Origin of the sequence: Chitinimonas viridis, from assembly GCF_030409555.1 — a bacterium.
GTDB classification, from domain to species: Bacteria; Pseudomonadota; Gammaproteobacteria; order Burkholderiales; family Chitinimonadaceae; genus Chitinimonas; species Chitinimonas viridis.
Genome location: NZ_JAUFPU010000018.1, coordinates 197,937 through 376,293, shown reverse-complemented (window position 1 = coordinate 376,293; position 178,357 = coordinate 197,937). Strand labels below are relative to the sequence as shown.

Sequence of the window (178,357 nt, the reverse complement as noted above, 5' to 3'; positions counted from 1 at the left end):
GGGGGGGGGGGCTGCTTTCTCGAGGGTGAGGGGGAAAAGCCGCTTAGGAATGTGGCTTGGTGGCAGATGGGCTTATAGGAGCGCGCTTTTTAGTGTCGCTACTTTCGCCATGAAAATCCGCAAGTTGGTTTATGGCGATGCCTTGAATGTCGCTGGCCATTGCGCGCCGAGAGCCCTTTGCTGACGAGGCATTAGTGCGTTATTGGCCCCGGGATCCCAGCTATAGCATTGACCGGAGTGGGTTTCAGAAGGTCTGTACCAGTTTGTATTGGCCGCGGTTGACGACGTCTTCTAGAGAGGTGCCGTAGCCGATGTAGAGTGTGGTGCCGGCTGGGAGCCAGCGGATGTCCATGGCGGTGAGGGCGCTGAAGGTGATGGCGGCGGGGGCGGTGAGGGTGCTGAGTTCGGCGGGGATGTCGCTCCAGCCTTGGCGGGTGCGGTAGTACCACTTTGTTCCTACCAGTGCGGCCTGGTAGATTTTCATGGGGCCGGTTTGGGCGATCTGGATGTGGGCGGTGCCGAAATAGCTGAATTGGCTGCCGGTATGGTCATAATTGATGAGGTCGCGGTCTATGCGGCCTTGGGCGTTGGTGGTGAAGTTCAGGCGGCGTATATTATTTGCACTATCGCTATCGTTTCCGCCATAGTATTTATTTGGGTCATAGGGGTAGCGTGGCTGGTCGGATTGCAGCCAGAGTTCGACCTGATTATTGCTGCCTGCCAGCGGGACAAAGGGGGCGCCTGTGACCAGGGGGCCGGTGCTGCCGTTGGGGTAGAACTCGATGCGCTTGGCGCCGATGCTGGAGTAGTTGTCCAGTCTTGGGGTGATATTGCCGTTGCTGGCCTGTTCGGCGATTAGGGCGTATTCGATCCGGTTGAGTGGCGCGAGGCTGCCGCCCTGGACGGTGAATTCCTGTTTGGCGGCGACTTTGCCTTTTACTACGGCTTGTATCTGCCATTTTCCGTTAAAAGGGAAGTTCTTGCGCGGTAGTGCCGTGCCGCCTGCGCTGTTGCGGGCTGTGGTGTCGTAGGTTTCCCAGGTGGTGCCGGCGGGTGTGATGAAGCGCCAGGCGATGGCGTCGCCGATGGTGAGGCTGTTCCAGGCCAGGTTAAAGTAGAAGTAGGCGTTGCTGGAAACATCCAGCGTCTGTAGTGCGGGAGGCGGGGTGCCGCCGTTGTCGAAGCGGTCTGCGATCAGTATGCGCATGCCGCTGCTGCCGGGTTCCAGCGGGGCGTTGCTGTGGTCGGGCAGGGTGATCATGCCGCGTCCGCCGTAGAGTTCGGCGCAGATGGCGATGTCGTCGCCGGTCAGATCTTCTATCTCACTGAGATAGGGGGCGGCGTAGAGTATGGAGTAGGGGTCGTCGCTGTGGTGGAAGTTCAGCAGGTGGCCCAGCTCGTGCCGGGCGGCGCGGATGCCGCCGTTGTCCAGGCGGCTGCGCAGTGAGGACTGGGTGCTGTTGATATTGATGCGTATGGCGCCGCCGGAAAAATAGGGGTAAGGCATGCTGCTGCCAAAACGGGGGCCGGCGTCCATGAAGGCAAATTCGCCTATGTCCTTGTAGCCGACCACCACGATTTCGTTGGCATTGTTGACATCTACCGAGGTGACGCCGCCATAGGTGCCGGTGACCTGGCAGACGTTCTCCCAGTCAGCAAACGCATTCTTGAAGAAGTTGATGATCTCGCTATCGCTGACATCGCTGGGGCGGCCGCTGGGGTTGTAATACCAGGTGACCTGACCATTGGCCCAGCGGGCGGGCATGTCATAGAGCAGTACGCCCTTGGGGGTGACGGTGCTTGCTGCAGCGTGCAGCCTGGTAGCCTTGGGTGGGTGAACCATTCGTGCCGGGTCGAGGATGGGCGCGGGCGGTTCAGCGGCCCAGCAGGCGTTGACGAGGCTGATGGCTACCAGTGAGAGGCGGCTGCAGGCGTGAAACATGATGGTCTCCATGCAACGGATGCGACGAGGCTATGTTGGCAGTATACGAGCTTGGCCGGCGCTGTGTACCTATCGCCGTGGCGAACTGGGGGCCGTGTGTGGCCTCGCATGGCGGCTTGAACCGGACCCGGTGCTGCCATGGCTTGTGGCCCTTGCTATCGCGCGCCCGAACGGACTGGGCGGTGGCTATCTGGCGCCGCCAAGAAAACACTTCTGGTCGAGTGGTGTGAGCTTGCCCTACCCACGACGCCTGCTGCCTAGCCTGGTCAGAACCGTTGCGCCCGGGGGGCGTGAGCGGCGCTCAGGTGGGCGGGTTGGCGGGGGGCGGTGCTGTGCCGCTGGCGGCGGCAGGGCGGAGGGGGAGTCGGTGGTAGTTGAGCAACTGGTAGTGCTGCGGGCGCGCTTCGCTGCCCCAATATACGTCTACTTGTATGACTTCCAGCCGGGGGGCGTCGGGTAGGCGCTGGTAAAGGCCTTCGTCCAGCAGGGGATAGGGGGTGCTGGTGATACGGTAGGTGTAGCGGGTGCCGTTGTAGATCTCTTCTGCTTCATCGCCCTTGATGTCGGCGTTCTTGCTGGCCAGGGTTTCGTCCAGCTTGCTGCGGGCCAGTGTGGCGGCAACGGTCTGGTCCTGCGCGCGCTGTGTGAGGCGCAGCGAGCCGCTGTAGGCGATCAGCAGGCTGGCCAGCCCCAGGCCCAGTATGGTCAGGGCCACCAGGACTTCCAGCAGGGTGAAGCCGCGCTGTCGCTTGCTCTGTCTAGACATCGGGCGTCTCGCTGGCGAGAGGCTGGATGCTCAGGCGGCCGGTGTGGGGGGAGATATGGAACTGCCAGCCGGGGTGGGATGGGCCTTGCAGGGCAAAGCGCATGCTGCTGGCGCTGCCATCGGCGAGGAATTCCAGGCTCAGTATTGCGGGGGGGGCTGCCGGGGCTGTCGCGGGATCGGCGGTTGTCGCCACATCTGGCAGTGCGACAAACAGCCAGCCTTCGGGCGGGCGCCAGTCGCCGCGCGGGGTGTGCAGGACGTTGGCTTCGATATCGATTTCGGCAGCCTGGGTCTTGCGGCGGAAAACGGCATCGCTGCGTAGGCGGTCTATCTGTTCCACCAGCTGTCGGGGTAGATCCCGTTCCGGCGAGGGCTGCAGCATGGCCCACAGGCGGGGGCCGGTGAGGCTGGCGGCGATGGCCAGCAAGGCCATCACCACCATCAGCTCCAGCAGGGTAAAGCCGTGCCGCTGGGCTTGGCTACTGGGCCTTGTCCGTGTCACTGCCGGCTTCCCAATTCGTCAGGTCGGCGTCGTTGCCCTCGCCACCTTCCTTGTTGTCGGCACCGTTGGACCATAGATCGAAATCGCCGTGTTCACCGGGGGCGCGGTACTGGAACACATTGCCCCAGGCATCCCTGGGCGTTTTCTTGAGATAGGGGCCGCGCCAGCGATTGGCGCCGGGGGTGTCTTCTGCCGGGGCGGTCTGCAGCAGCAGCAGGCCTTCCTCGGTGGTGGGATAGCGGCCGATATCGAGGCGGAAGGCGTCCAGCGCTGTCTCCACTGCAGTGAGCTGGGTGCGGGTGGCGTCGAGCTTGGCGCCGTCCACCTTGCCGAACAGCTTGGGCACCACGATGGCGGCCAGCAGGCCCAGTATGACCATCACGATCAGGAGTTCGATCAGGGTAAAGCCGAGTGCGCGGCGGGCGTGTGGTTTGTGCATAGATTTCCTGGTATTGCGCGGATGGCGAGCTGGATGCCTGGATGGTAGCGGGTTTGTTGTGGACAAGCGGGTGACTGCCTTACAAGCCCATGTCGTTGATGGAAAAGATGGCCGATAGCATGGACAAAACAATGGCGCCGATCAAGCCACCCATGATAATGATCATGGTGGGCTCGAACAGTGCGATCAGGCGCTTGGCGGCCTTGCGCACATCGGCGTCGTATTGCTCGGCAACCTTGATCAGCATGGCGCCGACATCGCCGGTCTCCTCCCCCACGCTGACCAGATTGGACAGCAGGGGCGGGAAGAACGGGTCGTTGCGCATCGGTGCCGCCAGCCCCTCGCCGTCGCGTATGCCGCGTTCCAGCCGGCCGAGCGCCTGGTTGACGTGGATATTCTCGGATAGCCGCGAGACGATGTGCAAGGACTTGAGTATGGGTACGCCGGCCTGCAAAAGGGTTCCCATGGTCCGACAGGCGCGACTGAGGTTGGCCTTGAGCAGCAGCGAGCCCAGCAAGGGCAGGCGCAGTACCAGGCCGTGCCACCACAGCTGGCCAGGGCGGGTGCGGCCATAGGCCCAGGCGGTGATGCCAAGTATCAGTCCGGCCGCCAGCAGTTCCAGGCCATGCTGGCTCAGCAGGCTGGAGACACCGATGAGAAAGGCGGCGCTGCCGGGCAGCTCCTGCCCCATGCTGTCGAAGACATCGGCAAACTTGGGGATGACGGCCAGCGTCAGTACAGCGATGGCGGAGATGCCGAACAGCAGCAGGGTGATGGGGTAGATGGAGGAGGAGATGAGGAAGTTGCGGAACTCGATGCTGCGTTCGTAGAACTCGATCAGGCGTCGCAAGGTCAGCGGCAGGATGCCGCCCTCTTCACCCGCCCGTACCATATTGACGTACAGCCCGGGAAAGGTTGCGCCATGGCGCTCAAAGGCAGCGGCCAAGGTGCTGCCGCGTTCGATGTCGAGCAGCAGCTCGCCCACGATATGGCGTGCAGACTCGCCGGGCAGGGTGCCGCGTAGCAACTTGAGCGCCCTGTCTATGGGCAGGCCGGCATCCAGCAGGCTGCCCAGCTGTTCGGTCAGCTCCAGTACCTGGCTGCGGCTGAGGCGCGCCGCTGGCCGCTGGGTCAGCAATTGACCTAGGCTGACACGGGGCTTGATCGAGAGTATGTGGAAGCCATCTGCCCGCAAGGCGGCTTCGGCCTGGGCCAGGTCGCTGGCTTCGAGGCGGCCGCTGACCTCGCGGTCGGTGTCGGCCAGGCGGATGCGGTAGTTGAACTGCACTAACCGTCCTCCCGCGTGACGCGGCCCAGTTCTTCCAGGGTGGTCTCGCCTGCCAGGGCCTTGAGTATGCCGGCCTGGCGCATGGTGCGTACCCCTTCCGACAGGGCGATGCTGCGTAGCTCGGTGCTGGGCGCCTTGCGCAGGATGGCGGACTTGATGGCCTCGGTGACCGGCATGATCTCGTAGATGCTCTGCCTGCCGCTGTAGCCGGTATGGCTGCAGTGGCCGCAACCGCGACCATGCCATAGCGTGGTGGCCGCGTCGGCCTGGTAGCCTTCCTGCGCCAGGAACAGGCGGTCGGCTGCGTCGGCGGGGCGGGGCTCGCGGCAGTGCGGACAGATCAGCCTGACCAGCCGTTGGGCCAGCACCATGATGAGGCTGCTGGCGATCAGATAGCTTTCTGCGCCCATGTCCTGCAGCCGGTGGGGGGCGCTGAAGCTGTCATTGGTATGCAGGGTGGACAGTACCAGGTGGCCGGTCAGGGCGGATTGGATGGCGATGTCCACGGTCTCGGGGTCGCGGATTTCGCCGATCATGATGATGTCGGGGTCTTGCCGCACGATGGCGCGCAAGGCACGGGCAAAGGTCAGGTCTATCTGCGGCTTGACCTGGACCTGGTTGATGCCGTGTATCTGGTACTCCACCGGGTCTTCCACCGTGATGACCTTGACGTCGGGGCGGTTGATCTCGGACAGGGCGGCGTAGAGCGAGGTGGTCTTGCCCGAGCCGGTGGGGCCGGTCACCAGAATCATGCCGTGGGGTTGGGCTATAGCATGGCGGAACGCCGCCAGGGTGTCGGCTTCGAAGCCCAGCCGTGCCAGCGACAGGCTGGCATCACGCTGGTCCAGCAGGCGGATGGCCATGCTCTCGCCGTAGACCGTGGGCAGGGTGGAGACGCGCATGTCGATCTCGCGCTCGCCCAGGGCCATCTTGATGCGTCCGTCCTGCGGCAGGCGCCGTTCGGCGATGTTCATCCTTGCCCTGAGCTTGAGGTGCGAGATGGTAGGCAGGAACATGCGCCGGGGCGGCGATTCCACATCGTGCAGCACGCCATCGAGCCGGTAGCGGACCTTGAAGACGTCCTGGTAGATCTCCAGGTGGATATCGGAGGCGCCGCGTTCGGCTGCTGTCTGTATCAGGTATTGGGCCAGCCGGACCACCGGTGCGTCTTCGGCCTGGCTGCGCAGGCTTTCCAGGTCGTCTTCATCGCCAGCCTGAGCGTCTTCGGGGGTGTTGGCCATGCTGCGGCCGTCGTGCTGGCCGGCCAGGAGGGCGAGACCCTGAGCAATCAGCTCGGGGGGGGCCAGGGCCAGGTGCAGTTCGCGCTGGCCGGCAAACTGCCTGAGCGCCTCCAGTGCCGCCCAGTTGAGGGGGTAGCTGCAGGCGACCTTCAGGGTTTCACCATCGAAACCCAGCGGCAGCAGGCTGTTGGCTGCCAGGAAGGCGCTGGGCACGCCCTGCATTGGCAGCGGCGGTGGGTCCAGTGCGTCGGCGCCCAGCAGGGGCAGCCCCAGTTGCCGGGCTGCCGCTGCCAGATCCAGCGGTGGGAGCGAAGGAGTGGCGATCATCTATTTGGGCGGGTTGTTCTGCTGGTTTTGCTGATTCTGCTGATTGCGCCTGGCCAGCTGGATGGCTTCCAGCAGGGTCATGCCGGTGGGGGCGGGCGTGGCAGGCTGGTTGGTCTCGGGCTGCTGGCCCGGTTGCGGCGCTGCCGGGTTGCTGGCAGGGGGTTCCTGCACCGGCGGGGCGGCGATGACGGGGGCGGGCAGCGCCTGGACTTCGGCCGCGACGGCCGGGCTGGCCTCGCCATTGTCGTTGACGATGGTGGGTACGGGTGCGGCCAGCACGATGGCGACTTGATCGGGCGGTGGCAGGGCGGTGCCGACGGCGGGTCGGCCCTTGACGATCTGGTAGGGCAGGGTAGTGGTGCCGCTGTCGGCATCCAGTACCACCTCGCTGGCATTGATCTGGCTGATGCGGTATTCACCCAGGTTGTCGCCCACGCCGACCAGCCGCAAGGGCCGGGCGGGCTTGCCGGCCTGCGGCGGTGCCTGCAGCTTGGGTGACAGCACCTCCAGCAGGGCCTTGCGGGTGCTGCCTGCCAGGATGATGCCCCGCACCCGGACTTCGGACTCGGTCAGTGCCGGTGGGGGTGGGGGCGGTGGAACCGGCGCCTGCCAGCTTTGCCGCTTGGGGTCGAAGGGATTGCTGGTGACGATGCGTTCCAGGCTGGGCTTGGCTGGCTTGGCCTGGGCGGGCGGGGCCGGGGGGGTGGCCTGGGCCAGCGAGCCGGCAAACAGTAGGGCGATCATCATGGCATCTTGCTCCCTGCGGGCGATGCTGCTTTGAGTGGCTTGCCGGGGCGATTATCCGCCTTGGGCGGAAAATAAAGTGCGGCCAGCTCCAGCTGCACCCGGAACTGCTGGCGCGCCACACCGTCGGCGGCATTGATGTCGATACGTGTCATGCGCTGCAGGCGACCGCTGCTGTTGACCAGCTGGTGTATGGCCAGCAACTGCTGCGGTATGGCCGAGAAAGTGAGGGTGAGGCCTAGCTGGCTGGGCTGGCCGCGGCTGATGCTGCCTGGCTGGGCGGTGGCATCGTTGATGCCCTGGCTGCTCAGTTGGCTCAACCATTCTTGCTGCCAGGCGGCCTGGGCGGCTTCGGCGGTGGCGCCCTGCAGGGCGTTCTGCAGCATGGCGGCATGTTCGGGCTGGCTATCGCGCAGGCCTTGTTCTATGCGTTTTTTCTGCTCGGCCAGGGTTTTGATCTCGGCCAGGTCTGCGGCGGCGCGGCCATGCAGCTTGCGCTGGCCGGCCAGCTCGGCCAGCGTGCTGTCCAGCCACAGCAGGCAGCCCAGCAGCACGATGGCCAGCACGCCCAGCACCTTGAAACCCAGCAGCCGGTACAGCCGCTCAAGGTTGCGGCGCCAGCGGGGCCAGGGTGATAGCCGGGGTAGCCGCATGGGCTCAGGAGGCTTGGGCAGGCTTGCGGGCATGGAATTCCAGACTGAACTGTTTGGGTGGGTCTATGGTGGGGGCTGGTTTGCCAGTATCTAGCGGCGCCAGGCCCAGCTGCTTCAGCCGTTTCTGCATGTCGGCCTGGCTGGCGCCTTCGCCGGCGATCAGCACCTGCTTGCCATCATGCCGATAGCGGGTGAGCCAGCTGCCATCGGGCAGCAGGGGGGTGGACAGGGCCAGCGCATCGAGCAGGGCAGGGCCACGGGCAAAGCTCTCGGCGGCCAGCAGTTGCTCGCGCAGCGTCAAGAGTTCGCGGCGCTTGGCCTGCAGGCGCTTGTGGGCCGGCTGCAGCTTGTCGGCGGTTTCGTTGAGCTTGTCGGTGTCGGCCCGGAGTTTCTGCTGCTGCCAATGCAGGCCGCCCATGCCGGCAACCAGCAGCAGGCCGACCGCTGCGGCCCAGGGGGTAAAGCGCGAGACCAGCCAATCGCGCGAGGGCGGCTGCCACCAGCCCCTGGCACCGGCCAGCCAATGGCTGAATACCTGTTGGGACAGATCGGGCGGGGTCTGCGGGCTGAGCACATGGCGGCTGCCCAGGGTGGCTTCCAGCTGGGCCTGCTGCTCGGCAGGGAAGCCGGAATGCAGCACGGGCGCGCCTTCGCCGTGCCCCAGGCTGGCCAGCAGCAGTGACAGCCGTTGCGGCCAGCCGGTCTGGGCGGTGCTGAGAGAGGCGACGGTGATGGGGATGCCGGCGCCATCGCAACGCCAGACGATCAGCTGACTGGCCTGGCACCAGAGCCAGTAGGCATTGCGGCTGGCTGGGCTGGCCTGGGCCAGCAGTTGCGCTGCCGGGTAGCATTCCTGCAGGCGCATGCCCAGCTTGTCGAGCGTGGTGCGCAGGTTCTGCAGCTCGCTGGCGGCGATCCAGCACAGCCTGAGCTGGTCGGCCGGGCCGGCCTGGCTGCAAATGGCCAGCGAGGCGGCTGGGTAGGGCAGCTGACTGGCCAGCAGTTCGGCCTCCTGCTCCGGCGGTGCCAGGGTTTTGCTGCGGGGGGCCTGCAGCAGTCCGCCACTGGCGGCGTCGGGCACGGCCAGTACCCGGCAGCCTGGGGGGACGCCCCAGGCCAGCAGGCAGGGACGCAGGGTGCCGGGCAGTTGTTCCAGCAAGGGGGCTTCGCCGCTGTCCAGCCGCCAGGGCAGGGTGGCGTGCTCGGCACGATACCAGCCGCGCCAGTCACGGCGGAAGAGACTGACCTCGAGATGAGCGGCATTCAGGACTATGACCAGTTTCACGGCGGGCTCGTTGTATCGCTACGGCTATCTTCGGTTTCGGTGAGCAGTATCAGAGGTTGGCTGTGCCAGCCGCTGTCGCGCCTGAGCAACTGCACTTCGGCGTACAGTGGGCTGCCATCCAGCTTGAGACGTGCCAGCAAGGCCGTGCCAGGTGAGAGGAAGCGGCCGCTATCGCTGCCGAAAGTGTCCAGCCATAGCTTTCTATCGACCTTGCCGTCAGAGCGCAAGCGTTTGAGCGTTGCCAGTTGTTCCGCAGTGTAGCCTGTCAGGGCGGCGACCACAGGCAGGGGTGTGGTTTCGGGGTCTACCCATTTGCCGCCGCTGCCCAGGGTGATGAGGTCGTAGAAGCCGGGGCTGTCGCTGCCTGCTTCGCTGGTTTGCAGCAAGGCGGGGGGAAGGCCGGCGATGTCACGGAAGCTGCTGCGATCGGTAAAGCCGGTATCGGGCCGGGCTGCAACGATGAGGCTGGCGTACTGTGCGGCGGCTTCGGGCGCTATACCCAGTTCCTGCAGTAGCCGGGTGTATTCCTTTTCATCGAGCAGGTTGAAGTCGGGCTGGGCGGCGCGGTCTTCCAGGGTGATGCGGACCTGCTGCTCGCCTATGGCGACTTCCTGCTCGTCGCCGGCACCCCAGCGCGGCAGCTTGCCCAGTACCGGGTCGCCAGCATGTGCGGGCGCTGCCAGTTGCTGGGCCAGATCGAGCTGCGCCAGCAGCAGGGTATGGGCAGCCTGCAGGGTGTGCTCGTCCTGGGTGCCGCTGACCTGGTTGATCACCAGCTGCATGCCCAGCCGTTCGCGGTAAGCCACGGTCAGGGCCAGGCTGGCCAGGGCGATCAGCACGGCCATGACGTACAGCAGGACATAGCCTGACTGGCCGGCAGCAGGCCGGGCATGGGCGGGATGGCCGGGTGTGCGCAAGGGGCTAGCCACGGCTGAAGACCAGTGGCGGCAACTCGAAATAGCTGCCGCCAAGGTGGAGTCGGAAGGCGACCGGCGGGGTGGCTGCGCTGCTGTCAAGCCAGCGGTAGGCGGTAGGCTGGCGCTCGCTACCCTCCTGGGCGGCCGTGGGCTTGGGGCTGTCTGGATCGGCCTGCAGGTATTCGAAGCGACATTGCGTCAGCTGGTCCAGCAGGGTCTCGGCCTGGATGACCGGTTCTTCGTCGCTGGCCGTGGCGGCCTTGTCAGTCTTGAGGCGCTCGGTGCTGATCAGCTCCAGCCGCCAGGTTTGCTCACCGTCCTGCTGGCAGCGCAGGCCTTGTTCTGCGGTGTTTTTCCGGCCTACCCATAGTTCGGTATCGCTACCCTTGGTGATGGCTAGCCCAGGGGCAAAGCGCAGGCGCAGATAGCTGGCCACTGCCTGCATCTCTTGTAGTTCGCTGTAGAAGGCACGGGTGCGTTGGGTGTGCTGCAGGCCCAGGCGGAAGGCGCTGGACAGGGCGATGCCTATGGTGGCCGCCAGCAGCATGGCGATCAGTAGCTCGATCAGCGTGAAACCCTGTTGGCGTCGGCGGGGTTGGGGCATGGTGCGATCACAGCACGTCGGCAAAGCCCTTGCGCAGCAAGCGGAATGCCGACAAGCCCAGCAGGGCGACCAGGCCGGCCACCAGCCAGTAGGCCAGCAGCAGCTCGCCTGCAGGTTGTGCGGCGCCCAGCAGCCAGCTGCGGGAGAACTCGATGGGCAGGGTCAGCGGGTTGATGATCAACAGCCCGGCTATCCAGTCGGGGAGGATCTCGACCGGATAGAAAATCGGGCTGAGGAAGGACAGCAGGGTCAGGATAAAGGCGACCACCGGGGCCAGATCGCGCAGATAGACGCCGAAGGCCGAGACCAGCCAGCACAGGCCCAGGGTCATCAGGGCCAGCGGCAGCATGACCAGCGGCAGCCACAGCAGGCCCAGCGGCAGGCTGTGATGGACCATGGTATAGAGCACTGACCACACCAGTACGCCGATCAGCCAGTTGAAGCCGGCGGTGGCGATGGTAACCAGCGGTAGGGCCGGCAGGGGAAAGATGACTTTCTTGACGTAGTTGGCGTTGGCCTGCAACAGGCCGGGCGCCCGCCCCAGGCTTTCGGCGAAGAACTGCAGGAACAGCATGCCGGCAAAGACATTGAGGGCAAAGGCGGTTTTATCGTTGGCGGCATCGCCTACCCAGCGTGCCTTGAATACCTCGCTGAACACCCAGGTGTAGACCGCCAGGGTGAGCAGCGGTGTCAGCACGGTCCAGAACCACCCCAGAGTGGTGCCCCGGTAGCGGGCGGCGATCTCGCGCCGCGACAACTGGCCAACCAGATACAGCAGTGAACGCAGCTTTCTCATGGTTTGGCCGCGTCTATGGCCAGAGTGGGCGGCAGGCCGGCTTTCTGGCGCCTGGCGGTGTTCAGCAGTTCGCGGACTTCCTCCATGGCGTCGTCCAGCTGGCGGTTCAGCCGGTCGGCGTCGCTCTGGTTGTTGATGACGTAGGGGGTCAGGGTCAGCAGCAATTCGGTCCGTTCTGTCTTCTTGGTCTGTGCCCGGAACAGATTGCCCAGGACGGGGATGTCCTTCAGATAGGGCACGCCTGTTTCGTTGACGCTGCCGTTGTCCTGGATCAGCCCGCCTATGACCAGGGTCTTGCCTTCCTGCAGGCTGACCTCGGTCTGTACGCTGCGCTTGGTGAAGCGGGGCAGGGTGGTGGCGCCATTGGTATCGTTGGCCACGGTACTGACTTCCTGGTTGATTTCCAGGTTGACCAGGCCCGATTCGTTGATGCTGGGCTTGACCTGCAGGATGATGCCGACGGTGCGGTAGGTGAAGCTTTCGGCGATGGTGGAGCCAGTGGTGCCGGTGTTGGCGTTGCTGATCTGCTGGGTCCGTACCGGGACTTCCTGGCCGATTTCTATCTTGGCTTCCTTGCCATCGCTGGCGACGATGCGGGGCGAGGCGAGGATGGTGATGTCGTCGTCGTTGGCCACGGCCTGGATGGCGCCCATGGCGGTGCCCACGCTGTCGGTGACGCTATAGAGCAGGCCGCCGGCTTTAGCGTCTATGGTGCCGCCCAGCTTGGCGGCTGCCTTGTAGATCTGGCCGTCTATGCTCAGCTTCTCGTGCAGCAGGGTCCACTCTATGCCCAGGCGGTTCTGCTTGCTCAGGCCGACCTCGATCACATTGGCCTGTATCAGCACCTGGCGGGAGACGGTGTCGAGCTGCTCCAGCAATTGCAGTATCTGCAGATAGTCTTGCCGGCTGGCCTTGATGATCAGCGAGTTGGATTTCTCGTTGGGGATGATCTGTACCTCGCCCGACAGGCCGGTGCCCGAGGCGCTGGTGGTGGGTACGTTGCCTTTTTGCACCACCTTGGTGGCCCCGGTGCTGGTGGCCGGTGCGGCGCCACCGTAGATCTGGCTGATCAGGCCGGCCAGGTAGGCGGCCGTGCTGTTCTTGACGGTGTAGATGTTGATGCGGGAGTTGAGGCCTTCCTTGGGGGCGATATCGACTTCGCGTATCTGCTTGCGGGCGGCTTCCAGCACGTCGCGGTTGGAGGCGGCCACCAGGATGGCATTCATGCGCTTGATTGGCATGAAGAACACCTTGTTGGCTTCTGTGCCCCGCCAGTTGTACATCTGCGAGGTCTTGAACAGGGTTTCCATCTCGCGGGCTACTTCGGTGGCATCGCCGTTTTCTATCTGCACCATCTCGGTCTGGACCTTGGCCAGATAGTCGATATCCAGCGACTGCACCAGTTCCTGCAGTTTTTTGACGTTGCGGGCGCGGTCGACCACGATCAGGTAGTGATCGGTGGGGTCGTTGACCAGGGTGGCCTGCGGACCGATGAAGTTGCGCAGGGTGGCGATCAGGGCAGAGGGCTGCACATGGCGGGGCGCGAAGATCTGCACCACGCTGCCGTTGTCGCCAACGGCGGTGCTGGAGACGGTATCGCGGGCGGCCAGGTTGTCGCGCACCACCTTGTACAGATTGCCGTCGCGGATGATGGAGATGTTGTTGAGCGCCAGCACGCTCTGCAGTACGCCCAGCAGGTCTTCTGAGCTGACCGGGCTGAGGCCGTTGATGTTGACCTTGCCTGTGATGCCCGGATCGACGATGTAGTTGAGCTGCAGGATGTCGCCCATGATGGTCTGCACCACCTCGTAGACATCGGCATTGTCGAACCGCAGGGTGACGCCACCCGCGCCGACCAGTTGCGGCTGCTGTGTCAGTACCCTATCGCGCGGGGCGATGGGCTCGATGGCGGCGACCGTCTGCGTGGTGGGGGCGGTAGCGGTGGTTGCCGGGGTGGCGGCTGCCGGCGTGGCCGCCGCGGGCTTGGCTGCCGTGGTGCTGGCGGGTTTGACCCGTGTCTCGGTGGGCAAGGGCTTGGCTACGGGCAGCGCGGCCGGCGGCGTGGCCGGGGCGGGCGTGACGGCCGGCGGCGTGGCCGGGGCGGGCGTGACGGCCGTGGGTGTGGCAGGCTGGGCCGGCGGTGGCGGCACGCCGGGCGGCAGGTTGCGCTGCATCTGCCGTATGGCATCCAGCAGCGTGGGTGCGGCGGCGGGGGCAGGCGGCGGCGGGGTTTCTTCGGCCAGGGCTGTGGTCAGTGCCAGTGTCAGAACGATGTTCCGGGTGCAGTCCGGAAGGCGGGGCGTGGGCTTGCTGATTTTGCTTGGCATCGTTTGAGTGTCGTCTCTGGAGGGGGCTGGCCAATCTATGTATAGGGAGGAAGCGGTTCCGAGAACCTGGAATGATCCGTCAGCCTGAGAAAATCTTATCATACTGGCCGAACAGCATAGGCTGCGCAGCGCGATTGCCTGCTGCAGCACATGCCTGGCGCAGGGCAGCCACCCTGCCATGCCGCCGCACCCTGCGGCAGATGCAGGGGTAAAATGCGGCCGACGCGCTACAGACATTGGATAACCATGCCGGACACCCACACCCTAAGCGAAGAGAACCTGGTTCCTTTTACGGCTGAACCCGTGACCGCGGGCCGCCTGCTGGTCTTTGCGCCGCACCCTGATGACGAGGTGTTCGGCTGTGGCGGCACCCTGGCCCTGCATGCCGCCACGGGGGCGGCAATCCAGGTGGTGGTATTGACCAGTGGAGAGCATGGAGAGTTCGGCAAGGACCCGGCGGCCAGGCGAAACGAAAGCGCCCAAGCAGCCAGCCTGCTCGGTTATGCCACGCCGGTGTTCTGGGGCTTGCCGGACCGGGGGGTGGTGTGCGACGAGGCCCTGGTGGGCCGCATGCTGGCCCTGATGAGCGAGTTTGCACCTGAGCTGGTGTTTGCCCCCTCGGTGTGGGAGGTCCACCCTGACCATGTAAATACTGCCCTGGCGGCCCTGGAGGCTTTTCGCCGCTGGGCGGCACCGACGGCCCGCCTGCTGGGATACGAGGTGGGATCGGCGCTGCAGCCGAACGCCCTGTTTGACATCACCACCACGTTTGCGGCCAAGGAAGCCGCCATGGCGGTGTTTGCCAGCCAGTTGGGCGTGCAGCGCTACGACAGGCAGATCAGCGGGTTGAACCGGTTTCGCAGCTATACGCTGGCTGCGGCCGAGGCGGTGGAGGCTTTCCATGTGACGGAGGCGGAGGATTGCCGCCATGGCCTGCCGGACAGCCTGCAGGGGATTGCCGGCTACCGCCGCGTTATCCAGCACAAGCTGGCTACCAGCCGGCCTGCGACGGTGAGTGTGTGCCTGCCCGAGGTAACACCGGCCCTGCTGCCCTCGCTGCTGGCCGACCTGGCACACCAGACCCATGCTGCGGTAGAGGTGCTGGTGGACCGCGAGGTATTGGCGGCGGCAGTGCTGCCGGCAGGCTTGAGCGAGGCGCTGGCGATTGTGGGCGTGGCAGAGGCGCATCCCGGTGGCCTGTGGGGGGCTGCCAGCGGCCACTTTGGCATGGTGCTACGGGGTGGCGTAAGGCTGCTGCCTGACCATCTGGCCAAGCTGCTGGCCAGCCTGCAGGACGATGATGGCGCCGTGCTGGCCGTGGCGGCCTGTGCTGCCGATGCCCACCTGGCGCATGCGCAGGAGGGCTTGCTGCCGCCTGCAGGCAGCGCTGCGGCCTGGTGGCCCCTGGCGCCCTTGTTGCCTGCGGCGGCCTATTTGTTCAGGCTGGATGGGGTGGTCTGCCCTGATGCGGGCGCTGTGCAATCGGACTGGGTGCATGCGCTGGCCACGGCCAAGTATGGGCGCGTGCTGTGCCTGCCACAGCCCACCGTACACCTGCTTGAGCGCCTGCCGGTGCCGGATTACCAGGGGGTGGCCGCTATCCTGGCGCGGTTTGGGCGTAACGTGGGTGCGGAGACGATACGCGAGTTGCTGGGGGTAGTGAGCCAGATCGGGGCGGTGCAACTGGCCCGCGAGACGGCATTGCTGACTTCGCTGGAGCAATATGCGCCTGCCGTAGTCGGCTTGCGGCGTAGCCTGGCCGAGCGGGATACCACCCTGGCCCAGCGGGAGGCGACACTGGCTGCACGGGATGCGGAGCTGGCGCACCTGTTGGGGGATATGGCGAGCCTGCGGGCGACGATTGCGGCGGAGCGGCATGAGCTGGCCGCACAACTGGCGGCCAATGGCCAGTTGCTGGCGCAGCAGGTGGCGTTGGAGCGGGACTTGGGGGCTGAGCGGCTGGCTGTGGCGCAGGCACGCGAGGCTAGCGCGCAGCTGCAGCAGCAACTGCAGCAGGCGCAGGTACAGGCCGAGCAACAGCGCCTGGAAATGGCACAAAGGCAGGCCGAGCAGCAGGCGCAGGCACAGCTTGCGCAGGCTGACGCGTTGCGGTGGCAGGCCCAGCAGTATGAGGCCAGCCGATCGTGGCGCTGGACCCGGCCCTTGCGCTGGCTGACAAGTTTTCTGGCTCGTTGAGCCGCATGCCTTTATCATCAGCGCCCGCCGCAACGTATTGAAGTGTTTGGAAGCCATGTCGGATTTGGTCAAAGAAATGGATGTGCTGGTTGTCTGTTACCAGCCAGCACGGGAAGGCCTGGATGAGCTGTTGCAGAGCCTGGACAGGGAAAGGCTGCGCAGCGGGGTGTCGTTGCGGCTGCTGGTGTGGGACAACTCGATCAGCGAGGACGCGCGCGAGCGGGTGAACCAGTGGGTGGCTGCGGCGCCAGCTGCGTTTGCGGCACAGGTATGGCGTGATGGCGGCAACCTGGGTTTTGGCGGTGGCCATAATGCCTTGCTGGCCCATGCCAAGGCCGATTGGCTGTTGTTGCTGAACCAGGACCTGACGCTGGAGCCCGATGCACTGGGCCAGTTGCAGCAACGCGCCAGCAGTGCCGCCGATGTGGCGGTATGGGAGATGCGCCAGCTGCCCTATGAGCATCCCAAGGTATATGACCCCAGCAGCCTGGATACGCCCTGGTTCAGCGGTGCGGCCTTCCTGATACGGCGTACGGCCATGCTGCAGGTGGGGGGATTTGAGCCGCGCATCTTCATGTATGGTGAAGATGTAGACCTGGCCTGGCGGCTACAGGCCAAGGGCTGGCGTACCTGCTACCTGCCGCAGGCGGCGGTGGTGCACCATACCTATCGCTATGCCCATGAGGTCAAGCCTTTGCAGGCGCTGGAGGGCACGCTGACCAATCTGTGCCTGCGGGCCCGCTTTGGCAATTGGAGCAATGTGGCACGGGGCCTAGCCATGCTGGGCACCGAGATCATGATGCCGTCCAGTTTCCCTGGCCGGCGCTGGGGACTGATCAAGCTGTTCTTCCGCTTCTGGCTGCGTTTCCCGTATTTCTGGCGCAGTGGCCGGGAGTGGCGCGGCAAGGGGCAGTCGCAGTTCCTGTTCTGGAACTATGCCATGCACCGCGATGGCGCCTTCGAGGTGTTCAAGTCGCGCGTGGGTGTGGAGGTGGCCGAGCTGCCGCTGGTATCGGTGATCGTGCGTACGCACGCCCGCCCGGACGTGCTGCGCGAGGCGCTGCAATCGCTGGCGAACCAGACCTACCCACGGCTGGAAGTGATGGTGGTGGAGGATGGCGCACCCACGGCCCAGGCCATGGTGGAGGCTGAGTTTGCCGGGCGCATGAATGTGCGTTACTTCGCCACCGGGGAGAAGGTGGGGCGCTCGGAGGCCGGTAACCGCGCCATGGCTGCGGCCCAGGGCGAGTGGATGAATTTTCTGGACGACGACGACCAGCTGTTTGCCGACCATGTGGAAGTGCTGCTGGAAACGGCCCTGAGCCAGGGCAAGCGCGGCGCCTATGGCCTGGCCTGGGAGGTGGCGACCGAGATCGACTCCTACAGTCCTTTCCGCTACCGCGAGCTGAACCATGCGACGGTGCACAGGCAGCCGTTTTCGCGCCTGACCATGTGGCACCACAATTACCTGCCCATCCAGGCGGTGCTGTTCCACCGCAGCCTGTTTGAGCGGCATGGCGGCTTTGCCACCGAGATGGACCAGCTGGAAGACTGGAACCTGTGGACCCGCTATACCCTGCATGATGACTTTGTGATGGTGGAAAAGACCACCTCCAAGTACCGGGTGCCGGCCAATGCCGAGGTGCAACAGGCACGGCAGGGCAAGCTGGACGAGGCTTACCAGTATGCGCTGGCCAAGCAGGCCGAGATGAAGCTGACCATGACGCCGCAGGAGATATTGGCGCTGGTGGGGGATTTCAACCGCAGCCAGACGGTGGTCTATATCACCAAGTCGTCGCTACGCCATATGTTCCAGACCTGGCCGGGCCTGCGCTGGCTGTATGCCCGGCGGCAGGTGGTGCGGCTGGGGTTGCGGCGCATGCGGGCTTGGTTGCCGGGGCGGGCGTGATGGGGAACCTAGACCAGGGTGATGCCATGCAGCGGGTTGCTGTCTGAACGCAAGATGGTTTATCGCCTGCGAACCGCAGGAGTCAAGACATGCAGAGCTGGGAGCCAATCTGTCGGAGGGCAACTGCCATGTCTTGGTGCCGCCTTGCTCCGGTCATCAGCACGGCCAGCGGTACCCTTTGGCGATTCTTGCCTGCAAACCATGGCGGTGCTGGAAGGCAGGCTGCGCGAGCTCCTGCCAACCATGGGTTGCGATGCTGTGGGTTAATAGGTGGCTAAATTCCAATGTTCTCGGTAATAGCGGTTGGCATTGCGCTGATCCAAGGCGTCGGCGATGGCCAGGCCGGCTGTCGTTGTTTGCTGTAGCAACCATTCCAGCCTGGCTTTGTCGTCGTCCTGGCCTGCGCCTGCACCGTAGATTTCCTCCAGCGCAGCGAATAGTTGTTGCCGCCATTGGGCGGCCCGGATGGGTTTTGCCCAAATCGCTAGCAAGAGACGGTGCAGGGCGTGGGTATAGTGCAGCCGCTCTGTGTCCAAGGTTGTGGCTTGCAGCCATGGCAGGTGGCGTGTGACCAGTTGTGCGGCCCGTATCAACTCGTCATCCAAGACAAGCAGCTCGATCAAAGTGGCAACGCATCCAATGAATTTCGCGTTCGATTGGATCAAGCGGTAGCCTTTGTTGCTGAGAGGGCGCGTGTCTTCCTGTTGCTCAAGCCCATGCATGGCTTGCAGCACGGACGGATAGGCGAAATGGGGTACCTCGGCACAACGTAGCTGCCCGGCCAGAATGGGTTTGGCGGTTGATAGCAGCTCTTCATAACGATGTTCTGAAGCGAGCAAACTGAGCGAATTGGAAACTTCGCAGGCACGGCAGTCTGCATAGTTATCTCTCGGCAGTTTCATGGCCTTGTCCCAGAATACCCGTGCTTCAGGCACTCTGCCTTGAGACAAGGCAGCTTGCATCAATGAGGTGTACACACCTCGCAAGCTTGCACCGTGGGCCTCGTAGCGTCGGACCATGTCATGTTGGATGCTATCGATCTGCTGCTGTGTAATGCGGGCATATTTCGGTAGCTTTATCAACACAAACTTGGCAGACCAGAGCAATTCTGATGGGTTGATGATGTCTGGGCGTTTGTCGGCCGTGCTCTGGCACCAGGCGAATAGTGCCAACATCAACTGGGGTTCGCCGCCGAACGTGGCACAGAAGAGCCGCGCCATCCGTGCATCGAATTGTGTGCGTACTGATCCGGATTTATCCGCCAGTACGACCGCTCGATCAAGCAAGTCGGCCTTCTGGGCAGACCCATAGGGCAGCAGATTGGACTCTTCTATGAGTTGGTAAGGATTTGAATCAATCTCTAGTGCCATGTTGCCGTACCCTTTGTTCCCATTACGCTCCATTCGAGCAGCCCGGACAAGCCGTCGCTCATCATAGCCAATTCGCTGCGGCCTAGCGGATAGTGCCCCATAAGCAAGGATTGCACATACAGCACCTGGATGACCCGCTCGACCAGCGCAAGATCGGGGTGCTGTGCCAAGCGACGTATCAGGGTATGGCCGAAATTGAAGCAAAGTTCACTTTTGGCTTCTGACTGCAATTGAACCAAGACGCCTTGCCACAGATCATCGGCTACCTCGGTGCAGTGATCGACTTGTCTGTTTATCGTGGCTTCTCGGTTGGATATGAATAGTGTGGGTAGATCTGCGGGCTCGAAAATCTTCAGTTTGGGGCGGCAGTCGAAGGGCTCGAGTACGGTTGCTGCTACTTTCAGGAAGGGCTGATAACGTGCTTCCTGGTCTGGACTCAAACCTTGCAGTTCATGGCTGATATCCGATGGCTGGACGCTGCGGACAGGCACCAGCGGAAACAATTCGCCATGGCGGGCCAACAACTCGGCATCATAGATGTAGCCGCCGTTGATCACGTCGATATGTTGCGCCGCCGCGATTTGGGCGATCTGGCGGAACTCATCCACTTTTTGTGTGTAGAGGATTTGCTGATTGCGTTTGAGATATTCCTGCAAGGTGGTGTTGCCGTAATTGGTTTCCAGGGGGAACCATTGTGCGAACAATTTGAAGAATTCGTCGTCCTCCAGGGCAAGCGCCTTCAGGGCGACATGGTGGTAGGACAGTAGTTGTTGCAGGCGCTGTGGCTCTTGCTCGGCCAGGTTGATCAAGTAGCGGCGCAGGCAATGGCCTAACTCTGCTTGGGTAAGGCGCAGTTTGTCGTCCTCACTGAAGGCGTTTCGGGCTGCAGTGGGATGCAGATCGGTGCAGTTGACTATGCACCGTACAAAGAAGGCCCAGGACGGCAACAGGTTGTCGACACTATCGGACAGCAGCATGCGCTTAAGGTAGACATGATGGCGGTTTCTACCGGATTGCAGAGAGGCTCGTGCCAGTACAAAGGCGATGCCATCCACGCCACCGACGGTTGATTCCAGGGGGATGGCGTCGAATATCTCGGCACCCAGCATGCGTTCCCCAAGCTCAATCCAGTATTGTCGTTGCTGTGTGTGCGGCAGATGCGATGCATCCCACGGGAAGGCGTCGATTCTTTCGCTGGTGTTGACCCGGTTATTTTGGCCGAGATGTACCAGATCTATCGGCCAGGGCAGTATGCCCCCGTAGTGTTGGGCAGACTCCCGCAGCGTATCGAGGCTGAACAGGTGCTGGAATGCCGGTTTGCATACCAAGCGAACAGAGGTGCCTGGTTCAGTGCGTGGCGGGGCTTCGCCGATGTCGTAGGTACCATCAGGACGCCCACTCCAGCGCAGGGTGGGTGCATCAGCGTCGGCAGCGGAGCGGCTTACCAGCTCGATCTGATCGGCGACGATAAAGCATGCCAGTAGTCCGATACCAAACTGGCCGATGTAATCCTGCGTCTGGCCGACCCACTCTCCTCGCTTGGAGGACTCGCCAATGACGGCGAGGAAGCGATGCATTTCTGCTTCGGTCAGCCCTATGCCATTGTCGACAAACGTCACGGCCTGGGCATCATCGTCGAGGTGGATGTGAATACTGCCCTGGTGCTGGGGGGCTAATTGGCAGCGGGCATGAATCGCATCTGTGGCATTTTGCATCAGTTCACGTACGAATACGTCGGGCCGTGTGTATAGGTGGTTGGAGAGCAGGTCAATCAGGCCTGTCAGATTGATTTGAAACCTATGATCCATTTACATGTACTTTCATTTTTTGCTTACTAACGACCAAGAGCGGTAAACATCCAACCAGCGTGGCGGTTCTGGCGAGGTGTGTGCAACAGGCTGTACGTGGGTACAGCACGCTTGAGCAGCAAAGCCGGGAGGATTTTTAGCGGCGCTTATTGCACCAGGATAATGGGTTGCGCTAACTCACTTAAGGGACTCGCGCCGCGTGGGCGCCGTCGGCAAGTTCCATTTCCTGTTCACGTGCCTGAAGCGCGGCCTGTTGGGAGTGGCCAGAAACTTCACGCGTTGTTGCGATGGCTACGCTGTTTGCTTAATCATATCAGATGCATGCGATGTCAAGATTATACGGCCGTGCTGTGTCTTGCTTGGCACGGGCGGTTTCCGGATATCCTCATTTAGCGGTGCGTGCGCCACAATCCGGTGACTTCGTCGATCTCGTCAGTGCTGCCGCGTGTGCCTGGCTCGTCCCCTTCTGCCTGGTTTCGTGATGTTGTCGCTGGGACGTCATGCACAACAGCCCAGCCGAAAGCTGGGTAGAGCGCCAGGGTTTCTGGTTGTTGGGCAACGCCGAATGGCCCAGCCACTACCCTTAGGGCGTGTTCTTCACCGGTACGCTGGTCCTTGAGGCGTACTGGTGCGCTGACCAAGGCCTGGGGTATGCGGGAGATGCATGGGCCCTGGATGTCTTGGTGATCTATGAATGGGCTGCTGCGTTGATTGGCGATGTCGAAGCGCTGGTGCCAGTTTGCGAGGTAGGGGTTGGGTTCCAGCGCCTCGGTGCAATCATCCCCAATCAAGTAGGGGAACAGCGTCAGCAGCCAGCCTGTCAGCTCGGCAGGGCCAGACCCGCTCTGATAGCGGAAGAACGACAGCCAGAAGTCCTTGTCCACCTGGCCGGAGGCGGTAGCGGCAATCTGTTGCAACACCGGCTCCAGTGCTTTGACCCATTGTTCAAGGCCGTATTCGGCCATCGCTCTGAGGCGTGGGATCATCGAGAGCCAATCGTCTGATGTACCGTGTACGGTGATCTCTGGAATGCCGCAGCCTATCAACAGTTCGTATTCGAAATAGGCTTGAAATCCGTCCATCAGGCAGATGTCGAATGCTGCTACCTCTAGCTGCGTGCTGGTGCTGAAGTGTGCCGCCAGCAGGTCTGCTGGCTTGCCGACCTCGGTGCGGATCTGCTGGGAGAATGCGTCGAATACTTCTGGCCACGGGTTGTCCTGGCCCAGTCGGAAATCAGGTCGGGCGACGCTTAGTTTCTTTTGGCCCTCGTGCTGTACCAGGCGGCCTCTCAGTGCCTGGGCGTTCAGCTTCAGATGCGTGGCGAAGCCCTGCGCAATGCAGAACCAGATATCGTCAGGCCGGATAATCAGAGGGTAGTGATAATAGAAGGCATCGTGTGCGGCGCTGGCCAGTGGATGACGGGTGTCGCAATGAACCAGCCACGCGCTGGCGCAGCCTGTTGCTTCTACCGGCCTCGCCATCAGGTTTCTGATGCTGGTGTCTGCCAGTTGTAACTCGAGAGCCGGGCCACGCTCGACGGGGGAGAGGGAGAAGGTGGTCACGCGGGTTTACCTGGTTGATTTGCGCATTGAGGGGACCATGCTTGGGGCGCCCTGCGAGCAAGTCTGGTGTGTTTTCCCATAGCGCGCTTGAAGGGCCTGATGGCCATCTTTGCTTGGCGTATCTGTTGCATGCATGGGGATGGCGGCTGGCGGGATTTTGCCGAACGGTAGAATACGGCGCAATGCGCTTTGCTTATTGCGCCCTACGCATGGCGTTTTCTGGGGGCCTACTTCCCTGGTGATGGCTATCTTCTCGGTTCATACCGCATCGCTACCGCGCCCGAGCCGAAATCCAGCCGGCTGACGAACTGCAGATCGAGCGGTTTTGACAAGCCCGCGAACAAGGTTGGGCCATGGCCTACCAGCCTGGGATGTATCACAAACTCGTACTCATCTATCAGGCCCAGCTCAGCCAAGGCTTGGGGGAGCTGCACGCCGCCGACGAACAGCCCTTTGCCGGGTTGCTGCTTGAGTTGCTGCACCGCGCTGCCCAGGTTGCCGCGTAAGCGTTCTGCGTTCCAATCGACCTGCTCCAGGGTGCTGGACACCACGTACTTTCTTGCGGCGTCTATAGTCCGGGCGAAGGGTTCCATCCAGGGCGCCATCCAGTCGGGTCTTGTTCCTGTTTGCGCTGGTGACCGAAACGCGGCCTCCATCATTTGGTAAGTCACCCTGCCGAAGAGTAGGGCATCGGCCTGCTTGAGGTTTTCGATGGCGTGACGATGCAGCGCTTCGTCTGAGGGCATCATGGTGTGATCGTAGCAGCCATCCAGTGTGATATTGATGGAGTAGCGAAGCGGGCGCATGGTGTGCTCCTGACGTGGCCGGACGTTGTAGTTTAGTGGCACCTGCGCGCGTGGGAGGCATGATCCGGTTATAAGCGGGTGCGGCCTTGGTGTGTCGACACACATCAAGGTGGGCAATGCCGTGCGAGGAGATGCGGCGCAATGCGCTGCGCTTATTGCGCCCTACGGTGGTGGTGGCATGCCCTGCATTGGGGTGTTTGCTGGGTAAGGGGGCATTGTGTGGGCAAGCCATCGTGCCTTTGGGTGGCGTTGGCTCGACTGCGTCTGGGGGGCGCTTTGCGTAGTTTTTCCTGTGGATGTTGAGATTGCGACCGTAGTTGAATCTGCCAAGCGTGCCATGCGGCGCAATGCGCTTCGCTTATTGCGCCCTACGGGGTGGTGGCAGCACGGCGTGGGATCAGGTGAGTGGTTGCAGCACCATGCTGGACTTGTTTTCCTGTCGTTCGCCGGCGCCGGATGAGCGGTTTTTTTCTTCCTTGCGGATCAGGACCAGGCGGTCGCCGACTACGCTGTAGCTGCGGTCTTCGTCGCTTTGCTGTTCGAAGCTGACGACGATGAAGGCGCGGCCGGAGAGGTTGAGGCGCATGGTGCTGGCGAGTGGTGTGCCGTCTGTGGCGATCCAGATGGTCAGGCGTCCTTCGAAGTCCTTGACGTATTTCCGGTCGCGCTCGGCCAGCTTATCTATGGTTTTCTCGAAGGTCAGCTTGCGGGCGGGTTTGCCGTTGTAGGTGTCGGCGGTTTCGCCCTTGTAGGTGCTGTCTTCGATCTCGCGCGCCAGCGCGGTGGCGGCTGAGGTCATGCTGCGCAGTTCGGTGAAATCCAGCGCGCGCAGGGCGTACAGGGTGGGGGTCTTGCTGTTTTTGTCCTTGCTGTTAGCGCGTTGTTCGTTCTCGGCCCGCGTCAGAATGTCCTTGCCGTACAGCAGTTGCAGGCCGCGGCTGCTGTCTTCCAGGGTGAGGCTGGCTTGGCCCTGGCGGTCTTCTGCTTCTTTGCCGTCGCCCTGACGGCTGCTGGTCTTGATCTCCAAGGCGGCTTTCAGTGGCATTTGCCCCTGCAGGCGGGACAGGGCGGCCTTGAGGTCGGCCAGGCCATCGGCATGGGCCTGTAGGCTACCGAGCAGCAGGCAGGCCAGCAGGGCGGGGATGGGGTGGATACCGGGCAGGTGCATGGGCGGCTTCCTGTTGGGAGGGAGTGCTGGGACAGGGGGCTGCCGGGGGGAGTTCGCGGGCGGCTGAAATTCGTTTCGCCTGCGGCTTTGTGGGCCGGTTCAGGCTGCGCTGCCGCTTAGCGCCAGGGTTGCCCTGGCGCTTGCACAGTACCTCATCGCTGTCATCACCTACCAATGACCTGCATCCATAACAGGCGCTGAAGCTCATTCAATATGATGACGAGCGTCAGCGAGGTTCCCCGCCGGCGGGCGGGGGTAGGGGCGGGGCTGGATCAGGGTAGAGCCTGTTGGTTCAGGCTGCGCTGCCGCTTAGCGCCAGGGTTGCCCTGGCGCTTGCACAGCACTCATCACTTACCAATGCCTGCATCCATAGCAGGCTCTCACCGGAAGTCGGTATCGCCGGCGGTGAGCAGCCAGCGGTTGGCAACGGCATCGGGGCTGGGACCGGGGGACCAGGCGTTGCAGGGGATGAGGACGTCGATGTCGATCTGCTTGGGGCGGCTGTGGAAGTGGCGGGCATGTGCCTGGCTGAGCCACATGGTGAGCAGGGGGGTGTCCTGCTGGCGGGCGATCTGGGCGGCGGCTTGGGCACAGGCGTCCCAGTCCTGGGGGGCGGCGACCAGGTCGAGCAGTTCCATGCTGCTGGCGTGGCGCCGTAGTACGACCAGGCCGATGGGCTGGCGGCTGAGGCGATGGCGCAGCAGCCAGAGTTGGTAGTCCACTGTGGGGTGGTTGAGATAGCGCTGCTGCAGGCGGGCGGCGTCGCGCAGGCCCAGGATGTCGTGTGGCAGGGCGGTGTGCATGGCCTGCCAGAGTTGGGCCAGCTCGCGGCTGTGCGCTTGCAGCTGTTGCAGGCGCTCGGCTTGCTGCGACCAGGGGAGGGGGGCGACCTGGGCGGTGAGCCAGTGCAGTTCGATGACTTCGCCGGTGGGCTGGTACAGGCCCAGCCGTTGGGCGACCTGCATGGCGCGGCGGTTGGGGAAGCCGAAGCCGTGCAGATAGGGGCGGCCGTGGCCGATGTAGCGGTCGAGGAAGGTGGAGGCGACTTCGAAGAAGGGGCCTTTGCGGCTGAGCGAGCTGCGATCCTGCTGTCTGACCATGACGTCGCCTATCTGTACGGCCAGGCAGGGTTTGCCGGCGTCTAGCACGGGGCGCGGCATGGCGCCGTAGTGGGCGGTCAGGTGGCCGTCGGCCTGCCATAGGCCCATGGCTAGGCCACGTCCTTCGCCATACTTCCAGTGCCAGAGGTCGGGGGGCATGGCGCTGCCGAAGGCGACGCTGAACAGGTCGTTCATGGCGCTTGCGTCGGCTTCGGTGAGGAGGCGCAGGGTGGCGGCGTCGGTCATGGCGGGGTCAGGCGGCTTGGGCCGGGCTGGGGCGGATGAATTCCAGGTAGCGGTACTGGTATTCGCCCTGGGCGTAGTGGCGCTGGTAGCGCTGGTTGGCGGTCTGCAGGTGATCGAGCATGGCGTCGTCGATGGGCAGGGTGGCCAGGAGCTGAGGGCGCAGCTGGGCGACGGTGCGTTGCAGGTAGCTGACGGTGTGGGCGGCGGCGGTGGAGTGATCGTGGTTCTTGATTAGGCTGTAGCCGTGCGCTGCTGCGGTGTCGAGGAAGGTGGTGAGGGCGTGCAGGCCGGCGATGTGGGTATCGCGGGCGAACTCATCGAGCACCAGGACCCGGCCCTGGGGGGCGAGCAGGCGGTCTATCTGTTGCCAGAGCTCGGCGGTGGGGATGTATTGGCTGGATTCCTGGAACAGGATGAGGTCGTACTGTTCGTCGGTCTGGTATTGCTCGAAGGTGGAGTGCACGACCTGGGTGCCGGGGCAGCGCTCGGCTGCGATGCGTACCTGGGCGGGATCGGGCGTGAGGCCGGTGACCTGGTAGCCGGCGTGGACCAGCTTGCCCAGGGTGGTGCTGAGGCCGATGCCGACTTCGAGCAGCCTGAGGGGGGCGGGGGGGAGTTGCTGGAACAGCCAGGCGGTGGAGCGTGCCTGGGCGGCGGTGACGGGTTCGTCGGCGGTTTCGAACAGGCCGTAGTGCAGTGAGTCGATATGGCCGGTCTGCAGTTGCAGGAGTTCGGCATAGACATTGAGCGGGAACGGGAACTGGCGGGCTTCGAGGGTCAGTGGGGTGAGGGTTTGCATGGTGGGATGGCGGCGTCTGGGCCGGTTCAGTGTAGGGGATGCGGACAGGCCCTGGCGGGTGTCCCGGTGGGCGTGGCGGCGGCAATATAGGGGCGGTTCATCGGGTGTTTTCGCCAACCTGCCAGCTGTGGGGCAGGCTGACGACGCCGATTTCCAGGCCTTTTTGATAAACCCGGAGGCTGACGGCGGCTTCTACCGTATCGTAGGGTTGGATGGCGTTCTCATCAAGCAGCCAGACATCGACCAGGTAGTGGCCCTTGAGCAGGGGCAGGGTGGGGTAGGTGAGTTGTACTTCGCCCTGGCCTTGGGGGTTGAGCCTGAGGTTGATGTTGTCGTTGTGGGTGCCGCTGGAGCAGACGATGCGGCGGTCTTCGGTAAGTATGCCGATGGCGACGGAGGGGGTGGGTAGGCCGGGGGCGCATTCGAAGCGGATGCGCAGGGTGAGGTCGGTGACGCCGGTGGTGGCTTCGATCTCGGATACGGCTTCGCCGTCGTGGGCGATGGCTTTGACGTCGAGGATGCGGCAGGGGGTGTCGGTGTTGTCGCGGACGGAGGCGGTGGGTTCGGTGGCCTGGGTGGGTTGGAACGGGGTGTCGTTCTGTTCGGCGGCCTCCTGGCTGCGCAGGAAGCCGGTATAGGCGGTGACGACGCTGGCGGGGTCGCCAGCGGCCATGACCTTGCCTTTCTCCAGCCAGACGACCTTGTTGCAGAGGGCTTCGACCTGGTACATGGAGTGGGAGCAGAACAGGATGGTGGTACCGGCGGCCTTGAGCTGCATGATGCGCTCGAAGGACTTGCGGGCGAACATGCCGTCGCCGACCGACAGGGCTTCGTCGATGATCAGTATCTGGGGGTCGACGTGGATGGCGACAGAGAAGGCGAGCCGGACGTACATGCCGCTGGAGTAGGTCTTGACCGGGCGGTCGATGAAGTCGCCTATGCCGGAGAAGGCGACGATCTCGTCGAAGCGGGCCAGGGTTTCTTCTTGCGACAGGCCGAGGATGGCGGCGTTGAGCAGGACGTTTTCGCGGCCGCTGAAGTCGGGGTTGAAGCCGGCACCCAGCTCCAGCAGGGCGGCGACGCGGCCACGCACCACGCAGCTGCCGGTGGAGGGGGTGACGGTGCCGGACACCAGTTGCAGCAGGGTGGATTTGCCGGCGCCATTGCGTCCGACCAGGCCGATGACGTCGCCTTGGGCGATGTCGAGGTTGATGTTGTCGAGCGCGACAAAGGGTGGGGCGCTGCGGTAGAAGCGACCCAGCAGCAGTTTGCGCAGGCGGTCTGCGGGGTTGGCGTGGAGGTCGTAGTGCTTGCTGACCTGGCTGAGTGTGATGGCGGGGGCTTGCATGGGGTGGGCCATGTCAGCGCCTCATCCAGCCGGTGATGGACCAGCGCGGTTGTTGTGCGGGCAGGACTTCGTGCCAGTAGCGCTCAGACAGGAACAGGACCAGTCGGCCTGCCTGGGGGGCGATGTCGATGTAGTGGTCGGCCTGGTCGGGGTCGTGCCATAGCCTGAGCTGGCCGCCGTCGTGGGTCTGCCAGTCGCTGTTGAGGTAGCAGACCACCGATACCACGCGGGCATCGTTGTCGCGGAAGCGGTCGAGGTGGCGCTTGTAGAAGCTGCCTACGGGGTAGTGGGCGTAGTGGAATTCACCTTCGCGTATGCCCAGGAACAGTTCACGGTTGAGGCCGCCTTGCAGGGCGTTGATGCGCTGCCAGTAAGCGTGTTCGGGGTCGGAGGGCTGCTGGGGGTCCAGCCAGCGGACGTCGTCGCCACGGATTTCGTCGCGCTGGGAGCGGGCATCGGCGCGGCCTACGGCGGCGCGGTGGAATTCGCCCTGCTGTTGGCGGCGTTGGCCTTCGACCCGCAAGGCGGTGGCTTGATCCTGGCTGAGGAAGTCGTCGTAGACCACCCAGCCGGTATGGGCCAGCGCGTCGATCAGCGCGGGCAGTTGTGCTTCAAAATCATTCATGCGGTGAAATTGCGTATCCAGATGGGGGCGAGCGCGGTGTGGCTGAGAGTGCTTTGCAGCGCTGCCGTGAGTTTGGGGCATTCCTGCTGGAACCAGTCGCGACCGGGGCGCCAGTGGCTCATGGTGGCGGCCAGGAGATCGAGGACGGTGAGCTGCTGGGTGAACAGGAAGGGGGTGTCGCCCAGTTGGCGTTCTAGCGTGCGCCAGTAGTCTTCCAGGCGGGCGCGGGCGAAGGCTTTAAGGGAGCCTTGTTCGGCTTCGCCGGCAATCCAGCGTTCGGGGAAGTCGCCGATGCCGATGGCGGCGTAGGCGTTGGCGGTGAGGTAGACCAGCCAGCGCAGTACAGTGGCCCTGGCGGTGGCATCGGTGGGCAGCAGGTGGCTGGCGGGATATTGCTCTGACAGCCAGATCAGGATGGCGACGCTCTCGGTGAGGACGGTGCCATCCGGGGTGAGCAGGGTGGGCACCTGGGCCAGCGGGTTGAGCCGGCGCAGCTCGTCGACGGCGGGGCCGCCGCTCCATGGTTCGGCCTCGATGTACTGGTAGGGGGCGCCGACCAGGGTGAGGGCGGCTTCAATGGCGGCGGAGCCGCAGCCTTTGCAACCATAGAGGGTGTACATGCTCAATCCTTTTCGAAGCGGACCAGGGCGAGGCTGCCCAGCAGGTTGGGCAGGAAGGTGATGCGGCGGCCTTGGTGCATGACGATCTGGCTGGTGATGCGGGCGCCATGCGAGACCAGCAGGGCGTCGAAGTCATTCAGCGTGCAAAGGTGGATGTTGGGGGTGTTGTACCACTGGTAGGGTATGGTCTCGGACACGGGCATACGGCCCAGGGCCAGTTGCCAGCGGTTTTCCCAGTAGCCGAAGTTGGGGAAGGTGACGATGCCGGTGCGGCCTACCCGCAGCATTTCGTCGATGATGGCTTCGACATGGCGCATGGACTGGATGGTCAGCGATAGCACGACGTAGTCGAAGCTGCTGGCTTCGAAGCCGGCGAGGCCGGATTCGAGGTCGCGCTGGATGACGTTGACACCTCGGCCGACGGCGCCGATGACGCTGTCCATGTCGATTTCTATGCCGTAGCCGCTGACCTGCTTGTGGTCGCGCAGGTGGGCCAGCAGTTCGCCATCGCCGCAACCGAGGTCGAGTACGCGGCTTTCGGGGGCGATCCAGCCGGCGATGCGGGCCAGGTCGGGACGTAGTTCGCTCATGCGCCCACCTCTTCGGCGACGCGTTTGAGGTAGGCATCCATCAGGCGCATATAGGGTTCATCTGTCATCAGGAAGGCGTCGTGGCCGTGGACCGATTCGATTTCGGCGTAGACCACGGGTTTCTTGGCGTCGAGCAGGGCTTTGACCGTCTCCTTGGAGCGTTCGGGCGAGAAGCGCCAGTCGGTGGTGAAGGCGACGATCAGGTATTTGGCGGGTGAGGCGGCCAGGGCGGCGGGCAGGCTGCCGCCGTAGTGGCGGGCCGGGTCGAAGTAGTCGAGCGCCTTGGTCATCAGCAGGTAGGAGTTGGCGTCGAATACGTCGGCAAAGCGGTCGCCCTGGTAGCGCAGGTAGCTTTCGATCTCGAATTCGGTGCCGTAGCCGAACTGGTAGCCTTCGGCCAGCAGTTGGCGGCCGAATTTTCCGCCCAGGCCTTCGTCGGACAGATAGGTGATGTGCCCCAGCATGCGGGCGAGCTTGAGGCCGCGCTTGGGCCAGACGCCATGCTGGTAGTAGTCGCCGCCGTGGAATTCGGGATCGGTGAGGATGGCGTTGCGGGCGACGTCGTTGAAGGCGATGTTCTGGGCGGTGAGCTTGGGGGCGGAGGCGATGCTGAGGCAGTGCCTTACCCGGTGTGGGAAGGTGACGGTCCAGCGCAGTGCCTGCATGCCGCCCAGGCTGCCGCCGATGACGGCGGCCCAGCGTTCGATGCCGAGGCGGTCGGCCAGGCGGGCCTGGGCATGTACCCAGTCGTTGACCACCACTACCGGGAAGGCGGAGCCCCAGGGCTGGCCGGTGGCGGGGTTGATGCTGCTGGGGCCGGTGGAGCCGTGGCAGCCGCCCAGGTTGTTGACTCCCACCACGAAGAAGCGGTTGGTATCGATGGGTTTGCCGGGGCCTATCATGGTGTCCCACCAGCCGGGGTATTTGTCGTCGGGCTGGTAGCGGCCGGCTACGTGATGGCTGCCGGACAGCGCGTGGCAGATCAGGATGGCGTTGGAGCGCTCGGCGTTCAGCGTGCCATAGGTTTCGTACATCAGCTGATAGCGAGGAATGACGGCGCCGCCCTGGAGTACGAGCGGTTCATCGAATTCGGCGCATTGTGCGCTGACGATGCCTACGGAGTGGGGGTCTGGGGTCATTGCCGGAGCGGGGCTGGAATGGATGGGAGAGTGTAATGGATGCGGCAGGTGTGGCCTAGGGTGTGTGCGCTGGGTGCCGATGCCCGGCTGGGTGTGGATCAGGGGGCATCGCTGCGCTGTTGCCGGTACAGGTTGGCATAGACGCCGTTTTGCTGCAGCAGTTCATCGTGGCTGCCGACTTCGGCGATGCGTCCGCCCTGCATGGCGACGATGCGGTCGGCTTTTTCTATGGTGCTGAGGCGGTGGGCGATGACCAGGGTGGTGCGGCCCTGCATGAGGACGTCGAGGGCGGCCTGTACCTGGCGTTCGGATTCGGTATCGAGTGCGCTGGTGGCTTCGTCCAGTATCAGGATGGGGGCGTTCTTGTAGAGGGCGCGGGCGATGGCGAGACGCTGGCGCTGACCGCCGGAAAGGCGGGTGCCGTTCTCGCCTATCTGGGTTTCGTAGCCCTTGGGCATGGCGCTGATGAAGTCGTGGGCGTAGGCGGCGCGGGCGGCGGCTTCGATGCGGGGCTGGTCTAGCTGTTCTGCGCCATAGGCGATGTTGGCGGCGATGCTGTCGTTGAACAGGATGACATCCTGGCTGACCAGGGCGATCTGTCGGCGCAGGCTGGCCAGTGTGTAGTCGCGCAGGTCGTGTCCGTCCAGCAGGACGGCGCCTTCGATGGGGTCGTAGAAGCGGGGTAGCAGGGTGGCGATGGTGGTCTTGCCGCCGCCGGAGCCGCCGACCAGGGCGATCACTTCGCCGGGGGCGATGTCGAGGTCGACGCCGTTGAGTGCCCAGGCGGCTTCGTCGCTGTAGCGGAAGCGTACCTGCTGGAAGCGGATGGCGCCTTGGGTGTGGGTCAGCTCCTGCTTGCCGTTATCGGGCTCGATGGGCTGGTCTATCAGGCCGAACGCGGTCTGGGCGGCGGCGAGGCCGCGCTGCAGCTGTTCGTTCATCTTGGTGAGGTTCTTGATAGGTTGCTGCAGTTGCAGCATCCACACCATGAAGGCGATGAAGTCGCCGGCGCTGAGAACATGGGCCTGGCTGCGCAGGCTGGCGAAATAGATGATGGTGGCCAGCACGATGGCGACGATGAGCATCACCACGCCGGAGTTGAGCGCTGAGCTGCTGTCCAGCTTGACCATGGCTTGGCGCACCTGCTTGGCGGCGTCGTCGAACCGGGCTTCTTCGTAGCGCTGGCCACCGAAGACCTTGACGATGCGCTGGCCGCCCAGGGCTTCGTCGAGGATGCGGGTCAGCTCGCCCATGGTGCTTTGGTTGAGCAGGCTGAGACGACGGAGGCGGCGTCCCATGACGGTGACGCAGATGGCGATGGCGGGGATGACGGCAAAGCAGAACAGGGTGAGCTGCCAGTCTATCAGCAGTAGCGAGCCCAGCAGGAAGACCACGGTGAGGCTGTCCTTGAACAGGACGGTGAGTACTTGGGTATTGGCCTGGGTGATGATGCTGACGTCGTAGGTGACGCGTGACAGCAGCACGCCGGCGGATTCGCGGTCGAAGGCGGCGACGGGCAGCCGCATCAGCCGGTTGAACATGAGTTTGCGTACATCGTGCTGCACCCGCGAGGCCAGCCAGGAGGCGGCGTAGGCGTTGACGTAGGTGGCGATGAAGCGGATGAGGCCGACGATGACCAGGGCGACCGGCACGCCCCACAGCGGCCAGGCGGCGGTGAGGTTGTCGGGCAGCAGCTTGCCCAGGGCGGGCATGGCGCCGCCCTGCTGGCCGAAGTTGTGGTCGATCAGCGGCTGCATCAGCCAGCCGAAGCTGGCTTCGGTGGCGGCGACCAGGGCGAGCGATACCATGGAGGCGAGCAGGGGCCATTTATAGGCCAGGGTATGGCGCAGTATGCGTAGGTAGAGTTGGCGGCTGCTGGGCGGCACGGGGAGATCGCTGAAGGGGGGAAGGCGGCATTGTAACGCAGGGGGCGGTGCCGCCGGCCATGCGGGTGGGGTCAGAACATGCCGCGGCGGTAGCCTGACAGGATGCGTTGCCAGAATTGGGCTCGGCGCTCCGGGTCTTCGACCGGCTGCAGCCAGACCAGTTTGTCTTCTTCGGTGCTGTCGGTGGAGGGCTCGATGGTATTGGAGAGGCCGTGGCGCAGGGTGAGCTGGCGGCTGACATCGCGGTTGAGGGTGTAGTTGATCCAGGCGCTGGCCAGCGGGTTGTCGCGGCCGCCCATCATTACAGCCCAGCAGTCCAGCCAGGCCAGTGCGCCTTCGCTGGGGATGATGTAGCCGACGTCCTGGCCGCTGGCGCGCAGGGCCTTGATCTGCTGGCCGCCGTAGTTGCCGAAGGCCAGGGCGACGGGCTTGGTGCGGAACAGTTTCACTACGTCTTCGGGTGAGCTGTATAGCAGCGGGCGGTTTGCGCGCAGGGCGATCAGTTGCTTGACGGTTTTGTTGAAGTTGGCGTCGGACAGCTGGAAGGGATTGCTGATGCCGGCCAACAGGGCGGCCATGCTGAAGTTGTGGCTGCTGCCTTCGTAGAGCAGGATGCGGCCGCGATAGCGGGGCTCCCAGAGCGCTGCCATGGAGGTGGGGGTGGTCTTGACCAGCTTGCGGTTGTAGATCAGGCCCATTTCGGCGTAGGTGTAGGGCACGGCATAGAGCTTGCCGTCGCGCTGCAGGGCGGGCAGGGTGGCGGGATCGCGGAAACGCTTGAGCTGGTGGCGGGTGTTGGGGATGCCGTCGGGCTTGATGGGCACGACCAGGCCGCGATTGACCAGGCGCTGCAGTTCGGCGAGGTTGACGGCCAGTACGTCGAAGGATTCACCGCCTTGGGCGCTGGCGCGTTCCCAGAGGTCGTCGTCGGTGGTGACGAAGGTGACTTCGACCCGGGCATCGTGTTGCCGTTCGAAGGCTTGCACCAGATCGGGATCGGCGTAGCCGGGCCAGGCCAGGACACGCAGGGTGCCCCCGGCCTGGGCGGTAAGGCTGGCCAGAAGGAGACACAGGCAGAGGCGTAGTGCGTTAGGGCGCATGGCTCGTTGAGGGCAGAGGTGTTCTAGCAGCTTGGCAACTGCAAGCCCGCTTGTCCAGTAAGCTGCTTCGGATTGTTGTTGGCGGGGCTGGGACACTACACAAAGCGTGCTGGGGGACTATAGTGGGAGTAGCCCGGTTGAGGGCGTGATGCTGGGGCGGGATGTGATCAATTACCCAGCAATATACTGAAAAATTGCTTAAAATTATTACCTTGCTGGATATTCTGGGAGCAGGAGCCATGCAACTTTCATTGGTTGACGCCGTACTTTCCAATCGCCTGAGCCAAGCGGGTTTGCAGGCTTTGCCAACGGCTGGTGCTGGCGGCACGGCCAGTTCGGGCGATGTCTATGCGCCGGACCCCAGCAAGCTGGTGGAGTTGTCGGGCTATGGCCAGTTGCTGTCGGCCGCCTCCCGCTTCAACGATACCCTGGCGGCCGGTGCAGGTAGCTTCAGCGGTACCCGCGATGCCAACAGCACCAGCAGCAGTGTGGCTACGGCCAGCTATGATGCGTCTGCCGCCGCTGCAGCGTATAGCCTGAACGTGACTGAGCTGGCCAAGGGCCGTAGCGTGGCGAGCGCTTACTTCGCGTCATCGTCTGAGGGCGTGGTCAGCGTGGGCAGCTTTACCATTCAGACCGGCACGGTGGATGGGGTGGGGGCGTTTACGGCGGATAGCAGCGAGGCCAAGACGGTGACGGTGACCGATGGTTCGCTGGCCGGCCTGGCGACGGCCATCAATCAGAGCGGTGCGGGGGTGACTGCTGCGGTCGAGAATGATGCCTATGGCTACCGCCTGAAGATTACCGGGAACCAGATTGGCGCGGGTAACAGCTTTCAGCTGCAGACCAATACCTCGGACCCTTTCGTCAACTACACCGCCAATTTCAACATACTGAATTTTGCCCAGACCCAGGCGGCGACCAATGCCAGCTATACGGTCAACGGCGGTAGCGTGCAGACCAGCACGACCAATAATGTGCCGGTGGGTACCGGGATCAATGCCACCTTGAAGGCGGTGGGAACGACTACCCTGGCCACCGTGGATGCCACGACCCTGGCGCAGAATCTGACCAGTGCCTACAACGCCCTGCAAGGCAGCATCAAGCAGGCTACCGGTACGGGTGGGGCTGTGAATACCAATGCCGGTACGGCCAACCAGTTGGCGACCGATTTGCGCAGCCAGGCCACGGCTACCTATGTCAATGCGCCGTCCAGCCTGACCAGCCTGAGCCAGTTGGGGTTCAGCCTGAGCAATGGCGATGCCACCAGCCCCCTGGCGCTGAATACCACGACGCTGCAGGCGGCGCTCAATAGCGATACCAGCGGGACGCTGTCCTTGCTGGCGCAGGCGGTTTCGGCCCTGAAGGGGACCAGCGCGGGTTATACCGATGCGGCCAATACCAATCCGGCCAATGGTTTGCTGGCGCAGCAGCTGAGCCTGCTGGATAGCATCAAGACGGGTATTACCACGGCGAATCCTGGCTTGAGCGGCTTGTCATCCAATGTGGTGGATAACCTGGTGCGGCGCGAGATAGGTGCGGGCGCCGCTGCGCTGGGGCTCTCGGGTATCTCGATCTATGCGTGATTGGCGCCAACCCATACAGCCCGGCATGTTTGTGCCGGGCTTTTTTGTGCGCGTCGTGGCCAGTATGGCGCTGGCGGCGCTGGCGTTGGCCGCCAAGGCGGAAGAGCCAACGACCTTACGGGTGGCGGGGGCGGTTTGGTGCCCCTACAACTGCATGATCGACAACAACCCCGAGCGGCGCGGTTTTATGTTCGACATGTTGTATGCCATCGCTGCCAAGCAGGGTTTTGCGGTGGAGTATGTGGAACAACCCTGGCGTCGGGCCATCATCACTACCCGCGCTGGCCAGCAGGCCGCGCTGGCGGGGACGCTGAAGACGGATACGCCGGATTTTGTTTTTGGCAAGCAGGCGTTTGGCCATAGCCGTAGCTGCTTTGTAACGCGCAGCGTGTCGAACTGGCAGTATCGGGGTGAACGCAGCCTCAAACGCTTGCGGCTGGCGGTGAACAAGGACCAGACCTTTGGCGACCCGGTGGACAAGGCGGTCAACGACCCGCTGAACCGGCTGTATATCTTTTTTGGTACCGGCAGCGATTACTTTCCGCGCCAGATGGAGGCCGTGGCCCGTGGTCAGGTGGAGGCCACGCTGGAGGATGAGTATGTGATCCGGGACTGGCTCAAGCAGTCGGCCCGGCAGTCGGAGTTTCGGCTGGCTGGCTGCCTTGATAGTGGTGAGGTGTATATCTCGGTGCCGCCAGGCAACCCCCAGGCCAAGCAGTGGGTCGCCATGTTCGACAGTGGGGTGCAGGCCCTGCGGCAATCGGGTGAGCTGGCGCGCATATTGGCCAAGTATGGTTTGGAGGATTGGCGGCGTTGAGCGCCTGTGCTGAGTTCAGACGGTTGGTTGTAGAAGACGGACTGAGCGGACGCCTGGGTAATCTTGGTGCGGGTAGTCAGCGCAGCCTGAGCCCGTAGACTCGCTCTTGATTGGTTCTACCCCAAGCCTGGCCTTGCTGGCGATCGTCGTTGTTTTAAATAGCCGTCTTTTCTTGGAGCCTGTTCACAAATTTCTCACCCAGCGTTCCGGGCAGTGCCGGATGGCGGCCAAGCCTGGGCCAGCAGGGCGGGGAGCCAGGTGCCGGATGGACCTAGCAGGGTGTGTTGGGCCAGATCCTGATGGGCGGTGGCCTCGGTATTGATGAGGGCGATGGTTGCACCCTTGCGCTGTGCCAGTTGGGGCAGGCTGGCGGCGGGCATGACCAGGCCCGAGGTGCCGATGATCAGGAACAGGTCGCAATCTGCTGCGGCTTGCTCGGCAGCGCGGTAGATGGCCGTAGGCAGCTGCTCGCCAAACCAGACGACGTTGGGGCGCAGGCTGCCGCCGCAGAGCAGGCAGCGTGGTGGGGTGTCGTCGTCAGGGCCGGCGTGGCCCGGTCTGCGGCAGGCAAAGCAGATGTTCTCGCGCAGATTGCCGTGCAGGGCCAGTACGCAGGTGCTGCCGGACTGTTGGTGCAGATCATCGACGTTCTGGGTAATCACCGTCACCTGTGGGACATATTGCTCCAGTGCGGCGATGGCGTGGTGGCCGGCATTGGGTTGGGCCTGGGCCAATAGTTGCCGACGCCATTGGTACCAGCGCCAGACCAGCAGCTTGTCTTGCCGGTAGGCTTCGGCGGTGGCTAGGTCCTCGGCACGGAACTGGCTCCAGAGCCCGGTCTGGGCGTCGCGGAATGTGGGTACGCCGCTTTCTGCCGATATGCCGGCGCCGCTGAATACCACCACATGCCGGGCCTGGCGCAAGGCTTGCAGCAAGATCTCGGGGATGGTGTGGGCGGCGCTGGTCATGGCGCTTAGTTGAACTGGCTGAGGCGATTGCCGTGGGGGCTGCGTTGCACTTGGTAAATGTCGCCAAAGGCGGTTTCGGCGATGACCACAGGCTGGGTGATGCCTGCCAGCTTGATCAGCTCGGGCACTGTGTTGCTATGGCCGACGATGACGACATGCTTGCCGCAGTAGTCCTGCGCCAGTCGCTGTAATAGCTGGGCCGGTTGATCGGGGTTGTAGAGGATGACATCCAGCTGCCTGGCCTTGGCCAAGGGCGTGGCGGTGGCGCGGGTGCGCTGATAATCGGTGCTGAATACGGCGGCGATGGACTGCTGGCTGAATTTATCTACCAGGGCCTGGGCTCGTGCCTCGCCCTGGGCCGACAGGGCAGGATCGCTGCCGCCCTGGGCAGATTTTTCGGCGTGGCGCATCAGGTAGAGCGTGCCGCTATCGCATGCCTGGGCGGTTAGCGAGAGACTGCACAGCAGGGCGAGGGCGTAGAGCCAGATTGAACGCATGACGGAGCCGGTACGGGAAATGGGAAAGCGCGATGGTGCTGTGGAAGGGGCAGGCTTGACCAGTGTGTTGCAGCAGCATGATGGGGCATCGCTCTTGGGCTGCACCGCAAAGCCGGGTTAGCGGCTGGCGCAGGGGCGCGCGGGCTTGGACGCTGCATAGGCCGCCGCAGCCAGGACAGCGCCCGGCCGGAATAGCGGCCGGGACGGGTGAGTGGTCGCTACCAGAGTTCCTTGGCCACGCTGGCCTTGTCGCGCAGGTCTTCTATCTTCCTGCGGACATCGCGCCGGCGCACCATTTCCTTGAGGTAGCCCTCGGCGCTGACCAGGGGTAGCGTCATCATGGCGGCGAGGGAGTCGTTGGCTGGAGCCTTGGGACTGGCGGGTTTTTTCGGCATGGTGTTGTGCATCCATTCGATAAGGTGGCGCGCTGTCACCGCACTGCTTTTCTAACACGTTCTGCAGGGGGCTACCAGCCTGCCAGGCTGGCAATATGGGCAATCGGGCCGGCGTGGGCGAGGAGCGGGCTGGTGTTGTGGATGGACGGCGTGCTGGCTGGCTGGCGGCATGGAGGGTGACTGCCTTGCCTGGCATGGCCTCTGGCGTTTTATGCGGGGGCAAGGGCGGGGTTTGGATACCTGGGCGGCGCGGCGCCGGGCAGGTGCCGGCTGTTGCTGGGATTGCCCTAAAGATGCGGCTGGCTAGCCACAGTGGCGCGTGCGGCTGAAATGACCGATTGTCGGAAACTATGCCGTTGTCACTTCCGTTATCCCTCAAATGGGGGATAATGAAGCCTTCCTCCTCCTCTGGCCGCCGATGTTTGGCGGCCGTTTTTTTTTGCCTTGCGGGGGAGTGGGCTAAGGGATGCTACGGTAGCTGCCGTCGCTGAGGCATTTTGCGCCAGGGCTGCCGCAAATGGCAGCCGCGCGGCTTGGCAGTATTCCCCTTTTTGTTCAGGACCTATTCCACCTAGGTAGGTGCGAAGGGGCTGGTTGCCTTGTATGCCCAGCATGCCTCCCCTGATTGAAGCCACCCCCACACATCCCTCGTCGCCGCGCCGGAAGTCTACGCTGCACGATACGGGGCTGGGGCAGACTGATGGCTGCCATCATCTGTATGGGCAGCAATACACTACGATTCAATGGCATAGCGGACTATTGGAAGGCCGGCGGTCTGTTGCCATGGTCGCCATCGCGTTCGTTGATCTGATGCTTGCAGTGCTTTCTGATCTGGGCGGCGACTGATGGATTTCTGCCTATAGTGGCATATGGAGCAGCGTCGATTGTTGGAGGGGCGAGAAGCCTTCATGCCTCATGAGCAGGCGTTGCTCGACAAATTTCGTCTTGAGGGCAGGGTAAACCGCAGCATACATGCCAAGCGGATAATGGCATGCTAATGGGATAAGCGGCTTGCGCGGACATCGTCTTGCGGCCGTTTTTTTATTTGGATTGTTAGACGGAATAGCCATGATGACTCGAAGCCTTATCTCTTATCTTGTAATTGCGGCCCTGTCGCTGACGGCCCAGGCCGACCTGGTGGATGACATCCGCGCCCGTGGCCAGTTGGTAGTGGGTACCAATGCCGATGCACCGCCGTTCGGTTTTCATAACCGCGACAAGACCATCTCTGGCTACGACGTGGATATGGCTGCGCTGGTCGCCAAGAAGCTGGGGGTGAAGTTTGTGGTGCAGAACCTGGACCCGGCACAGCGGATAGAGCTGCTGCGCGGCAAGAAGGTGGACCTGATTGCCGCCATGTTGACCAAGACGGTGGAGCGGGAGCGGCAGGTGGATTTCTCTTATGGCTATTTTGTGACCGGCCAGAAGGTGTTGGCGCGCAAGGGCCGTTTTGCCGACCTGAAAGCGCTGGAGACGGGCAGCATAGGCGTGGCGCGGGGGACGACCTCGGAAGCGCAGTTCAAGCAGCTGTTCCCCAAGGCTACCTTGGTCTCCATGGATGACACCAATGCCGCTGTGGGTTTTTTGCAGGGCGGCAAGATTGATGGCGTAACCGCCGACGAGCCGGCCCTGGCGGGCTTGCAGGCCAAGCTGCCGAATCGCCAGCAGTACGAGATATCGGTGTTCTCGCTCTCCACCGAGGCTTATGGCATGGCGGTGCGCAAGGGCGAGCCGCGCATGCTCAAGCTGGTGAACGAGGCCCTGATCGAGGCCGAGCAAAGCGGCGAGGCCGCCCGTATCTTCCAGCGCTGGTTCGGGCCGGAGACTTCGGTGCCGCTGGCGCGCTTCTTCAAGATAGGCGGCGCCTGACAGGGCGTTGGCCAGATGTGTAGAGCCCGGCGTAGTTGTGCCGGGCTTTTTGTTTTGGTGCAGCTGAGCAAGCTCTTTTGGCGTGGATGTGCGAGCGTGCCTTTGACCATTGCCGCTGTGCGCTGGCCGAGTCATTGTATGCTGTACTTGGCCAATATCGTCTGCCACGCTGGGTCAGCCTTGCTTGCCAGCAAGACTTCATCAAGCGCAGCGACCATTTTGTCTTCGTGCCTGGCGGCCAGGATATGGCGGCTGAAGCTGATGTGGGGGCGAGCGGAAACATATAAGCGGTTCTGCAGCCCGTGCTGGTTGACCAGGTAGCGGTAGATGGTCTGAGGGGTGATGGTGACATCGCAGCGTCTCGCTGCCACTTTGTGCAGGTTGGCTAGCTCCGAGGCGACATCTTCCCTTTGTATGTCCTTGCCAAACCGGTCATCCAGATCCACATATCGATGGCCCAAAACCCCGGCGAACAGTTTTCCCTTCAATGAATCCGGGCCTGTGTATTCGACCTTTCGTGCGGGGTGGGACAGTACGGCGTTCGCATCTTCCATCAGGGGGATGGACCATCTATAGCGGGTCTTGTTGATATCGCCAACAAAGCGCGGACTCATGAATAGTACGATGCCTTTGAAGTCTGGCTGATGGATGACCGTGGTGTTCAGCCTTTCGCGCGGCATGGTCTGGAGCGCAAACTGGTAGCGGCCTTTGAGCTTGCTATTCAGATAGGTGACAACATCGGCGGCTAAACCACCTTTGTCCAGCACAAACGGTTGCGATAAGTAGGTGTTGTAGGCATTCAGTACTTCTTCTGCCATGGCAGGTGCGGCCAGTATCAGCAACAGGCAATGACGGAACGTAACCATGCTGCCTCCTCGTGACCTCGGGATTTGCGGCCATGTCGTTGACGGCCGCTTGCGTATGGGTGAGGCACTTACGCATGAAGTATAGTTAGCGGGCGGCAGAGTGGCATTACTGTGTGGTGGCGGCGCGTGTTCGAGGCGCTGTCTCGGTGGTGGTGCGGTATCTGGCGTGGCTGGTTAGCGCGGTGGTGGGGCGCCCTACACGCTGAAGCTTAGGCTGGGGCAAAGCAGTTGCGAATAACTAGTTCCTGATGACGGGAAATGTCGTCGCAAGACGTTGCGCATACTTGCAAGTCTCTCGTTTGCTCACTATTTGTAAGTGTCCCGTGCTGGAAGACTTCGCCGTTTACTATCCCTGCAGTGACTTTGCGGACCTCTAGTTCATAAAGCTCCTGCAAGCAGACCCACGTGTCTTTGGGTAAGCAACAACTGCCTCGGGGCAAAAAATACGCGGGGAACCGGTTTGCTGATTGGCACCCCGCATCATTTCTATACCAGTGCCCTTGCGATGTGGTTTTGGCGGCAATTAGAGTGCTCTCCGTTGATCCTAGTACGATGAGGTACTTGCCCTTGGAGCTGCCGTCGGCGAATAGAAAGTTCCTATGGAATAGGATGTGTCCAGCTTGCATGAGCTAAGTTGGTTTGAAAGTTTCAATGAATTCATTGCGCTCGCTGATAGTCGAGCTCATTGCGTCGACTTCTTGGCCTCGAATCGCATACTGGTAAGGGATTTCCTTCTGTTTGCGATTTTCCGTTACGTAAACTTTATGCCAAGGCTGATTCTCTAGATGCGTTTCCTCTACCATGGCCTCTGCTAGGGAATCACGAAACTCAGTGGCTAGCTTTTCCAAGAGTCGCAGCTCTCGCTTGGTGAAGTGTGAGGCATCGAAAGTAGCAAGGGGCTCCACGGCCAGCATTGACCCTGCACGGGTTTGCCGTTCTTGAAATGCGACTTTGCCCTGCCAGTCGGCTTCGGGGGCGCTGAGCTCATCAAATAGTGATTTGGGAACAGGCCCTTTGGGCCAAGCAAAATAATGAAGCCCGGTTACGGAGCGCCCGGTATCCCTGAAATGCTCAAAATCCAGGAAATAGAGGAGCTTAAAGAGCTTCGTTTTCCCTAGATTGCGCGTGTTGCTGGCGAAGTATAGTACCGCCTGTACTAGCTTCTCGCGGTGGTGATTGATTAGCATAGCCACTCCATCCTGCTGTGATGATAGCAGTCTCAGATGCTTGAGTCAGTCTTGGATGTCCGACGACTCATCTTAAGGCGTGGGCTCTCGTTCGTTGGTACCTGTCTGTGAGTGCTGCTGCCTGGAGTACGACTGAGCGATGTAGATGCGACAAAGCCCGGTACTTGCGTACCGGGCTTTGTGTTTACTGCTGGTGCCCATGGGCAGATTCGAACTGCCGACCTCTCCCTTACCAAGGGAGTGCTCTACCCCTGAGCTACATGGGCTTCCAATCTGGATGTGATGGGCACCGGGCGGTGCGTATCAAGCCTTGGAGGACAAACGGCCTTCAGTGTTGAAGGCCGTCTGGGGTGTTTGGTGGCCAGTCGCGGAATCGAACCACGGACACGCGGATTTTCAATCCGCTGCTCTACCAACTGAGCTAACTGGCCTGCGTTGAGAGGCCGCATTAAACAGGAAAGCCGGCAGGGCGTCAAGCGTCTGCGTGCAAAGTTTTTATGGGGCGACACTCAGGGCAGCTTGGGTTGGCCGGGTTTGGCGGGCTTTTTGTCTTTTGCTTCAGCGGCTTGTGGTTGAGCTGTGCCGCTGCGGCGGGACAGCAGCTGCAGCAGTTGATTGAGCTCTTGTGGGGGGCGTTGGTAGACCTCGCGCAGGTTGCCGCCGGCGGGGTCCAGCGTCTGGCCTACCTTCAAGACCATATCGCGGGCCTGGGGCGGGGGCATGCTGACCACCAGGGTGCTGGCGCTGAGGTTGTGGTTGGCGATGCTGGCACCGGCGATGTCGCGGCCCTGGTAGCGAGTGCCGTTGATCCAGAGGACGGGGGGCTGGTTGTTCTGCTGGACGATGCCGTCCAGCCTGACGGTGCGGGAGGCGTCGGCGCTGTCCTGTATGCCGACCCGGATGCGGTCTAGCTCCATGCGCTCGGCGGGGCTGAAGAACAGGCGGCCCAGGCCGTCACCGGGCTGGGCAGCATGGGCGGGCGGCAGGCAGGTGCAGAGGGCGAGGAGGGTGGCGGGCAGTTTCATTGCGGGATGGCCTCTGCAGGGGGCGTGTCCAGGGTGATGATGTCGCCCTCGCAGGTCATGAGCAGCAGGAAGGGGCGGGCGGAGCCGGTGCCGTCGCTGCGCTTGAGCGCGCATTGGCGGACGATGGCGGCGCCTTGCACGGTGCGCAGCCTGTCCAGCATGCGCAGGGCATCGACCTCGTGCAGCAGCTTGGTATCGAGGGTGAGCTTGCTGGCGTAGAACTGCAGGTTTTCCAGCATAGCGGTGTCGGGTGGATCTTCCAGCGGGCGCCGTGGTTCGATTTGCAGGCTCAGGTCGGCGGGGTTGCCGGCACGGCTCAGGGCGGTGTAGTACTCGACCCAGGGCAGGCGCTGCTCCGGGCTGATGACGGCGCGTTGCTGCAGGCTGGTGTAGGCGGCCCGGTAGGTGGCAATGTCCTGGCTGTCTGCCACAGCGGCAGCGGCGCGGGTTTCGGCTTCGACGGCAACGGCTTCGCTTTGCATCTGCTGTTGCTGGGCGGCCTGCCGCAGCAACCAGGCGCCGCCCACCACCAGGCCACAGAAGGCCAGTGACAGGCCGGTGTAGATCAGCGGCAGGCGGATGCGGCGCAGGTCTCGGGTCTGCCAGCTCATGATGTAGCCTCGGCAGGCGTGGGCGGGGTAAGCGGGATGACAAACTTGAGGCTGAAGGGGGCACCCAGCGTTTGCTCGGCGCTGTCACCACCCAGCTTGATACTGGCTTCGGGGCGGATATCGATAGGCAGGGTGATTTTTTCGACGACTACGTCGGGGCGCAGGACGAAGGCGGACGCGATCTGGTCTACCAGGGCCAGGGCCTCGCGGTAGCGGTCTTCGTAGCCCAGCAGCCTGGCTTTGATGGCGACGATGACATAGCGCTTGCCGGGTGGTGGGGCGAGAGGCATGCCGTTGGCGTCGACAGCGTTGGGGTCGGCGGCTTGCACGGCGGCGGGTGTCTGGCCGGGTGTGGCAAAGCCCAGGGGTAGTTCAGCCGGGTTGCTGCCGACCAGCCAGCCCATTTCGTCCAGCTCGGCCATGGGGAAGCGGGCCATGACGGTGGCGACGTCGCGCATGGCGCCTTCCAGGGCGGGCCATTGCTCTACCAGCGTGCGATAGGCGTTGACGGCGTTTTTCATGCCGCTGGGGGTGAGCTCGCCTGGCTTGAGGTTGGGCACATTGGCGGCGAACAGGCGTTCGGCTGCCTGCCGCCGCTGTTCGTTGACCTGGCTTTGCTGCTCCAGCGCGCTGGTCTGGCGGGTGAGCACGGCGCCGGCTGCCAGCGTGCCCAGCAGGATGGCGACGGACAGGTAGCGCAGGGCGCGGCCTATCTGCCAGGCGGTATGGGGTTTGCGCTGATCTGCCGTGGCGTACTGGTTGCCGGGGTGTTTGCTGGCGACGAAGCGTAGCCAGAAGGGTTCGGCCGTGGCCTGCTCGGGCGCGACGGTGATGCCCAGGGCATGGGCGACCTGGTGGACCGGCATGAAGTGATAGTGCAGCAGTTCGGTATCGGGGCAGGCGGCGCGCAGGGCGCCTTGCTCGGTGGTGCTGCACAGCATGACCACCTGCAGGGCTTCGGTACGGTCTACGGCCCGCAGGCTGGCCAGGAACTGGCGGGCGCGGGCGGCTTCGGCGGCCAGCTGGTTGGCGAGGGCTTCGTGGTCGTCGCCTTCCAGCACGGTGAGGCGGGAGAAACGCAGCCCGCCCTCAGCCAGGTAGCTTTGGCGCAGGCCGCTACCTGCCTGGCGGCTGACCACCAGGGCGCGCGGGGGGATGTGCGTTACCTTGCGCAGGTGGCGGGCGGTAAGGAGGGCGATGGAGTAGACGCCGACCAGCTGGGCGTCGCGCTTGACCAGGGGCTGCAGCCACATGTCCAGCGGCAGCCGGTTGGTCAGGGCGGCGAACAGCACTCTGTCGTCGCGCCGGCCGTCTGGCTCGCGGCCTTGCAGAGTGGCGCTGCGGTAGTGTGATTCCCGGTAGAGCTGGTCCAGCCGGCGGCGCATGACCATGGCGCGGTCCCGCGCGTTGACGTGGGGTACGGTCTCGATCCGGTAGTCTTCTTCCTGCAGGTCGAGCACCACATGCCACTGCGCCTTGGGCTGGCTGGCGACCAGCAACTCGAACTCGGCTACGCCGCCGGGGTGGGCTTCGAAACGGACGGCTTCGGCCAGGTGGGCGGCATCGCCTTGCCACAGCGTGAGGCCGGTGTCGGTGACGAACAGGTAATAGCGCGTAATGGCCATCAGGTTTTGATCTTGGTCAGCAGGTCGTAAATGGGGCCGAGTACGGACAGCATGACCGAGCCCAGGATAAAGCCCAGCAGCACGGTCATGGCGGGTTCGATCAGGGCTTGCACCTTCTCTATCGATTCCTTGACGTCGCGGTTGTAGAAGTAGCTGACGTTCTGCAGCGATTTATCCAGCGCGCCCGTGCTTTCGCCCACCCGCAGCATGCGTATGACCAGCGGCGGGAAGAGCCTTACCCGCTCGAAGCTGGCGGCCACGCCCTGGCCTTCGCCTATCTGGGCGCGCACATCCTTGAGGCCTTGTTCGACGACCTTGTTGCCAACGACGCCCTCCAGGATCTTGAGGCTGTCGAGGATGGCGATGCCGGCGTCGTACATCAGGGCGAAGTAGTTGGCAAAGCGGGCCAGCATGATTTTCTCCAGCACGGCGCCGATAAAGGGCAGCTTGAGCTTGAGCTTGTCGACCTTGAACTGGTAGCGCGGGTCGCTGACCTTCCACAGGGCCCAGGCGGCTACCGTGCCCACTACGGCCAGCACGATCACCCACCACTGGTGCACCATGAAGTCGGAGATGGCGATCAGCAGCCGGGTGTTCCAGGGCAGTTCCTGCTGCATGCTCTGGATGAACTTGACCAACTGCGGCACCAGCCAGGTCATCAGGAAGATCACCACGCCACCGACCACGCTGCCGACAAACAGGGGGTACATCAGCAGTTTCTTGGTCTGGGCGGCCAGTTCGTCCTGCCACTTGATGGTGTCCACCAGGTTTTTCAGTACGTCGGGCAGCCTGCCGGTGGCTTCGCCGGCCTGTATCAGGTTGACGAAGACGGGGGCGAAGACGGCCGGGTGGTTGGCCATGGCCTGCGACATCTGCAGGCCGCCCTCGATGTCTTCGATGATGTTGGCGATCACGTCGCGAAAACGCGGATGCTCCAGGGTGTCGCGCAGGTCGGTCAGGCCTTCCAGCAGGGGCACGCCGGCGCGTGTCATCTGCTCCATATGGAAGCAGAAGGTGATCAGCTCCTTGCGCCCGACCTTTTTGCTGGTGAACAGGCTGGGTCGGTCGGACAGTGCCTGCTCCTGGATGAGGAACAGGCCCAGCTTGACCAGCCGGGCCTCGAGGTCGACCACATTGCTGGCCTCCAGCTTGCCGCGGACGGTGAGTCCTTCCTGGTCGATGGCGCGGTACTTGAAGAGCACGGCGGGCCTCTCAGATGCGATCGGTGAGGTCGACCACGCGGGAGATCTCGTCCAGCGAGGTCACCCCCTCGGCCACCCGCCGGATGGCGTCATCTGCCAGCGGCCGGAATCCCTTGGCCAGTGCGGCCAGGCGCAGTTCGCGGGCGGTGGCGCGACGGGCGATCATCTCGTCCAGCTCGGCATCGAGCTTGAGGATTTCCAGCACCGAGATGCGGCCTTTGTAGCCCTGGTTGTTGCAATGCTCGCAGCCCTCGGCGCGGTACAGGGTGAGCGGGGCGCTGCTGTCCAGCCCCAGTATCATCCGCTCGAAGGCATCGGGCTCGTAGGGGCTGCGGCAGCGCAGGCAGAGCTTGCGTACCAGCCGCTGGGCCACGATGCCGATGATGTTGCCGGCCATGATGTCGGGCTGTACGCCAATATCCAGCAGCCGGGGAATGGCGCCGATGGCGGAGTTGCTGTGCAGGGTGGAATACACCTGGTGGCCGGTCATGGCGGCGCGCAGACCCATCTCGGCGGTGTCCCGGTCGCGGATTTCGCCGACCAGGATGATGTCCGGATCCTGCCGCATCATGGAGCGGATGCCGGAGGCGAAGTCTATCTTGTCGGTGACGCTGGTCTGCCGGATCATGGGCAGCGGGTATTCCACCGGGTCTTCCAGGGTCATGATGTTGACCCCTTCCTCGTTGATATGGCTGAGGATGGAGTACAGCGTGGTGGTCTTGCCGGAGCCGGTGGGGCCGGTGACCAAGATGATGCCCTCGGGCCGGGCGATCATCAGCTTGAGCAGGTTGAGGTTGTCCTCGGGCAGGCCCAGCTGATCCAGCGGTACCAGGCCTTTCTGTTTGTCCAGTATGCGCAGCACCACGTTTTCGCCATAGACGGTGGGCTGGGCGGCGACCCGGAAATCCAACTGGCGGCCTGAGATGGTCAGCGAGATGCGGCCGTCCTGCGGTGCGCGGGTCTCGGCGATGTTCATATGGCTCATGACCTTGAGCCGGACCACCATGGCAGGCCAGTAGGTCTTGTGCAGCGAGCGTATCTGCCGCAGCACGCCGTCGATGCGGTAGCGGATGCGGACGAATTGCGGCTCGGGCTCGAAGTGGACATCGGAGGCGCCCTGGTGGACGGCGTCGGCCAGCAGGGCGTCGATCAGCCGCACTACTGGCTGGCTGTATTCGGCATCGGCGTTGGACAGGCTGGCGTAGTCGATCTGGCCGGTTTCGATTTCGTGCAGGATGCCGTCTATGGACAGCTCGAAGCCGTAGTACTGATCGATGGCACGGATGATGTCGGCTTCCGCCGCCAGCATGGCTTCGATCTCGTAGGCATTGCGCAGCAGTGCCCGCACCTGATCCTGTGCCACCAGGTTGTTGGGGTTGGCCATGGCCACGGTCAGCTTGCGCGTCTCGGGGTCCAGCGACATGGGCAGCATCAGGTTGCGCTTGGCCACGTCCTTGGGTATCAGGCTGATGGCACTGGCTGTCGGGATGATGGTGGCGAGGTCGACTGAGTCCTGGCCCAGGTTCTCGGACAGGGCTTCGCGCAGGGTGGCGTCGGAGACGAAACCCAGCCTGACCAGTTCCTTGCCCAGTGGGGTGCCGGTCTTTTTCTGTTCGGTGAGGGCGATGCGCAGCTGGTCGGGGCTGATCACACCCTTGTGAACCAGCAGCTCTCCCAGCGGCAGTTTCTTGCGCATCTCGGCCACTAGTTCGCCCCCAGCGTCTGCAGGCGTTGCTGCACCACATCCGGGTTGAAGCTGCCTGGCTTGCTGCCGCGCAGCTTGAGGGCGGTGCCGTAGTACTGGCTGGCCAGCCTGGCCTCGCCCAGTGCATCCAGGGCGACAGCCAGGTTGTAGGCGTAGTCGGGCTCGGCCGGGGCGGCGGCATGGGCCTTGAAGTAATACTCCTGTGCCTCGCGCCAGCGGCCCTGCCGGGCCAGCAGGCCTGCCAGGGCGGTGGCGGTTTCGGGGCCGGGCTGGCTGGCTTCGGCGGCCTTGAGCCGGCCCTCGTTGCCATCGGCGTCAGCATCGGTGCTGAGGCTCAGCAGGGCGGTGGCGGCCAGGGCGTCCTTGGGGTCGTTGGCCAGCAGTCGGCGATACAGATTGCGTGCCTCATCGAGCTGGTTGCGTTTGACGGCCACGGCGGCGAGGCCCAGCAGGGCATCGCGGTTGCGGCTGTCCTGCTGCAACTGGGCGCGGTACAGCTCGGCGGCGCGGCCGTAATCGCCTTGCTGAAAGGCCTCGAAGCCCTGCGCCACGTTGCGGGCGATACTGGGGGGCGGGTTGTCGCGGACAAAGCGGACATCGGGTGCGGCGAGGCCGGCGGGCAGCTCGACCACCTGGGCACGGTCGCCAGGCTTGGGGCTGACTGGCAAGCTGGTCTGGGCTGCGACCTGGGCTGGTGTGGCTTGGCCGATGCTTGCTGATGCGACGGGCAGTGGCTGCAGCGGGCTTGGGGGCAGCACCGACTGAGGGCCGCTGCTGGGCGCGGCGGGTGCCGGTATCTGGGTGGTTGCACCGGCCTCGGCTTCCGCAGCATCGGTGCCGGGAGGGGGGCTCGGCTCGCCTGCAGCCGGTGTGGCGGCGGGGTCTGTCAGTTCTGCCGGTGCGGGCTGGACGGCCGCGCCGGGGTTGAAACTGCCGACCTCGCGGGTTTGCCACCATAGCCAGCCACCTGCTGCCAGCAGGCCGAGTACACCCACGCCGGCAATCAGGGCCAGCCGCTGGCCTGGTGAAGGGCCGCTGCGCTGGGTTTTCTGCTTGCTGTCGAATAACTGCCGTGCGGCTTCGGGCGAGAGCTGGGCGGGCGGGGCCTCGCTGCGCGCAGTGGGGGGCATCAGCGGTGCGGGGGCTGCCAGCACGGGTTCGCTTGGTCTGGCGGGTTCGGTGGGCGGCGGGCTTGCCGGTATGGCTGCGGGGGCGGCGGCAGGCTCTGCCTTGGGCTGCGCGACAGAGGCAGCTTCCACGGCTGTCGGCTTGTCCGGCGTTACATCGTGGTTGCCTGCGTGCTCGGGATCCAGTGCCAGCAAATGGCTGGCAGGGTGAGCGGCTGGTGGGACGTCGACCGGCTCGGCGGGCGGCTGTGGCAGGAGTTCGAAGCGAAGTTCGGGTAGGTCGGGCTTGGCCGGGGTGGCGATGGGTACCGGTTCCGGTACCGGCTCCAGTACTGGTTCCGGGTTGGCCGGTGCCTCGGGCGAGGCCGTGGCGGTTTCCTCGACGACATCCTCCAGGCTGAGGCTGGGGTAGTCGGGTGTGACGGCCTCTACCGGCGCGGGCAGATCCGGCGCCGGGGCGGCCCTGGTCTCGGCCCCGCTCTCGGTGCTGGCCGGCAGGGGGCTTGCGGTGGCCCCCTCTTGCTTACGGCGCTTGGCCGCCTCTGCTTTCTTCAGCGCGTCGAGCAATAAACTCATGCGGCCCCCTCAGTGCGCCGTCAGGCCACTGTTGAAGACGGACATCTCGTCCTTGGCGTTCTGGAAGAACTTGTCATCCGGCAGGTACTGGCGATAGGCCGACAGGTCGCCGTTGAGGCTGGGGTCGCGTACCACGATGGGGCGCATGAAGATGACCAGCTCACTTTTGCCGGCGATGTCGTCACGCGAGCTGAACAGGTCGCCCACGCCCCAGGGCAGGCGCGACAGGCCGGGCAGGCCGTTGCGGCTGGTCTGGACATTGTCCTGGATCAGGCCACCCAGCACGGCGACCTGGCCATCGGCCAGGGTCAGGGTGGATTCCAGCTCCCTGACCTGTATCTCGGGGATCATGCTGTCTATGGGTGAGCCCAGTATGCGCACGGCTGGGTCGGGCTTGTAGCCGGTGATGCGGGAGATGGTGGGTCGGACATTGAGCGAGACCATGTCCTGCGCCGATATCTGCGGTGTGACGCTCATGACCATGCCTACCGGTACGGTCTTGATATCGCTGGTGTAGGTGGCGGCTGTGGTGGTGCCGTTCTCATTGGTCTGCGGTGGGGTGTAGGTCAGCTGGAAGTAGACTTTTTCGTCCACTACCTTGAGCACGGCGGTCTGGTTGTTCAGCGCCATGATCTTGGGGCTGGACAGCACCTTGGTCTTGCCGAACTGTTCCAGTGCCTTGATGGTGACGTTGAAGTCCGCGCCCTTGAACAGGCTGCTGGCGGTATTGGTGTAGGACAGGATGGACAGCGGGCCGGTGATGGACTTGACCTTGTCGTAGGCCGAGGTCAGTGGGTTGGAACCGGTCAGGTTCTGGTTGAAATTGAGCCGGTTCTCCTGGTTCTTCAGCACGCTCCAGTCTATGCCGGCCTGGTATTGGTCACCCAGGGTCACCTCGACGATGGTGGCTTCGATCAGCACCTGCCGGCGGGCGCCAGCGGTGACACGGTCCAGGTATTCCTGCACCTTGGCGTGTTCGCGGCTGCTGGCATTGATGGTAATGACGCCGGTTTCGGGGTGGACGAAGACGTCGTCGGCGCTATCGCCGCTGCCACCTGTCGAGGGCGTGGCGGGGGGGGCAGTCAGCTTTTCCAGCACATCGCCGGCACCGGGGCCGGCCTGCACGGCGATCTTGGCGGCCTCGAGCTTCTCGTTCCGCTCGGTGGTCTTGCGCTGCTGGCTAAGCTCACTTTGGCGCAGCGACTCGTCCTTGCTGGCCAGGGCTTCGCGTTCGACCTTTTCGCCTTCAGTGACACGCCGGGTGGAGGTCAGCAGGCTGCGGATATTGGCTTCCAGCCGTTCCCAGAACTTGTTCTCGGAGAGGTTGGTGATTTCGGTGTTGGAGCTGTTGCTGCCGCCTCCCCCGGATGCACCGCCGGTTGAGGCTACCGAGGTGGCGATGACGACCTTGCCGGTGGCTGTGCGGGCGGTGTTGACGTAGTCCACCGTGTAAGTCTTGACGTAGGGACGGTCGGGCACCACGGACAGCACACCGTTTTCCATGGTGTAGCGCATGTCTATCTGGCGCGAGATGCGATCCAGTATCTGCGGCAGGGTCTGGTTCAGCGCATTGACGGTGACGGTGCCGGTGATCAGCGGGTGCACGTCCACATTGAGCTTGGCGTCGCGGGCCAGGGCGAACATCAGGTCGCGTACCGGGACGTTGTTCACCACCACGCTGTAGGTGTCGCTGCGGTTCTGGGCGCTGGGCTTGGGCAGGAAGGCCGGGCGCTCCACCAGCTGCGGCAGGCCGGCGGGTGTGGCGGCTGGTGCGTTGACGTGGCGACCCTGTTCCACCTGCATGGGTTGGGTGGCGCAGCCGACGGCAAGCAGCGGGGCGAGTAGGAGTAGGCGGTGGCGGCTCATGGCGTGGTAGGGCATTTGCTCTGATTCTATACCTGTACTTTAGCTTTAGCTTGGAAACGGCTGATTTATAAGATTTATTGCTGTTTCCACATTTCTTCGCGTATGCCGCCCACGGTGCGCAGTATGGGTTGGTTGCGCTGCAGGTTGGGCGGTAGCTGCGCCAGTGCCTGGGCGGCTGCGCGCTGGTCGGTAAACAGGCCGTAGGCCAGGCCGTAGTGCGGCGTGCCTTCGCGGGTGGTGGTGGGGTAGAGATACAGGCTGTCTGCCGGCAGCTTGCGTGCGGCCTGCCCCAGGAAATCGGCCAGCTCGGCCCGGCGCTGCCTGGGGGTGACCGACAGCAGGATGGTGTAGGTGCCTGCAGCTTGCTGGTTCAGTGCGCTGCGGCTTTGTGCCAGCCGGGTGTCGAACAGCGCATCGGCCGTGGCGGGCTGGCTGGCCGGCAGCGGGGCTGGTGCGGCGGCGGGTGGCGTGATAGCTGGCGCGGGGCTGGCCTGGGCTGCCGGCTGGGTGGTGTGGGCGGGAGGCGCTACCTGGGGGGTGAGCCAATGGCCGCCGGTGGCGCCGGCGATCAGGCCTAGGCTAACCAGGCCAGTGCTGGCCAGGGGCCAGCCCAAGCGCTGGGGGCGGCGGTGGCGAAAGCCGCTGTCCTTGATGGCGGCGCGGGCTTCGGCCTGGTCCACCTGGTGGCGGCCGGCGGCAAACGAGGCGATCAGGGATTTGTCTGCCAGGATGTTGATGCGGCGGGTCAGGCCTTCGGATTCGGCCGAGATCAGTTGCACTGCCTTGGCGGTGAAGATGTCCGGGCCCTTGTAGCCGGCGGCGCGCAGCCGGAACATGAGGTAGTCGCCGACATCGGTCTGGCGCAGGGGTGCCAGCTCGAAGCCATGGGTGATGCGCTCACGCAACTGGCGCATATGCTGGGCGGCCAGCTTGTCGTTCAGCTCGGGCTGGCCAAACAGGACGATCTGCATCAGCTTGTGGTGGCCATGCTCCAGGTTGGACAGCAGCCTGACTTCTTCCAGGCTTTCCTCGGGCATGGCATGGGCCTCGTCTATCAGCACCACCACCTGGCGGCCTTCGGCATAGCGGGCGATCAGGGCTTCCTGCAGGGCGCGTATCAATACCTTGGCGCGGGCGGTGCCCAGGTCCAGGTGCAGGTCGTCGGCGATAGCCAGCAGGATTTCGTCCTTGCTCAGGCTGGGGTTGGCCAGGTAGACGGTGTCGATATTGGCCGGCAGCCGTTCCATCAGTACCCGGCACAGCATGGTCTTGCCGGCACCGACCTCGCCGGTGACCTTGACCAGGCCTTCGCCGTGCAGGATGGCGTATTGCAGGGCTTCCAGCGTGGCGCCGCGGTTGGCGCCCTGGTAGAAGAACTCGGTGTGAGGGGTGATGCGGAATGGCGGCTCGGTCAGGCCGTAGTGCTCCAGGTACATGGCTAGCTTACCTTCCGCTGGCTATCGAGCCGGCTGTACAGGGTGGTTCGGTTGACGCCCAGCAGGCGGGCAGCCTGGCTCATATTGCCGTCTGCCAGTTGAAGGGCGGCGGCGATGCAGCTTTGCTCCCAAGCGGCCAGCCAGTCATCCAGGTTGAAATCGGGCTGGCTGCGTAGCAACTGGATGGCGGCGGCCAGATCGGGTTGGGTGGTCGCAGCCTCGGCGTCCATCTGCTCGCTGTCGAACTCGTCTGCCAGTGTGGCCTTGTCTATCTGCTCGCCAGGGTGCTTGGCCAGCAGCCGGATGGTGATGTTGCGCAGTTCCCTTACATTGCCGGGAAAGCGGTAACGCTGCCAGGCCTGCCTGGCCTCGGGGTCGAGCTGGAAGGGGGTGACTGCCAGTTGCTGGGCGTAGAGGCGCAGAAAGTGTTCCAGCAGCAGGCTGCGGTCGTCGCCTAGTTCCCGCAGGGGTGGGGTGTCGATGGCTAGCACAGACAGCCGGTGATAGAGGTCGGCGCGGAAGTCGCCGCTGCGCGACTGCTTGCGCAGATCGCGATTGGTGGCGGCCACCACCCTGGCCTGGCTGACACGGGTCTGGGTTTCGCCCAGTCGCTGGAACTCGCCGTTCTCCAGTACGCGCAGCAGCTTGGCCTGCAGGCCCAGGGGCAGCTCGCCTATCTCGTCGAGGAACAGGGTGCCTTCGCCGACCTCCTCGAAATAGCCTGCACGGGCCGTGGTGGCGCCGGTGTAGGCGCCCTTAGCGTGGCCGAACAGGGTGGCTTCGATCAGGTTTTCGGCCAGGGCGGCGCAGTTGAGGGCCAGGTAGGGTTGCTCGCTGCGGCGGGAGGCGGCATGCAGGGCCCGCGCCACGCCTTCCTTGCCGGAGCCGGACTCGCCGGTGACCAGTACCGGGAAGGGGGAGTTGGCAAACTGGTGTATCTGCCGCTTGAGCCGTTCCATCGAGGGGCTCTGGCCTATCAGGCCGGCGACCTGCAGTTGTGGCGCCAACGTGACTTCGGCGGCACGCCAGTTCAGCGCGCGGGTGAGGGCGGCCAGGATATGGTCCGGGCTGGCGGGCTTGGCGATGAAGTCGATGGCGCCCAGGGTGCGGGCATGGCGGGCGTTGTGTTCGCTGGTCTGGCCGCTGAGTGCCAGTATCTTGATGGCGGGCACCAGGGCAGCCAACTCGACGATCAGGCGGAAGCCTTCGTCGGGCTGGTGTGGGGAGGGGGGCAAGCCCAGATCGACCAGGGCGATGGCGGGGCGGAACTCGACCGAGCTGGCGAGTGCGACGGCTTCTGGCCGGCTGGCGGCGCTGCGGACCTCGAAGGCTTCGCCGAGCACAAAGCCCAAGGTGTCGCGTATCAGCGGGTCGTCGTCCACCAGCAGGAGGCCGGGCTTGGCAATATCCATTCAGCGTTCCCAATGCGCGCAGGGGCGTCGAAGTTTCGACAATCCTAGCACCCGGTTACGAGGCTGTTGAAGTAATTTCATGGCGTCATGGGTGCACCTGTTTGGTGCTTGCCACGAAAGGCCGTGTTGTTGCATTGCAACATGAACCCGGCATGAAAATTGTTGTCGGAGGCTGGCTTACTTTAGAATTACGAATCCCCCAATGCCCTTGAGCTCCCCCGACGTGCCCGCCGACTCGCTTGTCGACATCGACAACGTAACATTTTCCTACGACCGCCGTACCATACTTAAAGGTATCAGCCTCAAGATACCCAAGGGGAAGGTGGTTGCCATCATGGGTGGCTCCGGCTGCGGTAAGACCACCCTGCTGCGCCTTATCGGCGGCCAGATCAAGCCTTCCAAGGGCGAGGTCCGTGTCGCTGGTCGCGTGGTCCATGAGCTAGACAGCGATGGGCTGTACCACTTGCGCCGCAAGATGGGCATGCTGTTCCAGTTCGGCGCCCTGTTCACCGATATGTCGGTGTTCGACAACGTGGCTTTTCAGATGCGTGAGCATACCGAGCTGCCCGAGTCGATGATACGGGACCTGGTGCTGATGAAGCTCAATGCGGTGGGCCTGCGTGGCGCTGCCAAGCTGATGCCGTCGGAGCTGTCTGGCGGCATGGCCCGCCGGGTGGCGCTGGCCCGCGCCATTGCGCTGGACCCGGTGCTGATGCTGTATGACGAGCCGTTCGCCGGCCTCGACCCCATTTCGCTGGGGGTGATAGGCAAGCTGATACGCGACCTGAATGATGCCCTGGGTGCTACCTCCATCATGGTGACGCATTCGGTGCAGGAGTCGCTGCGCATAGTCGACTATGTCTATTTTGTGTCCGAAGGCAAGATCGTGGCTGAAGGTACGCCGGCCGAGATCACGGCTTCGGCTGAGCCCTATGTGCATCAGTTCGTCGATGGCCTGCCTGATGGCCCCGTGCCTTTCCAATACCCGGCCAAGCCGTATACCGATGAACTGATGGGAGTGCGCCGTGCTTGATTGGCTGGAAAAGCGGGTGCGCCGTCTGGGCGAGCCTGTCGTCAACACGATGGAGAAGCTGGGTTTCGGTTTCCGTTTCCTGATGGCGGTGTTGTGGCATTCCGGCACTTCCTTCCGCCGGCCGGGGCTGGTGATACGCGAAGTGTTTTTTACCGGCGTGCTGTCGCTGGTCATCATTCTGGTATCGGGCCTGTTTGTGGGCATGGTGCTGGGCTTGCAGGGCTACGACACCCTGGTGCGCTTTGGTGCGTCGGAGGCGCTGGGTGTGCTGGTGTCCCTGAGCCTGTTGCGTGAACTTGGGCCGGTGGTGGCGGGTCTGTTGTTTGCCAGCCGGGCAGGTTCTGCCATTACGGCCGAAATTGGCATGATGAAGGCGACCGAGCAGCTGGCCGCCATGGAGATGATGGCCGTGAACCCGGTGGCCCGGGTGGTGGCGCCGCGGTTCTGGGCGGGCGTGCTGTCCATGCCTATCCTGGCTGCGTTGTTCTCGGCCATGGGCATCCTGGGTGGTTACGTGGTCGGCGTGGTGCTGATCGGTGTCGATGCCGGTACGTTCTGGTCGCAGATGCAGGCCCAGGTCGATCTGTTCAACGATGTGGGCAATGGCCTCGTCAAGAGCGTGGTGTTCGGCGTGGCTGTTTCGATCATTGCGGTGTTTGAGGGCTTTGATGCCCCGCCCACTGCGGAAGGGGTATCCGGTGCGACCACTCGCACGGTGGTGACTTCTTCGCTGGTTATTCTGGGTCTGGATTTCATCCTGACCGCATTCATGTTTAGGGGTATTTGATGAATCGCCGCGTTTATGATTTCTGGGTCGGCCTGTTTGTAATACTGGGCGTGGCCGCGCTGGCCTTCCTGGCGTTGCGTGTCAGCAACGTTTCCAATGGGGGCACCAAGCCTACCTATCGGGTGACGGCTGCCTTCGACAATATCGGTGGCCTGAAGGCCCGCGCGCCCATCAAGAGCGCGGGTGTGCTGGTGGGCCGGGTGGCCGGCATCCATCTGGATTCCACTACCTACCGTGCCGTGGTGGACCTCGATATCGAGCAGGGCTATCAGTTCAGCCGCGATACTTCGGCTGAAATCCTGACCTCGGGCATACTGGGCGATCAGTACATAGGGCTTGAAGCTGGCGGAGATGAAACCATGTTGAAGTCTGGCGATCGAATCACCCTGACTTCGTCTGCTGTCGTGCTGGAGAAACTGATCAGTCAGTTCATGTTCAGCAAGGCTGCGGAGAATCCCTCTCAGGCACAACCCGCCCCATAACAGGACACGACGACTATGCGTAAATTTTTTGCTTTCATGATGCTGGTGGCCGGCCTGACCGCTACCGCCGATGTACCCGCGCCCGAGCAACTGGTGCGCACCACCAGCAAGGATGTGCTGGAGGTGATCAAGAAGGAAAACCTGACTCCGGCCGACAAGCGCTTCCGCGAGCTGGTGGAGGCTAAGGTGCTGCCCAGCTTCGACTTCAACCGGCTGACCTCGCTGGCCGTGGGCAAGTACTGGAAACAGGCTACCCCCGAGCAGCAGGCCGCCCTGTCGCGCGAGTTCCGTACCCTGCTGGTGCGTACCTACTCCACCGCCATCGGTGTGAACAAGCTGCAAGGTATTGAAGTGAAGCCGGTCAAGATGGCCGATACCGACACCGATGTGATCGTGCGTACCGAAGTGTCGGCCGCCAGCGGCCAGCCTTTCCCCATCGATTACCGTCTGGGCAAGACCGGCAGCGACTGGAAGGTCTATGACGTGACCGTTGAAGGTGTGAGCCTGGTGACCAACTACCGCACCAGCTTCACCCAGACCATCCAGAAGGATGGCATCGACGGCCTGGTAAAAGCGCTGGCTGACCGCAATGCGGCCCAGTCGGCCAAGGCGCCGGCCAAGTAATCATGGCTGAGACCGTCAAGCTCAGCGGTGCGCTGACGCTGGATTCGATCTGCCGGGTACAGGCCGAGGTGGCCGGCAGGTTGTCGGCGCCGGACTTGCTGATTGATCTGTCCGAGGTCAGCGAGATTGATTCCACCGCTATCAGCCTGCTGCTGCACTGGCAGCGTGATGCGCTGGCGCAGGGCCGGCGGATTGCCTTGTCGCAGCCGCCTGCCAACCTCACCAGCCTTGCCGCCTTGTATGGTGTTGAGGCGTTCCTGCCCAGCGTGCAGGGATGATGTCCTAGTGTCTACCCAACAGCATCGGCGCCTACGGGCGCCGTTGCTGCTTGCCTGGAGCCTGTCCGTGAACCGTTTCGTCCGCGAAATTGTTCGGGACAGGCTCTATGCTTCAGTCTAAACGGCTACGGAGTTTTTATGCGCCACCCCTACACCTTGCTGCTCAGCCCGCTGCTGCTGGTGGCCTGTGCTACGCCCGCCAATCATTACGACCCGCTGGAGCCGGTGAACCGTAAGGTCTATGCCTTCAACAGTGCCTTGGACAAGGCGGTGCTCAAGCCGGTGGCGCAGGGTTATGTGGCGATCACGCCCAAGCCGGTGCGGGCGGGGGTGAGTAATTTCTTCGGCAATCTGGAAGACATCTATATCGGTGCGTCCAACCTGCTGCAGGGCAAATGGCGTGAGGCGGTCAGCGACGGTGGCCGGGTGGTGTTCAACTCCACTCTGGGCCTGTTTGGCCTGATTGATATCGCCACGCCGGCTGGCCTGCCCAAGCATGATGAAGACTTTGGCCAGGTGCTGGGTGCCTGGGGTGTGCCGTCCGGCCCTTATATCGTGATGCCGTTCCTGGGCCCCAAGACCTTGCGGGACAGCGGCGACTGGGTGGGCAGCTATGCCCTCAACCCCATGCGTGCCCTGCATGATGACGACACCAGCCTGGGGCTGAACCTGCTCAAGCTGGTGGATACCCGCGCCACGCTGTTGCCGGCTGATGCGCTGATCGAATCGGCCTCGTTTGGCGACGAGTACGGTTTTGTGCGCGACAGCTATCTGCAGCGCCGCTACAACCTGGTCTGGGATGGCGCACCGGCCCAGCCCTTGCCACTGGGTGAGGTTGAGGCGGAAGAGACTGAACCGGCACCGGCCAATCCCGCTGCACCTGCAGCGCCACAGCAACAGCCGGCTGAGAACGTGTCGGAGCCTGTGCCGGCGCCCGTGCCGCAGCCGGCGGCCATGGCAGAACCGCTGGCGGCCGAGCCTGCCGCTGCCGAACCTGAGGCAGCCCCCCTGCTGCCTGCCCCCTGAGTGCGACTGTCGCAGGCGGTCTGGGGCCGTCCTGCGTAATGTTGGTTTGCTCCTCGCCCGGCTCGGGTAGAATTCACGTTTTCCGCCTTTTATCGCCATGTCCGTAGCTATCCGCTTTTCCGCCGTCAAGAAGCGCTTTGGGGAGCTTGAAGCCCTCAAGGGGATAGACCTTGAGGTGCGCGAGGGCGAGTTCTTTGCCCTGCTGGGCCCCAATGGCGCTGGCAAGACCACCCTGATCTCGGTGCTGGGCGGCCTGACCCAGGCCGACAGTGGCAAGGCCGAGGTGCTGGGCAGCGATGTGCAGCGCGACTACCGGGCGGCCCGCCGCAAGGTCGGCATCGTGCCGCAGGAACTGACCTTCGACCCTTTCTTTACCGTGCGCGAGACCTTGCAGTTCCAGTCCGGCTATTTTGGCCTGCGCCGCAACCATGCCTGGATAGATGAGCTGCTGGAGCAGCTAGGCCTGGCCAGTAAGGCGGACGCCAATATGCGATCTCTCTCTGGCGGCATGAAGCGGCGGGTGATGGTGGCTCAGGCGCTGGTGCACAAGCCGCCGGTCATTGTGCTGGACGAGCCTACGGCCGGCGTGGATGTCGCCTTGCGCCAGACCCTGTGGGCGTTTATCCAGCGACTCAATGGCGAAGGCCATACTATTGTGCTGACCACCCATTATCTGGAGGAGGCCGAGACGTTGTGCAACCGGATTGCCATGCTCAAGCAGGGTGAACTGGTGGCGCTGGACGACAAGGCGGCCTTGATGGCCTCTCATTCGGCGCGGGTGCTGTCGCTGCGCTTGTTCCCCGATGTGCTGCCAGCGGCGCTGCAGCCTTTGCTGGTCAGCCAGGAGGGTGGGGCCTATCAGCTCAAGCTCGATGACTGCGGTACGCTGGAGGCTATGTTGGCCACCCTGCGTGAAGCAGGTGTGGCGGTGCAGGACATGGAAATACTCAAGCCCGATCTGGAATCGGTATTCCTCGACGTGATGGGAAGGAAACGCGGGTAGGCCGGTGCGCGCACAGCGCCCTGGTTCTGCTCCATACGCCATGCAAGGCTTCAGTACCCTGTTCTACAAGGAAATCCTGCGTTTCTGGAAGGTCAGCTTCCAGACCGTGGCTGCGCCCGTCCTGACGGCGGTGCTGTATCTGCTGATCTTCTCGCATGTGCTGGAGTCGCATGTGGAGGCCTATCCGGGGGTGCGCTATACCGCCTTCCTGATACCGGGCCTGGCCATGATGTCCATGCTGCAGAATGCGTTCGCCAATACCTCCAGCAGCCTGATCCAGTCCAAAATCACTGGCAATATCGTGTATATCCTGCTGCCGCCGCTGTCGCACCTGGAGTTCTTCCTGGCCTATGTGCTGGCTGCGGTGGTCCGTGGCCTGGTGGTGGGGTCGGGGGTGCTGGCGGTGACCATGTGGCTGGCCTGGCCGGAGTTCAAGTATCCCCTGTGGATACTGGCCTTTGCCTTGCTGGGTTCGTCGGTGATGGCCATCCTGGGCCTGATTGCCGGTATCTGGGCGGAGAAGTTCGACCAGCTGGCCGCTTTTCAGAATTTCATCATTGTGCCGCTGACCTTTCTCAGCGGTGTGTTCTATTCCATCCACTCGCTGCCGGCCTTCTGGCTGGGCGTATCGCACCTCAACCCGGTGTTCTACATGATCGATGGCTTCCGCTATGGTTTCTTCGGGGCATCTGATGTATCGCCCTGGCTGAGCCTGGCCGTGGTCTCGGGCACGGTGGTGGTGCTGGCTGCATTTACCTTGCAACTCCTGCGTACGGGCTACAAGCTCAAACACTGACAAGCTGGCGGCTGCCGTCCGCCGGGACTCCAGAAAACAGAAACGTCATGGTTACTCCTGAACAAGTCAAACAATACATCGCCGCCGGCCTGGCCTGCGAAGTGCTCGAGGTCAGCGGTGATGGCCATCACTTCGAGGCCGTCATTGTGGCGCGCGCCTTCGATGGCCTGCCGCGGGTGCGCCAGCATCAGCTGGTCTACCAGGCGTTGGGTGAGCGCATGCGTGAAGAGATACACGCGCTGTCGATGAAGACCTATAGTCCGCACGAATGGAAAAACCAGCCCTGAAGCAGCCTGAGCCCAAGCGTCGGCCCTTAAGCGACCGGCTGGGACTGGTGTTGATCAATCTGCCGTGGTTGCTGTTGCTGCTGATCTGGTGGCTGGCAGTCTGACCCGGTTGCGAACCTTAGCTGGCGGCCTGTTGCCGCCTTGAGAGCAAGACATGGACAAACTGAGTATTACCGGCGGCAACCCCCTCAGCGGCGAGATCACCATCTCGGGCGCCAAGAACGCGGCCTTGCCCATACTGTGCGCCTCGCTGCTGACGGCCGATACGCTGCGGCTGACCAATGTGCCGCAACTGCGTGACGTGATGACCACCCAGAAGCTGCTGCAGGGCATGGGCATGCGGGTGATGACTGACAATGTGCACGAGTTCGAACTGACCGGTGCCAGCGTGGACAAGCTGGAGGCGCCGTATGAGCTGGTGAAGACCATGCGGGCTTCCATCCTGGTGCTGGGCCCTACGCTGGCGCGCTTCGGCGAGGCCCGAGTGTCGCTGCCCGGTGGCTGCGCCATAGGCAGCCGGCCAGTGGGTGAGCACATCAAGGGCCTGCAGGCCATGGGGGCGGAGATCAATATCGAGCATGGTTATATCCATGCCCGCGCCAAGCGGCTCAAGGGCGCCCGTATCATCACCGACATGGTGACGGTGACCGGTACCGAGAACCTGCTGATGGCTGCTGTGCTGGCCGATGGCGTGAGTACCATAGAGAACGCCGCGCGGGAACCCGAGGTGGTCGACCTGGCTGAGTGCCTGATCAAGATGGGTGCCAGGATTACCGGTCACGGCACCGATACCATACGCATCGAAGGGGTGGAGCGGCTGCACGGCGCCGAGCATGCCGTGATGCCGGACCGGATCGAGACCGGCACTTTCCTCTGTGCCGTGATGATGGCCCGTGGCCGGGTGGTGCTGCGCAATACCCGTGCCGATATTCTGGATTCGGTATTGGACAAGCTGCGCGAAGCCGGTGCTTATATCGAGGCTGGCGACGGCTGGATTGCCATCGAAATGCGGGAGCGGGCCAAGGCCGTCAGCATCCGCACCCTGCCGTATCCTGCCTTCCCCACCGATATGCAGGCCCAGTTCATGGCCATGAATACCCTGGCTACCGGTACCAGTGTCATTACCGAAACCATCTTCGAGAACCGCTTCATGCACGTCTCCGAGCTGGCGCGGATGGGGGCCGATATCCATATCGATGGTCATACCGCCGTGGTGAAGGGCGTGGATAAGCTGTCGGGCGCCACCGTGATGGCGACCGATCTGCGCGCTTCGGCCTCGCTGGTGATTGCGGGGTTGGCGGCTGAGGGCGAAACCATCGTGGATCGCATCTACCATCTGGACCGTGGTTACGAGCATATCGAGGCCAAGCTCGGTGGCGTGGGCGCCGATATCAAGCGGGTAGGTACGGCAGCCCATTGAGGCTGGCCTGACTGCGTGAGAGAACCCCGCTGTGAGCGGGGTTTTTTATGGGCGCTGGCAGGCGGTGCGGGAGGTGGGTTTTAGGTAAATTCATCTAGACAAGTTGTCTGATTGCTTGTCTAAGCGACTGAGGTGTAAATAACATTTCATTATGATGATGGTAGACAACTATTGCTCGCCAGCCTTGCCGCACACCGGCATAATCCGCCTTCTGTCGTTTTCTGCCTTGCCATGATCACCATCGCCCTGTCCAAAGGACGCATCTTCGAAGAAACCGTACCGCTGCTGGCCGCCGCGGGCATCGTGCCGAGCGAGGACCCGGAATCGTCGCGCAAGCTGATACTGGGTACCAACCGCGCTGATGTGCGGCTGGTGATCGTACGGGCTACCGATGTACCCACCTATGTGCAATATGGCGCTGCCGACCTGGGCATCGCCGGATATGACGTGCTGCTGGAGCATGGCGGTGCGGGACTGTATCAGCCGCTGGATCTGGAGATAGCCCAGTGCAAGCTGATGGTGGCCGTGCGCGAGGGCTTTGATTACTTCGGGGCGGTCAAGCAGGGTGCCCGCCTGCGGGTGGCGACCAAGTATGTCGAGTCGGCCCGCGAGCACTTTGCCCGCAAGGGTGTGCACGTTGACCTGATCAAGCTGTATGGCTCGATGGAGCTGGCGCCCCTGGTGGGGCTGGCGGATGCCATCGTCGATCTGGTCAGCACCGGTGGCACCTTGCGCGCCAACCAGCTGGTGGCGGTGGAGCACGTGCAGGATGTCAGTTCCCGCCTGGTGGTGAACCAGGCTTCGCTCAAGCTCAAGCGCCTGGGCGTACAGCCCATCATCGACGCATTCGCCCAGGCGAATGTGCATCATCACGCCTGAAGCGGATCGCTGTTGCATCCGCCCGCTACGTCTATAACAACGTCGGGCGCGGCCCGAACAGTGAAGCAGAGCCTCTCCATGATGAAACGCCTCAGCACCACCCAGATTGATTTCCAGCCCCAGTTGGCTGATTTGCTGGCCTTCGAGACGGCCCAGAATCCGCAGGTGGACGCTGATGTCGCGGCCATACTGCAGGCGGTCCGGCAGCGTGGCGATGCCGCCCTGCTGGAGTACACCCGTCGCTTTGATGGCCTGGAGGCCGCGGATATGGCTGCGTTGACGCTGCAGCCGGCCGAGTTGTTGGCCGCCTACCAGCGTCTGGCACCCGTCCAGCGAGAGGCGCTGGAGGCGGCTGCCGACAGGGTGCGGCGCTATCACCAGCGGCAGCTACAGGCCAGCTGGCAGTACACCGAGGAGGACGGTACCGTGCTGGGCCAGGCGGTGACCCCGCTGGACCGGGTTGGCCTCTATGTGCCCGGCGGCAAGGCCAGCTATCCCTCGTCGGTGCTGATGAATGCCATTCCCGCCAAGGTGGCCGGGGTGGCCGAAATCATCATGGTGGTGCCCACCCCCAGGGGCGAGCGTAACGACCTGGTGCTGGCCGCGGCGCATATTGCCGGGGTGGACCGGGTATACACCCTGGGCGGTGCCCAGGCGGTGGCAGCATTGGCCTATGGTACGGCGACCATACCGCAGGTCGACAAGATCACCGGGCCGGGCAACCAGTATGTGGCTGCCGCCAAGCGGGCGGTGTTCGGTGTGGTGGGCATCGATATGGTGGCCGGGCCGTCCGAGATACTGGTGATCTGCGACGGCCAGACCGACCCTGACTGGGTGGCCATGGATCTGTTCAGCCAGGCCGAGCATGACGAAATAGCCCAGAGCATCCTGCTGTGCCCTGACGCGGCCTACCTGACGCAGGTGGCCGAGAGCATGGCGCGCCTGCTGCCGGGCATGCCGAGGCAGGACATCATCCGCGCCAGCCTGGCCAACCGGGGGGCCTTGATACAGGTGCGCGACCTGGCCGAGGCGGCCGAGATTGCCAATCAGATTGCGCCTGAGCACCTGGAATTGTCGGTGGCCGACCCCTGGGCGCTGCAGGCGCAGATACGCCATGCCGGGGCCATCTTTCTGGGCCGCTATGCGTCGGAAGCGCTGGGCGACTACTGCGCCGGCCCCAACCATGTGCTGCCGACCTCGCGCACGGCGCGGTTTGCCAGCCCCCTGGGCGTTTACGATTTCCAGAAGCGCAGCAGCCTGATCTATGTGTCGGCAGCCGGGGCGCAGACGCTGGGGCGGATTGCCAGTACCCTGGCCCATGGCGAGGGGCTGCAGGCGCACGCCCTGTCGGCGGAATACCGCTTGCAGGAGGGCTGCTGATGACTTCGGCCCTGGATTATGTCCGCCCCGAGATTGCGGCGCTGTCGGCCTACCATGTGGCCGATGCCACTGGCTTGATCAAGCTCGATGCCATGGAGAATCCCTTTGGCCTGCCGCCCGATCTGCAGGCCGAGCTCGGCCGGCGCCTGGCCGTGGCGGCGCTCAACCGCTATCCCGATCCGCATGGTGGTGGGTTGAAGGCGCGCCTGCGCGAGGCGTTTGCCATTCCGGCAACGGCTGGTGTGCTGCTGGGCAATGGCTCGGACGAAATCATTACCTTGATCTGCCAGGCGCTGGCCCGGCCAGGCGCCAAGCTGTTGGCGGCCGAGCCGTCCTTTGTGATGTATCGCATGAACGCGGTATTCAGCCGGTTGGATTATGTGGGCGTACCCCTGCGGCCGGATTTTGCGCTGGATCTGCCCGCCATGCTGGCCGCCATGGCCCTGCATCAGCCTGCCGTGGTGTTCCTGTCCTACCCCAACAACCCGACCGGGCCGCGCTATGCCCGCGCCGAGGTGGAGGCGATCCTGGCGCAGGCGCCAGGGCTGGTGGTGGTGGATGAGGCCTATACTGCCTTTGCCGATGACAGCCTGATGGCCCTGGCCGGTGAGCATCCGCGCCTGTTGGTGATGCGTACGCTGTCCAAGCTGGGCTTGGCCGGTATACGGCTGGGCTATGCGGCGGCCCAGCCACAGTGGATAGACCAACTGGACAAGGTGAGGCCACCGTATAACGTGAATGTGCTGACCCAGGTGGCGGCCATGTTTGCCCTGGAGCACAAGGCGGTGTTCGATCAGCAGGCGCTGTTGCTGCGGCAGGAGCGGGCCAGGCTGGCCGAGGGGCTGGCTGGCATGGCCGGGGTGACGGTGTTTCCCTCCGAAGCCAACTTCGTGCTGGCGCGGGTGCCTGATGCGCCGCGTTGCTTTGCGGCGCTCAAGGCGGCCGGCATACTGATCAAGAACCTGCATGGCGCCCATCCGCTGCTGCAGCACTGCCTGCGTTTTACCGTGGGTACCCCGGACGAGAACAGCCGGGTATTGTCCAGCCTGCCGGCGTGCCTGTAGCGCGTGCCAGCTATCTGCGCGGGCAAGCTTGCCACTTTTCCTCCTGCCTGGAACCCTTCAGAGCCTTAGTCATGAGAACAGCTACCGTCAGCCGCAACACCCTGGAAACCCAGATTACCGTGACCCTGAACCTTGATGGCACGGGCCAGAGCCGTTTTGATACCGGCGTGCCGTTTCTTGAGCACATGCTGGACCAGGTGGCACGCCATGGTCTGGTGGATCTCGATATCGTGGCGCGGGGTGACCTGCATATCGATGCCCACCATACGGTCGAGGATATCGGCATTACCGTGGGCCAGGCCCTGGCCAAGGCCCTGGGTGACAAGAAGGGCATACGCCGCTACGGCCATGCCTATGTGCCGCTGGACGAGGCCTTGAGCAGGGTGGTGATAGACCTGTCGGGCAGGCCGGGGTTGGACTATGGGGTGGAGTACACGCGCGCCAGCATAGGCCAGTTCGATGTGGACCTGTTCAGCGAGTTCTTCCATGGCTTCGTCAACCACGGCATGGTGACCCTGCATATCGACAACCTGAAGGGCAAGAACGCCCATCACCAGGCCGAGACCATCTTCAAGGCCTTTGGCCGTGCCTTGCGCATGGCGGTAGAGGTGGATGAGCGGGCGGCGGGCAGTATGCCCTCGACCAAGGGAACGCTGACCGCCTGAGGCGGTTGGCATTGCGTGAGAGCATGTCGATGAAGATAGCCGTGATTGATTACGGTATGGGTAATCTGCGCTCGGTGACCCATGCGCTGGAGCATGTGGCACCGGAGGCGACAATACAGCTGAGCAGTGATCCGGCGGTGATTGCCGCAGCCGACAAGATTGTGTTTCCCGGCCAGGGGGCCATGCGCGACTGCATGCGTGAGCTGCTGGCCCGCGATCTGCGCCCGACTGTGTTGGCGGCCGCAGCCAGCAAGCCTTTTCTGGGGATATGCGTGGGGGCGCAACTGTTGTTCGAGTTGAGCGAGGAGGGCGGCAACACGCCGGCGCTGGGCTTGTTCCCCGGGCAGGTCAGGCGTTTTGAGGCCGAGCGCATGGTGGCCGCCGACGGCAGCAGGCTGAAGGTGCCGCACATGGGCTGGAACGAGGTATGGCAAACCCGGCCGCATCCCTTGTGGGAGGGTATTGCAGACGGGTCGCGCTTCTATTTTGTCCACAGCTACTATATGGATACGCCTGATGCGGCGCTGCCAGTGGGGCGTAGCGACTATCCGTTTCCCTTCACCGTTGCCGTGGCCCGCGCTAATATCTTTGCCACCCAGTTCCACCCCGAGAAAAGCCATGCTGCCGGCCTGCAATTGCTGAAGAATTTCGTAGCCTGGGACGGCACGGTTCAACCTGCTCAATAAGCTGAAGAACATCATGCTCATCATTCCCGCAATCGACCTGAAAGACGGTCAGTGCGTGCGCCTGAAACAAGGCGAAATGGACTCCGCCGACGTCTTTGGCGACCCGGCCGAAATGGCGCAGCGCTGGCTGGATGCGGGTGCCCGCCGCCTGCATCTGGTGGACCTCAACGGGGCCTTTGCCGGCAAACCCAAGAACCTGGAGGCTGTGCGCGCCATCCTGGAGGTGGTGGGTAGCGAGATACCGGTACAGCTGGGTGGGGGCATACGCGACCTGGAGACCATAGAGAAGTATCTGGAGGCCGGTCTGCGCTACGTCATCATTGGTACGGCGGCCGTCAAGACGCCGGGCTTTCTGCATGAGGCTTGCGATGCGTTTCCCGGCTCGGTGATCGTGGGCCTGGATGCCAAGGACGGCAAGGTGGCCATTGATGGCTGGAGCAAGATCACCGGCCATGATGTGGTCGATCTGGCCAAGCGTTTCGAGGATTACGGCGTGGAATCGGTGATCTACACCGACATAGGCCGCGATGGCATGCTCAGTGGCGTGAATATCGAGGCGACGGTCAAGCTGGCTCAGAGCCTGACCATACCGGTCATTGCCTCGGGCGGGCTGACCAATCTGGATGATGTGCAAAAGCTCTGCGCTGTTGAAGGCGAGGGCGTCAGCGGGGTGATTGCCGGCCGCTCCATCTACCAGGGAACGCTGGACTTTGCCGCTGCCCAGCAACTGGCTGACGAGCTGGGTGGCTGAACTGCTTGTCGGGGCGGGGCGGCAGTGCTGGACCTGAGCCGGCTGCCTTGTTCCTTCTCATTCTCTTTTTCGATTTCGCTGCACAGGCCCGCCATGCTCGCCAAACGCATCATTCCCTGTCTGGACGTTACCGATGGCCGCGTGGTCAAGGGCGTGAATTTTGTTGGCCTGCGCGATGCCGGCGACCCGGTGGAGATTGCCCGCCGTTACGACCAGCAGGGCGCCGATGAGCTGACTTTCCTGGATATCACGGCCAGCTCCGATAACCGCGACCTGATACTGCACATCATCGAGGCTGTGGCCGAGCAGGTGTTTATCCCGCTGACGGTCGGTGGCGGTGTGCGCAAGGTCGAGGATGTGCGGCGCCTGCTCAATGCCGGTGCCGACAAAGTGGGTATCAACACCACGGCGGTGACCCGGCCGGAGGTGGTGGAGGAGGCGGCCGGCTATTTTGGCTCGCAAGCCATTGTGGTGGCCATCGACGCCAAGCGGGTCAGCGCACCCGATGCCGCGCCTTGCTGGGAGGTCTATACCCACGGCGGACGCAATGCCACCGGGCTGGATGCGGTGGCGTGGGCGCTGGAGATGCAGCGCCGGGGGGCTGGCGAGATACTGCTGACCAGCATGGATCGCGATGGCACGCGTTCGGGTTTTGACCTGGCGCTGACCCGTGCAGTCAGCGATGCGCTGACCATACCGGTGATAGCCTCCGGTGGTGTGGGCAAGCTGCAGGACCTGGCCGACGGTATCAAGCTGGGCCGTGCCGATGCGGTGCTGGCAGCCAGCATCTTCCATTTTGGCGACCATACCGTGGGAGAAGCTAAGCAGCTGATGCGCCAGCAGGGTATAGAGGTAAGGCTATGAGCAGTTGGCTGGATGAGGTGCGCTGGGATGCCCAGGGCCTGGTGACGGCGATTGCGCAGGATGCGCACAGCCAGCGGATACTGATGGTGGCCTATATGAACCGGGAGTCGCTGCAGCTGACGGCGCAGACCGGTATCGCCCATTATTTTTCCCGCTCGCGCCAGCGGCTGTGGAAAAAAGGCGAGGCATCCGGGCATCTGCAAACCGTCAGCGAGTTACGGCTGGACTGCGATGGCGATGTGATTGTGATGCAGATTGCCCAGGCCGGTGGCATTGCCTGCCATACCGGCCGCGAGAGCTGCTTGTACCGCAAGCTGGTGGATGAGCAGTGGGTGGTGACGGATGCGGTACTGAAAGACCCTGATGCCATCTATGGTGGCCACACCGGCCATTAGCCGGCAGCGTAGCCTGCTCCCAAGAAAGAGCCGGGCTTGCGCTGGATAGGCGCATTTGCAACGACCCGCTGGCGGCTGCGGCTTTTTTTACCGCGCCAGTGTTGCGCGCCATGCGCATACGCGCAGACTTGTCACCCAACTGTCTTTTTCCCCGCCTATAATCGCCCGTCTTGTTGAGCCGCCCATATGATCAACCCCGACATACTCTATCGCATCGCCCAGACCCTGGAAGACCGCAAAGGGACTGACCCGGCGTCTTCCTATACCGCCAAGCTGATGGACAAGGGCCTGGATGCCATCCTGAAGAAGGTGGGCGAGGAGGCGGTGGAGACCGTGATGGCGGCCAAGGATGGCGACCGCCTGCATCTGGTGTACGAGGTGGCCGACCTGTGGTTTCACACCCTGGTGCTGTTGTCGCACCAGGGCCTGGGCCCGAATGATGTGCTGGCTGAATTGGCCCGGCGCGAGGGGATTTCGGGCATAGATGAAAAAAATGCGCGCACGGCGGGCAAGGAGTAGGCAATGAGTGATAACTGCATTTTCTGCAAGATAGCGCAGGGGCAGATACCGTCGAACAAGGTGTACGAGGATGACGATGTGATCGCCTTCCACGATATACACCCTATTGCGAACGTTCACTTCCTGATTGTGCCTAAGCGCCATATCGAATCGCTGTTGACCCTGGTGCCGGATGACCAGGCCTTGCTGGGCAAGGTGCTGGCGCTGGCGCCGCAGCTGGCGCGTGAGCAGGGTCTGGGTGAGGGCTTCCGCACCATGATCAATACGGGCGCCAAGGGCGGTCAATCGGTTTTCCACTTGCATCTGCATGTGTTCGGCGGCGGTGGCAAGGCCGAAACCATGATGGCGCAGCTGGTACAGTAAACAACGCCGTGCTTGAGCACGGCGGCAACGTTGGGAGAGGTAGCAAAATGGGTTCCTTCAGTATATGGCATTGGCTGCTCGTGCTGGTTATCGTGGTGCTGGTATTCGGCACCAAGAAGCTGGGCGGCGTGGGCAAGGATCTGGGTTCGGCCATCAAGGGCTTCAAGGAAGGCATGAAGTCGGATGAGGACAAGCCCAAGATCGCCGAGAAACCTGTGGAAGGCGCCCGGGTGTTCGAGAACGAAGCCAGCAAGGACAAGCGCTAAGCCGTGTTTGATATCAGTTTTGGCGAGCTCTTGGTGGTGGGGGTGGTGGCCCTGGTGGTCATCGGCCCGGAGCGCTTGCCCAAGGTCGCCCGCACGCTGGGCAGCATGGTGGGGCGTTTGCAACGCTATGTGGCCGGCGTGAAGGCCGATATCCAGCGTGAGATAGACCTCGATAGCCTGCGCCAGATCGAAGCCGAGATGAATGAGGCTGGGCGCACGATGCACCAGCAGCTGAATGGCGAGCTGAAAGAGGTGAACCAGGATCTGCAGGGGGTGCTGGGCGAGGCGCGCGATGCTGCGGCGGATCCCCTCGGGCATTCTGCGGCGGATCAGGCTGCGTTGGCGGCCGGCACGCCCGAGGCGCCGCAGTTCGACCTGTTTGCCCCGCCTACCACCACCACGCCGCCGCTTGAGATAGCGCCTATCAGCCCCCTGCCCGAGCCTGCCGCACAGTCCAGCGCTGTGCGTGACCGTCGCTGAGCGACAGGATAGTCATGCAACAAGACCTGCAACCCCTGATCGAGCACCTGATCGAGCTTCGCAGCCGGCTGGTGCGCGCCGTACTGCTGATGGTGGTGGCATTTTGCCTGCTGTTCAATTGGGCTGGCGATCTCTATCACCTGCTCGCCATGCCCATGCTCAAGGCCATGAAGGTGGGCAGCCAGATGATAGCCACCGATGTGACCTCCAGTTTCTTTGTGCCCATGAAGGTGGCGGGCATGGTGGCTTTTCTGCTGACCTTGCCGCATACCCTGTACCAGGCCTGGGCCTTTGTGGCGCCGGGCCTGTACCAGCATGAGAAGCGCTTGATACTGCCCTTGATCGTCTCCAGCCTGGTGCTGTTCCTAGTCGGCATGGCCTTTGCCTATTTCCTGGTGTTCCCCGTGGTGTTCGGTTTTATGACCGGTGTCACACCCGAGGGGGTGGCCATGATGACGGATATCGATAAATACCTGAGCTTTGTGCTGGGTATGTTCCTGGCCTTTGGCGCTACCTTTGAGACACCGGTAATCGTGATGGTGCTGGTGCGCATGGGCATCGTGACCGTGGCCAAGCTGCGCGAGGCCCGGCCCTATGTGATCGTGGGTGCTTTTGTGATTGCGGCCGTGGTGACCCCGCCTGATGTGTTGTCCCAGGTCATGCTGGCGGTGCCGCTGTGGCTGTTGTTCGAGCTGGGTGTGGTGCTGGCCGCCTGGCTGATGGTGCCCAAGCAGGCGGAGAATACCGAGGCTTCGGGCTAGGCTGGCGGGCGAGGCACGGCCGATTTTCCGCGCTGGATTCGCCATGTAAAACACCCCAAGGCCTGGATCTGTGTCCAGGCCTTAGGGTGTTTTGCATCAGGCGGGGGGTCGGCGTCGCTAGCAAAACCCGGCGTAGCGGTTCGGGCTAGGTGCGCGCTGGCGGCGCTTATTCTTCGCCTGGGTCGCTGGCCAGTGGTGGGCGCTTGCCTATCTTGACCTTGTATTCCTGCGGCTTGCCGCCGCGCAGTACCTTGATGCTGGCCTCCTGGCCGGGCTTCTGGTTGGCCACCAGGTTCAGCATGCCGTTGAAGTCATGGATGGCTTCACCGTTGACGGCAATCAGCACATCGCCAGGCTTGACGCCGCCACGGTCGGCCGGGCCGCCTCTTACCACGCCATTGATCAGTACGCCTTCGGTGCCCTCGGCCAGGTTGAAGCTGGCCGCCAGCTCGGGCGTCAGATCCTGGGTGTCCACCCCTATCCAGCCACGGGTGACGGCGCCGTCCTTGATGATCTGTTCCATCACGCTCTTTACCGTGCTGGCGGGAATGGCGAAGCCTATGCCCACGGCGCTGCCGGTTTGCGAATAGATGGCGCTGTTGATGCCCACCAGGTTGCCGGCGTTATCGACCAGCGCGCCGCCAGAGTTGCCGGGATTGATGGCGGCATCGGTCTGGATGAAGTTCTCGAAGGGATTGATGCCCAGATTGGTGCGCCCCAAGGCCGAGACGATGCCCATGGTGACGGTCTGGCCCACGCCAAAGGGGTTGCCTATGGCCAGGACCACGTCGCCGACATTGAGCTTTTCGACCTGGCCGAAGGTGATGGCAGGCAGGTTGGGCAGATCGATCTTGATCACGGCCAGATCGGTTTCAGGGTCGGCGCCCACTACGATGGCGGTGGTGGTGCGGCCGTCCGACAGGGCCACCTGGATTTCGTCGGCCGAGGCCACCACATGGTTGTTGGTGATGATATAGCCCTGTGCCGACACGATGACCCCCGAGCCCAGGCTGGAGGTGCGCTGGCTCTCGCTATTCTCAAAGCGGTCGCCGAAGAAGCGGCGGAACAGCGGGTCGTCCAGCAGCGGGTGGCGCCGTTTCTTGATTTCCTTGCTGGTATAGATGTTTACCACGCTGGGCATGGCATGGCGTACCGCTTCGCGGTAGCTGATATTGCCAGGCAGGTGCACGGGGGCTTCCACCGCGGGTGCTTCGCGCAGCGTGACCACATCGGCCATCTGCTTGGGTATCCAGCCCGGCTTGAGTAGGGTGAGCAAAAACCAGACCGCCAGACCCACGGTGGTGGTTTGTGCGAAAATCAGCCAGAGTTTTTTCATGTGATTTGCGAACGGCGGCCGCTATGTTATTGCGTGAGTTGGAAAATTATACCGGACAACTGCTCCAGCAAGACCGTTACAAAGACTATGCCCCCAATGGCGTGCAAGTCGAGGGGCGTGCCCAAGTGCAGCGCCTGCTGTGTGGCGTGACGGCCAGCGAAGCTTTGATCGATGCTGCCATCGCCTGGGAGGCAGATGCCATCCTGGTGCATCACGGCTATTTCTGGAAAGGCGAGGATGCCCGGGTGGTGGGCAGCAAGCGTCGCCGCCTGGGCAAGCTGCTGCAGCATGATATCAGCCTGCTGGCCTACCATCTGCCGCTGGATGCGCATCCGGAGCTGGGCAACAACGCCAGCCTGGGGGCGTTGCTGGGCCTGGTGGCGGAGGGGCGCTTTGGTGAGCAGGAGCTGGGCTGGCTGGGTGTGCCGCAGCAGGCGTGCAGCCTGGCGGGGTTTGCCCAGCGGGTCGAGGCCAGCCTGGGGAGGCGGCCCCTGGTGATTGGTGAGGGCGACCGGCCGGTGCGGCGGGTGGGGTGGTGTACGGGCGGGGCGCAGGGTTATTTTGCCGGGGCGATTGCGGCGGGTTGCGATGTCTTTCTGACCGGCGAGGCGTCCGAGCATAACTACCATGCTGCGCTGGAGCATGGTGTGGCCTTTGTCGCGGCAGGCCACCATGCCACCGAACGCTACGGCGTGCAGGCGCTGGCGGCCCATCTGGCCGGCCAGTTTGGGCTGGATACCCACTATGTGGAATTGGCCAACCCGATCTGATGCCGCCTAGCCGTGGCGGGCTGTTGCAGGTAGTTGTTTGGGTGTTGCTGTGGCGCCGAAAGCACAGTGCCAGGGGGGCTTTCAATAACCCCATTGCGGCAAAGGCTTATCCAAGCTGGGGGAATCGGTTAAAATCACCTAGTTTAGGTTCTGTTGTGATGTGCTTCTGCCTGAGGCAGATGACAACAGAGCCTAAGAGCCGCTGACAAAACCCTCCCGGTGTTGTGGCGCAAGCTTGCCGTACCCCAGGTACAGCCGACGCTTGCGCGCATGGCCGGTGTTGCTGTGCTGGGTCTTGTCGGTTGCTCTCAGTGCCGTCGGTCTCGGTAAGCAGACCTGCTGCCGGCATCCTGGGTTTACACATTTCAAAAAAGTCAGAAAGTCAGGGACTGGGTATGACGAATCAAGTGGACAACAGCAAGCGGCGCTTCCTGACGCTCGCGACCGGCGCCGTGGGTGGCGTCGCCGTGGTCGGGGTCGCCACGCCCTTTATTGCCAGCTTCTTCCCGTCTGAGCGTGCCAAGGCTGCCGGTGCGCCGGTAGAGGTGGACATCAGCAAGCTCGAGCCAGGCCAGAAGATAGACGTCGAGTGGCGCGGCAAGCCGGTGTGGGTCGTGAACCGCACCAAGGAAATGGTGGATAGCCTTGCCAAGATCGAAAGCAAGCTGACCGACCCCGACTCGAACGGCAGCGATCAGCCGGAGTACGCCAAGAACAAGACGCGTGCCCGTGCCGACAAGGCCAATATACTGGTGGCCCTGGGGGTGTGTACCCACCTCGGCTGCTCGCCGACTTTCCGTCCCGATCTGGCCCCGGCTGATCTCGGTGCGGACTGGATGGGTGGTTTCTACTGCCCTTGCCACGGCTCCAAGTTCGACCTGGCAGGCCGCGTTTATTCCGGCGTGCCCGCTCCCAAGAACCTCGACATACCGCCCTACAAGTACCTGAATGATGCGGTGTTGCTGGTCGGCGAAGACAAATAAGAGGGAAGGCCTGAAATGAGCAAGCTGCAAGCCCTGACGAATACCGTGGTGAACTGGGTGGATGACCGGTTCCCGGTGACGGCATCATGGAAAGCGCATATGTCCGAGTACTATGCGCCCAAGAACTTCAACTTCTGGTACTACTTCGGTTCGCTGGCCCTGTTGGTGCTGGTGATACAGATCGTCACCGGTATCTTCCTGACGATGAACTACAAGCCGGATGGGTCGCTGATTCCCGGCACCAATGTGTCGGTCGCCTTCAATTCGGTCGAATACATCATGCGTGACGTGGCGGGTGGCTGGATCATCCGCTACATGCACTCCACCGGCGCCTCCATGTTCTTCGTGGTGGTGTATCTGCACATGTTCCGCGGTCTGGTCTATGGCTCCTACAAGCAGCCACGCGAACTGATCTGGATCTTCGGCATGCTGATCTTCCTGTGCCTGATGGCCGAAGCCTTCCTGGGCTATCTGCTGCCATGGGGCCAGATGTCGTTCTGGGGTGCGCAGGTGATCGTCAACCTGTTTGCTTCCATCCCGGTGATCGGGCCTGACCTGTCGGTGTGGATACGGGGTGACTTCGTGGTGTCCGATGCGACCCTGAACCGCTTCTTTGCCCTGCACGTGATTGCCGTGCCGCTGGTCCTGCTGGGCTTGGTGGTGGCTCACCTGGTAGCGCTGCACGAAGTGGGTTCGAACAACCCCGATGGCGTCGAAATCAAGAAGAACAAGGATCCCAAGACCGGCATTCCGCTGGATGGCATCCCCATGCACCCCTACTACACCATCAAGGATATCTTTGGTGTGGCGGTGTTCCTGGTGATCTTCAGCTATGTGGTGTTCTTTGCGCCGGAGATGGGCGGCTTCTTCCTGGAGCACCCGAACTTCGATCCGGCTGACCCGCTGAAGACCCCGCCGCATATTGCACCGGTCTGGTACTTCACGCCTTACTACGCCATCCTGCGCGCCATTCCGTCCTTCCTGGGTACCCAGGTATGGGGTGTGATAGGCATGGGTGCGGCTGTGGTGATCATTGCCTTCTTGCCCTGGCTGGATCGCAGCCCGGTCAAGTCCATCCGCTATCGTGGCAAGAAGTTCAAGACGGCCCTGGTGCTGTTCCTGATCTCCTTTATCGGCCTGGGTATCCTGGGTGCCAAGGCACCGACTGAGCTGCGCACCATCCTGTCGCAGATCTTCAGTGTCATCTACTTCGGCTTCTTCCTGGCCATGCCGTTCTATACCAAGAACGACCCAGGCACCGAGCCGGTGCCGGCACGCGTTACCGAAACCAATACCTCGCGCCAGCTGGCATTCCTGATGTACGTGGGTATCGCCATCCTTGGTTCGTTTGTGTTCGCCAAGCTGGTTTGATCGAGGGAGACGAATAAGATGAAAAACAAGATTGCCCGGATTATCGCCGCCTGTGCCTTGCTGGCCCCGCTGACCGCCCTGGCGGCCTCTGGCGGTGTCGCGCTGGACAAGGTTGAGCTGCGTGTCGCCAATGCCGAATCGGTTCAGCGCGGCGCCAAGGTGTTCGTGAACTACTGCTTGTCGTGCCATGGCGCCAGCTCCATGCGCTACAACCGCCTGACCGACCTGGGGTTGAGCGAGCAGCAGATCAAGGACAACCTGATGTTCGCCACCGACAAGGTGGGCGACCCGATGCGCGTGGCCATGCAGGCCAAGGACGGCAAGGCCTGGTTTGGCGCCACCCCGCCCGACCTGACCCTGATTGCCCGCTCGCGTGGTGCCGATTGGCTCTACACCTATCTGCGCAGCTTCTACCGCGACAGCAGCCGTCCCACTGGCTGGAACAACGCGGTGTTCGACAAGGTTGGCATGCCGCATGTGCTGTGGCAGCTGCAGGGCGACCTGGAACTGCGTACCGTCGAGGGCAAGGCCGAGGCCAAGGGCCCGGTGGCCCGCTCCTGGGAGACGGTGGAGCATGTGAACGGCAAGGATAAGATCACCACCCACCAGCTGGTGCTGACCAAAGCGGGCGAACTGACCCGCCTGGAAGACGGCAAGGCCAATATGCTCGACTTTGACGAGCGTATGACCGACCTGACCAACTACATGGTGTGGATGAGCGAACCGGCCCAGGTGAAGCGCGAGAGCATAGGCTACAGCGTGCTGCTGTTCCTGATCTTCCTGTTGGTGCCCATGACCTATATCCTGAAGCGCGAGTACTGGAGCGACCTGCACTAAGCCTGCCCCGCAGCTGTGTGGTCCTGCAGTCGGAAACGGGAGGTGATTCCTCCCGTTTTCTTTTTTGAATCAGTTGCTTATGTTGCTTTTCTGGCTATTTGCCTAGGCAAAATGCTAAACTCGATCGTTTACGACTATTGCCGTTGATGGAGATCCCCCGCTTATGATGACCCTGTACTCCGGCACTTCCTGCCCTTTCAGCCACCGCTGCCGTATTGTCCTGTTCGAAAAGGGCATGGACTTCCAGATCGTTGACGTGGACATACACAACAAGCCGGAAGACCTGGCCGTGATGAACCCGTACAACGAAGTGCCTGTGCTGGTCGAGCGCGACCTGTGCCTGTACGAATCCAACATCATCAACGAATACATTGATGAGCGCTTCCCGCATCCGCAGCTGATGCCGGCCGACCCCATCATGCGCGGCCGTGCCCGCCTGATGCTGTTCAACTTCGAGCGCGAACTGTTCGTGCATGTGCGCACCCTGGAGAACAGCGCGTCCAGCAAGAAGGACCTGGAGAAGGCCCGCACCACCATCCGTGACAACCTGGGCCAGATCGCGCCGCTGTTTGCCAAGCAGAAGTTCATGCTGGGCGAAGAGTTCTCCATGCTGGACGTGGCGATTGCGCCCCTGCTGTGGCGTCTGGAGCACTACGGCGTGGAAGTGTCCAAGCCGATGGCACCCATCCTCAAGTACGCCGAGCGTCTGTTCGGCCGTCAGGCGTTTATCGATTCGATGACGCCTAACGAAAAAGCCATGCGCAAATGATGTAAGGCGTGATGGGCCCGACCGGCCATGCCGTGTCGGGCCTGTTGCCTTGTACCGACTCCTTCCTTCTCCTACGCGAAGCGCATGAAACCAGTTCCGATCAAGCCTTACCTGATGCGCGCCATCCACGAATGGTGCTCCGACCATGGCTACACGCCTTATCTGGTGGTCGCCGTACGCGGCAAGATGCAGGTGCCCATGGAGTTCGTGAAGAATGGTGAGATCACCCTCAATGTGAGCTATAACGCCACCCGCAATATGCAGCTGGGTGACGATTATGTGCACTTCTCGGCACGCTTCAATGGCGTGTCCCGCGACATCGCCGTGCCCATAGGCGCCGTGGTATCCCTGTTTGCCCGCGAGACGGGCGAGGGCATGGCCTGGGAGCCGGAGTTCGCCGAAGCAGGTGAGGAGGAGCACGGCGAGGAACGCGTCAGCGCCTTGCGGCCGGTGTCGCCCAGCGTGCCGGAAGCCGTGGTGCTGAAGGAGGATGCCAAGGAGGCACCGCCGGCCGATGATGAAGAACCGCCACCCGCTGCGCCGCCTGCAGGGCGTGGGCATCTGCGCGTGGTGAAGTAGGCCTTTGAACAGGCTTTTACTGCTGCGCATCCAAAAAAACACGCCGATGGCGTGTTTTTTTGCTTTATCGGTCTGACAATCTGGGCTGCGAGCACCACAGCAAGGCCGTTGGGATGTCGCTGGTAGTACTACGCCAGCCCATCCGGCGGCAACCGGAAGCGGTGCGCTATTTCCTGCAATTGCTGGGACTGTTCATTCAGGCGCTCAGACGTGGCGGACAGCTCTTCGGAGGAGGCGGCATTGGTCTGAGTGGTGGCAGACAGGCGACTGGCGGACAGGGCTATCTGTTCCAGGCCATTGCGTTGTTCGCGGCTAGCGGCGGCGATCTGTTGTACCAGTTCGGCGGTTCGCCGTATGGATGGCTCGACCTGGTCAAGCAGGTGGCCGGCCTGTTCGGCCTGGTCCACGCTGTTCAGGGATAGCCGGCCTATCTCCTCGGCGGCAGTACGGCTACGCTCGGCCAGTTTGCGTACCTCGGTGGCGACTACGCCAAAGCCCTTGCCGCTTTGCCCGGCGCGGGCAGCCTCTATGGCGGCATTCAGGGCCAGCATATTGGTCTGGAAGGCGATATCGTCTATCAAGGCTACTTTGCGGGCAATTTCACGCATGGCCTGTACGGTCTGCTGCGCCGATATCCTGGCCTGACTGGCGGCGTCTGCCGCCTGCCAGGCAATGGCATCGGTGGTCTGGGCATGGCTGGCGTTGAGGCTGACGCTGGCGCTTATCTGGGTCAGTGCGGCGCTGGCTTCTTCCACATTGGCGGCTTGCTCCGAGGTAGTGGCGCTGAGCGCCTGCGAAGCGGCGGCCACGTGGCCGGAAGCCGAAACGGTGACGGCCGCAGAAGCATGCAGCTCGGTCACGACCTGGCGCAGGCTGTCGACCATATGCTGCATGGCATGCAACTGGCTGTCTCTGTCGTTGCGGTGCGTTTGCACGGCAACCGACAGATCGCCCTCTGCTACCCGCCTGGCGATATCGGCCGCGTATTCAGGCTCGCCACCTACCTGCCTGAGTACCTGGCGAGTCAGCCACAGTGCTACGCCGGTGATCAGGCAGAAGCCGGCCAGCACCAGCAGGCCCAGGCTGGCCATGCCATGGCTGACCTGGGCGGCAACGTCCTCCACTGGCACTGTCACTGAAACTACACCACGTACATCGCCCACCTTCCAGTCGCGCTTGGGGGAATCGGGGTGGCTGTTATGGCAGCTGACGCAGGCCTGCTGCATGCGGTCGGCAACGGCATAGCGAGCGTAGAGCCGCTCGCCCACACGCTGCAGGGTTTGCTGGGGGATGTCGGGATTGCGTTCCAGCGCGGTGATGCTGGCCAGCTCGAAGGCATCGTAGCTTTCGGTGGCCACCCGGTTGGGGAAGGGGTGGCGGCTATAGAGGCGGATAGCCGTGCCGGGGTACTCCTTGCTGATGGCGGTGCCCAGGGCTTTGACCAGGGTGGCGGGCAAGGGCAGGGTATTGGGCTGCTCGCGGAAGTTGGCACCGAAATGCATGCCTGCGGCACCCGCCCGGGTGGTGATCTCGCTGGTATAGAAGGCGCGCAGCACGGTGGTCTGCTGGGCCAGGGTCTGGGCGGCCTTGATGCCGGCGGTGCGCACCATCTGTTCACGCAATTGCATGGTAAGGGCAACGCAGGCCAGCGCCACGGCAGCGCCCACCAGCAGTATGGGCAGCAGCAGGCGCTGGGTCAGGCTGCTTCTGGGCAGTAGGCGCATGGGCCTCCGGGCGCACAAGAATATATTGGCTATATGAGCAGCATAGCCAACATTTCCTGCCACCTCGGCGTGATTTATGAACTTCAGTCACTGAGCGCTGCAGCGGATTCAAACCACGTCGATCGCCGCGCGGGGGCGCCCGTACCCGTCCTATACCTACGCCAGCCTTGGATGAGCGCTCAGCGCTGGGCCGGTGATCAGGGCCGCCCGCACCTGCCGGGCTGGCGGCCCATCATCGCGAGATCAGGCCTTGCGTGTCATCACGGCAGCGAAGAAGCCGTCGCAGCCGTGTATCTGCGGGTGCAGCTGCAGGTAGTTGCCTGTGTCGAGGTCTACCCGCTGTTCCTTCAAGACCTGGTTGGCGGGGACCAGCTCGAAGCCGGGGTGGGCGGCCAGGAAGGCTTCGACTATGCCTTGGTTTTCGCGCGGCAGTATGCTGCAGGTGGCGTAGACCAGCCGGCCACCGACCTTTACCAGGCGGGCGGCCGAGGCCAGGATGGCGGTCTGCTTCTGGTTCAGCTCGTCCACGCTGGTGGCGCTCTGGCGGAACTTGAGGTCGGGATTGCGGCGCAGGGTGCCCATGCCGGAGCAGGGGGCGTCGACCAGCACGCGGTCCAGCTTGCCGGCCAGGCGCTTGATGCGGCTGTCGTTTTCGCTCTCTATGCGTTGCGGCTGGACATTGGACAGGCCGGAACGTGCCAGGCGGGGCTTGAGGTTGGCCAGCCGCTTCTCGGAAACATCAAACGCATACAGGCGGCCGCTGGAGGCCATCAGCATGCCTAGCAGCAGCGTCTTGCCGCCAGCACCGGCACAGAAGTCGGCCACCATCTCGCCGCGCTTGGGGCCGACCAGCAGGCCCAGCAGCTGGCTGCCTTCGTCCTGCACTTCGATGGCGCCTTCGGTGAACAGGGTGTGGCGGTTGATGGCGGGCTTGCCTGCCAGCCGCAGGCCGAAAGGCGAGTAGGGCGTGGGGCTGTGTTCGTAGCCCAGGGCTTCCAGCTCGGCCTGGACGGCCTCGCGCTTCATCTTGAGGGTGTTGACGCGCAGGTCCAGCGGGGCGGGCTGGGACAGGGCCCGGCCCAGGCTGAGGATGTCGTCGTCGCTCATGCCACTGGCCTGCAGCTCGCTACCTACCCACTCGGGCAGCTCGGCCCGTTCGGCCAGGGTCAGAGTCTCAAGCTTGAAGGCTTTGACGCCGGCCAGGAAGGCGCGCTCGTCTTCGCGCGAGACGATGGGCTCGAATTCGCGCAGGTTGCGGCCACCACGTATCAGCCAGGCGAGCAGCAACCGGCGGGGGCTGTTGTCTTCGCCGCAGATGCGGTCCAGTGCGAACTTCTGCCGCATGACGCCAAACACCGCTTCGGCGATGAAGTGCCGGTTCTGGCTGCCCAGCTTGGGGTTCTCGCGGAAGTAGCGCGACAGTACGGCATCGGCCGGTGCGGCGAAGGACAGGGCGTTGCGCAAGGCATCCAGGGCGGCGTGGAATTGTTCTTGATTCAGTGGGGGCATGGTTATTCCAGTTGGTATTCGATGTGTTTGGCGATCAGCTGCAGCTCGCCCTTGTCGTCGTGGCGGACGATCTTGACGGGCAGGTTGGCGTAATCGGTGGCGAGCCAGAATTCGGTGCGCTTGTCACCGTCCGGGGCGCGCCAGATACGGGTGGCCGTTTGCTTGCCCATGAGGGCGAACGGGCTGCCGGTGCTGGCGGTAAAGGCGTCATCACGCAGCTTGCGGCCGGTGATGATCTGCAGATTGGCGGTGGTCTTGGTGCCCAGCCAGGCGAGCTGGAAGGGCAGGGTGTTGAGATCCTGCGCGCCGCTGTCTAGCGGGGCGCTTTGCAAGGCGTCGGCCGGGCCATAGCTGACTTGCCGGGTGCGCCAGTCAAACTGGGCCTGCTGGCGCGGGGTGCTGCTGCTGCCACGGAACTCGCCGTAGCTGCTGGGGCGCAAGCCGGCGGGCGTCAGCTCGCCTTCGCTGTGATAGCGGATGCGGGAACCCAGTATGGGGGTGATCTCGGTATCCAGCGTGTACTTGCTGCCTTCGCGCTGCCAGCGTTGTACGGCCTCGCCCACCGGCAGGCCGCTCAGCCTTGCTTCGTAGGTGATGCGGGCCTGGCGTGGCAGGTCGGCGGCCTGGGGCGCGGTGGCGGCCAGGAGGCTGAGGGTCAGTAGCAGGGAACGTGCAATCATGATGCGTGCCTTGAGCGTTGGGGATGGCGACCAGCTTAGTGGCTGGCGGCTGACCTCCTGCTGAATCAACGGTCTCTCTCGCGGGGTGCGGCGCGTGCTAGCACGGTATTGCCGTCAAAAGCGACCTCGACGGCGATCATGTCCTGCACGGCTTCGCCATCATCGCTGCGTATGCGCACGGGCAGATTGTGCCAGTCGGGCGCCAGGTAGAACTCGAAGCGGCGCTTCTCATGGCTGCCGGACAGGACCAGGGTGGGCACCTTGATGCCGGACAGGGTCAGCGTCGTTTCGCCTATCAGCTTGAATGGCACAGTATAGGTCTTGCGGCCGCTGACCACCTGCATGGTGAAGTCGGGCAGCCTGCTGCCCTGCAGGGCGAACTGGTAGGGTGCGGAGAACAGGTCCTGGGCGCCTTCCTGCAGCGGCGCAGTCTGGCGCTTGGCGGGCTCGCCAAAGCTGACCTGCTGTGCGGGCCAGTCGAACTCCACCAGGTAGCGGGGGGCGGGCTTGCGGTTGCGCCACTCGGTAAAGCGCTTGGGCCGTAGGCCATGGGGGCCGACCTCGCCCTCGCTTTTCCATTCGTAGGTCTGGCCCAGGAAGCTACCCAGCAGGTCGATCTCATATTCATCACCATCCTGGCGCCATTTGAGCTTGGCCAGTGCCACCCCTTTGATCAGGTAGCTGACGTCGATCTGGCGGGGGAAGGGGCCATCCAGCACCGGGCGCGCGGCGGCGGCGGCGGCAGGTACGACGGTGACGGTGGACTCGGGTGGCGTCGCTACCGTAGCGGTGGCGGCGGCGGGTGGGCTGGGTTCGGCGGTTGCGGCCACCTGGGGGGGTGATACCGGCACTTGGGGCGCTGGTGTGCTGGGCTTGGGTGGGGGGGCGGCCGGCTTGGGAGGCGGCGCGGAGGGTTGGGGTGGTGCCACGGGCGCAGCCGGGGTTTTGGCCTCAGCCAGGGGCGTGGGTGGGCTGGCCGGCTCGGCCGGCAGGCCTAGCTGCACCTGCAGGGCATCGAGCGGCTGGATGCCTGCCAGCAGCCGACGGCTGGCATGGTCTGTCAGCTGCCTGCCCTGGAGCTTGCGCTGCGAGGGCTGGATCAGCGGGATGTCGGTCAGTGGGTCGTGCTGCCACCACAGCCACAGGGTATCGCCCAGGCTGGCAGTGAGGTGCAGCAGCAGGGAGGCGAGTAGGGCGATGAGGAAGAGCGGCGACAGCCTGGCTCGCATAGACCTATCCGAGGTGACGGACACGCAGTCCGTCCACTTCCAGCCGACCTTCGACAAACGCCTGCACGGCGGCGGGGTAGAGCCGGTGTTCCTCTGCCAGCACCCGCTGGGCCAGACTGGTCTCGGTGTCGTCGTCCAGCACCGGCACAGCAGCCTGGAACACGATGGGGCCATGATCGAGCTCGGCCGTGACGAAGTGGACGGTACAGCCGGCCAGCTTGCAGCCGGCATCGATGGCACGCTGGTGGGTATGCAGGCCGGGGAAGGCGGGTAGCAAGGAGGGGTGGATATTGAACATCCGGCCTGCGTAATGCTGGGTGAAGGCTGGCGTCAGTATGCGCATGAAGCCGGCCAGCACCACCAGATCGGGCTGGAAGCTGTCTATGCGGGCGGCCAGTTCGGTATCGAAGGCTTCACGGCTGGCGTATTGCTTGTGATCGAGCGCGACGGTGGCAATACCGCGTTCAGCCGCCCAGGCCAGGCCGGCCGCATCGGGCCGGTTGGCAATGACGGCGGCGATGTGCGCGCCGGGGATGGCGGCTTCGACGATGGCCTGCATATTGGAGCCACGGCCGGAGATCAGGATGACGATGTTTTTCATAGGTGCAGCGGCTATCCTGCGGGCCTGGCTGCTTGGCCAGGCGCCGCGATGGCGTATCGAACGGGCGGATCAGCCCCGGGCCGGTGCCGGCAGTGCCGGCCTGGCCCGGAAGGACCGATGGGACTCAGGCAACCTGGGTCTGGTGCTCGTCACCGTTGCGGGCACGGATGGTGCCCAGGCGGTAGACGGTCTCGCCTTCGGCGGCCAGCAGCTTGCTGGCGGCTTCGGCATCTGCCGCCGAAACGATCACCACCATGCCGATGCCGCAGTTGAAGGTACGGTACATTTCCTGCGTTTCGACATTGCCCTGGGCTTGCAGCCATTGGAACAGCTTGGGCAACTGCCAGGACTTGGCGTCGATCTGGGCCACGGTGTGGTCGGGCAGCACGCGCGGCACGTTCTCGGTGATGCCGCCGCCGGTGATATGGGCCATGCCCTTCACGGTGAGGCTTTCCATCAGCTTGAGGATGGGTTTCACATAGAGACGGGTGGGGGCCATCACCACATCGGCCAGCGAGCGTCCGCCGTCGAAGGAGGCGTTGTAGTCGGCTTCTGTCAGATGCAGGATCTTGCGGATCAGCGAATAGCCATTGGAGTGGGCGCCATTGGAGGCCAGGCCCAGCACCACATCACCGGGGGCGATGTGCTCGCCGGTGATGATCTTGCTCTTTTCCACCACGCCGACGGCAAAGCCGGCCAGATCGTACTCGCCCAGGGGGTACATGCCTGGCATTTCGGCAGTTTCGCCGCCGATCAGGGCGCAGCCCGATTGCTCGCAGCCGCTGGCTATGCCCTTGATGACTTCGGTGGCGCTGGTGACATCCAGCTTGCCGCAGGCGAAGTAATCGAGGAAGAACAGGGGTTCGGCGCCTTGCACCAGGATGTCGTTGACGCTCATGGCCACCAGGTCTATGCCTACGGTGTCGTGGCGGTTCAGTTCGAATGCCAGCTTGAGCTTGGTGCCCACGCCATCGGTGCCCGATACCAGCACCGGTTCCTTGAACTTCTTGCTGATCTCGACCAGGCCGCCGAAGCCACCGATGCCGGACAGGACTTCCGGCCGCATGGTGCGCTTGGCGAAGGGCTTGATGTTCTCGACCAGCTGGTCACCCGCATCGATATCGACGCCGGCATCGCGATAGGAAAGGCTTTGTGGGGCTTGGCTCATGGTAGGCTCGGTGAACGTTGGAATCTGGGCCGCCCCTGCCATTCGCGCCCTGGCCCTCCATCGGGTTGGAGGCGGGCTGCGCACGCTGGCGGGGTTGCGGGTCTGTGTTGCGGCCATCAGGCCGCGAAAACCGGCGCGTTGGCGACGGCGGTGCGGTTACAATGCAGCACTGGCGGCAACAAGCCATGCCAGATTTATAGGCCTTATCACTGTAAGCACCGGAATTCGCGCGCATTTTACCCGAAATGAAACGTCGCCGCCCGCTCAAACCTACCTGGACCCGCTACTGGCCGCTTGGCCTGGGGCTGGCCATACTGATCGTCCTCTACCTGCTGGCACCGGTACTGGCACCCTTTGTCACGGCTGCCGTGCTGGCGTATATCCTGGAACCCCTGGTGGGCAGGCTGGCAGCGCGGGGCTGGGACCGCAGCGTGGCGGTGGGTGTGGTGCTGGCGGGCCTTCTGCTGATGCTGGTGGCGCTGGTGTTGATCGTGGTGCCGCTGTTTGTGCAGCAACTGAGTGCGCTATATGGCTATGTGCCGGAGCTGCTGGCCTGGCTGCGTGACCGGGTGGCGCCCTTGCTGTCGCAGCGGCTGGGTCTGGAGCTGTCGCTGGATACCGAATCCATCAAGACCTGGCTGACTGCCCATGGGGCCGAGGCTGGGCAGGCCTTCAAGGCGGTGCTGCCCTCGCTGACATCGGGTGGTTTGGCTGTGGTGGGGCTGCTGGCCAATCTGGTGCTGCTGCCGGTGGTGCTGTTCTATTTCATGCGCGACTGGCATGTGCTGATAGGCCATGTCAGGGCCTTGATACCGGTACGCCTGCAGGCGACCGTCACCGGCCTGGTGGCGGAGGTGGACGATGTGCTGGGGGAATTCCTGCGTGGCCAGATCTCGGTCATGCTGCTGATGGCGGTGTTCTACAGCCTGGGCCTGTGGCTCTGCGGCGTGAAGTCGGCCCTGCCCATCGGCATCATCGCCGGCATCCTGGTGTTCATCCCCTACCTGGGGGTGATAGTCGGCGTGCTGCTGGCTACCTTGGCTGCGGGCCTGCAGTTCCAGTCGCTGGGCGGCTTGCTGCCGGTGTGGGGGGTGTTCCTGATGGGCCAGTTGCTGGAAGGCTTTGTGATTACCCCCAAGCTGGTGGGCGAGCGTATCGGCCTGCATCCTGTGGCCGTGATCTTTGCCTTGATGGCCTTTGGTCAGCTGTTCGGCTTTGTCGGCGTGTTGCTGGCGCTGCCGCTGGCGGCGGCCCTGCTGGTGGGTCTGCGCCATGTTCGGCAGCAATATCTGGATAGCCCCCTGTACCTGCGATGAAGCAGCTGCCGCTGGATCTACAGCTACCTGAGCCCTTTGGCTTCGATGATTTCCTCATCGGCCCCAATATGGAGGCCTTTATGGCCTTGCAGAGCCTGGCTGATGGCCAGGGGGGGGAGGGGTGCGTGTATCTGTGGGGTGCTCACGGCACCGGCAAGAGTCATCTGCTGCGTGCTACCGTCCAGCGGGCCATGGCCCAGGGCCTGTTTGCCTATTACTGGGACGCTGCCCGGCAGCCGCTGGCCGAGGCGGCCCATGGCTACGAATTGCTGGCGGTGGACCATGTGGATGGCCTGGGCGAGGAGGAACAGATCGTGCTGTTTGGTCTGATCAATGCCCAGCGCGAAGCGGGACGGGTGATACTGACAGCCGGCCTGCAGCCGCCGGCCCGCCAGCTGCTGCGCGAGGACCTGACGACCCGCCTGGGCTGGGGCCTGGTGTTCGAGATAGGCGAGCCTGACGATGAGGACAAGGCCGCGCTGCTGCGCCATCGGGCGCGTGCCCGTGGTTGCGAGGTCGATGAGGCGGTTTGCCGCTGGTTGTTGCTGCATCGCAGCCGCGACCTGGGCGAGCTGACCCGCCTGCTCGATAGCCTGGACCGGGCGGCCTTGGCACGTGGCCGCCCTTTGACCTTGCCCCTGGTGCGAGAGGTGCTGCGCGATGCCGACGAGGCGCCGCAGGCCCAGGGGTCTTGGAATGGCACCCTGCCCTGGTAGCGGCGCCGGCTTGGTGGCGGGTGTGGGCTAGCCTATCTCGCCCTGGAAGGCGACACGCTCGAAATCCTGACCACGCTCTATCAACTGGTCCAGCCTGACCTTCTTGATCTGACCTTCGATATGTACTTCGATGATGCGGCCTGCCTTGAACCAGGTGGGCGGCAGCAACAGGCTGGGCAGTGCCTGCAGGGTGGGCATGCCCGGTAGCAGCAGGGCCTGGGTGAAGCGATTGGAGAAGGTATTGAGGCCGGTGGCGCGTACGGCCACGGCTTGCGGCATGCCGGGCAGGGCGCGCACGCCCATGGCGATCTCGCCGTTGCTGCCTTCCAGCAGCCAGCGCACGGTGCCGACCATGTATCCCTGGCCTGGGCGGGGGCGCACGGCAACCAGTTGGCCATGCATCAGGCGGCCACCGGGCTCGTTGCGCTCCAGCTTGAAGCCCAGCGCGCTCTCATTGTGTACCCGCCAGGCCTCCATCTCGGGTTCCGGCTCGGCATCGCGATTGACCTTGGCAGCGCTCAGGTGATGGGCCTGGCCGCCGAACAGCTGGAAGTCGGCGATGGCGCGGCCACGGACTTCCATGGGTTCGGCCGGCTGGCCAAAGCGCTCGCCGCCGACGGCAAAGTGGGTGGCCACCAGTCCCAGGCCTACCTGGGCCTCGGGCGCATCATCCCTGGCAGGGCGACGGGGCATGCCGCGTTCTATCGGCAGGTCACACCATTCCTGGTAGAGCCCGATCAGGTGGTTTTCTACCGTGGTGGCGGCGTATTCTTCGCCCAGGCCCAACTGGGCGGGCGATTCGCCGGCACGCAGGTACTTGATGCGCTTCTTGATGCTCTTGCCTATGGGGTCAATATCGAGGAAACGCCAGCCTTCGCCGCTGGGCGGCGGGTCGTGCCGCTTGAGTTCTCCCGGTGCCGCCAGATTGAAGGCCAATACCCCTTTGTCCTGGTCTGCGGGGGAGACGGTGGCCATGGCGGCCTGATTGGACCAGCGATCCAGCAAGCGATCTGTCCAGATGATCTGCCGCACCGGCATGGAGCTGGGATTGGCGGCCGCCAGCAGCAGGGCCTGCAGGAAGGCCGCATGGCAGGACGAAAGCTCGGTCTGCTTGTTGAGGCTGTCCTTGACGATCTTGGTGGCGACATCGGCATCGGTTGCGATCTGGTAGAGCGCGTACAGATCATCCCAACGGGCTTGCGGCACGACCCGGTAGGCCAAGTGGTGCTCGCGTATGGCCAGGGCGGCATAGCGCAGGGCACGTTGGCCAGCCAGGGCCTTGTGATCGGCCACCATCACGTCGCCCTTGATGGCTGCTTGCCAGCAATGCCGGTAGCCTGTGCTCATGGCCAGCCAGAGCTGGTTGTTGGCCAGCCAGATGCCGTCTTCGGTCAGGGCCAGGGGGAAGGGCTTGCCGAAGTAGCGCTTGGCGTTTTCCTCCTGCAGCATGGCGACCGGCTCGCGCAGCATCTCCAGCATTTTCAGCCGCTCTATCGGCAGCACCGGGCTGACGTTGAGGCGGGCCAGTGTGTCCAGCACCTCGCCGTGGGCCTGCCGCACATTGATCATGGGCACCAGTTTTAGCCAGTCCCGGAAGCCGCGCGCGTCGGCAAACTCCATGGGCAGGGAGGCATCGAAGGGCGGTAGATCGAGTGCGTGCATGTTTATTCCTTGAACGACTCTAGCATCAGCAGCCTGGACGCCAGCGCGGCCTTGAGGCGGGTGGTATCGATGGCCTTGTCATGGCCCTCGCGCATGGGCTGCGCCCAGATGGGGGCCGGGAAGTGCCTGTCATCCAGCCAGCGGGGGATGACATGCCAATGCACATGGGGCACGACATTGCCCAGGCTGGCCAAGTTGATTTTGTCCGGCGACAGTTCGCTGCGCAGGACTTCTTCAACGGCCCAGACGGCATTCATGATTGCGACCCGGTCTTCGCTGGCAAGTTCGGTCATCTCGGCCAGGTGCTGGTTGAGTATGACACGGCAAAAACCAGGGTAGCCGGGTTCGTCCACCAGTACCACGCGATACAGGGCTGATTGCCAGAGCAATTCGCCGCCGGGGGTGGCGCACAGCGGGCAGGGGGATGCGGTCATGATGGCTGCCTAATATCAAAAAATGCCAATTCTATTACGTTGGCATTGTGCGGCCGTAAGCCAACGAACTCAAGTGTGCTGGCTACCGTTTGGCTGTTCTGGTAATACGGCCAGCGGCTTGTGCTGCTGACGGATATGACGTAGGTCGGTGGCAGGTATGCAGGCCCTGATGGTGCCGGGGCCTGCGCGGCAGCTGCGGTGGCAGGTTCTGGGCGGCGTGCGGCCAGGCCCAATTCAGCAGTCATCAGCATAGCCGGCGTTGGACTGAATGCAATGCGATGAGGGCCGCATGGGCGGCCCTCATACAGCTCACCATCCCGCTGCTTACAGCAATACCCGCTCGATACCGCCGTTGCGGGCGGTTTCCACATAGGTCGGCATCCAGTTCTCGCCCAGCACGTGCTTGGCCATCTCCACCACGATGTAGTCCGCCTCGGTGCCCGCGTCGTCGTTGTAGCGGGACAGGCCTTGCAGGCAGCTGGGGCAGGAGGTCAGTATCTTGACCTTGTCCTCGCTACCAGCCCGCGCCTTGTCGGCGCCCTTGCGCATTTCTTCTTCCTTGCGGAAGCGCACCTGGGTGGCGATATGCGGGGTGGAGGCGCCAAAGGTGCCCGACTCGCCGCAGCAGCGCTCGTTCAATGTCACGTCGGTGCCCATCAGTTCATTGGCCAGCTTGATCGGGCTCATGGTCTTGATGGGGGTGTGGCAGGGGTCGTGGTACATGTAGCGGGTACCAGTCAGGCCGCTCAGCTTGATGCCCTTCTCCAGCAGGTACTCGTGGATATCCAGCAGGCGGCAGCCGGGGAATATCTGCTCGAACTGGTATTTCTGCAGCTGGTCCATGCAGGTGCCGCAGCTGACGATCACGGTCTTGATGTCGAGATAGTTGAGGGTATTGGCCAGGCGGTGGAACAGCACCCGGTTCTCGGTGGTGATCTGCTCACCCTTGTCGGCAAAGCCTGATGAGGTCTGTGGATAGCCGCAGCACAGGTAGCCGGGCGGCAGCACCGTGGTGGTGCCCACATGCCAGAGCATGGCCTGAGTGGCGAGGCCGACCTGGGAAAACAGCCGCTCCGAGCCGCAGCCGGGGAAGTAGAACACCGCTTCGCTGTCTTCGGCGGCCAGCTTGGGGTTGCGTATCACTGGCACGATATCGCTGTCTTCCACATCCAGCAGGGCGCGGGCGGTTTTCTTGGGCAGGTTGCCCGGCATCTTCTTGTTGATGAAGTGGATGATCTGGGTCTTGACCGAAGGCTTGCCTACGCTGGCTGGTGGCGCCGCCGTCTGTGCCTTGGCGGCCACCTTGAGCACATCGTGGCCCAGGCGCTGCAGCTTGAAACCCATGCCCATCATGCCGGTGCGCAGGGTCTTGATGGTGGTTGGGTCCTTGGCCGTGAGGAAGGCCATGGCTGCTGCCGTGCCGGGGTTGAACTTGCGGTTGCCGGTCTTGCGCAGGAAGTTGCGCATGGCGATGGTGACATCGCCGAAGTCGATCTTGACCGGGCAGGGGTTGACGCATTTGTGGCAGACCGTGCAATGGTCGGCCACGTCGCCCAGTTCCTCGAAGTGCTTGAAGCTGACGCCACGGCGGGTCTGTTCTTCGTACAGGAAGGCTTCGGTCAGCAGGCCTACGCCCAGTATCTTGTTACGGGGCGAATACAGCAGGTTGGCGCGCGGCACATGGGTGGCGCACACCGGCTTGCATTTGCCGCAGCGCAGGCAGTCCTTGACCATGTCGGAGATATGGCCGAGGTCGGATTGCTCCAGTATCAACGACTCTGCGCCCAGCAGGCCGAACGAGGGCGTGTAGGCGTTGCGCAGGTCGGCGCCGGCCAGCAGCTTGCCCTTGTTGAAGCGACCGTGCGGGTCTATCCGCTGCTTGTAGGCGCGGAAGGGGCCGATCTCCTCTTCGGTCAGGAACTCCAGCTTGGTGATGCCTATGCCGTGTTCGCCCGAGATCACGCCGTTGAGCTGACGGGCCAGCACCATGATGCGGGCTACGGCCTTGTGGGCGGTCTGCAGCATGTCGTAGTCGTCGGAGTTCACCGGCAGGTTGGTGTGCACATTGCCGTCGCCGGCGTGCATGTGCAGGGCCACGAAGACGCGGCCGTGCAGGGTCTTCTTGTGGATGGCGCGGATGGCTTCGCGGATGGGCGCGTCGGCTTCGCCCGAGAATAGGGCATCGAGGTCGGCCAGCAGTTCGCGCTTCCAGGAGATGCGCAAGGCAAAGTCGCGCAGGGCGTGGAACACCGACTGCGGCGGCTCGATATCGCTGGCCGGCTCCAGCGGGGCGTCGGGATAGTTGCTGGTGTATTGCTCGTAGGCGTCGTCCAGGTGTTGCAGCAGCCAATTCCAGCGGCCATGGACGGCCCGTATCAGGTTCAGTGCCGCTTCGCGCCGGTCGGCTATCAGCTCCTCATGGCTGACGGCCGTGTCGCCGGCATCCACGATGAGCTTGCCATGGCTGAAGAAATCATCGAGCCGTGACAACAGCTGCAGCTTGTTCTGGGTGCTGAGCTCGATATTGATGCGCTCGATGCCGTCTGAGTAGTCGCCCAGGCGCGGCAGCGGGATGACCACGTCTTCATTGATCTTGAAGGCGTTGGTATGGCGGGCGATGGCGGCCGTGCGGCTGCGATCCAGCCAGAACTTCTTGCGCGCTTCGGCGGTGACTGCCACAAACCCTTCGCCGTGGCGGGCATTGGCCAGCCTTACGACATGGCTGGAGGCTTCGCCTACGGCGTTTTCGTCGTCCGAGACGATGTCGGCCAGCAGCACCATCTTGGGCCGGCCTCGGCTCTTGGCCTTGGTGGCGTAGCCCACGGCGCGTACGTAGCGCCAGTCCAGATGCTCCAGGCCGGCCAGGATGGCCTTGGGATGGGCGTCCAGGTAGTCCTTGATCTCGACAATGGCCGGCGTGGCCTGCGCCACGGTACCGAAGAACTCCAGGCAGACGGTGCGGCTGTGCGCGGGCATCTTGTGCAGGATGAAGCGGGCCGAGGTGATGATGCCGTCGGTGCCTTCCTTCTGCACGCCGGGCAGGCCGGCCAGGAATTTGTCGGTGACGTCCTTGCCCAGGCCCACCTTGCGGAACTGCGGGCCGGGCACGTCGAGCAGGGTCTCGCTGATCAGGGTCTTGCCATCGGGCTGCAGCCGGCGCACCTTGAAGCGGACCATCTCGGCGTCATGGATCTTGCCGCGGTTATGGTTGATGCGCTCCACCAGCAGCCAGTTGCCGTCGGGGTCCACCATTTTCCAGGAGGCCAGGTTGTCGAGCGCCGTGCCCCATAGCACGGCCTTCTTGCCGCCGGCATTCATGGCCACGTTGCCACCTATGCAGCTGGCTTCGGCCGAGGTGGGATCGACGGCAAACACCAGGCCCTCGGCTTCGGCGGCTTCCATCACCCGCTTGGTGACGACGCCGGCGCCGCAGTTGATGGTGGCGACCTTGCCTTCGACGCCGGGCAGGTCGAGGTATTCCACGCCGTTGTGGCGGTCGAGCTTCTCGGTGTTGATCACGGCCGACATGGGCGTCAGCGGTACGGCGCCGCCGGTGTAGCCGGTGCCACCCCCGCGCGGGATGATGGTGAGGCCCAGCTCTATGCAGGCCTTGACAAGGCTGGCCATTTCGTCCTCGTGGTCGGGGTTGAGCACCACGAAGGGGTACTCCACCCGCCAGTCGGTGGCGTCGGTCACATGGCTGACGCGGGCCAGGCCATCGAAGCAGATATTGTCCTTGCGGGTCAGGCCGGCCATGCGCTTCATCACCTTGCGGCGTAGTTCGGCCGTGGCGGGGAAGGATGCCTCGAACGCCTGTACGGCGGTCTGGGCGCGGGTCAGCAGATCGCCCACGCCTGGGTTGTCGCCGCGCCGTGCCTCGATCTCGCGCAGGCGGTGGCGCATGGCATCGGTCAGGGCGGTCAGGCGCTTGGGATTGTCGAGCAGGTCATCCTGCAGGTAGGGGTTGCGCTGCACCACCCAGATATCGCCCAGTACCTCGAACAGCATGCGGGCAGAGCGACCGGTACGGCGCTCGCTGCGCAGGATGTCGAGCACGGACCAGGCATCTTCACCCAGTAGCCTGATCACGATTTCGCGATCCGAGAACGAGGTGTAGTTGTAGGGGATTTCGCGCAAGCGGGGGGCGTCGGCGACCATCGGGAGGCTAACCATTTCGGCGGGGATCGGGAGGATCGATTCTAGCTGAAATGTTGCATTGCATCGAACGCTTAAGCGACCCGGTATTGCCTGGCTGGGACAGGAAAACCGCAGTAAAAACAGGGTTTTGCAACAGTGACGTTTACGTCAACGTCAGTCGCACACCTGTTTGGGCAGTGTCTTGCACATCGGGCTGGGATCGCCCGGTGGGCAGATGCCGGTGATCTTGTTGTGTTTGAGCAGGCGCTGCAGCTGCTTGAAGCCCTTGCCTTGCAGGTAGAAGCCGAAGCCATCGTTGAGCGACCAGCGTATGCCGCCACCGGTTGCATCGCCGCCCTGCCGGTTGAGGCAGACTTCGCTGTTGCTGGCAGCGGCCAGCGCTCGTATCTCCAGCGACCGTACCAGTTGCTCATTGGCCAGGTTGGGGTCGCTGCTGTTGATGTCCTGCAGCGGCCTGCCCTGTGCCATGGGCTCGACATAGGTACGGAAGATGGGCGACACCACATAGGCGGGTGTGCGTTCATACGCGGCGGGTGGCTCCAGGTTCAGGGGGAGCACGGCAATGCTGCCGGCCCGCAGGTTGTCGGCGGGGCCGGCATGTGCCGTGCCGTAGCCCAGCAGGGCTAACAGGCAGCAGCACGGTAGGCGCAGGTACGTCATGGTAGCAATCGGTAACTGTGGTTGCGGCACTATAGGACGCGGGTATTTGCTTGCCAAGCAAGCAAATACCCCCTTGTCCGGTTTGGACGCGCGTTTGTCGCCGAGGTTCAGGCCAGGAACAGGCGATAGGCCGGGTTGTTGCGCTCGTCGCTGTAGTCGTAGCCCAGTTCGGCCAGGAAGGACTGCAGGGCAGCCTCATCCTCGGGCGGTACCTGCATGCCTACCAGCACCCGGCCGTAGTCGGCACCATGATTGCGGTAGTGGAACAGGCTGATGTTCCAGCCCCGGCCCATGTGGGTGAGGAAGTTGAGCAGGGCGCCGGGTCGCTCGGGGAACTCGAAGCGATAGACCAGCTCGTGGCTGATCTGCGGCGCGCGGCCGCCAACCAGGTGGCGGATATGCAGCTTGGCCATCTCGTTGTCGGTGAGGTCCAGCGCCTTGAGCCCGGCGGCATTGAGCGTGGCCACCAGTTCGGCGGCTTCCTGGCGGGTGTTGATCTTGACGCCGACAAAGATATGGGCCTCGGCAGGGTCGGCCGCACGGTAGTTGAATTCGGTGATGGCACGGTTGCCCAAGAGTTCGCAAAAGTGCCGGAAGCTGCCTGGTTGCTCGGGTATGGTGACAGCCAGGATGGCTTCGCGCGCCTCGCCAATTTCAGCCCGCTCGCTGACGTGGCGCAGGCGGTCGAAGTTCATGTTGGCGCCGCTGGCGATGGCGATCAGGGTTTCGCCCTGCACGCCTTCGCGTTCTGCCCAGGCCTTGAGCCCCGCCAGCGCCAGCGCCCCGGAGGGCTCCAGGATGGAACGGGTATCTTCGAAGACATCCTTGATGGCCGCGCACATGGCATCGGTATCTACCAGGATGATTTCGTCGAGTACCTCGCGGCAGAGGCGGAAAGTCTCCTCGCCCACCTGCTTGACGGCCACACCATCGGCAAACAGCCCCACGTGCTCCAGGGTAATGCGCTCGCCCGCTGCAATCGAGCGGCGCATGGCATCGCTGTCTATTGGTTCGACACCGATGAGGCGTATCTCCGGCCGCAGGCGCTTGACATAGGCACCCAGGCCGGCCGCCAGGCCGCCACCACCTATGGGCACGAAGATGGCGCGGATGGGATCGGGGTGCTGGCGCAGGATTTCCATGCCCACCGTACCCTGGCCGGCAATCACATCCGGATCGTCAAAGGGCGAGACATAGGTGGCGCCCGTCTGGGCGACCAGTTCCATGGCATGGGCGTAGGCGTCGCTGTAGGAATCGCCATGCAGCACCACCTTGGCTCCGCGCCGGGTGACGCCGTTGATCTTGATCGAGGGGGTGGTCGCCGGCATCACGATGGTGACCTTGCAACCCAGCTTCTGGGCCGACATGGCTACGCCTTGGGCGTGGTTGCCGGCCGAGGCGGTGATCACGCCGCAGGCCAGGGCTGCGGGGCTCAGCTTGGACATCTTGTTGTAGGCACCGCGCAGCTTGTAGGTAAAGACAGGCTGCATGTCCTCGCGCTTGATCAGCACCCGGTTGCCCAGGCGCTCGGCCAGGTTGGGCATGGGGTCCAGCGGGGTTTCGATGGCCACGTCGTAGACGCGGGCGGTCAATATGCGTTCTAGGTAGTCCTGGGCGGGCATGGCGGCGCGGGTGTCGGGTGCAGGGAACCTGGAAAGCTAACAGGATTCGGCCGGCCGGGCGAGTTGCCGCAGACGTCAATGCGCGCTTGCCGCCGGTTATTTGCGTGCCGTTGCCCAGCCTATCAGGCCCACCCCGGCCAGGATGATGACCATGCCCAGCAGCAGCGAGGGGCTGACCTGCTCATCGGCAAACAGCCAGCCCAGCGACAGGGCCACCAGGGGGTTGACGTAGCTTGAGCTGGTGGCCAGCGCAGGCCTGGCGTGCCGCAGCAGCCAGACAAAGGCAGAGTAGGCAATGATGGAGCCGAACACCACCAGATAGGCCAGTGCGGCGACCGCCTCCAGCCTGGGGGACGGGGGAAAGCGCTCGCCGGCGATCAGGGCCACCGGCAGCGAGATCAGGCCGCCTGCCAGCATCTGCATGGCGGCCGACATCGGCCCTGCCGGCAGATCCAGCCTGGGCATCAGTACCGAGGCCACCGCCCAGGCGAGGCAGGCGGCACCCATCAGGGCTACGCCTCTGGGATCGCTTGCCAAGCTGGCATCGTTGTACATGACCACCATACCGGCCAGGCCCAACGCGATACCGCACCATTCCAGGCCACGTATGCGGCTACCTAGCAGCTGGCTTAGTCCTACCGTCAGCAAGGGGGTGCCGGCCACGATCAGGGCGGTGGCGCCCGAGGGCAGGGTCAGCTCGGCCACGCAGGTGAGGCCGTTGCCCAGGGTTAGCATTAGCAGGCCGATCAGGCTGGTATTGCCCAACTGGCGTAGCGTAGGCCAGGGTGTGCCGCGCCATTTGAGCCAGGCCAGCAGCAGGCCGCCGGCAAACAGATAGCGGGTGCCAGAGAGGACGTAGGGCGGAAAACTCAGTAGTGCATACTTGATGGCCAGATAGGTGGAACCCCACACAAGCCAGGTGGCGGCAAGGCAGAATGGCAGGAACAGGCGGGAGGTGGATGGCATGGGCGGGGGCAGGTAGGCAAGGCTGGCTAACCAGTGCCGGGTAAGGCAGCGGTCGGCACGGCGGCATAGCTTATCATCAGCCGGACTGGTGCTTTTGGCGCAAGACCTTTATAAACTTCCGCCATGCTACAGACACGCACCCTGATTTCGAGCGACCTCTGGCGTTCCGCCAGGATATTCAACTGGTTCCGCGCCCTGATTGCCGTTGCCCTGGCTTTTGTCAGCTGGCGCCTGAGCGATGCCTTCTTCCCGACCCTGGGCGACAGGGTGTCGCTGGTCTGGCTGTCGATGGTCTATCTGCTGCTGGCCGTGGTATTCGGCATCTGCCTGCAACGGCGCTGGCCCAACTTCCGCCTGCTGCTGACACTACAGGTGGCCTGCGACATCGGCTTTATCGTGGCGGTCATGGATATCGTCGGTGGCTTACGGACCGGTATGGGCCTGATGCTGTTGCCTTATCTGGCTGGTGCGGGGCTGATCAGCCGTGGCCGCACCACCTTGTTCCATGCGGCGCTTGCCAGTATTGCCCTGCTGCTGCAGCAGGCCTTGCAGTATGTCGCCACCGAGGGGGGCACCGCTGATTTCTTCCAAGCGGCCATGCTCAGCATTGCCTGTTTTGCCACGGCCTGGCTGGCGCACCGGCTGGCCAGCTATGCCACCGAGTCGGAGCGGCTGGCGGCGCGGCGCGGCAGTGAGCTGGCCAATATGGCGCAGATCAACCGCCTGATCTTGCAGGATGTGTCGGACGGCGTGCTGGTGCTGGACGAGGCCGGCGTGATACGGCAGTTCAACCAGCAGGCCGAGCGGCTGCTGGGGCCGGGCATGGCGGCCGGCAAGACCCGGCTGTGCGAATTCAACCCCTTGCTGACCGGCGCGCTGGCCAGCTGGCAGGCCGGCCACAGCCTGCTGCCGGTGGACCTGGAGATTACCCGTCAAGTGGTGCGCCCCCGCTTCATGCCCATCAAGGTGGGCAATGCCGAGGGCGGCACGGTGGTGTTTCTGGAAGACATAGAGCGGCTGCGGCGCGAGGCGCAGCAGATGAAGCTGGCTGCGCTGGGCCGCCTGACGGCGAACATTGCCCACGAGATACGCAATCCCTTGTCGGCCATAGGCCATGCTGCCCAATTGATGGCGGAGGAGGCGCAGGACCCGGCCAGCTTGAGGCTGACGCGTATCATGGTGGAAAACAGCCGGCGGCTGGATGGCATCGTGCGCGCCGTGCTGGACCTGAACCGGCGCGATCGGGCCGAGCCGGTGGATATACGCCTGCATGAATGGCTGACCGCCTTTGTGGAGGAGTTTCGCGAGGTGGAAGGCATTGCTGCCGAGCTGACCCTGCACTGCCCCAAGGGGGCTGTGGCCCGCTTTGATGAGGGGCAGTTGCACCAGGTGCTGTGGAATCTGTGCCGCAATGGTTGGCGTTACAGTACTCGGCAGGATGGCGCCCTGGGTTTGCGGGTGGCGCGGCTGGCGGATGCCTGGGTGCTGGATGTGCATGACGATGGCCCCGGTGTACCGGCAGCCGATGTGAGCAAGCTGTTCGAGCCTTTCTTTACCACCGATGCCAAAGGGACGGGCTTGGGCCTGTATATTGCCCGCGAGATTTGCGCTGGCAATGCCAGCGTGCTCGAATATGTGTCTTCACCACCGGGCGACAAGCTGGGTGGTGCCTGTTTCCGTATCACTTTTCCGGCCCGCCCTGCATGAGCAAACGTACAAGCAAAGTCCCCTGCATCCTGGTTGTTGATGACGAACCGGACCTGCGCGAGCTGGTCGAACTAACCCTGCTGAAGATGGGTCTGGACGTCAAGATGGCCAGCGGCGTGGAAGAAGCCAAGGTCGTGCTGGACGCCGGCGGCGTAGACCTGTGCCTGACCGATATGCGCATGGGCGATGGTTCCGGCCTGGATGTGGTCAGGCATATCCAGACGCAGGGTTTCGATGTGCCGATAGCCGTGATTACTGCCTATGGCAGCCTAGACAACGCGGTGGAGGCGCTCAAGGCCGGTGCCTTTGACTACCTGGCCAAGCCGGTATCGCTGGACCAGCTGCGCACCCTGGTACGCTCGGCCCTGGTGCTGGACACCCCGGCCGCCAAGGTGGTGGAGCCGGGCGATAGAACCTTCATCGGCGAATCGCCGGCCCTGCAGCAGGCGTTGCAGCTGATAGACAGGCTGGCGCGCAACCAGGCGCCGGTTTACCTGACCGGCGAATCAGGCAGCGGCAAGGAGCGGGCGGCACGGCTGATCCATGCCCAATCCAGTCGGGCATCCCAGCCCTTTGTGGCGGTGAACTGCGGCGCCATCCCCGAGAATCTGATGGAGAGCGAGTTCTTTGGCACCCGCAAGGGGGCATTCACCGGTGCCGACGCCGAGCGTGATGGTTTTTTTCAGGCGGCCAATGGCGGCACCCTGTTCCTTGATGAAGTGGCGGATCTGCCGCTGGCAATGCAGGTCAAGCTGCTGCGGGCCATACAGGAAAAAAGCGTGCGCAAGCTGGGCGATACCAAGGAAATCCCCACCGATGTGCGCATCATCTGCGCCACCCACCAGAACCTGGCCAAGTGCGTGGAGGAGGGGCGCTTCCGGCAGGACTTGTATTACCGCCTGAATGTGATCGAGCTGAAGATGCCGGCGCTGCGCGAGATGCGCGAGGATATACCGGTGATCGCCAAGGGCGTGCTGGCGAGGCTGGCGGTACGCAATGGCATGGATGAGCCCAAGCTGGCGCCTGATGCACTGCAGGCGCTCAGTGCCTATGACTTCCCCGGCAATGTGCGCGAGCTGGAGAACGTGCTGGAGCGTGCGCTGGCGCTGTGCGATGGCCGCCAGATACGGGTGGCAGACCTGCAGCTGAGCCTGCGCGATGGTGATGAGGCGCTGCCGGCTGCCGCCATAGGCGACAAGTATCCGCTGCAGGACTACCTGGACCGGACCGAGCGCGAAGCCATACTGGAAGCGCTGGACAAGACCCGTTTCAACCGGACCCAGGCGGCCAAGATACTGGGCGTGACCTTTCGATCGCTGCGCTATCGGATGGAGCGCCTGGGTATCAACTAGGCGCAAGCGAGTCCCGCAAGTCGGCCGGTGCGGCCGATGCCTCCCAAGCAAAAGCCCGCTACAGAGAGCGGGCTTTTGCTTGGGTGATCAGCCAGATGCGCAGTGCTTCAGTTGGCAGGGCCGTAGCGTCGCATGGCTTCCACGGCCAAGCCGGCGCCTATGCTGCCGAACAGGTCACCTTCGACGGCACGGGCGGCGGGCAGCAGGGCGGCGATGCGGCGGCGCAGCAATGGTATGCCGCTGGAGCCGCCGGTGAAGAACACCGTGTCTATGCCCTCAGCCTGCACCCCGGCATCGCGCAGCAGGTTGGCCACGGTCCTCTCCACATCGTCCACCAGGCTGCTGGTGGCCTGCTCGAAGGTGGGGCGGTCGATATCGTGGGTCAGGCCGGTTTGCAGCCTGTCCAGCAGCAGGGTGGTGCTGGGCTGATCGGACAGGGCGATCTTGGCTTCCTCCACCCGCAGGGCCAGCCAGTGGCCGGCCCGCTGTTCGATCAGGCTCAGCAGGCGATCCAGCTTGTCCTTCTCCATGGCGTCGCGGTAGACCTCCTGCAGCTCCATCCAGATCTTGCGGGTATAGGTGAAGTTGATGGTGTGCCAGGTGGCCAGGTTGAAGTAGTAGCTCGACGGCACCTCGGCGTTGTTGCGCAGGCGCGTGCGGTAGCCCAGCAGCGGCATCAGGCCAGCCAGGCTGAGGTATTTGTCGAAGTCGGTGCCACCTATGTGCACGCCGCCGTTGGCCAGCAGATCGTCGCGCCTGTCCAACTGCCGGGTGCGCTGGGGCGACAGGCGGACCAGCGAGAAGTCCGAGGTACCGCCGCCGATATCGGCAATCAGCACCAGCTCCTCGCGGGTGATGGTTTGTTCGTAGTGGAAGGCGGCGGCAATGGGCTCGAACTGGAAGCTGACTTCCTTGAAGCCCACGGCGCGAGCGGTTTCCTCCAGGGTGCGCTGAGCTTGCTGGTCGGCGGCGGGGCTGTCGTCCACGAAATGCACGGGCCGGCCGAACACGGCCGTATCGAATTCGCGGTCGGCCGACTGCTCGGCCCGCAGCTTGAGTTCGCCGATAAAGCGCGACAGCAGCTCGCGGAAGGGCAGGGCGCGGCCCAGCACTTCGGTCTGGCCGTCGATCAGGCTGGAACCCAGCAGGCTCTTGAGCGAGCGCATCAGGCGGCCTTCGTAGCCGTCCAGGTATTCGGCCAGGCCTTGGCGGCCAAAGGCCACCGATTCTTCCTCGGCATTGAAGAACACCACTGAGGGCAGTGTCAGCTTGCCGTCTTCCAGCGCAAGCAGCGCCGATTGGCCCGGCCGCAGCCAGCCTGCGGTGGAATTGGAGGTGCCGAAGTCGATGCCGCAGGCACGGGCAGGGGAGGAATACATCGGAACGCACCTTTTTCAAGAGGGGCGCGGATGCTACGCAAGTCGCTGGAATGTGTCCAGTTTTCTTTTCTGTATCAGCGGCTTAAGCCCGCCCGGGCGAGTGCCTGGGCGGGTTTCCGGGTGATCAGGGCAGGTCGCGCTTGAAGAAATCGCGGTAGCGGTCCATCAGTTCCTCGGGGTGGCCTACGGTAATCTGCATATCGTGCAGCAGCCCGTCAGACAGCCTATACACCCAGCCATGCACGGTGACCTGCTGGCCGCGCGCCCAGGCATCCTGTACCACCGTGGTCTGCGAGGCATTCACCACCTGCTCGATCACATTGAGTTCGCACAGCTTGTCCAGGTGCAACTCGGGCGGGAACTTTTCCAGCCAGCGGCCATGTACCCGGCGCAGGTCATGGATGTGTCGCAGCCAGTTATCGGCAAGGCCCACGCGACGATCCTCCAGCGCTGCACGCACACCGCCGCAGCCATAGTGGCCGCACACGATCAGGTGCTTGACCTGCAGCATATCGACGGCGAACTGCACCGCCGACAGGCAGTTGAGGTCGGAGTGGACGATCAGGTTGGCCACATTGCGGTGGACGAAGACTTCGCCCGGCAGCAGGCCTATCAGCTCGTTCGCCGGCACGCGGCTGTCAGCGCAGCCTATCCACATGTATTCCGGCGTTTGCTGCTTGGCCAGTTGCTCGAAGAAATCGGGTACCTCGGCCTTGACCTTGTCCGCCCAGCGGCGATTGTTGGCAAACAGGTTGTCGAGATCATTGCTCATGCGTTGAAAGCTCCTCGGTTTGCGGTGAATAGGGGGTGTTCGTATGGCAGGGCGCTTAAGAGCGGCTCACAAAAACCTGCGTAGCGGTTCTGGCTAGGCTTGCGAGAGCTGGCGCTCGCAGCTGGCGCGCGCAGCAGACAGTACGCGGGTACGGCAAGCTCGCACAACAACGCCAGGAGGGCTTTATCAGCGGCTCTAAATGGGCGGTAGCTCCAGCGCGTAGTCCACCAGGGTTTCCAGCGACACCAGCTCCAGAACGTCTTCGTGGGTGGCGGCCAGCACGATGGGGGCGGCTGCGCCTTCCACCAGGGCCTCTACCCAGCGGGCGGCACAGACGCACCAGCGATCACCGGGCTTGAGTCCGGGGAACTCGAACTCGGGCCGGGGTGTGCTGAGGTCATTGCCGCGGGCCATGGAAAAAGCCAGGAACTCGCGGGTAAGCTGCACGCAGACCGTATGGCGACCGACGTCCTCGGGACTGGTATTGCAGCAACCATCGCGGAAAAAACCGGTCAGCGGCTTGAGGCTGCACGGCTCCAGCGGTAGGCCGAGCACATTGAGCGCGTTTTTCATGGGCATCCTGCGGGCTGAGATTGGCTGCGATTATGGTGGGAGCGGGGAAAAAGACAAAGTGCCATCGTGGCGCGGGCGGCCAGCGGTGATTGGGCCGGCCTTGGCGTAGAGTCTGCAGCCTTGGGGTGGGTGCCTGTCCCGCCCGATATCTAACACATTGCTCTGGCATCCCCATGTCCCTTCTGGAACACCTCACCTTGTCCGGCATTAAGCAATTGGTGGATGTCAAAACCTTTGCCCGTGGGCTCGACAACTACCATGCCGAAGCGGTGGGGCTGCTGGAGAGCGATGCGGACTTTGTCAGTGCCGTGGTGCAGGGTACGCGTCCCTACAGTACCTGCAAGAACAGGAGGGCGAGGAAGCTTGGCGCACGCTACAGGGTGGCCCAAGGTCTACCGCGCTATGGTGCCGGGCGGCTGCCATGCGCAGTACCAGCCACCCGGATGAAGCGCTGGCCCTGAATTCAAGCTGTTGCCGATCAAGGTCAACGAGGGGGGTAGCAATGCCCGTTATGAAGAAGCTGCCGAGGTCGTCCGAGCCACAGGCAAGCTGCGCACGCAGCAGGGCGAGTCTGCCAAGTTTGCTGTGGACTTGGCGTCCATACGGGCAAGCTATAAGGCCAAGCGTAAATTCATCAAGGCTTTGGCTGCGCTGGGTGGATAGGTCTGCGTGACAGGGCGGGTGCTGGTGGTAGTGAGTTTGAGGCTGGCTGCTTGACCATCATGCTGGTGCGGATGCGCAGCCATCATGGTGGGGGGGGGGGGGGGGGGCTGCTGTGAATGCCGATTAGGACAACAGGGCGGCTGCATCATTCATCGTCTTTGTCGTCATCAAATCCTCTCTTTGCATACTCACTTTCAACTAGAAACATTAATGACCCCTCATACTCAAAACTATTGGAGTACTTTGCCGCAGCATGGTACCTAGCCAGGCTTGCACTATCATCGCCGGCAATGTCTTCTGGGTCGTCAAGGGCGGCATAAGAGCGCACACAAATACCATTGACAACCTCGGTAGTGAAATACAGTGTCGAGGTTTTTCTGCGCGGCTTGCAGTAAGCAGAGCACGCAGAAATAGCTGCCATATAATCAGTAAAGGGCTGGCGGCTGCACACTTCCTCACCGTTCTTTATTATCGTTAGATAGTACATTGCACATCACTTCGAGGCGGAAATAGGTATGGTTTTTCCGTGCGCATATAAATCTTCGATGGTTTATATGCATTCGTAGAAAGTAGGATGGTTTGCAAGATTGCAAATCAGGTCTGTAAAATTTTCCGCTATCACACGGCTGCTGCCGTCATCATAATAAATCGTCTGTGAACCTGAATTGGGGCGCATGACCAGGAATCGGTAGCCGCCACAATGAAATACCGGAAGATCACCCTCTATAAACCCTTCTGGAGGTGAGAATTCGGATTCACCTTTATGCAGGTCGACCAGATCAAGCGGGTGCACAATTAAGTTGCTTACATCTGACCTTGATTTGGGGCCTAGCCAGCCGTAACCAATCTGGATGTAGAAATCCTTAAGGGTTGCAGGCAGTTCAAATCCCAATTCCAGTTCCGCTTGTGTGACATCGGTTGTCTTAACTGGGAATAATCTTTTCGCACCGGATTCGCATCCAATAAAACGCTTAAGCTCATTTAGATTGTGCAATTTTATCTGCCGTGTCAATTTTTGGTCTGGGCGTAGTGCGATGTGGTGGCTGTTGGGTGTGTACTTCTGCTGGTTGATCAGGGGGCTTGGGCGTCCTTAAGAAACGGCTTGCTTTACTCTGCCCCAAAATTCCAGAAGCACCATATTTTCTTTGTCTAGATTAAAATCTATGGCTTGCGATAAATTGTTCAATGCCGAGGACAGCTCAGAGGCATTATTTTTTACCAGTGGTGCCAGCTGATACCAAGCGAACACAAGTAGTTCCGGCCTTGTGTTGGCAATGACCTCAAAGTGTTTCAGGAGTTTCTTGTAGCCGATGGCGCTGCCTACGGATGAAATCCAGAGTCTTATTTCTGTCTCATCTTTGCGGGAAAGACCAATGTCCAGAAAGTGAGTGAATGTGTTTGTAGTACGAACAATTCGCCGACTTATTTTCAATCCCGCGAGGCGTACGTGGCGTGATTCATGAGCAAGCATTCCTTCCAGTACTGAGTTTGCCTCTGGTGGGCGGAGCATTCTTAATGCGGCTGTCAGTTGGTTGACGACCCTGTCATCAGGAAGTGCGTTTATTAAATCAAGCATGGCTCAGGTGGTGGCATTGAATTTAATGGGGTTGTTTGTGTGTAAAGCCCCTCTTGCTACGGCGATTCGGTTGCCTCGCTAGTTCGTGGTTATTTTGTTTAGAGGTTGGGCGCTACAGTCACGCTAACTGTAGCGCGTTGTGCCTTGGTTGCCTAGCGTTTGGTCGAAGAGGGGGTAGGCGGGGTCGTGCTTATCAGCGCTCCGAGCCCGCCCGCAGGGCGGGGCCTTCCTGGGCGATCGACCTTGGTCACGGGATTCACTTCAAATAAGGCAGATCCATTTCGTGTGTCAGGCATACACTTTCATAGTAGGTCTGCGCACTAGAGAGTACCTCCCTCATGTTACGGATTTGGCCTTCCACTTCATCCAGATCTCTATCCTTCAAGGCTTGCATCATCGAATCCAGCGCTTGGACGAGTGAGTTGAGGGTATCTCCTTGGCATACAACACCAGGAAATTTTCTATCTGGCAATTGCACGACAGCAAAATTGACAGGGTCACTTAGCAGTAGCGCATGCGTGTTCATGTCATCGTCGCTCATGGGGAGAGGCGGGTAAGCGCTTTGTGCGGTATCGTGCCGCTGGTACTTCGGTTGGGTGGTGTCTGTATTGCTGCATGGCGCTATGCCGGCCCTGGCATTGGGGGGATGGCTGTTCGGTGGCGTATCGGTGAGGACAGCGTGATTGGGAGCTGGAAAAACAAATGGCCCAGTCTCGCGACTGGGCCATTGCTTTGATACTTGGGGTGGATGATGGGACTCGAACCCACGACGACAGGAATCACAATCCTGGACTCTACCAACTGAGCTACATCCACCGCCGTTAAACCTGCGGCACTACCTTGGCGACATCCAACCGATCATACTGATTGGCGCGCCCGACAGGAATCGAACCTGTAACCTACGGCTTAGAAGGCCGTTGCTCTATCCGGTTGAGCTACGGGCGCCGGGCCTGGTTGATTCTACTGCCTAGTACTACTGAAAATCTTGGTCGGGGCGGTGGGATTCGAACTCACGACCACCTGGTCCCAAACCAGGTGCGCTACCAGGCTGCGCTACGCCCCGAAGAGGGCAGAATACTAAGGTGGGGCAGCACCCTTGTCAAGCTACTACTTGGGGCAAAACGCAAAAAATGCGAGAATTCAGCCCTTTGCATCAACTGGCCACCGCCGATCGGAGCACGCAATGAGCGCACAACTACTTGATGGCAAGCTGATTTCTGCTGAAATCATCGATGAAGTTCGCAGTCAGGTCGACGCCCGGGTGGCGTTGGGGCGGCGGGCGCCGGCCTTGGCCGTGGTGCTGGTGGGCGATGATCCAGCCTCCGCGGTTTATGTCAGCAACAAGAAAAAAGCCTGTGAGCGGGCCGGTTTTCGCTCGCTGTCCTATGAGTTCCCGGCCAGCCTGAGCGAGACGGATCTGCTGGCGCTGGTGGAAAAGCTCAATGCCGACCCGAGTGTGGATGGCATCCTGGTGCAGCTTCCCCTGCCCAAGCATATCGATGCCGAAAAGGTGATCGAGGCCATCAACCCCTTGAAGGATGTGGATGGCTTTCACCCCTATAACTTTGGCCGTCTGGCCTTGAAGATGCCGCTGCTGCGCCCCTGCACCCCCCATGGCGTGATGGTGATGCTGGAAAAGACGGGTGTGGACCTGGTGGGCAAGGATGCCGTGGTGGTGGGCGCCTCCAATATCGTCGGCCGCCCGGCAGCGCTGGAACTGCTGCTGGCGCGCGCTACTGTGACGGTCTGCCACAGCAAGACCCGTGACCTGGCCGACAAGGTCAGGGCGGCGGATGTGGTGGTGGCGGGGGTGGGCATACCGAATTTCGTGAAGGGCGACTGGATCAAGCCGGGCGCCATTGTGATTGATGTGGGCATCAACCGGCTGGACAATGGCAAGCTGTGCGGCGATGTGGAGTTTGAGCCGGCACGTGAGCGTGCCAGCTGGATTACCCCTGTGCCCGGCGGTGTCGGCCCCATGACCATCGCCATGCTGATGCGCAATACGCTGGACGCCAGCATCAACCTGAACCCCTGAATCGAGCCTGCCCATGCTTTACCCCCTGTTGCGTCCGCTACTGTTTGCGTTTGAGCCGGAAACCGCGCACAAGCTCACCTTTACCAGCCTGGAGGCCTTGCATGCCCTGGGCTTTGCCACGGTGCTGGGGAGCCGCGAGGAGGATCGGCCGCTGGATGTGATGGGCCTGACCTTCCCCAATCCGGTGGGCCTGGGTGCCGGCCTGGACAAGAATGGCGAACATATCGATGCGCTGGCCGACCTGGGTTTTGGCTTTATCGAGATCGGGACGGTGACGCCCAGGCCGCAGCCCGGCAATCCGCAGCCGCGTCTGTTCCGGTTGCCGGCAGCCGAGGGCATCATCAACCGCATGGGCTTCAACAATGGCGGCCTCGATACCCTGGTCAAGAATGTGGAAGCCTCGCAGTACCGGGGCATATTGGGTATCAATATCGGCAAGAACTTCGATACCCCGATAGAGCAGGCGGCCAATGACTACCTGACCTGTCTGACCCGGGTCTATCCCTATGCCAGCTATGTGACGGTGAATATCTCTTCGCCCAATACCAAGAACCTGCGGCAGCTGCAGGGGGCGGATGAGCTGGAGAAGCTGCTGTCGGCACTGAAGGACGAGCAAGCGCGGCTGACCGTGCGGCATGGCCGCTATGTGCCGCTGGCGCTGAAGATTGCGCCGGATCTGGAAGGCGAGCAGATACAGGAGATTGCCCGTTTGCTGGTGGAGTATCGCTTTGATGGGGTGATTGCCACCAACACCACGCTGTCGCGGGTGGGGGTTGAGCATCTGGCCCATGGCAAGGAGACCGGCGGCTTGTCTGGCACGCCGGTACGGGCCAAGTCCACCGCCGTGATACGGGCGCTGGCTACCGCCTTGAACGGCCGCGTACCTATCATCGGTGTGGGCGGCATACTGGAAGGTAGCCATGCCGCCGAGAAGATGGAGGCGGGTGCCTCGCTGGTGCAGATCTATAGCGGCCTGATCTACCGTGGCCCGGCCCTGGTGGCCGAGAGCATACGCGCCATCCGCGCGCGCAAGGGCTGAGGCATGGCTGCGCAGACCTTGCCGCGAGACTGGCAGCTGCAGGACGGCACGATACGGCTGCGGCCTTTCCGCTTTGACGATGTGGTGCCGTTCCATGCCATGGTGGATGTGTCGCGCGAGGTGGTAGGCCGCTGGCTGGCCTGGTGCAATGCGGATTACGACATGGCGGCGGCGGAGCAATGGGTGGCACGCTGCATACAGGATTGGCCATCTGGCCAGAAGTACGCCTGCGTGATCGAGGATGTCCGCGACGGCAGCCTGCTGGGGGGCATAGGGCTGATGATAGAGAACAGCCCGCTGACCCACCATGCCAACCTGGGTTACTGGCTGCGCAGCGACTGCCATGGCCGCGGGGTCATGACCCGTGCCGCGCGCATGCTGGCCGAATTCGGCCTGCGCGAGCTGGGCCTGCCACGGGTACATATCTATGCCCTGGCCGACAATATCGCCAGCCGGCGGGTGGCCGAGAAGGCGGGCTTCCAGTTTGAGGGCGTGTTGCGCCGCTACTGCAAGCGGCCTGATGGCTCGGCCAGCGATAGTGCCTGGTACTCGCTGATTGCCGAGGATCTGCAGTGAACCTGACCCTGGTCGAGCGCATTGATGCGGTTTTGCCGCAGACCCAGTGCACGCAATGTGGCTACCCCGACTGCCATCGCTATGCCGAGGCCATCGCGGCGGAGGAGGCGGGTATAGACCAATGCCCGCCCGGCGGCGAGGAGGGGGTGGCGCTGCTGGCGGGCTTGACCGGGCTGCCGCTGGTGCCGCTTAATCCCATACACGGCGAGACCAAGCCGTTTGCGCTGGCGCTGATAGATGAAACCCATTGCATAGGCTGCACCCTGTGCATCCAGGCCTGCCCGGTGGATGCCATACTCGGCGCGGCCAAGCTGATGCATACGGTGCTGGTGGACGAGTGTACTGGCTGCGAGCTGTGCATTGCGCCGTGCCCGGTGGATTGCATCAGCATGGTGCCGGCCATGCGCCCTGCCGCCACGGCGGCGCGGGAGGCGCAGGCGGGGCATTGGCGTGCGCGCCATCGTTTTCATCTGGCGCGGGTGGCCCGCGACAAACGTGAGCGGGCGGACAGGCTGGCGGCCAAGGCGCTGGCCAAGCGCGATGACCCGTATTTTGCCGATGCGGCCAAGCAGGCGAAGATTGCTGCGGCCCTGGACAAGGCGGCGAGCCGACAAGCGGCCGATCTGGCCGCCCCAGCGCTAGACCCGGCGGCGGCGCGCCGTGCCAAACTTGAGGCCATCATGGCTAAGGCCGCCGCCAGGTTGGCGCCGCCCGGCAAAAACGGAGATGAATCGCAATGAATATGGGTATCTGGGGGGCGGCAGGCTTTACCGTCCTGTTTCTCGTCCTGTTGTTTTACGGCTATAACTCGCTGGCTTTGCTGCTCTTGCTGCTGCTGCCACTGCTGCTGGCCGTGCTCGGTGTCAGGCATATGCGGCACAAGCGCGAGCTGGCGCAAATGCGCGAGGCGGAGGTCTGGCAGACCGTCATGGTGCTGCCAGAGAAAAAAGACAAAAAGCCGCAATAGCCCGGCACGGGTTGGCGGACGACCTATACGTGGATCATGAAGCTCAATACCCGACTGCATAACCGCATCCGCTTCAAGACCTGGGTCAAGGTTGTCCCCAGGCAAGGCCCTGGCCTGTTGGGGAATATCGAGGATATTTCCAGTGCCGGCCTTGGTATCGAGCATGACCGCATGATCGCTACGGGCGGTGACTGCCATGTCTATTTCATGCTGCCGCTGGATGGCCGCGAGAATATCGTGCAGGCCCATTGCCGCATTGCCAGTTGCCGGCCGATAGAGGGCAACCGCTATCACGTGGGCCTGGCCTTCGTCGATTTTGTGTCTGACCCGCGCGCCACCGCGACCCTGATCGAATCTTTTATCCGCCACGTTGAGCAGACCGCGTAGCCACGCCGCCGGAAATCACACCTTGAACAAAGACAGTCGCCGCGCCTTTTTTGAGCGCCTGCGCGCGCAGAACCCTGAGCCCCGCACCGAACTGGAATACAGCAGCCCGTTTGAGCTGCTGGTGGCCGTGGTGTTGTCGGCCCAGGCGACCGACGTGGGCGTCAACAAGGCCACCCGCAAGCTGTACCCGGTGGCCAATACACCGGCTGCCATTTATGCGCTGGGGCAGGATGGGCTGGAGCGATATATCCAGACCATAGGCCTGTATCGCAGCAAGGCCAAGCATGTGATTGCGTTATGCCGCATGCTGATGGAGCTGCATGATGGCGAGGTGCCGCAGACCCGCGAGGCGCTGGAGGCGCTGCCGGGGGTGGGCCGCAAGACGGCCAATGTGGTGTTGAACACGGCGTTTGGCCAGCCTGCCATGGCGGTTGATACCCATATATTCCGGGTGTCCAACCGTACCGGGCTGGCGCCGGGCAAGGATGTGCGGGCGGTGGAGGACAAGCTGGTGAAGGTGATACCCCGCGAGTTCATGCTGGATGCGCACCATTGGCTGATACTGCACGGGCGTTATGTCTGCAAGGCGCGCAAGCCGGATTGCCCAGTGTGCATCGTGCGCGACCTGTGCGATTACCGGGGCAAGAGCGAGTGAAGACCTACGGCGGTGCTTGCCAATGCGGGGCGGTGGCCTACCGCGTCAGCGGCGAAGCGCTGACCTTGTTTGCCTGCCACTGCACCGATTGCCAGCGACAATCTGCCAGTGCATTCGGCATGGCCTTGTGGCTGCGGGGGGTGGAACTGACACTGCTGCGCGGCAGCCTGGCCAGCTGGACGCGTGATCTGCCCTCGGGTGGGCAGATGGCATGCCGCTTCTGTCCGGTTTGCGGTAGCCGCTTGTTCCATCAAGTAGTCGGCAGCGAGATACTGAGCATCAAGCCCGGTAGTCTGGACGACAGCACCGGCTTGCAGCCGGTTGGCCATATCTGGACCGACAGTGCCCAGCCCTGGTTGCGGCCCGCATTGCAGGGGCTGTGCTACCCCGGCAACCCCGACGGCTTTGGTGAACTGATGGAGGCCTGGCACCATGAAGATAGACGCTGACGGCTGGCTGGATGGCGTGCGGCGCATTGTGTCGCCCAACCAGGACGCACGGGCTGAGGGCATGGCCGTCGATATGGTGGTGATCCACTCGATCAGCCTGCCGCCTGGCAAGTTTGGCGGAGACGGCCCGATACGGTTGTTTACCAATACCTGTGATCCGGCTGAACATGCCTGCTTCGAAGAGCTGCAGCATGTACGGGTCTCCTCGCATTTCTTTGTCCGCCGCGATGGCGAGATCATCCAGTTTGTACCTTGCCTTGCGCGTGCCTGGCATGCCGGGGTGTCGCGCTGGCAGGGGCGCGAACGCTGCAATGATTTCTCCATCGGCATCGAGCTGGAGGGAGGCGACGCCTGGCCCTATGAGGCAGCCCAGTACGACGCGCTGGATGAACTGCTGGCGGCCCTGGCCGAGGCTTATCCCATACGGCACCTGCTGGGGCATTGCCATATTGCCCCTGAGCGCAAGACCGATCCTGGTCCTTATTTTGACTGGGGGCGCTACCCGGCCACCTTCCAGGCGGGGCGGGATGTACCGGGCTAGGTGGCAAAACCGGCAAGCTAGTGTGGCGAAGGCTGCACCATTCGGCGGCATTATCCTTATTGCAGCGCACCATGCTGGCGCGGCAGGTCTATAATCCGCCGCCATCAGGGCGCATGCCGTCACGCCTGCTCGCTTTGCAATGCAAGCTCGTGTGGTTGGACCCGCCCCTTACCTTGTTCGCTGCATAGAAAGCTGACATGAGCGCCACGCAAGACCCACAAGATCCTAAGAAGATTGCTGCCCTGACGCTGACCGCCCTTGGGGTGGTTTACGGCGATATCGGCACCAGCCCGCTCTACGCCTTTGCCGAGTGCTTCAGTCCGCACCATGGGCTGGTGCCCAATCCGGCCAATGTGCTGGGCATCCTGTCGCTGATCACCTGGGCGCTGCTGCTGGTGATCTCGTTCAAGTACGTGCTGTTCATGCTGCGCGCCGACAACAATGGCGAAGGCGGCATCCTGGCGCTGATGGCCCTGGCCTTGCGCAATACCCAGCGCAAGCGCGGCCAGTTCTCCATCTTTATCCTGCTGGGCATAGCCGGCGCTGCACTGTTCTATGGCGATGGTGTGCTGACGCCTGCGGTATCGGTGCTGTCTGCGGTGGAGGGGCTCAAGGTCATCGATCCCGCGTTTGAGCGCTTTGTGCTGCCGTTGACCGTGGTCATCATCATCGTGCTGTTTGCCGTCCAGCGGCACGGAACGGCTGGCGTGGGCAAGTTCTTCGGCCCGGTGGTGGTGCTCTGGTTTTTGTCGCTGGCGGTGCTGGGCATAGGCGGCATCCTGCGCGACCCCAGCGTGTTGAAGGCCCTGTCGCCGTATTACGCGATCCAGTTTTTTGCAGCCCAGCCTTTGTTGGCGTTCCTGTCGCTGGGTGCCGTGGTGCTGGTGGTGACGGGCGGCGAGGCCATCTATGCCGACATGGGCCATTTTGGCCGCAAGCCCATACAGTACGGCTGGTTTGGCGTGGTGCTGCCGGCACTGCTGCTCAACTACTACGGCCAGGGGGCGCTGGCGCTGCATGACCCCAGTACCGTCGGCCAGGCCTTCTTCCTGTTGGCGCCCAAAGGCATGATCTTGCCGCTGGTGATACTGGCTACCGGCGCCACGGTGATCGCCTCGCAGGCACTGATCTCCGGGGTGTTCTCCATAACCCGCCAGGCCATACAGCTGGGCTATATGCCGCGTATGAACATCGAGCACACCTCCGATAGCGAGATCGGCCAGATATACATCCCCGGTGTGAACTGGGCGCTGTGCGTGGCCGTGTTGCTGCTGGTTTTCAGCTTCAAGACCTCGGCCAACATTTTGCCGGCCTATGGTTTTGCCATTTGCGGCATCATGATCATGACCACCGCCACGGCGTTTGTGGCGCTCAAGCAGGTGAACAACCCTGGCCGCACCCGCGCCATACGGGTGCTGCTGGTGGCATTTGCCGTCATCGACATTGCCCTGCTGGCGGCCAATGTGCCCAAGATACCTACCGGGGGCTGGTTCCCCATGGCAGTAGGACTGGTCATGCTGGTGATGATGTTTACCTGGAAGCGTGGCCGGCGTCAGTTGTTCCACCGCATACACGATGGCGAGCTGCCGCTGGAAATGTTCGTACAGAGCATAGAGGCCAGCCCGCCGCACCGGGTGGAGGGGACGGCCATCTTCATGACCGGCAGCGCCGATACCACGCCACATGCCCTGCTGCATAACCTCAAGCACAACAAGGTGCTGCACGAGCAGGTGATCTTCCTCACCATAGGCTCTACCGATGTGCCCAAGGTGGCGGACAAGGACAGGCTCAAGGTGACGCGGTTGTCGGAGTCGTTCTGGCAGATCGTGGCGACCTATGGCTTTACCGAAGACCCTTCGGTGCCTGAGATACTGGTGCTGGCGGAGCGCGACCATGGCCTGGTCTGCGACGAGATGACCACCTCCTACTTCCTCTCGCGCGAGACCATTATCTGCGATCGCCATCCGGCCAAGCGCTACGATATGTCCTGGCCCCAGCTCAAGGTGTTTACCTGGATGCAGCGCAATGCCTCCCGCCCCACCGATTTCTACAAGATTCCGGCCAACCGGGTGGTGGAGATGGGGACGCAGGTCGAGATGTAGCGACCGGCAAAATGCAAAAAGCCGGATCAGTGATCCGGCTTCTTGCATTTCTGGGCTTATCGCTCAGGCCAGCAGGGACAGCAGCTTGTCGAAGGCTTCGTCGAACAGCTTGAGGCCATCTGCCTGCAATTGCGCCGAGACAGCATCCATGTCCACGCCCAGTTCCGCCAGCTGCGCCAGCACTGCGGCTGCCTGCTCGTGGTCTTCCAGCAGCCGTGGCTGGGCCTTGCCGTGGTCGCGGAAGGCGACCAGGGTGGCGTCGGGCAGGGTGTTGACGGTGTCGGGGCCGATCAGCTCATCGACATAGAGGGTGTCGGGATAGGCGGGATTCTTGGTGCCGGTACTGGCCCACAGCAGGCGCTGCATGTGGGCGCCTGCGGCACGCAGGTCGGCGCATTCGGGGCCGTGCCAGCGGGCTTGCCAGCGGGCATAGGCCTGCCGCACGACCGACACGGCGACCTTGCCCTTGAGCGCCTGGCCGGCCTGTCCCAGACCATCGAGCCTGGCGTCCACCAGGGTGTCGACGCGGGACAGGAACAGGCTGGCCACCGAGCGCAGCTGGGACACGCTGCCGCCGCTGGCAAGACGCTGGCGCAGGCCGGCGACATAGGCATCGAACACGGCGTCGCAGTGCTGCTGGCCAAACATCAGGGTGACGTTGACATTGATGCCGGCGGCAATGGCGGCGGTAAACGCAGGCAGGCTCTCGGCCGTGGCCGGTATCTTGATCATGGCATTGGGGCGGTCTATTGCCGCCCACAGGCGCTGGGCAGCGGCCAGGGTGCCAGCGCCATCGCGGGCCAGGTAGGGCGAGACCTCCAGGCTGACATAGCCATCCAGGCCGGCGGATTCACGATAGCTGGCGGCAAACTGGTCGCAGGCCCCCTGCACATCGGGCACGGCCAGGGCCTCGAAGCGTTGCTCGGCGCTCAGCGGCCGGGCTTTCAGGCGCGCCAAGTCGTCGCCGTAGCCGGCACCGGAGGAAATGGATTTCTGGAAGATGGCCGGATTGGAGGTTACGCCGGCCAGTCCGTCTTCGGTGATCAGTTTCTGTAGCGGACCGGCCAGCAGTTCGCGGGAGAGGTTGTCCAGCCAGATGCGCTGGCCCAGGGATTTGGCGACAAGCAGGGGGTTCATGGCAACGCTTTGCAGGTGGAACAAAGAGGCCCATCTTAGGGTAGACCGTGAGCCCTGGGCAACAGGTCGCCTAGTTATGAACTCGAGTCATTGATGGAGGATAAGGTGCAAAGCAGGCGCCAGGGCAACCCTGGCGCTGGATGTCAGTGCAGTCTGAACCTAAAGGCTCCCCCTGTTTTAGTCCACTCCCCACGCCCTCGCCGCCGCGAGGGGGCCTCGCTGGCGCTCGTGATCATTCTGAATGGGCTTCAGCTCTTGCTTTGGGTTCAGTCATTGATGGGTGTAACGCCTGCACAGGCGCCTTACTCGCCTTGCCGCAGGACCAGCACCACTACTTGCTGCTCAGCAGCAACTCCTGGGGCTCCAGCACCCGGTTGGCGGGAAAGCGGATACGGAAGCAACTGCCCTTGCCTAACTCGCTGCTCACTTCGAGCTTGGCCTGGTGGCGCTGGGCGATATGCTTGACGATGGCCAAGCCCAGGCCGGTACCGCCGGTGGAGCGGGAGCGGCCGCGATCGACCCGGTAGAAGCGCTCGGTCAGGCGGGGGATGTGCTGGGCTTCGACGCCCAGGCCGGTATCTTCCACGGCGAACACCCCGCAGCCGTCTTCTAGCCGCCACTTCAGCCTGATCTGGCCGCCTTCGGGGGTATAGCGCACGGCATTGCTGACCAGGTTGCCAAAGGCGCTGTGCAGCTCGTCGTAATTGCCGCGCAGGCCGGCTTCGCTGAGTACTTCCACGCACACCTGGTGGCGGCCCTTGGACAGGCCCTCGGCTTCGGCAGCCAGTATCTGCGCCAGCTGCACTGCATCGACCCTGTCCTCGCGGCCTTCGGCACCGCTTTCCAGCCGCGACAGCGTCAGCAGGTCTTCCACCAGCCGCTGCATGCGGCCAGTCTGGTCGAACATCATTTTCAGCTGCGACTGGCGGGTGGCGACATCCATGTCGGGCATGTCGATCAGTGTTTCGAGGAAGCCGCCTACCACGGTCAGCGGCGTGCGCAGCTCGTGCGAGACATTGGCGACAAAGTCGCGGTGCACGGTCTGCACTCGCTCCAGTTGGGTGATGTCGCGAGTCAGCAGCAGCTTGCGGGTGCTGTCGAAGGGCACCAGTTGCACGCTGAGTATGGTGTCGCTGCCGGCCACGTTGCGGAGGATGACAGGCTGGCTGTAATCCTGGGTGGTGAGGTAGTGCTGGAAGGCGGGCAGGCGCACCAGATAGGCCACATGCTGGCCCAGGTCTTTCTTGCGATCCAGCCCCAGGTGCTGCATGGAGCGCGGGTTGCACCATTCGATGCGGTCATTGCTGTCCAGCACCACCACGCCCTCGGGCATGGCTTCGCCAGCGGCCACAAAGCGATCGAGGGCGGCGGAGAGTTTGCGCTGGCTCTTGCCCTGCGCCCGCACCATGCGGTACAGCCGGCTGTAGACGCCTTCCCAGGCGCCGTAGCTTTCCGGGACGGTATCGGGAGTGGGGTCGTTGAGCCAGCGGCCCAGCCGATCCAGGTTGTAGAGGTGATAGCCCAGCAGGGCCAGCAGGCTGCCCGACAGCACGGCCAGCGATATCCGCCAACCGACAATGGGCTGCAGCAGCAGGGCCAGGAAGATTGCGCCTAACAGCAGCGCGGCAGTACGCCACCAGAACATGAAGTCAGTCCGTTCAGAAAAACGCAGTAGGCACGGCGGCCTGATAGCCTCGCCGTGCCGCGACCACTATCGGCTTGCGCCGAGTTTAGAGCGGCGAACAAAACCCAGCGTAGCGGTTCTGGCTAGGCGTGCGAGCGATGGCAGTACATGGGTACGGCAAGCTCGCACAACAACGCCAGAAGGGTTTTGTTAGCGGCTCTTACAGGGCGGAGAGCCGGTAGCCCGTGCCACGTACGGTCTGGATCAGTGCATCGTGCCGGGTTGCTTCCAGCGCCGAGCGCAAGCGGCGGATATGCACATCCACCGTGCGTTCTTCCACGAATACATGGTCGCCCCATACATGATCCAGCAATTGGGCGCGGGAATGCACGCGCTCTGGGTGGGTCATGAAAAAGTGCAGCAGGCGGAACTCGGTGGGGCCCAGGTCTATGGGCTGACCGTTGCCGTTTACGCGGTGGGTGGCAGGGTCCAGCGACAGGCCCTTGACCTCGACCAGGTCGTCGGTCATCTGCGGCGCGCGGCGGCGCAGTACCGCCTTGATACGGGCCTGCAGCTCGCGGGGGCTGAAGGGCTTGGTGATGTAGTCGTCGGCCCCAGTCTCCAGGCCGTTGATCTTGTCGGTCTCTTCCGAGCGGGCGGTCAGCATGATGACCGGTACCTGGCGGGTGCGCTCGTCGCTACGAATCTTCTTGGCGAACTCGATGCCGGACATGCCGGGCAGCATCCAGTCCAGCAAGATCAGGTCGGGCAGGGCGTTCCTCACCACGCTCATGCCGGCCTCGGCGGAATCGGCGCGCAGGACGTGGTGTCCGGCCTGTTGCAGATTAAAGGCGATCAGTTCCTGGATGGCGGGTTCATCTTCGACGAGCAGAATATTGGCTGGCATCTTGGGTAGGCTCTGTTGTGCTCTGGATTGAGGAGTTGTTGCGAGCTTAAGTAACCAGCGTGACGGAAATATTACAAGTCATCAGATTATAATGCGCTGCCTTGCCCCATGCCTGGGATATACCCATACCCGGCAGGCGGCCCAACGCGGTATCATAGCGAGTTGACGTCTACATGATATCGCTTCCCCATGGCTGGCCTGCGCCCCGATAGCCCCATTCCTACCGAACTTACCCTGCATGCGGCCAGCCGTGTGCTGGAGGTCGCGTTCGACGATGGTGCGTGCTATCAGCTGCCTTGCGAATACCTGCGGGTGTTTAGCCCATCGGCCGAGGTGCGTGGCCATGGCGGGCCGATGCAGACCGTGCCGGGCAAGCGCCTGGTGGCGATACGCGGCATTGAACCGGTTGGCCACTATGCCGTGAAGCTGGTGTTTGACGATGGCCATGACAGTGGCCTGTATGGCTGGGATACGCTGTACGAGCTGGGTCGCGATCAGGCGGCCAACTGGAACGACTACCTGCAAAGGCTGGCGCTTGCCGGCCTCTCTCGAGACCCCGTATGAGCGAAGACCAAACCACCCATTTTGGCTACAAGACCGTTGCCGAATCGCAGAAGGCCCAGAAAGTGGCCGAGGTCTTCCACTCCGTGGCCAAGAAATACGATGTGATGAACGACCTGATGTCTGGTGGTCTGCACCGGGTATGGAAGGCCTTCACCATTGCCCAGAGCGGTGTGCGCGAGGGCGGCAGGGTGCTGGATATCGCTGGCGGCACCGGTGACCTGTCGCTGGCTTTTCTCAAACGGGTGGGCAAGAGTGGCCAGGTCTGGCTGACCGACATCAACAGCTCCATGCTGACCGTGGGGCGCGACCGCCTGCTGGACAAGGGTTACTTGAACCCGGTGGCCCAGTGCGATGCGGAGAAGCTGCCCTTTCCGGCGAACTATTTTGATTGCGTTACCGTGGCTTTCGGACTGCGCAACATGACCCACAAGGATGCCGCGCTGGCCGAGATGCTGCGCGTGCTGAAGCCCGGCGGCCGTCTGCTGGTGCTGGAGTTCTCCAAGGTGGCCAAGCCGCTGGCGCCGCTGTATGACCTGTATTCCTTCAAGCTGCTGCCCAAGATGGGCGAGCTGGTGGCCAACGATGCGGCCAGCTACCAGTATCTGGCGGAGTCCATACGCATGCATCCAGGCCAGGAAGAACTGGCGCAGATGATGCGCGACGTGGGCTTTGCCAAGGTGGACTACTTCAACCTGACCGCCGGTGTGGTGGCGCTGCACAAAGGCTTCAAACTCTGATGGCCGTGCATTGCCCCGGTTGCCGCGCACCGATGACAGCGGCCCACTATGCCCGCCGCCAGGGCGGCACCGTGGAATTGGACTTCTGCTTCAGCTGCCAGCTGATCTGGCTGGACCAGCACGAGAGCGCCCAGCTGGCGCCCCAGGCAGTGGTGCAACTGTTCGAACTGTTGCATGTCCATAAGGAAGAAGGCCGTTACGGCCTGCCTGACAAGTTCAACTGCGTACGCTGTGGCGTTGCAATGCAGCTGACCCACGATGCTGTCCGCAACAACCGCTTTGTCTACCACCGCTGCAGCGCGGGACATGGCCGATTGATCGGGTTCTGGCATTTTCTGCGCGAGAAGCAGTTTGTCCGCGACCTGAGCGCGCCGGAGCGGCAGGCATTGGCGGTGACCGTGGCCCAGGTCAAATGCACGGGCTGTGGCGCACCGGTTGATATCCGCAAGGACGATGCCTGCGGCTACTGCCGTGCGCCGGTAGCGGTGCTGGACAAGGAGGCGGTGGCCAAGGCGCTGGAAGGCTATCGTGCCGTGCCCATACCGCAAGCGGCTCCCACTCCGGCCGCGAGACCGGCGCCAGCGCCGGCTCAGGCGGGCAACGGCAGCGGCAACCTGATTGATGCGATCGATCTGGTGGGAACCGGGCTTGCCGTGGTGCTGGCTTTACTGGACTAATAGCGGCATGGTGGACGCCATGCAGCAAAACGGCCGGAGGTGGAAACTTGGCCGATACTCGATAACTTGATTTATTGACTTGCTGGGAACGTTAAAAATGAGCATCGGTTTGTTTATCGACGGCGCCTATGCCTATAAGGCATTCGGCCGGGAAAAGATCAACTACCTGGAATTGCGCAAGCTGATAGAAGAGGAACTGGGTGACCAGGTGGATGAAGGCTATTTCTTCAATGCCGACGACAACCAGTCCATGTCTTCCAAGCTGCACAATGCCTTGTCGTTTCCCTATCCCAAGGGCCCTGGCCTGCGGGTGAAGAACTACTGGCTGCAGAAAAAGCAGCTGTACTGGCCCAACCACCTTGGCGGTGGCCCGGTGGTGCACCCCGAGCAGACGCACGTCACCTACGAGATCACCACCCAAAAGGCGGTCGACGTGGGCCTGGTCTATCACATGACCCGTTCCTTCCATAAGCGCAAATGGACAAAGCTGGCCCTGTTTGCCGGCGATGGCGATTTCCATGAGCCGGTGCAGAACCTGGTGGAGTACGAGAACGTCGATCTCTACCTGATCGGTTCGCTCAACAGCATCGCCGATGTGCTGCGGCCCTATGCCCGCCGCATCATCGAGGTGGATACCGACCCGGTGAAGAGCCGTCTGCGTTTTGTTGACCGTTGGCGCGAGCCCAACGAGCGCTACAACGACGAACAGCCGGTCTGATCCATGCTGCGGCTGGCCTTGCTCAATCACCTGCTGAACCAGCGGGCAGACCTGCGGGGTGAGTTGCGCCACCATGCCGGACAGGTGGTCGCCATCAGCGTGCCGCCTTTCCGCCTGGTGTTTGTCATTGGTGACGACGGCTATCTGCTGGCCAGCGAGGCACCCCCTCACGCCAGTATCTCTATAGCCCCCTGGCTGCTGCCCCGCCTGGCCTTGCGCGACCCTGCCGCCGAACGTGAGCTGCAACTGGCCGGCGACAGCCAGTTGGCGGCCACGGTAGGCCGGGTACTGCAGGCGCTGGATTGGGATGCGGAGGCGGATCTAGCGCGGGTGGTCGGTGACATACCGGCGCACCGGATGGCTACTTGGGCACGCGAGCTGGTGGGCGACCCCCGCCGCATTGCCCGCAACCTGGCCGAAGCCACCCAGGAATACCTGCAGGAAGAAGCACGGCTGCTGGCTACCCGGCCGGCCACGGCGCATTTCGTGGCGCAGGTGGATACCCTGCGTGACGATGTGGCCAGGCTGGAGAAGCGGCTGCAGCGGCTGGAACGACCCACCACGCCACCCGAGATGCCATGAGCGAGCTATTGTTCCGTACCGACGCCTATCTACGCCTGTGCACGGCCACTGTCACGGCGGTGGACGAGCAGGGGCTGCAGTTTGACCGCACCGTATTCTACCCCAACGGCGGCGGCCAGCCTGGCGATAGCGGCCAGTTGCTGCGACAGGATGGCAGCACTGTCGTCATCAGCAATACGGTGAAGGGGGCGACGGCTGATGCCGTGCTGCACCTGCCCGCCGAGGGCAGCAGCCTGCCGCAGGTGGGTGAGGAAGTGACCCTGGTACTGGATTGGGATCGCCGCTACGCCCATATGCGCTACCACACCGCCCTGCACCTGCTGTGCAAGGTGGTGGCGGCGCCGGTTACTGGCGGCCAGGTGGCGGCGGACAAGGCTAGGCTGGATTTCGCGGTGGAGATGGATGCACTGGACAAGGAGGCCATCGAAGCAGGCCTCAATGCCCTGGTAGCGGCGGCGCAGCCGGTGACTGCCCGCTGGGTGGACGAGGCCGAGCTGGATGCCAATCCCGAGCTGGTCAAGACCATGTCGGTATCGCCCCCGCGTGGCACGGGCACGGTCAGGCTGATCGAGGTGACCGGCACCGACCTGCAGCCCTGTGGTGGTACCCATGTGCACAATACGGCCGAGGTAGGCCGCCTGGTGGTGCAGAAGATCCGCAGCGAAGGCAAGCAGAACAAGCGCATCATCATCGCCTTCGCCTCCTAACACTCAGCAGGCGGGTACTGCCCCGTCCCATTCATGTTCCTTCTGCGCCTCTTCAAGATCATCCGTATCGTCTTTGCCTATGGCCTGGATGAGTTCATCCTCGGCCACGAGCGCGTGCGTGGGCTGGAGGCACTGGTCAGGCTGGTGTTGTTCTGGCGCCGGCTGGATGCCCCGCGCGCGGTCCGTTTGCGCCGCGCACTGGAGCGGCTGGGGCCTATCTTCGTCAAATTCGGCCAGGTGCTGTCCACCCGGCGCGATCTGCTGCCGCCCGATCTGGCCGACGAACTGGCCCGGCTGCAGGACAAGGTCAAGCCTTTCGACAACCGGCTGGCCGAGCAGGTCATTACCGAGGCGCTGGGCTGCCAGCTGGAGCAGGTGTTCCGCCGTTTCGACGCCAGCCCGGTGGCGTCGGCCTCGGTCGCCCAGGTGCACTATGCCGAGCTGCATGATGGCCGGCGGGTGGCGGTGAAGGTATTGCGTCCCGGCATCCTGCCGGTGATCGAATCCGACCTGGCCCTGCTCAAGGTCATGGCCTGGCTGGTGGAAAAGCTGTTTGCCGATGGCAAGCGGCTCAAGCCCCGCCAGGTTGTGGCCGAATTTGATCGCTATCTGCATGATGAACTGGATCTGCAGCGCGAAGCCGCCAATGCCAGCCAGCTCAGGCGCAATTTCCTCAATAGCGACAAGCTGATCGTGCCTGAGGTGTTCTGGGATTACACCAGTCGCAATGTCATGGTGCTGGAATGGATGGACGGCACGCCCATCTCGCAGATCGAAGCCATGCAGGCCGCCGGCATAGACCTGAAAAAACTGTCGCGCTTCGGGGTGGAGATATTCTTTACCCAGGTGTTCCGCGATGGTTTCTTCCATGCCGACATGCACCCCGGCAATATCTTTGTGGCGCCGGACAATCGCTATATCGCTCTGGACTTCGGCATAGTCGGCAGCCTGTCCGACAACGACAGGCGCTACCTGGCCATCAATTTCCTGGCCTTTTTCCAGCGCGACTACAAGCGGGTGGCGACTGCCCATATCGAATCGGGCTGGGTGCCCAAGGACACCCGCGCCGAGGAGCTGGAGGCGGCCATACGGACCGTCTGCGAACCCATATTCGACAAGCCGCTGGCCGAGATATCGCTGGGCCAGATACTGCTGAGGCTGTTCGAGACCTCCCGCCGCTTCAATGTGGAAATCCAGCCGCAGCTGGTTTTGTTGCAAAAAACCCTACTCAATATCGAAGGCCTGGGCCGCCAGCTCGACCCCCAGTTGGACCTGTGGGCCACCGCGCAACCCTTTCTGCAGCGCTGGATGAACGAGCAGGTGGGTTGGCGTGCGCTGTTGCGCCAGATCAAGAACGAAGCGCCTTATTGGGCGGAAACTTTGCCTGCGCTGCCGCGAGCCATTGCCAACCTTGCCGACCCGGCACGGCAGACTAAGCTGATTGAAGTGACTGAGCATTTGCTCGAAAGCCAGCGCCAGCGCAATGAGTGGCTGGCCACCATCGCCGGCCTGCTGGCGGCGCTGCTGGTGATACTGGCACTGGTACTACGCTAGCCCGGCAGGCGCTCCGGGAGGCGAGGCAGAACATGCGCCCTTCCTTCAACTCCCGGAGACTGCACGTGCGAACCTTCAAGCCCCTAGCCCTTGCCGTAACATCCGCGCTGGCCGTCACGGCCTGGGCGGATGAGTCCAGCTTCAGTGTTTCCGGTTTTGGCACGGTCAGTGCCGTCAAGACCGATACCAACGATGCCCAGTTCCGCTCGGGTACCCGCCAGCCCAACGGGGCGGACCGCTCCGTCAATTTTGGTGTCGATACCAAATTGGGGGTGCAAGTGGTCGGCAAGATGAACGAACAGTTCTCTGCCACCGTGCAGGTGCTGTCGCAGAAGAACCGCGACGGCAACTTCAAGCCCGATGCCGAGTGGGCCTTCCTCAAATACAACATCACCCCCGATCTGTCCGTGCGCGGCGGCCGCATGGGTCTGCCCATTTTCCTGATATCGGACTACCGCAACGTGGGCTACGCCAACACCTGGGCGCGGCCACCGGTGGATGTGTACGCGCAGGTTGCCGGTGCCTCGTACGGCGGCCTGGACCTGATCTGGAAAATGTCGCTGGGCGACAATACCCTGACGGTGCAGCCCTATGCCGGTGAGTCCAAGTCGGAGCTGCCCAGTGGCTTTGATTTCCATTTCAAGAAATTGCTGGGGGTGAATGCCACCTATGAAATGGGCTCATGGCTGTTCCGCGCCGGCTATGTGGGCACGGATATCACCGCCACCAGTCCTGGGCTGACCACCCTGATTGCCACCATGCGCGGCGTGGCGGCCAATCCGGCATTGCCGGCCTCGGTGCGTGACCCCTGGGGCAAAGCCACCAGCGAGCTGGAGATCAAGAAAAAGAAAGCTTCGTTTGCGGGCCTGGGCGCCATCTACGACGACGGCCAACTGGTGTTCCAGGGCGAATACACCCAGCGCCGCACCGATAGCCTGGTAGAGGATACTGATGGCTGGTACACCACCCTGGGCTACCGGTTCGGTGACATCATGCCTTATGTCAGCTACGCCGATGTCCGCACTGACCTGAACCATGCCGCAGACAACCTGCCCACCCCCACTGCCAGCCTGGCTGGGTTGAAGGCTGCCATCATCGATACCAAGGCCGGGGCCGATCAGAGCACCACGACCTTGGGTGTGCGCTGGAACGCCTGGAAGAACGTGGCGCTCAAAGCCCAGTTTGACCGGGTGGAGACGGAGGTGGGCAAGGATCATTTCTTTGCTGCTGCCAAGCCTGGTTTTGCCGGTAAATCGGTGAATGTCTACACCGTTGCTGTCGATTTTGTTTTCTAAAGGGGGACGACCATGAAAATCAGTCATTTCGTGCTGGTCACCCTGCTGACCGCGGCGGCACAGGCGGATGTGGCCGTGGTGGTCAATCCCAAGGCGGCGGTGGATAGCTTGTCGGCCGAGCAGGTGGCCAACCTGTTCCTGGGCAAGGCCAATAGCTTTCCCGGTGGCGGGGCGGCCACGCCGGTGGAGCAGACCGATGGTGCCACCCGCGCCGAATTCAGTACCAAGGTGCTGAAGAAGGACTCGGCAGGAGTGAAGGCACACTGGGCCAAGATGCAGTTCACCGGCAAGGGTACGCCGCCCAAGGAGCTGGGCGGCAGCGCCGAGGTAAAGAAGTTTGTGGCGGGCAATCCCAATGCCGTCGGTTATGTCGACAAGGCTTCGGTGGATGGTACGGTCAAGGTGGTCGGCAGCTTCTGAAGCCTGCGGGCAATCGCCTGGCCAAGCCAATGCTGCTGTTGTGGTGCAATGAAACGGGCGCTTTGGGCGCCCGTTTTCATGTGCTGGCGCGGTGTCGTGGGTCTGCCGGAGGTGAGGCAACACATGCCGATAGCATCAATCGGGCAACAAAATCGTCATCAGGACTCGCCAGTGCGCAAAGTGATCGACGGGCGGGCATTGGTCACTAAGCATCTAATCAGCAAGCGAAATTTCCGCAATAGCTTGCTGTGACAAGGCCGCAGCAGGGATATCCGATACCACATACGGGTTGAATTGCTGCGCCGCTATGAGGTAGGGTGCGCGCTGATCATCGAACCGGCCCGCTTGCCGCAAGGCAGTACGGCGGGTTGCGATGCGCCATCGAGCCCCTGGGGACCCCTTGACGGGGTGCTTGGCTGGGCTTGCCCAAGACACCCATTCTGAGAGAATTCCATGCGGACCAAAAAAGAGCTGATCGACGCACTTGCCGAGCGTACCCAACAACCCAAGACCGTTACCGAAGCTTTTGTCGATGCCCTGGGCGATGCCCTGCGCGACACCCTGGCCAAGGGCGAAGAGGCTGTGTTGCCGGGCGTAGGCAAGTTCTCGGTTAAGGCCAAGGCTGCCAAGACCGGCCGTAACCCCAAGACGGGCGAAGCCATCCAGATCGCCGCGCGCAAGTCGCCGGCTTTCAGCGCCCTGAAGGCCCTGAAGGATGCCGTCAACGGCTGATCGTTGTGCTGGTGGGGCCTCCCCCGCCGTACACGAGAACCCCGCCCTGGCGGGGTTTTTTATTGCCTCTGCGGTGGCCTGGGCTTCGACAGGCCCTAAGTGTCAGCGGGCTGTACGCCGTAAGCGGCGAATTCGCTAGCGAATTCGTTCAGCGATTCGTCGATGAAATCCGGCACGTAGCGGGTCATGATGTCCAGCAGCACCAGGCTGTTGACGGCCGCATCGTCCTGGGTGGCGGCACGCAAGCGCTCGGCGAAGTCGCGATTCATGATGTGCAGCTGCTGGTAGGCCTGCCGCAGGCCTTGCAGACGCCAGTCCGGCGTTTGTCCTTGAGACTGCCGCAGGTATTGGCCCAGCAGATACATGGAGGCGACCCGGTAGAGGGTTTCGCGTTCGGTGGCAAAGGGCAGATGGAAGCTGGCCATGGGGGCCAGAAATCCAGTATGGGGGCAGCCGCTGGTCGCGGTCAGCAAGCCCATCAATGAGCTCAGGGCGCGCTGTGCCGTGGTGCGCAGGCTGACGGTGCGTGCCGCCATGGTTACGGTAGCCTGCAGTTCCTCGTGCGAGCATTGCAGGCTGGTGGTGCTGACCAGATGGCTCAGGCGCACCGCCAGAGGGCATTGCGGGACCTCTGCCTCATCCAGGGGGCAATGGCGGCAGCGGTGGAACGACAAGTCCATCCAGCCGGCATTCGTGCCGTCGGGTGGGGTGGCGGTGGCGTCGACCATAAACTGCTGTTGCCGACCATCGTCGTAGCGCAGGAGGTAGGTGATGTTCCCCATGGGGCCTTTCTGGTAGTTCCCTTCAGGCTGATGCCGCACCTGGTATGGTTTGCCAACGTGGTATAGGCAAAGCTGCCGGCTGTGTCCAATCCGACACAGGCCCGGTTTGATGCAGCTAGCCGTAGGCGAGTTGGGATGCAGGTTTTTAGGGTATGAGCAGGACAAAGGCATGGCACCCAGGGTGTGGGGCAGGCTTTTGTCACCGATGGGATGTGCTTTTTGCCGCGCTCACCCAAATGGGGGAGGCGGGGTGACAGTCGGGGCTGCTATCCATCAGGAAAGGCGCTGCAACTTGCTGCATTGCATGCGCCCAGCGCCGGGCGGGCCAGTAGACGACATCGCAGATGGTGGTCTTCCCGCTTACCCGAACAAGCTGTCGATACAGATAGCCTTGCCGTTGTCGTGCTCCACATCTGCCATGATGGGGCGCCGAGGAGGAGAGCATGGCAACCCTACTGGTCATCAATGACCTTCTGTACCAGCGTGACCTGCTGGCAGCCCTGCTGCGGAAGGCCGGCTACAGGGTGCAGGTGGCGTCGGTGGCGGAGGTGATGGCCCAGGTGCGGGACAGGGCCCTGACTGCCGATATGGTGGTGGCGGACATGAACTGCCTGGCTGCCGATATCGCTGAGCTGGTCAGTGTGATGCTGGGCGATGTGGCAGGCGCTGCTACGCCGGTTCTGGTCTGCGCCGATGCAGCGCAGGCGGCGGAGGCCCGGCAGTTGTGCCGGCGCCATGGGCATTTGCTGCTGCTGAAAAAACCCTATGAATCGTCGCATCTGCTGGCTGTAGTACAGACTGCACTGGGCAGCCGGCATACCCCTGACCGCCCGGCTGGATCGCAGCCTGTCGCCGCCGCCTTGCAAGCACCCGTTGATGGCAATTCTCCTGGCCACGTGGCATCTGACGCTACGCCCCACGATGCCGAGTTTCGCAAGCCGGCGTGGCTGGCGCTGCAGGCGGCGGCATCGCTGTCGGCTGTGGGGCTGGAGCGACTTGCAGCGCAGCGTGCCGCGGTGATCGAGCTGGGATTGAGGCTGGCATCCGAGCGGGATGTGGATGCCATGCAGGCCATCTTTGTCACGGCTTGCCAGGCCATACTGGGCGCGCGTTATGCGGCCGTGGGCTTGAGCGACCGGCATGGGGCTTGGCATGTACGTGGCTGTGGCCTGCCGCCGCCACTGCTGGCCGCGTTGGCAGCGGTACCGGTGGCGGGCAGTCTGCTGTACCAGGTGCTGGCATCCGAGCAGGCGCAGTGCTGGCATGCAGGCACACCGCATCCCACTGGAGCCCTGCCCTCAGGGCACCCCCCTGTCCATGCCCTGCTGGGCGTGCCCTTGCGCTCCTTGACCACCATACACGGCTGGATGTATGTGGCCGAGCCGCAAGGACGAGCGGACTTCAATGCCGATGATGAACACCTTGCGGTGACGCTGGCGGCCCAGCTGGTGCTGGCCTACGAGAACCTGGTGCTGTATGAGCGTGTCCAGCACTACGCCGGTTCGCTGGAGCGGGAGATTAGCCAGCGCCAGGCTGCCGAATCCCGCTTGCAGGAGACCGACCAACGCTTTAAGCAGTTGGCGGAGAACATCAACGAAATTTTTTTTCTCAGCAACCCCGACAACACCGAGATCTATTACATCAGCCCGGCCTATGAGGCGGTGTGGCAGCAAAGCTGCGACAGCCTGTATGCCGATCCGCAATCCTGGGGTAGGGCCATACACCCTGATGATCACGCCAGGATAGGGGTGATCTTGGCGCGCATGACCAGCAGCGGGCGATTTGACGAGGAGTACCGCATCGTCCGGCCCGATGACTCCGTGCGCTGGATACGGGCACGGGGTTTTCCCATAGTGGATGGGCAGGGCGTGCTGCAGCGGGTGGCCGGCATCGCCGAGGACATTACCGAGCTGAAGACTCAGCAGGACAGGATAACCCGGCTGAACCGGCTGTATGCGGTGCTGTCAGCCATCAATTCCACCATCGTGCGGGTGCACCAGCGCCAAGCCTTGTTTGACGAGACTTGCCGTATCCTGGTGGAAGTGGGACGGTTCGGTGCGGCCTGGATAGGGCTGCGCGACCAGAGCACGCTGGCTATCCGGCCTGCCGCCAGCAAGGGGGCCAGCCCGGCGCTGCTGGAGCAACTGCACCGTGCGCTGGATGCCGAGGGCCCACGGCAGACCCTCAGCGAGGCCATGCGCACTGGCCACACCACGATCTACCACGACTGGCTGCGGCGCTATGCCGACGGTAGCCTGACCGATCCCTCCCTGCTCAATGCCTTTCGCTCGGCCGTGGCCATGCCATTGCGGGTGGGCGGGGCCCCGGTGGGCATACTGAGCCTGTATGCCCATGACGCCGATTACTTCGACGACGAGCAGATGCGGCTGCTCAATGAGCTGGCAGGGGATGTGTCATTTGCCCTGCAATACATAGAGCAAGGCGAAAAGCTTCATCAACTGGCCTATTACGATGCGCTGACCGGCCTGCCCAACCGTACCCTGTTCCACGACCGGCTGGTGCAGATGCTGCAGAACGCCCGCCACAGCGAGGTGCGGGTGGTGGTGATCATGGTCGACCTGGCGCACTTCCGGCAGCTTAACGATACCTTGGGCCGACATATCGGTGATGGCCTGCTGCAGGCGGTGGGGGAGCGCCTGATGGCGTCGGTGGCGGAGCCCTGCAGCATCGCGCGGGTCTCGGCCGATACCTTTGCCGTTGCCGTCGGCGAGCTCGCGCGCGAGGCCGATGCTACCTCTATCCTGCGGCGGCGTATCTTCGGGCCGCTGGAGCAGCCGTTTACCGTGCCATCGGGTAGTGTGTTCCTGTCGCCACGGGCCGGTATCGCCTTTTTTCCCGACGATGCCGCTGACGCGGAAACCCTGTTCTCCAGGGCTGAGATGGCCCTGAAGCAGGCCAAGCGGTTGGCGGAGCCACACTCCTACTATTCGCCTGAAATCAGCTCCAGCATCGCCCAGAAGCTGACGCTGGAGGCGGCGCTGAAATCGGCCCTGGACGACCACCAGTTTGTATTGCATTACCAGCCGCGAGTCTGCCTGCAGTCTGGCCATATAGTGGGGGCGGAGGCCTTGATACGCTGGCAGCACCCCGAGCTGGGGCTGGTGCCGCCGGCCAGCTTTATTCCGCTGGCTGAAGAGAGTGGGCTGATAGTCCCCATCGGTGACTGGGTGCTGCGGGAGGTGTGCCGCCAGCAGGCCAGCTGGGCACAGGCGTATTGCGAGCTGGTGCCGATTGCCGTCAACCTGTCGGCCGTGCAGTTCCATAAAAGCCAGTTGCAGGAGACTATCCTGGCAGCCCTGGCCGATGCGGGGCTGGAAGCGCAGTACCTGGAGCTGGAACTGACCGAATCGGTGGTCATGCGCAATCCGGATGACACCGTGCATACCCTGCAGGCCTTGCGCCGCAAGGGCATCAAGCTGGGGCTCGATGATTTTGGCACCGGCTATTCGTCCCTGGCCTATCTCAAGCGCTTTCCATTCGATCTGGTCAAGATAGACCGGACCTTTGTCACCGATATCACGGTCAACCCGGGCGATGCCGCCATTGCCACGGCAGTCATTGCCATGGCGCATCAGCTCAAGCTCAAGGTGGTGGCCGAGGGGGTGGAAACGGAGGGTCAGCTCAACTACCTGCGGGAGCAACGCTGCGACGAGATACAGGGTTATTACTTCAGCCCGCCCTTGCCGGCAGATGACTTTGTCGCCCTACTGCGTGAGCGTAGGCAACTGGCGCCAGTGCGGCGGCCTGAAGGTGAGTCGCGTACCGTGCTGCTGGTGGACGACGAGGTCAGCATCTTGCTGGCACTCAAGCGCATGCTGCGCAACGAAGGCTACCGGGTGCTGACGGCCAATAGCGGCGCCGAGGGCCTGGAGATGCTGGCGGTCAACCGGGTGCAGGTGATTATTTCCGACCAGCGCATGCCCAATATGTCGGGGGCGGAGTTTCTCAGCATCGTGAAGGAGATGTATCCCGACACCGTGCGCATCATCCTGTCGGGCTACTCTGACCTGCAGGTGGTGACCGAATCCGTCAATCGCGGCGCTGTCTTCCGTTTTCTGACCAAGCCTTGGGAGGATGAGCAACTGCGCGAGCATATCCGGGACGCGTTCAACCGCTATCGCCCCAGTGCTGAGCTGCGCTGAACGCCGGCTGTCCTGTTGCTGCTGGCGTGCTTGCCTGGCGTATATACCTTTTTGGAAGTCCCTTGGGTCTGTTGCGGTGTGGGCCAGGCGTGCGATTATCCACCCCTGTCCATTCAACAGAACTGTCTGCCCATGTCGCTGCTCTCGCAAGGTGTTGTCCTGCTCGCTTCCGCCGTGGTGGCGGTGCCCTTGCTCAAGCGCCTGGGCCTGGCCTCGGTCTTGGGCTACCTGGCCGCAGGGGTGGCCATCGGCCCCTGGGGCCTGGGGCTGATCGCCCAGCCTGACGCCATACTGCATACCACCGAGTTCGGCGTGGTGCTGCTGCTGTTCATCATCGGGCTGGAACTGCAGCCCTCGCGGCTATGGGTACTACGCCGGGCGGTGTTTGGCCTGGGCGGCGCCCAGGTGCTGCTGACCTCCTTGTTGCTGGCCCTGCTAGCCTGGCTGCTGGGCTTGCCCTGGCTGGCGGCGATCGTGGCGGGCCTGGCGCTTTCGCTGTCCTCCACCGCCTTTGTGCTGCAGATGCTGGCAGAGAAGAACCAGCTCACCACCCGCCACGGGCGTGACGGCTTCGCCGTGCTGCTGTTCCAGGATCTGGCGGTCATCCCCTTGCTGGCCATTTTGCCCCTGCTGTCGCCGCTGGCATCGACCGCCAGCAGGCCGCCGGCTTGGGTGTCGCTGGCCGCCGTGGCCGGTGTGGTGCTGGGGGGGCGCTTCGTGCTGCGCACCTTGTTGCGCAAGGTGGCCAAGGCCAATAGCCATGAGCTGTTCGTGATGGCTACGCTGCTGATCGTCATGGCGACGGCCTGGGGTATGGAGGCGGCGGGACTCAGTCTCTCGTTGGGCGCTTTCCTGGCTGGGGTGCTGCTGGCTGATTCCGAGTACCGGCATGAGCTGGAGGCCAATATCGAGCCGTTCAAGGGCGTGCTGCTGGGCCTGTTCTTCGTGGCGGTGGGCATGGCGGCCAATCTGGGCCTGCTGCTGGCGCAGCCGCTGCTGTTGCTGGGCCTGGCCTTAGGCCTGATTCTGGTCAAGGCGGCCGTGCTGTTGCTGATAGGACGGATGGCTGGCATGGAGGGCCGTACCCAGCGCCGGTTTGCGGTCTACCTGGCGCAGGGCGGCGAATTTGCCTTTGTGCTGCTGACCCTGGCTGTGGGGCAGCATCTGATGGACAAGGCGACGGCGGACCTGCTGGCCATGGTGGTGACGCTTTCCATGGCCATGACGCCGTTTGTGGTGCTGCTGCATGAACGCTGGATTGCGCCACGGCTGGACGAGCAGACGGTGCGTGAGTTCGATCAGATCAAGTCGGACCAGCATAGGGTCATCATTGCCGGCTTTGGCCGGTTTGGCCAGATCGTGGCGCGGGTGCTGCGCATGCGCAAGATACCGGCCACCGTACTGGAACACAGCTTTGAGCAGGTGGATTTCGTCCGCCGCTTTGGCAACCGCATCCATTACGGCGACGCCTCGCGGCTGGATGTGCTGCGGGCGGCGGGCGCTGCCGATGCCGAGTTGTTCGTGCTGGCCATAGACGACGTAGAAGCCTCATTGCGCACGGCGGAAACCGTGCGCGAGCATTTCCCGCACCTCAAGATCTACGCCCGTGCGCGCAATCGTTTCCACTACTATCGCCTGCGCGATCTGGGCGTGACGGTGGCGACCCGCGAGACCTTTGCCGCTAGCCTGGAAATGGCCGGCGGGGTGCTGCAGGGGCTGGGTGTTTCATCGGTAGGCGCGGCCAGCACCTTGGCGGCATTCCGTGCCCATGACGAGGCCCTGCTGGACAAGCAATACGCGGTGCACCACGACGAAACCCAGCTGATGCAGACCGCCCGCGATGCCGCCCAGGAGCTGGAAGGCCTGTTTGAATCCGATGGGGAGAACGATGCCCCCAGCACCCCTGGTGCACCCGACATCGAGGATATGCGCAGTTGGGGGGCATGAAGGGGGCTTGTGCGGGGGCTGCACTGGCGCCTGCTGCAACCGCCACCGCCCATCCATGACCTGCGTTGATCACAGGCGCTGAAGCTCATTCAGCGAGATAACGAGCGTCAGCGAGGCTCCCGCGCGGCGGCGCGGGCGGGGGGGGGGTGGATTCAATCAAGGGGAGAGCCTATAGGTTCAGGCTTCGCTGACGTTTAGCGCCAGGGCTTCCCCTGGCGCCTGCTCAGGCGTTACCCCCAGCAATGCCTTCAGCCCATGATAGGCTCGACAAGTGTTCCTCACAGGCTCTTAGGTTCGCTGGCCTCTATCACCCACGGCTCTGCCGCTGCGGCGGCATACCATTCCCGCATGGCGGGCAGGGCCAGGATATGGTCTACCCAGGCCTGGGTGCGGGCGGGCAGGGCGATGGAGTAGGTGTGGCAGCGGGTGGCCACCGGGGCGTACATGGCATCCAGTATGCCGAACTCGCCCATCAGGAAAGGGCCGGCAGCGGCATGGCGGCTGCGCAGGCTTTCGATCAGTGCAGCGAAGCGGGTGATGTCGCGTTCCACCTCGGGTGGACGCGCGCTGGGCGGTACCTGGCGGCGTACATTCATGGGGTAGTGCTGGCGCAGGGCGGCAAAGCCGGCGTGCATCTCTGCCGCCAGCGAGCGGGCCTCGGCCCTTTGGGCTGGGTTGCTGGGCCAGAATGGCTGCTCCGGAAAGCGTTCTGCCAGGTACTCGCAGATGGCCAGCGATTCCCAAACCTGTATCGGGCCATCCAGCAGGCAGGGCACCTTGCCGGTCGGCGCGTAGCGCAATATGGCTTCGTGGCTGCCGGCCTGCTGCAGCGGTATCACGATCTCCTCGAACGGAATGCCGGCCTGCTTGAGCAAGAGCCAGGGTCGCAGGGACCAGGAGGAGTAAGCCTTGTTGCCGATGACCAGTTGCATGGGATGATTCCTTGGAAGACAGGCGGCAGCGGGTGTGGTGGTGATATGGGCCAGCGCTAGCCAGTGGCAGCGTTGCCCTAGCGGTGCTGCCGCCTCAGCTGCAGATAGCGATCACGCGGGCGGCCTTGTGTCAGCAATAGCGGCAGGATGGCTTCCAGCGCCGTGGCCTGCCAACCCAAGTGGGCGGGGAAGCCGGCAGGATCGACGCTATCGACCTTGAGTGAATCGAGGTTGTCGGTGCTCAAGGGCGGGTTGGGCAACAGGCCCAGCAAGCTGGCCTGCAGGCGTGCCAGGCCGTCAGGCAAGCTCAGGACGGGCCTGGGTGTGCCAGCGGCCCGCCCGATCAGGCGGACCAGCTCTGCCATGGTGTAGACCTTGGGGCCGACCAGATTGAGCGACTGGCCTATCAGGGCATCGTCCGTCAGCGCTGCCACAAAGGCACGGCTGACATCCTCCACCCAGACGGGCTGCATGCGGGCTTGGGCGCCGCCCATGGGCAGGCAGGGTGCCAGCTTGAGCAGATCGGCAAACAGGCTGACAAAGCAGGTGCCCGGGCCAAAGATCAGGGAGGGGCGGAATATCGTCCAGTCCAGCCCGCTGGCGCGTATGTGGGTCTCCGCCTCGCCCTTGCTCTGCTGGTAGTGCGACGGCCCGGCCGGGTCGGCGCCCAGCGCGCTCATATGCAGATAGCGCTTGATGCCGGCTGTGGCCATGGCCGACATGATCTTGTCGCTGAGTGCCACATGGGCGTGACGAAAGCGCTCGGGCGAGCCGTGCAGTATGCCGACCAGGTTGATGACGGCAGCGTGGCCGGGCATCAGTGTCGCCAGGGTGGCAGCATCGTGGACATTGGCGTTCACTACCTCGACGCCGGGTAGTGGGATGAGGTTCTGCCGGACTTTCTCGCGGTCGCGGGTGGGCAGGGTGACGGTGTGACCACGGGCGGCAAGCCGCTCGGCCAGTGAGGTGCCGACAAAGCCGGTGCCACCTATGACCAGCAGGCGGGCATTGCGAGGGACGGGCATGGCGGGCTCCAGCGAGAGGGTATGTATTGTTCTAGCCGGTTTTGCATGGAGAGGCCAGCTTGGCACCCGTCGGCTGCGCCCCTGCCTGGATGATCCGCCAGGCGGGGGCGGCGGCTGGTTAGGGGGTATCGCCCAGCGACACGTCCACGCCGCCCTTGGGCGGAATGACGCCCAGGCGTTTCTTCAGCGAGGTTTCGCCCCGGCCAAAAGCCTGCGAGTAATAGATGGCGTTGCTCATCACCTTCTTGACGTAGTCGCGTGTTTCGCTAAAGGGGATGCTCTCGGCGTAGATGGCGCCCTCCAGTGCGCGGTTGGCGCGCCATACGCGGGCGCGGCCTGGGCCGGCGTTATAGGCGGCGGTGGCCAGCACAGGCTGATTGCCCAGGCTTTCCAGCACGTGCTTGAGGTAGAAGGTGCCCAGCTGCACATTGGTGCCTATCTCATTGACGGCCACCGGGCTGTAGCTGACGCCGACCTTCTTTGCCACCCAGCGCGCCGTGGCCGGCATCAGCTGCATCAAGCCCTGCGCCCCCACATGTGAGCGGGCCACGGTGACAAACCGGCTCTCCTGCCGTATCAGGCCATAGACCCAGGCATCGTCCAGTTCCAGCTCGCGGGCATAGCTCTGGGTGACATCGCGGTAGGGAGCCAGGAAGCGCAGGCTGAAGTCGTGGATTTCACGCGTGCGTTCCGCTGAATAGATGGCGCGGTCGTACCACTGTGCCTGGCGGGCGACCTCGGCGGCGGCCAGCAGCTGTCTGTCGCTGAGCCCGCGCATGGTCCAGTTCCATTCGCGCAAGGCATCCAGCCGCCAGTCCATGTCATTGAGCAGCAGGGCGCGCTGCACCCCGGGCAGCTTTCGTATGGCTTGCAGTTCTTCGGCATTGGGCTTGTAGCGGCCGACGGTGACATCAACCACCGGGCCGATCTCGTCACGTGCCAGCAGACCGTAGAAATGGTGTTCCGCCATCAGTTCGGCGTAGCGGCGGTTGGCTTCTACGCTGTTGCCGGCTTGCTGGTAGGCACGGGCGCGCCAGTAGCGCCAGGCGGGGTCGCGCTGCTGCTCGGCAGGCATGGCGTCGATCACCAGCGCGACGCTGGCCCAGTCGCCTTGGCGCAGCGCGCTGCGCACATACCACTCGCGCCCTTCGCTATCGAGCTGGGCCGGGGAGGCGCCACGTGCAAACCACTCCAGCGCCCTGTCATCGAGCTTGCGGGCCGCTTGGTAGGCAATCTGGCTCCAGGCATGGCGGCGGTCGGCTTCCGGCAGGCGTTCGCTCAGCTTGCCCAGCAGGGACACGCCGGCATCAGGCGCACTGCGCGCCAGGCGATCGACGGCGAACAGGGCCAGTTCGCGGCCGCCACGGCTGTTGAGCGCCAGCAGGGTGGCCGCCTTGTCGGGCTTGGCGGCAATGGCACGTACGGTACGGGCGTCCATGCCGGCGGGGTTGTCCAGCCTGGGCAGCAGCTGGATGGCGAATTCGGGGTTGTTGGCATCGAAGGCCAGCCGTATGCGTGCCCAGGCAGATTCATTGTTCAGGTAGCCCAGCTTGAACAGCTGGTCGAATACCGGGGCACAGGCGTCGGCCAGGCCCTTGGCGTTGAACCACAGTGGCTTGCCCTCGCGCAGCACGGTGGCCATGTCGCCTTGCTGCATGGCCAGTTGCAGGCGATAGCAATGCAGCTCGCTGGCGGGTTCCCATTGCAGCAGCTTGGGCCACTCGCGTGCGAAAACCGCCCAGTTGCCGCGCTTGCCCAGACTCTTAAGCCAGTCGCCCCTGAGCCTGTCGGCCAGCAGGCTGCCTTGGTAGCGCTCCAGGTAGTCGGTCACCTCGTTATCGGCCACATCGTCGATCTGGGCATTGAGCAACCAGTAGCGGGGGTACATCTCCAGCGGCGTGCCGTCGATACGCTCGGTCAGGTCGGCCACCTGGGTCAGGCGCCCGGTGCGTGCTGCGTCGCGCGCTGCACTCATGTCGTCGGGCAGGGCGGCGTGGCTGAACAGGGTGGCAAGGCTAAGCAGCAGGGCGGGCAGGGCAGGCTTCATAAGGCGGGCATTCGGGCAAGGTTGAATCGACTGTAACACAAGCTGTAGCAAGGGTTATCAGGCAAAACTTGCATAGCGGCACCGACTGTCATTCCATTAAGCCTATGACCAAGTTGATATTGCAAGGTGGCGGCATGGCCGTGCCGCTGGAGACCGAGGCCGAGACAGGTAGTCTGCTGATCGATACGGTGCGCGATCTGGCCCGTGACGGCTGTCTGCCACTGTACTGGAGGTGTGGCCGTGGCACTTGCGGTGCGTGTCTGGTTCATCTGACGGTCTATCCGGTACAAAAGGATGCCTTGGTCGTGATGTCTGGCAAAGAGCGCAATGTGCTGGCGCGCCAGGGTCTGTTGACCGCAGAGCAGTGCGCTGCAACATTTTTGGCCGATACGCCAGCGCTGCCCAGGCTGGCCTGCCATGTGGTACTGCCACCCGGTTTGCTTAAAGTGGACTGGTAAGCGGCAGTGCCTTGATTGGCGCGGTTCTGCACTGTCATGTGTTGCAGTTTGCAAACAGCGCAACTACAAAAAATTGTTGGTACGGCACGATGTCGCTTAGATTGCATTCCACACCAACCGGCACATAGACCGGTTTTACCCGCCGCGTGAGTTCTCGCCGCTGCGCGGGTTGAAGACAGTCACATCCGGGCCACAAGCTCGATGGCGACAGTCAGGCTTCCCCAATGCAATTCCAGTAACTGAACAACACGCCGCCGGGCCGTTGCCCGGCTCACCGTTTTCGTCACGGTGGGGAGAGTGTTTTCTGCTTCTTCCTGCTGTCGGAGGGTTAGGCATGTCCTGGTTTGCGAGCGCTGTTGCGCTTCCCCCTGCCCTGGCGCTATCGCCGGGTTGCCACGCTATTGCCGTGCGCCGCCATGCTGCGGCCGACTCGCCCTTGCCAGCCTGACGCTGGCCGACCGAACACCCCCCAGGCTCCACGTCTCTGCCCCACATCCATGGGGGAGGGTCGGTGGTTTACATCCAGCGTCGGCGGAGCCACGGCGCGAAGTAGCAGTGCAAACGGAGCAATAAGCAATGAGAAGAAACACTGAGTGGGCACCGTTGTTCAAGCAAGGCGGTGTCGCCCTCGCGTTGGCCATGTTGGCTGGCACGGCGGTAGCGGGTTCGGGTTCGTCCAAGTCGAACACCATCGACATGACGAATCGCATCATCCTGAAGTACAAGGCTACCGGTCTGAGCGCGGCTCAACTGGCTGGCCCAAGCGCTGCGTCGCTGCAGGCCGGCATCCAGGCCGAGCGCCAAAGCCGTCTGCAAGCCGTGGCCGCCCGTTTCGGCGGCAACGTGACTTTCCTGCGCTCCGGTGGTCTGGGTACCCAGGTCTGGAAGCTGGACAAGCGCATGAAGGTGAAGGAAGTCGCCGCCCTGGCCGAGCAAATGGCCAAGGCCGATGCCAATATCGAATACGCTGAAGCTGACCGCGTGATGACGGCCATGGCTGCTGCGCCTAACGACAGCCGCTGGGCTGATATGTGGGCCCTGCAGACCAGCTCGGTCGGCATCAATGTGCTGAACGCCTGGGATCTGTCCACCGGTAGCGGCGTCAATGTGGCCGTGATCGATACCGGCTATCGTCCTCACGTCGACCTGGCTGCCAATGTGGTGGGCGGCTACGACATGATCAACGATACCGCCGTCTCCAACGATGGTAATGGCCGCGACAGCGATGCCAAGGATACCGGTGATTACACTGCCGCCAACCAGTGCCAGCAAGGCGACCCCGCCTACGGCTCCAGCTGGCACGGCACCCACGTTGCCGGCACCATTGCTGCCGTGACCAATAATGGCGCTGGCGTTGCCGGTATTGCCCCTAATGCCAAGATCTTGCCGATGCGCGTTCTGGGCCAGTGCGGTGGCTATACCTCGGACATCGCCGATGCCATGATCTGGGCAGCAGGCGGCACCGTCAGCGGCCTGCCCACCAACCCGAACAAGGCACGGGTGCTGAACCTGTCCCTGGGCGGCGGCGGTGCGTGTGATACCACCAGCCAGAACGCTATCAACGCCGCACGCGCCAATGGCGCCGTGGTGATCGTGGCTGCCGGTAACGAGAACCAGAACGTCAGCAACTCCAGCCCGGCCAACTGCTCGGGCGTGGTGGCAGTGGCTGCCTATGGCAAGACTGGTGCTCGCGCTTACTACTCCAACTACGGCACCCTGGTGGATATCGCTGCTCCTGGCGGTGACCAAAGCAGCGGTGACGCCAACGGCATCCTGTCGACCCTGAACGCTGGCAGCACCACGCCAGGTGCAGACAACTACGCTTACTACCAGGGTACCTCGATGGCTACCCCGCACGTAGCCGCTGTTGCTGCCCTGATGATTGCGGCCAAGCCCACGCTGACGCCGGATGAAGTGGAGGCCAAGCTGAAGTCGTCGGCTCGTCCTTTCGTTGCCACCTGTAGCGGTTGCGGCACCGGCATGCTGGACGCCTATGCTGCCGTGCAGGCTGCCATTGGTACCACCCAGCCTCCGGGCGGCGGCACCACCATGAACGAAACCGAGTCGAACAACACCCGTACCGCTGCCAACAGCGTGGCCACCAGTGGCACCACCGTTAGCGGCAACATGGGTTCCAGCAGCGACACCGACTACTTCAAGGTGACCTTGCCTGCTGGCAAGACCCTGGCTGCAGTCATGACCCCGGGTTCGACCACTGCTGACTATGACCTCTACCTGTACAACTCCGCCGGCAGCCAAGTGGCATCCAGCGAATTGGGCGCAGGCAAGGTTGATAGCGCTTCGGTGAAGAACAACGGCAGCGCTTCGGCTACCTACTACGCTCGCGTGTACTACTACGCTGGCGGCACCGGCAGCACCAACGGCAAGTACACCCTGAAGCTGACCTGGTAATCGGTCACTGCATGATGTACTGCAAGCGGGGCCAGCTCTGGCCCCGTTGGATGGCTGGCCGTAGGTCAAGGCTGCACACAGGGGGCTGGACGGTTTCCTGACCGACCAGCGCTGCAGCCTTACTCCCGGTACGCGCCGGCCATCCTGCCATGCAATACCAAAGGCCGACACCATGGTGTCGGCCTTTTCATATTCTGTATCCGCACCCGGTCGGCGCTAATTGGCGGGTGGCGATACCGCGCCTCCGATCAGCTCGCCCAGGCTGCGGTTGAGTGCTGCATCCTCTACCACGAAGAACATGCCGCCCCGGCCATTCTGCGAAGCGCCGCATTTGCCGGCAAGTGTGCCCTCCTGATTCATGTCGCCAAATATGGCATAGGGCCGGTCGCCCGAGGTGCTGATGCCCAGCTTGGCATGATTGTGGTTTTTGCCCAGCCCGCCGGTCAGGCTGAATGGTGTACCACCCCACTGGCCGGCCAAGACATTGACCACCGGGCCGGGCTGGGCCAGGCTGCTGTCCCAGCAGGCGGGCGGCTTGGACCCATCGGTACTGGGGATGACCTGGCTGGGTTTGTCGGCCTCCCACCAACTGGCCACCTTGAGGGCGGCGCTCTGTAGTTCGGTCGATACCAGTTGCCAGGGGGGCACCTGCAGGCGGGCGGGCTTGGCGATGATGCGCACGCCGGTGGAGAGGGGGACGGAGGTGACGATACGTGCCTGCGACTTCGTCCCTAACTGGGACACCAGGTCCTGAATCTCTTGCGGGCCGCCATTGCGCACGATCTGCGGATTGGTGGGGTCGGTCACCACGCTGGCGGTCTGCATGGCCAGCAGGACGGTACGGACATCGGCGCGATTCAGGCGCAAGGCAAAGAAATGCTGGCTGACCATGATGTTGTCGGTCGAGGCGATGCAGCCCAGGGTATTGCCATCACCGCTGCGCGGGCGTGCCTGGCTGGCTGCCGCCGGCCAGGAGGGGGTGCTGACCTGCATGACCAGGCCATTGCCCGTGTCATCCCAGGCGAGCAGGCCCTTCGAGTGCCCCCACGGCGCACTGCAGCTCTTGCCGCAGTGGGCGACATCGGGGGCTGAATAGAACTGGTCGTTCCACACCACGTAATAACTGCTGCCCTGGTAGACCTGGCCGAAGGTTGCACCTACCGGGTCGGTGGGAGTCGTACCCAGGCAGTTGCTGCCCTGTTGCAGTTCGGCGTTGGCGCTGCTGGCATAGACATATTGCTGGCTATAGCCCGACGACGGTGCCTGCAGGGTGCCGCCAAAGGCGCAGGTATTGGCTGCAGCAGCCTGGCCGCAGCCGGGGAAGGTCTGGGCGTTGAACTTGAAGGCGAACCACCAATCGACCGGTTGGCCTGCAGCCAGGATAGGGCCAGGCCCTGCATGGGCCAGCATAGCTGAGACGGCCAGTGTCATCAGTGCCAGCCGGTGGGCTCGGCAGCCTGCGCGGACGCTGCCCGCGTGCCGCCCGCTGTTGCCAACGCTCTGCTTCTTGCCCATGACTCCCCCGTTGCTGGCGCCGCCGCCATGATCCCTGCAATTTAGCTGGGTGAGGACGCTACGCCATCATTCATATGGGGGAAGGTGCGCCTGTCGTCAGACCCTCAGCCTGGGTGCGCCGCTGCCGGCTTGCCACTGAAGCGCGCCTGCAGGCCATCAAAGAACAGATAGAGCACCGGCGTGATATAGAGGGTGATCAGCTGGGAGAATACCAGCCCGCCGACCACCGCCAGGCCCAGCGGCTGCCGCAGCTCGGCCCCTGCCCCCAGGCCGGCGGCGATGGGCAGGGCACCCATCATGGCGGCCAGGGTGGTCATCATGATGGGGCGGAAGCGCAGCAGGCAGGCGTCACGTATGGCCTTCACCGGGTCGGTCTCGCCCCGGTGGCGGGCCTCGATGGCAAAGTCGATCATCATGATGGCGTTCTTCTTGACGATGCCTATCAGCAGCAGGATGCCTATCACTGCGATCAGGGTCAGTTCCATATTGAACAGCCTTAGGGTGACCAGCGCGCCTACCGCGGCCGATGGCAGGCCGGCCAGGATGGTGATGGGGTGGATATAGCTCTCGTACAGCACCCCCAGCAGTACATAGATGACCGCCAGTGCAATCAGTATCAAGGCCAGCTGGCTGGTCTGGCTGGACTGGAAGGTGGCGGCGTCACCGCCCAGGGTAGTCAGCACGGTCTGGGGCACGCCCAGCTCCGCCTTGATGGCCTCGACCCGCTTGAGCGCCTCGCCCAGGGTGGCGCCGGGCGCCAGGTTGAAGGACAGGGTCACGGCCTGCAACTGGCCGCGGTGATTGACCGAGGTCGGGCCTATGGTGCGCTCGACCTGGGCAAAGGCTTTCAGCGGTACCAGCTGGCCGGTGCTCGCACGTACCCTGACCTTCTCGAAGGCGGTTTCGTCGGTACGATAGCTGTCGTCAAACCGCATCATCACGGCATAGTCGTCGGCCGAGGTATAGATGGTGGCGACCTGTCTGTCGCCGAAGGCGGCGTACAGGGTGTCGCGCAGGGTGGCCATGTTGACCCCTAGCCGTGCGGCCTGCTCGCGGTCTATCTTGAGCGTGGCCTGCAGCCCCTTGCGCTGGGCATTGCTGCTGATATCGGTGAGCAGGGGTTCCTCGCGCAGGGCTTTCTGCAGCTTTTCCGACCATTCGTACAGCTCGTCCGACTGCACGCTCTGCAGCACGTACTGGAACTTGCTGTTGGACTGCACGCTACCTATTTGCAGATTCTGGTCGGCGCTGAAAAACATGCGCAGGCCGGCGATACTGCCGGTGCGTTTGCGCAGGTCGGCAATGACGGTCTGCATGTCGGGTCGCTGTCCCTTGGGCTTGAGGGTAATGAACATGCGGCCGCCGTTATTGCTGTTGAAGCCGCCGCCGACGATGGAGACCACCTGGTCCACATGGGGGCTCTGCCGCACCAGGGTCTCGGCCTGCTTCTGCAGCGCATGCATGGCCGGATAGGCTGTATCCAGCGCGGCCTCGCTGCGGGCAGTGATCTGGTTGATGTCTTCCTCGGGGAAGAAGCCCTTGGGTATGGTGTAGAAGAACCAGGCAGTGAGGCCGAAGGTCACCACCGCCACGCCCAGGACAAAGGGACGGTGGCGCAGGGCGATGTCCAGGGTGTCCCGATAAGCGCCCAGCAGGCCGTCGAAGAAGCGCTCGAAGGCGCGGCTGACGGCATTGGCCGGCTTGCTCTCGTCCTCATGCTTGAGAAAGCGTGCACAGAGCAGCGGAATCAGCGTCAGCGAGGCCACGCCCGAGACCAGGATGGCCAGGCTCACCACCAGGGCGAACTCGTGGAACAGTTTGCCTATCACCCCCGGCATATAGAAGATGGGGATGAAGACGGCTACCAGCGAGAGCGAGATGGAGACGATGGTGAAGCCCACTTCGCGGGCGCCCTTGATGGCGGCGTCGAAGGGCTTCATGCCTTCTTCTATATAGCGGACGATGTTTTCCAGCACCACGATGGCATCGTCCACCACCAGGCCCACCGCCAGGGTAATGCCCAGCAGCGAGATATTGTTGAGCGAATGCCCCAGCCAGGCCATCAGGGCGAAGGTGGAGATCAGCGATACCGGCAGTGTGACGGTGGGGATGAGCGTGGCGGTGGCGCGGCGCAGGAACAGGAAGATCACCAGCACCACCAGGGCCACCGTCAGGCCCAGGGTGAAGTTCACATCGTGTATGGCCTCGCGGATGGAGGTGGAGCGGTCATTGCGGAACTGCAGCTTGACCGAATCCGGCATCTGTTCGACCAGGCCGGGGATGACTTCGCGTATGCGGTCTATCACGGCCACGGTATTGGCGCTGGGCTGGCGCTGCACGCCCATGACCACCCCGAGTTCGCCATTAATATATGCGGCCGAGGTCACGGACTGGATGCTGTCTTCCACCCGCGCCAGCTCGCCCAGGCGCACCGGGGTGCCGTTCTTGAGGGCGACGATGAGATTGCGGAAGTCCTCGGCACGGCTCAACTGTTTGTTAGCTTCGATGATGAGCTGCTGGCGCTGCCCATCCAGCACGCCGACCGGGCTATTGGCGTTGGCGGCGCGCAAGGCAGCAGCCACCTCGGCCATGGTCAGGTCGCGGGCGGCCAGCTTGTCGGGATCCATGCTGACCCGGACGGCGTACTTGCGCTGGCCAAACACGTTCACCTGGGCTACCCCGGCTATGGTGGCCAGGCTGGGCGAGATCAGGTTTTCGGCATAGTTGTTCAGCTCCGACAGCGGCATGGACGGCGAGGTCATGCTGATCAGAATGATGGGCTGGTCGGCAGGATTGACCTTGCGGTAGGAGGGCAGGTCCACCATGTCTTCGGGCAAGCTGCGCTGTGCTTGCAGCAGGGCCGCCTGCACATCGACGGCGGCCTTGTCGATATCGCGGTCGTCGTCGAACTCCAGCGTGATGTTGGTGGAGCCCTGGCGCGAAGTGGAGGTGATGAGCTTGAGGCCGGCAATGGTGGAGAACTGCTTCTCCAGCGGTGTCGCCACCGAGGCCGCCATGGTGTCGGGCGAGGCCCCGGCCAGGTTGGCCGAGACGTTGATGGTGGGCGTGTCGTAGGACGGTAGCGCTGCAATCGGCAGCTTCTGGTAGGCAAACAGGCCCAGCAACACGACCGACACCGACAGCAGGGTGGTCATGACAGGACGGCGGATACAGATTTCTGAGAGATGCATATGGGCTCTACGCTGCGTTATCAGGGCTGTGCTGCCAGGCAGGCCCTATGGGCATGGTGTGGTAGGCGTTGCCGCAGGGGCGGTCAGCCTGGTTTGCCCTGACGTTTTTCACCACCGGCCTTGCCTTCGCTGATGGCGGCGCCGGGACGCAGGTTCTGGCCGCCTTCCACCACGACCTTCTTGCCAGCGGGCAGGCCACTGACCACGCCATACTGCTTGCCGTCCTGGGTAATGACCCGGCTGAGCTTGATGGCTTGGGGCTTGACGGTACTGTCAGGCGCCACCAGGTAGACAAACTGGCCTTGCGGGCCGGTCTGCAGGGCGCCGACGGGCAGGGTGACGGCCTGCTTTTCCATGCCCAGATCCACCGCCACCCGTGCGAAGGCGCCAGGCCAAAGCTGGTGCCTGCCGTTGGGAAACTCCGCCTTGAGGCGGATGGTGCCGCTATCGGCATTGACGTTGTTGTCGATGAAGCTGAGCTTGCCTTGGATGCGCTCGCCGCTATCCAGTGTGACATAGGCCGGTGACTGGCCGGCCTGCTGTGCGGCCAGCAGCCGCTGCAGCTCCCGTTCGGGCAGGGTAAAGCTGACTGCAATGGGGTCGAGCTGGGTGACGCTGGTCAAGGGCTGTGCCATGCCGGGCTGCACCAGCGAGCCGGGGTGGATGTCGATGGCGCCGGCCCGACCGGCAAACGGGGCGATGATGCTCTGGTAGCTGAGCCCCACCTTGGCCGAACCCAATGCAGCCTGGCGGGCTGCCAGGCTGGCGCGCAGGCTGTCGGCAGTGGACTGGGCGCTGTCGACCGCGCTCTGCGAGATGAACTGCTGTTTCAACAGCTCGCGGGACCGGGCCAGGTTGCGCTCGGCTTCGTGCAGCTGTGCACGCGCCTGGGCCAGCTCGGCACTGCTCTGCTCGACCCGGCTGTTGTCCTCGCGGCTATCCAGGGTAAACAGCAGCTGGCCTGCCTTGACGTCCTGGCCTTCGCGGATATGGATGGTGCGTATGGTGCTGGATACCTGCGGCCGCAGTTCCACTTTGTTCAAGGCGGCGACCGTGCCCTGTGCTTCGAAGCGCAAGGGTACATCCTGGGCTTGGCTCAATACCGTGCTGACCAGGGTGGGTTTGTCGCCGGGGCCTCCTTTGTCTGCCTGGCCGCCAGAGGGTTTGATGGCAGCCCAGGTGACGACGGCAACTAGGCTGCCGCCAAGCAGCCAGGGAACAATGGGGCGTGACATGGAATTCCTCTGGAACGGGTTAAGGTGGGGCGGCCCAAGTGATGGCTCTATCAACAGACTGCAAGTGTGTTCAGTTCAGGCTTTGTTGAGTTTAGCATCGGCATCCTTGCTGGCCGATGACGAAGATGTTTATAAACATGTATCCGGATTCAAGCTGCAAACAGTGTTCGTACGGGGCGCGGACAAGTCTTCAATATTTCCAAATGGAATAAAAATCTAATTTCAAATTCATTAATGTAATTTATGGTCTTCGGTACAGTGGCGACATCACAACGAACAACCGGAGCGCACCATGTCCCGCAAGACCCTCGCCGCCCTTGTCGCCACTGCCCTGCTGCCCTTGTCTGTGCAGGCCGCCAGTATCGATTTGCTCAATGTCTCCTACGATCCGACCCGCGAGCTGTACCAGGACTTCAACAAGGCCTTTGCCGCCGACTGGAAGAAAAAGACCGGGGACGATGTCAACGTCAAGCAATCGCATGGTGGTTCGGGCAAGCAGGCACGCTCGGTGATTGATGGACTGGAGGCCGATGTGGTGACCCTGGCGCTGGCCGGCGATATCGATGAGATTGCCGACAAGGCCAAGCTGCTGCCGGCCGATTGGCAGAAGCGCCTCAAGCACAATAGTGCCCCCTATACCTCCACCATTGTTTTCCTGGTACGCAAGGGCAACCCCAAGGGCATTCGTGACTGGGGCGATCTGGTGAAGCCGGGCGTGGAGGTGATTACCCCCAACCCCAAGACTTCTGGCGGTGCGCGCTGGAACTACCTGGCCGCCTGGGGCTGGGCGCTGAAGCAGCCGGGCGGCAGCGAGGCCCGCGCCAAGGACTATGTGGGCAAACTGTACCGGAATGTGAAGGTGCTTGATACCGGCGCCCGGGGCTCGACTGTGACCTTTGTCGAACGGGGTATTGGTGATGTGCTGATCGCCTGGGAGAACGAGGCCTATCTGTCGGTGAAGGAGCTGGGGCCGGACAAGTTCGACATCATCACGCCTTCGGTGTCCATCCTGGCTGAGCCGACTGTCGCCGTGGTGGACAAGAATGCCGCCAAGCGTGGCACGGCCAAGGTGGCGCAGGCCTATCTTGAGTATCTGTATTCCCCTGTGGGACAGGAGATTGCGGCGCAGAATTATTACCGCCCCATCGACGCCAATGTGGCAGCCAAGTACGCCAGCAAGTTCGCCAAGGTCAATCTGTTCACCATCGATGCGGTGTTTGGCGGTTGGGCCAAGGTGCAGAAGGCCCACTTTGGCGATGGTGGTGTGTTCGACCAAATCTATAGCAAGTGATAGTTGGTGGGCAGGGGCAGCGCGCGCATGATCTGCCGGGCATGGTGCGGCCCAGTCGGCCGGCCTAGCTGCAGCACCCTCCCCGTTGCCCTAGCAAACTGAGCTTGTATCCCATATTTGATAGAGGAGAGAAAGATGACCCTGCGCCTTGGCGATATCGCCCCCGACTTTACCCAGGAATCCACCGAAGGCCCGATCACACTGCATAGCTGGGCCGGCAATAGCTGGGTGCTGCTGTTCTCGCACCCGGCCGACTTTACCCCGGTCTGCACCACCGAGCTGGGCTTTACCGCCAAGCTCAAGGGGGAGTTTGCCAAGCGCAATGTCAAGGCGCTGGCCGTCAGCGTGGACAGCCTGGAATCGCACAGCCGCTGGGTGGGCGATATTGAGGAGACTCAGGACGTCAAACTCAACTTCCCTATCCTGGCCGATGCCGACCGCAAGGTGGCCACGCTGTACGACATGATCCACCCCAACTCGCTGGCCAACCTGACGGTGCGCACGGTATTCGTGATCGACCCGGAGCGAAAAATACGGCTGACGCTGACCTACCCAGCCAGCACCGGGCGCAATTTCCACGAGATATTGCGGGTGATCGATTCGCTGCAGCTGACCGACAACCACAAGGTTGCCACCCCGGCCAACTGGCAGGATGGTGACGATGTGGTGATCGTACCCAGCCTGACCGATGCAGAGGAAATACAGCGCCGCTTTCCACGGGGCTACCGCGCCTTGCGGCCCTATCTGCGCCTGACGCCGCAGCCTAACCGCTGAGGGAGGCCATCGTGCTGCATGCGCTCGTACGCTACGCCTATCACGCTGCCCCGATCACCGCCGGGGTGCAGGCATCATGAGCCCTGATCAGCAGGCGACGCTGGCTGCCTTGATAGGCAGCCTGCCGACCCAGTGGGTGGCAGGCTATCCGCTGGTGCTGGACGAAGGCGGTGTGGTGGGGCGTTTTTTCAAGTGCGAATTGCGCAGCCATTTCAGCCGTATCGAGGTGGGCGGCGCCCACCTCGCCCGGGCCGACTTGCAGGTGCGCGGGCCGGATGGCGAACCTTTTCCGGCCAGCAAGCTGTTTACCCTGGCGGCGGGCGAAGATGGCCTGCTCAAGCTGGACCGATTGTGCCGGCTGATACACGCGCTCAATCATTTCAAGGTGGCAGGCCGGCGAGACCCGTTGGTCATTGCCATACACCCTCGTCTGTTCGACTACGTCAAGACGGCGCATGGCCGCACGTTTGCCCGCATGCTGTCGCATTTCGATCTGACGCCCGCCGGCATCGTGCTGGAGCTGCCACCGGATTTGCCCCAGGCTACGCTGGATGGCTACCTCGGTGAAGGCTTTACGCTGCACTTTTCCCGGCTATCCTGATCCAAGCCACCTTACCGTATGCTGGTTGTTGCATTATGTCGGCTCCCGGCCGCCCCGGTGCATTCGTGCGCCTAGGGGCTGGATGTGCCCTTTCCCGGCGCTGTGCCGACACAATCGGCCAGTGGCCTTAGCCCTGTTATAGAGACTCATCATGTCTTTTGATCCCATGCTAGGCCTGATAGGCCAGACCCCGCTGATACAGCTCACCCGCCTGGATACCGGCCCGTGCGAGCTGTTCGTCAAGCTGGAAAGCCATAACCCCGGCGGCTCCATCAAGGACCGCATTGCCCTGACCATGATCGAGGCGGCAGAACGCGAAGGCAAGCTGCAGCCAGGGGCCACCATCATCGAAGCCACGGCCGGCAATACCGGCCTGGGCCTGGCACTGGTGGCAGCCCGCAAGGGCTACAAGCTCAAGCTGGTGGTGCCCGACAAAATGAGCCTGGAGAAGATCTTCCATCTCAAGGCCCTGGGGGCCGAGGTCATCATTACCCGCTCGGATGTGAACAAGGGCCACCCGCTGTACTACCAGGACTACGCCCGCCGCATTGCCCAGGAAACCCCTGGTGCCTATTACATCGACCAGTTCAACAACCCGGCAAACCCTGCTGCGCATGAGCACGGCACGGGGCCGGAGTTATGGCAGCAACTGGGGCACGCTGTGGATGCCGTGGTGGTGGGCGTGGGCTCGGCCGGCACCCTGACCGGGCTGTCGCGTTTCTTCAAGCGGGCCGACCCGGCCGTGGAGTTCGTGCTGGCTGACCCAGTGGGATCGGTGCTAGCCGACTATGTGGAAACCGGCAGCTATGGCGAGGCCGGCAGCTGGCGGGTGGAGGGCATAGGCGAGGACTTTATTCCGCCCATGGCCGACTTCAGCGCGGTGCACCGTGCTTATCGCATAGGCGATGAAGAGAGTATCGATACCGCAAGGCAGTTGCTGGAGGTGGAAGGCGTGCTCGCCGGGTCGTCCAGCGGTACCCTGGTGGCGGCTGCCTTGCGCTACTGCCGGGCCCAGACCGAACCCAAGCGGGTGGTGACCTTTATCTGCGATAGCGGCAACAAGTACCTATCCAAGCAGTACAACGAGGGCTGGCTGATAGACCAGGGGCTCAAGCACCTGCCGCAGCAGGGCAACCTGACCGACCTGATCACCCGCCGCCATGACCTGGGGGCAACCGTGACCTGCCGGCCGGACGAAACCCTGGCCGACGTCTACGCCCGCATGCGCCGGCATGATGTGTCGCAACTGCCGGTGGTGGAGGGCGATGCCGAGGTGGTGGGCATCATCGACGAATGGGATCTGTTGCTGGCGGTGCATGATGAGCCCGAGCATTTCCGGCTGCCGGTGCGCAAGGCCATGAGCACCGAGCTGGAGACCCTGTCGCCCACCGATAGCACCGAAAAGCTGCTGCGTACCTTCAACGAGGGCCATGTTGCCATCGTGGTGGAGCGTGGACGCTTCCTGGGCCTGATTACCCAGGCCGACCTGATCAACCACTGGCGGCAACGCTGGCGCTAGGCGCATGGCACCGGCAGGCAATTGATGCGATAACCGGGCCATGACCCTGGCCCAAGCAGGAGCAGGACACGATGACACAACACCTGGATACCTTGAGTGTGCATGCGGGCTACACCCCGGACGCGACTGGCGCGGTGATGCCACCTATCTATACCAGCTCGACCTATGCCCAGCGTGCGCCGGGCGAGCACAGCGGTTATGAGTACGCCCGTAGCGGCAACCCCACCCGGTGCGCGTTCGAAAAGGCCCTGGCCGAGCTGGAAGGCGGCGTCGCCGGCTTTGCCTTTGCCTCGGGCCTGGCGGCCATGTCTACCGTGCTGGAGCTGTTGGATGCCGGCAGCGAAGTGGTAGCGGTGGATGACCTCTACGGCGGTGCCTACCGCATGTTCGAGCGTGTGCGTAACCGCAGTGCCGGACTCAAGGTGCGCTATGTGGCGCCCGAAGATACCGCCGCCGTCCGTGCCGCCATTACCCCAAGCACCAAGCTCTTGTGGATTGAGATACCGACCAACCCGTTGCTCAAGCTGATCGACCTGCGGGCTGCCATCGACGCCGCCCATGCCGTTGGCGCCCTGGTGGTGGTGGATGCCACCTTTGCCACGCCGTATCTGCTGCGCCCGCTGGAATACGGCGCCGATATCGTGCTGCACTCGATTACCAAATACCTCAATGGTCATTCGGATGTGATCGGGGGGGCTGCCATTGTCCGTAGCCCTGAACTGGCCGAGCGGCTGGGCTATCTGCAGAACGCCATAGGCGGGGTGCTGGATCCGTTCTCCAGCTTCCTGGCCCTCCGTGGACTGCGCACCCTGCCACTGCGGGTGCAGCGCCATTGCAGCAATGCCCAGGCGATAGCCGAATGGCTGGGGCAGCAGGCTGGGGTGGCCGACGTCATCTACCCCGGACTGCCCAGCCATCCCCAGCATGCGCTGGCCAGGCAGCAGTTCCCGCGCGGCTTTGGTGGCATCGTCTCGGTACGCTTGCAGGCAGACGAGGCCGGCGTGCGGCGCTTCTTGGCGGCGCTCAAGCTGTTTACCCTGGCCGAGAGCCTGGGTGGAGTGGAGAGCCTAGTCAATCTGCCATGGGCCATGACCCATGCGTCCATTCCTGAGGAAGACCGTTTGCGTCGAGGCGTTGGCCCCAATCTGCTGCGTCTCTCGGTTGGCGTGGAGCATGTGGATGACCTGATAGACGACTTGCGCCAGGGTTTGGCACAGATAGGCTGATCTGGTTATTAGGGCTTAATAAAGCATTCTTAATGGGAATAAGGACGGACTGTTATGCTCAGCCCGTCCTTATTTTCATCTGGCGTGACTGATATGACCAAGCTGACCCGATTGCTTACTGCTGCAGTGGCTACAGCGCTGTCGGCGGCCTCCCTGGCGGGCCCCGAGCTGCTCAATGTCTCGTACGACGTGATGCGCGATTTCTACAAGGATCTGAACCCGGCCTTTATCAAAGCCTACAAGGCCAAGACCGGCGAGGATCTGGTGATACAGCAGTCGCATGGCGGATCGGGCAAGCAGGCCAGGGCGGTGATAGATGGCCTGGAAGCCGATGTGATCACCATGAACATGCCGCCGGATATCGATGCCCTGCACGACAAGGCCAAGCTGATACCGGAAAGCTGGGCTAGCCGCTTGCCCAACAACAGCCTGCCGTTCACCAGCCTGCAGGTGTTGATCGTGCGCAAGGGCAATCCCAAGCAGATCAAGGATTGGTCCGATCTGGTCAAGCCGGGTGTGCAGGTGGTGATGCCCAATCCCAAGGTGACCGGCAATGGCCGCTACAGCTATCTGGCCGCTTGGGGCTATGCCCTGCGCCAGCCGGGCGGCAACGAGCAGAAGGCCCGTGATTTTGTGGCAGGTCTCTTGAAGAACGTGCCGGTGCTGGATTCGGGCGGCCGTGCCGCAACCACCACTTTCATGCAGCGCCAGATAGGCGATGTGCTGCTGACCTTCGAGAACGAGGCGGAAATGATTGCCCGCGAATTTGGCCGCGGCCAGTTCGAGGTGGTGTACCCGTCGCTGTCCATCCGCGCCGAACCCCCGGTTACCGTGGTGGACAAGGTGGTGGACAAGAAGGGCACACGCAAGGCGGCCGAAGAGTATCTCAAGTTCCTGTGGACTACGGCGGCGCAGGAGATCGCTGCGCAGAACTACCTGCGCCCGCAGGATGCGGCTATCGCCAAGAAGTATGCTGCTCAGTTCCCTGCCATCAAGCTGTTTACCGTGGATGAAGTGTTCGGCGGCTGGCGTCGGGCCCAGAAGACCCACTTCGACGATGGCGGCAGTTTCGACCAGGTCTATACCAAGAAGTAATCGCCGCATCGGGGGGCGCCGTGGCGCCCCCTGCCTTCCACTCCCCGATGATCTGACGCCCCATGCGATTCAAACAACCCAGCGTCCTGCCCGGCTTCAACCTGGCATTTGGCTACACCATTGTGTACCTCAGCCTGCTGGTGCTGATCCCCTTGTCGGCCCTGGTGATCAAGACCACCAGCCTGAGCCTGGCCGAGTTCTGGCAGGTGGTCAGCAGCGAGCGGGTGGTGGCGGCCTACCAACTGACCTTTGGCGCCAGCCTCATCGCCGCCGTCATCAACCTGTTTGCCGGCCTGCTGGTGGCCTGGGTGCTGGTGCGCTATTCCTTTCCTGGCAAGCGCATAGTCGATGCGCTGGTTGATCTGCCATTCGCCCTGCCTACCGCGGTGGCGGGTATTGCCCTGACTACCCTGTATGCGCCCAATGGGCTGATAGGCGAGCAACTGGCCAAGTTGGGCATACAGGTGGCTTTCAAGCCCTTGGGCGTGGTGGTAGCGCTGACCTTTATCGGCCTGCCCTTTGTGGTGCGCACGGTGCAGCCGGTGCTGCAGGATCTGGAGGCCGAGCTGGAAGAGGCCGCTGCCTGCCTGGGGGCCAATCGCTGGCAGACCTTCTGCAAGATCATTTTTCCGGCGGCACTGCCTGCCTTGCTGACCGGCTTTACCCTGGCCTTTGCCCGGGCCATAGGCGAGTACGGGTCGGTCATCTTTATCGCCGGCAACATTCCGCTGGAGTCGGAAATCGTGCCGCTGCTGATCATAGGCAAGCTGGAGCAATACGACTATGCCGGGGCAACGGCGATCGCCACGGTGATGCTGCTGATCTCCTTTGTCCTGATCCTGGCCATCAATCTGATCCAGTGGTGGCATGCGCGCCGCCACGGCATGCGCAAGTAAGGAGCCGACATGCAGGCTGTTTCCACTACCGCCGTCCGTTCGGCCGCCACGCAGGAGGCCGTATGGGTGTGTTGGCTGCTGCTGACGGGCGCGCTGCTGTTCCTTGGTTTCTTCCTGGTACTGCCGCTGGTGTCCATTTTTGCCGAAGCCCTGCGCAAGGGCTGGGCGCTGTACTGGGAGGCGCTGAAGGAACCCGATGCGCTATCGGCCCTGCAGCTGACGCTGACGGTGACGCTGATCTCGGTGCCGATCAACCTGGTATTCGGGGTGGCGGCAGCCTGGGCCATCGCCAAGTTCGATTTCAAGGGCAAGAGCCTGCTGATCACCCTGATAGACCTGCCGTTCTCGGTCAGCCCGGTGGTGGCGGGCCTGATCTATGTGCTGATCTTCGGTGCTCAAGGCTGGCTGGGCCCTTGGCTGCAAGCGCACGATATCAAGATCATCTTTGCCGTGCCCGGCATCGTGCTTGCCACCATGTTTGTGACGTTCCCCTTTATCGCCCGTGAGCTGATCCCCCTGATGGAGGCACAAGGTACTGAAGAAGAGCAGGCGGCCATGGTGCTGGGTGCCAGTGGCTGGCAGACCTTCTGGAAGATCACCCTGCCCAATATCAAATGGGGCCTGCTGTATGGCGTGATCCTCTGTAATGCCCGGGCCATGGGCGAGTTCGGCGCGGTATCGGTGGTCAGCGGCCATATCCGTGGCATGACCAACACCACCCCGCTGCACGTGGAGATACTCTACAACGAGTACAACTTTGTGGCCTCGTTTGCCTGCGCTTCCATCCTCGCCCTGCTGGCGCTGGTGACCCTGGTGGCCAAGACCTGGGTGGAATGGCAGACCGAGCGGCAGATGGCGGCGGAACGCGCAGCTGTTTACGAAACATGACGCGCTGGCGCATGGCATGCGGCTTGATGAGGCCGCTGTGCCTGCCCCTGTGATGAGTGCGGTGTGGGATGAAGCCCATGCGCCCATCCTTGCCGGCGCGCGCCAGCCAGCGAATTGGCGTCAGTTTTCAACGATTTAAACCCGTAGCAGGCTCTTACAGGTGACTCGCAATGAGCATAGAAATCCAATCGATCGCCAAGCAGTTCGGCAGCTTTACTGCCCTGGACAAGGTCAATCTCAAGGTTGAGACCGGCGAGCTGTTGGCGCTGCTGGGGCCCTCGGGCTGCGGCAAGACCACCCTGCTGCGCATCATCGCCGGCTTGGAGACGCCGGATGGCGGCCAGATACTGTTCCATGGCGAAGACGCCACCGACACCCATGTGCGCGAGCGCCAGGTGGGTTTTGTCTTTCAGCACTACGCCCTGTTCCGGCATATGACGGTGTTCGAGAACGTGGCCTTTGGCCTGCGGGTACGGCCCAAGCACACTCGGCCCAACAATACCGAGATCAAGCGGCGGGTGCATGAGCTGCTCAATCTGGTGCAGCTGGATTGGCTGGCTGACCGCTATCCGGCCCAGCTATCAGGCGGCCAGCGCCAACGCATCGCCCTGGCTCGCGCACTGGCCGTGGAGCCAAAGGTATTGCTGCTGGACGAACCGTTCGGCGCGCTGGATACCAAGGTGCGAAAGGAGCTGCGCCGCTGGCTCAAACGCCTGCACGAGGAAGTGCATGTGACCTCGGTGTTCGTGACCCATGACCAGGAAGAAGCGCTGGAAGTGGCCGACCGTGTGGTGGTGATGAACAAGGGGCGGATAGAGCAGGTGGGCACGCCGGAACAGGTGTATGACACGCCTGCCACCCCCTTCGTCTACCAGTTCCTCGGTGATGTGAACCTGTTCCACAGCCGGGTACACGGTGGCTTTGCCCAGGTGGGTGAGCACCCCGTGGCAGGCGATGGCGCCGTGGCCTATGTGCGGCCACATGATATCGAACTGCTGCGCGAGCCGGCACCGCAGACCCTGGTCGCCAAGATTGATCATGTCCGCGCCATAGGCTCCATCGTGCGGCTGGAACTGAGCCTGGAAAACGGCGACCCGGTCGAGGCCGAGCTGAGCCGCGATGCCTACGCCGTCCAGCGTTATGCCTCGGGCGAGCGGGTCTATATACGGCCACGTTCGGCCAGGGTATTTGCTGAGGATTATGCGATTTAGCTTGGGGTGTTTGGCCGGCAGCCGCTACGGGCGGCCTGTGCCCAGCTGATGTGGAGTGGGATATTGGGATGGCAAGCCCCACCGCAACTGCTGGGGCAGAAATGCTTGGCTAGTGATGCATTCCTTGATCTAATGCCCTTAGGTCTGAGGCAGGATGCACGTTGTGTAAGCGGTTTGTGAGATATTCCCCTACACAATGCCGGCTCGTGGCCTAGCCCTTGCGCTGGTATGCACGCCTGTATCCGGATAGAGCAACGACGGTTGTCGAGGTGTGCATCGACGCGATGATTACATTTTGCAAGATGTGGCTGGGTAGTTAAGCTGCGTGGTGGTGCACTCCTTCTTTCTGAGTGACGGGTGGTTTGACGATTTCCAGTTTGGCACTTGGATGCCATTTCAGTAGGTAGGATCCATCCCATTGCCCTACGTGCTGCGCGCGAATTAAGTGATGTCTTTAAGGTGGGTTTGAGAGGGTTGGTTTCAAACCCCATGTAAGACTATGTGAGATAATTGTTTTTATTCGAGGATGGAAATGCGCATTAGTCCTTACCGGCATTATCTTCTTACTCTTTGGGTGCCAGTGTTTGTCTTGGTGGTTATGACGATATTGCTTGTTGTGACCAAGGTGGTGCATCCGGTTGTAATAGTTGTTCTGTTTTTTGCAATGCATGTTGCTACTTTTTACTACTTGAAAAGAATTGTTTGTCCACAATGTGGCGAACAAGTAGGGGCTACAGGGCTCATTCGATACACATTGGCGATCATTGCCCCCATTGTGATTTGGATGTAATTCCTAAGGGCTAGATAAGGAAAATTTATGCGAGATATTTATTGATGGAGAAAATATCATTTCAGGAGGCTATTTCAATTGTTGAAATGAACTACCGTGCTGGCGCTGTTGGGTTCAGGGAGATGGAGAAGGCTTTGGAATTCTTCTCGCTGGATTGGTCCCCGGTTCCGGGTTTGCATGGTTTCAATGATGTGGATATTTTCAAGTCAATTGGAATTGAAGCCAGCGGAAATGTGTTGGTGGTAAGTTGGTACTCTTATATAAATGAGGTGGCATTTTTGGTTGCGGGCGAGAAGCTGCTTTCAATGGTATCTGGCTACGTTGAGGTCTGTTCGGAACGCCTTTTTAATAATGGTGATGTCCTTTTCTTTTTGATTAATGATCAGAAGGTGGTTTATGTGCATGATGAAGGTGTATATGCAGTTGCGTCAGGTGATGATTTAAGAGGGGCTATTGCTTCACTTCGTATAAACTGTAAAGGCTGAGGAAGAAAACCAAGGAGTCTTTATTTTGCAAATTTCAAACAGCCTTGCAGTGCAAATAACAAGACCCTGTGATTTGCAGGCAGTTTTGAGCAATGGCACACCTCCCATGGATCAATGCAGGTGCGCCTGAACCAGCAGTATCTGCTACCGCTAGTTTTGCGAGAACGCCACCGTGCCCGGTGCCGGACCGTAGTCAAGCCTTTGGGCAGGTGTGCCAGCATGTACTTGGAAAGGAAAACGGCGATAGTCGAGTTCTACCGAAGTGGTGGGGATATGTATGGAGTGACATATTGACGTTTGATCTGACGAACTATGTGGAAGATTTCCAAAGTGTGCATGGCCTGAGCAAGACTTTTCTGTGCGCTAGAAACTTAATGATGGGTTACCTGTTGGTGCTGCGGCCTTTACTCCCCGTGGTTGCCGACCAGGGGGTGATGGTATTAGAGGTCGTTACCCAAAGGATGGGGAATGAGGAAGAGCTGGAGACAGCAAGGGTTCGTTGTTGGGAATTCATTGACTCCCGGTTGGCGGATGGGGATGTTCTTGATGTTGAGAGCCTAGGGGCTCGTGCTGCTATTTGTGCGCTGTATAAAGAATCCCCGGATGAGAATGTGGCATATCTTTTAGAGTTTTTCATGGGGTTGGTATGTCAAATAAAGCTGCATGAGGGCAGCCTAGAGGAGAGGGTGTCATATTATTTTAAGTGATGAAGTTTATTGCTGGGCTTGCATGGTGTAAGATTTATTCAAGGATTATAAAATTGTGGAGTCAGGCCTCAATGCTGTTCGGTTAGATTGATTTCAGCGGCTGCTGCCGTGGATGAATCAACTTGGGCTCAACCATGACTACAGTGCAATCTAGTGGCTGCCGTGTTGGGTAGCGGAGATCGCGCGAAGCGTACGGCGAATTGCGCCGCTTGTCCTGTCGTGGCGCTCGCTGATCCAAGGTGCGCATAGCCCGCAGTAATTGCTAACTAATCCCTGGTAGACCTGCGTGGGGGAAGGTCAGCCAACTTGCCCTGATGCAGGCCGTCCAGTCCCATCTGGATTGGCTAAAGCGTGAGATCGAAGCATTGGCGCTCAAGATCGACGATCACATCGATCGCCATCCCAACCTCAAGCAGGATGCGGATCTGCAGCGGAGCATTCCCGGTGTCAGCCACACTACCGCAGCCAAGGTCTTAGCCTACGCCGGTGATGTGCGCCGCTTCAGCAATGCCAAGGCGCTGGCAGCCTTTATCGGCCTGACACCGAGACAACGGTTATCTGGCAGCTCGGTAAAGGGCCGGACTATCATCAGCCGCACCGGCCACAAGGATCTGCGAAGGGCCTTGTATATGCCGGGCCTGGTGGCGCGACGATACAATCCCGTCCTGAAAACCTTCGCAGATCGGTTGGCAACGACCGGCCTTGCCCCCAAGGCAGTGATCGGGGCCGTAATGCGCAAACTGGCCCATCTGATCTACGGGGTGATCACATCGGGCAAGCCGTTTGATTTGAATCACAGACAAACGCGGCTTGCTATTCAAGACGGTATCTGACCCCGTGATGCATGGTGATCGTTGCCCCCATTGTGATTTGAATGCTTTTACTGCATCATCCAGACCATGAGCCTGTTTTACGCCATTCTCAAAACATGCCTTCGTGCCGTCGGCGCTTTCTTTGTCAGCGTAGCGGTGGCTTTTCTAGCCATGTTTCTTGGCGTGCTTGGCGGCGGGGGAGCTCAGCTCATACAGATAGCTAGCGTCGTGATACTTTTTGCGATCGCTTGGTCCTTGCTGCCACTCGCCCGAGCCTCTCGGATTTTGGCTGGTATTCTGGCCGTTGCGTGGCTATTTCTTGGCGTTGGGTTTGCGCTATCCGCTTACAATCACCTAGCCACTCCATGGCTGATCGCTTCATCTATCCTGATTATCTACTTGGTGATAAGGGGAACCATAAACATGCCCTCTGTCGATCAAGTGTCACAGTCAAAGGAGCAGGAAGTGGATAAACTGCGATGAAAGTCTCGGTGCCAGAAGAGCAGGCGTGGGGTCAAGTCTCAATAATGTTTGGTTAGATTGCTTTCAGCGGTTGCTGCCGTGGATGGATCAACTTGGGAATAAAGGGGTCTTGTATTTTGCACTAACCAAACAGCCCTGGGGTGCAAATAACAAGACCCTGCTGCCTTTCTCGCGCAGCAGACAGTTGTGGGTAAGGCAAGCTTGCACCGTTGCCTCGCTACCAAAAAAGGGCGCGACCAGTAAGGATCAGGCGCGGTGTCAAGTCTTGCATTTTGCGCTGCGCGCCCGTTAGCACGAGGCGCATTGACCACGTTTGGGGGCTGGTTCTTCGAAGCCCCAAAAACCAAGGCGACGGATAACCGTCGCCTTGGTTTTTTGGTCGCAGCGGCATTCGGCGAACGTTCCGCCTGCACTGCGCCCGCTATCCTGCTTACTTCTGCTTTTCGGCTTCGACCTGGACGGTGATCTTCACGTCGTCGCCTACGAAGGGCACGTAGGCCTTCATGCCCCAGTCGCTACGCTTGATCACGGTGGTGACATCGGCGCCGCAGACGAAATCCTTGCCCATGCGCATGTCGCACTTCATGGGGGTGATGTTGAGGGTGACGGGCTTGGTCACGCCCAGCATGGTGAGGTTGCCTTCGGCCTTGACGGGCTTGTCGCCTTCGAAGATGAACTTGTCGGCCTTGACTACGGCGGTGGGGAATTCGGCTACGTTGAAGAAGTCCTTGCCACGCAGGTGGTCGTCGCGCTTGCCCAGGCCGGTTTCGATGGAGCTGGCCTTGATGGTGGCTTCGAGCTTGCCGGTCTTGGCGGCACGATCCAGCTCCAGGGTGCCCTCGGTTTCCTTGAAGAAGCCACGGGTGATGGAGAAGCCCAGGTGATTGACTTCGAAGCTGGGGTAGGTGTGGGTGGTATCCAGCACGAACTTCTCAGGGGCGGCCAGGGCGGTGGCGGAAAGGGCGGTGGCGATGAGCAGGGCGGTCAACTTGGTTTGCATGGGTGAAACTCCTTGGTTTGGGTTTTAACTGGCATTTACGGTGGGGCCAGCCGCTGGCTACCCACACGAACGATCTCTACTTTGCTACATACAGCTTGAACTTGACTTGAACGGCGTCGGCGACGGCGCCGACATCGCTCCACTCGCCTTCGCCTATCTTCCAGGCCAGGCGTGAGAGGGGGAAGCTGCCTTCGTACCAGCTGCCCTTGGCATCGGGCTTGACGGTGAAGGGGACGGTCAGGTTGGCCGTCTTGCCCTTGACCGAGAACTGGCCGGTGGCGCTGAACTTGCCGCCGCCCAGGGGCTTGAACTGGCTGGCGCTGAAGGTGGCTTTGGGGTAGCTGCCGGTGTTGAACCATTCCTTCATCTGCACGGCTTGGTTGGCATCGCTGCTGCCGGCATCGGTGGCGGCCAGGTCGACGGCGATATTGACCTTGCCGGTATCGGGCTTGGCGGTGTCGAAGGCGATGTCGGCGGCAAATTTCTTGAACTGGCCCTCTACCGGGACGTTCATCTGGGTGAATACGAACTTGACCGAGCTCTTGGCGGGATCGGCCGGGGCGGCCTGGGCCTGGCCCAGGGTGCCGGCGGCGAGCAGGGACAGGAATAGGGCGGTACGACGCATGATGGCTCCTGATAAGGCGGGGCGGTGTTGAGTGACGCTATTCGATTGGAAATTACAGCATTCGTTTCAGCACATCATCCTTCTGGATGAAATGATGCTTGAGGGCAGCGGCGGCATGGGCCACGGCCAGTAGTACCAGGGTCCAGGCGCCGATCTTGTGCATGAACTTGATGGTGCCGGCGAGTTCCTCGTTCTTGTCCATCAGGTTGGGCAGTTCAACCAGGCCCAGCCATACAACCGGGAAGCCCTTGGCGGAGGAGTACAGCCAGCCACCCAGGGGGACGGCAAACATCAGCACATAGAGCAGCATATGGGTGTAGTGGGCGACCTGTTTCTCCCATGGCTGCATCTGGGCTGGCAGCTCGGGCGGGCGGTGGCTCAGGCGCCATAGCAGCCGTATGGCCACCAGCCCCAGCACCGTGATGCCCAGCCACTTGTGGTAGTTGATCAGCTTGAGTTTTTGCAGGCTGAAGCCTTCCATGCTGTCGGTGGTCAACCCCAGGGCGAAGGCGGCGATGATGCCGAGCGCGACCAGCCAGTGCAGCAGGCGGGCGGGTAGGGTGTATTTGATGATCATGTTGTCTGCCTTTCCCGGTACGTGGCCGTTATCGGATTTGATCAACGGCTTCGTTGTTGATGTGCATTATTCCGCCGAGTTCCAAGCAGGGATAGCGGAGCTTTTTAAAGATTTCATTCAGAAAATACGAACAAGGTGCGGCGCGCATGACTTCTCTGCGCCGTATTGCTGCCCCCTGACGTAAAATAGACGCTTTATTTTTTGGCGTAGGCCATAAGCGGCATTAGTCATGATTATCGGTATCGACCTGGGTACGACCAATAGCCTTGTTGCGGTCTGGCGTGATGGCCAGGCGGAGATGATTCCCAATGCACTGGGCCATGCCCTGACACCGTCTGTGGTGGGGCTGGATGACAGTGGTGCGGTGTTGGTGGGGCTGGCTGCGCGTGAGCGACTGATTACCCATCCGCAGCTGACGACGGCAGTGTTCAAGCGCTATATGGGCTCTGACCGGCAGACGCGGCTGGGTACCCAGCTGTTCCGGCCGGAAGAGCTGTCTGCGCTGGTGCTGAAATCGCTCAAGGCTGATGCGGAGCGCTATCTGGGCGAGGCGGTGACCGAGGCGGTGATTACCGTGCCGGCCTATTTCAGTGATGCCCAGCGCAAGGCCACCAAGATAGCCGGGCAACTGGCCGGGCTGAAGGTGGAGCGGCTGGTGAACGAGCCGACGGCGGCGGCGCTGGCCTATGGCCTGCACCAGAACGAGCCGGAAAGCCGCTTCCTGGTGTTTGACCTGGGTGGTGGGACATTCGATATCTCCATCCTTGAGTTGTTTGAGGGGGTGATGGAGGTGCGCGCCAGCGCGGGGGACAATTTCCTGGGCGGCGAGGATTTCAGCGAGGCGCTGATAGACGGGTTTATCGAGGCGGTGGGCAAGCAGCACGGGCTGACCGACAAAGAGGCCGACCCAGTGGTCTATCAGGCGCTACGCAAGCAGGCCGAGCAGGCCAAGCGGGGCCTGAGCGGGACGGCCGAGGTGGCGATGGAGCTGCGCTACCAGGAGCAGAACCTGCGCTGGGCGATAGGTGAGGAGGCCTTTCTCAAGCTGTGCGAGCCTTTGCTGAAGCGGCTGCGCGAGCCGATTGAGAAGGCCTTGCGCGATGCCCGCCTGAAGGCCATAGACCTGGATCAGATCGTATTGGCTGGCGGGGCGACCCGCATGCCGGCGGTACGAAAGTTGGTGGCCAAGCTGTTTGGCCGCATGCCGGCCATGAACCTGAACCCGGACGAGGTGGTGGCGCGCGGTGCGGCGGTGATGGCCGGGCTGAAGGCGCGCGATGAGACCCTCAATGAAGTGGTGATGACCGATGTCTGCCCCTATTCGCAGGGTATCGAGGTAAGCGAGCAGATTGCGACCGGGCGCTTCCAGCCGGGTTTTTACCTGCCCATTATCGAGCGCAATTCGGTGGTGCCCATCTCGCGCGAGCAGGTGGTGAGCACCATCGTCGATAACCAGATGGCGCTGCATGTCAGTGTCTACCAGGGTGAGAGCCGGCTGGTGAAGGACAATATCTTCCTGGGCGAGATCACCATACCCGTGCCGCCCCGGCCGGCGGGGCAGATCAGTGTGTCGGTGCGGTTTACCTATGACGTCAACGGTTTGCTGGAAGCGGAGATGACGGTGGCCGAGACGGGCGAGAAGCACAGGCTGATCATCGAAGAGAATCCCGGTGTGCTGACACCGGCGGAGATAGAAGAAAAGCTGGCGGCCCTGGCCAAGCTGAAGATACACCCGCGTGAACTGCTGCCCAATGCGCAGCTGATGGCGCGGGCAGACCGGATGTTCCAGCAGGCGCTGGGTGAGGAGCGGCAGTGGATCGCGCAGGCGACGGCGCGGTTCCAATCCATGCTGGAGAGCCAGGAAGAGACCACGATCAAGCAGGGGCGCGATGAGTTGAAGACGCTGCTGGACCAACTTGAAGGCGAAGGCTGGCTCTAATGCCGTGGGATGTACTGGGCCTGGCCGAAACCACCGATGAGCGTGCCATACGGCGCGCCTACGCGGCCAGGCTGAAGCAGACCCGGCCGGAGGACGATGCTGCGGGTTTTGTGCGGCTGCGCGAGGCCTATGAGCATGCGCTGGGCTGGTCGCGCTGGCAGGCCATGCAGGTGCAAGGCGGCGAGGCGGTGGCCGCGCCTGAGGGCGAGGTCTCGGCAACGGTGGTGCCAGGCGCATTAGCGCCGGCCGATGAGCGGCCCGCCAGTATGGCGTCGCCGGCTGCAGCGGTATCCGCCATGGCAGAGACACGGGTGGAGATGCCCTCGCAGCCGACTGTACGTACCGTTTGGCAGCGTGATGCCGGCGCCCCACGTGATCAGGCCCGCGAGGCCTTGCGGCAGGTGGCATTTGACCGGGACATGGACGATGAGCAGGTGCTGGGGCTGGCCGAGCAGTACGGCTGGCTGGGTGAGGCGCCTCGTACGGGTGATGCGCCCATGGAGTGGCTGGCCAGAGCGCGGTCGCGTTGCGCTTATATCCACGCCCAGAAGGCGGTAAAGCTGATTGCGGCGGCGCTGGAGGAGAGCGAGTCGCGGGCGGTGGCGCGGTTTGAACTGATCGTGCGGGCATCGCGGTGGGAATCGCTGGATGGGCGCGACATGCTCAAGCAGGTGCTGGCCAATTGGCTGCGCGGCAGGACGGAACCGCCCATGCTGTTGCTGCGGGCGGTTATTGCCTGGGCCGGCTGGCTTGATGATTTCCTCAGCTCTGCGCCCACCATGGCACCCGATGAGATGATGCTGTGCCAGCTGTCTGAGCTGGTGGCGCAGCCGGGACAGACGGCGGAACCGGCTAGCCTGCTGGCCAAGCTGGAGCGGCTGTGCCATGCCGCTTTCGCACAGGAGCTGGACCCGGAGGCCTTGCTGCTTACGGCCAGGGAGGACGGCTGGCTTGATCCGCAGGCCGATTGGACCGGCTGGCCACAAAGCTGGCTGAGCCGCGCGGGTGGCCGGGTTTACCAGCTGTGCGCGCAGCGCATGCAGCAGGCCCTGGAGGCGGCCGACCAGCAGGATGAGGTCGCGCGTATGGCGGCCTTGCGGGCGGGCTTTGATGATCCGGCCTGGGTGGACGGAGCGGCCCGGCATGCCATGGCTGAGCGGCTGGCGATATTGTGGCAGGAGGAGTCGGAACAGTCCCTGCTGCTATGGGGAGCGCTGGCGCGCTGGGCTGGCTGGCAGGATGCCGATGGCCAAAGTTGCGAGGGCCTCAGCGGCGCGGCGGCCTGGCTGTGCGGACAACTGGACCAGGAGCGGGTCTGGCAGCGCTGGTGCGAAATGGCGGCCGATGGGGCGCAGCAGACGGATACCGATGCGGCGGCGCTGCATGCGCTGCTGCAGCCCATGCCCGTATGGCGCCAGCACTGGCTGGCAGGGCGCTTCCCGCTGCAGTTGCGGGTGCGGCATGTGCTGGCCTATGTCGAACAGCATTGGCCGGCCTTGTTTGCGCGTATTGCCCCCGAGCGGGTGGCTTTCTGGCGGCAGGACAGGCTGAGCCTGCAGGGGGGCTGGTGGCATGGGCTGGTCGCCTGCTGGCTACCCGCGATACTGCCGGCCATGGGTATCCTGAACCTGGAGGAGCTGGCGCTGGCTTGGCGGGTGCTGCTCTGGTTGGCCACCATGTGTGCCCTGCCAGCAGCGCTGGTTTTGTCTGTTGCTGCCGTGCAGAAGGGCTGGCGCAGGCTGACGGGTTTGCATCGCCAGCCTGAGCGGCAGGATGTGTTGGCGCGTGCTGCCCGCAATGGTTTCGGACCCTTGTCGGTCTTGGCGTGCGCCTTGCTGGCGGCATTTGTCGGTACGGCCAGCCTGGCGATCATGGAGATCGAGAGCTGGCTGGCACTGGCGTTTGCCACGCTGGCATTTGCTGCGACACTATGGTTTTGGCTGGAGCGTCAGGCGGGCAAGCCTGTTGCCGCGCCGGATGAGGGCGGTGCCGCAAGCCGCTGAGGGTATCCGCCCGCGGCGCCGTTTGTGCCTTATCCTTGCGGCTTGCATGGGCAGCGAAGCCAGCGGACCGAGATGAGGCGCACAGACCTTGAACAGGTTACCGGTCGCTGCGAATAAAGTACTGCTGGCCGCGCTTGCGTGGGCGCACCACCTGCTTTTCTGAACCGAACCCCATTGCCCCGGAGAGCCGGCGGCAGTGCTGAAAGCCGAATGCCATGTCTGATATGAAATGCTGGGACCGCCTGGGGCTGGCGCCTACGCCTGATGAGCGCGAGATCAAGCGTACCTATGCCCGCCTGCTCAAGGCCACCAGGCCGGAGGAGGACCCGGAGGGGTTTCAGGCGCTGCGCCTGGCATTTGAGGAGGCCATGTGGCAGTCGTCGGAGATGAGCCGTACCCCGCCGCAGCCGGTGGTGCCGCCTGATAGCGAGCGCGACCCGCGCGAGGTGGAGGCGGAGGCGCTGCTGCGGCCGCATATCGAGAAACTGGCGGAGTTGAACGAACAAGGCACGGAGGAGGAGGCCATGGCCAAGCTCGCCGCCGTGCTGGACGCCTTTGAGCTGCGCGACGCGGGGGCGCGCGATCCCTTGCTGTGGCAGCTGTTTGAAGACGGCATGTTGTGGGTATGCTGCGACATTGCCGCCAACCATGATGCCTTCCTGCGCGCCGGGGTGAGCCTGTTCGGCTGGATGGAGCCCGATAGCTGGTTGCGGCAGCGCGACCCCAAAACCGTGGAGTGGCTGGGGCTGCGCCTACATGAGGCCGATGCGCTGGAAGCCGTGGATGAATTGCTGGCGCTGCTGGATGAGGGCGAAGAACGGCAGGCCATGGTGGAGCTGGCGCGCCTAGCCGAGGCGGAAGTGCTGATCAATGTGGACGTGCGGCATCTGTTCGAGGCGGAACTGATGGTCAGTCTGTCGGAGTATGACAACATGCCCCTGCAGTTTGCCGGTGCTGCCTTGACCTTGTTTGGCTGGCGCCGCGATCACCGTCACCTGGAAGAGTATCACCCTGATGCCTGGCGGGAATTTGGCCGCAAGATCAAGCCGCTGATCGTATTTTGACCCCGTTCACGCTGCCTTTTGCGCGCGGTAACTGCTGATGAAGTTGTCTGCAAGCCGACTTTTTACCCCGCGAAAATGGCTTGGAGGCTGGCGTTGCGCGCCTTTGCCATCTAATCTTCCTACAGCCCGAAATAGTAACTGGGCCAGGGAGAAATAATGAAGCGTGCTTTTTGGAAGGCTGACTGGTTTGTCGGCATCGTGGTCGTGGTGGTTTTTGCCATCGCCGGTATAGGCACCAATGTGCTGGCCGGGCTGGAGCGCAAGGCCTACGACACCGGTGTGGGCATGACCAGCCGTACCCCAAACGACCGTATTGCCGTGATTGCGATAGACCAGCAGAGCCTCGACAACATTGGCCGCTGGCCCTGGTCGCGCGATGTCCATGCCGATTTCATCAACAAGCTGGCAGCAGCCAAGCCCAAGGTGATCACCAGCACGGTGTTCTACACCGAGCCGCAGCAGGACAAGGGGGCCGATTACCTCAAGCAATTGCTCGACATCTATCGCAAGCAGCATGGCGAGGCTGCTGCTGCCGCCGCTGCGGCGGCACAGCCGACCATCGCTGCCGATGGCACGGTGATACCGGCCGAGCCTGCGGCGGCGCCTGCGCCGGACAAGTTTGGCGCCCTGCTGGAGGGGGCCGTCAGCCAGCTGGATTTCGACAAGCAGCTGGCCGATAGCGTGGGCAAGGCGGGCAATGTGCTGCTGCCCATGTTGCTGGAACTGGGCGAGCCGGTAGGCAACCCCGAGGAAGAAACCCCGGCTTATGTCCTGAAGAACGAGGTGGGTGTGGCCGGTGACCCGGCGTCTGGCTGGCCGATTCCGACCATGTATATGGTGCCGCCCATTCCCCGCATAGGAGAAAAGGCTGCCGGCGTGGGGCATTTGACCGTGCGGCCCGATGCGGCCGATGGCGTGGTACGCGAGGAGCCACTGGTACTGCGTTATTACGATGAGATCTACCCCTCCCTGTCGTTGCTGACGGCAGCCAAGAGTTTGAACCTGGCGCCCAAGCAGGTGACGGTGAATCTGGGCGAGTCGGTGCAACTGGGTGGCATCAACATCAAGACCCAATCGTATTCCACCTTCTTGACCTATTACTACCCGGATGTGGATGGCCGCTCGGCGATACCCGTGGATTCTTTCTACGATGTAGCCAGCGGCAAGATTCCGTTCACCAAGTACAAGGACAAGATCGTGCTGATCGGGCCGACGGCACCGGGCCTGGGTACCACCATGGTGACGCCCATCTCGGCCGGCACGCCGCCTGTGCTGTCCTTGGCACACAATGTTTCCAGCATACTGCAGCAGGATTATTTCTCTTCACCCGGCTGGAGCGTGTGGGTGCAGCTGGGGCTGTGCCTGCTGGTGGCAGTCTACCTGATCGCACTGCTACCGCGCCTGGGTGCGGGAGCTGCGGCCATGGTGACGGGCGGCCTGTTCGTGGTGCTGGTGGTGGCGCATTTTGTCCTGATGACCACCCAACTGCTGTGGCTGCCCATGATGACGCCGGCCGCGTTGCTGATCGTCGGGCATCTGGTGCTGACCACCAAGCGCTTCCTGATGACCGAACGCCGCAGCGAGGCATCCGAGCTGTCGGCGGCGGAGTCTAATCGTATGCTTGGCCTGGCTTTCCAGACTCAGGGCCAGCTGGATATGGCCTTTGACAAGTTCCGCAAGATTCCCATGGACGACACCATGATGGATACCTTGTACAACTTGGCGCTGGATTTTGAGCGCAAGCGCCAGTTCAACAAGGCGGAGTCGGTGTATCGGCATATGGCCGGCTTCAACCCCAAGTTCAAGGATCTGGACCAGAAGCTGAACCGGGCCAAGCAGATGGCCGAGACGGTGATACTGGGCGGTGCGGGCAACCGCAGCAATGCCAGCACCTTGATACTCGATGGTGGCGCGGTAGAGAAGCCCATGCTGGGCCGCTACCAGGTGGAGAAGGAATTGGGCAAGGGCGCCATGGGCGTGGTTTATCTGGGGCGCGACCCCAAGATAGGCCGGGTGGTGGCCATCAAGACCATGGCCTTGAGCCAGGAGTTCGAGGCGGATGAGCTGGAGGAGGCGCGCAGCCGTTTCTTCCGTGAGGCCGAAACGGCCGGGCGGCTGAACCACCCGAATATCGTGACCATCTACGATGCGGGCGAGGAGCATGACCTGGCCTATATCGCCATGGAATTCCTCAAGGGCAAGGACCTGGCCCCGCATACCAAGGCTGGCCAACTGCTGCCGGTGGCGGATGTGGTCAATATCGCCATCCAGACTGCCGAGGCGCTGGACTATGCCCACAAACAGCACGTGGCGCATCGGGATATCAAGCCGGCCAACATCATGTATGAGATGGACACCAAGATCGTCAAGGTGACCGACTTTGGCATTGCCCGCATTACGGATTCCAGCAAGACCAAGACCGGGATGGTGCTGGGCACGCCCAGTTATATGTCGCCGGAGCAGCTGAGCGGCAAGAAGGTGGATGGTCGCTCTGACTTGTTCAGCCTGGGCGTGATGCTGTACCAGATGACAGTCGGCACACTGCCGTTCAAGGGAGAATCCATGGCGGAGCTGATGTTCCGTATTGCCAATGAGCCGTACACCAACCCCAGGGAACTCAACCCCAACCTGCCTGCCAGCGTCGTGGCGGTGATCGATCGCGCCTTGAAGAAGAACGCGGACGAGCGCTTCCAGACCGGAGCGGAATTCGCCGAAGCGCTCAAGCAGTGCGCGGCTGGACTGTAAGGGGTTGCCATGAAGACACTTGCACACGCAATTGAGATGTATGGGCTGACCGACGCCGGCATGGTGCGCAGCCACAATGAAGACGCCATCGTGTTCGAGGCGGACAGTGGCCTGGCCATATTGGCCGACGGTATGGGGGGCTATAACGCGGGTGAGGTGGCCAGCGGCATTGCCACCACCTTGCTGGCCCAGGGCGTCAAGGCGGCCATCGAGGTGGTGCCGCCCCATGTGCCGGAGGCGCTCAGCGGCAAGTCTGCCGCCCATCGCATCCTGCGCCTGGAAATTGAAAAGGCCAACCTGGCGATCTTCCAGACTGCCCAGAGCCAGCCACAGTGCGCAGGGATGGGCACCACGCTGGTATCGGCCTTGTTCTACGATAACCGTATGACCTCGGCCCATGTGGGTGATTCGCGCCTGTACCGTCTGCGCGGCGCAGAGTTCGGTCCGCTGACCCGCGACCATTCGCTGCTGCAGGAGCAACTGGATAATGGCCTGATTACGCCCGATGAGGCGCGCCGGTCACAGAACAAGAATCTGGTGACGCGTGCGGTCGGCATCGATCCACAGCTGGATCCGGAATTGAATGATTTCGAGGTGCAGGTTGGCGATGTCTACCTGCTTTGTTCGGATGGTCTTAACGACATGGTGGATGATGCCGACATTGGTGCGGTGCTGAGTACAGTGTCGGGCAATTTACCGCTGGCGGCCGAGCAATTGATACAGATGGCTAATGACAACGGCGGACGCGATAATGTTTCCGTGATATTGATCCGTATTAATCGTAGTTTTGCCGCCGAACGCAGTCTGTGGGCTCGCCTGTTTGGCTGGCTGGCAGGCTGACATAAGAGGACTAAGCAGATGGCCAAACTGATTTTGAGTCTCGATGGCATGGTGCTACGCGAGTTCAAGTTGGAAAAGAACACGGTGACCATAGGTCGCAAACCTCATAACGATCTGCAGATCGACAATCTTGCGGTGTCGGGCGAGCACGCCCGGCTCAGCATGATAGGGGCCGATGTGTTTCTGGAGGACCTGGATAGCACCAATGGCACCCAGGTGAACGGCCAGCCGGTCAAGCGGCAGTTGCTGCAGGATGGGGACTTGGTGGAGCTGGGCAAGTACAAGCTCAAGTTCATGGCCGAGGGGGCTGCCAAGGCCGCCGCTGGCGCGCCGCAGGAAGATTTTGAGAAGACCATGGTGATACGGCCGGGTGGGGTGAAACCCACGGCACCGGCCGCGCCGCCGGCTGCCGCACCGGGTCCGACGCCCAGCTATCGCGCGGGCGACACAGTGATGGAGCTGCCGCCGGCCGCAACGCCCGCTGCTGCACCGGCTGCCGAGGCGCGGGCTGCCGCCATCAAGGTGCTGAGCGGCGCCAATGCCGGCAAGGCGCTGGATCTGGTGAAAAACCTGACCTCGCTGGGCAAGCCAGGCGTGCAGGTGGCCATCATTACCAAGCGGCCCACCGGCTATTTCATTACCCATGTGGAAGGCCCCAGCAGACCGCTGGTGAACGGGCGGCAGATCGGGGTGCAGGCGGAAGAGCTGAGCGACCGGGATGTGATCGAGCTGGCTGGTGTGAAGATGGAGTTCTTCTACAAGTAAGGCGCCATGAAAACGCTGCGTAAATACTGGCTGCAACTCGCCCTGAGCCTGCTGGTACTGATCTACTTCATGGGCTATGCCGCCAGCTTCTGGCGGCCAAGGCTGGTGGAGCAGATGGATTTGTGGCTCTACGATGCCCGCGTGGTGCTGACCATGCCGGGTGGCGTAGACCCGCGCGTGGTGGTGGTGGACCTGGACGAGAAGAGCCTGGCCGAAGTAGGGCGCTGGCCCTGGCCCCGCAACACCGTAGCGCAGTTGGTGGACAAGTTGACGGGGGATTACAAGGCTGCGGCTGTGGGCTTTGACATTGTGTTTGCCGAGAAGGACGAGAGCTCGGGCCTGCCGGTGTTGAAGCGGCTGGCCGAGACCGAGTTCAAGGGTGATGACAACTTCAGGCTCAAGCTGAGCGAGCTGGAAGGCAGGCTGGACTACGACAGCCTGTTTGCCGCCAGCCTCAAGGAAAAGCCGGTGGTGCTGGGCTATTACTTCAGCTTTGAAGATGGTGCCCGCAAGGCAGGGCAGCTACCCAAGCCGGTATTGCCAGCCGGCATGTTCAAGGGGCGCAACGTCAACCCTATTCCGGCGCCGGGCTATGGCGCCAACCTGCCCGTTTTGATGCAGCAGGCGACCTTGGCCGGGCATTTCAACCCGTTGCCGGATTCTGATGGCGTGACGCGCAGGGTGGCTATGCTGGTTGAGCATGAGGGCAAGTATTATGAGTCGCTCTCGCTGGCCATGGTGCGTGCGTATCTGAGCTTCCCCGAGATTGTGCCGCTGTATGGCACGGACTCCTGGCTGAGTTCCTATCAGCCGCTGGAGGGCCTGAAAATCAACCATCTGACCGTGCCGGTGGATCAGTCGGTGCGCGCGCTGGTGCCCTATCGTGGCGGGCAACGCAGCTTCAAGTACATATCGGCTGCCGATGTGCTCAATGGCAAGGCCGATGTCGACGCCATTTCTGGCCGCCTGGTATTGGTGGGCACCACGGCCCCCGGCCTGCTGGATTTGCGGGTGGCGCCGGTGGAGTCGGTCTATCCGGGGGTGGAGGTGCATGCCAACCTGATAGCTAGCCTGCTGGACAACACCCTACCCGCCAAGCCGGATTACCTGATCGGGGCTGAGATGGTCTTGCTGCTGTTGGTGGGCGGGACCTTGATGCTGGCCCTGGTAAAGCTCAATCCGCTGCCGGGTACGGTGGTGACGGCGGCCTTGGCCGTACTGGTTGTCGTGGGCGATTTTGCACTGTGGAAATACTCCCAGCTGGATCTGCCGCTGGCATCGCTGCTGTTGAGCATTATGCTGCTGTATGCGATCTCCATGTCGTATGGTTACTTCTTTGAATCGCGCAACAAGAAGCAGATGGCCAGCTTGTTTGGCCAGTATGTGCCGCCCGAGCTGGTGGCCAAGATGAGTGAGCAGCCCGAGAAGTATTCGATGGAGGGGCAAAGCCGCGAGCTGACGGTGCTGTTCTCGGACGTGCGCAGTTTCACCACCATCTCGGAGAGCATGGACCCGAAGGAGCTGACGCGGTTCATGAATGAGTTTCTGACCACGCTGTCGGATGTGATACGGACCCAGTACCTGGGCACCATCGACAAATACATGGGCGATTGTGTGATGGCCTTCTGGGGCGCGCCCATCCATGACCCTGACCATGCACGCAATGCGGTGCTGGCCGGGCTGGAAATGCAGCGTGCCATGGCGGCGCTTGGGCCCAAGATGCGCGAGAAGGGCTGGCCCGAGATCCATATCGGGGTGGGCGTCAATACCGGCCGCATGACGGTGGGCGATATGGGCTCGCAGATACGTAAGGCCTATACGGTGATGGGCGATGCGGTCAACCTGGCCTCCCGGCTGGAGGGTATTACCAAGCAGTATGGTGTGGGTATGATCGTGGGTGAGCAAACCCATGAGGCAGTCAGGGATGGCATCGTGTTCCGGGAGCTGGACCGGGTAAGGGTGAAGGGCAAGGATGAGCCCGTCACCATCTACGAGCCCCTGGGCACGGTGGAGGCCGTCGATAAGGCGGTGAAGAAGGAGGTCGAGCTGTTCCACGGCACCCTCAAGCACTATCGCGGCCAGAACTGGGACCTGGCTGAGATGCAGCTGATCAACCTGAAGAACCAGCGACCGGACTGTAAGCTATACCAGGTTTATCTGGACCGTATTGCGCACTTCCGCAAGTCACCGCCGCCCGCCGACTGGGATGGTGTGTATGAGTTTGATACCAAGTAGCCGTCGGCAAGGATAAGAGGATGCGTCTCAAGGTGCTCGGTTGCAGTGGCGGAATAGGCGGTGGTATGCGTACCACCTCCTTTCTGGTCGGCCGCCATACGCTGATCGATGCGGGGACGGGGGTGGGTGACCTGTCGGTGGCCGAGTTGAGCCAGATAGACCGGGTGTTCCTGACGCATTCCCATCTGGACCATATCGCCATGCTGCCCTTGCTGGTGGATACCGTGGGCGCCATGCGCGACAAGCCGCTGGATGTCTATGCCAGCCGGGCCACCCTGGATATCTTGTCTGCCCATGTATTCAATTGGCGGGTTTGGCCGGATTTCCGGGAAATACCCAATAAGGCGGCGCCCTTCCTGCGTTTTGTCCAGTTTGAGCAGGGGGAGACGGTGATGCCGGAACCGGGACTGTGCGTGACCGCGCTGCCTGCCCTGCATACGGTACCAGCCGTGGGCTACCAGCTGGATTCGGGCAAGCATAGCCTGGTGTTTACCGGTGATACCACGATCAACGATGCGTTCTGGCCGGTGATCAATGCCGTCGAGAATCTCAAGACGCTGATCATAGAGACGGCATTCTGCAATCGTGAGCGCGCCCTGGCCGAGGCATCGCGCCATCTTTGCCCTGCCATGCTGGCCACCGAACTGGCCAAGCTGAACCGCCCGGCTGAAATCTTCATCACCCATTTGAAACCGGGGGAAATTGAACTGACCATGCAGGAAATCGGGGAGGATGCGGCCAGCTTCCGTCCCAAGATGCTCAAGAATGGGCAGATGCTCGACTTCTGATCGCCAAAGACCATGAACCAGCCAGCTGCAGCCCCGGAACTCAATATCGAACTGCAATTCATCCGTGATTTGCAGGCGGTGACCAACAAGATACATGCCACCAGCAATGTGGACGAGATCATGCTGGAGGTCAGTCAGTCCATCTGCGAGCTGTTCAATGCAGACCGGCTGACGATCTATGTGCTCAATGATGAGCAGAATGCCATCGTGTCCAAGGTCAAGATCGGGTTGAACTCCTTCAAGGATCTGAAGCTGCCGATTACCGAGCAGAGCGTGGCCGGTTATGTGGCCATGAGCAAGAAGCTGGTGAACATCAAGGATGTCTACGATGTGAATGAGCTCAAGGCCATCCACCCCCAGCTGACCTTCTTGCAGGAGGTGGACAAGCGTACCGGCTACCGCACCAAGCAGATGATGGTGGCACCCATAGTCGAGGAAAAGAGCGGTGGCTTGATCGGCGTGGTGCAATTGATCAACAACCGCGCCGGGCGTCCGTTTCCGGGCCTCACCGAGAAGGGGGCGGTAGAGCTGTGCAAGACGCTGGCCATCGCCCTGAAGCAGCGCCAGCATGGCGGCCCCTTTGTGGCGCGTACCAAGTATGACTACCTGGTGCTCGATGGGGTGCTGTCTGCCACTGAGCTGGAACTGGCCATCAAGGGAGCCCGCGAGCATGGCACCGAGATAGAGGACATCCTGCTGAAGGAGTTCAAGGTCAATGCTGCCCAGGTGGGGGCTTCGCTGGCCCGCTTCTTTGGGGTGGAGTACGAGCCATTCAAGCCCGACCGCATCAAGCCCCTTGATCTGGTCAAGAGCGTGAAGCGCGACTTTGCCGAGATGGCGCAGTGGCTGCCGGTGGAGGAGGGCAAGGACGGCGTGATGATCATTACGCCGGACCCGGAGAAGGTGCGCAGCAGCGGCATGGCCGGGCAGGTGTTTCCCGGCAAGAAGCTGATCTACCGGGTCTGCAGCCTGAGGGAGTTTGGACAGTCGCTGGATCTGTTCTTTGGCTCGAACTCGGCCATGGACGGCAGTTCCATCGGTGATCTGCTCTCGGGTTTGTCCGAGGACTCCGATGAAGCGGAGGGGGTGAGCAGCGAGGCACTGTCATTGGCGCAGGATAATGAGCTGGTCAAGCTGGTCAACAAGGTCATTGTGGATGCCTACCAGCAGGGGGCGTCCGATATCCATATCGAACCCTTTCCCGGCAAGGGCAAGACCGAGATACGGTTTCGCAAGGACGGCTCCTTGCAGCCCTATATCGAGGTGCCTTCGGCCTATCGTGACCCTATTGTCACCCGGCTCAAGATCATGTGCGACCTGGATATCTCGGAGCGCCGCAAGCCGCAGGACGGCAAGATCAAGTTCAAGAAGTACGGGCCGCTGGATATCGAGCTGCGGGTGGCGACAGTGCCGACGGCGGGCGGCATGGAAGATGTGGTCATGCGTATCCTGGCTTCGGGCGAGCCCTTGCCGCTGGACAAGATGGGTTTCAGCAAGCGCAACGACGAGACCCTGCGCAAGGTTATTTCCAAGCCCTATGGCCTGTTCTTTGTTTGCGGCCCGACCGGTTCGGGCAAGACGACTACCCTGCACTCGGTGCTCAAGCACCTGAATACCTCCGAGACCAAGATATGGACGGCGGAAGACCCGGTGGAAATTACCCAGAAGGGCTTGCGGCAGGTGCAGATGAATCCCAAGGCGGGATTGACCTTTGCCATTGCCATGAAGGCCTTCTTGCGGGCGGACCCCGACATCATCATGGTGGGCGAAATGCGGGACAAGGAAACCACCAGCACCGGCATTGAAGCCTCGCTGACCGGCCACCTGGTGTTGGCCACCCTGCATACCAATTCGGCGCCGGAGTCCATCATCCGCTTGCTGGATATGGGGATGGACCCGTTCAACTTCTCTGATGCGCTGCTGGGGATTCTGGCCCAGCGCCTGGCCAAGCGCCTGTGCGCCAAATGCAAGCAGGCCTATCAGCCTGACGAGGCCGAGCTGAAGCTGATACTGGCCGAGTATGCGGAGGAACTGAAGAACACGGCCAGCTGGGCCAAAGATCCTGCCGCTGCGCAGAAAGCTTTGATGGACGAATGGCGGCGCGATTTTGCGGACAAGGATGGCAAGTTCACTCTGTACAAGCCGGTGGGCTGTGAGGCCTGCAACGGCACTGGCTACAAGGGGCGTGTGGGCTTGCACGAGCTGCTGGTGGGCACCGACGCCGTGAAGAAGCGCATACAGGAGCATGCGCGCGTGGCCGAGCTGCTCGCCGTGGCCTTGGATGAAGGCATGCGTACCCTGAAGCAGGATGGCATAGAGAAGGTATTGCAGGGCGTGACGGATTTGCACCAGGTGCGGGCGGTCTGCATCAAGTGATCGAGCAGTGGATGACAGGAGAGGGGTGCGGCACCATGCAAAGCGCCGACCAGCTCATGCAGCGGCTGGAGATGCTCAATGCGATCGGCATTGCGCTCTCCAGTGAGCGCAATATCGGCAATCTGGTCGAACTCATCCTGCTCGCCGCCAAGAATCTGGTCAATGCTGATGCCGGTACGCTGTACCTGGTAGAGGGCGACACGCTCAAATTCGAGATAGTCCGTACCGATTCGCTAGGGATCGCACTGGGCGGCAGCACCGGCCGCGTTCCACCCATGCCGCCTATACCGTTGCATCTGGGCGATGGCGTACCCAATACCAGCACGGTGGTGGGGTGCGCCGCCTTGCTGGGTGAGACCTTCAATATCCCCGATGCCTATCAGGCCGTAGGGTTTGATTTCTCGGGTACCAAGCGCTTCGATGCGGCCAATGGTTACCACTCCAAGTCGTTTCTCACCGTGCCCATGCGCAATCATGAGAACGAAATCATTGGCGTGCTGCAGCTGATCAACAAGCTGGCGCCTGATCGCAGCATTGAGGATTTCAGCACCGATGACCAGCGTCTGGTCGAATCGCTGGCCTCGCAGGCGGCCATTGCGTTGACCAACCGGCATCTGATCAACCAGCTGGAGAACCTGTTCGAGGCCCTGATCAATCTGATCAACACCGCCATCGATGACAAGAGCCCCTATACCGGCGGCCATTGCGAGCGGGTGCCGGTGCTGACCATGATGCTGGCCGAGGCGACCAGCAAGGCGAATTGGGGGCCGTTCAAATCCTTCCACATGACGGAGAAGGATCGTTACGAACTCAAGATTGCGGGCCTGCTGCACGATTGCGGCAAGATCACCACGCCCGTGCATGTGGTGGACAAGTCCACCAAGCTGGAAACCATTTTCGACCGCATTGCCCTGGTCGATACCCGCTTTGAGGTGCTCAAGCGTGATGCCGAGATTGCCCACCTGAAGGGCGAGCTGGATGCGGAGGCCTACGCGGCTCGCCTAGCGCAGTATGCAGACGACAAGGCATTCCTGCGGCGTACCAATCAGGGGGGCGAGTTCATGCGGCCGGAGGATCAGACCAGGGTGCGAGCTATCGGGGCCTATGTCTGGAGCGGTACTGACGCAAATGGTCAGTCTCTGCCCTTCTTGAGTGAGGACGAAATAGAGAGCCTCAGCATTGCGCGCGGCACGCTGACGCAGGCGGAGCGGCAGATCATCAACCACCACATTGATGTGACCATACGTTTGCTGGAGGCGCTGCCATGGCCCAAGCACCTGACCAATGTGCCCGAGTATGCGGGCGGTCATCATGAGCGTATGGACGGTAAGGGATACCCACGGGGCCTGACGCGCGAGCAGATGAGTGTGCAGGCGCGCACCATGGGGATAGCCGATATCTTTGAAGCGCTGACTGCGCGCGATCGCCCCTACAAGCCGGGCAAGACCTTGTCGGAATCGCTGGGGATACTGGCACGTATGTGCAAGGAGCAGCATGTGGATCCTGACCTGTTCGAGATATTTGTGCGGGAACGGGTCTATCAGCGTTACGCCGAGATGTTTCTGGAGCCGGCGCAGATCGATGTGGTAGACGATGTTGCGGTGCTGCGTCTGGCGGGCTTGATGGAGCAGTGACGCAAATGGTCAGTGCTTGCCGATTTGCGTAGATATGAGTCCCAATCCGCGTTCTGGCATGTGTCTTGCTTGGATGTGGCTATTACCGCAGGAGTATCGCGACATGAAACGCTCGCAATCAGGTTTTACCTTGATCGAATTGATGATCGTGGTTGCCATCATCGGCATACTTGCGGCGATTGCGGTGCCACAGTTCGGTGAATATTCGCGGAAGGGTGAGGATAAGGCAGCGCAGTCCGATGCGCGTAACTTCCTCAGTCTTGCGGCGGTTAATAGCGCAGAGAGTCATTAGGCGCGATAAATGCTTACTTTGTTTTTCGCGCCAGCTCAAATGGACCGACTTTGCGGTCCAATTTCAACGGAGATATCCAAGATGAAACGTCTACAAAAGGGCTTTACCCTGATTGAACTGATGATTGTGGTGGCCATTATCGGCATTCTTGCCGCTATCGCTATCCCCCAGTTCTCGGAATACACCCGTAAGGGCGAAGACAAGGCTGCGCAGTCCGATGCGCGCAATTTCCTGACGGCCGCTGCGTCGAACTCGAACATCTAAGCCATTATCCTCTCTAGGAGATAGAATTATGAAAGCAGCAATTCTTGTTGCCAGCCTGTTGGCTGCCTCTGCTGGTGTGGCTAACGCTGCCTATACCAGCGCACCTCTGTGTACCGGTCTCGCTACTGCGAGCAACTCGGTCTCTGGTGCGACTGATGGTTCCTTGTTCGTGAAGAACAGCTTCCAGATCAAGTGCTCGGCCAATACTGTGGTCAACATCCTGGATGATGCTGATCAGGTTGCAGTATGTTCCGTGTCCAAGAAGGGTAAGACCAAGTTTGGCGGCAGCAGTGAAGGTGGTGCGGTAGAAGCCAAGGGCACCGGTTGTACCGGCGGCGCCGGTAAGTGCACGGGCGACGCAGCTGTGGCAACCACCGGTTGCTAATCGGGAATCCGATTTCACAGGTGTGCTAATGACGGGGTGCTTGCACCCCGTTGTGCATTTCTGGGCGTTGTGAGCGGTTTGTATGTGCTAAACGCTCGCAGGCGCAGCTTTTCTAGTGCATGGGCTTGCGTGGCACTTAAGCGCGAGGGTTTTGTCGGCAATGGATATCGGGGGCAAATTTGCACTGCTTAAGTCCGTATGTGCCAACCTGATGGCCTGGTCTTTGTGGGAAGTGGCTTGATATATCACTGCAATGTAGGTCGGCAGTGCCGGTGCGGCTGCCATCGGTGTAGTCTAGTGAAGGCTGTGATGCATCGATTCTGAATCTCTGTGCATGGTTGGGCACGCCCAAGCGGCCGCATGAAATCCGTCTTGGACTAGGGGCATTGCCTGGTGGGGCTGTGCAGCAAAGTCAAGTTCCGCCGAGATTATTCCGGGACTGGCGTAGGCGGGGTGAGTGCCATCGCCGTGCTGTATCTGGCGAGTTTGCTGGGGGTGACGAAAATGGTCAGTGCTTGCCGATTTGCGTAGCTGGTTATGCTGATATGGAGCTCTGGCGTGAGCTTGATGTGTGAGGCAGCATCATTGCCGAGCTAGGCCACATGAGGCGCTTGCAATCACGTTTCACGCGGATGGACGCGATGATTCGTAGTGCGGTCATCAGCGTGCTCGCGGCGACTGCGGTGCCGCAGTTCGGTGAGTGCATGCGGAAAGTTGGGGGTAAAGCGGCGCAATCAGGTGCGCGTAACTTCCTTGGTCTTGCAGCAGCGAGTGGTACTGAATGTGGCTAGGCACGATATGTGCTTATATCTTTTCGCGTCGGCTCAAAAGGGCCGGGTTTGCGGTCCAACTTCAACGGAGAGATCCAAGATGAAACGTCTACAAAAGGGCTTTACCCTGATTGAACTGATGATTGTGGTGGCCATTATCGGCATTCTTGCCGCTATCGCTATCCCCCAGTTCTCGGAATACACCCGTAAGGGCGAAGACAAGGCTGCGCAGTCCGATGCGCGCAATTTCCTGACGGCCGCTGCGTCGAACTCGAACATCTAAGCCATTATCCTCTCTAGGAGATAGAATTATGAAAGCAGCAATTCTTGTTGCCAGCCTGTTGGCCGCCTCTGCTGGTGTGGCTAAT

165 protein-coding genes, 5 tRNA genes and 1 pseudogene are annotated in these 178,357 nt (G+C 62.5%); 92 read left to right on the top strand and 79 right to left on the bottom strand.

What is annotated here, in order from left to right; genetic code table 11:
• Positions 1-244 precede the first annotated feature (244 nt).
• From QWZ03_RS14955 to gspD, 13 genes are all read right to left on the bottom strand, one after another.
• On the bottom strand, positions 245-1,942 hold the full coding sequence (locus tag QWZ03_RS14955; protein ID WP_290333454.1) for a matrixin family metalloprotease: 1,698 nt from the start codon (positions 1,940-1,942) through the stop codon (positions 245-247).
• Positions 1,943-2,243: 301 nt separating this feature from the next.
• Positions 2,244-2,708 (bottom strand): type IV pilus modification PilV family protein, encoded by a 465-nt coding sequence (locus QWZ03_RS14950; protein ID WP_290333453.1) that lies wholly within the window; start codon positions 2,706-2,708, stop codon positions 2,244-2,246.
• On the bottom strand, positions 2,701-3,210 hold the full coding sequence (locus QWZ03_RS14945; protein WP_290333452.1) for a prepilin-type N-terminal cleavage/methylation domain-containing protein: 510 nt from the start codon (positions 3,208-3,210) through the stop codon (positions 2,701-2,703). The genes QWZ03_RS14950 and QWZ03_RS14945 overlap by 8 nt, the downstream gene beginning before the upstream one ends.
• Positions 3,188-3,649: a type II secretion system major pseudopilin GspG gene (gspG, locus tag QWZ03_RS14940; RefSeq protein ID WP_290333451.1), complete on the bottom strand. Its 462-nt coding sequence runs from the start codon at positions 3,647-3,649 to the stop codon at positions 3,188-3,190. Before gspG ends, QWZ03_RS14945 begins: the two co-directional genes overlap by 23 nt.
• A gap of 79 nt (positions 3,650-3,728) precedes the next feature.
• The gene (locus tag QWZ03_RS14935; protein WP_290333450.1) at positions 3,729-4,937 is read right to left on the bottom strand and encodes a type II secretion system F family protein; all 1,209 of its coding nucleotides are present in this window, start codon (positions 4,935-4,937) and stop codon (positions 3,729-3,731) included.
• Complete coding sequence (locus QWZ03_RS14930) at positions 4,937-6,505, bottom strand: GspE/PulE family protein (protein ID WP_290333449.1); 1,569 nt, start codon at positions 6,503-6,505, stop codon at positions 4,937-4,939. Before QWZ03_RS14930 ends, QWZ03_RS14935 begins: the two co-directional genes overlap by 1 nt.
• The gene (locus tag QWZ03_RS14925) at positions 6,506-7,252 is read right to left on the bottom strand and encodes a hypothetical protein (RefSeq protein WP_290333448.1); all 747 of its coding nucleotides are present in this window, start codon (positions 7,250-7,252) and stop codon (positions 6,506-6,508) included.
• The gene (locus tag QWZ03_RS14920; RefSeq protein WP_290333447.1) at positions 7,249-7,935 is read right to left on the bottom strand and encodes a hypothetical protein; all 687 of its coding nucleotides are present in this window, start codon (positions 7,933-7,935) and stop codon (positions 7,249-7,251) included. Before QWZ03_RS14920 ends, QWZ03_RS14925 begins: the two co-directional genes overlap by 4 nt.
• Positions 7,907-9,187 carry a PilN domain-containing protein gene (locus QWZ03_RS14915; protein WP_290333446.1) on the bottom strand — a complete coding sequence of 427 codons (1,281 nt, stop codon included), beginning with the start codon at positions 9,185-9,187 and terminating at the stop codon, positions 7,907-7,909. Before QWZ03_RS14915 ends, QWZ03_RS14920 begins: the two co-directional genes overlap by 29 nt.
• The gene (locus QWZ03_RS14910) at positions 9,184-10,116 is read right to left on the bottom strand and encodes a hypothetical protein (RefSeq protein WP_290333445.1); all 933 of its coding nucleotides are present in this window, start codon (positions 10,114-10,116) and stop codon (positions 9,184-9,186) included. Before QWZ03_RS14910 ends, QWZ03_RS14915 begins: the two co-directional genes overlap by 4 nt.
• Positions 10,109-10,708 carry a prepilin-type N-terminal cleavage/methylation domain-containing protein gene (locus tag QWZ03_RS14905; protein ID WP_290333444.1) on the bottom strand — a complete coding sequence of 200 codons (600 nt, stop codon included), beginning with the start codon at positions 10,706-10,708 and terminating at the stop codon, positions 10,109-10,111. Before QWZ03_RS14905 ends, QWZ03_RS14910 begins: the two co-directional genes overlap by 8 nt.
• Before the next feature lie 7 nt (positions 10,709-10,715).
• The gene (locus QWZ03_RS14900; RefSeq protein WP_290333443.1) at positions 10,716-11,504 is read right to left on the bottom strand and encodes an ABC transporter permease; all 789 of its coding nucleotides are present in this window, start codon (positions 11,502-11,504) and stop codon (positions 10,716-10,718) included.
• Positions 11,501-13,831, bottom strand: coding sequence for a type II secretion system secretin GspD (gspD, locus tag QWZ03_RS14895; RefSeq protein ID WP_290333442.1), 2,331 nt, complete (start codon positions 13,829-13,831; stop codon positions 11,501-11,503). The genes QWZ03_RS14900 and gspD overlap by 4 nt, the downstream gene beginning before the upstream one ends.
• A gap of 246 nt (positions 13,832-14,077) precedes the next feature.
• Between gspD and QWZ03_RS14890 the strand changes: the two genes are divergently transcribed.
• Both QWZ03_RS14890 and QWZ03_RS14885 read left to right on the top strand, forming a co-directional pair.
• Positions 14,078-16,027: a PIG-L family deacetylase gene (locus tag QWZ03_RS14890; RefSeq protein ID WP_290333441.1), complete on the top strand. Its 1,950-nt coding sequence runs from the start codon at positions 14,078-14,080 to the stop codon at positions 16,025-16,027.
• Between the two features lie 55 nt (positions 16,028-16,082).
• Entirely contained in the window at positions 16,083-17,936 is a 1,854-nt protein-coding gene (locus QWZ03_RS14885; RefSeq protein ID WP_290333440.1) for a glycosyltransferase family 2 protein, read from the top strand.
• A gap of 263 nt (positions 17,937-18,199) precedes the next feature.
• Here the strand turns inward: QWZ03_RS14885 and QWZ03_RS14880 are convergent, their stop codons facing one another.
• The 14 genes from QWZ03_RS14880 to QWZ03_RS14815 form a co-directional block, all read right to left on the bottom strand.
• Positions 18,200-19,306 (bottom strand): hypothetical protein, encoded by a 1,107-nt coding sequence (locus QWZ03_RS14880; protein WP_290333439.1) that lies wholly within the window; start codon positions 19,304-19,306, stop codon positions 18,200-18,202.
• Positions 19,297-21,114 carry an HSP90 family protein gene (locus QWZ03_RS14875; RefSeq protein WP_290333438.1) on the bottom strand — a complete coding sequence of 606 codons (1,818 nt, stop codon included), beginning with the start codon at positions 21,112-21,114 and terminating at the stop codon, positions 19,297-19,299. The genes QWZ03_RS14880 and QWZ03_RS14875 overlap by 10 nt, the downstream gene beginning before the upstream one ends.
• A gap of 389 nt (positions 21,115-21,503) precedes the next feature.
• Positions 21,504-22,676 (bottom strand): DUF4419 domain-containing protein, encoded by a 1,173-nt coding sequence (locus QWZ03_RS14870; protein WP_290333437.1) that lies wholly within the window; start codon positions 22,674-22,676, stop codon positions 21,504-21,506.
• Between the two features lie 245 nt (positions 22,677-22,921).
• The gene (locus tag QWZ03_RS14865; protein ID WP_290333436.1) at positions 22,922-23,482 is read right to left on the bottom strand and encodes a dihydrofolate reductase family protein; all 561 of its coding nucleotides are present in this window, start codon (positions 23,480-23,482) and stop codon (positions 22,922-22,924) included.
• Positions 23,483-23,879: 397 nt separating this feature from the next.
• Positions 23,880-24,650: a hypothetical protein gene (locus tag QWZ03_RS14860; protein WP_290333435.1), complete on the bottom strand. Its 771-nt coding sequence runs from the start codon at positions 24,648-24,650 to the stop codon at positions 23,880-23,882.
• Positions 24,651-25,030: 380 nt separating this feature from the next.
• A complete protein-coding gene (locus tag QWZ03_RS14855; protein ID WP_290333434.1) occupies positions 25,031-25,996 on the bottom strand; it encodes a GNAT family N-acetyltransferase in 966 nt (321 codons plus the stop codon).
• Positions 25,997-26,003: 7 nt separating this feature from the next.
• Positions 26,004-26,795, bottom strand: a complete 792-nt coding sequence (locus QWZ03_RS14850; RefSeq protein WP_290333433.1) for a class I SAM-dependent methyltransferase — start codon at positions 26,793-26,795, stop codon at positions 26,004-26,006.
• A 97-nt stretch (positions 26,796-26,892) separates the two neighbouring features.
• Positions 26,893-28,155: an ABC transporter ATP-binding protein gene (locus tag QWZ03_RS14845; RefSeq protein ID WP_290333432.1), complete on the bottom strand. Its 1,263-nt coding sequence runs from the start codon at positions 28,153-28,155 to the stop codon at positions 26,893-26,895.
• Between the two features lies 1 nt (position 28,156).
• Positions 28,157-28,768: a 2OG-Fe(II) oxygenase gene (locus QWZ03_RS14840; protein ID WP_290333431.1), complete on the bottom strand. Its 612-nt coding sequence runs from the start codon at positions 28,766-28,768 to the stop codon at positions 28,157-28,159.
• The gene (locus tag QWZ03_RS14835; protein ID WP_290333430.1) at positions 28,765-29,388 is read right to left on the bottom strand and encodes a glutathione S-transferase family protein; all 624 of its coding nucleotides are present in this window, start codon (positions 29,386-29,388) and stop codon (positions 28,765-28,767) included. The genes QWZ03_RS14840 and QWZ03_RS14835 overlap by 4 nt, the downstream gene beginning before the upstream one ends.
• A gap of 2 nt (positions 29,389-29,390) precedes the next feature.
• Entirely contained in the window at positions 29,391-29,978 is a 588-nt protein-coding gene (gene metW / locus QWZ03_RS14830; protein WP_284195063.1) for a methionine biosynthesis protein MetW, read from the bottom strand.
• Positions 29,975-31,117, bottom strand: coding sequence for a homoserine O-succinyltransferase MetX (gene metX / locus QWZ03_RS14825; protein ID WP_284195062.1), 1,143 nt, complete (start codon positions 31,115-31,117; stop codon positions 29,975-29,977). Before metX ends, metW begins: the two co-directional genes overlap by 4 nt.
• A gap of 98 nt (positions 31,118-31,215) precedes the next feature.
• Positions 31,216-33,003, bottom strand: a complete 1,788-nt coding sequence (gene msbA / locus QWZ03_RS14820; RefSeq protein ID WP_290333429.1) for a lipid A export permease/ATP-binding protein MsbA — start codon at positions 33,001-33,003, stop codon at positions 31,216-31,218.
• 71 nt (positions 33,004-33,074) lie between these two features.
• Positions 33,075-34,103 carry an extracellular solute-binding protein gene (locus tag QWZ03_RS14815; RefSeq protein WP_290333428.1) on the bottom strand — a complete coding sequence of 343 codons (1,029 nt, stop codon included), beginning with the start codon at positions 34,101-34,103 and terminating at the stop codon, positions 33,075-33,077.
• Between the two features lie 239 nt (positions 34,104-34,342).
• Here QWZ03_RS14815 and QWZ03_RS14810 point away from each other — a divergent pair, with 239 nt between their 5' ends.
• The gene (locus QWZ03_RS14810) at positions 34,343-35,689 is read left to right on the top strand and encodes a flagellar cap protein FliD N-terminal domain-containing protein (protein ID WP_290333427.1); all 1,347 of its coding nucleotides are present in this window, start codon (positions 34,343-34,345) and stop codon (positions 35,687-35,689) included.
• The gene (locus tag QWZ03_RS14805; protein WP_290333426.1) at positions 35,682-36,506 is read left to right on the top strand and encodes a substrate-binding periplasmic protein; all 825 of its coding nucleotides are present in this window, start codon (positions 35,682-35,684) and stop codon (positions 36,504-36,506) included. The genes QWZ03_RS14810 and QWZ03_RS14805 overlap by 8 nt, the downstream gene beginning before the upstream one ends.
• A 194-nt stretch (positions 36,507-36,700) precedes the next feature.
• Here QWZ03_RS14805 and QWZ03_RS14800 read toward each other — a convergent pair whose 3' ends face one another.
• The 3 genes from QWZ03_RS14800 to QWZ03_RS14790 all read right to left on the bottom strand — a co-directional run bounded on the left by QWZ03_RS14800 (position 36,701) and on the right by QWZ03_RS14790 (position 38,366).
• Positions 36,701-37,474, bottom strand: a complete 774-nt coding sequence (locus QWZ03_RS14800) for an SIR2 family NAD-dependent protein deacylase (RefSeq protein ID WP_290333425.1) — start codon at positions 37,472-37,474, stop codon at positions 36,701-36,703.
• Positions 37,475-37,479: 5 nt separating this feature from the next.
• Positions 37,480-37,971, bottom strand: coding sequence for a phosphoglycerate mutase family protein (locus tag QWZ03_RS14795; protein WP_290333424.1), 492 nt, complete (start codon positions 37,969-37,971; stop codon positions 37,480-37,482).
• Positions 37,972-38,189: 218 nt separating this feature from the next.
• The gene (locus QWZ03_RS14790) at positions 38,190-38,366 is read right to left on the bottom strand and encodes a hypothetical protein (RefSeq protein WP_284195055.1); all 177 of its coding nucleotides are present in this window, start codon (positions 38,364-38,366) and stop codon (positions 38,190-38,192) included.
• A gap of 1,068 nt (positions 38,367-39,434) precedes the next feature.
• On the opposite strand from QWZ03_RS14790, the gene QWZ03_RS14785 reads away from it, so the two are divergent.
• Complete coding sequence (locus tag QWZ03_RS14785; protein ID WP_290333423.1) at positions 39,435-40,235, top strand: transporter substrate-binding domain-containing protein; 801 nt, start codon at positions 39,435-39,437, stop codon at positions 40,233-40,235.
• A gap of 131 nt (positions 40,236-40,366) precedes the next feature.
• Here the strand turns inward: QWZ03_RS14785 and QWZ03_RS14780 are convergent, their stop codons facing one another.
• From QWZ03_RS14780 to QWZ03_RS14720, 13 genes are all read right to left on the bottom strand, one after another.
• The gene (locus QWZ03_RS14780; protein WP_290333421.1) at positions 40,367-41,101 is read right to left on the bottom strand and encodes a substrate-binding periplasmic protein; all 735 of its coding nucleotides are present in this window, start codon (positions 41,099-41,101) and stop codon (positions 40,367-40,369) included.
• A gap of 629 nt (positions 41,102-41,730) precedes the next feature.
• On the bottom strand, positions 41,731-42,288 hold the full coding sequence (locus QWZ03_RS14775; RefSeq protein ID WP_290333418.1) for a Panacea domain-containing protein: 558 nt from the start codon (positions 42,286-42,288) through the stop codon (positions 41,731-41,733).
• Between the two features lie 191 nt (positions 42,289-42,479).
• Positions 42,480-42,554 (bottom strand) — tRNA-Thr (locus tag QWZ03_RS14770).
• A gap of 89 nt (positions 42,555-42,643) precedes the next feature.
• Positions 42,644-42,719 (bottom strand) — tRNA-Phe (locus tag QWZ03_RS14765).
• 78 nt (positions 42,720-42,797) lie between these two features.
• A complete protein-coding gene (locus tag QWZ03_RS14760; RefSeq protein WP_290333417.1) occupies positions 42,798-43,313 on the bottom strand; it encodes a hypothetical protein in 516 nt (171 codons plus the stop codon).
• Positions 43,310-43,924 (bottom strand): hypothetical protein, encoded by a 615-nt coding sequence (locus QWZ03_RS14755; RefSeq protein ID WP_290333416.1) that lies wholly within the window; start codon positions 43,922-43,924, stop codon positions 43,310-43,312. The genes QWZ03_RS14760 and QWZ03_RS14755 overlap by 4 nt, the downstream gene beginning before the upstream one ends.
• Entirely contained in the window at positions 43,921-45,549 is a 1,629-nt protein-coding gene (locus tag QWZ03_RS14750) for a hypothetical protein (RefSeq protein WP_290333415.1), read from the bottom strand. The genes QWZ03_RS14755 and QWZ03_RS14750 overlap by 4 nt, the downstream gene beginning before the upstream one ends.
• Positions 45,549-46,751, bottom strand: a complete 1,203-nt coding sequence (locus QWZ03_RS14745) for a type II secretion system F family protein (RefSeq protein ID WP_290333414.1) — start codon at positions 46,749-46,751, stop codon at positions 45,549-45,551. The genes QWZ03_RS14750 and QWZ03_RS14745 overlap by 1 nt, the downstream gene beginning before the upstream one ends.
• A gap of 10 nt (positions 46,752-46,761) precedes the next feature.
• Positions 46,762-48,447 carry a GspE/PulE family protein gene (locus QWZ03_RS14740; RefSeq protein WP_290333413.1) on the bottom strand — a complete coding sequence of 562 codons (1,686 nt, stop codon included), beginning with the start codon at positions 48,445-48,447 and terminating at the stop codon, positions 46,762-46,764.
• Between the two features lie 8 nt (positions 48,448-48,455).
• Positions 48,456-50,159: a tetratricopeptide repeat protein gene (locus QWZ03_RS14735; RefSeq protein ID WP_290333412.1), complete on the bottom strand. Its 1,704-nt coding sequence runs from the start codon at positions 50,157-50,159 to the stop codon at positions 48,456-48,458.
• Positions 50,160-50,168: 9 nt separating this feature from the next.
• A complete protein-coding gene (gene mshL, locus QWZ03_RS14730) occupies positions 50,169-52,040 on the bottom strand; it encodes a pilus (MSHA type) biogenesis protein MshL (protein WP_290333411.1) in 1,872 nt (623 codons plus the stop codon).
• A gap of 59 nt (positions 52,041-52,099) precedes the next feature.
• Complete coding sequence (locus QWZ03_RS14725; RefSeq protein WP_290333410.1) at positions 52,100-53,461, bottom strand: ExeA family protein; 1,362 nt, start codon at positions 53,459-53,461, stop codon at positions 52,100-52,102.
• Between the two features lie 2 nt (positions 53,462-53,463).
• Positions 53,464-54,873, bottom strand: coding sequence for a sigma-54-dependent transcriptional regulator (locus QWZ03_RS14720; protein WP_290333409.1), 1,410 nt, complete (start codon positions 54,871-54,873; stop codon positions 53,464-53,466).
• A 202-nt stretch (positions 54,874-55,075) separates the two neighbouring features.
• Here QWZ03_RS14720 and QWZ03_RS14715 point away from each other — a divergent pair, with 202 nt between their 5' ends.
• From QWZ03_RS14715 to tatC, 24 genes are all read left to right on the top strand, one after another.
• Positions 55,076-55,906 carry an ABC transporter ATP-binding protein gene (locus QWZ03_RS14715; protein WP_284195041.1) on the top strand — a complete coding sequence of 277 codons (831 nt, stop codon included), beginning with the start codon at positions 55,076-55,078 and terminating at the stop codon, positions 55,904-55,906.
• A gap of 49 nt (positions 55,907-55,955) precedes the next feature.
• Complete coding sequence (gene mlaE, locus QWZ03_RS14710) at positions 55,956-56,693, top strand: lipid asymmetry maintenance ABC transporter permease subunit MlaE (protein WP_308447586.1); 738 nt, start codon at positions 55,956-55,958, stop codon at positions 56,691-56,693.
• A complete protein-coding gene (gene mlaD / locus QWZ03_RS14705) occupies positions 56,693-57,175 on the top strand; it encodes an outer membrane lipid asymmetry maintenance protein MlaD (protein ID WP_284195039.1) in 483 nt (160 codons plus the stop codon). The genes mlaE and mlaD overlap by 1 nt, the downstream gene beginning before the upstream one ends.
• A gap of 15 nt (positions 57,176-57,190) precedes the next feature.
• Positions 57,191-57,799 carry an MlaC/ttg2D family ABC transporter substrate-binding protein gene (locus QWZ03_RS14700; protein WP_284195038.1) on the top strand — a complete coding sequence of 203 codons (609 nt, stop codon included), beginning with the start codon at positions 57,191-57,193 and terminating at the stop codon, positions 57,797-57,799.
• 2 nt (positions 57,800-57,801) lie between these two features.
• A complete protein-coding gene (locus QWZ03_RS14695; RefSeq protein ID WP_290333407.1) occupies positions 57,802-58,077 on the top strand; it encodes an STAS domain-containing protein in 276 nt (91 codons plus the stop codon).
• Between the two features lie 138 nt (positions 58,078-58,215).
• Positions 58,216-59,103 (top strand): MlaA family lipoprotein, encoded by an 888-nt coding sequence (locus tag QWZ03_RS14690; protein WP_290333406.1) that lies wholly within the window; start codon positions 58,216-58,218, stop codon positions 59,101-59,103.
• A 97-nt stretch (positions 59,104-59,200) separates the two neighbouring features.
• Entirely contained in the window at positions 59,201-60,106 is a 906-nt protein-coding gene (locus QWZ03_RS14685; protein WP_284195035.1) for an ABC transporter ATP-binding protein, read from the top strand.
• Between the two features lie 40 nt (positions 60,107-60,146).
• Positions 60,147-60,902, top strand: a complete 756-nt coding sequence (locus QWZ03_RS14680; protein ID WP_284195034.1) for an ABC transporter permease — start codon at positions 60,147-60,149, stop codon at positions 60,900-60,902.
• A 47-nt stretch (positions 60,903-60,949) separates the two neighbouring features.
• Positions 60,950-61,189: a BolA family protein gene (locus tag QWZ03_RS14675; RefSeq protein ID WP_284195033.1), complete on the top strand. Its 240-nt coding sequence runs from the start codon at positions 60,950-60,952 to the stop codon at positions 61,187-61,189.
• On the top strand, positions 61,171-61,293 hold the full coding sequence (locus tag QWZ03_RS14670) for a hypothetical protein (protein ID WP_284195032.1): 123 nt from the start codon (positions 61,171-61,173) through the stop codon (positions 61,291-61,293). Before QWZ03_RS14675 ends, QWZ03_RS14670 begins: the two co-directional genes overlap by 19 nt.
• Positions 61,294-61,343: 50 nt before the next feature.
• The gene (gene murA / locus QWZ03_RS14665; protein WP_284195031.1) at positions 61,344-62,609 is read left to right on the top strand and encodes a UDP-N-acetylglucosamine 1-carboxyvinyltransferase; all 1,266 of its coding nucleotides are present in this window, start codon (positions 61,344-61,346) and stop codon (positions 62,607-62,609) included.
• Between the two features lie 231 nt (positions 62,610-62,840).
• The gene (gene hisG, locus QWZ03_RS14660; RefSeq protein ID WP_284195030.1) at positions 62,841-63,488 is read left to right on the top strand and encodes an ATP phosphoribosyltransferase; all 648 of its coding nucleotides are present in this window, start codon (positions 62,841-62,843) and stop codon (positions 63,486-63,488) included.
• Positions 63,489-63,569: 81 nt separating this feature from the next.
• Positions 63,570-64,868, top strand: a complete 1,299-nt coding sequence (gene hisD, locus QWZ03_RS14655; RefSeq protein WP_308446993.1) for a histidinol dehydrogenase — start codon at positions 63,570-63,572, stop codon at positions 64,866-64,868.
• A complete protein-coding gene (gene hisC, locus QWZ03_RS14650; protein WP_290333404.1) occupies positions 64,868-65,932 on the top strand; it encodes a histidinol-phosphate transaminase in 1,065 nt (354 codons plus the stop codon). Before hisD ends, hisC begins: the two co-directional genes overlap by 1 nt.
• Positions 65,933-66,003: 71 nt before the next feature.
• The gene (gene hisB, locus QWZ03_RS14645) at positions 66,004-66,597 is read left to right on the top strand and encodes an imidazoleglycerol-phosphate dehydratase HisB (RefSeq protein ID WP_284195027.1); all 594 of its coding nucleotides are present in this window, start codon (positions 66,004-66,006) and stop codon (positions 66,595-66,597) included.
• Positions 66,598-66,626: 29 nt separating this feature from the next.
• Positions 66,627-67,283, top strand: coding sequence for an imidazole glycerol phosphate synthase subunit HisH (hisH, locus tag QWZ03_RS14640; RefSeq protein WP_308447585.1), 657 nt, complete (start codon positions 66,627-66,629; stop codon positions 67,281-67,283).
• A gap of 13 nt (positions 67,284-67,296) precedes the next feature.
• The gene (gene hisA / locus QWZ03_RS14635; protein WP_284195025.1) at positions 67,297-68,034 is read left to right on the top strand and encodes a 1-(5-phosphoribosyl)-5-[(5-phosphoribosylamino)methylideneamino]imidazole-4-carboxamide isomerase; all 738 of its coding nucleotides are present in this window, start codon (positions 67,297-67,299) and stop codon (positions 68,032-68,034) included.
• Between the two features lie 93 nt (positions 68,035-68,127).
• On the top strand, positions 68,128-68,898 hold the full coding sequence (gene hisF, locus QWZ03_RS14630; protein WP_290333401.1) for an imidazole glycerol phosphate synthase subunit HisF: 771 nt from the start codon (positions 68,128-68,130) through the stop codon (positions 68,896-68,898).
• Positions 68,895-69,293 carry a phosphoribosyl-AMP cyclohydrolase gene (gene hisI, locus QWZ03_RS14625; RefSeq protein WP_284195023.1) on the top strand — a complete coding sequence of 133 codons (399 nt, stop codon included), beginning with the start codon at positions 68,895-68,897 and terminating at the stop codon, positions 69,291-69,293. Before hisF ends, hisI begins: the two co-directional genes overlap by 4 nt.
• Positions 69,294-69,479: 186 nt before the next feature.
• A complete protein-coding gene (locus QWZ03_RS14620) occupies positions 69,480-69,812 on the top strand; it encodes a phosphoribosyl-ATP diphosphatase (RefSeq protein WP_284195022.1) in 333 nt (110 codons plus the stop codon).
• Between the two features lie 3 nt (positions 69,813-69,815).
• Complete coding sequence (locus QWZ03_RS14615) at positions 69,816-70,175, top strand: histidine triad nucleotide-binding protein (protein WP_284195021.1); 360 nt, start codon at positions 69,816-69,818, stop codon at positions 70,173-70,175.
• A 47-nt stretch (positions 70,176-70,222) separates the two neighbouring features.
• The gene (gene tatA / locus QWZ03_RS14610; protein WP_290333399.1) at positions 70,223-70,441 is read left to right on the top strand and encodes a Sec-independent protein translocase subunit TatA; all 219 of its coding nucleotides are present in this window, start codon (positions 70,223-70,225) and stop codon (positions 70,439-70,441) included.
• A 3-nt stretch (positions 70,442-70,444) separates the two neighbouring features.
• Positions 70,445-70,921, top strand: coding sequence for a Sec-independent protein translocase protein TatB (tatB, locus tag QWZ03_RS14605; protein WP_290333398.1), 477 nt, complete (start codon positions 70,445-70,447; stop codon positions 70,919-70,921).
• A gap of 14 nt (positions 70,922-70,935) precedes the next feature.
• Positions 70,936-71,682 (top strand): twin-arginine translocase subunit TatC, encoded by a 747-nt coding sequence (gene tatC, locus QWZ03_RS14600; RefSeq protein ID WP_290333397.1) that lies wholly within the window; start codon positions 70,936-70,938, stop codon positions 71,680-71,682.
• Positions 71,683-71,848: 166 nt separating this feature from the next.
• Here the strand turns inward: tatC and QWZ03_RS14595 are convergent, their stop codons facing one another.
• Positions 71,849-73,018 (bottom strand): Do family serine endopeptidase, encoded by a 1,170-nt coding sequence (locus QWZ03_RS14595; RefSeq protein WP_290333396.1) that lies wholly within the window; start codon positions 73,016-73,018, stop codon positions 71,849-71,851.
• 23 nt (positions 73,019-73,041) lie between these two features.
• Between QWZ03_RS14595 and QWZ03_RS14590 the strand changes: the two genes are divergently transcribed.
• The 6 genes from QWZ03_RS14590 to QWZ03_RS14565 all read left to right on the top strand — a co-directional run bounded on the left by QWZ03_RS14590 (position 73,042) and on the right by QWZ03_RS14565 (position 78,327).
• Positions 73,042-73,788: a Nif3-like dinuclear metal center hexameric protein gene (locus tag QWZ03_RS14590; RefSeq protein ID WP_290333395.1), complete on the top strand. Its 747-nt coding sequence runs from the start codon at positions 73,042-73,044 to the stop codon at positions 73,786-73,788.
• A 395-nt stretch (positions 73,789-74,183) separates the two neighbouring features.
• Positions 74,184-74,771 carry a ubiquinol-cytochrome c reductase iron-sulfur subunit gene (gene petA / locus QWZ03_RS14585; protein ID WP_284195015.1) on the top strand — a complete coding sequence of 196 codons (588 nt, stop codon included), beginning with the start codon at positions 74,184-74,186 and terminating at the stop codon, positions 74,769-74,771.
• Between the two features lie 15 nt (positions 74,772-74,786).
• Positions 74,787-76,142 (top strand): cytochrome b, encoded by a 1,356-nt coding sequence (locus QWZ03_RS14580; RefSeq protein ID WP_308447571.1) that lies wholly within the window; start codon positions 74,787-74,789, stop codon positions 76,140-76,142.
• An 18-nt stretch (positions 76,143-76,160) separates the two neighbouring features.
• The gene (locus QWZ03_RS14575) at positions 76,161-76,979 is read left to right on the top strand and encodes a cytochrome c1 (protein WP_290333394.1); all 819 of its coding nucleotides are present in this window, start codon (positions 76,161-76,163) and stop codon (positions 76,977-76,979) included.
• 163 nt (positions 76,980-77,142) lie between these two features.
• The gene (locus QWZ03_RS14570) at positions 77,143-77,748 is read left to right on the top strand and encodes a glutathione S-transferase N-terminal domain-containing protein (protein ID WP_284195012.1); all 606 of its coding nucleotides are present in this window, start codon (positions 77,143-77,145) and stop codon (positions 77,746-77,748) included.
• Between the two features lie 84 nt (positions 77,749-77,832).
• The gene (locus tag QWZ03_RS14565) at positions 77,833-78,327 is read left to right on the top strand and encodes a ClpXP protease specificity-enhancing factor (RefSeq protein WP_284195011.1); all 495 of its coding nucleotides are present in this window, start codon (positions 77,833-77,835) and stop codon (positions 78,325-78,327) included.
• Positions 78,328-78,455: 128 nt separating this feature from the next.
• On the opposite strand, the gene QWZ03_RS14560 is transcribed toward QWZ03_RS14565, so the two are convergent.
• The 6 genes from QWZ03_RS14560 to purM form a co-directional block, all read right to left on the bottom strand.
• The gene (locus tag QWZ03_RS14560) at positions 78,456-80,051 is read right to left on the bottom strand and encodes a methyl-accepting chemotaxis protein (protein WP_290333393.1); all 1,596 of its coding nucleotides are present in this window, start codon (positions 80,049-80,051) and stop codon (positions 78,456-78,458) included.
• A 243-nt stretch (positions 80,052-80,294) separates the two neighbouring features.
• Positions 80,295-81,551 (bottom strand): RsmB/NOP family class I SAM-dependent RNA methyltransferase, encoded by a 1,257-nt coding sequence (locus tag QWZ03_RS14555; protein ID WP_373322441.1) that lies wholly within the window; start codon positions 81,549-81,551, stop codon positions 80,295-80,297.
• A gap of 11 nt (positions 81,552-81,562) precedes the next feature.
• Positions 81,563-82,240, bottom strand: coding sequence for a DUF3108 domain-containing protein (locus tag QWZ03_RS14550; RefSeq protein WP_290333391.1), 678 nt, complete (start codon positions 82,238-82,240; stop codon positions 81,563-81,565).
• Between the two features lie 65 nt (positions 82,241-82,305).
• On the bottom strand, positions 82,306-83,469 hold the full coding sequence (locus QWZ03_RS14545) for a DUF3108 domain-containing protein (RefSeq protein WP_290333390.1): 1,164 nt from the start codon (positions 83,467-83,469) through the stop codon (positions 82,306-82,308).
• 4 nt (positions 83,470-83,473) lie between these two features.
• Positions 83,474-84,070, bottom strand: a complete 597-nt coding sequence (gene purN, locus QWZ03_RS14540; protein ID WP_290333389.1) for a phosphoribosylglycinamide formyltransferase — start codon at positions 84,068-84,070, stop codon at positions 83,474-83,476.
• 124 nt (positions 84,071-84,194) lie between these two features.
• A complete protein-coding gene (gene purM / locus QWZ03_RS14535) occupies positions 84,195-85,238 on the bottom strand; it encodes a phosphoribosylformylglycinamidine cyclo-ligase (RefSeq protein WP_284195005.1) in 1,044 nt (347 codons plus the stop codon).
• 245 nt (positions 85,239-85,483) lie between these two features.
• Here purM and QWZ03_RS14530 point away from each other — a divergent pair, with 245 nt between their 5' ends.
• Together QWZ03_RS14530 and hda are read left to right on the top strand one after the other, a co-directional pair.
• Positions 85,484-86,554 (top strand): AI-2E family transporter, encoded by a 1,071-nt coding sequence (locus QWZ03_RS14530; protein WP_290333388.1) that lies wholly within the window; start codon positions 85,484-85,486, stop codon positions 86,552-86,554.
• Positions 86,551-87,270 carry a DnaA regulatory inactivator Hda gene (gene hda, locus QWZ03_RS14525; RefSeq protein WP_290333387.1) on the top strand — a complete coding sequence of 240 codons (720 nt, stop codon included), beginning with the start codon at positions 86,551-86,553 and terminating at the stop codon, positions 87,268-87,270. The genes QWZ03_RS14530 and hda overlap by 4 nt, the downstream gene beginning before the upstream one ends.
• 27 nt (positions 87,271-87,297) lie before the next feature.
• Here the strand turns inward: hda and QWZ03_RS14520 are convergent, their stop codons facing one another.
• The 6 genes from QWZ03_RS14520 to yedA all read right to left on the bottom strand — a co-directional run bounded on the left by QWZ03_RS14520 (position 87,298) and on the right by yedA (position 96,772).
• The gene (locus QWZ03_RS14520) at positions 87,298-88,932 is read right to left on the bottom strand and encodes a cyclic-di-GMP receptor FimW-related protein (protein ID WP_290333385.1); all 1,635 of its coding nucleotides are present in this window, start codon (positions 88,930-88,932) and stop codon (positions 87,298-87,300) included.
• 2 nt (positions 88,933-88,934) lie between these two features.
• Complete coding sequence (locus tag QWZ03_RS14515; RefSeq protein ID WP_284195001.1) at positions 88,935-89,366, bottom strand: HIT family protein; 432 nt, start codon at positions 89,364-89,366, stop codon at positions 88,935-88,937.
• A gap of 324 nt (positions 89,367-89,690) precedes the next feature.
• Complete coding sequence (locus tag QWZ03_RS14510; protein ID WP_441302640.1) at positions 89,691-93,539, bottom strand: DUF3683 domain-containing protein; 3,849 nt, start codon at positions 93,537-93,539, stop codon at positions 89,691-89,693.
• 138 nt (positions 93,540-93,677) lie between these two features.
• Positions 93,678-94,184: a hypothetical protein gene (locus QWZ03_RS14505; RefSeq protein WP_290333383.1), complete on the bottom strand. Its 507-nt coding sequence runs from the start codon at positions 94,182-94,184 to the stop codon at positions 93,678-93,680.
• Positions 94,185-94,291: 107 nt separating this feature from the next.
• Positions 94,292-95,806, bottom strand: coding sequence for a threonine ammonia-lyase, biosynthetic (gene ilvA / locus QWZ03_RS14500; protein WP_290333382.1), 1,515 nt, complete (start codon positions 95,804-95,806; stop codon positions 94,292-94,294).
• Positions 95,807-95,902: 96 nt separating this feature from the next.
• A complete protein-coding gene (yedA, locus tag QWZ03_RS14495; RefSeq protein WP_290333381.1) occupies positions 95,903-96,772 on the bottom strand; it encodes a drug/metabolite exporter YedA in 870 nt (289 codons plus the stop codon).
• Positions 96,773-96,895: 123 nt separating this feature from the next.
• Between yedA and QWZ03_RS14490 the strand changes: the two genes are divergently transcribed.
• Both QWZ03_RS14490 and QWZ03_RS14485 read left to right on the top strand, forming a co-directional pair.
• A complete protein-coding gene (locus QWZ03_RS14490; protein WP_290333380.1) occupies positions 96,896-98,479 on the top strand; it encodes a two-component system sensor histidine kinase NtrB in 1,584 nt (527 codons plus the stop codon).
• A complete protein-coding gene (locus QWZ03_RS14485; protein WP_290333379.1) occupies positions 98,476-99,831 on the top strand; it encodes a sigma-54-dependent transcriptional regulator in 1,356 nt (451 codons plus the stop codon). Before QWZ03_RS14490 ends, QWZ03_RS14485 begins: the two co-directional genes overlap by 4 nt.
• Before the next feature lie 107 nt (positions 99,832-99,938).
• On the opposite strand, the gene QWZ03_RS14480 is transcribed toward QWZ03_RS14485, so the two are convergent.
• The 3 genes from QWZ03_RS14480 to QWZ03_RS14470 all read right to left on the bottom strand — a co-directional run bounded on the left by QWZ03_RS14480 (position 99,939) and on the right by QWZ03_RS14470 (position 102,555).
• On the bottom strand, positions 99,939-101,210 hold the full coding sequence (locus tag QWZ03_RS14480) for an Hsp70 family protein (RefSeq protein WP_290333378.1): 1,272 nt from the start codon (positions 101,208-101,210) through the stop codon (positions 99,939-99,941).
• Between the two features lie 124 nt (positions 101,211-101,334).
• Positions 101,335-101,982 carry a carbonate dehydratase gene (gene can / locus QWZ03_RS14475; RefSeq protein WP_290333377.1) on the bottom strand — a complete coding sequence of 216 codons (648 nt, stop codon included), beginning with the start codon at positions 101,980-101,982 and terminating at the stop codon, positions 101,335-101,337.
• Between the two features lie 195 nt (positions 101,983-102,177).
• Positions 102,178-102,555 (bottom strand): DUF2237 family protein, encoded by a 378-nt coding sequence (locus tag QWZ03_RS14470; RefSeq protein ID WP_284194992.1) that lies wholly within the window; start codon positions 102,553-102,555, stop codon positions 102,178-102,180.
• A 173-nt stretch (positions 102,556-102,728) separates the two neighbouring features.
• On the opposite strand from QWZ03_RS14470, the gene QWZ03_RS14465 reads away from it, so the two are divergent.
• Both QWZ03_RS14465 and QWZ03_RS14460 read left to right on the top strand, forming a co-directional pair.
• Entirely contained in the window at positions 102,729-103,016 is a 288-nt protein-coding gene (locus QWZ03_RS14465; RefSeq protein WP_290333376.1) for a hypothetical protein, read from the top strand.
• Positions 103,017-103,026: 10 nt separating this feature from the next.
• Positions 103,027-103,218: a hypothetical protein gene (locus tag QWZ03_RS14460; RefSeq protein ID WP_290333375.1), complete on the top strand. Its 192-nt coding sequence runs from the start codon at positions 103,027-103,029 to the stop codon at positions 103,216-103,218.
• Positions 103,219-103,363: 145 nt separating this feature from the next.
• On the opposite strand, the gene QWZ03_RS14455 is transcribed toward QWZ03_RS14460, so the two are convergent.
• The 7 genes from QWZ03_RS14455 to QWZ03_RS14425 all read right to left on the bottom strand — a co-directional run bounded on the left by QWZ03_RS14455 (position 103,364) and on the right by QWZ03_RS14425 (position 105,857).
• Positions 103,364-103,705 (bottom strand): hypothetical protein, encoded by a 342-nt coding sequence (locus QWZ03_RS14455; RefSeq protein ID WP_290333373.1) that lies wholly within the window; start codon positions 103,703-103,705, stop codon positions 103,364-103,366.
• Positions 103,706-103,768: 63 nt separating this feature from the next.
• Complete coding sequence (locus QWZ03_RS14450) at positions 103,769-104,212, bottom strand: SMI1/KNR4 family protein (RefSeq protein WP_290333372.1); 444 nt, start codon at positions 104,210-104,212, stop codon at positions 103,769-103,771.
• 96 nt (positions 104,213-104,308) lie between these two features.
• Positions 104,309-104,794, bottom strand: coding sequence for a hypothetical protein (locus QWZ03_RS14445; protein ID WP_290333371.1), 486 nt, complete (start codon positions 104,792-104,794; stop codon positions 104,309-104,311).
• 256 nt (positions 104,795-105,050) lie between these two features.
• Positions 105,051-105,335 carry a DUF6959 family protein gene (locus QWZ03_RS14440; protein ID WP_290333369.1) on the bottom strand — a complete coding sequence of 95 codons (285 nt, stop codon included), beginning with the start codon at positions 105,333-105,335 and terminating at the stop codon, positions 105,051-105,053.
• A 199-nt stretch (positions 105,336-105,534) separates the two neighbouring features.
• Positions 105,535-105,610: transfer RNA gene (locus QWZ03_RS14435), tRNA-His, on the bottom strand.
• Positions 105,611-105,662: 52 nt separating this feature from the next.
• Positions 105,663-105,739, bottom strand: a tRNA-Arg gene (locus tag QWZ03_RS14430).
• Between the two features lie 41 nt (positions 105,740-105,780).
• Positions 105,781-105,857 (bottom strand) — tRNA-Pro (locus QWZ03_RS14425).
• 120 nt (positions 105,858-105,977) lie between these two features.
• Here QWZ03_RS14425 and folD point away from each other — a divergent pair.
• The 10 genes from folD (at position 105,978) to QWZ03_RS14375 (ending at position 113,548) form a co-directional block, all read left to right on the top strand.
• On the top strand, positions 105,978-106,832 hold the full coding sequence (gene folD, locus QWZ03_RS14420; protein ID WP_290333368.1) for a bifunctional methylenetetrahydrofolate dehydrogenase/methenyltetrahydrofolate cyclohydrolase FolD: 855 nt from the start codon (positions 105,978-105,980) through the stop codon (positions 106,830-106,832).
• Positions 106,833-106,845: 13 nt separating this feature from the next.
• Positions 106,846-107,871 (top strand): quinone-dependent dihydroorotate dehydrogenase, encoded by a 1,026-nt coding sequence (locus tag QWZ03_RS14415; protein ID WP_290333367.1) that lies wholly within the window; start codon positions 106,846-106,848, stop codon positions 107,869-107,871.
• Positions 107,872-107,874: 3 nt separating this feature from the next.
• Positions 107,875-108,447 (top strand): GNAT family N-acetyltransferase, encoded by a 573-nt coding sequence (locus tag QWZ03_RS14410; RefSeq protein WP_290333366.1) that lies wholly within the window; start codon positions 107,875-107,877, stop codon positions 108,445-108,447.
• Complete coding sequence (locus QWZ03_RS14405) at positions 108,444-109,187, top strand: RnfABCDGE type electron transport complex subunit B (RefSeq protein WP_308447570.1); 744 nt, start codon at positions 108,444-108,446, stop codon at positions 109,185-109,187. The genes QWZ03_RS14410 and QWZ03_RS14405 overlap by 4 nt, the downstream gene beginning before the upstream one ends.
• Positions 109,184-109,414: a hypothetical protein gene (locus QWZ03_RS14400; RefSeq protein WP_290333365.1), complete on the top strand. Its 231-nt coding sequence runs from the start codon at positions 109,184-109,186 to the stop codon at positions 109,412-109,414. Before QWZ03_RS14405 ends, QWZ03_RS14400 begins: the two co-directional genes overlap by 4 nt.
• Before the next feature lie 36 nt (positions 109,415-109,450).
• Entirely contained in the window at positions 109,451-109,801 is a 351-nt protein-coding gene (locus tag QWZ03_RS14395; RefSeq protein WP_284194984.1) for a PilZ domain-containing protein, read from the top strand.
• Between the two features lie 22 nt (positions 109,802-109,823).
• Positions 109,824-110,456 carry an endonuclease III gene (gene nth, locus QWZ03_RS14390; protein WP_290333364.1) on the top strand — a complete coding sequence of 211 codons (633 nt, stop codon included), beginning with the start codon at positions 109,824-109,826 and terminating at the stop codon, positions 110,454-110,456.
• Complete coding sequence (locus QWZ03_RS14385; RefSeq protein ID WP_290333363.1) at positions 110,453-110,905, top strand: GFA family protein; 453 nt, start codon at positions 110,453-110,455, stop codon at positions 110,903-110,905. The genes nth and QWZ03_RS14385 overlap by 4 nt, the downstream gene beginning before the upstream one ends.
• A complete protein-coding gene (gene ampD / locus QWZ03_RS14380) occupies positions 110,889-111,446 on the top strand; it encodes a 1,6-anhydro-N-acetylmuramyl-L-alanine amidase AmpD (RefSeq protein ID WP_290333361.1) in 558 nt (185 codons plus the stop codon). The genes QWZ03_RS14385 and ampD overlap by 17 nt, the downstream gene beginning before the upstream one ends.
• Before the next feature lie 197 nt (positions 111,447-111,643).
• Entirely contained in the window at positions 111,644-113,548 is a 1,905-nt protein-coding gene (locus QWZ03_RS14375) for a potassium transporter Kup (RefSeq protein ID WP_290333359.1), read from the top strand.
• A 63-nt stretch (positions 113,549-113,611) separates the two neighbouring features.
• Here QWZ03_RS14375 and tal read toward each other — a convergent pair whose 3' ends face one another.
• From tal to phoB, 3 genes are all read right to left on the bottom strand, one after another.
• Entirely contained in the window at positions 113,612-114,685 is a 1,074-nt protein-coding gene (gene tal, locus QWZ03_RS14370) for a transaldolase (RefSeq protein ID WP_290333358.1), read from the bottom strand.
• Between the two features lie 331 nt (positions 114,686-115,016).
• Positions 115,017-116,330: a phosphate regulon sensor histidine kinase PhoR gene (gene phoR, locus QWZ03_RS14365; RefSeq protein WP_290333357.1), complete on the bottom strand. Its 1,314-nt coding sequence runs from the start codon at positions 116,328-116,330 to the stop codon at positions 115,017-115,019.
• Between the two features lie 199 nt (positions 116,331-116,529).
• Positions 116,530-117,216, bottom strand: coding sequence for a phosphate regulon transcriptional regulator PhoB (gene phoB, locus QWZ03_RS14360; protein ID WP_284194977.1), 687 nt, complete (start codon positions 117,214-117,216; stop codon positions 116,530-116,532).
• 189 nt (positions 117,217-117,405) lie between these two features.
• Between phoB and QWZ03_RS14355 the strand changes: the two genes are divergently transcribed.
• The 10 genes from QWZ03_RS14355 to QWZ03_RS14310 all read left to right on the top strand — a co-directional run bounded on the left by QWZ03_RS14355 (position 117,406) and on the right by QWZ03_RS14310 (position 125,202).
• Complete coding sequence (locus tag QWZ03_RS14355) at positions 117,406-117,780, top strand: gamma-butyrobetaine hydroxylase family protein (protein ID WP_290333356.1); 375 nt, start codon at positions 117,406-117,408, stop codon at positions 117,778-117,780.
• Positions 117,777-118,517 (top strand): bifunctional demethylmenaquinone methyltransferase/2-methoxy-6-polyprenyl-1,4-benzoquinol methylase UbiE, encoded by a 741-nt coding sequence (gene ubiE, locus QWZ03_RS14350; protein WP_290333355.1) that lies wholly within the window; start codon positions 117,777-117,779, stop codon positions 118,515-118,517. Before QWZ03_RS14355 ends, ubiE begins: the two co-directional genes overlap by 4 nt.
• A gap of 32 nt (positions 118,518-118,549) precedes the next feature.
• A complete protein-coding gene (locus QWZ03_RS14345; RefSeq protein WP_373322422.1) occupies positions 118,550-119,194 on the top strand; it encodes a hypothetical protein in 645 nt (214 codons plus the stop codon).
• A 97-nt stretch (positions 119,195-119,291) separates the two neighbouring features.
• Complete coding sequence (locus tag QWZ03_RS14340) at positions 119,292-119,912, top strand: NYN domain-containing protein (protein ID WP_284194973.1); 621 nt, start codon at positions 119,292-119,294, stop codon at positions 119,910-119,912.
• A 3-nt stretch (positions 119,913-119,915) separates the two neighbouring features.
• The gene (locus tag QWZ03_RS14335; protein WP_290333353.1) at positions 119,916-120,494 is read left to right on the top strand and encodes a ubiquinone biosynthesis accessory factor UbiJ; all 579 of its coding nucleotides are present in this window, start codon (positions 119,916-119,918) and stop codon (positions 120,492-120,494) included.
• Positions 120,491-121,201, top strand: a complete 711-nt coding sequence (locus tag QWZ03_RS14330; RefSeq protein WP_290333352.1) for an alanyl-tRNA editing protein — start codon at positions 120,491-120,493, stop codon at positions 121,199-121,201. The genes QWZ03_RS14335 and QWZ03_RS14330 overlap by 4 nt, the downstream gene beginning before the upstream one ends.
• A gap of 33 nt (positions 121,202-121,234) precedes the next feature.
• Positions 121,235-122,755, top strand: a complete 1,521-nt coding sequence (ubiB, locus tag QWZ03_RS14325; RefSeq protein WP_290333351.1) for a ubiquinone biosynthesis regulatory protein kinase UbiB — start codon at positions 121,235-121,237, stop codon at positions 122,753-122,755.
• A gap of 65 nt (positions 122,756-122,820) precedes the next feature.
• Entirely contained in the window at positions 122,821-124,050 is a 1,230-nt protein-coding gene (locus QWZ03_RS14320) for a porin (protein ID WP_290333350.1), read from the top strand.
• Positions 124,051-124,062: 12 nt separating this feature from the next.
• On the top strand, positions 124,063-124,470 hold the full coding sequence (locus QWZ03_RS14315; RefSeq protein ID WP_290333348.1) for a type 2 periplasmic-binding domain-containing protein: 408 nt from the start codon (positions 124,063-124,065) through the stop codon (positions 124,468-124,470).
• 453 nt (positions 124,471-124,923) lie between these two features.
• Complete coding sequence (locus QWZ03_RS14310; RefSeq protein WP_284194967.1) at positions 124,924-125,202, top strand: HU family DNA-binding protein; 279 nt, start codon at positions 124,924-124,926, stop codon at positions 125,200-125,202.
• A 95-nt stretch (positions 125,203-125,297) separates the two neighbouring features.
• On the opposite strand, the gene QWZ03_RS14305 is transcribed toward QWZ03_RS14310, so the two are convergent.
• Positions 125,298-125,984, bottom strand: a complete 687-nt coding sequence (locus QWZ03_RS14305; RefSeq protein WP_290333347.1) for a DUF6901 family protein — start codon at positions 125,982-125,984, stop codon at positions 125,298-125,300.
• Positions 125,985-126,427: 443 nt separating this feature from the next.
• Here QWZ03_RS14305 and QWZ03_RS14300 point away from each other — a divergent pair, with 443 nt between their 5' ends.
• Both QWZ03_RS14300 and QWZ03_RS14295 read left to right on the top strand, forming a co-directional pair.
• Positions 126,428-130,147 carry an EAL domain-containing protein gene (locus QWZ03_RS14300; protein WP_290333346.1) on the top strand — a complete coding sequence of 1,240 codons (3,720 nt, stop codon included), beginning with the start codon at positions 126,428-126,430 and terminating at the stop codon, positions 130,145-130,147.
• A gap of 132 nt (positions 130,148-130,279) precedes the next feature.
• The gene (locus tag QWZ03_RS14295; protein ID WP_290333345.1) at positions 130,280-132,094 is read left to right on the top strand and encodes a monovalent cation:proton antiporter-2 (CPA2) family protein; all 1,815 of its coding nucleotides are present in this window, start codon (positions 130,280-130,282) and stop codon (positions 132,092-132,094) included.
• A gap of 278 nt (positions 132,095-132,372) precedes the next feature.
• Here the strand turns inward: QWZ03_RS14295 and QWZ03_RS14290 are convergent, their stop codons facing one another.
• The 3 genes from QWZ03_RS14290 to QWZ03_RS14280 form a co-directional block, all read right to left on the bottom strand.
• On the bottom strand, positions 132,373-133,026 hold the full coding sequence (locus QWZ03_RS14290) for a glutathione S-transferase family protein (protein ID WP_290333344.1): 654 nt from the start codon (positions 133,024-133,026) through the stop codon (positions 132,373-132,375).
• A gap of 77 nt (positions 133,027-133,103) precedes the next feature.
• Complete coding sequence (locus QWZ03_RS14285; protein WP_290333343.1) at positions 133,104-134,051, bottom strand: complex I NDUFA9 subunit family protein; 948 nt, start codon at positions 134,049-134,051, stop codon at positions 133,104-133,106.
• A 118-nt stretch (positions 134,052-134,169) separates the two neighbouring features.
• Positions 134,170-136,098 (bottom strand): lytic transglycosylase domain-containing protein, encoded by a 1,929-nt coding sequence (locus QWZ03_RS14280; protein ID WP_290333342.1) that lies wholly within the window; start codon positions 136,096-136,098, stop codon positions 134,170-134,172.
• Between the two features lie 104 nt (positions 136,099-136,202).
• Between QWZ03_RS14280 and QWZ03_RS14275 the strand changes: the two genes are divergently transcribed.
• Entirely contained in the window at positions 136,203-136,556 is a 354-nt protein-coding gene (locus QWZ03_RS14275; protein WP_290333340.1) for a 2Fe-2S iron-sulfur cluster-binding protein, read from the top strand.
• 576 nt (positions 136,557-137,132) lie between these two features.
• The gene (locus QWZ03_RS14270; protein ID WP_290333339.1) at positions 137,133-138,968 is read left to right on the top strand and encodes a S8 family peptidase; all 1,836 of its coding nucleotides are present in this window, start codon (positions 137,133-137,135) and stop codon (positions 138,966-138,968) included.
• Positions 138,969-139,184: 216 nt separating this feature from the next.
• Here the strand turns inward: QWZ03_RS14270 and QWZ03_RS14265 are convergent, their stop codons facing one another.
• The 3 genes from QWZ03_RS14265 to QWZ03_RS14255 all read right to left on the bottom strand — a co-directional run bounded on the left by QWZ03_RS14265 (position 139,185) and on the right by QWZ03_RS14255 (position 144,909).
• Complete coding sequence (locus tag QWZ03_RS14265) at positions 139,185-140,399, bottom strand: deoxyribonuclease II family protein (RefSeq protein WP_290333338.1); 1,215 nt, start codon at positions 140,397-140,399, stop codon at positions 139,185-139,187.
• 188 nt (positions 140,400-140,587) lie between these two features.
• Entirely contained in the window at positions 140,588-143,674 is a 3,087-nt protein-coding gene (locus QWZ03_RS14260; protein ID WP_290333337.1) for an efflux RND transporter permease subunit, read from the bottom strand.
• Between the two features lie 83 nt (positions 143,675-143,757).
• On the bottom strand, positions 143,758-144,909 hold the full coding sequence (locus tag QWZ03_RS14255) for an efflux RND transporter periplasmic adaptor subunit (protein WP_290333336.1): 1,152 nt from the start codon (positions 144,907-144,909) through the stop codon (positions 143,758-143,760).
• A gap of 292 nt (positions 144,910-145,201) precedes the next feature.
• On the opposite strand from QWZ03_RS14255, the gene QWZ03_RS14250 reads away from it, so the two are divergent.
• The 13 genes from QWZ03_RS14250 to QWZ03_RS14190 all read left to right on the top strand — a co-directional run bounded on the left by QWZ03_RS14250 (position 145,202) and on the right by QWZ03_RS14190 (position 157,687).
• Positions 145,202-146,200, top strand: a complete 999-nt coding sequence (locus QWZ03_RS14250) for a sulfate ABC transporter substrate-binding protein (RefSeq protein WP_290333335.1) — start codon at positions 145,202-145,204, stop codon at positions 146,198-146,200.
• Between the two features lie 135 nt (positions 146,201-146,335).
• The gene (locus QWZ03_RS14245) at positions 146,336-146,974 is read left to right on the top strand and encodes a peroxiredoxin (protein WP_290333334.1); all 639 of its coding nucleotides are present in this window, start codon (positions 146,336-146,338) and stop codon (positions 146,972-146,974) included.
• 76 nt (positions 146,975-147,050) lie between these two features.
• Entirely contained in the window at positions 147,051-147,575 is a 525-nt protein-coding gene (locus QWZ03_RS14240; protein ID WP_290333333.1) for a hypothetical protein, read from the top strand.
• A 151-nt stretch (positions 147,576-147,726) separates the two neighbouring features.
• On the top strand, positions 147,727-149,094 hold the full coding sequence (locus tag QWZ03_RS14235) for a pyridoxal-phosphate dependent enzyme (RefSeq protein WP_290333332.1): 1,368 nt from the start codon (positions 147,727-147,729) through the stop codon (positions 149,092-149,094).
• Positions 149,095-149,165: 71 nt separating this feature from the next.
• A complete protein-coding gene (locus QWZ03_RS14230; RefSeq protein ID WP_290333331.1) occupies positions 149,166-150,320 on the top strand; it encodes a trans-sulfuration enzyme family protein in 1,155 nt (384 codons plus the stop codon).
• A gap of 93 nt (positions 150,321-150,413) precedes the next feature.
• On the top strand, positions 150,414-151,415 hold the full coding sequence (locus QWZ03_RS14225; RefSeq protein WP_290333330.1) for a sulfate ABC transporter substrate-binding protein: 1,002 nt from the start codon (positions 150,414-150,416) through the stop codon (positions 151,413-151,415).
• Positions 151,416-151,477: 62 nt separating this feature from the next.
• Entirely contained in the window at positions 151,478-152,311 is an 834-nt protein-coding gene (cysT, locus tag QWZ03_RS14220; protein ID WP_284194950.1) for a sulfate ABC transporter permease subunit CysT, read from the top strand.
• Positions 152,312-152,320: 9 nt separating this feature from the next.
• The gene (gene cysW / locus QWZ03_RS14215) at positions 152,321-153,199 is read left to right on the top strand and encodes a sulfate ABC transporter permease subunit CysW (RefSeq protein ID WP_290333329.1); all 879 of its coding nucleotides are present in this window, start codon (positions 152,321-152,323) and stop codon (positions 153,197-153,199) included.
• Positions 153,200-153,369: 170 nt separating this feature from the next.
• Positions 153,370-154,410, top strand: coding sequence for a sulfate/molybdate ABC transporter ATP-binding protein (locus QWZ03_RS14210; protein WP_290333328.1), 1,041 nt, complete (start codon positions 153,370-153,372; stop codon positions 154,408-154,410).
• Between the two features lie 834 nt (positions 154,411-155,244).
• The gene (locus QWZ03_RS14205) at positions 155,245-155,685 is read left to right on the top strand and encodes a hypothetical protein (protein ID WP_290333326.1); all 441 of its coding nucleotides are present in this window, start codon (positions 155,245-155,247) and stop codon (positions 155,683-155,685) included.
• A gap of 290 nt (positions 155,686-155,975) precedes the next feature.
• The gene (locus tag QWZ03_RS14200) at positions 155,976-156,392 is read left to right on the top strand and encodes a hypothetical protein (RefSeq protein WP_290333325.1); all 417 of its coding nucleotides are present in this window, start codon (positions 155,976-155,978) and stop codon (positions 156,390-156,392) included.
• A 314-nt stretch (positions 156,393-156,706) separates the two neighbouring features.
• Positions 156,707-157,225: a transposase gene (locus QWZ03_RS14195; RefSeq protein ID WP_290333324.1), complete on the top strand. Its 519-nt coding sequence runs from the start codon at positions 156,707-156,709 to the stop codon at positions 157,223-157,225.
• A 66-nt stretch (positions 157,226-157,291) separates the two neighbouring features.
• Positions 157,292-157,687, top strand: a complete 396-nt coding sequence (locus QWZ03_RS14190; RefSeq protein WP_290333323.1) for a hypothetical protein — start codon at positions 157,292-157,294, stop codon at positions 157,685-157,687.
• Between the two features lie 430 nt (positions 157,688-158,117).
• Here the strand turns inward: QWZ03_RS14190 and QWZ03_RS14185 are convergent, their stop codons facing one another.
• The 3 genes from QWZ03_RS14185 to QWZ03_RS14175 form a co-directional block, all read right to left on the bottom strand.
• Entirely contained in the window at positions 158,118-158,687 is a 570-nt protein-coding gene (locus QWZ03_RS14185) for a YceI family protein (protein ID WP_284194944.1), read from the bottom strand.
• A gap of 76 nt (positions 158,688-158,763) precedes the next feature.
• A complete protein-coding gene (locus QWZ03_RS14180; RefSeq protein WP_290333322.1) occupies positions 158,764-159,312 on the bottom strand; it encodes a YceI family protein in 549 nt (182 codons plus the stop codon).
• Positions 159,313-159,364: 52 nt separating this feature from the next.
• A complete protein-coding gene (locus QWZ03_RS14175; protein ID WP_290333321.1) occupies positions 159,365-159,889 on the bottom strand; it encodes a cytochrome b in 525 nt (174 codons plus the stop codon).
• 229 nt (positions 159,890-160,118) lie between these two features.
• Between QWZ03_RS14175 and QWZ03_RS14170 the strand changes: the two genes are divergently transcribed.
• From QWZ03_RS14170 to QWZ03_RS21015, 14 genes and pseudogenes are all read left to right on the top strand, one after another.
• On the top strand, positions 160,119-161,828 hold the full coding sequence (locus QWZ03_RS14170) for an Hsp70 family protein (RefSeq protein ID WP_290333320.1): 1,710 nt from the start codon (positions 160,119-160,121) through the stop codon (positions 161,826-161,828).
• A complete protein-coding gene (locus QWZ03_RS14165; protein ID WP_290333319.1) occupies positions 161,828-163,831 on the top strand; it encodes a hypothetical protein in 2,004 nt (667 codons plus the stop codon). The genes QWZ03_RS14170 and QWZ03_RS14165 overlap by 1 nt, the downstream gene beginning before the upstream one ends.
• A 215-nt stretch (positions 163,832-164,046) precedes the next feature.
• Positions 164,047-164,895: a hypothetical protein gene (locus QWZ03_RS14160; RefSeq protein WP_290333318.1), complete on the top strand. Its 849-nt coding sequence runs from the start codon at positions 164,047-164,049 to the stop codon at positions 164,893-164,895.
• Positions 164,896-165,051: 156 nt separating this feature from the next.
• Positions 165,052-167,640: a CHASE2 domain-containing serine/threonine-protein kinase gene (locus QWZ03_RS14155; protein ID WP_290333317.1), complete on the top strand. Its 2,589-nt coding sequence runs from the start codon at positions 165,052-165,054 to the stop codon at positions 167,638-167,640.
• A gap of 9 nt (positions 167,641-167,649) precedes the next feature.
• Entirely contained in the window at positions 167,650-168,480 is an 831-nt protein-coding gene (locus QWZ03_RS14150; protein ID WP_290333316.1) for a Stp1/IreP family PP2C-type Ser/Thr phosphatase, read from the top strand.
• A gap of 18 nt (positions 168,481-168,498) precedes the next feature.
• Positions 168,499-169,245 (top strand): FHA domain-containing protein, encoded by a 747-nt coding sequence (locus tag QWZ03_RS14145; RefSeq protein ID WP_290333315.1) that lies wholly within the window; start codon positions 168,499-168,501, stop codon positions 169,243-169,245.
• Positions 169,246-169,251: 6 nt separating this feature from the next.
• Complete coding sequence (locus QWZ03_RS14140; RefSeq protein WP_290333313.1) at positions 169,252-171,480, top strand: CHASE2 domain-containing protein; 2,229 nt, start codon at positions 169,252-169,254, stop codon at positions 171,478-171,480.
• 65 nt (positions 171,481-171,545) lie between these two features.
• Entirely contained in the window at positions 171,546-172,268 is a 723-nt protein-coding gene (locus QWZ03_RS14135; protein WP_290333312.1) for a 3',5'-cyclic-nucleotide phosphodiesterase, read from the top strand.
• 12 nt (positions 172,269-172,280) lie between these two features.
• Positions 172,281-174,644 carry an ATPase, T2SS/T4P/T4SS family gene (locus tag QWZ03_RS14130; protein ID WP_290333311.1) on the top strand — a complete coding sequence of 788 codons (2,364 nt, stop codon included), beginning with the start codon at positions 172,281-172,283 and terminating at the stop codon, positions 174,642-174,644.
• A gap of 35 nt (positions 174,645-174,679) precedes the next feature.
• Entirely contained in the window at positions 174,680-176,278 is a 1,599-nt protein-coding gene (locus QWZ03_RS14125; RefSeq protein WP_290333310.1) for an HD family phosphohydrolase, read from the top strand.
• A 103-nt stretch (positions 176,279-176,381) separates the two neighbouring features.
• Complete coding sequence (locus QWZ03_RS20915) at positions 176,382-176,570, top strand: type IV pilin protein (protein ID WP_308447569.1); 189 nt, start codon at positions 176,382-176,384, stop codon at positions 176,568-176,570.
• Positions 176,571-176,651: 81 nt separating this feature from the next.
• Positions 176,652-176,768: pseudogene (locus QWZ03_RS21065) on the top strand (prepilin-type N-terminal cleavage/methylation domain-containing protein); the annotation flags it as partial.
• Positions 176,769-176,862: 94 nt separating this feature from the next.
• Positions 176,863-177,219 carry a hypothetical protein gene (locus QWZ03_RS14110; RefSeq protein WP_290333309.1) on the top strand — a complete coding sequence of 119 codons (357 nt, stop codon included), beginning with the start codon at positions 176,863-176,865 and terminating at the stop codon, positions 177,217-177,219.
• A gap of 870 nt (positions 177,220-178,089) precedes the next feature.
• On the top strand, positions 178,090-178,272 hold the full coding sequence (locus QWZ03_RS21015) for a prepilin-type N-terminal cleavage/methylation domain-containing protein (protein WP_373322421.1): 183 nt from the start codon (positions 178,090-178,092) through the stop codon (positions 178,270-178,272).
• The last annotated feature ends 85 nt before the right edge of the window (positions 178,273-178,357 follow it).

Excerpts from the sequence above, each read along its gene's own strand:
- QWZ03_RS14955 (WP_290333454.1), bottom strand. The coding sequence starts at position 1,942 with ATGTTTCACGCCTGCAGCCGCCTCTCACTGGTAGCCATCAGCCTCGTC.
- QWZ03_RS14950 (WP_290333453.1), bottom strand. The coding sequence starts at position 2,708 with ATGTCTAGACAGAGCAAGCGACAGCGCGGCTTCACCCTGCTGGAAGTC.
- gspG (WP_290333451.1), bottom strand. The coding sequence starts at position 3,649 with ATGCACAAACCACACGCCCGCCGCGCACTCGGCTTTACCCTGATCGAA.
- QWZ03_RS14930 (WP_290333449.1), bottom strand. The coding sequence starts at position 6,505 with ATGATCGCCACTCCTTCGCTCCCACCGCTGGATCTGGCAGCGGCAGCC.
- QWZ03_RS14925 (WP_290333448.1), bottom strand. The coding sequence starts at position 7,252 with ATGATGATCGCCCTACTGTTTGCCGGCTCGCTGGCCCAGGCCACCCCC.
- QWZ03_RS14920 (WP_290333447.1), bottom strand. The coding sequence starts at position 7,935 with ATGCCCGCAAGCCTGCCCAAGCCTCCTGAGCCCATGCGGCTACCCCGG.
- QWZ03_RS14905 (WP_290333444.1), bottom strand. The coding sequence starts at position 10,708 with ATGCCCCAACCCCGCCGACGCCAACAGGGTTTCACGCTGATCGAGCTA.
- QWZ03_RS14900 (WP_290333443.1), bottom strand. The coding sequence starts at position 11,504 with ATGAGAAAGCTGCGTTCACTGCTGTATCTGGTTGGCCAGTTGTCGCGG.
- gspD (WP_290333442.1), bottom strand. The coding sequence starts at position 13,831 with ATGCCAAGCAAAATCAGCAAGCCCACGCCCCGCCTTCCGGACTGCACC.
- QWZ03_RS14890 (WP_290333441.1), top strand. The coding sequence starts at position 14,078 with ATGCCGGACACCCACACCCTAAGCGAAGAGAACCTGGTTCCTTTTACG.
- QWZ03_RS14885 (WP_290333440.1), top strand. The coding sequence starts at position 16,083 with ATGTCGGATTTGGTCAAAGAAATGGATGTGCTGGTTGTCTGTTACCAG.
- QWZ03_RS14880 (WP_290333439.1), bottom strand. The coding sequence starts at position 19,306 with ATGGCACTAGAGATTGATTCAAATCCTTACCAACTCATAGAAGAGTCC.
- QWZ03_RS14875 (WP_290333438.1), bottom strand. The coding sequence starts at position 21,114 with ATGGATCATAGGTTTCAAATCAATCTGACAGGCCTGATTGACCTGCTC.
- QWZ03_RS14865 (WP_290333436.1), bottom strand. The coding sequence starts at position 23,482 with ATGCGCCCGCTTCGCTACTCCATCAATATCACACTGGATGGCTGCTAC.
- QWZ03_RS14860 (WP_290333435.1), bottom strand. The coding sequence starts at position 24,650 with ATGCACCTGCCCGGTATCCACCCCATCCCCGCCCTGCTGGCCTGCCTG.
- QWZ03_RS14855 (WP_290333434.1), bottom strand. The coding sequence starts at position 25,996 with ATGACCGACGCCGCCACCCTGCGCCTCCTCACCGAAGCCGACGCAAGC.
- QWZ03_RS14850 (WP_290333433.1), bottom strand. The coding sequence starts at position 26,795 with ATGCAAACCCTCACCCCACTGACCCTCGAAGCCCGCCAGTTCCCGTTC.
- QWZ03_RS14845 (WP_290333432.1), bottom strand. The coding sequence starts at position 28,155 with ATGGCCCACCCCATGCAAGCCCCCGCCATCACACTCAGCCAGGTCAGC.
- QWZ03_RS14840 (WP_290333431.1), bottom strand. The coding sequence starts at position 28,768 with ATGAATGATTTTGAAGCACAACTGCCCGCGCTGATCGACGCGCTGGCC.
- QWZ03_RS14835 (WP_290333430.1), bottom strand. The coding sequence starts at position 29,388 with ATGTACACCCTCTATGGTTGCAAAGGCTGCGGCTCCGCCGCCATTGAA.
- metW (WP_284195063.1), bottom strand. The coding sequence starts at position 29,978 with ATGAGCGAACTACGTCCCGACCTGGCCCGCATCGCCGGCTGGATCGCC.
- metX (WP_284195062.1), bottom strand. The coding sequence starts at position 31,117 with ATGACCCCAGACCCCCACTCCGTAGGCATCGTCAGCGCACAATGCGCC.
- QWZ03_RS14815 (WP_290333428.1), bottom strand. The coding sequence starts at position 34,103 with ATGCGCCCTAACGCACTACGCCTCTGCCTGTGTCTCCTTCTGGCCAGC.
- QWZ03_RS14810 (WP_290333427.1), top strand. The coding sequence starts at position 34,343 with ATGCAACTTTCATTGGTTGACGCCGTACTTTCCAATCGCCTGAGCCAA.
- QWZ03_RS14805 (WP_290333426.1), top strand. The coding sequence starts at position 35,682 with ATGCGTGATTGGCGCCAACCCATACAGCCCGGCATGTTTGTGCCGGGC.
- QWZ03_RS14800 (WP_290333425.1), bottom strand. The coding sequence starts at position 37,474 with ATGACCAGCGCCGCCCACACCATCCCCGAGATCTTGCTGCAAGCCTTG.
- QWZ03_RS14795 (WP_290333424.1), bottom strand. The coding sequence starts at position 37,971 with ATGCGTTCAATCTGGCTCTACGCCCTCGCCCTGCTGTGCAGTCTCTCG.
- QWZ03_RS14790 (WP_284195055.1), bottom strand. The coding sequence starts at position 38,366 with ATGCCGAAAAAACCCGCCAGTCCCAAGGCTCCAGCCAACGACTCCCTC.
- QWZ03_RS14785 (WP_290333423.1), top strand. The coding sequence starts at position 39,435 with ATGATGACTCGAAGCCTTATCTCTTATCTTGTAATTGCGGCCCTGTCG.
- QWZ03_RS14780 (WP_290333421.1), bottom strand. The coding sequence starts at position 41,101 with ATGGTTACGTTCCGTCATTGCCTGTTGCTGATACTGGCCGCACCTGCC.
- QWZ03_RS14775 (WP_290333418.1), bottom strand. The coding sequence starts at position 42,288 with ATGCTAATCAATCACCACCGCGAGAAGCTAGTACAGGCGGTACTATAC.
- QWZ03_RS14760 (WP_290333417.1), bottom strand. The coding sequence starts at position 43,313 with ATGAAACTGCCCGCCACCCTCCTCGCCCTCTGCACCTGCCTGCCGCCC.
- QWZ03_RS14755 (WP_290333416.1), bottom strand. The coding sequence starts at position 43,924 with ATGAGCTGGCAGACCCGAGACCTGCGCCGCATCCGCCTGCCGCTGATC.
- QWZ03_RS14750 (WP_290333415.1), bottom strand. The coding sequence starts at position 45,549 with ATGGCCATTACGCGCTATTACCTGTTCGTCACCGACACCGGCCTCACG.
- QWZ03_RS14740 (WP_290333413.1), bottom strand. The coding sequence starts at position 48,447 with ATGCGCAAGAAACTGCCGCTGGGAGAGCTGCTGGTTCACAAGGGTGTG.
- QWZ03_RS14735 (WP_290333412.1), bottom strand. The coding sequence starts at position 50,159 with ATGAGTTTATTGCTCGACGCGCTGAAGAAAGCAGAGGCGGCCAAGCGC.
- mshL (WP_290333411.1), bottom strand. The coding sequence starts at position 52,040 with ATGCCCTACCACGCCATGAGCCGCCACCGCCTACTCCTACTCGCCCCG.
- QWZ03_RS14725 (WP_290333410.1), bottom strand. The coding sequence starts at position 53,461 with ATGTACCTGGAGCACTACGGCCTGACCGAGCCGCCATTCCGCATCACC.
- QWZ03_RS14720 (WP_290333409.1), bottom strand. The coding sequence starts at position 54,873 with ATGGATATTGCCAAGCCCGGCCTCCTGCTGGTGGACGACGACCCGCTG.
- QWZ03_RS14715 (WP_284195041.1), top strand. The coding sequence starts at position 55,076 with ATGCCCTTGAGCTCCCCCGACGTGCCCGCCGACTCGCTTGTCGACATC.
- mlaE (WP_308447586.1), top strand. The coding sequence starts at position 55,956 with ATGGAGAAGCTGGGTTTCGGTTTCCGTTTCCTGATGGCGGTGTTGTGG.
- mlaD (WP_284195039.1), top strand. The coding sequence starts at position 56,693 with ATGAATCGCCGCGTTTATGATTTCTGGGTCGGCCTGTTTGTAATACTG.
- QWZ03_RS14700 (WP_284195038.1), top strand. The coding sequence starts at position 57,191 with ATGCGTAAATTTTTTGCTTTCATGATGCTGGTGGCCGGCCTGACCGCT.
- QWZ03_RS14695 (WP_290333407.1), top strand. The coding sequence starts at position 57,802 with ATGGCTGAGACCGTCAAGCTCAGCGGTGCGCTGACGCTGGATTCGATC.
- QWZ03_RS14690 (WP_290333406.1), top strand. The coding sequence starts at position 58,216 with ATGCGCCACCCCTACACCTTGCTGCTCAGCCCGCTGCTGCTGGTGGCC.
- QWZ03_RS14685 (WP_284195035.1), top strand. The coding sequence starts at position 59,201 with ATGTCCGTAGCTATCCGCTTTTCCGCCGTCAAGAAGCGCTTTGGGGAG.
- QWZ03_RS14680 (WP_284195034.1), top strand. The coding sequence starts at position 60,147 with ATGCAAGGCTTCAGTACCCTGTTCTACAAGGAAATCCTGCGTTTCTGG.
- QWZ03_RS14675 (WP_284195033.1), top strand. The coding sequence starts at position 60,950 with ATGGTTACTCCTGAACAAGTCAAACAATACATCGCCGCCGGCCTGGCC.
- QWZ03_RS14670 (WP_284195032.1), top strand. The coding sequence starts at position 61,171 with ATGGAAAAACCAGCCCTGAAGCAGCCTGAGCCCAAGCGTCGGCCCTTA.
- murA (WP_284195031.1), top strand. The coding sequence starts at position 61,344 with ATGGACAAACTGAGTATTACCGGCGGCAACCCCCTCAGCGGCGAGATC.
- hisG (WP_284195030.1), top strand. The coding sequence starts at position 62,841 with ATGATCACCATCGCCCTGTCCAAAGGACGCATCTTCGAAGAAACCGTA.
- hisD (WP_308446993.1), top strand. The coding sequence starts at position 63,570 with ATGAAACGCCTCAGCACCACCCAGATTGATTTCCAGCCCCAGTTGGCT.
- hisC (WP_290333404.1), top strand. The coding sequence starts at position 64,868 with ATGACTTCGGCCCTGGATTATGTCCGCCCCGAGATTGCGGCGCTGTCG.
- hisB (WP_284195027.1), top strand. The coding sequence starts at position 66,004 with ATGAGAACAGCTACCGTCAGCCGCAACACCCTGGAAACCCAGATTACC.
- hisH (WP_308447585.1), top strand. The coding sequence starts at position 66,627 with ATGAAGATAGCCGTGATTGATTACGGTATGGGTAATCTGCGCTCGGTG.
- hisA (WP_284195025.1), top strand. The coding sequence starts at position 67,297 with ATGCTCATCATTCCCGCAATCGACCTGAAAGACGGTCAGTGCGTGCGC.
- hisF (WP_290333401.1), top strand. The coding sequence starts at position 68,128 with ATGCTCGCCAAACGCATCATTCCCTGTCTGGACGTTACCGATGGCCGC.
- hisI (WP_284195023.1), top strand. The coding sequence starts at position 68,895 with ATGAGCAGTTGGCTGGATGAGGTGCGCTGGGATGCCCAGGGCCTGGTG.
- QWZ03_RS14620 (WP_284195022.1), top strand. The coding sequence starts at position 69,480 with ATGATCAACCCCGACATACTCTATCGCATCGCCCAGACCCTGGAAGAC.
- QWZ03_RS14615 (WP_284195021.1), top strand. The coding sequence starts at position 69,816 with ATGAGTGATAACTGCATTTTCTGCAAGATAGCGCAGGGGCAGATACCG.
- tatA (WP_290333399.1), top strand. The coding sequence starts at position 70,223 with ATGGGTTCCTTCAGTATATGGCATTGGCTGCTCGTGCTGGTTATCGTG.
- tatC (WP_290333397.1), top strand. The coding sequence starts at position 70,936 with ATGCAACAAGACCTGCAACCCCTGATCGAGCACCTGATCGAGCTTCGC.
- QWZ03_RS14595 (WP_290333396.1), bottom strand. The coding sequence starts at position 73,018 with ATGAAAAAACTCTGGCTGATTTTCGCACAAACCACCACCGTGGGTCTG.
- QWZ03_RS14590 (WP_290333395.1), top strand. The coding sequence starts at position 73,042 with ATGTTATTGCGTGAGTTGGAAAATTATACCGGACAACTGCTCCAGCAA.
- petA (WP_284195015.1), top strand. The coding sequence starts at position 74,184 with ATGACGAATCAAGTGGACAACAGCAAGCGGCGCTTCCTGACGCTCGCG.
- QWZ03_RS14580 (WP_308447571.1), top strand. The coding sequence starts at position 74,787 with ATGAGCAAGCTGCAAGCCCTGACGAATACCGTGGTGAACTGGGTGGAT.
- QWZ03_RS14575 (WP_290333394.1), top strand. The coding sequence starts at position 76,161 with ATGAAAAACAAGATTGCCCGGATTATCGCCGCCTGTGCCTTGCTGGCC.
- QWZ03_RS14570 (WP_284195012.1), top strand. The coding sequence starts at position 77,143 with ATGATGACCCTGTACTCCGGCACTTCCTGCCCTTTCAGCCACCGCTGC.
- QWZ03_RS14565 (WP_284195011.1), top strand. The coding sequence starts at position 77,833 with ATGAAACCAGTTCCGATCAAGCCTTACCTGATGCGCGCCATCCACGAA.
- QWZ03_RS14560 (WP_290333393.1), bottom strand. The coding sequence starts at position 80,051 with ATGCGCCTACTGCCCAGAAGCAGCCTGACCCAGCGCCTGCTGCTGCCC.
- QWZ03_RS14550 (WP_290333391.1), bottom strand. The coding sequence starts at position 82,240 with ATGATTGCACGTTCCCTGCTACTGACCCTCAGCCTCCTGGCCGCCACC.
- QWZ03_RS14545 (WP_290333390.1), bottom strand. The coding sequence starts at position 83,469 with ATGCGAGCCAGGCTGTCGCCGCTCTTCCTCATCGCCCTACTCGCCTCC.
- purN (WP_290333389.1), bottom strand. The coding sequence starts at position 84,070 with ATGAAAAACATCGTCATCCTGATCTCCGGCCGTGGCTCCAATATGCAG.
- purM (WP_284195005.1), bottom strand. The coding sequence starts at position 85,238 with ATGAGCCAAGCCCCACAAAGCCTTTCCTATCGCGATGCCGGCGTCGAT.
- QWZ03_RS14530 (WP_290333388.1), top strand. The coding sequence starts at position 85,484 with ATGAAACGTCGCCGCCCGCTCAAACCTACCTGGACCCGCTACTGGCCG.
- hda (WP_290333387.1), top strand. The coding sequence starts at position 86,551 with ATGAAGCAGCTGCCGCTGGATCTACAGCTACCTGAGCCCTTTGGCTTC.
- QWZ03_RS14520 (WP_290333385.1), bottom strand. The coding sequence starts at position 88,932 with ATGCACGCACTCGATCTACCGCCCTTCGATGCCTCCCTGCCCATGGAG.
- QWZ03_RS14515 (WP_284195001.1), bottom strand. The coding sequence starts at position 89,366 with ATGACCGCATCCCCCTGCCCGCTGTGCGCCACCCCCGGCGGCGAATTG.
- QWZ03_RS14510 (WP_441302640.1), bottom strand. The coding sequence starts at position 93,539 with ATGGTTAGCCTCCCGATGGTCGCCGACGCCCCCCGCTTGCGCGAAATC.
- QWZ03_RS14505 (WP_290333383.1), bottom strand. The coding sequence starts at position 94,184 with ATGACGTACCTGCGCCTACCGTGCTGCTGCCTGTTAGCCCTGCTGGGC.
- ilvA (WP_290333382.1), bottom strand. The coding sequence starts at position 95,806 with ATGCCCGCCCAGGACTACCTAGAACGCATATTGACCGCCCGCGTCTAC.
- yedA (WP_290333381.1), bottom strand. The coding sequence starts at position 96,772 with ATGCCATCCACCTCCCGCCTGTTCCTGCCATTCTGCCTTGCCGCCACC.
- QWZ03_RS14490 (WP_290333380.1), top strand. The coding sequence starts at position 96,896 with ATGCTACAGACACGCACCCTGATTTCGAGCGACCTCTGGCGTTCCGCC.
- QWZ03_RS14485 (WP_290333379.1), top strand. The coding sequence starts at position 98,476 with ATGAGCAAACGTACAAGCAAAGTCCCCTGCATCCTGGTTGTTGATGAC.
- QWZ03_RS14480 (WP_290333378.1), bottom strand. The coding sequence starts at position 101,210 with ATGTATTCCTCCCCTGCCCGTGCCTGCGGCATCGACTTCGGCACCTCC.
- can (WP_290333377.1), bottom strand. The coding sequence starts at position 101,982 with ATGAGCAATGATCTCGACAACCTGTTTGCCAACAATCGCCGCTGGGCG.
- QWZ03_RS14470 (WP_284194992.1), bottom strand. The coding sequence starts at position 102,555 with ATGAAAAACGCGCTCAATGTGCTCGGCCTACCGCTGGAGCCGTGCAGC.
- QWZ03_RS14465 (WP_290333376.1), top strand. The coding sequence starts at position 102,729 with ATGTCCCTTCTGGAACACCTCACCTTGTCCGGCATTAAGCAATTGGTG.
- QWZ03_RS14455 (WP_290333373.1), bottom strand. The coding sequence starts at position 103,705 with ATGTACTATCTAACGATAATAAAGAACGGTGAGGAAGTGTGCAGCCGC.
- QWZ03_RS14445 (WP_290333371.1), bottom strand. The coding sequence starts at position 104,794 with ATGCTTGATTTAATAAACGCACTTCCTGATGACAGGGTCGTCAACCAA.
- QWZ03_RS14440 (WP_290333369.1), bottom strand. The coding sequence starts at position 105,335 with ATGAGCGACGATGACATGAACACGCATGCGCTACTGCTAAGTGACCCT.
- folD (WP_290333368.1), top strand. The coding sequence starts at position 105,978 with ATGAGCGCACAACTACTTGATGGCAAGCTGATTTCTGCTGAAATCATC.
- QWZ03_RS14415 (WP_290333367.1), top strand. The coding sequence starts at position 106,846 with ATGCTTTACCCCCTGTTGCGTCCGCTACTGTTTGCGTTTGAGCCGGAA.
- QWZ03_RS14410 (WP_290333366.1), top strand. The coding sequence starts at position 107,875 with ATGGCTGCGCAGACCTTGCCGCGAGACTGGCAGCTGCAGGACGGCACG.
- QWZ03_RS14400 (WP_290333365.1), top strand. The coding sequence starts at position 109,184 with ATGAATATGGGTATCTGGGGGGCGGCAGGCTTTACCGTCCTGTTTCTC.
- QWZ03_RS14395 (WP_284194984.1), top strand. The coding sequence starts at position 109,451 with ATGAAGCTCAATACCCGACTGCATAACCGCATCCGCTTCAAGACCTGG.
- ampD (WP_290333361.1), top strand. The coding sequence starts at position 110,889 with ATGAAGATAGACGCTGACGGCTGGCTGGATGGCGTGCGGCGCATTGTG.
- QWZ03_RS14375 (WP_290333359.1), top strand. The coding sequence starts at position 111,644 with ATGAGCGCCACGCAAGACCCACAAGATCCTAAGAAGATTGCTGCCCTG.
- tal (WP_290333358.1), bottom strand. The coding sequence starts at position 114,685 with ATGAACCCCCTGCTTGTCGCCAAATCCCTGGGCCAGCGCATCTGGCTG.
- phoR (WP_290333357.1), bottom strand. The coding sequence starts at position 116,330 with ATGTTCTGGTGGCGTACTGCCGCGCTGCTGTTAGGCGCAATCTTCCTG.
- phoB (WP_284194977.1), bottom strand. The coding sequence starts at position 117,216 with ATGCCAGCCAATATTCTGCTCGTCGAAGATGAACCCGCCATCCAGGAA.
- QWZ03_RS14355 (WP_290333356.1), top strand. The coding sequence starts at position 117,406 with ATGGCTGGCCTGCGCCCCGATAGCCCCATTCCTACCGAACTTACCCTG.
- ubiE (WP_290333355.1), top strand. The coding sequence starts at position 117,777 with ATGAGCGAAGACCAAACCACCCATTTTGGCTACAAGACCGTTGCCGAA.
- QWZ03_RS14345 (WP_373322422.1), top strand. The coding sequence starts at position 118,550 with ATGACAGCGGCCCACTATGCCCGCCGCCAGGGCGGCACCGTGGAATTG.
- QWZ03_RS14340 (WP_284194973.1), top strand. The coding sequence starts at position 119,292 with ATGAGCATCGGTTTGTTTATCGACGGCGCCTATGCCTATAAGGCATTC.
- QWZ03_RS14335 (WP_290333353.1), top strand. The coding sequence starts at position 119,916 with ATGCTGCGGCTGGCCTTGCTCAATCACCTGCTGAACCAGCGGGCAGAC.
- QWZ03_RS14330 (WP_290333352.1), top strand. The coding sequence starts at position 120,491 with ATGAGCGAGCTATTGTTCCGTACCGACGCCTATCTACGCCTGTGCACG.
- ubiB (WP_290333351.1), top strand. The coding sequence starts at position 121,235 with ATGTTCCTTCTGCGCCTCTTCAAGATCATCCGTATCGTCTTTGCCTAT.
- QWZ03_RS14315 (WP_290333348.1), top strand. The coding sequence starts at position 124,063 with ATGAAAATCAGTCATTTCGTGCTGGTCACCCTGCTGACCGCGGCGGCA.
- QWZ03_RS14310 (WP_284194967.1), top strand. The coding sequence starts at position 124,924 with ATGCGGACCAAAAAAGAGCTGATCGACGCACTTGCCGAGCGTACCCAA.
- QWZ03_RS14305 (WP_290333347.1), bottom strand. The coding sequence starts at position 125,984 with ATGGGGAACATCACCTACCTCCTGCGCTACGACGATGGTCGGCAACAG.
- QWZ03_RS14300 (WP_290333346.1), top strand. The coding sequence starts at position 126,428 with ATGGCAACCCTACTGGTCATCAATGACCTTCTGTACCAGCGTGACCTG.
- QWZ03_RS14295 (WP_290333345.1), top strand. The coding sequence starts at position 130,280 with ATGTCGCTGCTCTCGCAAGGTGTTGTCCTGCTCGCTTCCGCCGTGGTG.
- QWZ03_RS14290 (WP_290333344.1), bottom strand. The coding sequence starts at position 133,026 with ATGCAACTGGTCATCGGCAACAAGGCTTACTCCTCCTGGTCCCTGCGA.
- QWZ03_RS14285 (WP_290333343.1), bottom strand. The coding sequence starts at position 134,051 with ATGCCCGTCCCTCGCAATGCCCGCCTGCTGGTCATAGGTGGCACCGGC.
- QWZ03_RS14280 (WP_290333342.1), bottom strand. The coding sequence starts at position 136,098 with ATGAAGCCTGCCCTGCCCGCCCTGCTGCTTAGCCTTGCCACCCTGTTC.
- QWZ03_RS14275 (WP_290333340.1), top strand. The coding sequence starts at position 136,203 with ATGACCAAGTTGATATTGCAAGGTGGCGGCATGGCCGTGCCGCTGGAG.
- QWZ03_RS14270 (WP_290333339.1), top strand. The coding sequence starts at position 137,133 with ATGAGAAGAAACACTGAGTGGGCACCGTTGTTCAAGCAAGGCGGTGTC.
- QWZ03_RS14265 (WP_290333338.1), bottom strand. The coding sequence starts at position 140,399 with ATGACACTGGCCGTCTCAGCTATGCTGGCCCATGCAGGGCCTGGCCCT.
- QWZ03_RS14260 (WP_290333337.1), bottom strand. The coding sequence starts at position 143,674 with ATGCATCTCTCAGAAATCTGTATCCGCCGTCCTGTCATGACCACCCTG.
- QWZ03_RS14255 (WP_290333336.1), bottom strand. The coding sequence starts at position 144,909 with ATGTCACGCCCCATTGTTCCCTGGCTGCTTGGCGGCAGCCTAGTTGCC.
- QWZ03_RS14250 (WP_290333335.1), top strand. The coding sequence starts at position 145,202 with ATGTCCCGCAAGACCCTCGCCGCCCTTGTCGCCACTGCCCTGCTGCCC.
- QWZ03_RS14245 (WP_290333334.1), top strand. The coding sequence starts at position 146,336 with ATGACCCTGCGCCTTGGCGATATCGCCCCCGACTTTACCCAGGAATCC.
- QWZ03_RS14240 (WP_290333333.1), top strand. The coding sequence starts at position 147,051 with ATGAGCCCTGATCAGCAGGCGACGCTGGCTGCCTTGATAGGCAGCCTG.
- QWZ03_RS14235 (WP_290333332.1), top strand. The coding sequence starts at position 147,727 with ATGTCTTTTGATCCCATGCTAGGCCTGATAGGCCAGACCCCGCTGATA.
- QWZ03_RS14230 (WP_290333331.1), top strand. The coding sequence starts at position 149,166 with ATGACACAACACCTGGATACCTTGAGTGTGCATGCGGGCTACACCCCG.
- QWZ03_RS14225 (WP_290333330.1), top strand. The coding sequence starts at position 150,414 with ATGACCAAGCTGACCCGATTGCTTACTGCTGCAGTGGCTACAGCGCTG.
- cysT (WP_284194950.1), top strand. The coding sequence starts at position 151,478 with ATGCGATTCAAACAACCCAGCGTCCTGCCCGGCTTCAACCTGGCATTT.
- cysW (WP_290333329.1), top strand. The coding sequence starts at position 152,321 with ATGCAGGCTGTTTCCACTACCGCCGTCCGTTCGGCCGCCACGCAGGAG.
- QWZ03_RS14210 (WP_290333328.1), top strand. The coding sequence starts at position 153,370 with ATGAGCATAGAAATCCAATCGATCGCCAAGCAGTTCGGCAGCTTTACT.
- QWZ03_RS14205 (WP_290333326.1), top strand. The coding sequence starts at position 155,245 with ATGGAGAAAATATCATTTCAGGAGGCTATTTCAATTGTTGAAATGAAC.
- QWZ03_RS14195 (WP_290333324.1), top strand. The coding sequence starts at position 156,707 with ATGCAGGCCGTCCAGTCCCATCTGGATTGGCTAAAGCGTGAGATCGAA.
- QWZ03_RS14190 (WP_290333323.1), top strand. The coding sequence starts at position 157,292 with ATGAGCCTGTTTTACGCCATTCTCAAAACATGCCTTCGTGCCGTCGGC.
- QWZ03_RS14185 (WP_284194944.1), bottom strand. The coding sequence starts at position 158,687 with ATGCAAACCAAGTTGACCGCCCTGCTCATCGCCACCGCCCTTTCCGCC.
- QWZ03_RS14180 (WP_290333322.1), bottom strand. The coding sequence starts at position 159,312 with ATGCGTCGTACCGCCCTATTCCTGTCCCTGCTCGCCGCCGGCACCCTG.
- QWZ03_RS14175 (WP_290333321.1), bottom strand. The coding sequence starts at position 159,889 with ATGATCATCAAATACACCCTACCCGCCCGCCTGCTGCACTGGCTGGTC.
- QWZ03_RS14170 (WP_290333320.1), top strand. The coding sequence starts at position 160,119 with ATGATTATCGGTATCGACCTGGGTACGACCAATAGCCTTGTTGCGGTC.
- QWZ03_RS14165 (WP_290333319.1), top strand. The coding sequence starts at position 161,828 with ATGCCGTGGGATGTACTGGGCCTGGCCGAAACCACCGATGAGCGTGCC.
- QWZ03_RS14160 (WP_290333318.1), top strand. The coding sequence starts at position 164,047 with ATGTCTGATATGAAATGCTGGGACCGCCTGGGGCTGGCGCCTACGCCT.
- QWZ03_RS14155 (WP_290333317.1), top strand. The coding sequence starts at position 165,052 with ATGAAGCGTGCTTTTTGGAAGGCTGACTGGTTTGTCGGCATCGTGGTC.
- QWZ03_RS14150 (WP_290333316.1), top strand. The coding sequence starts at position 167,650 with ATGAAGACACTTGCACACGCAATTGAGATGTATGGGCTGACCGACGCC.
- QWZ03_RS14145 (WP_290333315.1), top strand. The coding sequence starts at position 168,499 with ATGGCCAAACTGATTTTGAGTCTCGATGGCATGGTGCTACGCGAGTTC.
- QWZ03_RS14140 (WP_290333313.1), top strand. The coding sequence starts at position 169,252 with ATGAAAACGCTGCGTAAATACTGGCTGCAACTCGCCCTGAGCCTGCTG.
- QWZ03_RS14135 (WP_290333312.1), top strand. The coding sequence starts at position 171,546 with ATGCGTACCACCTCCTTTCTGGTCGGCCGCCATACGCTGATCGATGCG.
- QWZ03_RS14130 (WP_290333311.1), top strand. The coding sequence starts at position 172,281 with ATGAACCAGCCAGCTGCAGCCCCGGAACTCAATATCGAACTGCAATTC.
- QWZ03_RS14125 (WP_290333310.1), top strand. The coding sequence starts at position 174,680 with ATGCAAAGCGCCGACCAGCTCATGCAGCGGCTGGAGATGCTCAATGCG.
- QWZ03_RS20915 (WP_308447569.1), top strand. The coding sequence starts at position 176,382 with ATGAAACGCTCGCAATCAGGTTTTACCTTGATCGAATTGATGATCGTG.
- QWZ03_RS14110 (WP_290333309.1), top strand. The coding sequence starts at position 176,863 with ATGAAAGCAGCAATTCTTGTTGCCAGCCTGTTGGCTGCCTCTGCTGGT.
- QWZ03_RS21015 (WP_373322421.1), top strand. The coding sequence starts at position 178,090 with ATGAAACGTCTACAAAAGGGCTTTACCCTGATTGAACTGATGATTGTG.